At 62.9% G+C, this 230686-nt stretch carries 184 protein-coding genes, 2 pseudogenes and 1 riboswitch (1 of these 187 only partly in view); of the genes and pseudogenes, 88 read left to right on the top strand and 98 right to left on the bottom strand.

Translation table 11 applies throughout. The features are described from left to right. Positions 1 to 380, top strand: partial view of a hydrogenase formation protein HypD gene (gene hypD / locus MSIL_RS13950; protein ID WP_012591731.1) — the 3' end only. 766 nt of this gene lie to the left of the window's left edge; the window shows 380 of its 1146 coding nt (coding positions 767-1146); its start codon lies off the left edge, out of view; the stop codon is at positions 378 to 380. Continuing rightward, positions 377 to 1426, top strand: coding sequence for a hydrogenase expression/formation protein HypE (gene hypE, locus MSIL_RS13945; RefSeq protein ID WP_012591730.1), 1050 nt, complete (start codon positions 377 to 379; stop codon positions 1424 to 1426). Before hypD ends, hypE begins: the two co-directional genes overlap by 4 nt. Positions 1427 to 1911: 485 nt before the next feature. Here the strand turns inward: hypE and MSIL_RS21365 are convergent, their stop codons facing one another. Continuing rightward, entirely contained in the window at positions 1912 to 3330 is a 1419-nt protein-coding gene (locus MSIL_RS21365) for a hypothetical protein (RefSeq protein WP_012591729.1), read from the bottom strand. Between the two features lie 316 nt (positions 3331 to 3646). Between MSIL_RS21365 and MSIL_RS20830 the strand changes: the two genes are divergently transcribed. The 5 genes from MSIL_RS20830 (at position 3647) to MSIL_RS20275 (ending at position 13140) form a co-directional block, all read left to right on the top strand. Further along, the gene (locus tag MSIL_RS20830; RefSeq protein WP_012591728.1) at positions 3647 to 4510 is read left to right on the top strand and encodes a sulfotransferase domain-containing protein; all 864 of its coding nucleotides are present in this window, start codon (positions 3647 to 3649) and stop codon (positions 4508 to 4510) included. 793 nt (positions 4511 to 5303) lie between these two features. Next, positions 5304 to 6110, top strand: coding sequence for an ABC transporter permease (locus tag MSIL_RS13930; protein ID WP_012591727.1), 807 nt, complete (start codon positions 5304 to 5306; stop codon positions 6108 to 6110). Positions 6111 to 6243: 133 nt separating this feature from the next. Next, positions 6244 to 9906, top strand: a complete 3663-nt coding sequence (locus tag MSIL_RS13925; RefSeq protein WP_012591726.1) for a glycosyltransferase — start codon at positions 6244 to 6246, stop codon at positions 9904 to 9906. 18 nt (positions 9907 to 9924) lie between these two features. After that, complete coding sequence (locus MSIL_RS13920; protein WP_012591725.1) at positions 9925 to 10722, top strand: FkbM family methyltransferase; 798 nt, start codon at positions 9925 to 9927, stop codon at positions 10720 to 10722. A gap of 132 nt (positions 10723 to 10854) precedes the next feature. Then, positions 10855 to 13140 (top strand): galactose-binding domain-containing protein, encoded by a 2286-nt coding sequence (locus MSIL_RS20275; protein WP_049768176.1) that lies wholly within the window; start codon positions 10855 to 10857, stop codon positions 13138 to 13140. 11 nt (positions 13141 to 13151) lie between these two features. Here the strand turns inward: MSIL_RS20275 and MSIL_RS13910 are convergent, their stop codons facing one another. Continuing rightward, positions 13152 to 14237 carry an FkbM family methyltransferase gene (locus MSIL_RS13910; RefSeq protein ID WP_012591723.1) on the bottom strand — a complete coding sequence of 362 codons (1086 nt, stop codon included), beginning with the start codon at positions 14235 to 14237 and terminating at the stop codon, positions 13152 to 13154. Positions 14238 to 14680: 443 nt separating this feature from the next. Here MSIL_RS13910 and MSIL_RS13900 point away from each other — a divergent pair, with 443 nt between their 5' ends. Both MSIL_RS13900 and MSIL_RS13895 read left to right on the top strand, forming a co-directional pair. Further along, complete coding sequence (locus MSIL_RS13900) at positions 14681 to 15985, top strand: KpsE/RkpR family capsule polysaccharide export protein (RefSeq protein ID WP_187148659.1); 1305 nt, start codon at positions 14681 to 14683, stop codon at positions 15983 to 15985. A gap of 4 nt (positions 15986 to 15989) precedes the next feature. Then, positions 15990 to 16640, top strand: coding sequence for an ABC transporter ATP-binding protein (locus MSIL_RS13895; protein ID WP_012591721.1), 651 nt, complete (start codon positions 15990 to 15992; stop codon positions 16638 to 16640). 42 nt (positions 16641 to 16682) lie between these two features. Here MSIL_RS13895 and MSIL_RS13890 read toward each other — a convergent pair whose 3' ends face one another. After that, positions 16683 to 17636 (bottom strand): class I SAM-dependent methyltransferase, encoded by a 954-nt coding sequence (locus MSIL_RS13890; RefSeq protein ID WP_012591720.1) that lies wholly within the window; start codon positions 17634 to 17636, stop codon positions 16683 to 16685. A 237-nt stretch (positions 17637 to 17873) separates the two neighbouring features. Here MSIL_RS13890 and MSIL_RS13885 point away from each other — a divergent pair, with 237 nt between their 5' ends. Both MSIL_RS13885 and MSIL_RS13880 read left to right on the top strand, forming a co-directional pair. Beyond that, positions 17874 to 19268 (top strand): aminotransferase class I/II-fold pyridoxal phosphate-dependent enzyme, encoded by a 1395-nt coding sequence (locus tag MSIL_RS13885; protein ID WP_012591719.1) that lies wholly within the window; start codon positions 17874 to 17876, stop codon positions 19266 to 19268. Beyond that, a complete protein-coding gene (locus MSIL_RS13880) occupies positions 19265 to 20404 on the top strand; it encodes a GNAT family N-acetyltransferase (protein WP_012591718.1) in 1140 nt (379 codons plus the stop codon). The genes MSIL_RS13885 and MSIL_RS13880 overlap by 4 nt, the downstream gene beginning before the upstream one ends. Here MSIL_RS13880 and MSIL_RS13875 read toward each other — a convergent pair. Next, positions 20401 to 21588, bottom strand: coding sequence for a glycosyltransferase family 2 protein (locus MSIL_RS13875; RefSeq protein ID WP_012591717.1), 1188 nt, complete (start codon positions 21586 to 21588; stop codon positions 20401 to 20403). The genes MSIL_RS13880 and MSIL_RS13875 overlap by 4 nt on opposite strands. A 131-nt stretch (positions 21589 to 21719) precedes the next feature. Here MSIL_RS13875 and MSIL_RS13870 point away from each other — a divergent pair, with 131 nt between their 5' ends. After that, entirely contained in the window at positions 21720 to 22514 is a 795-nt protein-coding gene (locus MSIL_RS13870; RefSeq protein WP_012591716.1) for a CDP-alcohol phosphatidyltransferase family protein, read from the top strand. Here MSIL_RS13870 and MSIL_RS13865 read toward each other — a convergent pair. Together MSIL_RS13865 and MSIL_RS13860 are read right to left on the bottom strand one after the other, a co-directional pair. Beyond that, positions 22509 to 23801 carry a glycosyltransferase family 4 protein gene (locus MSIL_RS13865; protein WP_012591715.1) on the bottom strand — a complete coding sequence of 431 codons (1293 nt, stop codon included), beginning with the start codon at positions 23799 to 23801 and terminating at the stop codon, positions 22509 to 22511. The genes MSIL_RS13870 and MSIL_RS13865 overlap by 6 nt on opposite strands. Before the next feature lie 5 nt (positions 23802 to 23806). Continuing rightward, a complete protein-coding gene (locus MSIL_RS13860) occupies positions 23807 to 31285 on the bottom strand; it encodes a type I polyketide synthase (RefSeq protein ID WP_012591714.1) in 7479 nt (2492 codons plus the stop codon). 611 nt (positions 31286 to 31896) lie between these two features. Here MSIL_RS13860 and MSIL_RS13855 point away from each other — a divergent pair. From MSIL_RS13855 to MSIL_RS20270, 7 genes are all read left to right on the top strand, one after another. Continuing rightward, positions 31897 to 33195: a KpsE/RkpR family capsule polysaccharide export protein gene (locus MSIL_RS13855; RefSeq protein WP_012591713.1), complete on the top strand. Its 1299-nt coding sequence runs from the start codon at positions 31897 to 31899 to the stop codon at positions 33193 to 33195. Positions 33196 to 33310: 115 nt separating this feature from the next. Continuing rightward, the gene (locus tag MSIL_RS13850) at positions 33311 to 34546 is read left to right on the top strand and encodes a KpsE/RkpR family capsule polysaccharide export protein (protein WP_012591712.1); all 1236 of its coding nucleotides are present in this window, start codon (positions 33311 to 33313) and stop codon (positions 34544 to 34546) included. Positions 34547 to 34726: 180 nt separating this feature from the next. Further along, positions 34727 to 35782: a hypothetical protein gene (locus MSIL_RS13845; protein ID WP_012591711.1), complete on the top strand. Its 1056-nt coding sequence runs from the start codon at positions 34727 to 34729 to the stop codon at positions 35780 to 35782. Positions 35783 to 35826: 44 nt separating this feature from the next. Next, positions 35827 to 37779: a glycosyltransferase family 2 protein gene (locus MSIL_RS13840; RefSeq protein ID WP_049768175.1), complete on the top strand. Its 1953-nt coding sequence runs from the start codon at positions 35827 to 35829 to the stop codon at positions 37777 to 37779. Positions 37780 to 37945: 166 nt separating this feature from the next. Further along, positions 37946 to 39445 (top strand): glycosyltransferase family 4 protein, encoded by a 1500-nt coding sequence (locus tag MSIL_RS13835; RefSeq protein WP_041368054.1) that lies wholly within the window; start codon positions 37946 to 37948, stop codon positions 39443 to 39445. A gap of 15 nt (positions 39446 to 39460) precedes the next feature. Continuing rightward, positions 39461 to 40387 (top strand): NAD-dependent epimerase/dehydratase family protein, encoded by a 927-nt coding sequence (locus tag MSIL_RS13830; RefSeq protein WP_012591708.1) that lies wholly within the window; start codon positions 39461 to 39463, stop codon positions 40385 to 40387. Positions 40388 to 40397: 10 nt separating this feature from the next. Then, positions 40398 to 42599 carry a glycosyltransferase gene (locus tag MSIL_RS20270; protein WP_012591707.1) on the top strand — a complete coding sequence of 734 codons (2202 nt, stop codon included), beginning with the start codon at positions 40398 to 40400 and terminating at the stop codon, positions 42597 to 42599. Positions 42600 to 42614: 15 nt separating this feature from the next. Here MSIL_RS20270 and MSIL_RS20265 read toward each other — a convergent pair whose 3' ends face one another. Beyond that, on the bottom strand, positions 42615 to 44885 hold the full coding sequence (locus MSIL_RS20265) for a glycosyltransferase family 2 protein (RefSeq protein ID WP_012591706.1): 2271 nt from the start codon (positions 44883 to 44885) through the stop codon (positions 42615 to 42617). A 238-nt stretch (positions 44886 to 45123) separates the two neighbouring features. Here MSIL_RS20265 and MSIL_RS13815 point away from each other — a divergent pair, with 238 nt between their 5' ends. Beyond that, positions 45124 to 46305, top strand: coding sequence for a polysaccharide biosynthesis/export family protein (locus MSIL_RS13815; protein WP_012591705.1), 1182 nt, complete (start codon positions 45124 to 45126; stop codon positions 46303 to 46305). Between the two features lie 11 nt (positions 46306 to 46316). Here the strand turns inward: MSIL_RS13815 and rfbA are convergent, their stop codons facing one another. The 10 genes from rfbA to MSIL_RS13765 all read right to left on the bottom strand — a co-directional run bounded on the left by rfbA (position 46317) and on the right by MSIL_RS13765 (position 57771). After that, the gene (gene rfbA, locus MSIL_RS13810) at positions 46317 to 47186 is read right to left on the bottom strand and encodes a glucose-1-phosphate thymidylyltransferase RfbA (RefSeq protein ID WP_012591704.1); all 870 of its coding nucleotides are present in this window, start codon (positions 47184 to 47186) and stop codon (positions 46317 to 46319) included. Positions 47187 to 47284: 98 nt separating this feature from the next. Further along, positions 47285 to 48160: a dTDP-4-dehydrorhamnose reductase gene (gene rfbD / locus MSIL_RS13805; protein WP_012591703.1), complete on the bottom strand. Its 876-nt coding sequence runs from the start codon at positions 48158 to 48160 to the stop codon at positions 47285 to 47287. Then, positions 48157 to 49227, bottom strand: a complete 1071-nt coding sequence (gene rfbB / locus MSIL_RS13800) for a dTDP-glucose 4,6-dehydratase (protein WP_012591702.1) — start codon at positions 49225 to 49227, stop codon at positions 48157 to 48159. Before rfbB ends, rfbD begins: the two co-directional genes overlap by 4 nt. Next, a complete protein-coding gene (gene rfbC / locus MSIL_RS13795) occupies positions 49224 to 49796 on the bottom strand; it encodes a dTDP-4-dehydrorhamnose 3,5-epimerase (protein WP_012591701.1) in 573 nt (190 codons plus the stop codon). Before rfbC ends, rfbB begins: the two co-directional genes overlap by 4 nt. 299 nt (positions 49797 to 50095) lie before the next feature. Then, the gene (gene fabI / locus MSIL_RS13790) at positions 50096 to 50872 is read right to left on the bottom strand and encodes an enoyl-ACP reductase FabI (protein WP_012591700.1); all 777 of its coding nucleotides are present in this window, start codon (positions 50870 to 50872) and stop codon (positions 50096 to 50098) included. A gap of 42 nt (positions 50873 to 50914) precedes the next feature. Then, entirely contained in the window at positions 50915 to 53230 is a 2316-nt protein-coding gene (locus tag MSIL_RS13785; protein ID WP_012591699.1) for a DUF3141 domain-containing protein, read from the bottom strand. 221 nt (positions 53231 to 53451) lie between these two features. Further along, a complete protein-coding gene (locus MSIL_RS13780) occupies positions 53452 to 53925 on the bottom strand; it encodes a hypothetical protein (protein WP_012591698.1) in 474 nt (157 codons plus the stop codon). A 166-nt stretch (positions 53926 to 54091) separates the two neighbouring features. Continuing rightward, positions 54092 to 55288, bottom strand: a complete 1197-nt coding sequence (locus MSIL_RS13775; protein WP_012591697.1) for an acetate/propionate family kinase — start codon at positions 55286 to 55288, stop codon at positions 54092 to 54094. A 2-nt stretch (positions 55289 to 55290) separates the two neighbouring features. Next, positions 55291 to 56262, bottom strand: a complete 972-nt coding sequence (locus MSIL_RS13770) for a phosphate acetyltransferase (protein WP_210160567.1) — start codon at positions 56260 to 56262, stop codon at positions 55291 to 55293. A 537-nt stretch (positions 56263 to 56799) separates the two neighbouring features. Continuing rightward, on the bottom strand, positions 56800 to 57771 hold the full coding sequence (locus MSIL_RS13765; protein ID WP_012591695.1) for a LysR family transcriptional regulator: 972 nt from the start codon (positions 57769 to 57771) through the stop codon (positions 56800 to 56802). A 406-nt stretch (positions 57772 to 58177) separates the two neighbouring features. On the opposite strand from MSIL_RS13765, the gene MSIL_RS13760 reads away from it, so the two are divergent. From MSIL_RS13760 to MSIL_RS20255, 5 genes are all read left to right on the top strand, one after another. Next, positions 58178 to 59281: an HlyD family secretion protein gene (locus MSIL_RS13760; RefSeq protein ID WP_012591694.1), complete on the top strand. Its 1104-nt coding sequence runs from the start codon at positions 58178 to 58180 to the stop codon at positions 59279 to 59281. After that, a complete protein-coding gene (locus MSIL_RS13755) occupies positions 59278 to 61620 on the top strand; it encodes an ABC transporter permease (RefSeq protein ID WP_012591693.1) in 2343 nt (780 codons plus the stop codon). The genes MSIL_RS13760 and MSIL_RS13755 overlap by 4 nt, the downstream gene beginning before the upstream one ends. Beyond that, positions 61610 to 62611 (top strand): HlyD family secretion protein, encoded by a 1002-nt coding sequence (locus tag MSIL_RS13750; RefSeq protein WP_012591692.1) that lies wholly within the window; start codon positions 61610 to 61612, stop codon positions 62609 to 62611. The genes MSIL_RS13755 and MSIL_RS13750 overlap by 11 nt, the downstream gene beginning before the upstream one ends. Positions 62612 to 62896: 285 nt before the next feature. Next, positions 62897 to 65503 (top strand): putative bifunctional diguanylate cyclase/phosphodiesterase, encoded by a 2607-nt coding sequence (locus MSIL_RS20260; protein ID WP_012591691.1) that lies wholly within the window; start codon positions 62897 to 62899, stop codon positions 65501 to 65503. Between the two features lie 16 nt (positions 65504 to 65519). Further along, positions 65520 to 69266: a bifunctional diguanylate cyclase/phosphodiesterase gene (locus MSIL_RS20255; RefSeq protein WP_012591690.1), complete on the top strand. Its 3747-nt coding sequence runs from the start codon at positions 65520 to 65522 to the stop codon at positions 69264 to 69266. Between the two features lie 25 nt (positions 69267 to 69291). On the opposite strand, the gene MSIL_RS13735 is transcribed toward MSIL_RS20255, so the two are convergent. The 13 genes and pseudogenes from MSIL_RS13735 to MSIL_RS13680 form a co-directional block, all read right to left on the bottom strand. Further along, positions 69292 to 71526, bottom strand: a complete 2235-nt coding sequence (locus MSIL_RS13735) for a spermidine synthase (protein WP_012591689.1) — start codon at positions 71524 to 71526, stop codon at positions 69292 to 69294. A 67-nt stretch (positions 71527 to 71593) separates the two neighbouring features. After that, positions 71594 to 72115 carry a tetratricopeptide repeat protein gene (locus tag MSIL_RS13730; RefSeq protein ID WP_012591688.1) on the bottom strand — a complete coding sequence of 174 codons (522 nt, stop codon included), beginning with the start codon at positions 72113 to 72115 and terminating at the stop codon, positions 71594 to 71596. Between the two features lie 89 nt (positions 72116 to 72204). Beyond that, positions 72205 to 72651, bottom strand: coding sequence for a hypothetical protein (locus MSIL_RS13725; RefSeq protein WP_012591687.1), 447 nt, complete (start codon positions 72649 to 72651; stop codon positions 72205 to 72207). 11 nt (positions 72652 to 72662) lie between these two features. Continuing rightward, positions 72663 to 74255, bottom strand: a complete 1593-nt coding sequence (locus MSIL_RS13720; RefSeq protein ID WP_012591686.1) for a type II and III secretion system protein family protein — start codon at positions 74253 to 74255, stop codon at positions 72663 to 72665. Positions 74256 to 74737: 482 nt separating this feature from the next. After that, entirely contained in the window at positions 74738 to 75700 is a 963-nt protein-coding gene (locus MSIL_RS13715) for a type II secretion system F family protein (protein WP_012591685.1), read from the bottom strand. A 19-nt stretch (positions 75701 to 75719) separates the two neighbouring features. Next, positions 75720 to 76538, bottom strand: a complete 819-nt coding sequence (locus MSIL_RS13710) for a type II secretion system F family protein (RefSeq protein ID WP_244406136.1) — start codon at positions 76536 to 76538, stop codon at positions 75720 to 75722. A gap of 145 nt (positions 76539 to 76683) precedes the next feature. Then, positions 76684 to 77919 carry a TadA family conjugal transfer-associated ATPase gene (locus tag MSIL_RS13705; protein WP_244406135.1) on the bottom strand — a complete coding sequence of 412 codons (1236 nt, stop codon included), beginning with the start codon at positions 77917 to 77919 and terminating at the stop codon, positions 76684 to 76686. A gap of 155 nt (positions 77920 to 78074) precedes the next feature. Continuing rightward, positions 78075 to 78983 carry a CpaE/TadZ family protein gene (locus tag MSIL_RS13700; RefSeq protein WP_244406134.1) on the bottom strand — a complete coding sequence of 303 codons (909 nt, stop codon included), beginning with the start codon at positions 78981 to 78983 and terminating at the stop codon, positions 78075 to 78077. A 273-nt stretch (positions 78984 to 79256) separates the two neighbouring features. Then, on the bottom strand, positions 79257 to 80273 hold the full coding sequence (gene cpaB / locus MSIL_RS13695; protein ID WP_012591681.1) for a Flp pilus assembly protein CpaB: 1017 nt from the start codon (positions 80271 to 80273) through the stop codon (positions 79257 to 79259). Then, the gene (locus tag MSIL_RS13690) at positions 80273 to 80812 is read right to left on the bottom strand and encodes an A24 family peptidase (protein WP_012591680.1); all 540 of its coding nucleotides are present in this window, start codon (positions 80810 to 80812) and stop codon (positions 80273 to 80275) included. The genes cpaB and MSIL_RS13690 overlap by 1 nt, the downstream gene beginning before the upstream one ends. Positions 80813 to 80910: 98 nt before the next feature. Continuing rightward, positions 80911 to 81039, bottom strand: a pseudogene (locus MSIL_RS20825) (Flp family type IVb pilin); the annotation flags it as partial. 124 nt (positions 81040 to 81163) lie between these two features. After that, the gene (locus MSIL_RS13685) at positions 81164 to 81847 is read right to left on the bottom strand and encodes a methyltransferase family protein (protein ID WP_012591679.1); all 684 of its coding nucleotides are present in this window, start codon (positions 81845 to 81847) and stop codon (positions 81164 to 81166) included. Between the two features lie 150 nt (positions 81848 to 81997). Then, positions 81998 to 82183, bottom strand: a complete 186-nt coding sequence (locus tag MSIL_RS13680; RefSeq protein ID WP_012591678.1) for a Flp family type IVb pilin — start codon at positions 82181 to 82183, stop codon at positions 81998 to 82000. Positions 82184 to 82351: 168 nt separating this feature from the next. On the opposite strand from MSIL_RS13680, the gene MSIL_RS13675 reads away from it, so the two are divergent. Continuing rightward, the gene (locus MSIL_RS13675) at positions 82352 to 82876 is read left to right on the top strand and encodes a TadE/TadG family type IV pilus assembly protein (RefSeq protein WP_012591677.1); all 525 of its coding nucleotides are present in this window, start codon (positions 82352 to 82354) and stop codon (positions 82874 to 82876) included. A gap of 3 nt (positions 82877 to 82879) precedes the next feature. Continuing rightward, the gene (locus MSIL_RS13670; protein ID WP_012591676.1) at positions 82880 to 83293 is read left to right on the top strand and encodes a TadE/TadG family type IV pilus assembly protein; all 414 of its coding nucleotides are present in this window, start codon (positions 82880 to 82882) and stop codon (positions 83291 to 83293) included. 32 nt (positions 83294 to 83325) lie between these two features. On the opposite strand, the gene MSIL_RS13665 is transcribed toward MSIL_RS13670, so the two are convergent. Next, positions 83326 to 84594, bottom strand: a complete 1269-nt coding sequence (locus tag MSIL_RS13665; RefSeq protein WP_041368051.1) for a pilus assembly protein TadG-related protein — start codon at positions 84592 to 84594, stop codon at positions 83326 to 83328. A gap of 709 nt (positions 84595 to 85303) precedes the next feature. Here MSIL_RS13665 and MSIL_RS13655 point away from each other — a divergent pair. From MSIL_RS13655 to MSIL_RS13630, 6 genes are all read left to right on the top strand, one after another. After that, positions 85304 to 87304: a PAS domain-containing sensor histidine kinase gene (locus MSIL_RS13655; RefSeq protein WP_012591674.1), complete on the top strand. Its 2001-nt coding sequence runs from the start codon at positions 85304 to 85306 to the stop codon at positions 87302 to 87304. Then, positions 87301 to 87969: a response regulator transcription factor gene (locus tag MSIL_RS13650; RefSeq protein WP_012591673.1), complete on the top strand. Its 669-nt coding sequence runs from the start codon at positions 87301 to 87303 to the stop codon at positions 87967 to 87969. Before MSIL_RS13655 ends, MSIL_RS13650 begins: the two co-directional genes overlap by 4 nt. A 72-nt stretch (positions 87970 to 88041) precedes the next feature. Next, a complete protein-coding gene (locus MSIL_RS13645) occupies positions 88042 to 88407 on the top strand; it encodes a response regulator transcription factor (protein ID WP_012591672.1) in 366 nt (121 codons plus the stop codon). A gap of 324 nt (positions 88408 to 88731) precedes the next feature. Further along, entirely contained in the window at positions 88732 to 88965 is a 234-nt protein-coding gene (locus MSIL_RS13640) for a hypothetical protein (RefSeq protein WP_012591671.1), read from the top strand. A 158-nt stretch (positions 88966 to 89123) separates the two neighbouring features. Further along, entirely contained in the window at positions 89124 to 89903 is a 780-nt protein-coding gene (locus MSIL_RS13635) for an alpha/beta hydrolase (RefSeq protein ID WP_012591670.1), read from the top strand. Positions 89904 to 89926: 23 nt separating this feature from the next. Continuing rightward, complete coding sequence (locus MSIL_RS13630) at positions 89927 to 91183, top strand: cupin domain-containing protein (protein ID WP_012591669.1); 1257 nt, start codon at positions 89927 to 89929, stop codon at positions 91181 to 91183. Positions 91184 to 91224: 41 nt separating this feature from the next. Here the strand turns inward: MSIL_RS13630 and MSIL_RS13625 are convergent, their stop codons facing one another. Next, on the bottom strand, positions 91225 to 92082 hold the full coding sequence (locus MSIL_RS13625) for an NAD(P)H-binding protein (RefSeq protein WP_012591668.1): 858 nt from the start codon (positions 92080 to 92082) through the stop codon (positions 91225 to 91227). 98 nt (positions 92083 to 92180) lie between these two features. Here MSIL_RS13625 and MSIL_RS13620 point away from each other — a divergent pair, with 98 nt between their 5' ends. Together MSIL_RS13620 and MSIL_RS13615 are read left to right on the top strand one after the other, a co-directional pair. Beyond that, positions 92181 to 93083, top strand: coding sequence for a LysR family transcriptional regulator (locus MSIL_RS13620; RefSeq protein ID WP_012591667.1), 903 nt, complete (start codon positions 92181 to 92183; stop codon positions 93081 to 93083). A 269-nt stretch (positions 93084 to 93352) separates the two neighbouring features. Then, the gene (locus MSIL_RS13615; protein WP_012591666.1) at positions 93353 to 94405 is read left to right on the top strand and encodes a DUF2252 family protein; all 1053 of its coding nucleotides are present in this window, start codon (positions 93353 to 93355) and stop codon (positions 94403 to 94405) included. Positions 94406 to 94474: 69 nt separating this feature from the next. Here the strand turns inward: MSIL_RS13615 and MSIL_RS13610 are convergent, their stop codons facing one another. The 11 genes from MSIL_RS13610 to MSIL_RS13560 all read right to left on the bottom strand — a co-directional run bounded on the left by MSIL_RS13610 (position 94475) and on the right by MSIL_RS13560 (position 107087). Then, positions 94475 to 95080 carry a cysteine dioxygenase family protein gene (locus tag MSIL_RS13610; protein WP_012591665.1) on the bottom strand — a complete coding sequence of 202 codons (606 nt, stop codon included), beginning with the start codon at positions 95078 to 95080 and terminating at the stop codon, positions 94475 to 94477. Between the two features lie 16 nt (positions 95081 to 95096). Beyond that, positions 95097 to 95885: an ABC transporter ATP-binding protein gene (locus MSIL_RS13605; protein WP_012591664.1), complete on the bottom strand. Its 789-nt coding sequence runs from the start codon at positions 95883 to 95885 to the stop codon at positions 95097 to 95099. Further along, positions 95879 to 96919, bottom strand: coding sequence for an ABC transporter permease (locus MSIL_RS13600; protein WP_012591663.1), 1041 nt, complete (start codon positions 96917 to 96919; stop codon positions 95879 to 95881). The genes MSIL_RS13605 and MSIL_RS13600 overlap by 7 nt, the downstream gene beginning before the upstream one ends. After that, the gene (locus tag MSIL_RS13595; RefSeq protein ID WP_012591662.1) at positions 96906 to 98009 is read right to left on the bottom strand and encodes an ABC transporter substrate-binding protein; all 1104 of its coding nucleotides are present in this window, start codon (positions 98007 to 98009) and stop codon (positions 96906 to 96908) included. Before MSIL_RS13595 ends, MSIL_RS13600 begins: the two co-directional genes overlap by 14 nt. A gap of 21 nt (positions 98010 to 98030) precedes the next feature. Continuing rightward, positions 98031 to 99200 (bottom strand): acyl-CoA dehydrogenase family protein, encoded by a 1170-nt coding sequence (locus tag MSIL_RS13590; protein WP_012591661.1) that lies wholly within the window; start codon positions 99198 to 99200, stop codon positions 98031 to 98033. A gap of 28 nt (positions 99201 to 99228) precedes the next feature. Then, positions 99229 to 100362, bottom strand: coding sequence for an LLM class flavin-dependent oxidoreductase (locus MSIL_RS13585; protein ID WP_012591660.1), 1134 nt, complete (start codon positions 100360 to 100362; stop codon positions 99229 to 99231). Positions 100363 to 100460: 98 nt separating this feature from the next. Next, the gene (locus MSIL_RS13580; RefSeq protein WP_012591659.1) at positions 100461 to 101219 is read right to left on the bottom strand and encodes an energy transducer TonB; all 759 of its coding nucleotides are present in this window, start codon (positions 101217 to 101219) and stop codon (positions 100461 to 100463) included. Positions 101220 to 101263: 44 nt separating this feature from the next. Beyond that, positions 101264 to 101647, bottom strand: a complete 384-nt coding sequence (locus MSIL_RS13575; protein ID WP_012591658.1) for an ExbD/TolR family protein — start codon at positions 101645 to 101647, stop codon at positions 101264 to 101266. Beyond that, positions 101640 to 102068, bottom strand: coding sequence for a TonB-system energizer ExbB (exbB, locus tag MSIL_RS13570; RefSeq protein WP_012591657.1), 429 nt, complete (start codon positions 102066 to 102068; stop codon positions 101640 to 101642). The genes MSIL_RS13575 and exbB overlap by 8 nt, the downstream gene beginning before the upstream one ends. A gap of 87 nt (positions 102069 to 102155) precedes the next feature. After that, a complete protein-coding gene (locus tag MSIL_RS13565) occupies positions 102156 to 103880 on the bottom strand; it encodes a ShlB/FhaC/HecB family hemolysin secretion/activation protein (protein WP_012591656.1) in 1725 nt (574 codons plus the stop codon). 30 nt (positions 103881 to 103910) lie between these two features. Further along, complete coding sequence (locus MSIL_RS13560) at positions 103911 to 107087, bottom strand: two-partner secretion domain-containing protein (protein ID WP_012591655.1); 3177 nt, start codon at positions 107085 to 107087, stop codon at positions 103911 to 103913. 588 nt (positions 107088 to 107675) lie between these two features. On the opposite strand from MSIL_RS13560, the gene MSIL_RS13555 reads away from it, so the two are divergent. From MSIL_RS13555 to MSIL_RS13530, 5 genes are all read left to right on the top strand, one after another. After that, a complete protein-coding gene (locus MSIL_RS13555; RefSeq protein WP_187148657.1) occupies positions 107676 to 108488 on the top strand; it encodes a molybdate ABC transporter substrate-binding protein in 813 nt (270 codons plus the stop codon). Between the two features lie 200 nt (positions 108489 to 108688). Continuing rightward, entirely contained in the window at positions 108689 to 109549 is an 861-nt protein-coding gene (gene modA / locus MSIL_RS20250) for a molybdate ABC transporter substrate-binding protein (RefSeq protein WP_012591653.1), read from the top strand. Positions 109550 to 110026: 477 nt separating this feature from the next. Next, a complete protein-coding gene (locus MSIL_RS13540) occupies positions 110027 to 110863 on the top strand; it encodes a helix-turn-helix transcriptional regulator (RefSeq protein ID WP_012591652.1) in 837 nt (278 codons plus the stop codon). Between the two features lie 335 nt (positions 110864 to 111198). After that, entirely contained in the window at positions 111199 to 111801 is a 603-nt protein-coding gene (locus MSIL_RS13535) for a DUF1326 domain-containing protein (RefSeq protein ID WP_012591651.1), read from the top strand. Positions 111802 to 111803: 2 nt separating this feature from the next. Beyond that, on the top strand, positions 111804 to 112568 hold the full coding sequence (locus MSIL_RS13530; RefSeq protein ID WP_012591650.1) for a DUF2182 domain-containing protein: 765 nt from the start codon (positions 111804 to 111806) through the stop codon (positions 112566 to 112568). Between the two features lie 142 nt (positions 112569 to 112710). On the opposite strand, the gene MSIL_RS13525 is transcribed toward MSIL_RS13530, so the two are convergent. Together MSIL_RS13525 and fldA are read right to left on the bottom strand one after the other, a co-directional pair. Further along, positions 112711 to 113091, bottom strand: a complete 381-nt coding sequence (locus tag MSIL_RS13525; RefSeq protein WP_012591649.1) for a DUF2023 family protein — start codon at positions 113089 to 113091, stop codon at positions 112711 to 112713. A gap of 41 nt (positions 113092 to 113132) precedes the next feature. Then, positions 113133 to 113615: a flavodoxin FldA gene (fldA, locus tag MSIL_RS13520; RefSeq protein WP_012591648.1), complete on the bottom strand. Its 483-nt coding sequence runs from the start codon at positions 113613 to 113615 to the stop codon at positions 113133 to 113135. A 583-nt stretch (positions 113616 to 114198) separates the two neighbouring features. Here fldA and katG point away from each other — a divergent pair. The 14 genes from katG to MSIL_RS20820 all read left to right on the top strand — a co-directional run bounded on the left by katG (position 114199) and on the right by MSIL_RS20820 (position 130340). Next, entirely contained in the window at positions 114199 to 116400 is a 2202-nt protein-coding gene (katG, locus tag MSIL_RS13515; protein WP_012591647.1) for a catalase/peroxidase HPI, read from the top strand. Positions 116401 to 116760: 360 nt separating this feature from the next. Beyond that, complete coding sequence (locus MSIL_RS13510; RefSeq protein WP_012591646.1) at positions 116761 to 118971, top strand: RNA degradosome polyphosphate kinase; 2211 nt, start codon at positions 116761 to 116763, stop codon at positions 118969 to 118971. Between the two features lie 330 nt (positions 118972 to 119301). Further along, positions 119302 to 120333, top strand: a complete 1032-nt coding sequence (gene pstS, locus MSIL_RS13505) for a phosphate ABC transporter substrate-binding protein PstS (RefSeq protein WP_012591645.1) — start codon at positions 119302 to 119304, stop codon at positions 120331 to 120333. A 72-nt stretch (positions 120334 to 120405) separates the two neighbouring features. Continuing rightward, entirely contained in the window at positions 120406 to 121374 is a 969-nt protein-coding gene (pstC, locus tag MSIL_RS13500; protein WP_012591644.1) for a phosphate ABC transporter permease subunit PstC, read from the top strand. Next, positions 121374 to 122288, top strand: a complete 915-nt coding sequence (gene pstA, locus MSIL_RS13495; protein WP_012591643.1) for a phosphate ABC transporter permease PstA — start codon at positions 121374 to 121376, stop codon at positions 122286 to 122288. Before pstC ends, pstA begins: the two co-directional genes overlap by 1 nt. 11 nt (positions 122289 to 122299) lie before the next feature. Then, positions 122300 to 123118 (top strand): phosphate ABC transporter ATP-binding protein PstB, encoded by an 819-nt coding sequence (pstB, locus tag MSIL_RS13490; protein WP_012591642.1) that lies wholly within the window; start codon positions 122300 to 122302, stop codon positions 123116 to 123118. A 35-nt stretch (positions 123119 to 123153) separates the two neighbouring features. Next, positions 123154 to 124203: a phosphate ABC transporter substrate-binding protein PstS gene (gene pstS / locus MSIL_RS13485; protein ID WP_012591641.1), complete on the top strand. Its 1050-nt coding sequence runs from the start codon at positions 123154 to 123156 to the stop codon at positions 124201 to 124203. A 36-nt stretch (positions 124204 to 124239) separates the two neighbouring features. Next, complete coding sequence (locus MSIL_RS13480) at positions 124240 to 124932, top strand: hypothetical protein (protein ID WP_012591640.1); 693 nt, start codon at positions 124240 to 124242, stop codon at positions 124930 to 124932. A 191-nt stretch (positions 124933 to 125123) separates the two neighbouring features. After that, positions 125124 to 125786, top strand: coding sequence for a peroxiredoxin (locus MSIL_RS13475; protein ID WP_012591639.1), 663 nt, complete (start codon positions 125124 to 125126; stop codon positions 125784 to 125786). 101 nt (positions 125787 to 125887) lie between these two features. Continuing rightward, complete coding sequence (locus MSIL_RS13470) at positions 125888 to 126922, top strand: MBL fold metallo-hydrolase (RefSeq protein ID WP_012591638.1); 1035 nt, start codon at positions 125888 to 125890, stop codon at positions 126920 to 126922. A 119-nt stretch (positions 126923 to 127041) separates the two neighbouring features. Further along, entirely contained in the window at positions 127042 to 127473 is a 432-nt protein-coding gene (locus MSIL_RS21715; protein ID WP_012591637.1) for a hypothetical protein, read from the top strand. 249 nt (positions 127474 to 127722) lie between these two features. Continuing rightward, positions 127723 to 129147 carry a cytochrome ubiquinol oxidase subunit I gene (locus MSIL_RS13460; protein WP_012591636.1) on the top strand — a complete coding sequence of 475 codons (1425 nt, stop codon included), beginning with the start codon at positions 127723 to 127725 and terminating at the stop codon, positions 129145 to 129147. A gap of 45 nt (positions 129148 to 129192) precedes the next feature. Next, on the top strand, positions 129193 to 130200 hold the full coding sequence (gene cydB / locus MSIL_RS13455) for a cytochrome d ubiquinol oxidase subunit II (RefSeq protein WP_012591635.1): 1008 nt from the start codon (positions 129193 to 129195) through the stop codon (positions 130198 to 130200). After that, on the top strand, positions 130197 to 130340 hold the full coding sequence (locus tag MSIL_RS20820) for a DUF2474 domain-containing protein (RefSeq protein ID WP_012591634.1): 144 nt from the start codon (positions 130197 to 130199) through the stop codon (positions 130338 to 130340). Before cydB ends, MSIL_RS20820 begins: the two co-directional genes overlap by 4 nt. A 6-nt stretch (positions 130341 to 130346) precedes the next feature. Here MSIL_RS20820 and MSIL_RS13450 read toward each other — a convergent pair whose 3' ends face one another. From MSIL_RS13450 to MSIL_RS13405, 10 genes are all read right to left on the bottom strand, one after another. After that, a complete protein-coding gene (locus tag MSIL_RS13450) occupies positions 130347 to 131048 on the bottom strand; it encodes an SDR family NAD(P)-dependent oxidoreductase (protein WP_012591633.1) in 702 nt (233 codons plus the stop codon). Between the two features lie 22 nt (positions 131049 to 131070). Continuing rightward, entirely contained in the window at positions 131071 to 131466 is a 396-nt protein-coding gene (locus MSIL_RS13445) for a dihydrofolate reductase (protein WP_012591632.1), read from the bottom strand. Positions 131467 to 131566: 100 nt separating this feature from the next. Then, complete coding sequence (locus MSIL_RS20245; RefSeq protein WP_012591631.1) at positions 131567 to 132196, bottom strand: sarcosine oxidase subunit gamma; 630 nt, start codon at positions 132194 to 132196, stop codon at positions 131567 to 131569. Then, complete coding sequence (locus MSIL_RS13435; RefSeq protein WP_012591630.1) at positions 132189 to 135143, bottom strand: sarcosine oxidase subunit alpha family protein; 2955 nt, start codon at positions 135141 to 135143, stop codon at positions 132189 to 132191. Before MSIL_RS13435 ends, MSIL_RS20245 begins: the two co-directional genes overlap by 8 nt. Beyond that, complete coding sequence (locus tag MSIL_RS13430) at positions 135140 to 135430, bottom strand: sarcosine oxidase subunit delta (protein WP_425277102.1); 291 nt, start codon at positions 135428 to 135430, stop codon at positions 135140 to 135142. The genes MSIL_RS13435 and MSIL_RS13430 overlap by 4 nt, the downstream gene beginning before the upstream one ends. 32 nt (positions 135431 to 135462) lie before the next feature. Further along, positions 135463 to 136713: a sarcosine oxidase subunit beta family protein gene (locus MSIL_RS13425; RefSeq protein WP_012591628.1), complete on the bottom strand. Its 1251-nt coding sequence runs from the start codon at positions 136711 to 136713 to the stop codon at positions 135463 to 135465. A gap of 95 nt (positions 136714 to 136808) precedes the next feature. After that, positions 136809 to 138110, bottom strand: a complete 1302-nt coding sequence (gene glnT, locus MSIL_RS13420) for a type III glutamate--ammonia ligase (RefSeq protein ID WP_041369164.1) — start codon at positions 138108 to 138110, stop codon at positions 136809 to 136811. 59 nt (positions 138111 to 138169) lie between these two features. Next, positions 138170 to 139504, bottom strand: coding sequence for an FMN-binding glutamate synthase family protein (locus tag MSIL_RS13415; protein ID WP_012591626.1), 1335 nt, complete (start codon positions 139502 to 139504; stop codon positions 138170 to 138172). Continuing rightward, complete coding sequence (locus MSIL_RS13410; protein ID WP_012591625.1) at positions 139504 to 140211, bottom strand: protein glxC; 708 nt, start codon at positions 140209 to 140211, stop codon at positions 139504 to 139506. The genes MSIL_RS13415 and MSIL_RS13410 overlap by 1 nt, the downstream gene beginning before the upstream one ends. Then, positions 140208 to 141107 (bottom strand): class II glutamine amidotransferase, encoded by a 900-nt coding sequence (locus MSIL_RS13405; RefSeq protein WP_012591624.1) that lies wholly within the window; start codon positions 141105 to 141107, stop codon positions 140208 to 140210. Before MSIL_RS13405 ends, MSIL_RS13410 begins: the two co-directional genes overlap by 4 nt. Before the next feature lie 349 nt (positions 141108 to 141456). On the opposite strand from MSIL_RS13405, the gene MSIL_RS13400 reads away from it, so the two are divergent. The 6 genes from MSIL_RS13400 to MSIL_RS13380 all read left to right on the top strand — a co-directional run bounded on the left by MSIL_RS13400 (position 141457) and on the right by MSIL_RS13380 (position 144826). Next, positions 141457 to 141753, top strand: coding sequence for a hypothetical protein (locus MSIL_RS13400; protein WP_012591623.1), 297 nt, complete (start codon positions 141457 to 141459; stop codon positions 141751 to 141753). After that, positions 141753 to 142139 (top strand): hypothetical protein, encoded by a 387-nt coding sequence (locus MSIL_RS13395; RefSeq protein ID WP_012591622.1) that lies wholly within the window; start codon positions 141753 to 141755, stop codon positions 142137 to 142139. Before MSIL_RS13400 ends, MSIL_RS13395 begins: the two co-directional genes overlap by 1 nt. Positions 142140 to 142214: 75 nt before the next feature. Then, the gene (locus MSIL_RS21710) at positions 142215 to 142388 is read left to right on the top strand and encodes a hypothetical protein (RefSeq protein ID WP_012591621.1); all 174 of its coding nucleotides are present in this window, start codon (positions 142215 to 142217) and stop codon (positions 142386 to 142388) included. Next, positions 142385 to 143809: an APC family permease gene (locus tag MSIL_RS13390; protein WP_012591620.1), complete on the top strand. Its 1425-nt coding sequence runs from the start codon at positions 142385 to 142387 to the stop codon at positions 143807 to 143809. The genes MSIL_RS21710 and MSIL_RS13390 overlap by 4 nt, the downstream gene beginning before the upstream one ends. A 62-nt stretch (positions 143810 to 143871) precedes the next feature. Further along, complete coding sequence (locus MSIL_RS13385) at positions 143872 to 144567, top strand: hypothetical protein (protein WP_012591619.1); 696 nt, start codon at positions 143872 to 143874, stop codon at positions 144565 to 144567. Beyond that, complete coding sequence (locus tag MSIL_RS13380; RefSeq protein ID WP_012591618.1) at positions 144557 to 144826, top strand: hypothetical protein; 270 nt, start codon at positions 144557 to 144559, stop codon at positions 144824 to 144826. The genes MSIL_RS13385 and MSIL_RS13380 overlap by 11 nt, the downstream gene beginning before the upstream one ends. A gap of 23 nt (positions 144827 to 144849) precedes the next feature. Here MSIL_RS13380 and MSIL_RS13375 read toward each other — a convergent pair whose 3' ends face one another. After that, positions 144850 to 145503: a helix-turn-helix domain-containing protein gene (locus MSIL_RS13375; protein ID WP_012591617.1), complete on the bottom strand. Its 654-nt coding sequence runs from the start codon at positions 145501 to 145503 to the stop codon at positions 144850 to 144852. 465 nt (positions 145504 to 145968) lie between these two features. On the opposite strand from MSIL_RS13375, the gene MSIL_RS13370 reads away from it, so the two are divergent. The 4 genes from MSIL_RS13370 to MSIL_RS13355 are packed head-to-tail and all read left to right on the top strand — an operon-like array spanning position 145969 to position 150503. Next, entirely contained in the window at positions 145969 to 146274 is a 306-nt protein-coding gene (locus MSIL_RS13370; RefSeq protein ID WP_012591616.1) for a DUF485 domain-containing protein, read from the top strand. Beyond that, on the top strand, positions 146274 to 147965 hold the full coding sequence (locus MSIL_RS13365; protein WP_012591615.1) for a cation acetate symporter: 1692 nt from the start codon (positions 146274 to 146276) through the stop codon (positions 147963 to 147965). The genes MSIL_RS13370 and MSIL_RS13365 overlap by 1 nt, the downstream gene beginning before the upstream one ends. A gap of 56 nt (positions 147966 to 148021) precedes the next feature. Further along, positions 148022 to 149833 carry a putative nucleotidyltransferase substrate binding domain-containing protein gene (locus tag MSIL_RS13360; protein ID WP_012591614.1) on the top strand — a complete coding sequence of 604 codons (1812 nt, stop codon included), beginning with the start codon at positions 148022 to 148024 and terminating at the stop codon, positions 149831 to 149833. Position 149834: 1 nt separating this feature from the next. Beyond that, complete coding sequence (locus tag MSIL_RS13355; protein WP_012591613.1) at positions 149835 to 150503, top strand: 3'-5' exonuclease; 669 nt, start codon at positions 149835 to 149837, stop codon at positions 150501 to 150503. Positions 150504 to 150626: 123 nt separating this feature from the next. On the opposite strand, the gene MSIL_RS13350 is transcribed toward MSIL_RS13355, so the two are convergent. From MSIL_RS13350 to MSIL_RS13325, 6 genes are all read right to left on the bottom strand, one after another. Beyond that, a complete protein-coding gene (locus MSIL_RS13350; RefSeq protein WP_012591612.1) occupies positions 150627 to 151892 on the bottom strand; it encodes a glycerophosphodiester phosphodiesterase family protein in 1266 nt (421 codons plus the stop codon). 262 nt (positions 151893 to 152154) lie between these two features. Next, positions 152155 to 152577 (bottom strand): acyl-CoA thioesterase, encoded by a 423-nt coding sequence (locus tag MSIL_RS13345; RefSeq protein WP_012591611.1) that lies wholly within the window; start codon positions 152575 to 152577, stop codon positions 152155 to 152157. Between the two features lie 13 nt (positions 152578 to 152590). Next, positions 152591 to 153301: a glutathione S-transferase family protein gene (locus MSIL_RS13340; RefSeq protein ID WP_012591610.1), complete on the bottom strand. Its 711-nt coding sequence runs from the start codon at positions 153299 to 153301 to the stop codon at positions 152591 to 152593. Between the two features lie 49 nt (positions 153302 to 153350). Continuing rightward, positions 153351 to 157625: a translocation/assembly module TamB domain-containing protein gene (locus tag MSIL_RS13335; RefSeq protein ID WP_012591609.1), complete on the bottom strand. Its 4275-nt coding sequence runs from the start codon at positions 157623 to 157625 to the stop codon at positions 153351 to 153353. Next, positions 157625 to 159628, bottom strand: coding sequence for an autotransporter assembly complex protein TamA (locus MSIL_RS13330; protein WP_041368040.1), 2004 nt, complete (start codon positions 159626 to 159628; stop codon positions 157625 to 157627). Before MSIL_RS13330 ends, MSIL_RS13335 begins: the two co-directional genes overlap by 1 nt. Before the next feature lie 180 nt (positions 159629 to 159808). After that, a complete protein-coding gene (locus MSIL_RS13325) occupies positions 159809 to 161092 on the bottom strand; it encodes an NAD(P)/FAD-dependent oxidoreductase (RefSeq protein WP_012591607.1) in 1284 nt (427 codons plus the stop codon). A gap of 259 nt (positions 161093 to 161351) precedes the next feature. Between MSIL_RS13325 and MSIL_RS13320 the strand changes: the two genes are divergently transcribed. Then, the gene (locus MSIL_RS13320) at positions 161352 to 162368 is read left to right on the top strand and encodes an Lnb N-terminal periplasmic domain-containing protein (protein ID WP_041369155.1); all 1017 of its coding nucleotides are present in this window, start codon (positions 161352 to 161354) and stop codon (positions 162366 to 162368) included. Positions 162369 to 162391: 23 nt separating this feature from the next. On the opposite strand, the gene MSIL_RS13315 is transcribed toward MSIL_RS13320, so the two are convergent. The 5 genes from MSIL_RS13315 to MSIL_RS13295 form a co-directional block, all read right to left on the bottom strand. Further along, positions 162392 to 163012 (bottom strand): hypothetical protein, encoded by a 621-nt coding sequence (locus MSIL_RS13315; protein WP_012591605.1) that lies wholly within the window; start codon positions 163010 to 163012, stop codon positions 162392 to 162394. Positions 163013 to 163117: 105 nt separating this feature from the next. After that, positions 163118 to 164281: a glycosyltransferase family 4 protein gene (locus MSIL_RS13310; RefSeq protein ID WP_041368038.1), complete on the bottom strand. Its 1164-nt coding sequence runs from the start codon at positions 164279 to 164281 to the stop codon at positions 163118 to 163120. A gap of 258 nt (positions 164282 to 164539) precedes the next feature. Beyond that, positions 164540 to 165214 (bottom strand): FkbM family methyltransferase, encoded by a 675-nt coding sequence (locus MSIL_RS13305; RefSeq protein ID WP_012591603.1) that lies wholly within the window; start codon positions 165212 to 165214, stop codon positions 164540 to 164542. A gap of 109 nt (positions 165215 to 165323) precedes the next feature. Then, positions 165324 to 166625 (bottom strand): lipopolysaccharide biosynthesis protein, encoded by a 1302-nt coding sequence (locus MSIL_RS13300; protein ID WP_012591602.1) that lies wholly within the window; start codon positions 166623 to 166625, stop codon positions 165324 to 165326. A gap of 312 nt (positions 166626 to 166937) precedes the next feature. Continuing rightward, positions 166938 to 167654, bottom strand: a complete 717-nt coding sequence (locus MSIL_RS13295) for a YoaK family protein (protein WP_012591601.1) — start codon at positions 167652 to 167654, stop codon at positions 166938 to 166940. A gap of 201 nt (positions 167655 to 167855) precedes the next feature. Between MSIL_RS13295 and MSIL_RS13290 the strand changes: the two genes are divergently transcribed. Further along, a complete protein-coding gene (locus tag MSIL_RS13290) occupies positions 167856 to 168971 on the top strand; it encodes an NADH:flavin oxidoreductase/NADH oxidase (protein WP_012591600.1) in 1116 nt (371 codons plus the stop codon). Between the two features lie 16 nt (positions 168972 to 168987). Here the strand turns inward: MSIL_RS13290 and atzF are convergent, their stop codons facing one another. The 7 genes from atzF to MSIL_RS13255 form a co-directional block, all read right to left on the bottom strand. Then, positions 168988 to 170793 carry an allophanate hydrolase gene (gene atzF / locus MSIL_RS13285; protein WP_012591599.1) on the bottom strand — a complete coding sequence of 602 codons (1806 nt, stop codon included), beginning with the start codon at positions 170791 to 170793 and terminating at the stop codon, positions 168988 to 168990. Beyond that, a complete protein-coding gene (locus MSIL_RS13280) occupies positions 170790 to 174308 on the bottom strand; it encodes a 5-oxoprolinase/urea amidolyase family protein (RefSeq protein WP_012591598.1) in 3519 nt (1172 codons plus the stop codon). Before MSIL_RS13280 ends, atzF begins: the two co-directional genes overlap by 4 nt. Before the next feature lie 4 nt (positions 174309 to 174312). Next, positions 174313 to 174966, bottom strand: coding sequence for an urea amidolyase associated protein UAAP2 (locus MSIL_RS13275; protein WP_041368035.1), 654 nt, complete (start codon positions 174964 to 174966; stop codon positions 174313 to 174315). 14 nt (positions 174967 to 174980) lie between these two features. Next, positions 174981 to 175793, bottom strand: a complete 813-nt coding sequence (locus MSIL_RS13270; RefSeq protein WP_012591596.1) for an urea amidolyase associated protein UAAP1 — start codon at positions 175791 to 175793, stop codon at positions 174981 to 174983. An 83-nt stretch (positions 175794 to 175876) separates the two neighbouring features. After that, positions 175877 to 176647, bottom strand: a complete 771-nt coding sequence (locus MSIL_RS13265) for an ABC transporter ATP-binding protein (RefSeq protein WP_012591595.1) — start codon at positions 176645 to 176647, stop codon at positions 175877 to 175879. Next, complete coding sequence (locus MSIL_RS13260) at positions 176644 to 177462, bottom strand: ABC transporter permease (protein ID WP_012591594.1); 819 nt, start codon at positions 177460 to 177462, stop codon at positions 176644 to 176646. Before MSIL_RS13260 ends, MSIL_RS13265 begins: the two co-directional genes overlap by 4 nt. A gap of 6 nt (positions 177463 to 177468) precedes the next feature. Beyond that, positions 177469 to 178542 (bottom strand): putative urea ABC transporter substrate-binding protein, encoded by a 1074-nt coding sequence (locus MSIL_RS13255; protein ID WP_012591593.1) that lies wholly within the window; start codon positions 178540 to 178542, stop codon positions 177469 to 177471. A 62-nt stretch (positions 178543 to 178604) separates the two neighbouring features. Continuing rightward, positions 178605 to 178713: riboswitch (guanidine-I (ykkC/yxkD leader) on the bottom strand. 310 nt (positions 178714 to 179023) lie between these two features. On the opposite strand from MSIL_RS13255, the gene panE reads away from it, so the two are divergent. From panE to grrM, 6 genes are all read left to right on the top strand, one after another. Continuing rightward, a complete protein-coding gene (panE, locus tag MSIL_RS13250; RefSeq protein WP_012591592.1) occupies positions 179024 to 179959 on the top strand; it encodes a 2-dehydropantoate 2-reductase in 936 nt (311 codons plus the stop codon). A gap of 23 nt (positions 179960 to 179982) precedes the next feature. Further along, positions 179983 to 180363 carry a DUF805 domain-containing protein gene (locus MSIL_RS13245; RefSeq protein ID WP_012591591.1) on the top strand — a complete coding sequence of 127 codons (381 nt, stop codon included), beginning with the start codon at positions 179983 to 179985 and terminating at the stop codon, positions 180361 to 180363. Between the two features lie 54 nt (positions 180364 to 180417). Next, on the top strand, positions 180418 to 181305 hold the full coding sequence (locus MSIL_RS13240; protein ID WP_012591590.1) for an NAD(P)-dependent oxidoreductase: 888 nt from the start codon (positions 180418 to 180420) through the stop codon (positions 181303 to 181305). 209 nt (positions 181306 to 181514) lie between these two features. Further along, the gene (locus MSIL_RS13235) at positions 181515 to 181868 is read left to right on the top strand and encodes a DUF1428 domain-containing protein (protein WP_012591589.1); all 354 of its coding nucleotides are present in this window, start codon (positions 181515 to 181517) and stop codon (positions 181866 to 181868) included. Positions 181869 to 182227: 359 nt separating this feature from the next. Further along, on the top strand, positions 182228 to 182644 hold the full coding sequence (gene grrA / locus MSIL_RS13230; protein WP_012591588.1) for a GrrA/OscA1 family cyclophane-containing rSAM-modified RiPP: 417 nt from the start codon (positions 182228 to 182230) through the stop codon (positions 182642 to 182644). A gap of 25 nt (positions 182645 to 182669) precedes the next feature. Then, the gene (gene grrM / locus MSIL_RS13225; protein ID WP_012591587.1) at positions 182670 to 183863 is read left to right on the top strand and encodes a cyclophane-forming radical SAM/SPASM peptide maturase GrrM/OscB; all 1194 of its coding nucleotides are present in this window, start codon (positions 182670 to 182672) and stop codon (positions 183861 to 183863) included. Between the two features lie 151 nt (positions 183864 to 184014). On the opposite strand, the gene MSIL_RS13220 is transcribed toward grrM, so the two are convergent. Both MSIL_RS13220 and MSIL_RS13215 read right to left on the bottom strand, forming a co-directional pair. Next, the gene (locus MSIL_RS13220; RefSeq protein WP_148213090.1) at positions 184015 to 184395 is read right to left on the bottom strand and encodes a hypothetical protein; all 381 of its coding nucleotides are present in this window, start codon (positions 184393 to 184395) and stop codon (positions 184015 to 184017) included. 55 nt (positions 184396 to 184450) lie between these two features. Beyond that, positions 184451 to 186277 (bottom strand): putative bifunctional diguanylate cyclase/phosphodiesterase, encoded by a 1827-nt coding sequence (locus MSIL_RS13215; protein WP_012591585.1) that lies wholly within the window; start codon positions 186275 to 186277, stop codon positions 184451 to 184453. Positions 186278 to 186543: 266 nt separating this feature from the next. Here MSIL_RS13215 and bfr point away from each other — a divergent pair, with 266 nt between their 5' ends. After that, positions 186544 to 187029, top strand: coding sequence for a bacterioferritin (gene bfr / locus MSIL_RS13210; protein WP_012591584.1), 486 nt, complete (start codon positions 186544 to 186546; stop codon positions 187027 to 187029). Positions 187030 to 187418: 389 nt separating this feature from the next. On the opposite strand, the gene MSIL_RS13205 is transcribed toward bfr, so the two are convergent. The 5 genes from MSIL_RS13205 to mnmE form a co-directional block, all read right to left on the bottom strand. Beyond that, entirely contained in the window at positions 187419 to 188303 is an 885-nt protein-coding gene (locus tag MSIL_RS13205; RefSeq protein WP_012591583.1) for a ParB/RepB/Spo0J family partition protein, read from the bottom strand. 105 nt (positions 188304 to 188408) lie between these two features. Next, a complete protein-coding gene (locus MSIL_RS13200) occupies positions 188409 to 189233 on the bottom strand; it encodes a ParA family protein (RefSeq protein WP_244406132.1) in 825 nt (274 codons plus the stop codon). A gap of 81 nt (positions 189234 to 189314) precedes the next feature. Beyond that, positions 189315 to 189887, bottom strand: coding sequence for a 16S rRNA (guanine(527)-N(7))-methyltransferase RsmG (gene rsmG / locus MSIL_RS13195; protein ID WP_244406131.1), 573 nt, complete (start codon positions 189885 to 189887; stop codon positions 189315 to 189317). A gap of 83 nt (positions 189888 to 189970) precedes the next feature. Then, positions 189971 to 191833 (bottom strand): tRNA uridine-5-carboxymethylaminomethyl(34) synthesis enzyme MnmG, encoded by a 1863-nt coding sequence (gene mnmG / locus MSIL_RS13190; protein ID WP_012591580.1) that lies wholly within the window; start codon positions 191831 to 191833, stop codon positions 189971 to 189973. Positions 191834 to 191872: 39 nt separating this feature from the next. Continuing rightward, positions 191873 to 193192 (bottom strand): tRNA uridine-5-carboxymethylaminomethyl(34) synthesis GTPase MnmE, encoded by a 1320-nt coding sequence (gene mnmE, locus MSIL_RS13185; protein WP_041369147.1) that lies wholly within the window; start codon positions 193190 to 193192, stop codon positions 191873 to 191875. A 102-nt stretch (positions 193193 to 193294) separates the two neighbouring features. Between mnmE and MSIL_RS13180 the strand changes: the two genes are divergently transcribed. Then, on the top strand, positions 193295 to 195370 hold the full coding sequence (locus tag MSIL_RS13180; RefSeq protein WP_012591578.1) for a thioredoxin domain-containing protein: 2076 nt from the start codon (positions 193295 to 193297) through the stop codon (positions 195368 to 195370). A 35-nt stretch (positions 195371 to 195405) separates the two neighbouring features. Here the strand turns inward: MSIL_RS13180 and MSIL_RS13175 are convergent, their stop codons facing one another. The 4 genes from MSIL_RS13175 to MSIL_RS13160 form a co-directional block, all read right to left on the bottom strand. Then, positions 195406 to 196440 carry a HEAT repeat domain-containing protein gene (locus MSIL_RS13175; RefSeq protein WP_012591577.1) on the bottom strand — a complete coding sequence of 345 codons (1035 nt, stop codon included), beginning with the start codon at positions 196438 to 196440 and terminating at the stop codon, positions 195406 to 195408. Between the two features lie 25 nt (positions 196441 to 196465). After that, a complete protein-coding gene (locus tag MSIL_RS13170) occupies positions 196466 to 197701 on the bottom strand; it encodes a hypothetical protein (protein ID WP_012591576.1) in 1236 nt (411 codons plus the stop codon). Positions 197702 to 197941: 240 nt separating this feature from the next. Next, on the bottom strand, positions 197942 to 200176 hold the full coding sequence (locus tag MSIL_RS13165) for a primosomal protein N' (RefSeq protein WP_012591575.1): 2235 nt from the start codon (positions 200174 to 200176) through the stop codon (positions 197942 to 197944). A 4-nt stretch (positions 200177 to 200180) separates the two neighbouring features. Continuing rightward, on the bottom strand, positions 200181 to 200912 hold the full coding sequence (locus MSIL_RS13160; protein ID WP_012591574.1) for a TerC family protein: 732 nt from the start codon (positions 200910 to 200912) through the stop codon (positions 200181 to 200183). A gap of 192 nt (positions 200913 to 201104) precedes the next feature. Between MSIL_RS13160 and MSIL_RS13155 the strand changes: the two genes are divergently transcribed. Next, positions 201105 to 201962, top strand: a complete 858-nt coding sequence (locus tag MSIL_RS13155) for an SDR family NAD(P)-dependent oxidoreductase (protein ID WP_012591573.1) — start codon at positions 201105 to 201107, stop codon at positions 201960 to 201962. A gap of 11 nt (positions 201963 to 201973) precedes the next feature. Here the strand turns inward: MSIL_RS13155 and MSIL_RS20240 are convergent, their stop codons facing one another. The 3 genes from MSIL_RS20240 to MSIL_RS13135 form a co-directional block, all read right to left on the bottom strand. Next, a complete protein-coding gene (locus MSIL_RS20240) occupies positions 201974 to 203863 on the bottom strand; it encodes a L,D-transpeptidase family protein (protein WP_012591572.1) in 1890 nt (629 codons plus the stop codon). A gap of 321 nt (positions 203864 to 204184) precedes the next feature. Further along, on the bottom strand, positions 204185 to 205711 hold the full coding sequence (locus MSIL_RS13140; protein WP_012591570.1) for a sigma-54-dependent transcriptional regulator: 1527 nt from the start codon (positions 205709 to 205711) through the stop codon (positions 204185 to 204187). 186 nt (positions 205712 to 205897) lie between these two features. Then, positions 205898 to 207394 (bottom strand): esterase-like activity of phytase family protein, encoded by a 1497-nt coding sequence (locus MSIL_RS13135; RefSeq protein ID WP_244406130.1) that lies wholly within the window; start codon positions 207392 to 207394, stop codon positions 205898 to 205900. Positions 207395 to 207663: 269 nt separating this feature from the next. Between MSIL_RS13135 and MSIL_RS13130 the strand changes: the two genes are divergently transcribed. The 4 genes from MSIL_RS13130 (at position 207664) to MSIL_RS13115 (ending at position 211905) form a co-directional block, all read left to right on the top strand. Then, positions 207664 to 209526, top strand: a complete 1863-nt coding sequence (locus MSIL_RS13130; RefSeq protein ID WP_012591568.1) for a M3 family oligoendopeptidase — start codon at positions 207664 to 207666, stop codon at positions 209524 to 209526. A gap of 143 nt (positions 209527 to 209669) precedes the next feature. Further along, entirely contained in the window at positions 209670 to 209915 is a 246-nt protein-coding gene (locus MSIL_RS13125; protein WP_012591567.1) for a hypothetical protein, read from the top strand. A 96-nt stretch (positions 209916 to 210011) separates the two neighbouring features. Then, positions 210012 to 211073, top strand: a complete 1062-nt coding sequence (locus tag MSIL_RS13120) for a DMT family transporter (RefSeq protein WP_041368022.1) — start codon at positions 210012 to 210014, stop codon at positions 211071 to 211073. A 196-nt stretch (positions 211074 to 211269) separates the two neighbouring features. Beyond that, entirely contained in the window at positions 211270 to 211905 is a 636-nt protein-coding gene (locus MSIL_RS13115) for a hypothetical protein (RefSeq protein ID WP_012591565.1), read from the top strand. A gap of 344 nt (positions 211906 to 212249) precedes the next feature. On the opposite strand, the gene MSIL_RS13110 is transcribed toward MSIL_RS13115, so the two are convergent. After that, the gene (locus MSIL_RS13110; RefSeq protein WP_012591564.1) at positions 212250 to 212606 is read right to left on the bottom strand and encodes a carboxymuconolactone decarboxylase family protein; all 357 of its coding nucleotides are present in this window, start codon (positions 212604 to 212606) and stop codon (positions 212250 to 212252) included. A 4-nt stretch (positions 212607 to 212610) separates the two neighbouring features. Further along, positions 212611 to 212796, bottom strand: coding sequence for a YgaP family membrane protein (locus MSIL_RS13105; RefSeq protein WP_012591563.1), 186 nt, complete (start codon positions 212794 to 212796; stop codon positions 212611 to 212613). A gap of 154 nt (positions 212797 to 212950) precedes the next feature. Between MSIL_RS13105 and MSIL_RS13100 the strand changes: the two genes are divergently transcribed. Continuing rightward, positions 212951 to 213274, top strand: a complete 324-nt coding sequence (locus MSIL_RS13100; protein ID WP_041368020.1) for an ArsR/SmtB family transcription factor — start codon at positions 212951 to 212953, stop codon at positions 213272 to 213274. Positions 213275 to 213572: 298 nt separating this feature from the next. Further along, a complete protein-coding gene (locus tag MSIL_RS13095) occupies positions 213573 to 215027 on the top strand; it encodes a GntP family permease (protein ID WP_012591561.1) in 1455 nt (484 codons plus the stop codon). Between the two features lie 7 nt (positions 215028 to 215034). On the opposite strand, the gene trpS is transcribed toward MSIL_RS13095, so the two are convergent. Then, on the bottom strand, positions 215035 to 216069 hold the full coding sequence (trpS, locus tag MSIL_RS13090) for a tryptophan--tRNA ligase (RefSeq protein WP_012591560.1): 1035 nt from the start codon (positions 216067 to 216069) through the stop codon (positions 215035 to 215037). Positions 216070 to 216196: 127 nt separating this feature from the next. Next, positions 216197 to 217108: pseudogene (locus tag MSIL_RS13085) on the bottom strand (LysR substrate-binding domain-containing protein). Positions 217109 to 217223: 115 nt separating this feature from the next. On the opposite strand from MSIL_RS13085, the gene MSIL_RS13080 reads away from it, so the two are divergent. After that, on the top strand, positions 217224 to 217772 hold the full coding sequence (locus MSIL_RS13080) for a carboxymuconolactone decarboxylase family protein (protein ID WP_012591559.1): 549 nt from the start codon (positions 217224 to 217226) through the stop codon (positions 217770 to 217772). A gap of 73 nt (positions 217773 to 217845) precedes the next feature. Next, positions 217846 to 218469 (top strand): pyridoxamine 5'-phosphate oxidase family protein, encoded by a 624-nt coding sequence (locus MSIL_RS13075; RefSeq protein WP_012591558.1) that lies wholly within the window; start codon positions 217846 to 217848, stop codon positions 218467 to 218469. Between the two features lie 6 nt (positions 218470 to 218475). Here MSIL_RS13075 and MSIL_RS13070 read toward each other — a convergent pair whose 3' ends face one another. Continuing rightward, positions 218476 to 219846, bottom strand: a complete 1371-nt coding sequence (locus tag MSIL_RS13070) for an alkaline phosphatase family protein (protein WP_012591557.1) — start codon at positions 219844 to 219846, stop codon at positions 218476 to 218478. A gap of 169 nt (positions 219847 to 220015) precedes the next feature. On the opposite strand from MSIL_RS13070, the gene MSIL_RS13065 reads away from it, so the two are divergent. Further along, on the top strand, positions 220016 to 220732 hold the full coding sequence (locus tag MSIL_RS13065; RefSeq protein ID WP_012591556.1) for an MgtC/SapB family protein: 717 nt from the start codon (positions 220016 to 220018) through the stop codon (positions 220730 to 220732). A 9-nt stretch (positions 220733 to 220741) separates the two neighbouring features. Here MSIL_RS13065 and MSIL_RS13060 read toward each other — a convergent pair whose 3' ends face one another. Beyond that, positions 220742 to 221608, bottom strand: coding sequence for a pirin family protein (locus tag MSIL_RS13060; protein ID WP_012591555.1), 867 nt, complete (start codon positions 221606 to 221608; stop codon positions 220742 to 220744). Positions 221609 to 221708: 100 nt separating this feature from the next. Further along, positions 221709 to 222578, bottom strand: a complete 870-nt coding sequence (locus tag MSIL_RS13055) for an alpha/beta fold hydrolase (protein ID WP_012591554.1) — start codon at positions 222576 to 222578, stop codon at positions 221709 to 221711. Between the two features lie 136 nt (positions 222579 to 222714). Between MSIL_RS13055 and MSIL_RS13050 the strand changes: the two genes are divergently transcribed. Continuing rightward, a complete protein-coding gene (locus MSIL_RS13050; protein WP_012591553.1) occupies positions 222715 to 223323 on the top strand; it encodes a CGNR zinc finger domain-containing protein in 609 nt (202 codons plus the stop codon). Here MSIL_RS13050 and hslU read toward each other — a convergent pair whose 3' ends face one another. Beyond that, positions 223324 to 224637, bottom strand: a complete 1314-nt coding sequence (hslU, locus tag MSIL_RS13045; RefSeq protein ID WP_012591552.1) for an ATP-dependent protease ATPase subunit HslU — start codon at positions 224635 to 224637, stop codon at positions 223324 to 223326. A gap of 75 nt (positions 224638 to 224712) precedes the next feature. Then, a complete protein-coding gene (hslV, locus tag MSIL_RS13040) occupies positions 224713 to 225279 on the bottom strand; it encodes an ATP-dependent protease subunit HslV (RefSeq protein WP_012591551.1) in 567 nt (188 codons plus the stop codon). 324 nt (positions 225280 to 225603) lie between these two features. Here hslV and MSIL_RS13035 point away from each other — a divergent pair, with 324 nt between their 5' ends. Then, positions 225604 to 225981 (top strand): YybH family protein, encoded by a 378-nt coding sequence (locus MSIL_RS13035; RefSeq protein WP_012591550.1) that lies wholly within the window; start codon positions 225604 to 225606, stop codon positions 225979 to 225981. Positions 225982 to 225992: 11 nt separating this feature from the next. Here the strand turns inward: MSIL_RS13035 and MSIL_RS22185 are convergent, their stop codons facing one another. Then, a complete protein-coding gene (locus MSIL_RS22185; RefSeq protein ID WP_012591549.1) occupies positions 225993 to 228323 on the bottom strand; it encodes a pentapeptide repeat-containing protein in 2331 nt (776 codons plus the stop codon). Between the two features lie 127 nt (positions 228324 to 228450). On the opposite strand from MSIL_RS22185, the gene hemN reads away from it, so the two are divergent. Next, entirely contained in the window at positions 228451 to 229806 is a 1356-nt protein-coding gene (hemN, locus tag MSIL_RS13025; RefSeq protein WP_012591548.1) for an oxygen-independent coproporphyrinogen III oxidase, read from the top strand. A gap of 72 nt (positions 229807 to 229878) precedes the next feature. Then, positions 229879 to 230472: an imidazoleglycerol-phosphate dehydratase HisB gene (hisB, locus tag MSIL_RS13020; RefSeq protein WP_012591547.1), complete on the top strand. Its 594-nt coding sequence runs from the start codon at positions 229879 to 229881 to the stop codon at positions 230470 to 230472. Positions 230473 to 230686: the final 214 nt, after the last annotated feature.

The following is a 230686-nucleotide window of genomic DNA, read 5'->3' as shown; positions in this document are numbered from 1 at the left end:
TGGTGACCGCGGCGGGCAACCGGATCGCGCAGCGTGAGATGGCGGACATCTTCGAAGTGCGTCCATCGTTCGCGTGGCGCGGGTTGGGCGAACTCCCCCTGAGCGCGCTGCGTCTGCGCGAAACCTACGCCGATCTGGACGCCGAACCGCGCTTCGCGATCGAGACCATCCCTGCGGCAGACAATCCGGCCTGCGAATGCGGCGACATTCTCCGCGGCCTCAAGAAGCCGGCCGAATGCAAACTATTCGGAACGCTCTGCTCCCCCGAGACGCCGATGGGGTCCTGCATGGTGTCGCCCGAGGGCGCCTGCGCGGCGCATTGGACCTACGGTCGTTTTCGGGCCAATGCCAGGGCCGCCGCGGAAAAGGCTGTCGCTTGAGAGCGCCAAGGCTCCGGACCCGCAAGCTGGATCTCCAGAATGGTCGCGTCGACCTTTCCCACGGCGCCGGCGGCCGGGCGATGGCCCAGCTCATCGACGAGATCTTCCGCGAGGCGTTCGACAATCCGATGCTCGATCAAGGCAACGACCAGGCTGCGTTCGACGTCCCGGCCGGCCGCATGGTGATGTCGACGGACGGCTACGTGATCTCGCCGCTTTTCTTTCCCGGCGGCGATATCGGATCGCTGGCTGTGCATGGCACGATAAACGACATCGCGATGGCCGGCGCACGCCCCCTGCATCTGGCCGCCAGCTATATCATCGAGGAGGGCTTTCCGCTCGCGGACCTTCAGCGGATCGCGGGTAGCATGGGGTGCGCTGCGCGCGACGCCGGCGTGGCGATCGTGACCGGCGACACCAAGGTGGTCGAGCGTGGAAAAGGCGACGGCGTCTTCATCGCGACGACCGGCATCGGCGTCGTCCCGCCGGGCCTCCATCTCTCGGGCGAGCGCGCCCGCCCGGGCGACCGGGTGATCATTTCCGGCTACATCGGCGATCACGGCGTCGCGGTCATGTCGACAAGGCGCGATCTCGGATTCGAGACGGAACTCCTCTCGGACAGCGCCGCCTTGCACGGGCTGGTCGCCGAAATGGCGCGCGTCGCGGGTTCCTCGCTCCGGCTCTTGCGCGACCCAACGCGCGGCGGCCTGGCCACGACCCTCAACGAGATCGCCCAGCAATCGGGCGTCGGATTCCTCATCGATGAGGGCGCGATCCCCGTTCGGGCGGAGGTCGCCGCCGCCTGCGAACTCCTCGGATTGGACCCGCTCTATGTCGCCAATGAGGGCAAGCTGGTCGCCATCGTGGCGCCGGACGCCGCGGAGACCCTCGTTGCCGCGATGCGCGCGCATCCCCTCGGCCGCGACGCGGCTCTGATCGGAGAAGCGACCGCCGACGAACAGCGCTTCGTACAGATGACGACTTCGTTCGGAGGCGGCCGGATTGCGGATTGGCTGATGGGCGAGCAATTGCCCCGGATCTGCTGAGAAGGACGCGCGCCTCCCTGCGATGATGACGTCATCGATGGCTCTTTTCCTTTCCTCTAATAGAATACGCTGCGATTGATCGAATCCTTCGGCGCCCATGGTGCGATCATCCCGCGCGTCGCGAGCGGATGCCGCAGGCTTTGACCGCGCACGCCGAAAAGGGATATGAGAGCAACTCCATCAGCCGGCAGGCCGAAGAACACGGCGCCATGCCGGCCATTCCGCCGAAAGCGAACTGCAATTGGAAGAACAGCTTCTCGCCGCTACTCTATCGCAACCGAAACGCCACCGGGCCGCGAGCGAGCAGGAACCTCCGACGTCCTGAAGCGGCGCGAGGACTCAACCCGCTTCGCCTTCGTCAACGAGACCTGGACCCCGACCATATGGCGCGCCGTTATGGCAGCTAACGGCGCAGGGGGCGCCTGCCCGTCGACGCGCCCCATGGTACTGGAAGACCACGACCTTCGTCGCCGCTATCCTCGGCTTTAGTTACCCATGCAATGATAGGTGTATCTTTCGGAAGATGCCGCTGCATGTGACCATTGTAGGGTCGTCGGAGTCGTTGCCATACTCGTCGTCCCAACCGTCCCGTGATCTTGAAGAACACAATCTGGCGCATATTTATATGCAGAGAAGAAAATAACTGCACAACTTGTCGCGCCGGCTCCTTCGGTGACGGTGCCGTGCACGTCGTTGGAGCCTACGGAAAGCGACGCCCCAGCCCCGCATCCCGAAAGGGTGGGTCCGTTACCATTTGAAGAAAGATGGCCGGAAAGGATCAGAGAACCGGCATCCGACAACGCTACACGTTGGTCTCCACCTGCGGCGTAACGCAACGCACCGTCTGAATGTTTCAACGTGGCGTCGAATCCGTCGAATCCGATTGCTTGATTGTCCGCCATCGCCATCGCGTACATCGTGGCGGCCGATTGCGTGTCAATGACGCCGCTCGCATATGAGCCATCAGCCTTGATGGCGTAAGGCGCGCTTGCCGTCAATTGCAGAGATGCGAGCGTTTGCTTTCCAGTCGCATGATAGCCGACAGATTGTGCAATGCCATTTGTGGAGACGCCTCCTGCTTGCTGAATGCCGACATAAGCATAACTACTCTCGTTCAATCCATAATCAACTGCAAATCCAGGGAGCATCGCCAACCCCCAATGATACAATCCTGGCGACGCTGCTCCCCCGCCAAGGATGCCGACGGTCGCAAGATGGCTTGAAATCCCAGCCATAAACAAACCATAGAGTTGGCACGCTCCCGGACGGGCCGCAGGACAGTCGCGATCGAAATTGGCCAGATCAATCTCGGTATTCACACCAAAACCACCGGCGGATATTCCACCTAATGAGGGCATACTACCTGGCCAGATCGTCAGCGCGCTCGCGGCGTTCCAATGATGGCCGGCTCCGGCATACATGTCGCCATCTATTCCGAAGGCGACTTTCTGATCGTTGATGCCCCCGGATTGCCAAGTCCACAATATCGACCCGTCGGAGCACGTACCGCTCTTGCAATTCGGAGCCGTTCCGCCAGATATGCCACCTTGAGCCGAGAAATAAATCTGATCACTTCCCGATGCCGCGCTGTGAACGTAACTGTCGGCGGGATATGCCGTCGTACTTATCCACGCCGGGGCTGAACCTGTTGCATTATGCAACGTTACGAAGTTCGTATATTCTCCTATTAAGGGTCCTTGCGTTGTTGTTAGCCGTTGAAAACCAGCGGCGCGCAGCGTGTCGCCTCCAATGCATCCGCCATCGGGACAAAGGGAATAAATAGCCCCGACGCTGGAAAACCCCATGTAGTTTGGAGGATATGCGGAGTGGAGATCGACAATGCTTTGCGCTTGGCAAGCGAGCGCAATTGTCAGAAAAGAGATCAAGATGATTAGCTGTTTCATGCGTCTCTCCATCTGACAGGCCAAGACGCTCATCCGTCAAGCCATGTTGTGCGAGGCGAGCTATAATTATATCGGTATATGAACGATTGGCGTACGGTACAGCTGTAGGGTGAGTTCTGTCCTGCGATGCTTCGTTTGTTGGGCTTTTGGGCATGCGGGCCACCAAGATAGTCCTCAATCCCAATTCGGAGCGAGACGAGGTAGATGACTTGACGCGAGAGCTTTAAAAATACCATAAAATAAGACAACTGTTACACTCGAGCCGCTGGGTTCGGGATATTGATTCGGATTATCTTTTCCTCAAGCAAGGTCAGCCATGAAGGCGCTCGATAATCTCTGGCTGAACGTCGGAGCAATGAAGTCTGGAACCAGCTGGCTAGCAAGACAGTTTGAGGATCATCCAGATGTTTTTTTGACCCCAATTAAAGAAATCCATTACTTCGCTCATGTCCATTCGCCCGTCAAATTCCTCGATAGGAATGGCCGAGTAGAAGCTCTCAAAACCTATATAAACTGGGTAAGCACAGACTTGCATCCCGATATATTGAAATTTAACCTGCGATGGTTTGAATCGTATCTGGATGAGCCAGTCGATGATATCTGGTTTAGAAACTTGTATAAGGATCGTGGAGCGAAGAGATATTGTGCTGAATTCAGCAACATTACTGCAGTACTTGACGAAACTGCGTGGGCGCATATCAAAAATATAAGTGATAATGTAAAAGTTACTTACACGATGCGAGATCCTTTTGTCCGCCTGTGGAGCCACACTCGTTTTCAGGCACAAATCAACGGGGTTTTTCATCAAATTCCGACGTGGCGCGAAACTGAATATCGCGCTTTTTTCGATTCGGGAGACTTGCTCCAACATAGTTGTTATTCTCATACAATATCCAAATTGCGACACAATCTTGAACCGCATCAATATAGATTAATATACTTTGAGGACTTTCGTGACAATCCGCTAAAAGAACTTCGCGGCGTGGAGCAGTTCTTATCGATCGAGCAAAAGGACTATTTCAATCTGGAATTTCACAATCCATCTCTTCCGCTGGGAATACCGGGGCAGTTCCTGCTCGCAGCTCAGAGAGCAATCGGCAGCGAATTTGATTCGCTTGACCATTTGGGCGCTAGGATACCAACCAGTTGGACGCTGCCCGAGAGAGTATCTAAGGAATAACTCGATCTTTTTGATAAAAAAAACGCGTCCATCGCGTGACGATGCGATGACGCAGTACGGCGATTTAGGGAACGGTGCTGCATAGCCGCCACGGAACATTTCGCGCGATCTCTGACCATACACAGCGGCCCGGCCAATGGACGCCTCGAAAACGGCGCTCTTCGGCGGCGTCATCATCCGATGCGGCAAAGGGGATGGGAAATCGCGACGGTTCGTCAGCAGCATTTTTGGACTGGAAGCCGCTGAGGGGTTTCCCAAGCTCTCGGAGAGCGGCGATCCGCCTATCGGCGCTGAAAGAGTTGGACGCCGCAAACGCCTCTCGCCGAATTGAGCCGAGCGGATTCATCAATCCGTGGCAGCCTAAACTACGCAGTGTAGGTCTGTTCGTGCAATCGATTGGCCTGGTTTGAGCGTGGCTCAAGACCGGAAACTTCCAACCGCCGATTTCTCGGCGGTGATAGATACGTCTTACGTGTCCGGCGCAGTCCGGGTCCCGTGTTTTCCGACCGCCTTTGCTTGGTCAGGGCGGCCATGCAGCGGCGATCGGCATTGGTCGATCCCGTGTCGATGTACAAGATCCTCGTCCTTTAGGCAGCGGTCAATCTGTCCGACAATCCCACGGAGTGTTCTCAACGATCGATTCTTGCTCATAGGATCACTCTTTTGTCCGCAATCTGCTAATACGATAGCGTATGGGACGGAGGCGCTGGGGTGGTCATCTCGCGGGGCGCGTTCGATACTTTTTCCCCGCGGATGGAGGTATGAGCGTCGGCTCGCTCTATAAGGTGGAACTATGAATTCAAACGAGATCATCGAACCAACAAGGGTAGAGCCGGCCACTTCTTTAGCAATCACGCTCGCGGTCATTAACGCTATACTTTTGCGTGATATACGCGTTCGAGCGGGTCCTTATTATACCGGATTTTTAATTATCCTGTTTATGCCGCTTGCTCATCTCGTCGCCTTACTCGTAATATTTAAAATATTCAACAAAATCGCCCCTGTCGGTAGCGACCAAGTCATGTATTTTGGGATTTCTATTCTTCCGTTTGTCATTTATTTATATCTTTCTCGTCGAATCATCAATGCGATCAGCGAAAATCGACCGCTTCTTTACTTTAGTCGGGTCAAAATATTTGATATCTTGTTTGCTCGCGGTATTCTGGAAGGCGGAAACTCAATTGCGGTATTTCTTTCGCTTTTGACGATTTTGGTTGTTTTCTCGAACGGATTTGCGCCACGAGACGCGGCGGGAATTGTGTTTGCCGTTGCAGCGACGATCTATTTTAGTTTTAGCATCGGCGTTATCAACGCGCTGATTGTGATCGTAATTCCGGCGTGGGCGTGGGCGAATGCGCTGACCATCCCCCTCATATGGATTTCGTCAGGGGTCATCTTCTTTCCGCCGGCTATCCCTGAGCCCTATAATCATTGGATCGCGCTCAATCCATTACTTCAATGCGGCGAATGGCTTCGCTATTCTTACTATGACGATTATCCAGACGCATTGCTGAATGTGCCATATCTGTTCATATTTTCTACGGGGTGTCTCGCATTGGGACTCATTTCGGAAAAGATGGCGAGGCGGATCATGCGGTAGAAATTGGAAATTTTTGGCGTACCGTCCGCAAACAGTACCGAGAGCGCGAAGTTGATATGGCTGCAGGCTCAATTTCAATAGACGAGCAAACACGACAGCAGAAACCCTGTTCTCTAAGGCGAGGACTCAAACATTGCCGCTAAGAGTCATTTCCAGAATCAAGAAATCGATTCCCTTCGCCAAGTCCTTGAAATCTTCGGATCTGCTTGATTTTGACCCCGTCTTTTATCGTTTCCACTATAGCGATCTTCATGGATTGAACTCCGATGAGGATCTGCGCCGACATTATGTATTGCACGGAAGGGAAGAGGGGAGATGGAAGAGTCGGGCCGAGGCGAGAAACGATTTCGTTTCACGGTTTGGCGCGCTGCCCGATGATTTTCAGGCCCACGTATACAAAGAGTTGCATGAAGATCTCGCCAAGGCGTTCGATCACGAATGGCAATTCGAATTCCATTATCTCGAGCATGGACGTAAAGAAGGGCGCCGCTACAAGCGCGAGGGCAATCCGGCTGGGGATGCCGAAACGTCCTGGATAACTCTTTTCCGCCTCGGCGACTTTGTGGCTTGCGCACAAAACTGGCTCACCGAAGTACCGCGAACGCAACAAGAGGGGATAGCGCTGTTTCTCGAAGCGGGGATTGAACGACTCGCGCCGATAAATCTTGATTTTGTCTTCGATCCGGAGTTCTACCGGTCAGCTTACGGCTTCGAACGGAACAAAAGGGATGTGGAGCTTTATCGCCATTGGCTCGAGATCGGAATGCCGAACGGCTTATCGCCGAATGAGGAAAAAAGCCTTCAGGACCTCCTGCCAAGCCGCCGATATCCGGAAGCGTTCGATTGGCGTCGCTATAAGTCCACCTTACCGACGCGAGCCTCGGAGGGTTTACGGCATCGCATCGATGTTTTGCGGCATCTTTTCCAAACAGGTTTTGAGAAAGGTCTGACAAATCAAATCAACGGTGACAGCTCCGATGAATTATTTGCAGCGATCGGCGACTACCATCTGATCAGGGGCCGACATCGGCTAGCGATCGCCGCCTACAATCGGGCTCTGGCCCTTAATCCATTGCGTCCGGGCATTCTGCATCTGCGCGGCGACGCCTACGCCGCCATTGGCGAAGCTGCGGCTGCGCAATCCGATTTCGCCGCGGCTTTGGCGCTCCCGAATGCATCGATATGGTCAGCCCTTCACGCAGCCCGTATGGCGGCGGCTAACGGTTTGTTCGAGAAGGCATTTGAGATTTTAGCCAGCGCCCGGCGGAAGTGGGAGAAAAGCGCTGACTTCCGCTCGACTGTAGACCACCTTATTGAACGTTATTTCGCGGCTAGATCGCAATCCGCGATGGTCCTGTACAGCGGGGGCAGCCGGACCACAGCAGATGATTATATGCTCAAGACGCTCGCTGAAATACGCTCACTGATCGGGAAGCTAACAACATTGCCGCCCGAAATGGGGCCGACAGCGGACGGTCACGTTACAATATTGGCCAATCAGGATCTGACTCAATGCAAACATTATCGAGTGGAGCAAAAGCAGCGACAGTTCCGACGCGCGGGCCTCGATGCAGAGGTCTTCGATCAACATGATCTAACCTCTTTCACCCGATCGCTGATCGGCGCGCGCGCCGCGATTTTTTATCGCGTTCCTGCATTCCCAGGCATCCTAAAGGCAATTCTGACCGCAAAGGCGCTTGGCGTTCCAACCTATTATGAGATTGACGATCTAATTTTTGACGCAGCGTCTTATCCCGATATCTTCGAGTCGTATGAGGGCCAGATTTCGAAATCGGAATATAACGGCCTATACTATGGCGTGCCCCTATTTCGATACGCCATGGGTCTTTGCGACTATGGCATAGCCTCGACAACGCCGCTTGCCTCTCATATCGAACTCATCGTCGAAAAGCGCGAGTGTTTCGTTCTGCGAAACGGTCTCGATGAGAGGAACGAGACTGCCATCGAAATGGGGCGGGTCTCGAGGCCTCAGCGAGATGTCGTCACCATTTTTTATGGCTCCGGCACGAAGGCCCATAACAGCGATTTCAATACGCTTGCGGGCCCAGCACTGCTTTTCGTGCTGGAACGGTACGACTACGTACGGCTGGTTGTCGTTGGCCATCTGCAACTTCGTCCGGAGTTCGACCAATTTTCATCCCGCGTCACACGGCTTGGTATGATAGCTGACCTCGACCAATATTGGTCGTTGCTCGGGGCTTCGGACATCAGTCTTGCGGTTTTGTCGCCAGGCCAAATGGCAAGCTGTAAAAGCGAAATCAAATGGTTAGAGGCAGCGATCTTGCAAGTGCCTTCTATCGTCAGCGCAACCGCAACTTACCTAGAGGTGCTTCAAGACGGCGTCGATGCGCTCATCGTCGATGATAATAGTTTGGCGTGGAGAAAAGCGCTGACGATTCTGATTGAAGATGGAGAACTGCGTCGCAGCATCGGCGCAGCCGCCCGGCGCAAAGCATTGCAAAATTACTCACTCGACGCGGCGGCGGCGCTCTTGCGAGTAAAATTGGGATCGCCTATCGCGGTCGCTGACGCCGATCAAAATCGCTGCCGCAAGATAAAGGTTCTAACCTGCAATGTTTTCTTTCCGCCCCAGACATACGGCGGAGCTACGCGCGTCGTGAAGGACAATGTCGATTACATCGTTGACGAATGCTCTGACATCGAACTCAGCGCATTTGCCGTAGACGAGGGCGTCAGACCAGCCGGGACGTTCCGTCTGGATCAGTACCGGGGCATTCCTGTCTTCCGAATTTCTACTCCGCTCGAGCCACATATGGAGTGGCGCCCCTTCAACGTAGAGCATGTTCCGATTTTTGAGCAAATTCTTGACCGCATTCGACCGGATATTATTCACTTCCATTGCATTCAGCGCCTGACCGCTTCAATCGTCGAGGTCGCGCTAAAGCGCAGGATACCTTATCTCATCACTGTGCATGACGGATGGTGGATTTCGGACCATCAGTTTTTTGTTGATCGAGACGATATCTTGCGCATGCCATCGTCTGATCTTTTTGAAGCGGCGCCTCCGTCGGGCATTTCTTTGTCGGAATCGATTGCGCGGCGGCAGCGCCTAGGCAGTCTCCTCGAAGCCGCGGAGCATGTGATTTCAGTTTCGGAGTCGTTCGCTGATATATACCGCAAGGTTGGCTACCGGCACGTCAGCGCGATCCCCAACGGGCTTTCAGAAATAAAAGCGACCCCAAAGCAAAGGGGTTTGGATGGCAGGCTTTCTCTCGGCCACATCGGCGGCCGCTCTGCGCACAAAGGCGCGATGTTGATTGAAGCGGTGCTCAGAATGAACCATTTCGATCATTTAAAGCTAACGATGATTGATTTTTCGATGCAGCCGGGAGCGCGTAGCGAAAGAATTTGGGGCAACACGCCTGTCGCCTTGTGCGGCGCCTATGCGCAGGATCAGGTCGGCGACCTCTATGCGTCGCTCGATGTATTGCTCGCGCCTTCGATCTGGCCGGAAAGCTTTGGTCTCGTGGCGCGGGAAGCGCAATCCCAGGGACTTTGGGTCGTCACGTCGAATCGCGGCGCCATGGGCGAAGGCATAATCCCAGGTGAAAATGGCTTCATCATCGACGTCTCAGACGCGTGTGATCTGACGGATCTCCTTCGCAAGCTTGACGCGGATGTCGTGCGCTACCAAGCGCCGCCAAAAGTCGCTAGTTCCATGCGTACGGCGGCCGATCAGGGAGCGGAACTTGCGGAATTGTATCGCAAAATGGGCCCAGCGGTGAGAGATACAAAATCGCAACGCCAAGAGTGACCGAAGTAAGAGGATGACATGGCTCTGTTAAAGCTACGCTTCGCCGAACGCGATTTTGTCCTGGATGATTGTGATGGCGCAGACCTAGTTGCTCGACAGATGCAACAGGGATTTTACGAAGCTCCCCTTCCGATGCTCACGATGGCGATCATCGCGCGCAATCAAGGTCTATTCTTGGACGTCGGCGCGAACGATGGCCTCTATTCCGTTCTCGCCGGGATTACGAGACCCGATGCGCGGATCGTGGCCTTCGAGCCTTATCCGCCGGCTCTCGATATCCTTAAGATAAATGTGGCTGCAAACGGTCTTTCCGATCGCGTGGACATTCGGCCGATTGCCCTTAGTGACAGCGAAGGATTGGCAGTTCTATATATGCCAGACCAAAGACATGGCCTGCTTGAGACGAGCAGCACGCTCGAGCGCAATTTCAGGCCGAATGATCAAAAAACCTTAGAGGCGACAAAGGCGCAACTGGACAATGTTGAGTTGCCGGGCAGCGTTGGTTTGATCAAGGCGGATATCGAAGGGCACGAACTCGCCTTCTTGGAGGGCGCCCGAAAAACGATCGCCCGCGACCGCCCATTTGTTTTTATCGAAGTCTTGCCGCCGAATCCTCACCATATGGTTGGGCTGACAAAATTCATTCAGCAAATGGGCTATATGGATTTTTGCTTGCGAAAAGAAGTCGCCATCTATTCGGAGAATGTCGCACATGATCCCCTCGCCTGGAATCACGCTCTGGTTCCGAGGGATCGGCTCGATCTTTTTAAGCAAGCGTGCGAGGCGCACCACCTCAGGTTGGTCCGTTCTTGGTGAGGCTCCGGAGTAACTTGTTGATCCTCTCCAACTTATCGATTTCCATAGCTTGAGCGTCGCATAAAACTTTTTTATCTGAGGATGCTCCGATCCGACTTAGCGTGGGAGCGTACATGCCAGAAGAGGCCAGGAATGAATCCAGTCGTCGAAGCGTTGTCGTTGCTGACCCCTTACGATATCGACAAGCCGAAGCGTCGGATCGGGCCCAAGGGAGATGGGGGCTATGTCCTTGTGGACGATCTCTCCGTCGATCAGGCCATCGTGAGCTACGGAATTAGCTTCGAATATGAATTTGACAGGGAAATGGCCGAGGCGGGTCACGACGTTTACATGTTCGATCATACGATCGAAGGCGTCAACGCGACCACCAGCAGAATGCATTTCTTCAAGGAAGGCGTCGCGGGAATAACCGACAGCCCGAAAAGCCTCTACAGCATCGAAGATCATCTGACCCGGCATAATATCACCGGCGATCGCCTTATTCTGAAGATCGACGTGGAAGGCGCGGAATTCGACGCATTTGTGGCGATCGGGGAAAAGACGCTCTGCCGTTTCGAGCAAATCGTTATGGAAATCCACAACGTGAATTGTCTTGAGGACTCCGTGTACAGAGCTAAATTCTGCCAAATGTTTCGCAAGATAAACAAGTTTTATACACTGTTTCATGTACATGCGAATAATTGCGACGGGCAGAACGGAATATATCCTGTGTGCGGCATTCCAGTATTCGGTATAATTGAACTATCGTACATCAGATCGAACATTGTTCGCCGCGAGCCGTCGCGCACGCTCTATCCGACATCAATCGACTATCCGAACACTGGCCACAAAGACAAGCTGCTGTGGTTTTTTCCGTTTCTTCCAACACATCTGACATTGGAGAATTTTGCCGCTTGCGAGGAACGGGTCGAATATTTTCATCGCCTGCAGCAATACGAAATATCTGCGCTGCAAGCGGGATCCCGGCTTGCGAATGTGGCGATCGGAAAGCCAGCATCGCAAAGCAGCCTGTCCGAATGGTCAGTTACCAACGAAGCGAATAAGGCCGTCTCAGGAATTTTCCCGCCGGGCTATGCATTCCACACAGACTTTGAAGACAAACCCTGGTGGCAGATTGATCTCCTTGCTCTCTATCCGATTGAGCGGATCGTTGTTCACAATCGTCTCGACATGTTACCAGAGCGCGCCCGGACTCTTAAGATAGAGATATCGCACGATGGCCAGAATTGGTCGGTGATCCATGCGGGCATCCATTATTTTTCTGGCGGCCCCACAGGATCGCCTCTCAATGTCTCCCTCGCGAGCCGCGTCAGCGGCCGATATGTGCGGCTTTCGTTGGAGGAACGCCAAGCGCTGCATCTGGCGCAGGTCGAAATCTTGGTACGTCCCGACCTTGTTCCTTTCGTCGATTTCCGAGCTAAACATAGCCTCTCAAACCTTAAACATCGACTCGAAGACCCCGCTCAAAGCTGGTGGTATTATACTTTGGAAAAGACGGCGGCGGCGGACGACGCGCTCCCGGTCGCCGGGCTCAAGATCAATCATAGCGGGCGCTTCGGAAATCTGCTCGAACAGACCGCCAACGCCATCCTACTCGCGCAAAAGACCGGGCTGAAATATGTCCAGCTCGGACGGCACGACCTGTTCGATCCAAAGACACCGTCTATGATCGACGACCTGACCCTTATCCCGGCTGGCGAGGCGCTTCCCGCGGACGGCTCATGTGTCGGCGGCGTATTTCTTCATATGACCGATTTTGCTCCCAATTTGACGCCTACGGAGGAGGAGCACTGTAAAATCATACGCGAGACCATACGTCCGCATGTCCTCGCCCAATTGCGGCCTGACGGAAAGCGAGCTGCCGATGAGCTAACGATTCACATCAGGTCAGGGGATATCTTTGACGGACCACAACGTGCCTGGGCCTGGTACAGGCAGCCGCCCCTCGCTTTCTACAAGCTAATCGTAGATCGTCTGCGCGCCGCCGGGACGATTAGCAGGGTGCGGCTCGTCTACGAGGACCGCGGCAATCCATGCATCCCCGCCCTTGAGACATATCTGACGAACGCGCGAATTCCTTTCCGCGCCCAGTCTGGCACGTTGGCCGAGGATCTCGCGGCGTTGATCGATGCGCCGCATCTTGCCTTTGGATTTGGCACTTTCGGCTACGCCGTCTGCAAGCTCTCGACGAAGATTCGCTCCGTCCATTTCTTCGGCCCCGAGCTCAATGAATTCGCCTTAGTGGGTGGACGATATGATTCGATTCCCGGCATCGAGCATGTCTATAGCATCGTCGACACGGCGGGCGAATATATCAAGATTGGCGACTGGGCGAATACGCCGGAGCAAAGAGAAATGATGATCGATTATCCGCTGGACGCGCTGGAGATCTCAGAGGTCAAAGGCGCGACAAAATAGGGCCGTGCTTTTTACGTCGTCGTATAGACCTCGACCTGATCGAGGTGGAGGTAGCCTCCCCCAGCTAGTTCAATACGAACATATTGCGCGACCGCACCATTCAGTTTGATGCGGGCGGGATTTCCATCGGCTCCTCCGAAAGGCTCGCCACTGCGCGCATAGACTTGCTCGAAGCGTTGGCCGTCTGAACTCAGCTTGAGAACAAATGAAAAAGCTCGATCGGCCGCTATATCCAGGCGGTTGAAGACCATCACTTGGTCGATTGAGGTCAGCGCGCCAAGATCAACTTGCCACCACGGCCGTGCTTCCTCGGCAGTATGAAATGCGTAGGATCCGGTGACAACGCCATTCACGGCATTTTGCGCCTCCTGCGCCCTGGAAAAAGCGCTGATGCTACTCTGCGTGGCGCATTTGTGCAGCGCCACATTTACGCCGGGCCGGTCGACTTTCTTCATGCGAAGGGGGGAGAAGAAGGAGGCATTCTTCACAAAGAGCGCATCTCCATAGCCCGTCCTGCCAATTGTCATATTCTTCAGCCAGAAATCGAATGGGCCGAGAAAGGAATCAAGATCGCGCCAGGTACAGCCATTGTCATAGAGAGGCGCCTCGGAGATCTCCGTGTAGACCGCGTCGAGCGACTTCAATGTTTCAACAGCACCCTTCAGGACCATCAACTCGGCCCCCTGCACATCGAGCACGAGGAGATTGAAGCGCGATTGCGGAAATTTGTCAGCAAGCAAGTCATCGAGCGTGATGGTTGTCATCTCTTCGCTGGCGACGAAACTTATGGACGGGTGAATCTTCGCATGATTGCCAAGGTCAAGCATGCTGGACGAAAGTCCCGCGTTGCTTGAAATATTGAACGTCACTTTCTCGCCGGACTTCGACGAACAGAGCGCCCTGACCGCAAAGTGGTTCTTGCAGGACTCGACTTTCGCCTTGAGGCTCGCGTGAATGGAGGAAATTGGCTCTACGTAGACGACTGTATCGGCTCGGGATTGGCGGTACGCGTCAAATTCAAGACCATCATTGGCGCCAACGTGAATGATGCCGCTAGGGTGAATTTCGAATTCTTGCAACAGGCTCAGCGCTTCCACGGATCGATCCTTCGATGGCTTGGCAGGTTTTGGAGAGGCGACCGTGCATTTCGCCTTCTCTTTCGCGGGAGAGTGCCGTCTCTGCGCATCCGCATCAAGTCAAATTCGAGAATGAGTCAAGCCGGCGCCGGTGGCTATCTTGACGCCGCCGCCTTGACGCGCCTGCGCTAAGACACTTCGCCTGTATGTCGACTTTCCGACTGCGGCCGCCCCTTTTCGAAAGCATCGTCACGCCTCATACCCGATCGTCGATTCCGGGGCCGATGAATCAGCGAAGCAACACGTCGGTTCTAGCTACGGCAGCGGTGGGCGCCGTTATCGCGACAAAATGATTTAATAACTGTGCTCTTCTAAGTGGAGCATTTCGTCATTTTCAAGATAATATCTATAATGTCCGCCGCAATGCAGGGAAAGCGAACCAGAGACACATGGGTCAGGCCGGAATGAGCGGCGGAGAAGCGGACGCGTCTTCCGTCAAGTCGGGGGCGTTCGCCAAGGCTCATGCCGTTGCGCTCGCCAGAGCGGCCGGCGCGGCAGAAGAATGGCGGCGTGCGGCGCGCGGCTTGCGCCTCGTCAAAGGCAAGCGAGTCGCCCGGCCGTCTTGGGCGGTTGGCGTACGAATCGGCCATCACGGCTTCAGCCAGATCCGCCGGTCGCGCAGCGCGCTGATCGGGTTTGTCATCCTCTTCGTCATTCCGGCGGTCGCCTCGGTCGCATATTTCTCGTTGATCGCGTCGAGCGAATATACCTCCGAGGCGCGTTTTGCGGTCAGGGGCGGAGAGCGAGTCGCGACCGACGCGATCTCGGCGCTGACCGGCCTTGCCTCCTTCACGCAAATTCAGGATTCCCTCATTGTCTCCAATTACGTCAAGAGCCAAGCCATCGTCGAAGCACTTGAGCGAGAGATCGATCTTCGTGCGATCTATTCCAGACATTCCATTGACTGGCTTTCGCGCTTCAACGCGGGCGAGCCAATCGAGGCCTTTGTCAAATATTGGGTCGGGCAGCTGAAAGCATCGATCGAATCGCCCTCCGGAATTGTGACGGTCAAGGTCAGCGCCTTTTCGCCGGAAGACACGCTGAAAGTCGCCAACGCCACGGTCGATTTGAGCGAGCGGCTGGTCAATGGCCTGTCGACCCGCGCGCTTAAGGATGCTGTCGCGCAGGCCGGGATGGAGCTTGCGCGCGCCGAATCCCGCCTCAGCGCGGCGCGCGTGGCGCTGCGCGATCTGCGCAATACGCAGGCGACCCTCGACCCGCGGCGGACGGCCGAAGGCATCGGCAAATTGGTGGCGGAGTTGCGCCTGGAGAAAATCCGCCTCGAGCAGGACATCGGCGCCGCGGCGCGCAGCAATGTCGGCCCCGCCGCGCCGCAGGTGCAGATCTTGCGCACGCGCGTCGATGTGATCGGCGAACAGATCGCGAGCCTCGAAGATCAGGTGACATCGCAGGGCGATGCGCCGTCGCAGGCGCTCTCCGGCAAGATAACGCGTTTCGACGAGCTCGAGCTCGAACGCCAGATCGCCGAAAAGCAATATACTCTGGCGGCCGCGGCGCTTGAACGGGCGCGGGTCAACGCCGAGGGCAAGAAAGTCTATCTGGCGACATTCGTCCATCCGGTTCTCGCATATGAGGCGAGCGGCCCGTATCGGCTCGTGTACAGCCTGCTTGGCGTCGTCGCCTCGGCGCTGCTCTATGTTACAGGGATGGCGGCCTGGCGCGCGATCCAGCGGAAGCTTGGCGGATGAGCCGATGATCCGCCTGTCCGGCGTCACCAAAATTTACAAGACGGAAAACCATCGCAAGGTCGTCCTCGACAACGTCACCTACACCTTCGATACGCGCTATTCCTATGGCATCTTCGGGCCCAACGGCGCCGGAAAATCGACGCTGTTGCGTCTGATTGCTGGCACGGAACTGCCCAATTCTGGCCGTATCAAATGCGACGTGCGCGTGTCCTGGCCGCTTGGCTTTGCCGGCGGATTCCATTCCGCGATGACGGGCCGCGAAAACGTCAAATTCGTCAGCCGGATCTATGGCGCGAACACGCGGCGCGTGATCGAATTCGTCGATTATTTTGCCGAGCTCGGCAATTATTTCGACATGCCGGTCAACACCTATTCATCCGGCATGGGCGCGCGCCTGGCGTTCGGCCTCTCGATGGCGATGGATTTCGAGTGCTACCTCGTCGATGAACTCACGGCCGTGGGCGATGCGCGTTTCGCCTTGCGGGCGCGACAGGCGTTTGACGAAAAGCGCGGCCGCAGCAGCATGATCATGGTGTCGCATGATATCGGCACCGTCAAAGCCTATTGCGAACGCGGCCTTGTGCTTCATCGCGGCAAGCTGCTCGCCTTCGGCGATCTCGACGACGCCATCGAGTTCTATCGAAAGGTGCATTGATCGCGTCAGGGCCACAAAAGCCGCGGATTTTTCGGACCAGCGTCAACGCTCGAGCGGTTTGCGCGCCGCCAGCAGCAGGCCAGCGCCTTCGTCCTTCGTCTTTCGCGGCGGCCCAAAAAGCTTGTTCGCGACATAACCCAGAATGAGGCCGGTCAGGGCCGCGGCGTGCCAGGGCCATGCGTGCTTGAAATAGACGTCGCGGCACCGCACCGGCGAGCAGCGCTCGATCCAGTAAACGAGGCTGTCCATTTTTGACCATGCGACGGGCTGGATTGTCTCGACGGCAAGCCCATTTCTGCCCGCCAGCGCCCGCAGCGCGTCCTCGCTCCACCAGGTCAAATGATGCGGCGGCGCATTGAGCAGGAAGTTCGGGATGCGCGTCATCGCCGAGGGGACATGCGGAACGCCGACGATGACGAGGCCGCCGGGTTTTGCCGCCGCCGTCATTTCGGCGAAGAAATCCGCCGGCCTTTCGACATGCTCAAGCACCTGAAAGGCGCAAACCGCGTCATAGGCGCCCGCATTCTTGATGAGATGCTCGCCAAGGCTCTCGGATAGCGACCAGTCGGCCGCCTCCCCGGAAAAATGCGGATCGAGGCCGAGATAGTCCGCGTGCGCGACAAAAGGACGAAAGCCGCCAAAGCCGCAACCGACGTCAAGAACGCGCGCGCCCGACGCGATATGGCTGGCGGCGAGGCGGAATTCGGCGCGCGGACGGCGTTCGCTTGGAAATAATTTGGGGCCGAGGGTCTTGTAGAACGTTTTGTAGAAATCGGCGTCGCCGACAGGCGCCGGCGAGAAAAACATCAGCCCCGTCGGCGAGCGCCAAAGCGAAAGATGCGTCGCCCCGCCGAAACTCGGGCGCGCGTCGACCTTGAATTCGATTTCCCACAGCCGCGCCAGAAATTCGCAACTGACGGTCTGGATCAGCGCCGCGGCCGGCTCGCCCGTGACCGGGCAGAGGGGATAGTCGGCTGTGGCTTCAGGAACGGACAATACAACCTGCGAAATGGCGTTGCGGGGGCGTTTGGATCACGATGATTTTGCGCCGGAAACGCAAAATCGTCGGCGCGGGCGGCGCAGCGCTGCTTAGCAGCCTTGCCGCCGCCTGCAAATGGACGTTTGCGGGGTTATCCTCTATTGAGGTCCCGTTGTCTTTCCGCCGCTCGCTCAGGGCTTTACGCCAAGCGGGACGCTTCCCAGCCCGTTTTCTTGAACGCACCGGATTTCATCATGAAGCCCCGCAAGAAGTCCGGCCTCGACGAGGAGGATCGGCAAAGGCTCGACAGGCTGGTCCTGAATCGCCTCGGCGCCCATCCCGCTCCGCCGAAGACCGAGGCCGCTCCAGCGCCGCAACAGCGCACGCCCCGCTCCGGCATAATGGATTTCCAGAATCTGCCGGGCTATCAGGAGCTCAGGCTGCAGCGCTCCATGGCCGCCGTCGTCGGCCTCGACAATCCGTTTTTCCGGCTGCATGAGACGGCGGCCGGAGCGACGACCGTGATCGACGGCAAGCGCTTCGTCAATTTTTCGTCCTACGATTATCTCGGGCTGAACCAGCATCCGGAGGTTCGCGCCGCTGCGCATGCGGCGATCGACGTCTTTGGGACGTCCGCCTCGGCGAGCCGCGTCGTCGCCGGAGAGCGTCCGGGACATCGCGCGCTGGAGCGGGATCTCGCGGCTCATTACGGGCAGGAGGATTGCGTCGTTTTCGTCAGCGGCCATGGCGCCAATGTCGCGACGATCGGCGCGATCATGCGGCCGAAAGACCTTATCGTGCATGACGCCCTCGCCCATAACAGCATTGTTCTTGGCGCGGCGCTGTCGCGCGCCGAGCGCCGCAGTTTCCCGCACAATGACGTCGACGCTCTCGACGCCCTGCTGACGTCCCTGCGCGGCCAGTTCGAGCGCGCGCTGGTCGTCGTCGAGGGCCTCTACAGCATGGACGGCGACAGTCCCGACCTGGCGCGGCTCGTGGAGCTGAAACAGAAGCATGACGCCTGGCTGATGGTCGATGAGGCGCATGGGCTCGGCGTTCTCGGCGAGAGGGGATACGGCCTTTTCGAACATGCCGGCGTCGATCCGCGCGACGTCGATATCTGGATGGGCACAATGTCGAAGACGCTGGCCGGCTGCGGCGGCTTCATCGCCGGGCCGACGGCGCTCGTCGAATATTTGAAATGCATGTCGGGCGGATTTGTTTATTCGGTCGGGCTCTCGCCGCCGCTTGCCGCCGCCTCCGCCGCGGCGCTGGCGATTTTTCGCCGGGAACCCGAGCGGGTGGAGCGTTTGCGGCAGGTCTGCCGCCTGTTTCTCGACAGGGCCAGGGCGCGCGGCCTGAATACGGGCGCGAGCTCCGGCCATGCGATCATTCCCGTTCTGGTCGGCAATTCGGTCTCGGCCGTCGCGCTCAGCCAGAAGCTCTACGAGCGCGGCGTCAATGTGCAGCCGATCATCCATCCCGCGGTGCCTGAACGCGCTGCGCGGCTGCGCTTCTTCCTGACCTCGGAGCATAGCGCGGAGCAGATTTGCCTCGCGGTCGACGCCGTGGCGGAGTCGATCGAGGCGATCGGCGAGAGCGACTTTTTCGGCGCCGTCACGGGACCGGCCAAGGGCGAGGGCGCTTGAGCGGCGTCGAGGTTCGCGAGGTTAGAAGCGCCGCGGATCTTAAGGCCTTCATCGAGGCGGCGCGGCGGGGACAAGCGAGCAATCCGCGCTGGGTCGAGCCGGTGTCCGACGAGATGGGCTGGATTTTCGATCCGAAAACCTCGCCCCTGATGCTCGAAAACGACATCAAGGCTTTCGTCGCGTTTCGCGACGGGGCGCCTGTCGGGCGAATCGCTGCGATCGTCAATCATGCTCATCTCGAAAAATATCACGATGGCTGCGGCCAGTTCGGCCTGATCGACGCGATCGACGACCGCGCGGTTTTCGCCGCGCTGATTGCGCGGGCCGGTGCGTTTCTGCGCGGGCATGGGCTCAGCCGAATGCGCGGGCCGTTCAGCCTCTCGATCAATCATGAAACCGGCTTGCTCGTATACGGTTTTGACGAGCCTCATGTCGTGCGCACCAACCATGCGCCAGCCTTCTATAGCGCGCATCTTGAAGCCTTGGGGCTGCGCAAGGCGATGGATCTTTTCGCTTATGTCTGCACGATCGCGGAGACGGATTTTCCCGAGCGCGTCGCAAGGCTCGCGGCGCGATTCCCTCCGGCCGGCGAGATCAAGACCTATGGCCTTTCGCTGCTGCGATGGTCGACCCAGTTTCCGCGCGTCCTCGAACTTTATAATGACGCCTGGCAGAACAATTGGAGCTCGATCCCGGTCAGTCCACGCGAAGCCAAAATGATCGCCAATCTGATGCTGCCGGTCTCCAAACCCTCATGGATCAGGATGGCGCAATGGCAGGGCGAAGACATCGCCGTCGTGTCGCAGATCCCTGACGTCAATGAGGCGCTGCAGGGACTCGACGGCAAATTGCTGCCCTTTGGCTGGGCGCGCATGCTGGGCCGGATCCACGGGCGCGGCACGCGCATGACGCGGCTGCCGATGATCGGCGTCGCGAGCCGCTGGCGCGGCACGCGGATCGGGTCGATGGCGGTTTTGCTGCTGCTGGCGCAGGCGATCGAGCAGGCGCGGCGCGCCAAAGTCGAGGAGATGGAAATCAGCTGGATGCTTGAGACGAACCACGCGATTCTCAATCTCGTCGCCAGCCTGCCGGCCCGCCATACGCGCACCTTCAGGGTCTATGAAACAGACCTTTAGTCCCGTGGCGGCGGCCGGCGCAGCACCATGACGTCCTGCGGGCCTCGCACCAGATATTCGAAGCCGGCCCAGGAAATGCGGCGCGAGCCGAGCGCCGCGAAAATGCAGACGAGATGAAAACCGTGCCACAACGGCCGCATGAACCGCTCGACCCGCCAATAGGTAGCAAGGTCGGCATGCGCCGTCTCGGGCCACAACGCGCGCACGATGCGGCGCCTGTTCCAATAGCGCAATTCGCCGAGCCCGATCGAAACGATCAGCGCGGCGATCGCGCTGGCGTGTCCCTGGAGCGCCAGAATGGCGGCGGCGACGGCGGCGACGGCCGGCATGGCCATCACGAAAGCGGCGAACAGCCAGAGCAGCGGAACATGAGTCAGCATCAGGCGGTATTGCCGCTGGCCGAAGGCGAAGGCCTCCTCCCAGCCCATCTCGACCGGGGAAAGGAGCAGGCTCTGGCGCGGCGAAAAAATAGCGCATCGGGCGGCGCCGAGCGCCCTTGTCATCTGCAGATCGTCGCTGATCGCGCCGCGCCAATAGGCGCCGATGTCGATCCGCTCCAGCGTCGTCTGCGGCAGCGCCATTGCGCCGCCCCAACAAAGATTGATGACCGCCGGAATGCGGGGCGTCGTGACGATTGACGCATTGGCGGCGGCGACGACCGCCGAGCTGATGCGGCCGTCCGTCGGGATCATCCAGCGATAGCCGGTCACGGCGTCATGTCCGGCGTCGGTCAGCGACGAGACGAGCCGCGGCAGCCACTCGGGCGATGGCAGCGTGTCGGCGTCGGTAAAGGCGATGATTTCATCCGCAGGCTTGAGCGCCGTGAGGGCGGCGAGCAGGTTCCAGACCTTCTGGCCGCCATGCTCAACCGGACCGGCCACAATTGTGACAATCTGGGCGCCGGGCTCGCTTTCTGCCTCACGCAGAAGAGCGAAAGCGGGATCGTCCGTCGATTCCACCGCCGCGATGATGCGATAGTCGGGATAGGCCTGGGCGCGCAGACGGATGAGAAATTCGGCGGAGACGGCGGAGCGGTTCTTGATCGCGACGATAATCGCGACGGGCGGCGTTCGCCCTGGAATTTCCGCGCGCGGCAGGCCCCAGGTGTATCGCCACGCGGACAGCGTGCTCACGATCTCGATCACGATCCAGATGAGAAAAACGATGGCGATTGTGAGAGACATGGCTTTTTTTTGACACAGTGCCGGACTATTTTGCCGCAGGCGAATGAGGGGCCTTGGTCGCGCTTGGGGAAGCTGCGATCATGTAATTACGAGCATACCGTGATGTAACGCGTAAGTCGGGGGAACGGCTTTTGACCCATTCGATCAGTCTCGGGCAGGAGACAGCATCAAGGATTAAGACGCAACCGACGATTCGCGTTCAGGCCAATATTCTCGCCCGACGCGAGCGAGCCATTCTCAACTGGATTTGCGCGCGCATACCGGGCGCCGTAACGCCTGATGGACTGACGGCGCTCGGCGTCTTCGGCGCTTTTGTTGTTTTGACGGGATATGTCGGAAGCCGGTTTGATCCGGCTTTTTTCTGGCTCGCGACGTTTGGGTTCTTCGTCCACTGGTTTGGCGACTCGCTCGATGGGAGCCTCGCCCGCTTTCGCCATATCGAGCGGCCGCGCTACGGTTATTTTCTGGACCACGCCGTCGACGCCCTGTGCAATCTTTTGATTTTGGCGGGCCTCGGCTTCTCAGCCTATGTTCGGCTCGACGTGGCGCTGTTTGTGCTGATCGGCTATTTTCTGCTGTGCATGTATGTGTTCCTCTACAATCATGTGTCCGGCAGTTTCCAGCTGTCCTTCCTGGCTCTTGGACCAACCGAACTTCGCCTCGGCCTCATCCTGATCAATTTCTGGATGTATATGTCCGGCCCCTCCAAGATCATGATCGCCGGCCAGGCGTTCTCGGCCTATGATCTCGTCTTCTGCCTCGTCGGCGGGATCTTCGTGTCTTTGTTCGTGGTCAACACATTTAAGGTTGCGAGCCGCTTGCGGCGCGAGGACAGCCGGCCGGCCAGCGCCGCATCCGCCAGCGCCAAACCCGCCGTCGCCCAGCTGCGCCCCAATCAGCGCTATGCGTCGACGAAGCCCTTATAGGCTCGCCAGAAACGCCTCGACCGTCGCGAAATAGCCGTCCCAGTTCGGCGCCTCAAAGCGCTTTGCCCGCGCTTCCGCCGTCGCGCGTTCGGGAGACTGGGGGACCGCGAAGGCGCGGATCGTCTCCAGCCATTTTTCCCCGTCGATCGGGCTGACCAGCGTGACGCAGCCGCCGCCGCTTTCGCGAAAGGCGGCGATATCGGACGCGATCACCGGCGTTCCGCAGGCGAGCGCCTCGGCGATCGGCAAGCCAAAGCCTTCCGCAAAAGACGGCATCAGCAGAGCCCGCGCCCCCTCGAGCAGCGCCTTCAGGCTTGGCGTCGAAAGACCCGAGGCTTCGATGACATGGGGCCGGATCGCCCGGCAGCGTTCGAGCAGGTCGACGACGTTTTCGTTCTCCCACCCGCGGGCGCCGATCAAAACGAGTTTTGGCGCCCCCGCCCCATCGCGGCGCGCAAGTTCGCGCCACACATGCAACAGCAGAAGATGGTTCTTGCGCGGCTCGATGGTGCCGCAGGCGACGAAATAGGGCGCGCCGAACTGCGGTTCCGGCTTGGCGGCGCGACCGGAAAAAATCGGCGAGGCCGGAATTGGCGCAACCAGAATCTGCATATCGGCTCGTCCGAGCGGCGCCAGATGACGTTGCAGCGTCTCCTTGACCACCTCAGTCGTCACGATCGCCGCTGCGCCGAACTCCGCCAGATTGGCGAGGCGGCGCATATGACGCTCATACTCGGCCTTGCGGAAATATTCGGGGGCTTCGATCGGCAGCAAATCATGAATGAAAAAGACCCCGCGGACGTCGGGGCGCTGCTTCAGCCAGCGAAAGTAGCTCGGGATCCACAGCGGAAACTGGCTGACGTTGAGATAGCGCGCGCCTTTGGGCAAAGCCGCGGCCGGAGATTTGCCAAGTGGAAAGCCATGATGTCCGAGCCAGCGGATCACGCCGGCGGCTTGTCCGGTTCGCCCGCGCGCAACGCGTTCGGCGCCTTCGAATGTATTCGCGTCGCCTGAAATCCATTTGACGATGCGGCGATAGCTTTCGTCGGCGTCAGGCGCTTCGTCTTCGCCCCAATGCGCGAAAATGCCATTGACGATATCGGCGGCGCCGGCGGCGGCGATGACGCGCGGGCCCTGCAACGTCATCATCATGGCAAAATGATCGGGCGCGGGGGCGCCGAGAAACCGTCGCGCGAAGGCCGAATCAATCCGATCGATGCCGTTTGGCGTGCGGTTCAAAACGCGCGTCGCCAGTCTCGTAATGTCGAAGGCGACGGGGCAGCCCATCAAATTTACCGTAGGATCTGCGTCAGATCGCGGCTCTTGTCTTCGACGATGGCGGTGAGCGGCGCCATATTTGCGGCGATCGCTTTGCCAAGATGTTTCTCGGCGAGATTTTTGGCGATGGCGGACCCTTCGCTCGTCGCATGGACGCAAGATCCGATAATATGATCGGCGAGTTCGCCGACGTTGAAGCCGCCAGCCGACGTCGACAGCGGCGCTTCGAGCGAAAGCCGCTCTTCGAGGCTGACGCCAAGCTCAACCGCCATCAGCGAATCGAGCCCGATCTCGGACAGCGGCTTGCTGCGGTTCAGCGTTTCCAGCGGCAGCCGCAGGATATGCGCGATTTCCTCGACGATCACCTCGACGATTGTTTTGCGAACGTCTTCCGGCGCGCGCGTCAAAAGGAGGGCGGCGACGTCGATCTTTTCGCGCTTGTCGGCCTCGGCGGCTTCGTCCTCGCGAATGAGTTCGGCATAGGTCGGCGACGACAACAGCGGCAAGTGGGTCCGCGCCGTCGCCCAGTCGATTTCGGCGATGACGAGCATGGCGTCGTCCTCGCCCGCGCTTGAGCGCGAGAGCGCCTCGCTCATCAGATCGAGCGCCCGCCTTGCGCTCATCCCCTTGACCCCGGCGCGGCTCGCCAGCGTGTCCTTCAGCGAATGATTGCGGGCAAGAAGGCCAACGTCCTCGATGCCGCCCCAGGCGACGGCGAGCGCCGGCAGCCCGGCGGCGCGCCTTTGCCGCGCGAGCCCTTCGAGGAAGCCGTTGGCGGCGACATAGGCGCCTTGACCGGGATTGCCGATCACGGTCGTCGCCGAGGAGAATAGGACAAAATAATCGAGAGCCACGCCGCGGGTGAGGCGGTCGAGATGCTCCGCGCCGGCGACTTTTGGCGCCAGCACTTTTCTGAGTTGCTGGGCTTCGAGATTGACGATCAGGGCGTCGTCGAGGACCATCGCGGCATGGATCACGCCGCCGAGCGGCGCCATCTCCTTGGCGATGGTCTGGACCAGCGCCTTCGCCTCCCAGCCGTTGGAGATGTCGCGCGCCGCGACGTGAACCTTGACGCCAGCCGCCTTGAAATCGGCGAGCGTCTGGCGCGCCTCAGGGGTGTTTGCGCCGCTGCGGCCGACGAGGGCCAGATGGCGGGCGCCGCGTTCGACAAGCCAGCGCGCGGCTTCAAGACCAAAGCCGCCAAAGCCGCCTGTGATGAGATGGGTTTTGTCGGGCGCGACCGCGAACCGGCTCTGTGGCGGAATGCGAATGGCGCCCGCCTTTGGCGGGGTGATGACAATTTTGCCGATATGCCCCGATTGCTGCATCAGCCGCATGGCGTCGATGAATTCGCTGGCGGGAAAGCTGCGATAGGGCAGCGCCGAGAATTCGCCCTCGGCGATGAGGCCCATGACCTCCTCGAAAAGGCGATGGCCCTTTTCGGCCTGCGCCAGGATGAGATGATCGAGATCGACGCCGAAATAGGACAGATTTTTGCGGAACGGACGCAGCCCGATATGGGTGTTGGCGAGATAGTCGCGTTTGCCGAGTTCGATGAACCGGCCGAACGGTTCGAGCAGGCCGATGCTGCGCTCCATCGCCTCGCCGGAGAGGCTGTTCAAAACGACGGCGACGCCCGCGCCGGAGACACGCCGGACCTCATCGACGAAGTTTCCGGAGCGCCCGTCGAAAACATGTTCGGCGCCGAGGGTTCTGACGAGATCGCGCTTTTCGACCGAGCCGGCGCTGGCGATGACCCGCGCGCCGCGCCAGCGCGCGATTTGCAGCGCGGCGAGACCGACGGCGCCGGCGCCCCCGTGGATCAGCACCCATTCGCCGGGCGCAAGACGCGCGCAGCCCATCAGGGCGTAATAAGCGGTCAGAAAGGCGACGGGAATCGTCGTTGCAGCCTCGAGCGAAAGGCCGGCCGGGACCATCGCCGCCAGATTGGCGTCGACCGTGACATGGCTGGCGAGGGCGCCCCCGGCGAAAGCCACCACCGCGTCGCCAAGCTTGAAGCCCGTGACGCCTTGCCCGATGGCGGCGACATGGCCGGCGCATTCGAGGCCGAGAGTCGGACCGGCGAAACCGTCCTCGAGAAGTTCGTCGGGAAGGACCGACAGGCCCCACATCACGTCGCGGAAGTTGAGGCCGCTTGCCGCGACGGCGATCTCGATCTTGCCCGGCCCGGGAGGCGTGCGGTCGATCGGCGTCCAGCGGATCCGGTCGAGCCCGGCGCCTTCGCCCTTTTCGAGCCGGCTGGCTGCGGCAGGCGCCCAGTGATCCGGAGCGTGGCCACGGTCTTGCGCATGCAGCCTGACCACGCGCGTCGAACGCTGATCGACGACAATGTCGCTTTCAGTGGTTCCAGAAGCAATGAGGCCGGCAAGACGCTCCGCTTCGATGGCGGGCGGAAGCCCCGGCGCAATGTCGACGCGACGGACGGAAAGCCCCTGGAATTCATTGGCGAAGCTGCGCGCAAAAGCCCAAAAGCCGGCCTCGACCGGGGAAGCTTCGTCGGACGCGCTGAGCGCGCCATGGGTCGCGATCCAGAGCCGCGCTTTTTGTTTGCCAATCCCAGCTTGGCGGCCAAGACTTTCGGCGAATGTTTTGAGCGACAGGCAGCGCGCCGCAAGATGGTCGACCGAGCTTTGGCCGGACCGCGCCAGGCCGCAGAGAAAAACAATTGCTTCAAAGGGCTGGCTTCGATCAAGCGCGCCCGCCTGTTCGATCGCGCATTCGACGCCGGCGGCGATCAGGCGCGCGGCGAGCGCCGCCGCGATCTCGCCTGTTTGCAGATCTCCGTCCGAGACGATCAGCGCCGTCGCCGGAACGCTCCGCTTTGTCGTCGCTTTCGGCTTCTGGCCGGACACGAGGATCGCCCGTCCGGCTGTCGTCATGATGGGATCGGCGCCATAAGCGCGCAACCCGGCCGAGGCGGTCCGCCCGGACCATTCGCGAATGGTCGGGACGCTTCCAGTCTGGCCCGCCCCGGCCAGCCGGCGGTCATCGAGGCCAAAGACGAGATCGCGGAAAAGCGAGGTCTCGGGTTCGATCGCCGCGATCAGTCCTTCGGAAGCCATTAGCTCGACGATGCGCGCCAGAATCGCCTTGGTCGGGGCGATGCGATGAAGGGCGTCGGCGGCGACGACAAGATCGAAGCCGCGATCTGGCGCCGAATCAAGGCTGTCGAGGAAGACGACGCGAACGTCGCGCGCAAACGCCAGCCGGGCGCGCTGCAGACGGCCCTGATCGGGCTCGAAGATGGTGAGCCGGCCGCCATGGCGAAGAGCCAGTTCGACCGCGTGCGAGGACAAGGGTCCGTGTCCGATCTGCAGGATGCGCAGCGCCCGATCGCGTGGCCAGTCGTCGGATAGTCTCTTCAGCAGATCGGCGAGCAGATTGGCGGCGGCGACGACGGCGAGCGAACCGAGTTCGAAGGATTCGATCGCCGACTCGCTCGGGGCGGGCGCCGCCTCGCCACGCGAAAGCGCCTCCATCGCCGCGCCGGCGCCAGCGGCGAGGAGGAGCTCGGCCGACTGTCTCGGATGATCGGCGGCGAAGGTTTGCAGAATTTCATCGGGGTCTGGAAGATCGAGATCTTGCGCGAGATTGTAGGCCGCCCCCTCCGCCTCGGCGAGGCCGCTGTCGGCAAGCGCCTTCAAAAGATTGGCGAGCCAGTCGCGACGCGCGGGGGGGAAGCGCCCGGCGGCGATGAGTTCATCGGGAGCGATCCGGCCGCTCGCGGCGAGCGTCGAGGCGAGCCGATAGGCGGCGGCGGCCGCCCAGCCTTCGATCAGCACGAGGTCGGCCGGCAGCGATCTTGCCGCCGCCATGGCCGTCTCCGGCTTCGCCGCGCGCGTCAGAAGGTCCGGCCTCAGCGAAGGATCGCGGCGCGTCGCGGTTGGCTCTTCCGCCAGCGGCAGGGACTGGACGACGGAATGGACCGCGAGACTGCCGTGCTGCGGCGCGCGCAGAGCCTGATATCGGGCGTCGCGCAGCCGGGCGATCAGTTCGCCGTCGGCGTCGACGAGGGTAAAATCGGCGACGATGGCGCGCGCGTCGCAGCGTTTGATCTCGATATGCGCCTGGGCGATGGCGGCGCCTGGCCGCTCCAGCCTGATTTCGCCGAACCGAACCGGCAGATAGGCCGGCGCATGGCTCGCGCGCGTCAGATCCGCAAAGATGAGGATGAGGCCGTGAAAGCAGGAATCGAGGCGGGCGGGATCGAGGCCGTAACGCGGATCCGCCGCCGCCACCTTCAGGTTAACGATGATCGATGTCTTGCCGCTGCGGGCGGCCGACGCGGCCTGCCGGAAAGCCGGACCGAATTCGAGGCCGGATCGCAACGCTTCGGCGTAAAGCGCGGCGCCGGAAATGGTCTTGTCCCGCGCTTTCGGCATCGCCGCGCCGGGCGTTCGTCCCGGCTTCTGAATCGCTTTCGCTTTGGCGTGGAGCACGAAGGGCGTGTTGCTCAGGCGCGGGCGGCTGAGAATCTCGATCGTCCCGGTCGTTGGCGTCACGCGGCAGAGACTCTGGCGCGTGGCGTTTGCCGCGAAAATCATCGGCTGGTGGATTTCGAGATTCTCGATCGCAGCGGTCGCCGCGCCGAGCCAGTCAGCGGCGACGGCGAGGGCCATCTCGGCAAAGGCCGCGCCCGGCAACAGGATCTGTCCGTCGATGCGGTGATCGGCCAGGGCCGGGACCAGCAACGGATCAATCTGCCCGTGCCATTCCAGAGAATCGGCGGATAGACGCGCGCCGATCAGCGGATGCCAGGGGCAGACGCTAAGCAATCCCGACGTCTCGGGCGTCTCGCCGACCCGATAGGATTTGCGCTGCCAGGGATAAGCCGGCAATCCGTCGACGACGCCGGGATCGTCGCCGAACGCAATGGTCTTGTCGACCGCCCCGCCATGCGCCAGGGCTTCGGCGACAGCGCGGCGAAACGGGTCTTCCCCGGTCGGCTTTTGGTGATGGACCGGGAAGGCGGCGATCGACGCGCCGGCGTTTTCCGCGGTCTCCCTGATGTCGGCGACGAGCGTGCCGCCGGGGCCGATCTTGACGAAGACGCGGGCCCCGAGGCGGACGGCCTGTTCGATCCCTTCCATGAACAGGACCGGCTCGCGCACATTGCGCCACCAATAGACGGCGCCAAGCTCGGGGCCGGAGAGAACGCCCGGAGCAACCGTCGAAATGAATGGGATGCGGCTTGACTTTGGCGCCAGCCCGGCGAGATCGGCGTGGAGCGGCGCCGCGACGGGCTGCATGAGTTCGCTGTGGAACGGATAGGCGAGGTCAAGGCGCCGGACGCGCGCCCTGGCGGCGCGGCTCTCCCGCGCCAGTTCGTCGAGCGCGGCCAACGGGCCGCTGACGGTAAAGTTTCGCGGCGAATTATGGGCGGCGATGACAAGATCCGGGATGCCTGCGACAAGGGCCTCGACCGTTTCGCGCGAGCCGAACGCCACGGCGAGGCCGCCGGCGTCGCGCACGAGTTCCTGGCGCAGGCTCCGGTAATGGATCACCCGCACAGCGCTCTCAAGGTCGAGGGCGCCGGCTGCCTCTGCGGCTGCAACCTCGCCCATGCTGTGCCCGAGCGCCATCGCCGGACGAAGGCCGAGCGCGAGGAGACAATGCGCCGTCGCCGCCTGGATGGCGAAAACGAGCGGCTGGGCGATGCTGGTCCGGCCCAGTTTCATCGCGATATCGGGGTCAAACATCATCAAAGCGAGCGACCAGCCGGCGAGCGGCTGGAAAAGCGCGTCGATCGCGTCGAAGCGGGCGCGGAAGCCGGCGTTTGTCTCATAGGCGTGCTGGCCCATGCCGGGCCATTGGCTGCCGTTGCCGGAAAAGACGAAAGCGACCGGCGCGTCGCGTGCGATCGCGGTGGCGACGGCCAGCGTCGGCGCCGCCGAGCCCTGCCGCGCCGCCTTGTCGAGCGCCTGGACCATAGCTCTTGGCGACTCGACCGGGATGACGAGCCGTTCGCTATGGCTTTCGCGCCGACGCCCCGTCGCCGCGACGATGCGCTGGAACGACACGGGGTCCGCGCCCTTCAGCCGTGCGGAATAGCTCCGGGCGAGCTCGGCAAGGGCGGTTTCGCTCTGGGCGGAGAGCATTAGAAACTGGGGCGGCCTGACGGAGTCGCTCGACATGCGCCGCGCTGCGCACGCTGGCGGATCCGCGAGCACGACATGCGCGTTCGTGCCGCCAAAGCCGAAGGAGCTGACGCCGGCATAGCGAATCCGGCCGGTTTTCGCCAGAGCCGCCGGTCTGGCGCTGACGGAGAGATTGAGATCGTCGAAGGGGATGTCGGGATTGAGTTCGCCGCAATGGAGCGAGCGCGGAAATTCGTCATGCTCGAGCGCCAACATCGCTTTCATTGCGCCGGCAAGACCGGACGCCGGCTCGATATGGCCGATATTCGTCTTGATCGAGCCGATCGGCAGCGGGCTCCGCCGCCGCCGCCCGAGTACGCGGCCGATCGACTCGGCCTCGACAGGGTCGCCGACCCGGGTGCCCGTGCCATGCGCCTCGACGAAGGCGATATCGTCCGGGTCGACGTCGCTTTGGCCGTAGATCTGCTCCAGCAAAGCGCTCTGGCTTAACGCCGAGGGGAGCGAGATGCCGTTGGTGCGGCCGTCGGAATTGACCGCTGACGCCGCGATCACGGCATGAACGCGGTCGCCATTGGCGCGGGCGAGATCCTGCGCGCGCAGCACCAAGACAACGCCGCCCTCGGCCCGGACATAGCCGTCGGCGTCGGCAGAAAACGCTCGGCAGAGGCCGGTTGGCGACAGCATGGCGGCTTGCGAAAAGCTGATGAAGCCGAAAGGGCTGACCAGCATATTGGCGCCGCCGACGATCGCTGTGTCGATCGCCCCGCTCCGGATCGCGGCGACGGCGGCGTCGAGGGCGACGAGCGACGATGAGCACGCCGTGTCGATGGTGAAACTCGGCCCGCGCAGATCGAAAACATAGGAAATCCGGTTGGACAGCACGGCCAGCGTATTGCCGGTGGCGAAATAGGCGTCCGCCGCGGCTGGATCGTGCAGCCTAAGATTGCCGTAATCGAGCGATGATCCCCCGATGAAGACGCCGGTCTGCGTGCCGGCGAGCGTCGAAGGGGCGATGCCGGCGTCCTCGATCGCCTCGAAACAGAGTTCCAGCAGCAGCCTCTGCTGCGGATCCATCTGCTCGGCTTCGCGTGGGGAAATGCCGAAAACCGCCGGGTCGAACCCCCACGGGTCGTCGAGGACCCCGGCCGACCAGGTGTAGCTGCGGCCCCGCTCCCTCTCGCGCGGGTGGCCAAGCCGCTCCAGCGACCATCGATCCGACGGAATGCGCGAGACGGCGCATCGCCCCGCCGATAGCAGATCCCAAAGCGCGTCGGGAGAATTGGCGCCGGGCAATCTGCATGAGCGTCCGATGATTACGGGTGCGGCGTCATTTTTCGCCGCCTGCGTAAGTCGGTCGCTCTTGTTATCTCTCATAAACGCAACCGGCCTTGAATGGGTCCATGTGGACTGGGCTCTCGAATGGCAGAGCAAAAACGAATTGATGATATACAATTCATAATAGTATCCTCTTCTGCCCCACGCACTCCGCGAGCGTCAAGGGCCAAGAAACGACAAATTCTTGCTCTATCGAAACGATAGATTGTGACGTCGTCGCCGCATTGGCGGCTATAGTGGGGTGTTTCTCAAAAATCGCCGGACGCGCGCGGGCGAAATGTTGATCGATCTTGATGCACTATGAGCAAAGTTCACGCCTGAGCAGCGATACATAGGTGGCGAGCCGGAGCGTTCCAACGAATAGGGCGACGCCAAACCCATAGAATTGGTACAATCCTGTCAATTTTTAGGCGGTTCCAACCCTTTGATTTTATTATCTATTCTACATTATTGAGGAGGGAGTAAAAAAAATAACTGTAAACGGTCCGATGGAAGCGAATGGATTACCGCTTGAGTAACGTTTTATTAACGGAGATGTCGACTTTGTGTTTCGCTGCAAATATTCTGCTCGACCGTCGCGCTCCATGCAGTTTTTCCACTGAAATCTTTGATCATTTGACTCCGAGGCCGCGAGGCGATTGGTCCCTGTAATGGCCGAGACCAGGCAAGAGGTTGCGGCGGAAAGGCAGGCCGGCCCGCATTTGCAGCCGGGCGCTCAAGCGGGCGTTTTCGGCGTGCCGGCGAGCGTTCGGCTGACAATCCGCCGCTTTGCCGCCGTCGCCGTGAAAACCGCCAGCGCGCGGCCGGGATTTGGCCGCGCCGTCGTGGCGCAAGACGCCGAGGAGTACGATAGCGCGCTGTTCTGGCGCAGCTTTGTTATTCTTGTGGTTCTGCCCGTCGCGGCGAGCTTCGTCTATTTTCAGTTTCTGGCGTCGGATCAATTTATCTCTGAGATGAGATTCGCCGTTCGCGGCGCGACCGAAACGCTGCCGGGCAGCGACGCGCTGGCGGCGTCCGGACTTGGCACGCTCGCCTCGCTCAACGCCAATCAGGACGTTTTTCTTGTCGCCGATTATATCCGCAGCCCGGCCGTCGTCGATGATCTCGCGCCGGAGATCGATCTGCGCGCCATATTCAGCTCCCCCGGCGCCGACTTTCTCGCGCGCTTCAATCCCGCGCAATCGCGGGAGGATTTCCTGCGATACTGGCGCCGGGCGGTCGTTCCGGAAGTGGAGATCGCCTCCGGCATCGTGACCGTCAGGGTGAAAACCTTCGCGCGCGCGGATTCCGTCCGTCTCGCAGCCGCCATTCGCGCCCGCTGCGACATCATCATCAATCAGCTGCTCGATGGCATGCGCCGCGACCTGACCGAGCGCGGCGAGGCGGAGGTGAAAGCAGCGATGGACAAGCTCGCCGCGAATCGCGCGCGCCTCGAGCAGTTCCGGAATGTGCGAATGGCGATCGACCCGCTCGACGACGCCCACTCCTTAAGCGAAACCGTCGCGGAGTTGCGCCGCGATCTGGTCGAGGTCGAAGTGAAGCTGGCGAGCGCGCGCCGCGGGCTCGACGCTGACGCGCTTCAAATCAAGATTCTGGAATCCGACCACGCCATTCTGTCGGCGCATGTCGCCGCGCTCGAAGCCAGGATGACCGCCGGCGGCGGCGATCCGACGACAGCTTCGGCCGCCCTCGCCGATTATGACCGGCTGGAGGTTGATAAAAATATCGCCGAAAAAAGGGTTGAGGTTGCCGAAAAGCTCCTTGAAAATGCGCGCGAAGACGCCAACCGCCATCATATCTATCTGGTTTCCATCGAGGACCCGACGACGCCAGAAAGTTCTTTGTTTCCTCGGCGCGGCTTCTCGATCCTGATGATTTTCATTGGCGCTTTGACAATCTGGTCGGTCGTCTCCCTGACCGTCGCGGGCGTCCGCGATCACGCGAGATGACCGCTGCTTCGCGTGACGCGGTGGAGCATATTCGGGTCGGATTGAATCGGTCTGACCGAAAAGAATGCGCTCAAATTCTTGAATCGGAGCCGATTCCCGGCGAAGCGATGCTTGCATGAGCGAGACGCACCTCGAACGCAAACCAGACGACCGGCATCCGGCTGGGACGGCGGAAGAATCCGCCGTCGAGCATTTTGTTCTGCGCGAGGATTTACGCCGCGTTTCAGTTCCCATCGATCAGTTCGGCTCGTGGCGATGGCATCAACTGTCATTCGCCTTTTGCGTTCTGCTGCCCATTCTGCTCGCCGGCGTCTATTATGGGCTGGTCGCCGCCGACAAATATGCGGCCGAATTCCGCTTCAGCATCCGCACGGCGAGCGATCTTGTCCCTGATGAGGATATGGTCTCGATGCTCCTCGGCAAGGGGGGGCAAAACGACATGGGGCGCCTGCCCTATATGGCGGCGAGTTATTTGCGCAGCCGCAATGCGGTCCGCGACCTCGGCGCCAGCATCTCTTTGCGAACCATGTTTTCGCGCCCGCAGGCGGATTTTTTGTCGCGCTTTGACGCATCCGGCAATGACGACCGGCTGTGGGACTATTGGCAGTCGATGATCTCCATCAATGTGGATCGCGTCTCCGGACTCGTCCTCGTCCGCGTCCTTGCCTTCACCCCGGACGACGCGGTGGCGATCGCGCAGGCGCTGCAAAAAGCGACCGAACGGATGATCGACGACGTCGCCAAGCGGGCGCGCAAGGACGCCCTCGCCATGGCCGAGCAGGAGGTGGAGCGCGCCGGCGTCCGCTACGCCGCCGCCCTGACAGGCCTCCGGGACGTGCGCAATCAGGAAGGAACGGTCGATCCGCAGGTGACGATCGATCTCGCGGCGAAGACGCTGCTCGGCGTCGTCAAGGAAAAGCTTGCGCTGGAGCGCCAGCGCGACGCCAATCTGATAATCGTCTCATCAGACGCGCCGCAACAAAGGGTGCTTGTGGAGCAAATCAAGGCGCTCGACGCGCAGATCCTGGCGCAGACGGAGGCGATGACCAGCCAGAATGGCGAGGCCAAAACCGCCGCCAGAACGATCTCGCTGTTCGAACAGCAGGAACTGGAGCGCCGCTTCTCGCAGCGTCTTCTTGAGGTCGCGCTGGCTGCTTATGAGAAAGCGCGTGAGGAAGCCGAGCGCCAGCACGTCTATCTCGCGGCCTTCGTCCCGCCGCAAAAGCCGGACATCGCGGAATATCCGCGCCGCGCCCGATCGGTCGCCTTCGTCGGCGTCTGCGCCTTCGGGCTGTGGGCCGTAATGATGCTGCTGATCGCCGGGGTTCGAGACCGGATGCATCTGGATTAGAGCGGGTATCAAGAACATGACGCCGAAAACGCCGCAAACCTTCGCGGACCTGCGTCATGCTCCAAATAGTTGGAATCGATCATGTTTCATGATTTTGGATGGATGAACGTCCAAAATCGTCGCGATCTGGCGAAGCGGAGCCCTATCGGCCGCCGCGCCGCCGAGCAGTCCGGGAAGCCAATGTTATTCAGCATCGACGACGATATGGGCGAAAGGATCATCGGCTGGCTGATGCCGGACAATCCGGCGGCGACGCCGCGGATCATCGTTCATCTCGATCCCGAGCATCATATCGCCATCGACGCTTTCGTCTATCGTCCCTTGCTGAAGGAGCAGGGCCTTCATAACAGCGGCGTCTGCGGATTTGTGGCGGATGAATCGAACTGCCCCGGCATTGCCGCCGCCGCCCATCTCGAGATCCGGGACGGCGAAAACAATGTGCTGATCTATCGGCGACATCCGGACGACAATCGCATCGACAGCAAATTCCTGCGCCTTGAAACGCAATTGTTCCGCTCCTCCAACCTCGACGAAATGTTGATCGGCCGCTTTCAGATGCCCTACCGCTCCCTCGAACTTCTGCCCGAGGAGACCACGCGGTCGATTTTCGCCATTCCGTTCAGCAATTCGATCTTCGCGTCGGGGCGTATTTTCTGGCGCGTGTGGGAGCCGCTTCTGCGCGATCGCGGCTTCAAGGTCGGCGTGCTGCTGCGCGATCCCTTCGAGGAAATGTCGGAGCGGCTGCTGATCCTGAAATGGGCGTCGCTGCCCGAGGCCGCCGCGAACGCCAACGCCTTGATGCCCGCCTTGCAGACCTGCGCCGGGCACATCCGTCACGTCGATCTCAGCGACAGCGCGGCGCTTGAGGGCCTGCTCCTGCGCGCCTCCGACGAATTGCGGACGCTGCTCTATAATCCGCTCGTCTATCAACTGGCGGCTCCAAACGCCTTCGACCCGCCGCCGAACCCCGCCCCCGCCGCGGCGCTCGATTCTCTGGCCGAACTCGACGCTGTCGGGCTGCGCGACGATGTCGACTCTTTTCTTGACCTTGTTGGCGCGGTGCTCGATCTGCCGGAGCCGCTCCCTTCCGTCGCGCTCGGCCCCAGCAAGACAGTGACCGGATTTGCGGACATCCTGCGCGAAATGAGCGCCGCCCGCGCCCTGATCGAGCAGGATCTGGACGTCTATGCCGAGGCAAGACGCGTCCTCGCGCCAGCGCCCGCCGCTTCGGCCTGACCGCGCCGATGGCGAGGCCCGGACTAACCCCTGCGCCCGTCCCTTTGCTTGTCCCCGCGCGCGACGTCGTCGGCGACGCGCCGCATTTCGAAGCGCTGAGCGGGCGGCCCTTTCTGGCGATCGAGCCGGCGGCGTTAAGTCCGCCTTCGGGCTGGTTCAAGCTCCGCTACCGTCTCTCTTTCTTCGATCGTCCTGTGCGCCCCATCATCAGCTTCCGGCGCGGCGGCATGGAAATCGGCTGGCGCTTGCTCCCCGGTCCCGTGCTGGGCCGCGGCGAGGGGCTCCTTATCGCACCGGCGGGGACGACAGCGGTCTGGATCTCGCCCGTCGCCCGCGCCGGCCGATTCAGCTTCGTTCTGGAAGCAATTGAGCCGATCCCCACCGCGGAAGCGCTTCGCCTCGGCTGGGCGGGAGATCGCGGCCGATTTTTCAGCGCGCTCGCGACCTTCGCGCTCGGCTGGCGGCCCGAGGCCGAGCTAAATTTCCGCTGGGCGACGCAGCACACGCCCTTGACGCAGTGGCCGGCCTATCGCGACCGGCTTTCGGCCGCGCCGGATTGGCGCGGACTGGACCGACCGCGCTGCGACTGGACGGCTGCGCCAAGGATCAGGCTCCGTGCGCGCCTTGACGCCGATACGCCGCCGGAAGCCGTGGAAGCGACGATCGGCAGCCTGCGGGCGCAGATTTTTCCGCATTGGTCGCTGCGGGTCGCGGGCGCCAAAGAGAAGATTGCGGCGCTGGCGGACGGCCGCATCGTCGCCAGCGACGGCGATTTGCTCCAGGGCGAGGATCGCGATCTTGCCGGATGTGTCGGCTTCGGCGATCGTTTGGCGCCTCACGCGCTTGCCTGCTTCATCGAAACGATGGCGCGGGACGCCCAGGCGGTCGCAGCCTATTGCGACGAAGATCTTGGGCCGGAGCCGCTTTTCAAACCAGATTGGAGCCCCGATCTCGAAACGGCGCGGCCCTATGTCGGCCGGCTGCTGCTGGCGCGGCTTTCTTTCGCACGCGCGCGCCTGGCGTCTTTACCCGTCTGCGAGGAGGCGGCTTTCGCCAATGAGCTTCTGCGCGGCCTGACCCGTCGCGAGGTCGCCCATATACCGCGTCCGTTGATCGAAACCCGGCCGCGCGCGAATCCGACCCGGCCCGCTTCGCCCCGGCCGCCGGCGCCGCGCGCGCCGCATGTAACCATCGTCATGCCGACCCGCGACCGCGCTTCAGTGCTGCGTCGGAGCGTCGAAAGCCTGCTGGCGCAAACCCGCTACCCTGCCTTCGATCTCGTGCTGGTTGACAATGGCAGCACGGAGCCTGACGCGCTGGAGGCGCTGCGCGCGGCCGAGCGCGACAAAAGAGTGAGCCGGATCGACGCTCCTGGCCCTTTCAACTTCTCCCGTCTGTGCAATCTCGGGGCGGCGGCCGCGACCGGCGAGGTGCTGGTTTTCCTCAATAATGACGTCGAAATCACTGAAAGCGACTGGCTCGGCGAGCTGGCGTTTCAGGCGAGCCGCTCGGACATCGGCGCGGTCGGTTGCCTTTTGCTCTATCCAGACGGGCGCATCCAGCACGGGGGAATCGTCCTCGGCATGGGCGAAAGCGCCGGCCATTGCGACGCGGGCCTTGAGGCCAGCGCGCCGGGCTGGCTCGGCCGTAATGGCGCCGTGCACGAAATCTCGGCCGTCACCGGCGCCTGTCTCGCCGTCGAGCGGACCAAATTCGCAGCCGTCGGGGGCTTCGACGAAATCCATCTGCCGGTCGAATTCAACGACATTGATCTCTGCCTGCGGCTAGAGGAAATGGGATTCCAAACGCTCTGGACGCCCCTCGCGCGCCTCACCCATTTCGAATCGGCAAGCCGAGGCAAAGCGACCTTCCGCCGGCTCGGCGCCCATGCCGCCGAGCGCGCCTATGTCCTCGACCGCTGGGCAGATCGCCTGCGCGACGATCCCTGCTATCATCCGGGCCTTTCCCTGTTTAGCCTCACGCCTCAGCTGGCGTGAGGTCATCGCGTTCGTTGCCCCGCCTGCGCAAAAGCGCTATCTGACCTTTTCGCCCTGAGAGACGCGCTCCCCATCTCACGCCCCTCAGAAACTGCGCTAAACTTTTGTTATATTTAGTTTTACGCGCTACGCCGCGGCGCGCCGGTCAATTCAGCGGCATGGAGGAATGGTGGCCGAATTCGCTGGAGGTCCGCGCATTGGCGCCGAGGCGGAGGCCGCTGAAAACGCCGCCCGCGAACGGTTGTCGCTGAAGCGCGAGCTGATCATCGCACAGGATCATCTCGCCGATGTCGAGGACCGCCTGGCCGGGCTGAAGCCCTTGATGCAGGCGGCGTCCTTGCTGCGCCTTGCGCCGCGTCTCGGGATCGGTCTTTGCGTTTTGGTCTGGAGAACCGTCGCGCTGCTCTGGCGCTGGCCTGTCGCGCTGAGAAAGATCGGGGATGCGCGTTTTCGCAGCGCCCGTCTGGCGCTCGACCCGGCAAGCGGAGCCTGGACGCGGCGGCTCGACCGCGCGGCGTTCTGGCGGAATTTGCGGCGCTCGTCCGGGTTCTTCCATCCGCCGCTTTACGCGGTGCGGCTGCGCCAGAGGATAGGGCTCGCACGCCGCCCAAAGGTGCTGCACGCGATCGCCAATGTCTGGGTCGGAGGATCGACGCAACTCGTCGTCGACCTTTACGACTATCTCGGCCATCGCATCGAAATGGAGACGATAACCTCCTCCTTGCCGCCGCATGGCGCCCATAAGGGAATGACCATCCGTCTGGCGCCTCAGCCGGTTTCGCGGCATGCGGTGCGCGCCGTCTTCAGCCGGTTCCGCCCGGATCTCGTCCATATTCACTATTGGGGCGACGTGGACGAACCATGGTACCGGGCGATCTTCGAAGTCGCGGCCGAGTTCGAGTGTCCTGTCGTGCAGAACGTCAACACTCCGGTCGCGCCCTTTGCCGATTCGCCGGTCGCCTGCAACGTGTTTGTCTCGCAAAGCGTCTTCGACCGGTTTGGTTCAAAGGCGCCGGCGAAGGTAATTTATCCGGGCATAGATCTTGACCGTTTCGCGCGGCCCGCCATCCCGGCTGCGGGCGCCTTTGATACGATCGGCATGATCTACCGGCTCGAAAACGACAAGCTCAATGCTCAGGCGATCGAACTCTTTATCGCGGTCGTCAAGAAACGCCCGGCGACGCGCGCGATCATCATTGGCGACGGCTCGCTATTTGCGCATTTCCGCCGCCGCGTCATCGAGGAAGGGCTGCTGCCGCATTTCGAATTTTCCGGCTATGTGCCTTTTGAGGAATTGCCGGCCTTCCTGGCGCGATTCAAAATATTTGTCGCCCCCGTGCGTCAGGAAAGCTTTGGGCAGGTCGTTCCCTTCGCCATGAGCTGCGGGCTTGCAGTGGCGGGCTATCGCATCGGCGCCGTGCCGGAAATTCTGGGCGGCGATGAAACGCTTGGCGACACGCTCGACGAAACGGCTGGGATCATTGCGGCGCTGCTTGACGACCGCGACCGGATCGAAGCGCTCGGGCGCCGCAACCGGGCGATCGCGAAGGCGCGCTTTTCCGTCGGGGCGATGGCGGCCGCCTATTGCAGCCTTTACCGCGACATTGCGCCGAAGGATTTCGAAATGGCGCCCGGCCTTCCTGACGCCGTTCTTTTTCCCTTGTAGGCGAGCGCCGCGATCATGACGGGCAAAGCCCTCGTTACCGGCGCCAGCGGTTTTCTCGGGCGAGCCCTCGTTCCAGCTCTTCTCGCCTCCGGCGCGAGCGTGATCGCCGCCGGGCGCGGCCAGAGCCCGTTTGCAGCCCATCCGCGTCTGGCCTGGCGCCGCATCGACCTGGCCGACCCCGCCGCGCCGCTGCGGGAGATCACGTCGGGCGTCGATTGCATCTATCATCTGGCCTGGTCGACGGTTCCATCGGAAGCGAGTCTTTCCCCCGCCGAGGACGCGCGCGCAAATATCGTCGGCTCCCTGCGCATCATTGAAAGCATCGCGCCGGGCGCCGCCCCCCGCTTGATCTTCGCCTCCTCGGGCGGGGCGATCTACGGCCGGCTGCGCCAGGCGCCGGCGAGCGAAGATCATCCACTGAACCCGATCTCGGCCTATGGCCTGTCGAAGCGCACGGTCGAAGCTTATCTTGATCTGTTCGCGGACACGATCGGGCTTCGCCCGGCCTCGCTCAGGATCGGCAATCTTTTTGGGCCGGGCCAAAATCCCGAGCGGCTTTTTGGCGCCGTCACCCAGTTTAGCAAGGCGGCGCTGACAGGAGCGCCGATCATATTGTTCGGCGACGGCTCGACGGTGCGCGATTACGTCTATATCGACGATGCGGTCGATGCGCTGATCCGCGCCGCGCAAGCGCAAAATTCATCGAGAGCGCTGAACATTGGCAGCGGAGAAGGACGCTCATTGAACGATATCATCGCCTGTCTCGAAGCGCAGCTTGGCAGACCGGTCAAAGTCGAGCGCCGACCCCCTCGCCCCTTCGATACGCCCCTCTCAATTCTCGATCCCTCGCGCGCGCGGCGCGAAATCGGCTGGTCGGCGCGGGTTTCGTTCGAGGACGGGGTGGCGCGCACGTTGAAAAGCCTCGCGGACGCCGCGACGTGAAGGGCAAGTGATGAGAATTGCGCTTTACGTCCATTGCTTTTTCCCAACTCACTTTTATGGCACGGAAGCCTATACGCTCACGCTCGCGAAGGAGCTGATCGCGCTCGGCGAGGAGCCTGTCGTCGTAACCGCGACGCTGGCCGGCGAGCCGGCGCAAAAGGAGCTTGTCGAGGAGCGCATCTATGAGGGGGTCCGCGTCGTCTCGATCGACAAGAATCTTTTTCCCAATCGCGACGTCCGCGACACCTATGAACAGCCGGCGCTGCGTCATCCGCATGAGCGTCTGTTGCGCAAAATCGCGCCGGACGTCATCCATGTCTGCCATTTGATCAGCCACACGACCGCGCTGCTCGAGGTGGCGCGCGCGATGGGCGTTCCGACCTTCGCCACGCTCACGGATTTCTTCGGCTTTTGCTACAACAACAGGCTCGAGGACGCGCAGGGTGAGCTCTGCGCCGGCCCCGACGCGGCGCGGGCCAATTGCATCGCCTGTTTCCTGAAGCTTGTCGGCGCAAGGCCGGAGGCGAAGCCGCTGACGCGGCTCGGCGCCGATCCGCGGTTGCGTCCGTTTGTCTCAAAGCAGCTTGCAAGGCTTGGCAAGCGCCAGGATCAGCCATTCCATATTGCCGGATTCACGCCAAATGACATTGTGGCGCGGCCTGATATCCTGCGCGAGGCGATGGGCGTCTATTGCGAAGCGATCGCGCCGACGCTTTTCCTGAAGCAGGCCTATCAGGACAATGGCTTTCCGGCTTCGATGCATGTTAGCCATTTCGGCGTCGACATCGATCGCGCTCCAAAACGTCTGCGCCTCGAAGGCGACGGGCTGAAGCTCGGCTTCATCGGCCAGTTGTTTCCGCACAAGGGCGCGCATCTCCTTCTCGACGCCCTGCGCGCGAGCGTCCGGACGAATCTGACCCTGAAAATCTGGGGACCGGACGATCAGGATCCGGCCTATTACGCGACGCTGCGGCAAAAGGCCGAGGGTCTTGCCGTCGCATTCCTCGGGATTCTGCCGCGCGCGGAGCTGGCGAATGCGCTAGGCGATCTCGATTATCTCGTCATTCCCTCGACCTGGTACGAGAACAGTCCGCTCATTCTGCTGCAGGCGCTCGCGTCCCACACGCCGGTCATTATTTCCGATGTGGCCGGGATGACGGAATTTGTCGAGGACAGCCGCAACGGTTTCCATTTTTTGCGCGGCGACGTCGAAAGCCTGACCGAGGTCCTGTGCAGAGTCGCCGACGATCCGGCGCTGGCGACGCGTCTCAGCGCCGCGACGTTCTACGATCATACGCCAGCCGACATGGCGAAGGATGTTCTGGCGATGTATCGCGCTTATGGATTATCTGACGCTGATCATGGAATTGACCCGCCGGCCCTGAAGGACGGCGCCGCCGACGCCGTCGAACTCGGCTTTGAAGGCGCGTTGGAGCCATGGTTCGCCTATAACGAGGCCGCCCTGCATCTGGGCGAGGCCGCGCGCGAAACCATAGCGCCGTTCCCGCCGCTCGATCTGATGCTGGCGACCTCCGGATTGAGCCGTCCGGAGGATTTTGCACGGCACGGCGCCGACATCATGCGGGCGCTGGCGTCGGCTCATGAAACAGACCTCCACGCCTATCGCGCGTGGCTCGATTTCGGCGTCGGCGTCGGACGCGTGGCGCGGCTTTTCAAGGGCTATCGCGGCGTCTATGTCGGCGTCGACGTCGACCCTCGCATGATCCAATGGGCGCGCGGCAATCTGCCCTGGGTCAAGGCGCTGCACACAGCGCCGCGCCAGCGGTTGCCTTGCGGGGATCAACGCTTCGACGCTGTGGTGAGTATTTCCGTCTTCACCCACATGAATGAGGACGACCACCGATTCTATCTTGCAGAGCTGCACCGCGTCACGCGGCCCGGCGCGTTGCTGATGCTCACCGTCCACGGACAGAAGGCGATCGAACGGGCGTCGGCCGACCCCGCGATCCTGGGTCTTTTGGGCATTCCGCCTGATGCGCTTCAGGCGGCGAGCGCGGCCCTCAAGGAGGGAGACGGGTTTCACTTCACGCTTCAGTCCGGCCATCTGACGTCGCGGGCTTATGACTACGGGATTACCTTCGTGAACCGGAAATGGATCGACGCCGTCTGGACGCAATGGTTCGATATCGAATCCTATGTCGCGGGCGCCATCCATAATTTTCAGGATATCGTCGTCGCCCGCCGCAAATAAGGGCGCGCAAGCGACCTATCCGAAGTCTTTCGCCAGCGTCCGCAACTCGACGATGACGCGAGCAACGAGAGCTTGCCGCCCGGCCCTATCCAGCGTTACGTCGCAATCGGCCAGATTACGCAGAAAATGCGCAACCTCTTGCTTCTGTTCAGCATAGAAGGACCGTCGCTTTGCGATGATATCTGACATATCATCAAGCGATCGGGTCAGGTCCTTATTGGCCGTGAACGCGGGGCGTCCAGGAAGCAGCGCCGCCGATCGCCCCTCATACTCGAATATCGTTTGCGCGAGGCTGAGCCAAAATATCGGGTCCGCGCATGCGATATCTTGCAGGATCGACCGCTTGATGGCGAGCGCCTCCTGCACGGCCAGCGTCGCGCGCTCGCCATCCTGCGTCACGCTCCCCGGGTCTTGCCGGCGCCGGTTCAGGGCTTCCGGGCAAAAGGCGATTGCGCCTTGCCGCAAGCATGCGACATAGGCGGCCCAATCGCCGCAATAGCGAAAGCCCTGGATCGTTTCGAGGACGCCGCAGAGCGCCGCGCGCTGAAAGAGAACCGCGCTGACATTTGGAATAGTGTTCTTGACGGCGAGGGTTGTCGCGATCTCGCGCGCGCCGTCTTCCACATATCCCGACCGCCATTTCGTCTCGTCCAGCGTGTCCGTGTAGAAGCGGCAGCTTGAGGCGAGCGTTTCGCCTTCCGTTCCAATCGTTTCGGAGTCGCTGTAGGCCAGCACGACATTTGGATTTCGAAAAGACGCAACCATACGCTCGAGAAAGCGGGGGGCAGAGCTGTCATCGCTCTCGGCGATCGAGACAAGGTCGCAACGGGCCTCCAATACGCCTTTGGCCCATTGTTTGAAAGGCGAGCCGCTGTTGGCCTCGGCCGCGATGATGGTGAAGGGAACGCGAGATTTCGCCTGCCACAGTTGTGCGATTGCGAGGCTCTCGTCGTCCGACGCGTCGTCGAGGAAAATGATTTCGTCGGGCGGCAGGGTCTGGGCGAGGATCGAGCCGATGCGCTCGTCGAGATAGCGCCCGTGATTGTAATTCGGAATGATTGTGGAAATCGTCGGCCGCGGCGTTTCGCGATAGCCGATTTTGCGGCGAAGAAGCTCGGCCCAACCGGCTGTGGTCAGCGGCGCGGCGGCGTCGACCTGATGATGCGCAAGCGCGAGCTCCGCGCAGAGAGACGAGAGCGATGCGGCTGCATAATTCGCTTCGATGACAAGGGCGCCGGAATCGCGAAATTTAAGCGCGCGCAGGAGCCGGTCGAGGACGACGCCGGACTCAAACGCCGCAAGATTCGGCTGCGACAGATCGAGCATGGCGACGCCTTCTTGCATTGCGGCGTCAGGCGTGTTGGCGACAACGTAAAGATCGACTTGCGGCGCCTGTTTGAGCGCCGCGCAAAGATCGGCCGTGGCGGGCGGCGGCCCGGCGACGTCAATGATCAGAACCGAAAAAGGCGCATGAGGATGTTCTGACGTAGCGCTGCGGCGCCAGGGAAAATCGTCAAAGACAGCGACAGGCGAGCCAGGCGGCGGCAGCGCGGCGTCTGCGCTGCGCCAGTTCGCGCGCCCTTGCTCCGCATAGTCGGCCAAAGCCTGCTCCAGCGTAACGGACGCATGCGGCGCTTGCGCCACATAGAATACGGGGTCGAAACCATCGTGGGGCCTACGCCCTTCGGCGGCGCCGCGAGAAAGATAATGACGCAAAGGCTCGACGCCCGCGTCGCGCACGCCGGGATTTTTCATGCGGTACCAGGGCGCGTCAAACAGCGGGCCGGGGGAACGTCCGTCGCGCGCGCCGGAGGCGACGAAATGCAGGAAGGGATCGAAACCCGCCCGCATGACGTCCGGATTATGGGCAAGATACCAGTCGCGGTCGAACAGCGGCGTCGGAGTGGCGTTGCAGGGCAGGCCATAAGCAATGAAATGGCCAAGCGGCGTCAGTCCGCGAAGGGCGCCGGCGCTTTTGCGATAATAGGCGGATGAAAAATAGGGCGACGGATCAAATCCCGCGGCCGCGCCAGATTTGATGTAATCGATCAGCGGATTGGCAGCTTTGCAAGACGCGACCGTCCGATACCAGTCGGGGTCGAACAGAAGATGCGGCCGCGCGCCCTCGAAAACGCCTTCAACCAGATAATGCATGATGGGACCGAGTTCGCCCATCTCAAAGGCGGGATATTCCTTCCTGTACCAGTCCTCGTCGAAAATCCGGCTGCACGCAATCAGCTCGGCAAGGTACGGCAGAGCCCTAAGATTTTTGATTTTGAGCGGCATGGTCGCAGCGCATTTGATCAATCCGTTTCAGCGCCCTTATGAAGCGCGCCGACCTGTCTGTCGAATAGGCTGGACCGTTCCATTTTGGGATGGGGCGCGAAAACGAGGACATATTTTGGGCAAGGGTTTGTTGTGACCTATTCGCTACACTTTCCCGCTAAGGCCATAGGGATGGGGTTTCTCAGTGGTTTCGAACCGCCGGCAATGATAATCCTCGGCTGTTATGGGTGGATCGTGAATGCGGAATGACTTTGCAAACGTCGCGCGCATTCTGCTTTCCGGCGCGATCGCGGTCGCTCTGACCGGCTGCGCGACGATTCTGCCCGGATCGGGGCCGAGCAACGACGACGTCGTGGCTCAATCTTCCTATCCCGGCTTCCAGCGCTACGAAGTCATCGACATCAATTCCTCCGTCCTCGACATATTGCGCCATCGCGAAGCGGACAGTTTTCTGGCCCATTTTGGCGATTACAGACCCTCGGTCGAGCCGAAAATCGGCGTTGGGGACACGGTTTCCGTGACCATTTGGGAGGCCGGCGCCGGCGGACTATTCTCCGCGCCGCTGGTCAGCGACCGCTTCAGCACCGGCTCGAAGAGTTCGACGATTCCCGATCAGATCGTCGGCCGCGATGGTTCGATCAGCGTGCCTTACGCGGGACGCGTCAGGGTGGCGGGGCGCACGACGCAGGAGGTGCAGATCATTGTCGAACGCGCGCTGGCGGGCAAGGCGATCGAGCCGCAGGTTTTGATCAATATGCCGAGGTCGGTCAGCAATAGCGTCACCGTCACGGGAGAAGTGGCCAATGGCGCGCGCGTGCCCCTGAGCGTCAGGGGCGATCGCGTCATGGACGTCATCGCAACGGCGGGCGGAATTCGCGCTCCAGTGAACGAAACCTATGTTCAGCTCTCGCGCGGACGCGAGACGGTTCGCGTCGCGATGACGCGCGTCTCTGCCGATCCACGAGAAAACATCTTCATGCGCCCCAACGACGTATTGACGTTGATCCGGGATCCGCAAACCTTCATCGCCTATGGCGCGACGGGCCGCAACGCCGAGATCCCCTTCGACGCCGAAGGCATCAGCCTCTCGCAGGCGCTGGCCAAGGCGGGGGGACTGCTGGATTTTCGCTCGGATCCCGCCGGCGTCTTCGTCTTCCGTTTCGAGCCTGAAAGCGTCGTTCGCGCGCTCAACCCGAACACGACCATCGCCGCGCCGCATCAGTTGACGCCGGTCGTGTACCGGCTGAACCTGCGCGACGCCGCGAGCCTGTTCGTCGCCCAGGGCTTCCGCATCCAGAACCGCGATCTGCTCTACGTCTCCAATGCGCCAATCACCGACGCGCAGAAAGTCATGGAAGTCGTTGGCCTGATCTCCGGGCCGACGACGACTGGCCTTGCAGCCTATTCCTTCGTCAAATAGCAGCGTCGGCGTCAGACTTTGAAATGGTCGAGCAGGCGCTGCCCATATTTGGTTTTGCCGAGCTTAAGCGCGAGCTGAGCGAAAGCGTCCTTCGATATCCAGGCGTTGAGATAGGCGACCTCTTCCGGCGCGGAGATCAGCTGGCCCTGCCGTTTTTGCAGGACGCGGACGAACTCGGCCGCCTCCATCAGGGAATCATGCGTGCCAGCGTCGAACCAGGCAAAGCCCCGTCCCAGTCTTTCAAGCTTCAATCGTTTCTGCCGAATATAAAGGTTGTTGAGATCGGTGATTTCGAGCTCGCCACGCGCCGACGGCTTAAGGCTGCGCGCCAGTTGGACGACGTCGGCGTCGTAGAAATAGACGCCGATCGCCGCCCAGCTGGATTTCGGCCTTTGCGGCTTCTCTTCGATCGACAGAACGTCGCCCGCTTCATTGAATTCGATGACGCCGTAGCGCTCGGGCTCGTCGACCGAATAGCCAAAAACGGTGGCGCAGCCGGCTGAGGCAGCGGCGCGCCGCAGCGTTTCCGACAGGCCGTGGCCGTAAAGAAGATTGTCGCCAAGGATAAGGCACGCAGGCTTGCCGTCCAGAAACTCGGCGCCGATGAGAAAAGCCTGCGCAAGTCCGTCCGGAGACGGCTGAACCGCATAATCGAGCTTAATGCCCCATTGGCTTCCATCGCCGAGAAGATGCCGGAAGGCAGGCTGATCCTGCGGCGTCGAAATAATCAGGATTTCCCGGATTCCGGCCAGCATCAAGGTCGACAGCGGATAATAGATCATCGGCTTGTCATAGACGGGCAGGAGTTGCTTGGACGTCACCAGCGTCAGCGGATGCAGTCGCGTCCCGGACCCTCCGGCGAGAATTATCCCTTTACGCATGATCGATCGCCTCTCGCCGCTGCGGGCTTATGAATTCTGGCTTATGAAATGCCGGACGTCTGCGCCGAAAAAGTCGGCGCCCCGCTAGATAGACAAATTCAACCCTTGCTTGCGAGCGCTTTCGCCACCGCATCGGTTTCCTCGCCCCAGTTGTGAGCGCTAAAGCCGAAGCTTTTCTCGAACAGGCTGCAATCGAGAACGGAATTGGCCGGCCGCCGCGCCGGCGTCGGATAGTCGGCTGTCGTGATCGCCGCAACCGTCGGCCGCCGGCCGGTGATGTTGGCCTGCGCCTCGACGATGCGGCTGGCGAAGCCATGCCAATTCGTCGCGCCAACGCCGGCAAAATGATAAAGGCCATATAAATCGGAGCTCGTTTCGAGCCGTGGCGCGATGCGCAGAATCGCGGCGGCGATGTCGCGCGTTGAGGTCGGGCAGCCATGCTGATCGGCGACGACGCGCAGCTCGTCGCGGTCTCTTGCGAGTCGCAGCATGGTTTTCAAAAAATTATTGCCGAACTCGCCATAGACCCAGGAGGTGCGCAAGATAACGTGCCGCGGCGCGGCGTCGCGCGCGGCGGCCTCGCCGGCCGCCTTTGTGCGGCCGTAGACGCCGAGCGGAGCAAGGGGATCGCTTTCAACATAGGGGCCTGTTTTGGTCCCGTCGAAGACGTAGTCGGTCGAGATATGAATCAACGGCGTTTCGCGCGCCGCGCAGGCCTTGCCTACGACGCCCGGTCCGATCTCATTGGCGCGCTGCGCCGCGTCGACTTCCGTTTCGGCCAGATCGACCTTGGTGTAGGCGGCGGCGTTGACCACAAGCGTCGGACGCGTTTCGTCGAAGGCGCGCGCGACGTCAGCGGCGTCGGCGATATCGACCTCAGCGTGCGACAGCGCCCTGCAGGCGACGCCCTTGCCGAATGCCGCCCGCTGAAGTTCCTGTCCGACCTGTCCGCCAGCGCCAAAAATCAGGATCATGCGACGCCAAGCCGTTCGCCGCGGTAGACGCCAGTCCTTATGCGCTCCCACCAGTCGCGATGTTCAAGATACCATTGAACCGTTTGCCGCAGCCCCGACTCGAATGTCTCGCGCGGCCTCCAGCCGAGATCGACCGCGATTTTGCTGGGATCGATCGCATAGCGCAGATCATGGCCGGGCCGGTCCGAGACAAAGCTCACAAGCCCGGCGCGCGGCCCGATGGCGCGATCCGGCGCAAGCTCGTCGACAAGAGCGCAGATGGCGTGGACCACGTCGAGATTGGTTTTTTCATTGTGGCCGCCGATGCAATAGGAGCCGCCGACCGCGCCCTGCGTCGCGACGGTTAACAGCGCGCGCGCGTGGTCCTCGACATAGAGCCAGTCACGAATATTGGCGCCCGCGCCATAGACCGGCAAAGGCTTGCCTTCGAGCGCGTTAATGATCGTCAAAGGGATCAGCTTTTCGGGGAAATGGTAGGGGCCGTAATTATTCGAACAATTGCTGAGCACCGTCGGCAATCCATATGTGTGCCGCCAGGCGTTGACGAGATGGTCGGACGCCGCTTTTGACGCCGAATAGGGCGAATTCGGGCAATAGGCCGTCGTCTCGATGAAAAAACCCTCCGGCCCGAGCGAGCCAAACACTTCGTCGGTCGAGATGTGGTGGAAACGGAACGAGGTCTGCCGCGCGGCGGGCAGGCCGCGCCAATAGCCAAGGGTGGCCTGCAGCAGGGTGAAGGTTCCAACGACATTCGTCTGGATGAATTCGCCGGGACCGTCGATCGAGCGGTCGACGTGGCTTTCCGCCGCCAGATGCATAACGATATCCGGCTGGAACTGCGCAAAAACCGACTGCATCCGCGGCGCGTCGACGATATCGGCGCGGATGAAGTCATAGCGCGGATCGGCGGCGACAGGCTTGAGCGAATCGAGGTTGCCAGCGTAGGTCAGCTTGTCGACGACGAGAACGCTGTGAGGCGTCTCGCCGATGATCTCACGCACCACGGCGGAGCCGATGAAGCCGGCGCCTCCCGTTACGAGGATCCGTTTCGGCGCCGCGTCTTTCATGGCGCGCCCGCCTCGAAACGAAATGGAGAAACGAAATCCGCGAAACGTCCGAGCTTGGCGTCCTTGTCCGAAAGGACGGCGGCGCTGGCCTCGACAGGCCATTCGATCTTGAGATCGGGATCGTTCCAGATCAATCCGCTGTCGCATGTCGGGGCATAGAAATCATCGACCTTATAGGCGACTTCCACATCGTCCTCGAGGGTGCAGAAGGCATGAGCGAAGCCGCGCGGAATCAGCAATTGTTCTCCGCCGCCAGCGGTCAGCGTCTCTCCGATCCAGCGGCCGAATGTCGGCGAGCCGGCGCGCAGATCGACCGCCACATCGAAGATCGCGCCGCGCACCGCTCTGACAAGCTTGGCCTGAGCCGCCGGCGGCAGCTGGAAATGCAGGCCGCGGATCGTTCCGGCCTTGGCTGAAAAGGACTGGTTATCCTGGACGAATTGCGCGTCGACGCCTGCCTTGGCGAATGTCCGCCGATTGTAGGTTTCAACGAAATAGCCGCGCTGGTCAGCGAACCGGCGCGGTTTCAAAACCAGGACGCCGGGCAAATCTGTCGTCTTGACGTCCATCGGTCCCCCATCGTCGCGACGGATAGCGTTTACGTTACAGAGGGCCTATTGGGCAGATTTTGCGTCTTTCGTCCACCCTGCGCGTCAAAGCGGCGGTTCGCTGGAACAAGGCGCTGGCGCGCCAAGGGCGCCCGGGCAGGCGACATGACGATGGCCAATGGGCGTTTGAGCGCGGCATTTCAGCGATCTGGCGGGGTCGCCCGCGGAAAATGCTCAGATCACGATGATTTGGGATTGCGCCAAGCTGACGCCAACAGGGAGCGTGGCGCAAAAATCGCAGATTTCTCACATCCCGCTCTCTAAACGACGATGTGCGCGCCGCCATCGACATAAACAGTGCCGCCGGTGATGCGACGGGCGAAGGGCGTCGCGAGATAGGTGCAGGCGTAGCCGACATCCATAATATCGACGAGTTCGCCAACCGGCGCTCTGTGGGCCGCTTCATTCAGCAGCGTATCGAAGTCTTTCAGCCCACCCGACGCGCGAGTCTTGAGCGGTCCCGGCGAGATCGCATGCACGCGAATTCCAATCGGGCCAAGCTCATAGGCGAGGTAGCGGCACGACGCCTCGAGCGCGGCCTTTACGGGTCCCATCACATTGTAGTTCGGAACGACGCAATTGGCGCCAAGATAAGTCATCGCGAACATCGTTCCGCCCTCGCTCATCAGCGGCGCCGCCAGTTTCGCCATGCGGATGAACGAATGGCAGGAGACGTCCATCGCCTTCCCGAACCCTTCCGCCGAGCAGTTCAAAAGACCGCCCTGCAAGTCTTCCTTCGGCGCGAAAGCGATGGAGTGAACGAGAATGTCGAGCCGGCCCCAGCGTTGCTTGATCTCGTCGAACGTCGCTTCGAGCTGACCTGCAGCCCCGACGTCGAGGAGCCTGAAGATGTCCGCCTCAAGCTCTTCGGCAAGCGGCGCGACGAAGCCGCGCGTCTTCTCGTTGACGTAGGTTAACGCAATTTCCGCCCCGGCCGCGTGAAAGGCTTTTGCGCAGCCATAGGCGATGGAATCGCTGTTGGCGACGCCCACGACAAGGGCTTTCTTGTCGCGCAGGACCAAGGGAACAGTCATCATCGAAGAAGCCTCTCACGCATGATCGCAGCCAGCGTCGAGCTTTCATTGGGCCGCGAGGCGCGGCGCCGGCGCGGCGGTCACGGCGAGGGCCTCGGACGGCTGGCCGAACAGCGCCTCGATACGGGAAAGGCGGCGCGCTGTTTCCTCGGAAACGTCGCCTTCGGCGAGAACGATCTTGCGGATGGCGTCGACCGCGACCGTCCGGTCAGAGGCAGAGGCCGGCAAAAGCTTCGGGATCGCCGCCACGGCGCCTTCTTCGTCCATGCGCACGATCAGCGCCTGGCGCCGCAGCGCGTCCTTCAGCTGCGCCATGCTGCGGCGCGCCCCCGGCTGCTGGCTCTCGCGCAGTTTTATCAGCGCCGCGAAAGCCCGCTCGTCGATCGCGCTTTGGCCGCGATAGACGTAGACGAGCGCGCGCAGTCCTGCGTCCAGAAGATCGCCGTGACCCAGTCCCTCGACCAATGACGCGCGCAGGCGCGCCGTCGCGGCCTCATGCGCCAGATCATGCGCAATCCCCTGACGCGGCCTGATCTCACTCGGGTCGAGCCCGACAATCGCCTGCACAAGGGGCGCGCCGTAGACCGACAGGAAGATGTTCTCGGTCAGCGTGTCGCGGGCTTTGCCGAACGCTTCGAGGCTCGCCGTCATCGCCTCAGAAAAAGCGCGCTCGCCGGCAAGGAAGGGGTTATCGGCGCGAACCGGCGCGCGATGGCTGCGGACCGTCTCGGCGAGGGCGCTTATCGGCTGCATCAAGGGATTTTTCGACGAAAAAGCCGAGAAACGCAGCCGGTTGCGCTCTGATTTTCGCAGGAATTCCGCTGTCTTCTCATTGCTGAGGGCGCGCACCGCGGGCGACAGGAACTTGCGATACAACGCCTTGTTGACCTCGGAAACGCGCGCGACCGTCTCGAACCGCCTGTCGTCTTCGGCGTCATTGCCGCCGAGCGCGCGAATGTCGGAGAGCGTGCGGGGTTCGAAACGAAGCAGGTAGCGGCCCTCGACGAGATCGCGGTTCGCGACAGTCCCGTCGACCTCGGTGATGACTGCCTGAAAGAGACCGGGCGGCAGCAGCTCGATCGCGTCGAGGCAATTGACGAATTTGTCGTGCTCCTTCGTGGCGACCTTGCCGGAGACGAAAATGCCGAGATGGCCGATCGACTCGTGCAGCGCATAGACAATGGTCTGTCCGCCTTCGGCCAGTTCGGCGTCGGTCGCGTAAAGATCGGTGATCCAGCCGAGCGCCTGCTGCGGCGGCGTGATGTCGTCGCCCCATGAACAGAAGACGACGATCGGCGCGCGGATGTTGCGCAGATCGACCTTGACGCCGCCCGAGGTGCGAATCTCGCCCGAGGTCAGCCTGTTGCCGACGAAAAGATTATCGGCGATCCATTGCATCTCCCCCGCGTTGAGCAGCACGGGATTGCCCCACCAGGTCTCGAAGTCGAGGAAGCGCCCCGCCTCCGTGTCGATCTTCGAATAGACGTTATAGGGCTTTTTCCAATAGGTGTTCGCGGGATTCATCCGCTCGAAATTCTCGACGAGCGAAGCCCCGTCGAAGATGCCCGCGCCAAGATCGCCGGAGAGCGCCGTCAACCATGTGCCGCCAAGGAGCCCGCCGAGGTAGCGCAGCGGATTCTTGCCATGGACGCCGGCCCAGTAGGATAGCGGCGCCCCCGCAAGGATCAGCGCCCCGACGGGGGCGGGATCGACGGCGGCGGTCATCGCGATCTGCCAGCCGGCCTGACAATTGCCGATGAGACAGGGCTTGGCTTCGGCTTGCGGATGGAGCTCCGCGACCTCGCGCACGAAGCGCGCTTCCGCCGCGCAGACATCCTCGATGGTCTGCCCCGGCTCGGGCTTCGGCAGGAAGCCGACGAAATAGCAGGGATGGCCCGCGGCGAGCGCCTGGCCGATTTCGCTCTGCGCCTTCATGCCGCCGATGCCCGGCCCATGGCCGGCGCGCGGATCGAAGACAATGAAGGGGCGCTTGGCCGGATCGGTGGCGACTCCTTCGGGCGGCGTGATGCGCGCCAGCACGTAATTGACCGGGCGCGGCAATTTGCGGCCGTCCATGACGAGGCTCGCCTTGAAACTGAGGACATTCGGCGCGATTTCCGTCGTCCGCTCGAGATAGGTGTCGCCGCGCTGGCGCAGCACGTCGAGAAACAGGATGGAGCGCTGCCAGGCGTCGAGCCAATATTCGGCCGCGGGACCAAATGCGCTTGCGCCGGCTTTGCTTCCGCCCCGCGATTCGTCCGCTGCGCCGCCGGCCGGCGGCGAGACGGCCGAAGGGAGGGCGGAAGACCAGAATTGCGAAAATGCGCTGAAGATCTCCGCGGGCTTGGTCGTGTTATCCATAGCGAGCTCCTCTTCTGGCGCCGACGCCTGTTTTCGCGCTTGAAAATGCGCCAGCTCTTGAATCTGGACCGATTTCTCATCGACCAGATGACCCCATCGGGCCGGAAAGCGGCACGCCGCCGTCCGACGGTTACCTCTCAGCAGTCTGGAGCGCCGCGGCTTCTGCGAACGGCTCCGCGTCAAGGAAAATCGTCGACGGCGCGATCACCCGCGGCGGCGCCTCATTTCCAGGTCAAGAACATGCCGACATCGCCCGGAAAGCCATGCGGCCATTCGATGATCATCGCCTTCAGCCCGTAGCCGAGCGGCTGGAATTTTTCCTTCCACGCCACGTAAAGCTGCCGCGGCGCGCCGACGAGCGAGTCCGGCCAATCCTCCTCCGGGAGATTGATCGAGCGGCCATGGTCCGTGCAGAGCTCCGAAGGAAAACGAAGGATCATGAGCTCATGCTCGTCACGTTCCGCGGCGAGCTCAATGCGATGCTTCAACGCCTCCAGTTTTTCATGCGTAAGCACGATCGGCTTCAGCAGCTTGTCGATAAGCTCCTGCTTTGCCTTGTGAGCTGCCTCTTGCGCGGCGTAGGACTCCGAAGCCTTGGCCGCATCCACCTGAGTCACATAGGCTTTGAGATCGGCGACCGACATAAAGGTCTCGTCATCGACCACGCGCGCCGTCGTGCTGGTTTCTTCGCTCATGAACGCGCTCCTTAAAGTGCAGGGTCATCGGAAGTGGGACCCGTGACGGGCCTTAAAGACGATCGCGGCGACATCATCGTGGCGGATGATCCTTTTGTCTTGCCGGGCCTCCGCAACGATGTTCGCACGCTATGGCTAACCGTCAAATCCCGTCGCTCTTCGGTGGTCATGTGTCGGCCCCGGCGAGCAGCCTTTTGGCGTGGCGCGCGATCATCAGCTCTTCGTCTGTCGGCGCGACCCAAGCCGAGACGCGGCTGCCGGGCGCGCTGATCCGGGAGGCGCCGGACTCATTCGCCGCCTCGTCGAGGACAAGCCCCAGCCATGCGGCGCCGAGGCAGACCGACCGGCGCAGCGACGCGCTGTGCTCGCCGATGCCCGCCGTGAAGACCAGCGCGTCGAGACCGCCGAGGGCCGCGGCGAGCGACCCGATCTCGCGGCCGATCCTGTAGACGAACAGGTCGATGGCGAGGCGCGCGCGCGGGTTATCGCTCGCTTCGAGGCTGCGCATGTCGCTCGAGACGCCCGAGACGCCAAGCAGACCGGATTGCTTATAGAGCAGCCGCTCGATCTCGCGCGGCCCCATCTTCAACTCGTCGAGCAGATAGAGAATGACGCCGGGGTCGAGCGCGCCCGAGCGTGTGCCCATCGGCAGGCCGTCGACGGCGGTAAAGCCCATGGTGCTGGCAACGCTGCGCCCCGCCCGCAGCGCGCAGAGACTCGCGCCATTGCCGAGATGGGCGACGATCACCCGCGCCTGCGCGAGGCTCGGATCATAGTGCGGCAGCGCGGAGGCGATATATTCGTAGGAGAGGCCGTGAAAGCCGTAGCGGCGGACGCCGCGCTCGGTGATTTCGGCCGGCAATGCGAAGGCCTGCGCAAGCGGCGGCTGGCTCGCGTGGAAGCCCGTGTCGAAGCATCCGACCTGTGGGATGTGCGGCGCAATGTCGAGCAAAGTCCGCACCGGCGCGAGATTATGCGGCTGATGCAAGGGCGCAAGCGGCGTCAGCCGCTCGAGCCGGGCGAGCGCCTCAGTCGTGAGCCGAACCGGCTCGGAAAATTCGGCGCCGCCATGCACGATGCGATGGCCGACCGCGTCAACCCGATAATCGCCAAGACGCCCATGCACGAAATCGAGAAGACGCCGCATGGCGTCGTCATGCGTGACGGTCTCTCCGCCCCAGCGCTTCTCGGCGACGAGTTCCCCGCCTGTGTCGCGGGCGGCGAAATGCGCGCCGTCCGTATAGAGACCCTCGATCTGACCTTTGAGAAAAACGGAGAGATCGGCTCCCTCCTCGCGGAACAGCGAGAATTTGATGCTCGACGAACCGGCGTTGACGACGACGATGGCGTTGCCGGTCGTCATGGCTAGACCACGGCCTTGTTGGCGTCCGCCCGGCGGCTTTCGACGATCAGCGCGGCCACGGCGCAGGACGCAAGGCGCGAGAGCACGGAATCGGCGCGGCTCGTCAAGATAATTGGCACGCGGGCGCCAAGCACAATCCCCGCCGCATCCGCTCCGGCGAGAAAGCTGAGGCTCTTCGCCAGCATGTTGCCCGCTTCGAGATCGGGCACGAGGAGGATGTTGGCGCGGCCGGCGACTGGGGGCGACAGATGCTTGATCGCCGCCGCCTCGGGACTGATGGCGTTGTCGAGCGCCAGCGGACCCTCGAGAAGGGCGCCGGTGATCTGGCCGCGATCCGCCATCTTGCAAAGCGCGGCGGCTTCGATTGTCGATGGAATCTTGGGATTTACCGTCTCGACGGCGGAGAGAATGGCGACGCGCGCCTCGGGGAAACCCAGCGCATGAGCGAGATCGATCGCATTTTGCAGAATGTCGACCTTATCAGCGAGTGTCGGAAAGATATTGACCGCGGCGTCGGTGATGATCAAGGGGTCGGCGTGGCCGGGAATGTCCATGACGAAGCAATGGCTTAGCCGTCGGGACGTGCGCAGCCCGCCGTCGGTCTTGACGACGGCGCCCATCAGTTCGTCGGTGTGCAGGCTCCCCTTCATCAGGGCCTCGGCCTTGCCTTCCCGCACGAGCGCCACGGCGCGACTGGCCGATTCATGGCTGTGCTCCGTGTCGACGACCTCAAATCCCGCAATATCGAGACCGGCTTCGGCAGCCGCTTTGGCGATGCGCGCCGCGGGCCCGACCAGGATCGGATCGATCAGCCCAAGGCGCGCGCCGTCGATCGCGCCTTCCAGCGAGGTTTGATCGCAAGGATGCGCGACGGCGACTTTGGGCGTCCGAAGCCGCTTCGCCGCTGCGATCAGAATTTCGTATTTTTCGTGCTTGTTGGGGGGAATTTCCGCCATCGGAGTCCTGTCAGGCATGTTGTCACTGCGTCCTCAGGGCCGGTTGGTCCGCGAGGCGGTTCGAGCTGCGGCCGCAGCGGAAGACGATACCGCGCGATCCTTGGGAAAAGATCGCGCCAATTTACTCCTCTTGGATCGATTCCGTCCAATGCATGCGGGGCGCCGCAGACAAAAGCCGGCGGCGTCACAGAGCTGTCACTTTGATAACAATCACAGGATTGTCGAAAGCATCAGACCCTATCGCTACGCCGGGTCCGCCGGCATGGTCCGGGAAAACCACAGGGCGGATAAAAGATCGCATGCCTGTAGCGCGCCGGGGCCAGCTGTCCGACGCGCTGCAATGACACAACAGCCGTTCCAAATGGTTGTTCTTATTGAGATGACGAAGTCAACGCTTGATCAGGCCCGATCACACGTTCCCCTCGTCATCTGCCACGCTACAGTCTCCGCTTCGACAAAGGAGGTCAAGGAGGCGATGCGCTGATATTTTCTCACGCGGCTCGTGAACAAGCTTCATGCCGCATTGTTTACGCCCGAGGCGGGGCCGCGGGACGCTCAGCCGACGGCCGCCGGTTTGACGGCGCTGATCAATTCGCCGAGCAGCCACTGGGACCCCTCATCGCGTTCCGTCCGCTGATGCCAAACCATCTCGACCGGCACCGCCAGAGGTTCGTAAGGAAGATCGAGCATGACGAGCGAGCCTTGCTCCACGGCCGCGCGGGCGAGCGCGCTCGGCAATGTGGCGACCATATCGCTGACGCGAACCATGGGCGGGACGGCCGCATAGTGGGGGACCGACACAGCTACGCGGCCGACCTCCCCTTGATCGGCGTCGGCCTCGATCAACAGGCGTTCGATCCAGACGCGCCGCCACACGCCGCGATCGTCAAAAAATCCGTCGACCGCGGCTTCCTCGGTTCCGATTAGCTCGACGACGATATGCGGAAAAGAGAAAAGCCGCTCCTTGGTGAGGGGACCTTCGGTCAAGGGATGCCCCGTCCGCACCACCATCGCCTCCTTCTCGACGACGATGGTGGCGCGGCGCATGCGGTCGGGAAGATCGCCAAACCAGCCCATGACGAAATCGATGCGGCCCTCGTCGAGATGCCGGACGACGTCGGTGCGGTTGAACGGAAAAATTCGCAGGTCGATCTGCGGCGCGACTTCGGCCAGTCGGCCGACCAGCTGCGGAAGAATCGCGACGGCGACGTAGTCGGTGGCGGCAATGCGGAAGGTCCGAAAAGCGTCCGTCGGCACAAACGGCTGCGCGCCGACGGCATGATCGATTCGTTCAAGCCCGTCGCGTATGGCGGGCTCGAGTTCGAGCGCCCGCGCGGTTGGCTCCATGCCGGCCTCGCCGGAAATGAACAGCTCGTCGCCGAGCGCCTGCCGCAAGCGTGACAAGGCGTGGCTTACGGCGGACGCGGTGACGCCGAGTTCGCGGCTTGCCCGTATCACACTGCGATGTCGCATCACGGCTTCGAAGACGCGCAGGAGATTCAAATCGATCGTTCTTATTCTCACCATTTCCTCGCTTGCCTCCCGCGGCGCCAGCCCTCGACCCGCTGTTCCGGATGCGTTTGTCCAGGGCGCTGCAATCTACCGGTTTTTCCGGTCGAGCGCACGACGCGCGGCGGCGGAGCGAAAGTGCGACATATTGACGACGCCGCCATGGCGGGTTTGCGAGGCGGCGGCGACCTCGCGCGTGGAGGCCTCTACCGGGAAAGAGCAGGGACTCTCCCGTTCGAATGGGTCAGGGTCCCGCGGGAAGCAATCGCAACCGTTGTTTCTCTACCGTTGACAAGCTGCGCGACATCCAACATGAGACGAGCGCGAGCCCCTCTGTTTTGCGCCGGGCCTCTTCACGGAAATTGTGAAGATCGACGCTTCCCCGCCTTGGTTTCGGCATATGGCGACCAACGGAAGGAATTGAATGGCGGTCCCTCATCATAACGCCGACGCTATCGAGACGTCGTCCTCTCCCGCGCCGCCGCGGGATTCGAATTCGCCGCCAAGCGGCCTCAAGGCGAGCGATAGCGGCGCGGCAAAATCCGCCGCCCGGGGCCCAGCCATCATCGTCGCTCTCATCGTCACGACCGTCGTTGGCCTGTCGCTCTGGTATCTGGCGCAGCCGCAGCCGCTCGTCATTCAGGGCGAGGCGGCGGCGACGCGCATCGACATCGCCGCCCGCGTCGACGGAAGGGTCGCCAGCCGTCCGGTCTCGCGGGGCGAGAATGTCGCCGCGGGCCAATTGCTGATCGAGATCGACAATCCGCAGCTCTTGACCAAGCTGCGCGAGGCCGAGGCCGCTTTGGCCGTCGCCACCGCCGAATTCGCGCGCATCGAGGTCGGCACCCGCGCCGAAGTGGTCGCGCAACGCAAGGCCGCCGTCGATAGCGCCGCCGCCGACATGACCCTCGCCCAGCGGACTTACGATCGCGTGAAGGAGCTTGCCGGACACGGCAACGCGCCGCTCCAGCGTCTTGACGAGGTCACCAATTCGCTGCTGGTCGCGCAACGGGGTTCCGACCAGGCGAAACTCGCCTATGACGAAGCCGTCGCCGGCTATACGGCGGAGGAGCGCGCCGTCTCGCGCGCCAATGTCGAAAAGGCCAAGGCGTCGATCGAAACGATCAAGGCGCAGGTCGACGAGCTGGTCGTCAAGGCTCCGATCGCAGCGCAGGTCTATCAGATCGGGGCGGAGCTCGGCGAATATGTCTCGCCCGGCGCGCCCTTGCTGTCCCTCGTCGATCTCGGCGACCTCTGGCTGCGTTTCGACCTCCGCGAGGATCTTGTCAAGAATCTCAAGCTCGGCGATCGCTTCGAGATGCGCGCGCCCGCGCTGGGAGACCGCAAGATCGAAGCGGAAATCAAGGTCATCGCGGCCAAGGGCGAATATGCGGGCTGGCGGGCGACGCGCGCGACGGGCGATTTCGACCTCCGCACCTTCGAGGTGCGCGCCTATCCCGTCGCGCCGATTCCGGAGCTTCGGCCGGGCATGAGCGTCTACGCCGAAGCGCCGGCCGGGCGGCGATGAAGCGCCTCGCCGCGCCGGGCGTACTCGCCGTCGCGACGCGCGAACTGCGCTGGATGGCGCGGGACAAGGTCGCGCTTTTCCTTGTGATTGGCGTGCCGCTGTTCGCCTTCGCGCTGCTCGCCGCGACCTTCAGCAACGCCGTTGTCCGCGATCTCAGGGTCAGCGTCGTCGACGCCGATCGGACGGCGACGTCGCGCATCTATGTGCAGGCGGTGACCTCCGCGCCGGTCGTAACCGTCGCCGAGCGATCGGGCGACCTGACGAGCGCAATGCATGCGATACGCTCCGGCGCCGCCATCGCCGCCGTCTACATCCCGCCGGATTTTGAGCGCGATTTTCTGGCGCGCAAACGCCCCCAGATCATGGTCTTCTATAACAGGCAGTTCTTCACCCCAGGCAACAACGCCGCAAGCGCGATTGCCAAGGCGATCGACGCGGCGACAGCGACGCTTTTGCCGGCGACAGGCCCCGCCGCCGGATACAGGCCGGGCGCTCTCGTCGCCGAGCAATATGTCCTCACCAATCCGGCGCTGAATTTCGCGCAATTCCTGCTGCGCGCCGTGCTGCCTACGGTGTTGCATGTCGTCGTCGCCATCGCCGGCGGTTACGCCGTCGGCTCGGAGTTTTCGTCCCGCAATCCGCGGGCGTGGCTCCGGGCGGCGGGCGGCAGCCCGCTCGCCGCGCTCGTCGGCAAGCTCGCGCCGCTGTTCGGCGTCTTCATTTTGATGATGGTCCTCGTCGCCGTCATCATCCACGGCCTCTACCAGATCCCTTTCCGCGGCGATTCTCTGATGATGGGCGCCTCCGCCTGTCTTCTCGTCATCGCCTATCTTTCCATCGGAGCGCTGCTTCAGCTGCTCGTCCGCAATCTTGCAATCGGGCTGAGCCTCACCGCCATCTTCTGTTCTCCGGCTTTCGGTTTCGCCGGCGTCGGCTTCCCCTTGTTCGGCATGGGCGATTTTGCCCGCGTCTGGGGCTCGCTGCTGCCGCTGCGCTGGTACATTCAGATCCTGTTCGATCAGGCGGCGCGCGGCTTGCCGACGTCAGTCTCGGCGCAACCCTTCGCCATCCTCGCCGGCATCGCCGGCGTTGCGTTCATGCTCGCCTGGCTGCGCCTGCGGGCGACCGCCAAGGCCCCGCTGCGCCGCGCCAAAGAGACGCCCGCAATCGAAATCGATCCGCACAGCGGCGTCGGCACGGCGATGGTCGCCGAATGGCGCCGCGTTCTCGGCGACAGCGGCGCTTTCAGCCTGATCGTGCTGGCGCCGGTCATTTACGGCCTGTTCTATCCGCAGCCCTATCTCGGTCAGGTGCTGCGCAACATACCGATTGCGGTCGTCGACCAGGACGGAACCGAGCTCGGCCGGGAGCTTGTCTCGACCTTGAACGCGGACGAGGCCGTCAAAGTCGCGGCGCGCGCCGACACCTTGGCCGACGCGCAGGCCCTGCTGGCCAAACGCGAGGTCTTCGCGATCCTCGAAATTCCGGAAGGCGCGCAGCGGGAGATCCTGAAAGGCAATCCTTCCCGCATCGCCGCTTATGTCGATTCCGCCTATTTCCTCCTTTACAATCGAACGCTGCAGGGCATTTCCGAAGCCGCCGGCGCGGTCAGCCAGCAGATCGCCTCGGGCGGCGCGCGCGCCGACGGGAGCCTCGCCCATACGGCGCTGATCCGAAGCTCCCCGGTCGAGGTCGTCTCGGAGCCGCTGTTCAATCCGACGGGCGGCTATGCCAGCTATGTCGTTCCCGCGGCCTTCGTGCTGATCCTGCAGCAGACGCTGCTCATGGGCGTCGCGACCTTGGGCGGCGTCGCCTTTGCGCGCGGCGGACGCGAGGCGCGGCGCCAGCGCGGCGGCGCGCGCTTCATCCTCGGCCAGGCGCTGGCGCATCTTTGCCTCGCGATGCCCGGCGTCATCCTCTATCTCATCATCCTGCCGCGCTTTTACGGCTTTTCGACGCTTGGCCAGCCGCTCGCTCTTTTCCTCTTCGCGGCGCCTTTCCTGCTGGCGGTGAGCTTTCTCGCCCAATTCGCCGGCCTGTGGTTCAAGCGGCGGGAGACCGCCGTGCTGGTTTTTGTTGCGACCAGCCTGCCTCTCTTTTTCCTGGTCGGCGTCTCCTGGCCGCAGGAAGCCATTCCCGACGCCATCCGCATTGCGAGCCGGATTTTTCCAAGCACGTCGGCGATCGACGGGCTTGTCCGCATCAACCAGATGGGCGCAAGCCTGCGCGACGTGTCGCGCGACTGGATGACGCTCTGGGCTCTCGCCGCCGTCTATGGTCTGCTCACCGTGGCGGCGACCCATCTTCTGAACCGGGAGCGAATGCGCGATGAGCGGTAGATCGTCTCTGCGGCCGGCCTTGCTTGTCGGCCTCGCCATTCTGGCCGGCGGCGCCTTCACTCTGGTCTATCGCAGCCGGCCGGTCGCCAAATCCGCCGCGGAGCCGCTCGGGATCGTGCGCGAGACGGAGATCCGCATCGCCCCCGAGATCAATGGGCGTCTTGCCGAAATGCGCGTCGTCGCCGGCCAGCGCGTCGCCAAGGGCGACCTTCTGGCGAGCCTCAGCAATCCCGAACTCGAAGCCTCCGTCGTGGAGGCCAAGGCGGCGGCGGCCAATGCGCGGGCGGAGCGGAACAATGTCTATTCGGGGGTGCGCAAGGAACAGGTGGACATCGCAGCGGAGGGCGTTCGCATCGCCGAGGCGAATCTGACCCTCGCCCAGCAGCAATTCGCGCGATTGCAGGCGCTTGCGAGCAAGGACTATGCGACGCAGCAGAAATTCGACGAGGGCGCCGCCGAGGTCAAGAAGGCCCAGGCCGCTCTCGTCCTACGCCGCGCGATCTATGCCCGCGATACGGCCGGCCCCACGGCCGAAGAGCGCGCCTCGGCCGACGCGAAGGTGCGCCTCGCCGAGGCGAGCCTCGCCGATCTCGAGGCCAAGCTCTCGAAGACGACGATCCGCGCGCCCGTCGACGGGACCGTGCGGCTCCTCGTCGGAACGCCGGGCGAAGTCATCGCGCCGGGCCAGCCGATCATGACGCTGGAAGCCGGACGCGAGCGGTGGTTCACCTTCACGATTCGGGAAGATGCGCTGGACGGCCTCGCCATCGGCGCGCCCTTGTGGCTGCGCGACGCCAAAGGCGAGCGTATCGAAACGAAAGTCGCCGAACTGCGGCCGCTCGGCGAATTCGCGGTCTGGCGCGCGGCGCGGGCGGTCGGCGACCATGACCTCAACAGCTTCCTGCTTCGCGCCGAGCCTGTCTCGGCAACGGACGGGTTTGAACCCGGAATGACCGTCTGGCTCGATCGCGGCAAGGACGCCGGGCGCTGACGGCGACGCCGGTAAGGGGTCGTTTCGCATTGTTAAGTGTGATTAAAAGATATATGATTTATCGTTAAGGCTAATTAAGAAGCTTTTCGCAGCCACTCATCCCGAAGGCGCCTTGAGTCAGGTTGCCGTCTTAACTGCCTGAAGTCACGCAATGTAACGCGGGCGAACGTCTCGGACGGGGCCTGCGCGTTTGGTTTTGGAGGTTGCTTCACCGCTGAAGCGACCTAGAGCCGGAGAATATGCGTCGACGACAGACGTCATGCTGCGGATAGCGGAGACGTCACGATGGAGCAGTCACGCGCATCCGATCCGGCCGCGCTGGAAATGGAGGCGCTCCGCGAACAGGTTCGGATCCTCTACCGGACGCCTGCGATCCTGGCGATCAATGCGGTCGCGGCTTTGCTTTGCGCTTTCATATTGCAGCCGATTTTTCCGGCGTGGGTTCTCGCCGCATGGGTTGGGCTATTCTGCATCGTCATCTCAGCGCGAATCTTCGACCGCTGGCGCTACAAACATGAGCTGCAGTCAGTTGAAGCAGCCGGTGGCTGGGGCCGTCGGTTTGTTTTCGGCGCCGCTGCGACGGGTTGCCTTTGGGCGCTAGCCGGATCGGTTATCTTGTTGACGCCCGATCCGGCGTATCATGCTTTCATAGCCCTTATGTTGGCCGGCGTGATGGCCGGCGCGGTCATCAGCAATTCAGCCTATCTGCCTGCGCTTGTCGCCTTTGTCGCGCCGGCCGTTCTGCCCGTGATCCTTGCCTTCCTCATCCGATCTGATCCGACATCAATCTCGGCAGCCCTTCTCCTGGCGGCATTCGCCGCGCTGGTCGGGATTGCAGGCCTTAACGTCAATCGGTGGATCGCCTCCCGCGTTCGGCGTAAAATCGCAAGGGAGTCATGGACGGTCGACGTCGAAAAAGAAATCGCCGAGCGCAAGCTGGCCGAAAGCGAATTGCGTCGGGCCAACCAGAGCCTCAAGATTGTCGCCGCTGGCGCCACTGAACTCCTGCGTTCCTTGGATTTCGATCGATCGGTCCCAAAACTGCTTGAGCTTGCCGGCCGGTCCATGGGCGTGAGCCGCGTCCAATTGTACGAGCGCGATAGCGCGACCGATGCGAGTCTTTTAAGGCCGGCGCGCTACGGATGGAGCGCCCCGGGTATTCCGCCGATGCTCGAAGCGCAAATTGCCTCGCGCCCCGCAGCAATCAAAGTTTCATCTCTTTCGCTTGCGTCTCTCTCCGAAGGAGAGACTGAGGCGATTATTACGCGGGAGGCCGATGAGCCCGCCAGGCGTCTTCTCGACTCCCGCGGCGTTCTCTCATTTCTCGTGGCGCCAGTGTTCGTGGAAGGGAAATGCTGGGGAGCCCTAGGGGTCGACGATTGCAGCGCGGAACGCGCGTGGTCGGCGGTCGACAGCGACGCCCTTCGCGCGCTTGCAGAACTTATCGCCGCCGCGATCACCCGCGCGCAAACTCTCGAGGCGACGACGGACGCCGCCGGGATGGCCAAAACGGAGATGACTCGCTTAGCCTACACGGATCTCCTCACCGGTCTACCCAATCGCGCGGCGTTCCTGCAAGAGCTCTCGGAAGTGTTTGCGGCGGCGAAACGCGGCGCCAATCCGTTCGCCTTCCTTTACCTCGATCTTGATCGCTTCAAGGATATCAACGCGACGCTCGGCCATTCGATTGGCGATGCGCTGCTGAAGGCGGTGGCGGCGCGGCTGAGCGGCGGTTTGCGTGAGGGGGATCTGTTTGCTCGCATTGGGGGCGACAAGTTTGCTGTGGTTCTCACCAATCTTGCCGATCCCGCCGAGGTTGCGAATTACGCGACCTCGATTTGCGGTTTGACGGCCGCGCCCTTCGATATCGGCGCGGCCGAGATTCATATCACGACAAGCATCGGCGTCTCGATCTATCGATCCGTGATGACGAAGGCCGAAGATCTGATGAGAGAGGCGGACGTCGCAGTTTACGAAGCGAAGGATGTGGGGCGCAACCAGTGCCGCTTCTATTCCGAGGCGCTCGATCTTGCCATGCGCGACCGTGTGAGCGTGATCGAGGACCTTCACGCGGCGATCGAGCGAGGCGAACTCGAACTCTACTACCAGCCGCAGGTCGAATTGCCGTCAGGCGTCATCACAGGGGTTGAGGCGTTGCTGCGCTGGAATCATCCCACACGCGGCCTGCTCGGGCCGGGCCTCTTCATCCCTCTTGCCGAGAAGATGGGATTGATCACCCCAATTGGCCGATGGGTGTTGACCGAGGTGTGCCGGCAGCTCCGGATCTGGCGCGCCGAAGGAATCAATCCACCGATCATGGCGGTCAATCTCTCCGCAGCGCAGCTTGCCGTCGAATTCGATTTCGAACAACATCTGGCGCAGGCCCTCGCTGTGGGCGGCTTTGATCCAACGACTATCGAGCTCGAGCTCACCGAAACCGTGCTCATGCAAACAGTCCAGGCGCAAGTCAGCGCGATTGATCGCTTGCGCGCGCTCGGCGTGCGAATCGCGATCGACGACTTCGGCACCGGCTATTCCTCGCTCGAATATTTGCGCGATTATCGCGTCGACCGCATCAAGATCGCGCGGGAATTCGTCAGTCGCCTGCCCTCTGACCCGCGCAGCGCGACCATCGTGCGGGCGACGATTGGACTCGCGCGCGAACTCGGTATCGAAGTCATCGCCGAAGGCGTCGAGACCGCGGGCCAGGCCGAATTTCTCATGGCCTCAAGATGCCGACGTATCCAGGGCTACTACTTTGGCCGTCCGGCGCCGGCTGCGCAGGCCGCGGAAATGCTGCGTCGGGGCGCGCTCGCGCCCGCGGCGGAGAGCGGCGAGCCGACCCCATCGACGGACAAGGCCGACGAAGAGCGCCCCGCCCCACGGCAATGATCGAAGGAGGAAACCCATGAGATGGCTTGATGCGTCCTATGGATTTGGCCGCCGCGTTCGGAGCGCCTTGACAACGACAAGACAATATGGCGCGCGATGGGCGGCGCGTGTCCTGCCGGTTCTTATCATCGGCGTGATCGGCGTCATCTTGTCGGTCGGCGCTGGTTTCAGGGTGGCGTATTACTGGGAGGACAAGAATGTTCAGACCGGACTGGAGCTTTCCGGCGAAAACCGCCGTCTTGCGCTACAGAACGGGCTGACTGACCTTGAGCATATTATCCTGGCGGTGGCGCGCCAGTTCGAGCTTTCGGACAAGGCGGTGACCCATCTTGAATTTGATCGCGTCACCGACCCAGAGAACGGGATCTTCGATACGTCATTGGAGATCGCCTGGGCGCCGCGCCTGCGCCGGGACGACCGCATCAACACCCTTGGTCCTGACGCGAGGCCCGTTTCAGCCGCGGGGCAGGACGAATATTTTCCGATCCTCTTTGCGCGCAACCGGAGCGAGACGTCGCCGCACTTTGGTTTCGACATCCAATCCGACCCGGCTCAGCGAGAAGCCATGGAGCGCATCCTCGACGGCGCGCCGCTCGCCGCGACCGCGCCGATGAAGCAAGCCAATTCCGGCCGCCCCTCAGTCGTTTTTTTGCTCGCGCCCGAATTTGGCTTCGGCCTGCCGCACGATACGCCGCAAGATCGCCGCCGCAACCTTGTGGGTTTCGTTCGGGTGGCGATTGCTCCCGGCGCGCTGATCGACGAGATTCTTCGCGGCCAAAAATCGCCTCAGGGCGTAGATATTAGCTTCTTTCAGGCGGGGGCCGGTCTGACCGAGTTTCCGTTCTATATACGCTCCTCGCTGCTGCGTTCCGTGCCGGCTGTGGCGAGGCCGCGCGGCGAACTCGAAGCGGGATTGCATTGGATTGGCGACCTCACGCTTGCGGATGCGCGATGGACGATGGTTGTCACTCCGATCCCCGGCGCGACCTTTCTGGCTGGTCACGAGCCCGCCGTATTGGTGGCCGCGATGGGACTGCTTCTGACCGCGGCGATCATGACCTATGTGGAGATTACCCGACGAAACAACTTGAGTCTCCGGGGATTGGTGACGAATCTGCGCGAAAGCGAAGCGAGGTTTCGTCGTGTAACCGACAACGCCCATGATGCCATTATCAAGGCTGACGTTGAAGGCAATGTGAATTTCTGGAACCCGGCCGCGGAGCGCATCTTCGGCTATAAGGAAAAAGAGATCCTGGGGCGCAGCGTACATCAGCTGTTGACCCCCGAACGGTACCGGACGAAAGCGCACGCGGAGTTGACGCGCTTCAGCCAGACCGGAGAAGGCGCAGTCGTGGGGAGAACCGTCGAACTGTACGGCCTCCGCAAGGATGGTTCGGAATTTCCCATCGATCTCTCGGTCTCCGCGGTCCCTCGGGGCGACGCCTGGAGCTCCATCGCGATCGTGCGCGACGTCACCGAACGGGTGCGTACTGCCGATACGCTGAAACAGCGCAGCGAGCTCCTGCGCGCGGTTTCAATCGTAGCCGCCGAATTGCTGACCGCCGCGACGGTCAAGGACGCGATCCCCAAGGTGCTCAAGACGATTGGGGAAGCGGCGCGCGTCGACCGCGTCCTCATCGTCGAGACCAAGCACGAGGAGGGCAAAGAGCCTGTTCCCGTGCTCCGCTATTATTGGAGCTCCCCAAACGCGCCAGACCCGCTCGATCAGAGCTCCTTTGCTCAAATGGCGCCAGCCGAGCTCGAAATGGACCCCTGGCTTGCGCCGCTCGGCGAAGGACGAGCGGTCACCGGTCTGGCGCGAGCCATGAAAGACGGCGCCGCCAAGGCTCTCTTTACGCGCTTTGGGATCGTGACGATGCTTGACGTGCCCATGACCATCGAGGGAACACCCTGGGGACGAATTGGCTTCGACGATTGCAAAACCGAGCGTGAATGGACGTCAATCGACGTCGACATCTTGCAGACGGTTGCGGATTTAATCGGCGGCTCGATGATGCGCGAGCGCTACATTGCACAAATCAAGAACGCGAACGCGATCATAGAGAGAAGTCCGACCGTGCTGTTTCGCCTGCGCGGCGAGCCCCCGCTGCCGATGATCTATGTCTCACAAAATGTGGACCAGTTCGGCTATGACCCAGCAGAGATGATCGAGTCGCCAGAGCTCTACAAGACCCTCCAGCATCCAGACGACACGGCAAAGGTGCTGGAATCTCTCGTGGCGGCAGCAACGGAGGGCGGCGGGCCCGCGTCGCTAGAATTCCGGCTTCGGAGGAGCGACGGCGTTTATCGCTGGGTTGAGGGTTATTCTACGCCGGTCCGCGACTCTGCGGGGCGCCTGCTCGAAATCGAAGGCACGATGACCGACATCACGGAGCGCAAAGAGGCGCAGGAAAAGATTGCTTTGCTCGCGAGGACCGACTCCCTCACCGGGCTGGCCAATCGGGCGACATTTCTCGACCGTCTTCAGCAGTCCTTCGCCGCCGCCAAGCGCGGCGCCAGCCCGTTCGCCGTTCTTTATCTCGATCTGGATCGCTTTAAGGACGTCAACGACACGCTCGGCCATGGCATGGGCGATTTACTGCTCAAGGCGGTCGCCGACCGCCTGACGAGCGGTTGCCGAGAAGCCGATCTTCCCGCGCGTTTGGGCGGCGATGAGTTCGCAATTCTTCAATCGGAGTTAACCGACCCTTCGGGAGCTACGGCGTTGGCTGCGACGATCCGTGACTTGTTGACGGCGCCCTATCGATTCGGTGAAAGCGAAATGCAAATCACCGTCAGCATCGGCATTGCTTCCTATACGTCCGAGTCGTCGGGGCCGAAGGAGATGCTGGAGCAAGCCGATCTCGCTCTCTATCGCGCCAAAGAGGAAGGCCGGGATCAATTCCGCTTCCATTCCGAGGAACTCGACAAAGAGGCTCGCGAGCGAGTCGCCCTCAGGGCCGATCTGGCGCGCGCGATCGACCGTAACGAGCTGGAGCTGTACTACCAGCCCCAACTCGAGCTCGCCACCAGTCGAATCGTCGGCATGGAAGCGCTGATCCGGTGGAATCATCCGCGTCGGGGCGTCCTCAAGCCGGCTGATTTCATGTCGATCGGAGAGAAGGCGGGCGTCTCTATCGCGCTCGGACATTGGGTGCTCGATCATGCTTGCGAGCAAATGAATGCTTGGCGAAAAGCCGGAATCGCACCGTCAACCCTCGCCGTCAATCTCTCGTTGGGTCAGCTCAAGACGGGAGACAAGTTCGTTGACGATGTGATGCAAACCCTGGCGAAATGGGGCCTTGAGCCGAAGGAGTTGGAGCTCGATGTGACCGAAGCCATGCTGGCTCATGTCACTTTAATGCATAACAATGTGCTCGACCGTCTTCAGCAGCTCGGCGTGCAGATCGCGATCGACGATTTTGGAACCCAATATTCATCGCTTTGCTATCTCAGGACTTATCATGTCAGCCGGCTGAAAATACCGCGCTCGGTGATGGAGGCTGCGACGCATGATTCAGGCAGTTTGGCGATGGTGCGGGCGATCATCGGCATTGCCCGCGAGCTCAACATCGAGGTTGTCGCCCAAGGGGTGGAGACGGAGAAGCAACGCGCGCTGCTGACGTCCGCTCCCTCGCCGACGAAAGTGCAAGGGTTCTACTACAGCGAACCGGTTCAGGCGGATCGCGCCGCCGAATTGTTGCGGAACGAGCGGATCGAACCGCGTTTGGGAGCGCGGCTCGACGCCAAACCCGCCGCCTGACGAGCGCAGTTTTCGCGGCGGCGGGTCAGCGCCATCGAATAACGCCAAGGATGTTCGAGCGCTCGTCCGTCCAAAGCGCGGCGCCGGGCTTCGGCGTGTCCCAGCTGTCGCCGAGAAAGTCGAGATTGCCGCCGGGCGCCGCGACGGCGACAACCTCGGCGCCGATGCTGCGTAGCGCGGCTCCGATTGGCGGCGCAAAAAGATGGCGCGCGGGCGCGCCGGCGTCAGCGGCGAGACGGGCCACCACAGGCGTCAAATCGAGGTAGCGGTTGCTCACATGGAACAGCACGATTCCATTCGCTGTCAGGCGCGAAAGATAAAGCGCAAGCGCCTCCCTGGTGATCAGATGCATAGGGATGCTGTCGGAGCTGAAAGCGTCAATGACCAGCAGATCGTATTTGACATTGGCGTCGGCCGCGAGGGTCAATCGAGCGTCGCCGAGCACGACGGCGGGATGGTTGCCGCAACCGGCCATGAAGTGGAACCAGCGCTGGTCGCGAGCCAGGCGCTCCACCTCCGGATCGATTTCCCGGAACGTCCAGGCTTCGCCGGGATGCGCGTAGCAACCGAGGCCGCCGATCCCGAGGCCAAGCACGCCGACAGCAACGATCGGCGCGCCGCGGCGAGCAAGCGCAGCGAACATCTGGCCGAACGGACCGGCTGCGTCATAATAGCCGAGCGGCGTGAATTCCTCGTCAGGGCGGGTCCCCTGCATGCCATGAACGGTGGTGCCGTGCTGCAGCACGATAAGGTCTTCGCTCGGTACGCGGCGCACGCGGTGAACGCCAAAGAAGTTCCGCGTGATCGTCAAGGTGTCGGAGGCGTCCACAAACATCGGAAGCAGCAGGCAACCGGCGAGCGCCATTGCGAGCCGCACGCGACGTCCTGTGAACCACAGCAACACCGCTGCCGGGATCGCAACGGCCGCAATGCGCGCGGCCGGGCGCAGGAACTCCGGTCCTGCTGCGCTCTCGGCCCAAAGCAGCGCGACGGCTACACCCATAAGGACAACGGGGAGAAGCAAATCGCCGCGGATCGCCCAATTCTCCCGCGCCTCGGTGGGCAATCGGGGCGGCGGCGGACGCAACAGACAGGCGGCGATCAGAAGGAGAGGATACTCAAAGGGGCCGCGGAACAGCGCGGGCGCAAGAAGCGCGCTGAACGACCCGCCGAGCGCGCCGCCGATCGAGATCAGGAGAAAATAGCCGGTCAGGCGACGTGCGTTGGGGCGCCGTTGCGCCAGCTCGGTGTGGCAAACCGCCGACGTCAGAGCAAAAACCACAAGCGAGAGGATCAGCCCGGCGGCGGTGGGCGTCCCGTTGAGGCCGGCCAGGGCGGCGGCGGCGAGCGCAATTCCCTGTAGCGGCAGCAGAGCGCGCAGCCCGATCAGGGGGCGCTGCGAAAATGCGAGCATGAAGGTCAGGATATAAATTGCGAGGGGGGCGACCCAGAAGAGTGGCGTCGCGGCGATATCGGTCGTGATGTAGGTCGTGACGGCCAGCATCAACGCCGAGGGAACAAACGCCAGAATCATCCAGCGCAGCCCTTGGAGGACGGTGATGGCCGCCGCCGCGTCGGTTTCCGCGTCGGCCGGGGCGGCGGGAGGCCTGGCGCGACGCAAGGCCACGACGCCGCAGGCCAGCACCGCCGCAGCGGTCGCGGCGAAGCCGAGGGACCACAGCTGCGCCTGGCCAGACAGGCCGAGCGTCGTCTCGATGAGTGCGGGATAGCCCAAAAGCGCCAGAAGACTGCCGGCGTTGCTGGCGACATACAGGAAATAAGGGTCCCGCGCCTGCAAATGGCTGGTTCGGGCAAACCAGTGTTGCAACAGCGGGGCGGTGGCGGCGATAGCGACGAAGGGCGCGCCGACGGCCAGCATCAACCGCGCCAGCAGCCAGGTCGCCGGCTGCGAGCCGACCGGCGGCGCATCGACGCCAAGCGACAATGGCAAGAGAGCGAGGGCTCCGGCAAGCACGATCGCGTGCAGCGCGACCTGGCCGCGACGCCGGGACCACGCGGCCAGCCAGTGGGCATAGCAATAGCCCAGAAGCAGCGCCGCCTGGAAAAAGCAGACGCAAATGTTCCAGACCGCCGGCGAGCCGCCCAGTCTCGGCAACAACATGCGCGAAACCATCGGCTGAACCGAGAACAGCAGGAACGCTGAAGCAAATAGCGAGACCACGAATGCGAGCAGAACTCCCACGCCCGCGGCTGGCCGGTCCGGAATCGCAGCGGGAATGTCGCGCGTCGCAATAGACATAGCCTGCCGCCTGGAGCCGATGGTTGGGCGCGATGGACCCGTCATCGGGCGCGTCGGATCGTCGCGGTTAGGGCTCGCGCTGGATGAACTTGTAGCTCGAATTCAACAGATTGATGTTGTTTTGTATCGTTGGGTTATCCGGATCGAGCTGGAAAGCTTCCGTGAATTTATCCCGGGCCAGGATCAATTTTCCGCGCAGCATATAGGAATAACCCTGATTATTGAGGATTTGCGTCGTTGGCCCGGCGAGCTTTATCGCTTCGCCATATGCGCGGTCGGCCAGATCGAAGCGTCTCAAATGGTCATAGGAGGCGGCAAGTCCAATCCACGCTTTCGGGTCCTTTGGAGCTTTTTCCACCGCATCCTGAAAATACCGCTGCGCCGTTCCGTAAATCCCGCGATTGAAGAATTCCTGGCCAAGCCGCAACGGTTCGTCCGAAGGGTAATAATTCACGTCCCCCGGTCTCTGAATGGACAAAGTGGTCCGTTCAGCGTCGACATTTGCAGCCGGCGGCTCTTCGCCAGGCAAGCACCCCGCAAGCAGGAGGGCGGTGAATCCGACCGTCAGTGGCAGAGTAACGCGCGCCATTGGTGGAGTGTGCCCCTGAACTGGCGACGGGGCTGATCCCGTCGCGAAAACCTCGCTCGGCCCGCGTCGCGGACGGTCGCCACGCGCCTTTATTGCCCGCCGCCGCCTCCCATGCCGCTGGACCCGGAATCGCTGCCGCCGCTCCCGGTCAGGCTTTGAACAATGATCGGAGACAGCGTCGGCGCCTTGGCGCCGAGCAACTTCGGATTCTGGTAGCGGTCGATCGCGCCGACCATACGCTGGCCGTTTGCCGGAATGCGCCGGTTGCCGACATAGCGCGGCCAAGGGTCGATGATGTGAGTGACCGCGTTCACATCTCTGGCGTCGCCAGAGACGACGGACGCACGATCGATCCGTTGAAAATAATGACCAAATTCATCCCAAAATGGATCGTCCTGCATCGCTTGACCGGCAGGAGGCAAGACATAACAATGACACTGCACACGGGCGTCCTGGGCCCGCGCGCCGCTGCACGCAGCCACAATCATAAGCCCAATCAAGCCGCTTCGTTTCGCAATATGCGCGTTCTCCGGCATCGCGGGCTCCATTACCTCGGTTCAAGGGGCATTATATCGCCGTAAGGACCTGTCAATCCTCCACCCGACGTTACATAGTCGGTATATTGCTTGCGAACTTCCGGACGCCCCATCACGAAAAAGTCGACATCATTGGCTGGCAGGGTTTTGTCAAAGGGCGTCGCGACCACCTGCCCCGGCGCCGCCGGCGCGACGAGATGAGGCGTGACGATCACCACGAGATCGGTCTCATTCTGTTGGTAGGACTTGCTGCTGAACAAGGCGCCGAGAACCGGCACCGAACCGAGCCACGGAATTTGGTTCACATCATGCGTGCTGTCCGATTGGAGAAGACCCGCGATGGCGAAGCTCTGCCCATCGCGGAGTTCGATGGTGGTGCGCGCTTCCCGCTTGGTAATCGACGGGATCGCGAAGCCAGCGGTCACCACGACATTCTTGTAATCCAATTCGCTGACGGAAGGATTCAGGCGCAGATTGATGATTCCATTGGCGAGAACGGTCGGAATGAAGGTCAACTGCACGCCGTAGGGATAGTATTGCGTGGTGATTACGGGGGTGGTTCCGGAGGAGGACTGCACAGACGGCACGGGATATTCGCCGCCCGCGAGAAAGCTGGCCGTGTCGCCGGAAAGCGCGATGAGGTCCGGCTCCGCGAGCCGGCGCGCCTGTCCTTTTTTTTCCAAGGCTGAGATAAGAAGGTCGACGTTGCCGCCGGCGAGTTTGATCAGGCCAACGCCGAATGGCAAGGAGCCCGTGGACGCCAGCCCTCCCGGAACGAGGGTCGCTAACGTCTGGAACAGAGGAATTCCGCCGGGCGTCGGGGTCAGGCTTTGGCCAACTTGACTGGCGATGCCGTTTCCGGTGTTGACGCCGGCGGTTTGAGTCTTATTTGCCGCGCCGAACCAGTTCACCCCAATGTCGCGCTCCGCTATGCGATTCACTTCCACGAATCGGACTCTCAGCAACACCTGTTGCGCGGCGGCGACGCTCATGGCGTTGATGACGAATTTGCCGGGATCGTCCGGCGGCTTTCCATCGGCGGTCGTGACCATTGATTTGGCGATTGACACGGCCCGGTCCGCATCCACGGCGTTTCTCGCTTCGCCGCTCAATACGATCTGGTCGTTGTTGCTGGAGACCCGGATGCCGCGGCTATCCGTGCCGGACCGAACTTTCGCCGCGATGTTCTGGATATCGAGCGTCACTTCGAGGTCGATTACGCCGATCAGCTTCTTGTCCTTGTCGAAAATCGACACGTTCGTGGTTCCGACTCGCTTTCCCTGAATGTAAATCACGCGATCGGACATGGGCAGGACGTCAGCGATATCAGCAGAACCGACCACAGCCGACGAAAACGGCGTCTCCATCCGGAAGGTGCGGGACTTGTAGCGCGTCACCGCAACGCGGCGCACTTGCGCGGGCTCGTATTGAATCGTGCTCCCCGCCTGCGACTTCGCTGGCTGAGTTTCGGCCAACCCCATGGCGGTCGCTAAAATAGCCGCGGCGAACGCCGCCGTAATTTGCGCGCGCGGCAGTCGTAGATCCGCCGTCGACGCAGCCTGCCAGCGCGCGGCGTGGTTGACGTCCTTCGGTCCGTTCAACATGCGCCGCTGCCTTCCGGTCTCTTCAGACCACTGACCCAAGATGGATTGCGCGACAAAATGTGGGTTGAAGAAACGACGCGCTCTCGTTGACGCGTCGCCAATAGGAAAGATCAGCCCGCTCGAGCGAAGCCGCCGGCAAATTTACTATTCGGCGCTGGATCGAAAGCGCCCCGATAGTGTCGGCCGAACAATTTCGTCGGCCTGAACCACGAACTTAGCCATTCATGTAGGAGAGCAGACTTGAATACTTCGTATTTCGTAGTGGCGAAAACGGCAAGTCAATAAAAGACAGAAGAAAGTTAAACTCTGGTAAAATTATGGCGGTTTCTTGTGGAAGTCGGCTTGAGCTTCACGGCACTGCGTTGATAACGGGCTGAGTTGAGCGCCTCCGGCCGCGCCTTAAACGAGGACGCGCGAGATAAGCTGTCAGTGAGCGACGCAACACGTTCGAATTTCGGAACCGAAAGCGAATCTCATGCAATCTAATGCGCTCCGCTTCGGAACATGTCGATCAATCGCAGGGCCGCTGGCCCGCCTACGATCAAAAAAAGCGTCGGCATAATGAAAAGCATGACAGGAATGGTCATGAGCGCTGGCAGGCGGTTAGCGCGTTCTTCCAACAGGGTCATTTGGTCGTTGCGCATTTCCGTCGCGCCGACGCGTAGCGACTGGGCGAGCGGCGTGCCGTAGCGCATGCTCTGTGAAATCATGCTGACCATGGATTTGACGGTGGGGACGTTCACGCGATCTGCGAGATTGGCGAGCGCTTGTTCGCGGCTTGGCAGAATATTGATTTCAGCCCACGTCAACGTAAGCTCGTCGGCCAGCGCCGGCTGAGAGTTCTTGAGCTCTTGGGCGACCCGCTGAAGCGCATCTTCGAGCGAGAGGCCGGCCTCCACGCACACAACCAGCAACTCGAGCGCGTCGGGAAGCCCCGCCGCCGCGGCTTTGGTCCGACGCCGCACGCCAAAAGCAATGAAGATGGCGGGCAGTATCCAGCCAACTGCCGTAGCCGCGAGCCCGGCCATGAGCGGCGTCAAAAATGAACCGGCCACGATCGAAAGGCGCCCGACAAATATCAGGGTCAGCGCGCCGAAGCTTGCGGCAATACCCAACCGGGCGATCGTGAAATACAGAAGGGCTTGGTCGGCTGGCGCCTGAAGTTTGGAAAAGAGCCATACGACCTGTCGCCGCTCCGCCGGCGACAGGCTCAGTGCGAGGAGAGGCGGCGCCCGCGCCGCTGTCAGATGCGCCTCCGGTTCGTCGCTGCTCGGCGCTGCGATAGCGGATGATTGAAGCCTGTCCACACGCTGCGCCACCAGATCGGCGCGCGTTCGGCGGCCCGAACCGATCAGCGCCGCGCCGCCGATAACAAGCGCAAGCATGCCCAATGGAGCCATCAGGTCTTGAACCGTAGCAAATCGCCAAATCAGGGACTCCGACATGGATTTCCTCAGATCGTTTTCATGCGGCCGTCACGCCGCGCATGATCATTCGCATTGAAAGATATGCCAGGAACAGCAAGCCGCCCGCGGCCATGAGGATCACAGGGCCGCGCGGATCCGTCCACAAGGGCGCCAAATAGCCGGGCTGCAAGACAAATAGCGCTCCCGAAGTCAGAACCGGTATTCCGCCAAGCGCGTAGGCCGTGATGCGAATTTCTCCGGTCGCGGCCTTTGCCTTGAGGCGCAACGCCCGGCGCTTCCTGACGATTTGGGAAAGCGCCTCCAGCGTCGCCATAAGGTTGCCGCCGGTCGAATATTGCAACGCGACGGCCACCGCGAAAAAACGGAAATCCGCCAGCCCAATTTGCTTGCTGCTGGCGTCCAGCGTCTGTTCGATTGGAACGCCGATCTTCAACTCGTCGGCAATCATTGCGAAGACCGTGCTGATGGGCGCCCCCGCCTCCGAGGCGATGGTCCGCACGGCCGCCGTAATCGGCAGGCCCGCTCGGATCATCCGCGCGACGGTGTCGACCGCGTCGGGAAACAGATCCATGAATTGGCGCTCGGTCTTCCGCTGCCTGCGTACCAGAACGAGACGCGGCCCAAAATAGGACGCGAAAATGCTGATGCCCACTGCAGGCAATTGCGAAAAGCCCAATACATTGTGAAACAGCACCCACGCGCCGCCGGCCAAGACGAGAGCCAACAAGACCAGCGTGAGCGAGCTGGCTTGCATTGCCCAGGTGCGTTCGATTCCGAGTGTGAATATGCGTCGAACCTGCGCGTCGAATTTCTTGGTTTGCGCCTTCACCAATTCGGCGAGCGTGTCGGCCTCCAATTGCCTGTTTTCGTCGGCGGCGACGAGATTTAAACGCCGGGACATTTGCGCGGCTGCGTTTCGGCTCAAAACAAGGGCGACGGCGATCGCCATGGCGCCGAAAAGAAGCGTGGTGATCGCCAACGCGCCAAAAAGCGACATGCGTCTATTCCTCGAATGTTTTTTCGTTGACGCCGAGCGTCTCCAGAAACGCCGCACCCAACCCGAAATATTCGAGGCGCGGAAGAAACCGCGGCCGGCACGGCGTCGCTTCGAAGAATCCTTTGAGGCTGCCGTCCGGGTTTTCGCCCTGGAATTGGTACTTGAACAAGGTGCCGAGCGTAATCACATCCCCTTCGAGGCCGACAACCTCCACGACCTCGGTGACCCGGCGCACGCCGTCCCGCATACGCTCGGTTTGCACCACGAGGTCGATCGCGCTCGAGATCTGAGCTCTAATCGCTCTTATCGGCAAGTTGCCGACGCCCATCAAGATCATGTTCTCGATCCGCGCCAATGCGTCCCGCGCCGTGTTCGAATGGACCGTCGACATGGAGCCATTATGGCCCGTGTTCATTGCCTGCATCATATCAAATGCTTCCGAACCACGCACCTCGCCCATGATGATGCGATCCGGCCGCATCCGGAGAGCGTTGCGCATGAGGTCGCGCTGGCTGATTTCGCCGCGCCCTTCGATGTTCTGCGGCCGCGTCTCCAATTGAACAACATGGGCCTGCTGGAGCTGAAGTTCAGCCGCGTCCTCTATGGTGATGATGCGCTCGCCCTGGTCGATCATGCGCGAAAGAGAATTGAGCATGGTCGTTTTGCCCGAGCCGGTGCCGCCGGAGACGATGATATTCAGGCGGCAGCGCGCCGCGATCTCAAGCGCCCGGGCAAGGTCCGGCGACACCGTGCCGCTTGCGATGAAACTATTGAAGTCCAACGTTGTCTTCGAGAACTTTCGGATCGATACGCAAGGACCCTTGAGGCTGAGCGGCGGGATAATGACGTTGACGCGGCTTCCATCCTGTAATCTGGCGTCCAGCATGGGGCTGGATTCATCGATACGTCGTCCGATCGAGGATGCGATGCGCTGGGCGACGTGCAGGACATGAGCGTCGCTTCGGAACTGCAGTTTTGTCAGCTCAAGCTTCCCGCGCCGCTCTACATAGATCATGCGCGGTCCGTTGATGAGGATATCGGCTACGGTCCGGTCGCGCAGAAGCGGCTCGATTGGGCCGAGCCCGACCATTTCGTCAACGATGCTCGTCGCGAGCGTGTGCTGCTCATCATGGTTCAGAAGAAATTTTCGTTCATTCGCGATCTCGGCGACCAGCTGGTTGACGAAGATCGCCAGCTCCTGTTTGCTGATCCGCACCGCGACCAGGGGCTCGATACGCATAAAGATCTGGTCTCGGATGAGCTCCTTCGCCTCGGCTATACTGGATCTCGCGGCGATTGTAGCGCCGTTTCCGCTCGCCAATTCCGTCGAGGCCGCCTGCTCCGGGTTCAAGGCCGGCGAGTCACTTGTATTTTTTCGGCCAAAGCTGCCCATGTTCAACCAAAGATCCGGCTAAGCATCGAACGCGGCGCCTCTTCGGGCTCTCCCATCAGGTCGCGCAGCAGCCGCACAATGCCCTGGTTCAGCGACGCGCATTTCTGCGTCGCCGTTATTCCGCGATTTGAAGCGACCGCAATTTCGCGATCATAGGGAATGATGATGTCGGGGCTCTGCCCGGCCGCGCGAAGAAATTCCGCTTTCGGCAGGCTACCCGGTGCGCCGCTCATGTTGAGGATATGCAATGTCCTGCGCTCGGGCGTGTTCGCTCCGATCCGCGCGCGCCAACGGGCGACTTCGCGCGCCGACGCCAGACTGCCGTTGCTGACAAGCAGACAGGTGCTTGGCTGGTGCAGCACCCGTATTATCCCTATCGCCGCCCTAACCGGCAGGTCGACGAAGACAAAGCGATATCGCTGCTGCAACTTGCCTAACAGCGACAGAACAGCGCTCTCGTCGATCGTAAAGGGTTCGCCGAGGGATTCCAGCGAAGCCAGCAAATCCAGGCGCTCGGCGGCATGGATCCGTCCGCGTTCGATGAAGAGTTTGTCGACGCGCTCGGGTTTCGCGAACGCCTCGCGAAGCGCGTGGCTGGGAGAGACGTCAAGCTGCAGCGCCGCGTCTCCGCTGTAAAGGTCGAGGTCGGCCAGCATAACCCAGCGCTGCCGGACTTCGGCCAAGTACCACGCCGCATTGGTCGCGATCGTCGTGGCCCCGACGCCGCCGCGCAGGCCCACCACGAATATGAGCTTGGCCGCGCGCGGGGTCGACTGCTTGTTGTTCCCGGTCAAAACATTGTTGCAAGTCCGTTTAACAACATCGCGCACCAACGGCTTAAAGAAATATTCAACGACCCCCGCGTTCTTCAGGTTGCGATAGAGGATAATATCGTTGCGATCGCCAATCACGATGACGCCGACATCGGGTTCGCATCGTTCGGCAAGCTCGTCGATGCGTGAGACCGGATCAGCGACGCCGCTGACGTCGACAATCAGCAGCTTCGGGCTCGTCTGCGTCGCGAGCGCCGCGGCGGCGGTTTCTATGTTGCCTGTTACGAACTCGGCGTCGCTGACGCCGAGATCATTGAGGGATTGGCGGATGACGCCCTCGGAATCATGATCGGACACGAAGATCTTCGCATTTGGCGTCCCTGAACGAGTTGAGGTCATGATGCGAGATCCCTACTCATTGTGCGCCTCCCTGGGCGGCGCCTCGGACGGCGACTGCGGAATTCCACCGGGCGCAGCAGCGGGCGGATGATAGCGTGACAGCGCGGGCGGAGGGCGCCGGACTGAACATTCGAGCGGGCCGGCCGCAGATTTTTCGCAAGGCAATGGCGCGGGCGGGGGCTGCGGCGGCTCGGTCCTTGCCAAGGGCGGCGGCGCCGCCGCAAATCGCTTGAGAGCGGGCGAGACGTCGGACGCCCAAAGCGGTTTTGCAATATGTTGGTCTTCAATCTTGACGTCGCCGGAGCCCACGAGCGGCCGCACAGCGAGCTGAAACTTGCCGAGCTGCGCGGCGACGAGAAGCGTCTCGGCTTGACGCTCAAACATTTCGAGCGTGACCGTCTTCGGGATATGCGATTCGGCGCCAAGCGCCGTGTGCTCGGCGACGGTGCTCGTCTGCGCGTCGAGCGATTGATCAACGGCGATGACTCGGACATTCCAAAGGACGGTCTCGCTGACCGTCCTGCGGCCGATATCGATTTTATCGCCGAAGTCCTGCGTTAAGATCACGTCGACGTAGTCTCCTGGCAAGACCAGGCCTGCGGCGCTCTGCGCCGCATCGACGGAGACGGACAGGGCGCGGCGTCCGGGCTTGAGCACGGCGGCCAGAAATCGCCGATCATTGGGTTTGACCAGGTCGCTGGCGATCAGCCCTTCGCCAGCAGCGAAATCGCGCCGGGTAATGGCGCCGAAGAATTCCGTCTCCGCCACCTGGCCCCGCAAGAGATTTCCGGCTTGAACCCCTGCGGCTCCGACGTTTTTCCAGCCGATGTCATCGCTTCGCAGCAACTCGCCGGCGGGAATGGCGCGCGTCGCCGACAAGATCGCCTGTTCGCTTGCGGCCGGGGCGGCGGCCGGGCTTGCGACTTCGATCTCCCGATTTCTCAGCTGGCCCACCCACGCGATGCAGAGCCCGACGCCTGCAATGACGAAGACGGCGCCTAAGACGATCAAGAGTTTGCGGAACAGCATTAAATGAACTCTCTTGCCATGTAACCAGTTACGCCGCCCAGGATGGCCAGCGCATATGGCAACGAATCGCCTGCGGCGATCCGGGCGTGCTCCGCCTTTACCAGTCGGGCAAAACCGCTCATCGGCGGAACAAAGTCTGCCTCGCCAGCCTGCGACAGCTTTGTTCTTCTGAACCCATAATGCGCCGCGAGATAGATGCAGCTCAGAACGCCGCCAGCCAACGCGATCCCGATCAGGAGCACGGGCGCCTGATTGGGCGGGACGAGCAGCGTCACGGCGCTGATCAGTTTTACGTCGCCCCCGCCAATCAGATTCCAATGGGCGAGGACGCCTAACCCCAATAACGTTCCGGCGGCAACCAGCAGACTCACCCAAGCAAGCCCGGGTCTCAACGCCACGCATTGCGCGACGCCAATCACGGCGATGACGACAACATATTCGTTCGGAATGATCCGGTCCTTCACATCCCTTATCGCGCTAGCGACAAGAACGATAAGCGCTGCGGTCCAAGGGATTGCGTAGATGAAGGGAAGGTTCATAAACTGTCTTGCCGCGATTTTCTTGGCATCTCACAGGCGGTCTGATCGATTGCTGTTTCGCCTTCCGAACCCTGGCGACAGGGTTGACGCTCAAACGACTAAGGGGCGACCACCTTCCCCGCGACATAGGCGAAGACGGCGCTTAGCTTCGTTCCAACAAGCGTCACTGCCGCTATGATAGCGAGCGCGATCAAAGCGGCGATGAGGCCATATTCGATCGCGGTGACGCCAGACCTGGAGTCGAGCCTAAAATAGCGAGCTACGCTTGATGCTAAGTTGCGCGTTTGATCCCCCTTTTTTTATTGGCTGGAGAAACGATCGCCGCCTCGTGCAACGGCATCGCGGACGGCGTCACCACACGCCGGGAATAAGGCGCGGCGTGCGCCGCGCGTATGCGGTATATTCCGGAAAGGCCTTCAGCAGGACCTTCTCCTCGATCTGCATGCGCCGAATCTGCACGGCGACATGGGCCGCCAGGAGCGGCAGCGCGGCGAACCAGGCATATTGCAACAGAATGCCGGCGATCGCGGCCTCCTCCACCAAATAAAGCGGATGCCGGACGATGGCGTAGGGGCCGTTGGTGACAAGCTTCCGCGCCTGGGGCGTAAGGCTGAACGACCGGCCCAGGAACAGGAGCGTGTAAATCATCAGCGATTCGCTGAAAATGAGAATCGCCGCTGACGCCACATTTAACGACGGTAGCTCGTGGCCGCGCGGAAGCAGAGGAATCAGCCACGCGCCATAACTGCCGGCCAGCGCCAGCAGCGCGGGTCCGAGCCCGTTGGCGCGGCTGACCGGATCGGGCCGCACCAACATGATACAGCAGATGATCGCGTAGAAGAGGACGATGCACCCCTCCGAAATCAAAGCCGCCCAGGCGCCCTCGCTCGGCCGGCCGCTCGCGATGTCCCCAATCAACCTGGCGACGCCGGTAAAGGACGCCGCGCCCAAAACCAGGAACCAGGCGACGACGCAAAGGCGGATGAACAGCGCGGACGCGCGTCCAGATGTTAGCTCCGCTCGCACAGTGTTCATGGGGCGCCAAGCCGACAAAGGTTCGGACGACGTCATCGGCCGGGTTCTCCATGAACAGCCTCGCCTAAATTGCCAAACGCTGATTGTGAACGCTCAAACCTGATCGCTGCGGAACAAATTTGCGCGTCGCTCGGCGCGCGCCGACCAGACCTACGGGGCGACCACCTTGCCCGCGACATAGGTGAACAAACCGGACAGGTTGGTGCCGACCAGCGTCACGGCGACAATGATCGCGATGGCGATCAAGGAGGCGATGAGCCCATATTCGATTGCGGTGACGCCCTGTTCCGAGTCGATAGAAAGCCAGCTAACAATATTGTTGTAAAATCCGCGCATCGGGATCCCCTTCGCTATTTCAAACATTCCGACGAGCGGACGCTCCAACCCGGCGCTGCTTAATCACATTATGACACTAATAAGTGCGAGTTATCTTTAAATATTAATTGGCATATTATTTAACAAGAGCCTAGAATTATTTATCTTTTGCTGAGCTTAAGCACTCCAATGGTAGTAGTTCCAAAACGAATACATTTTCATATCTATCGTACACGCCATGGTTGCGCACGCGCGTTTCAGGTCATCCCTCGAAATCAATTTTGGCGCCGGAGCGAAGCGGGCACGGCGGCCCTGGAATTCGCGCTGGCGACTCCGCTTTTGCTCATTCTGGTCGCGGGAGTCACAGAGATCGGTTTCGCCATTTATCAGGGGATGCAGGTGAGCGCCGCCGTCGAAGCAGGCATGATGTATGCGGCCAAGAACGGATGGAGCTCCTCCGGTATCGCTAGCGCTGTGGTGAGCGCCAGCGGAGCAACCGGCCTGACCGCGACGCCCGCGCCATCGCAATTCTGCGGCTGTCCAGCAGCCACTGGCATCACGGCGACGACCTGCACGTCAACATGCGCCAACGGCTATGCGCCGGGACAATATATTCAGATCAACGCGGCGCTTGCGCATCAAACCATTCTGCCCAATTTGGGGCTGCCGCTGCCGGCGACGTTAACCGCCACGTCGCTGTTCAGACAGAACTGAGCGATGACGTTCCTGAAATCGAAAGACGCCTCTGCGTCTCAAGGCTCCGCAGCCATCGAATTCGGCTTGATCTTGCCGGTGCTCCTCCTGTTCCTGATCGGAATCATGGATATGGGGCGATTGCTCTGGGCCAATACGACGCTCAGCTGGGCGACAGAGACCGCCGCGCGTTGCGCTGCGATCAACACCACGCTCTGCGGCTCCGCGAGCCAGATTCAGAGCTATGCGGTCACACAGGCATGGGGCGTCACGCTCCTGCCGGCGGCGTTCACCGTGACATATCCTTCATGCGGCGTGCAGGTGGCCGCGACTTATACCTTCCAATTTATAATCCCTTGGCTCGGAACCGCCACGCCGTTCGGAAGCGCCAATACGGCCACGCTGAGCGCGACAGCTTGCGATTTGCTTCAACACTAGCCGTTTCCTGGATGAGGCGCCGCGACGATTCCTCACTCGACCAGAGCGTTGTTTGCTGCGCCAATCCCGACGACCCCAGTGGGACAATTGTTCTGAAATTTCGACCCGCCGGTAAGTGTGATCGTCGAGGCTACAAGCTGCGTGCAGGCTGAAGCGTTGCTTGAGCCGTTCTCAAACTGCAGTTTCTGGGACGGAAAATAGACCGCGCCATTCACGGTTAACGCGGTGCCCCCAGCGACAATGTTTGTGTTGCTGCTCGGCGCGTTCCGATCACCGAAAAAGACAATACCCGCCGTTGCGCCGCTCGTCGGCGCGCTGAGATTGACGGTCGCTCCGTTGCTGACGCTGAGCGTGGCGTAGCCGCTCGTCGTCTTGCTGGTCAGAATAATCGTGACATTCGTAGCTGTCAGCGTCTCGCCGCCGGCGACGTTGAAGACGCCTTTGTCGATAAAGTAGACGCCGGGATTCATCGTGGCGGATCCATAATTGAATGAGATCCCATTGCAATAGACGCCCGGACTGATGGTCGCGTTCGATCCTTGAACCTGTGTCGTGGGGCTGCCGGTCGTGCACGAGGAGTTCATCGCAGGCATCGTCACGCCGGCGTAGGGATCGGCCACGTTCGCCTGAGAGGTTTTGAGCGCGCTGGAGGGATTGATCGCAGCGCCATTCGAGAGCGAGGCTCCGCCCACGACGGACACCGATAGCGCATTCAGCTGCGCGCCGCCGGTCAACGATAGCCCCGCCGCGCTCGTCGAGTCGACAGCCAGCCCGCATGCGGTGAGATTGGCCACTGCGCCATTGTTCATACTGAACTGGCCGCCGCTGCCGAGCTGCAATACGCAGGACGAGGTCGTGCCGCGCGTCGCCACGGCGCGCGCGCCAACCGTAAAGAGGCCGCTGACGAACAGGCTGACCATGCTGAGCGTCTGAGGCTGACTGATGATCACCTCGACCGCGGAAGCATTATTCGCCGCGGAGCCGGTCGCCGGCGGATTGTTGACCGTGACGGTTACGCCGGCGGCGCCATCGACGAAGCCGAGGAAACTCGAAATCCCGCGCGCTTCGATCCCGGGGGCGGGGTGGCCGCTTTGAAGCGCCGCGGCGCCGCCAAGCGCAGCCGAGTCCGCAACCGATTGCATCTGAAACTTCTTATACAGCAGGAAAGAGATTTCCGTTCCCAGCGCAATCATTCCGATGATGACAGGGAGCGCGAGTCCGATCATGAGCGCGACGCCGCCGCCCCGGTCATAGCGGAACCTTCGCCCTAACGCGGCAATCCCGAAAAATCGCCGACGCATCCGTTCCCAAAGCCTAGACATGACGCGCTCCGCCAGGCGAAACCGCCATTAAGGCATCTCGTCGATCGATTGTTTGTGCTCGATGTCTGCATACAGACAAATAGGGTCGTCGTCACTTTATGTGGGACGAATTGTCAAGGTTACGTCTTCCACAGAAGAAGACATGCAGAAAAATTAGACTGGCGTTGAGGGAGGCTTTATCTCGAAGCGAATGATCAGCTCAAGATTACCGCGTCACCGATAACGGTTGTCAAGATCGATGCTGAACGCTGGGTTTGGCTGCGGCGCTGGGCCTTCCCGGCTGGCGATGCGCATTCGAACGGCCTCGGCCGTCCACGCCGCTGCCGATCGGCGAAGAATTCTCAATTGCAAAAAGTCGGTCCTCACAGAGATGAGGAGCCGAGCGCGCGGACTCCTTGGACTGTCGTTGTTCCCAGCATCAAAAGGCCTATCCCGCCGGCGTTTCCCTGATCTGCGTTTTGTCGAATCCCGGGCTCGCCCGGAGCCTGCCGCCGCCCGGCGATCGGAAACCAAAGCGCGGGATTGGCGCGCATCTCCTCATCCCCCCGACGGGAAGCGCCGTCTTGTCGAGGCAGGACGGCTGAGGTAAGCAAGCTGATCGTGGGGGGCGCCTGAGCCTGTGGCGCGGAGGTTTGAGCGGCTCCGGGCGAATGGCCGCTTTCCCCTTGAGCAGGGTGCTGAAACGCTCATGTTCGAACCCGCCTCTTCGCCTCAGGAGTTGCGCCCGGAAAGCCGCGACGACAGCCGCGCCGGCGCTGTTTCGCGCCGCCGGGCCGACGCGCCGCTGCCGCGCCGGCAAAAACGCTGGTCGAGTCAGCGTCGCCTGCAAATCCTCGCCGCTGCGGCGGCCGCGGCCCTGATCTTCGCGGCGGATGTTTTGAGCCCGCTCGACGGCGCCGTCGCCGTTCTCTACACGGCTGTTGTGCTGCTTGTCGCCCGGGTCGCCGACCGGCGCTTCGTCCTGGCGGCAGGGGCCGGCTGCTGCGTTCTGGTTCTCGTCGCCTTCGCCTCTTCGCATTGGGGCGAAGCTTTCGATGGCGCCTATGTCCGCCTCGGCGTCAGCCTGACGGCGCTGGCGATCACCACTTTGCTTGCGGTCAGGAGTTGGTCGGCCGAGTCGACGGCGGCCGAGCAGGCGCGCATGCTGGAGCTCACCCACGACACGGTGGTCATCCGCGACGCCGATAATCGCATCCTCTACTGGAACGACGGCGCCGAGCGGCTCTATGGCTGGACCCGTAAGGAGGCGATCGGCAAACTCTGCCATGAGATGCTCGAGACGCATTTTCCGGCCGAGGAGGTCGCGGACAGCTTCGCCGCCGAGGGCCGCTGGTCCGGCGAACTCATGCGACGCAGGCGCGATGGAACGCGGATCGCGCTCGCCAGCCGCTGGCTCGCGCGCTACGATTCGGACGGCCGCCCCGCCGGGATCATCGAGACGAGCGCCGATCTGACGGCGGAGCGCCAAGCCGAGGCCGAGCGGCGCCGCAGCGAGGAGCGCTATGGCGCCATTTTCCGCGCCGCCGGCTTCGCCATATGGGAGGCGGATTGGTCCGGGCGGCTCGCAGCCATCGAGGATCTGCAGAAAGCCGGCGTCAGCGACATCGGCGCCTATCTCGACTCGCATCGCGCGATTCTGCGCCAGATGGCGGCGGCCGCAGAGATCACGGAAGCCAATGCGGAGGCGGTGAAGCTTTTCGAGGCGCCCGGGCGCGAGGCGTTGATCGGACGCAGCATGTCGCTTTTTTCAACCGCGGCGGCGGAGAAGACGCTCGCCCAATTGCTGGCGCAGCTCTCCAATGGCGCGGCGATCGCCGAGGCGGAGACGCAGTTTTGCACATTGCGGGGAAAAACCATCGACGTTCTGCTGCGCGTCTGCGTCGTCACGCCGGAGGATGGCTGGAGGCGCATGATCGTCACCGCCATCGACCTCACCGAACGCAACTTGACGCAGGCGCGGCTCGACCAGATGCTGGCCGAACTCGCCCACGCTGCGCGGGTGGCGCTGCTTGGCCAGTTCGCGGCCTCGATCGCCCATGAGGTCAACCAGCCGCTGGCGGCGATCACCACCTACGCTCAATCCGGCCGGCGCTGGCTGACGCGCGAGGCCCCGGCCGCGCAGGAGGTCCGCGATTGCCTCGACCATATCGTCGAGAACGGAAGGCGCGCGAGCGAGGTCGTCGCGGGGCTGAAGGCGCTGACGAAAAAAGGCGCCGCGCCCAAAAATCCGCTGCCCCTCGCCGAAGCGATCGAGGAGGCCGTCGCGCTGATGCGGCGCGAACTCGCGACCGGCGCGATCAATCTGCGGCAGAGTTTTGCCGCCGATCTGCCGCCGGTCCTCGGCGATCGCGTGCAGATCCAGCAGGTCGTCATCAATCTGGCGATGAATGGCGCGCAGGCGATGGCGGCGATCGATCCGCGCCGGCGCGATCTTTGCGTCGCGACGCAGCGCGAAGGAGCGGGCTTTGCGCGGATCAGCGTGCGCGACAGCGGCGACGGGATCAAGGAGCAAAACCCCGACGCCGTGTTCGAGCCCTTCTTTACCACCAAGACCAGCGGAACGGGCATGGGGCTGTCGATCTGCCGCTCGATCGTCGAAGCGCATGGCGGCCGCATCTGGGCCGAGAACAATGACGACGGCGGCGCGACGTTTCACTTCACTCTGCCTTTGGAGGAGGCCGCGGCATGATAGACAGCGCCGAAGCGAATGCGCAGGAGCCGGCGATTGTTTGCGTGATCGACGACGAGGCCGAGGTCAGAAGCGCGCTCGGCAGCCTGCTGCGCGCGAGCGGCTATGGCGTGGCGCTGTTCGAGGCGCCGGAAGCGTTTCGCGCCGCGGGCGCGCCGGACGGACCGTCCTGCCTCGTGCTCGACGTTCGGCTAAAGGGGTTGAGCGGGATCGATTTCCAGGCCGAACTCGCGCAGGCTGGCGTCCTGATTCCGGTGATCGTCATGACCGGCTATGGCGATATTCCGATGTCGGTGCAGGCGATGAAGACGGGGGCGATCGACTTCCTGCCAAAGCCTTTCGAGGACGAGGCCATGCTGTCCGCCGTGGCCGCGGCGATCGAGCGCGACCGGCAGCGCCGCGCGAGCGAGGCGAAGGAGGCCGGGCTGCGCGGGGCCTATCAATCGCTGACCGCCCGAGAGCGCGAAGTGATGAGCCTCGTCGTCGCCGGCCTCATGAACAAGCAGGTGGCGGCGCGGCTTGATCTCAGCGAAATCACCGTAAAAATCCACCGCGGCGCCATGATGAAGAAGATGGGCGCGCAATCGCTCGCCGATCTCGTGCGAATGGCCGAGATTTTGAACGTCAGGGACGTCTCGGCGGCGCGTTTTCAAACTTCAGTATAATATGATTGGCCCTGCGCCTTGCCGTAACGTCGCTGAACGCGGGGGCCGCTCCGCTCAACCAGTGGATTTGCGTTGCCGTCTCAAACCATCTCAATCGTCGACGACGACGCCGAGGTCCGCTCCGCGACGGCGAGCCTCTTGCGCTCGATCGGGCTTGACGTTTGCACCTTCGCCTCGGCCGAGGATTTTCTCGCCTCGACCGAACTTCACGAGACCGCCTGCCTCATCGCCGACGTTCACATGCCGGGCATGAGCGGCCTTGAGCTTCAGGGGCGTCTCCTCCCGATGGCGCGCCGCTTTCCGGTCATTTTGATGACGGCGCACCCGACAGACGGCGCGCGCGCCGAGGCGATCGCCAAAGGCGCCGCCGGCTTTTTCGCAAAGCCGTTCGACGCCGACGCCCTCCTCGCCTGCGTCGAAGACAACATGACAAAATAAGGCGAGGCGCCTATCGGCGCTAAGCCTTGCCCCAGCGGGCTGTCGGTGGCCGGAGCGGCTGCGCGGCTTCGCGCCATCGTGATCGTCGACGCGTCCAATCCACAATCACCCTGGTCCAGCTCTCCAACCGCGAGCGCGCTCCGGATTGCGCGCTCAAACATCCACGAGAAAAAGGCGTCGCCCGCGATATGCCGGCAAACCTAAGTATGAAAGACGCGATCTACAGAAGTTGTATTGTTACATCGTCATCTGTTCCGAAAATTGGAGCGGAGGCCGCAACAGCCAGGGGGCTTTGCGCATTAACTTTCACGATGGAGCATTCCGATGCAAAAACGCCTGATCTACGCCTCGTCGCTGTTCGTCGCGCTGGCCCTTGCCGGCGGGGCTTCGGCTCGCAGCGCGAACTCCTCGATCAACTACGGGGAAATCACCGGCCCCGGCGGCAACACCCGAATGGTGATTATGTCCTCGAAGACCCTCAGCCCCTCCAATGAGGTTGGTTCGCATTCGAGCATTTATGACAGCACGCATGGCTATAGCAGCGACGACGCGCATTGAAGCGTCCTTAATCGACGCCTTGTCTACCGGCCGTTCAGCATTGCTGAACGCCAACATCCTTCGGCCGCTCCAGCTCTATGGGGCGGCCGCAACGCGCCAGTCAGGTCAACCCGCCCGTGCAGCCCATTTCCGAAGACAATAAGACATAAGGAGCCATTATGCTTAAGAGCGGATGTAATCTTCATCGCGCCGCGGTCGCGGCTTTGCTTTTGGCCGGCGTCTCGGTCCCGGCCCTCGCCGAACCTGCGAAGAATATCGTGCTGGTTCATGGGGCCTGGGTCGACGCCTCCGGCTGGAAGCCGGTCTACGAAATCCTTGTCAGGGATGGATACCATGTCACAATGGTCCAGGAGCCGCTGACTGCGCTTGCCGACGATGTTGCGGCGACAAAGCGCGTTCTCGACCTGCAGAGCGGTCCAACAATCCTCGTCGCCCACAGCTACGGCGGCTCGATCATTACCGAAGCGGGCGTGCATCCGAATGTCGTCGGCCTCGTCTATGTCGCCGCCCATGCGCCGGACGTCGGCGAAGATGAAGGCGCCCTCGGCAAGGGCATGCCCAGCTTCACGCAGAGGCAGGAGGGCGCGATCCAGCACACGGCCGACGGATACACTTTTCTCAATCGCGCTGACTTCCACGCGGACTTCGCCGCCGATCTGCCGCGCGAGCAGGCCGACTTTGAGGCGAGCTCGCAGATCCTGACGGCGGCTCAGGTTTTCACGACGCCAATGACAGCCGCCGCGTGGAAAACGAAGCCAAGCTGGGGGATCGTCGCCGACGACGACAAAATTATCAATCCCGATCTTGAGCGATGGTACTATGCCCGCGCCAAGAGCCATACCATCGAACTCAAGGGCGCGAGCCACTCGGTCTATGAATCGCGTCCGAAGGAAGTGGCGGCGGTGATCGAGGACGCCGCGAAACATGCCGCGCCCTAAACGACAGCATGGGAGAAACGAACATGGACGAGCTTTCACGGCGTAACATACTGGCGCTCGGCGCGGCGGCGAGCGTCGCGGGGATTGGCCCCGCAGTCGCCGGCCCCTCTTTCGGTAACCCGGACGAGCCGCCCCAGGGCGTCATCAACACCACAGGCAATCCGGCCAGCGTGACCATTCCGGGGCCGCATGACGACGTCATGTCGGGTCAGTTCCCGACCTCGATCAATCCGCCGCCGACGGACGTCGGCGCGCTGCCGGAGTTCTGGGCGACATTCAACAACGCGCAGCGGCGCATCCAGAACGGCGGCTGGGCGCGCCAGGTCACGCAGGAAAGCTTTCCGATTTCGACGACGATCTCAGGCGTCGACATGCGTCTCGCCGCGGGCGCGATCCGCGAGATGCACTGGCATCAGGCGGCGGAATGGGCTTTCGTGACCTATGGTTCATGCCGCGTCACCGTGCTCGACCCACAGGGACGCGCATCGGTCGCCGATGTGAAGGAAGGCGATCTGTGGTATTTTCCGGCCGGCTATCCGCACTCCCTGCAGGGGTTAGGCCCGGATGGCGCACAGTTTTTGCTTTGCTTCGACGACGGCAAGCAGTCCGAATATGACACGCTGTTGCTGAATGAGTGGTTCGCCCACACGCCGCCGGACGTCCTCGCTCTAAATTTTGGCGTGCCGGCCGAGACCTTCAGCAAGATCCCGCTGACCGACACCTACATCTTCCAAAGCGAACTCCCCGGCTCGCTTGCGGCCGACCTCGCCGCCGTCAAGAGCTCCGCCGGCCTGCCGCCCAATCCGTTCGTCTTCTCGCTCGGAAGCGGCCCTGTGGCCAAGCAGACCAAGGGCGGAATGGTGCAGATCGCCGACAGCGACAATTTCAAAGTTTCGAAAACAATCGCCGCCGCCCTCGTCACCGTTCATCCCGGCGGCATGCGGGAATTGCATTGGCATCCGAACGCCGACGAGTGGCAGTATTACATCAAGGGCGCCGGCCAGATGACTGTGTTCGACACCGGGCCGAAGGCGGTCACGACCAATTTTCATCCGGGCGACATCGGCTACATCAAGCGCAACTTCGGCCACTACATCAAGAATGTCGGCTCCAATGACCTCGTGTTCCTCGAAGTGTTTCGCGCGGATTCCTATCAGGACATCGGCCTGTCGGACTGGTTGACCCACACGCCGCCGCAAATGGTGACGTCGCATCTGAACATCCCGGCCGACGTCATCGCCAAATTCCCGCGCGCGAGCGTCGGGGTCGTGCCGGTCTAAGCCCCTCGCGTCCGCCGCGGCGCGATCCGGCGTTCATGACGTTAGAGCAGAGGGCGCAGCGCCGTTTCCAGCGGCGTCGGCCCCTTGACGGATGCGACGCGGGGGCCGCCCTCGAAGGCGATCCAGCCTTCGTTGAAGCCGTCCAGCATCCGCATGCGCGGCTCGGGGTTGTGCATGCCTTGCGCGCGAAAGACGCCCTCCCACTGCGATCGTGGCGCGGCTTCGGCGACGACGGGCCGATCCAGCAGCTTGGCGAGCGCCGCGGCGAGATCGTTTGGCGACACAAGCGCAGGCGCTTGCAGCTCGATGACTCGCCGGCCGATCCAGTCTCCTTGCAGCACTTTGGCCGCGAGGGCGCCGATGTCCGCGGTTGCGACCATCGGGATGGCGCGGTCGAGCGGCTGCAAAAAACTGCGCAGAACGCCCTCCTCGCGCGCTGGCGCAACGTCCCAGGCGGCGTTCTCCATGAACCAGGCAGCGCGCAGGAAGGCGACCGGCAGGTCAAGGCCGCTGAGCTCCCGCTCCATCAATCCGAGTTGGCTGAGGAGATTTTCCTGCGCCGCCTGCGCGCCGACAGTCGAAAGACATACGACGCGAGCCGGCCGCGCCTCCTCCAATGCGCCGCGCACGGCCGCGATAATGGAGCGCATTTCCGGAAAGCCAGGGGCCGGGTCGAACAGCGGCGGCAACAGGATGAAAACGCCCGCGGCGTTCGCGAAGGCGCGCGCGAGGGCGTTGCGGTCGGACATTTCCGCCAGCGCCACGTCGCATCCCCGTCTTCTCCAGCGCTCGGCCTTGGCTGCGTCGCGAGCCACGGCCCGGACGGGGACGCCTTCCGCGAGCAGCCGTTCCGCGACGGCGCTTCCGACACGGCCTGTAATACCGGTGATCGCGAACATCGATGTCTCCTTTTGACGCGCTCCTTGTCGCACAGGCGCATTCATGCGTTAACTGCGGCCTTGTCAGATTATAGATGACAAAAAAATCAGGAGCAGCCATGACCTTCGACGCGCGCCTCCTCTCTGGCGTCGGCGTGTTGATCGCGGTGGTGGAGACGGGAAGCTTCGTCCGCGCCGGGGAAAAACTCGGGCTATCGGACTCAGGCGTCAGCCGCGCCATCGCGCGGCTAGAGGCGCGGCTCGGCGTTCGCCTGCTCGACCGGACGACGCGGGCTCTGCGGCTGACCGACGACGGGCGCCGCTTTCACGCCGAGGCGACGCCCCTCCTCCTGCAATTGGCCGATGCGGCGGCGGAGCTTGGCGCGGCCCGCGCCAATGTTCGCGGACGGCTGCGCGTCGAGGTCGATCCGTTCTTCTCGCGGCTCGCGCTGGCGCCGCGGCTCGGCGCGTTTCTCGATCGCTATCCCGATTTGACGCTTGAGCTCATCACGACCGAGGCGCCGGGCGATCTCGTCGCGCGCGGCTTCGACCTCGCAATCCGCTTCGGCGAACCCCGCGCCGGCGGCCTGATCGCCCGCAAGCTGCTCGACACGCGCATTCTGACGGTGGCCTCGCCGCGCTACATCGAGCGGAACGGGCGGCCCGCGCAGCCGCGCGATCTCGTCCGCCACCGCTGCATTCAGTATCGCGATCCGGCGAGCGGCCGGCCCTTCGCATGGGAGTTTCGCAAAGGCCGCAAGATCGTGCCGGTCGAGGTGGAAGGGCCGCTCACGGTGAGCGACGTCGGGACCATGCTGCAGGCGGCCACGGCCGGCGTCGGCGTTGCGCAGGTGATGGCGCTCGGCAGCGAGGCGCTGCTCGAGAGTGGCGCGCTGGTCGAGCTGTTTCCCGATTGGCCCGACGAGACGTTCCCCCTTCACGCCTTTTATCCCTCGCGCCATCAGCCCTCGTTGAGGGTAAGGGCGCTGATCGACTTTTGCCTTGAGCTCGGCGTGGCCTGAGCGGCGGCCTCAACGCGCCGGCTCGACGAACCGCCGCGCGGAGGGCGCCGAGCCCGAACGGCTCTTGCGCATCATTTCCGCGCCTGCGTAATTGGCGATACGAGCCAAGCAACCGTCGCTCAGACAGTTCTCTGTTGCGGACCAAAGAGCGGGCCACAACATGCATCGCGATCAATCTTTCTCCTGTTGTCCTCCTCCGTGATCAACGCGTTTGACGAAATCCAGGCCCGTCATGAAGGCGAATCCAGAAGCCGGAAGGAGTAGCCGAGATGTCTTTTGTCGACGAAAACACGGCCTTTGAAGAGTGGCTTCGCAGTCAATGCCACGTCGTCGAAGCGGACCTTGATTACAAGCATGTGAGGATGAAGAAGGACGCCTTCACATTCCTGCGTGCGACGTTTTTCCGCTGGGCGCAGCGCATCGAGACGATTTGCCCGACCCTGCGCGAGGCGCCGGCGGCGCCAAGCGTTGGCGACGCCCACACGGAAAATTTTGGCACGTGGCGCGACGGCGACGGCCGATTGGTATGGGGCGTGAACGATTTCGATGAGGCGGCGGTGATTGCATATCCGTTTGATCTCGTTCGCCTTGCCACAAGCGTCAGGCTCGCTCCGGGCGCGGCCCTCGACAATCATGCCGCCGCCAAGGCGATCCTCGATGGATATGGGGAGGGACTTGATCGACCAGGGCCCATGCTGCTCGATGAGAACGCGACCTTGATGCGGCCTTTCGTCGAAGGCGCCGAGGACAGTCCGCGCAAATTCTGGGACGAGGTCGCGAGCTATCCAGCGGCGGAGCCGCCGGGCGAGGTTCAGGACGTGCTTCGGCTGAGCCTTCCCGCCGATGCTGTCGTCGAAAGGTTCGCGTCACGCCGAAAGGGCGGGGGAGGGTTGGGACGCCCGCGCTTCGTCGCGGCCGCGCGCTGGCGCGGCGGCGGCGTCGTCCGTGAGGCGAAGGCGCTGGTCCCCTCAGCGTGGAACTGGGCCCATGGCCGAGGCGGTTCAGCGCCGTCTTTCTCCGACCTCGCCACGGGCAAATATCGATCGCCCGATCCATTCCTTCGCGACGTCGGCAAATTTATTGTCCGGCGGATCGCCGCCGATTCTCGCAAAATCGAACTCGGCGAGACCGCGGGCGCGGAGCTCAGTCTTCGACTGCTGAGCGCCATGGCGATGGATCTGGCCTCAATTCACGCCGTCAACAATTCGGACAGGCAAGCCATTCGGGAACATCTTGTTGCGCAGCCGCCCGACTGGCTTCACGACGCCGCCGCAGCTGCTGCGGTTGATGTGAAAAAAGACTTTGACGAATGGCGGCGCTGACGCGGTCAGATGGCGGCGTCCAGATCGGCCGTTGCCGAGGGCCGGAGCCGGCGCAGCGCAACGGGCCTGTTATGACGATCTTCGGCCGGTCTCGCCATGGCTCCAGAGATTGGGCACGGCCGTGTTAGAATAGCCCGAAATAAACGGCTTTTGCGCGCCCGTCGCCGGATCGAAGACGGCGCGCGCGACCGCGCCGATATTGCCGCCATAGACGTGGATGCTGATCGAGGTTCGATCGTCATAGGCGTTGGCGACGGTGTGAATGTCGCCGAGGCGCGGCGACACCGCCGTGACGTCGCCGCGCTCCAGGCGCTCCGTCGCGCCGGCGATCAAGGCGCCGCCGGGCGACGCGAAATAGGACGTCGAAATCTCCGCGCCGCGCAGGACGCCGACGAGTCCCCAGACACGATGATCATGTACCGGCGTGCGCTGGCCAGGACCCCAGACGAAGCTCACCACCGAAAGTCGCGCGAGCGGGTCCGCGTGCAGCAGATATTGGCGGTAATAGTCCGGCCCCGGAATGGCGTAATCCGGCGGGAGCCAATCGTCCTGCGCGATGAGTTCGGCCAGCAAAGGCCTGATCCGCGCAAGCTGCGCCGCTTCGTCCGGCGGCTCGCCGTCGATGGCGCGCGTCGCCGCGACGACGAAATCGCGCAAGCGGTAGAGATTGCTCATGGCGTTGACTCCTGTCCTACCAGGACGCTTCCAGCCCGAGAAGGGCGAGAATCTGTCGGCGCTGCTGCACGAGATCTGGATCGTCACGATGCCGCGGATAGGGCTTGTCGACGCGGATGTCGGCGATCGCCCTGGCGGGCCGCGCGCTGAAGACGATGACCCGCGTCGCCATCAGCAGCGCTTCCTCGATGTCATGCGTGACGAGCAAGACCGTGAAGCCGGCGCGCCGCCACAGATTGACAATTTCGCCCTGCATCGCGAGGCGCGTCAGGGAATCGAGCCTGCCGAGCGGTTCGTCGAGGATCAGAAGATCGGGATCATTGACGAGAGCCCGCGCCAGCGCGACGCGCTGCGCCATGCCGCCCGAGAGCTGATGCGGATAGGCTTTGGCGAAGGACTCAAGTCCGACGAGACGCAGGGCGTCGTCGACGCGGCCGCGCCGGCTGCGCAAAAGACCCTGCGCCTCGAGGCCGAGGGCGACGTTGCGCCAGACCGTGCGCCAGGGATAGAGCGTCGGGTCCTGGAAGACGACGACGCGCGAGGGATCGGGGCCGAGGATCGTCCTTCCGTCGGCGCTGATCTCGCCCGACGTCGGCCGATCGAGGCCGGCGACGAGCCGCAGCAGGGTCGACTTGCCGCAGCCGCTCGGCCCGAGCAGCGCGACGAACTCGCCGCGCGACGCGGAGAAACTGATGCGCTCCAGCACCGGCAGCGACGTCCCGCCAAGGTCGAACCGGTGACTGACATCGCGAATGGCGAGATCGAGGCCTGCAGCCGGGGCTTCGGCATAAGCAAGGCTCACCATTTCACCTCGGCCTTCTGGTAGGACATGAGGCGCGCGCGGACCTTGAAAAGAAGCGTAATGAGGCCGGCGCACATCGCCGACATGACGAGCAGCGCCGCATACATATTGGCGTAAGACGCCCAGCTCTGCGCCCATTGCAGATAGAAGCCGAGGCCCGCCTTGACGCCCATCATTTCCGCGGTGACGAGCACCGCGAAAGAGGCGGAAAGGCCCATGAACAGGCCGACGAAGACATGCGGCAGCGCCGCGGGGACCGCGACCCTCCAGACGAGAAACCACCGGCCCGCGCCGAGCGTGCGCGCGACGTCATAATAGGCCGTGTTGACGCTCGACACCCCCGATGAGGTCAGCACCGCGACCGGAAATCCGGTGGTGAGCCCAATCAGGAAAATCGAGGCGCTCCAGCTCGATGGAAAAGCAAAGAAGGCGATCGGCAGCCACGCCGTCGCCGGCAACGGCCCGATCAGCCGCAGCACCGGGTGGACCCAATAGCCGAAGCGGCGCGACCAGCCCAGCCAAACGCCGATCAGGAAACCGGCCGAAGCGCCGAAAGCAAAGCCAAGCAGCTCAAGCTTGACCGAAGCCAAAACGCTCTCGGCGAGCTTTGCGTAGTCGTCAGTAAAAACTTCGAGGATCGCCTGCGGCGGCGGAAAGAAGGGTTGCGGCAACACGCCGGTCTTGGCCGCCAGCAATTCCCATATCGAGAAGGCAATCCCCAGCGCGCAGAGCCAGGGCGTCAAGCGGCGCAACGGCGCGGCGCGGGCCGTGGCCGCCGGCCCGAAAGCGCCGAATTCGACGCAAGCGAGCGCCGCTAGGCAAAGGCCGATCACGCTGGCGGCGATCGCCAATTCCGATCCGCGACCCCATTCGCCGACATCGGGCCATCGCAGCGTCAGCGCGGCCAAAGCGAGCCATGTCGCCGCCGCGGTAGAGGCGAGGGCGGCGCGCGAAAACCCTCTTTCGGCGGCCGCCGAAAATCGCTTCTCGACGGCGGCGAGAGCCGGCGCCGCCGCGTGACGATCAGCTGAGGACATCGGCATAGATGCGCGCGGCGTATTTCGCCGTATCCGTCGTCGGCTTGAAGACGGAGACGAGCTTCAACTCTTCCGCATAGCTTGCGAGCTGATCCTTCAGCGCCTGACCGACGGGATGGTGCTGATGTGTATGATATTTCGCGAGCGTCGTCAGATCGTCGAGGGAGACGCTGCCGGGCGCGAAAGGCAGATAGGTGGCGGCGGCCTCACTGGGATGAGCATGGGCGAAGTCCGCCGCCTCGAGCAGCGCCCGGGCGATGGCCGCGGCGGTCGGCCGATCGTCGCGGACCAGCCCGCCGCGCACGCCGACGATGCAACAGGCTCGCTGCGCATAGTCCCCCGAAAGATTCGACGAGATCTCCTTGAACTTGCCGTCCTTCAGCCAGAGGAAGGTGTTGGGATCCGTATCGGCGATGGCGTGCGCCTCGCCTTTCTCCACGGCGGCGCGCAGAAGCGGTCCCGGAAACGGCTTGAAATCGACGTCCGCGACGGGATCGAGCCCCGCCCTTTTCAGAGCGATCGCGAAGAAGTTTTTTCCCGGCGCATTCATGTCGCTGACGGCGATCGTTTTTCCCTTGAGGTCCTTGAGATCGCCGAGCCCGGAGTCCGCCGGAACGAGAAGGCGCAGGCAGCCGCCATGAGTGCTGGCGATGATCTTGACGTCAAAGCCCTGCTCCAGCGGCTTCAGCCAGCGCAGGGCCATGCCGATTGCGGCGTCGGCTTTGCCGGTCGCGAGCGTCTCGAGCAGTTGGTCGGTCGAGCCGGAGTAGTTGATGAGGTCGACGTCGAGCCCATGTCTTGCGAAGAAGCCTTTATCCTTGGCGACAGTGACGGCGACGAGGCAGGGCGCGCCGGCGTTCCAGGCGAAGGTGATTTTCTTCAGCGGCCCGGCCGCGGGCGCCGGACCGTCGGCCGCGACGCTGCAGATCGGCAGCCCCTGCGCGTCGATCGCCGCGCGCGGAAAGGCGAAGACGCGGCCGGCCGCGAGGGCTGCGGGCGCTCCGACGGCCGCCGCGGCGGCCCCGGCGATAAAAATGCGGCGGGACGATGCGACGCCCGCCGGTTTGTCGCTGTCTTGACGGTTCGTCATGTCATGGCTCCCGGTTCCGGTTCAATTTGCGGATAAAGCGCCCGCAGCGGTCAGGGCTTGCCGCCCGCCGCCAACGAGGATGCTGTCGTCTTGCGGCGAGTGGACGCGCGCGCAGAGAATGTCGCGATAGTGCCGCTCGAGCGGATTGACCTGCGAGAGGCCCGGATTGCCCGAGACTTCCAGCGCCTTCGAGACCGCCTTCAGCGCATTGGCGGTCACGGCGTGCTTGAGGTAGTAGCTGTCCTGCTGCGCCGGCGTATCGCCGCGATCGACGCGTTCGACGTGCTGGTCAAGGAGCGCGCGGCTGACGTAAAGCGCGGCGTCGATCGCGCCCAGCGCCTCCTGCATCCGCGGCAGGCTCGCCAACGGTGCGCCGAGATTGGCGGGCCGGCGATCGCGCAGGAAGCCGACGAACCAGTCGCGCGCGACGCGGGCGACGCCGTCATAGACGGTGCTGAACAGGACCGACAGCCACGCCGCCTGAAAGGCGTCCGGCCCGGAGGCGTGTTCGGCCAGAACGAGCTCGGCCGCGTGATCCTCCGGGATGTTCACGTCTTCGAGGATGACGTCGTGGCTGGCGCTCGCGCGCATGCCGAGGTGACGCCAGCTCTCCTCGATCCGGAGGCCCGGCGCGCCGGCCGGGACGACGAAAATTCCAACGCGGGGCTGCGGCTCGTCGGTGCGGGCGAAGATCGCGTGCCAGGCGAGGGCGGGACAGCCGGTGGCGAAGGTCTTGTGGCCGCTGAGCGACCAGCCTTGCGGCGTGCGCCGGGCGAGCGTCGCGGGCAGGCCGCCGCGGGCGGGCGTGCCGAGCTCCGGTTCGACGCGCAGATTGTTGATGAGGGCGCCGTCCCCAACCGCCGTGTGGAAAATGCGCTCGCGAAGGGTCGGCGGGTAGGCCGCGCTGCGCAGCATCGTCGCATGGAAAAGATATTGCTGCGTCAGCACCAGCGCCGTCGAAGGCTCGCCGCGCGCGATGCGGTTGACGACGGCCTCCGCCCGGGCGAGGCCGAAACCGCGGCCGCCGAACTCCTTGGGGACGACGAAGCCGGGCGCGCCGACGTCGCGAAGGCGCGCGATATTGTCGAAGGGGAAGGACGCCGCCGCGTCATGGGCGGCGGCTGTCTGCGCGAATTCATGCGCCAGCCCGGCTATGGCGACGTCGACATCGTCGATCTTGTCGAGATACATCTGTCCTGCCTTCTCGAACCCTGCCGGACTAGAACGACGCCGCGGCGCTCGCCAATGATCGCGGCGCCCCGCTTGTGTGGTCGGCGGTTTGCTCGGCGGCGATGAGGGCGCGCGTCAGCGGAATGAGCCGCTCCCCATAGTCGATCGCATCCTCGAGCGGATCGAAGCCGCGGAGGAGAAATGTGGAGACGCCAAGCCGCCAATAATCGAGCAACGCTTCGGCGACCTGATGCGGCGTTCCGACAAGCGCGGTGGTGTTGCCGCGGGCGCCGGTCAGCGCCGCGGCTCCCGTCCACAGACAATTGTCGAGCCGGTCGCCAAGGGCGGCGGCCGCAAGGAGACGGCGCGAACCTTCGTTGACCGGCGCTTCGCCATTCGAGCGCCCGAGCCACGCCTCACCCTTGCCGGCGATGATCGTCTCGCGGATTTTCTCCGCCCGCGCCCAGGCCTGCGCCTCCGTATCGGCGAGGATCGGGCGGAAGGAGAGGCTGAAGCGGATGACGCGGCCGGCCCGCGCCGCCGTCGCGCGCACGCGGCCCGTGATCTCGGCGACCTGGGCGCGGGTCTCGCCCCAGAGGGCGAAGACATCGGCCTGGCGCGCCGCGACAGCCACAGCGGCGTCCGAGGCGCCGCCGAAATAGATGGGAATTGGTTGCGATCGCGCCGTGCGCACGGCGGGCGAGGCCGCCTCGAAGCGGTAATAGCGCCCCGCGTGGCTGACTGGCGCGTCGCCGCCCCAAATCGATCGCAGGATCTCGATATATTCCTCGGTCCGGGCGTAACGCGCGTCCTTGTCGAGATAGTCGCCGTCGCGCCGCTGGTCGGCGTCGTCGCCGCCGGAAATCACATGAATGGCGGCCCGGCCGCCGCTCAGCTGGTCGAGCGTCGCGAACGCCCGCGCGGCGACAGGGGGCGCGACGAAGCCCGGCCGATGCGCGATGAGAAGGCCGAGGCGGGTTGTCTGCTCGGCGATGTAGCCGCCGAGCAGGAGGCCGTCAGGCGTATCGGAATAATAGCCGATGAGCGCGCGATCGAAGCCGCCCGCTTCGTGGGCGTGGGCGAAATCCTGCAGATAGCCGCGATCGAGCACGACGGACCGGTCGGCCGGATGGATTTCGGATTGTTTGCGCGGCTGGATCATGCCGATGAACTCGACCGACATGGGGTCCTCACGGATATAAGTGTATTAAGTCTATGGAATACATCAAATGATTTGGGGGCGAAACCGCCCGTGGGAATTTTTTTGATGACGCCCGGCGCCTAGCGCCTGCGGCCGAAGGCCACGGCGACCGCCACGGTCATCTCCCTGGGCGGCGGATCGAAGGGCGCGCTCAGCCGAATCGTCTTCAGCGCGCTCGCATCGAGCTTCGGCTGGCCGCTGGTCGATATGATCTTCAAGCTTTCCGGACGGATCGCTCCGCCCGGAAGGATGGTGAAGGAAACCGTCGCCGCGCCCTGCAGACCGGCTTGCCGCTCTTCGTCGGGATAGGCGAGGTGGGCCTGAACCTTTTTCGTCAGCAGTTTGACATAGGCTTTGAGGCGGTCGAGCTCCGCGTCGCGCTCCGTCCTGATCCTTTGCGCTGCGCTGCGCTCCTCGGCGCCGGCGCTCGTGTTGGCCCCCGCCCCCGGCGACGGCTGCGGCGGCGCGGCTTCAGTCGGAGGCGGGGTTGGCGCGGGAGCGGGCGGCTCTGGAAAAGTCTCTTCGGGCGGCGGGACATCCTTTGGCGGATCTTCGGGCGGCGGCGGCTCCGGGGGGGCGGCGGCAGCCTGCGCAGGCCTGCCCGCATCCGCCGCATCCTGCTCCGCGGCCCCCTTGGTCTCCTGAAGAGTCTTCTGTTCGGTCTGGGTCTCCGCGACGACGCCTTGCAGTTCGACGACGAGGATCTCCGGCTCATCGGGCCCCGCCGCCAGCTCCTCCAGCACGAAGGGCAGGGCGAGCGCGCAATGCAGCGCGAACGAGGCGGCCAGGCCGTGATAGATTGTGAACCGCGATCGTCCGCGCGCCTTTTTTTCGGGCATGAGGATGCTTGAAGATCCCGACTTCGAGACGCTCGCTGGCGGGCCTATTTCGACACGCTCTGGGTCTGCACGGCGACCTTGGTAAAGTTCAGCCGCTTCAGGATATCGGCGACGTCGATGAATTTTTGGAACGCGAGCGTCCGATCGGCGCGAACGAGGAACGTTGTCTCGGGCGGCAGCGCCCGCAAACGGCTCTCGAACATGTCTTGCGCGAAAATTTCGCCGTCGAAATAGATGTCGCCGTTGGCGTTGAGTTCGATCGTCTTGTCCTGATGCTTCTCGATCGGCGCGCGCGAAGCCTGCGGCAACGACATCGGAATGCGGCCCGTCACAATGAAATTGGCCGTGGTCAGCACGATGGTAAACAGCACCAGCATGATATCTACGAAGGGAATGACGTTAAGCGACTCGAACGGCCGTTCATCCATGGGCGATCTCCCATTGGAGCAGCAGCACCTTTGTCTTGCGCAGGAGCCCATTGTAGGCGGCGACTGACACGAGCGCGACGACAAGACCGACGGCCGTCGCCTTCAATGCGAGAGCAAGGCCGACCATGATCTTGCTGGCGTCGGTGGAGGCCTCAAGGTTCATATTGTAGAATGTCAGCATGACGCCAAGAACCGTGCCGAGGAGGCCGATATAGGGCGCGTTGGAGGCGACCGAAGCGACGATGGTGAGGCGCTTGGTCAGTTCCAGCTCGAGCGCCTTGACGTTTTGGAAAAGATTCGGGTCGAGCGAGCGATAGAAGAACGACCGCTCCAGGACGATCGCGATCACGACGATATTGAGTGCGGCCAGAAGTCCGATCACCCCGAAGTCGACGACGGCCGACAACCATTGCATCTGCATCGCGAATGTCTCCGCGCCTCGACCGCTAAGTCTTTGCGGCCAGGCGTCTGCGCTCCAAAAAAGCGCGCCGCGGCGGACTTTGCCGGTTCAGAACGTGAAGCCGACCTGCACCAGCCCCTTGGTGGTCCGGTCGTAGCTCTTCGCGCCGAAGTCGGAGCCATAGGTGTGGGCGACCAGCGCCTTCGCCAATAAGAACCGCCCGGGCGAATATTCATAGGTCGCATTGTAGCTGAGGCCGAAATCATTCAGCTGCGTGTAGCTCTTCTGCGCCAGGGTGTAGGAGCCGTTTTCCAGCCACGCGGCGCCGACGTCGGTGAAGAGGCCGACCGCATGGCGATAGCCGTAAATGTCAGGCAGGGCGTATTTCAGCTCGGGCGTCACGAGATAGCCGCTGTCTCCGCTCAGCCCTTCATCATAGGAGCGCACGCCCCAATAGCCGGTGAGGCTCATTTGCTGACTGGAATCGAGGTTGCCCGACAGCGACTTCTGCCCCCTGACATTGGCCGAAAGCGACAGCCTCTCGGCGAGCGCGAGGGTCGCGATAAAGGAGAGATTGATTTTCGCGTAATTGCCGGCGGTGTCGATCGTCGCGATATTGGCGACTTCCTGCTTGGGGTCCGGGAAGTTCACATAGCCCGCGGTGAAGGAGAAGGTCGTGCTCGTCGTCAGCGGCAGGCCGATGAAGTCGCTGAACGTGTCGCGGGTGATCGCCGCCGTGCCGAGATCGATCGTCCTCTGCGCGAAGGAAACGCCAAGCGCTTTGTCGTTCAACGACATATGGCTGTAGTTGCCCGAGATATAGATGCTGTCGTCGTGCTGGCGCCGCATCGCATAGGTCAGCGTCGCCGTTACCGCGTCGGCCGTGCCCGTCGCATCGAGACCCTCATAGACGCCGCTCAGCGCATAGGTCGTGCGAAAGGCGCCGATTTCGGCGCGCAGCCCATCGTAGAAGATTGGAAAGGAATAGGACGCGCGCCCGTTCACGAGGCCGGCCCGCTCCGAGACGATGCCGAACGCCGAGAGGCGGTCCCCATAGCCGAGCGGAGAATTCAGATTGAGGCCGCCGCTCAGCCTGTCCCGGCCGGTGAAGGGCGACCCGAAATTATCGCCGAGCAGATAGCCGTCGAGGCGGCGCGCCTCCGGCGCGCTGAACACGAAATCCGACGTCTCCGGCTGTTGCCCCGGCCCGATCGCGACCCGCGGCATGCCGGCGCCCGGGAGATCGGAAATCAACAGCATCGCGCGCTCGAGCGGGTCCTTCTGGATGACCGGCGAGCCGGCGAGCGCCTGGTCGATCACGCCGCGCAGATAATCGTCCCGGACGAGCGAGTCGTTCTTGATCGTGATAGTTCCATAGAGGCCGGGAACGAGCTTGATCCGCAGCGCGCCGCTGCGCGCGTCCTGGGCCGGGATATAGGCTTTGGCGACGAGATAGCCCTTCGTGCGGTAGAGCGTCGTGAGCTGGTCCGCGAGCCCGTAGATCTCGCCAAGCTGCAATGTGCGGTTCTCGTAGGGCGCGATCAGCTCGCGCGCCTCAGCGCCGGCGCCGAGGTCTGGACCCTCGATCTCGATGCTGCGGACAAACAGCGTCTCCTTGTCCTTCATCGTAAATTGCGGCTCGACAAGCTGCGGCAGCACGGGCGCGGCGGCCGGGGCCGGCAGCGGAGGCCGCCGCGACTGTTCGCTCTCGCGCACAGCGTCGCCGATATTAAAGGGCACGATGGGCGCCGGGGTCTGCGCCCGGGCCGGGAATGCGCCGGCCAGCATGGCTTCCAGCGCGCCACAGCCGACAAGGAACGTGCGGAGCTTCATGACGATAAACCTTTCCGAGGCGAGGGCCTGCTATTGGACTTTCCGGCCCGGCGCGTTTTTCTTCGAGGCGTCGTCCTGTAGATCGTAATGCTGACCATCGATGTCGATGCTGCGGATCGCGGCGCCGAACCCCGCGCCCTTGCCTTTGACAGCGGATTTCTGCGCTGTCCTGGTCTCCGCCTTGCGGTGGCTGGGCGCCGGTTCGCTTGACGCGGCGGACGTCTCCTCGGTCGATGCGACGCGCGGCGCGGGCTGCTCGACCTTGACATTATCCTCGGTCTTCGGTCCCGCGATCGCCGCCGTCGCGCGCTTGCCCGCCGCGGTCGCCTTCACCGGGTTCGGAGGCGTCGCTGACTCTTCCGCGTCCGTCGTCGCGACGACCGTTGCTGAGCTCGCCGCCGCTTGAGCGATCGCTGCGATCTGCCGAGCGTCTTCGTCCGCCGTGGCCTGCTCCGCAGCGGTCTGCGCTCTGGCTTGCGCCGCCGCGGCGGCGTCCGCGGCCGGTCCGACGCCATTCACAGATCCGGTGAAGACGGAGTCCGATACCGCCTGCAGGTTTCCAGCTCCGAACAGTCCGCCAGCGTCGTTTCCTGTCACGGTTCCACTGGCGGTGGAATGATCGATGCCGCCAAAGCCATTTGCGATGTCGTCCAGATTCATTCCGACCAGGGCGCCGATTTCGGAAACATTTTTACCTATGCCCGAAACATCGCCGGTCGCGGATGAATGGGAGATCGTGCCGAATTCATTATATCCGACCAGTCCGCCGATATCATAGGCGCCGGAAGCGGCCGTCGCGTGCACTTTGACGTCCCCGCTGGCGAAGCCGCCCGTGATCGTGCCTCCGCTGTTGCTCCCGACCAATCCGCCGACGCCAAATCCAGGCTGACCGAGCAACTGGCTGCTGGTGTAGTTCGCCGTCACATTGCCTGTTGCGGAGGAGTTGATGATGACGCCTGCCGTGCCGTCCCCCGGCGTATTGAAGTTGTAATTGACGCCGACGAGACCGCCGACGTTGACGCTGTCTTTTGTCGTCACCGTCACATTGGCGTTCGAATAGGCGATGGTTCCGATATTGGTTCCGACAAGGCCGCCGATGCCGCTGCTGAAAAGAAGGCCGCTGTCCGGGGAGGTGCTGTACCCGGCGGCCCGCACGGACCCATCGGCGGAAGAATAGCGAATGACGCCCCTGCTGGAATTGAATCCGACCAGCCCGCCAACGTTGGATCCGCCATGTGTGGCCGTCACGGCGACATTGGTGTGGGCGTTCGTGATCAGTCCGCCATTGTTTGCGGCCAGCCCGGCGGCGGAGCCGCCGTCCGTCACCCGCACTTTTCCCGACACATAGGCGTTGCTGATCGTACCGAGGTTATTGCCGGCCAGGCCGGCTGCCTCCTGGAAGCCCGCGATATTGACATTCGCCAGCTTGATGTCGCGGACCACGGCGGGGGAGTTGCGGCCTTCCCCGATCTGGTCGATTAAAACGGCGTCGGCGTATTGACCGTTCGCGTTCGGCGCCGTGGAGTCGATCTTGAGGTTTTTGATCGTATGGCCGAGCCCTGCGAAGACGCCGGAGAGGTTGGAGATCAAGGGGCCGTTATAGGTGACGCCCGCGGCGTCGAGGTTTTGCGCCAGCGCATAATAGCCCGTCCCCCCGGGCCCATAGGCCTGGAGCAGTGTGTCCGGGTCGTACACGGGATTGCCGTTGGCGTCGAAGAGAAGGGGCGTGATCGCCGTCAGATCCGCCATGCTGTGGATCAGCGTGTAGGCGTTTCCGTTGATGCTCAGGCTGGCGTTGGCGCCGCTGAGCGTGATCGAAGCGCCGCCGTTCCTGTTGACTCGATAATCGGTCCCGGCCGCGGCGCTCCCTGTCGTCGCGTAGCCGCCATAATTCAGCACAAGCCCGGCGCCGTCGCCGGTGGCGGTAATGGGCGCGTTGATATGGATGGTTTTGGTGGCGTCCAGCGTCAGCAGCGTGTTGGCCGCCCAGCTCACGGCGTCGTTGACGCTGATATTGCCGCTTTTGCCTTTGCCGCTCGTCGATTGCAAGGTGATGTTGTTTTCGTCGAGCAAGGCGCCGAGCCGCGCGCCGGTGATGTCGCCGCCCGTCGCCGCAATGGAGAAGCCGTCAGGGTCGATCAGCCAGCTTCCGTTCGCCGTGCTCAACGCTTTGGTCGTGACGAAGGCGCTATCGGCAATTTTGACCTTCTCGCCGCTGGTTTCGATCTTGCCGCCCTTGCCGCCCCTGGGCGCCGAGGCGTCGAGCGTGCCGCCCACCCTCACCGTGCCGCCGGAGGCGATCAGCTTGATCGAGCCGATCCGCGCCGTTCCACGTGTGGTTGCGCCGCCCTTCAGCGCCGCCATGGTGCGGGCCTGGATGATCCCCGTATTGTTGACCTGCGCCGACAAGACGGCGTCGGCCGCCTTCGCCGTCAGAATGACCCGGCCGCCGTCCGCCCGGATCGCCCGCTTGTTCTCGACCAGCGCATTGAGAGTTCCCTCGTCGATCGTGACGTCCAAAAGCGAGTCGCCGGCGAAATTGAGGGTGATCTTGTTGCCCGAGGCCATCGCCACCGCGCCGAGCGTCGCGGTGATCACGCCCTCGTTCGAGACGGTCTTGCCGAGCAGCGCGACATAGCCGCCATCGCTCGCATGGATGGAGCCCTGGTTGACCACGGACGCCGCCGACGAGCCGGAGAAGACGTAGTTCCCCGCCATGAAATTCGCGTTGGAAATATCGAGCGTCGAGGCGACGAGCCCGCCGACATTGACCTGCGCGCTCTTGCTGAAGAGGACGCCGGCGGAATTGACGAGGAAGACCTGGCCATTGGCGTTGAGGGCGCCCGAGATAATGCTCGCCTCATTGCCGACGACGCGGTTGAGCGTGACCCCCCACGCGCCCGGTTGATTGAAGTTGACGGTCTCCCCGTAGCCGATGGAGAAGCCTTGCCAATTGATAATGGCCCGGTTGGAGGATTGATTGATGTTGGTGACGCTGCCGGCCTGGCCGATGTTCGCCGAGCCATCGATCACCACGCCGCCCGAAGGTCCCGCAAGCCCGGGACGCGGCAGCGCCAGCAAGGCCGCGATCGCGGTCATCGTGGCGAAGGGGCCGTGCAAAGCGCGCAACCGAGCCGAAAGGCGCTGGCGGCGGGGCGGGGCGACGGCGCGCGTCTTGTTCGACGTTCCAACTGAAGTTGAGGGCATGGCGAACTCACACATCACGTATCAGCGCTCAGCAAGCGCTTGCTATATAAAAGAAGATATAGTACATGCTCGCTAAGTACGGAACGGCTCCGCTTACGTCAACCGGAAAATGCGCTTCAACCCCGCGCAGCGCGACGGACGCCTCATATATCCGGACGGTATGGCAAATTGGCCACGCGGTGGCTTCGCAGTGTCCTGAGCCTGTAGCGGGCCTAGCGACGCGCGGAGGATTCACGCGCAGCGGGAGGCGTCACAACGCCATGGATCTGGTTGCGCAAGATACATACACGGGCGCGCGCCTCCGGCGCGACACAGTCCGAGAGTCGCTCGCCCCATTGCTGGCGCGGCGATTCATTGTCGCGACGCAAATTGGACCGCCGCGTTAATTCCGCATCGTCGATCACACACGCGTCTCTACGAGTTTTCCCGCTGCGCGCATCACCGCGGCTGCGCTGATCGCGTGCGGGACAATGGATTATCCGGCCGGCGGCGCCAGGTCGGATAAATGGCTCAAGGCGGAAGTCACACTCCGCTTATCGAGCTTCAACAAGAAGGGGAAGTATCATGCTAAGTCGTGAAGTCAAAAAATTGGCGCTGGGCGTTTCAACCGCTTTAGCGCTCTTGTATTCGCCTGCCCATGCAACGACAATCAGAATTGGCGCGACGCCAAGTTTTTCCGACGCATTGAACGACATTATTGCATCCTTCCAGAACTACTACATAATCAATGGCAATCTGACTTATAATGTCGTCGTGACCACCGACACGACGGATAATCTGAAATCGGCCATCGTAAGCGGCGGCGCCACGGGACCTTATGATCTGTTCCTGTCTTCGGGATATGTGTCGCCGTATGATTTAGCGACAAGTAATCCGACCCTCGTGGTTGGCAGTCCATTCCGATACGCCATCGGCTCGCTGATGCTTTATTCCACATCAGTGGATATCAGCGCCGGCCTGCCGTCCTCTTTAACGAAGGATTTCGTGATCGCTGATCCGGCCACGGATTTCTATGGCAAGGCGACCGCCCAAGTATTGGCGACGACGCCCGGCATTCTGACGGCGCTCCATGGAGATCATGTCAAGACGCGCGACGATATCGGCTCGACCTTCGCTGCGGTCGACGGTGGCATTTACGGCTATGGGTTCGTCGCCAAATCGCAGATCTGCCAATATTACGGCGGCGCGGAGCATTATGTGGATGGCACCTACCACCACGAATATCGTTCCAACAATGCGGCGCATCCCTATCTCGAACTGGCGCTGAAGGGGATTAAGATCGCTCGCACGCGCGCGACGGATGAAGAGGCCGAACTGGCCAGTTTCATCAACTTCCTGACCGGCGTCGGAACGTCTGTAGGGACGGACATCCTCAAGCAATATTGCTACAAGATCCCCTAGGACCGCAGCCTGGCAGATTCGGCTTCAATATCGTTGAAGCTTATTTCCTGCCCATCAGCGCGTCATTCCCCCTGGCAGTCATGTTGGTTCGCGAGCGTGTTTTTCGCGCAGTCAACGCGCTGCATCGAGCATGTTCGGCCCTCGCGCCGAAGCAGATGAATTCGTCATAGAACATCCTATCTCCTGGAAAGGACAAGATCATGTTAAGTCGAAAAATGAGAAAGCTGACTCTTGGCGTCGCGACGGCTTTGGCGATGGCCTATTCGCCCGCTTACGCCGCGACGACGACGATCACGATCGGCGTAGCCGCGAATTTCTCCACGACGCTAAACGCCATCATCAATACCTTCAGCTCCTACTACGCCGCCACGAATACCTATAAGTTCGTGACGGTCGTCGATTCCACCACAAATTTGAAGAACGCCATCATCAGCGGCGCCGGGGCCGGCCCGTATGATCTGTTCCTGTCGGCAGACTTTGCCGCCCCGCAACAGTTACTCACCAGCTACGCCAGTTTGGTGGTGGGAAGTCCGTTTCAATACGCCACAGGCTCCCTGGTGCTTTGGTCGGGAGCCACCAATCACGTCGATATCAGCGCAGGCCTGCCGTCGCCCTTAACGACAAATTTTGTCCTGGCCGATCCGACCAAAGCGCCTTACGGAAAGGCGGCGTCGCAGGTCTTGTCGTCCGCGCCCTGGTCCATTCCGACGACGACGACATATCCTACCGGTTTTGCCCAGATTCGGCCGAATATCAACACGACCTACGCCGCAGTGAAAGACGGGACGTTTCCCTATGGATTTGTCGCCAAATCGGCCGTCTGCACAAAGCCGAGCACGACGGAAGTGTGGTACGACAGCACGCATACGTCTCACCACGAATATCTCTACAATGACGCGGCCCATCCCTACGACCAGATCAAGCAATATGGCATCAAGATCGTCAAAAGCCGTACGGCGGATCAGGAGACCGAACTCACGAATTTCCTGAACTTCCTGACCGGGGTCGGCACGACGCTCGGAACGGCCAAAATCCAATATTACTGCTATCAGCTTCCGTAAGCTTGGAAATCCGTCCGGGCGCAGCCGCGCGGCTGCGCCCGGCGCTACGCCGGGATTGGGCGTCGATCAGGACCGCCGAAGGACCAAACCTCGTCGAGCGTTTCCTCAAGACGATCAAACACGACCGCGGCGTCGCCACGCGCTACGACAAACGAGCCGACAATTTCGTCCCCGGCGCCAAGCTCGCGTCAATCCGTATCTGGTTGCGATTTAACGAGTCGAGGGCTCGGGGTTCTCGGCAGCGGCAGCCTTCGAAATCGCACCCGTATTGACGGTGACGCCCTCTGGTCATAATCTTTACCTAAGGACGGCAGCTTCGGGATCAAAAGAGGAAGCCGGCGACGCCGAAAGGCCCACGCGACTCCGGCCGCGCCACCGTAAGCTCGAGCGAAGCGCCATTAGGCGCCGGAAACGCGAAAGCGGCGCGGACGACAGGGTCTGCGCCCCCTAGAGGGCCGCTTTTCGGATCGGGGAAATATGAGCCTGACGGTTTTTCGTCCCAGTCCGGCCCTCGCGCCCTACATCTATGCCTATTGGGACTACAAGAACCTCACGGGCAAGACAGACTCGTCTCTTTCCATTCTTCCCGATACGGCGACTTATCTGTGCTTTCTCTACCAGGATCTTTTGGTGACGGCTCATAAGACCGCCACCTATCGGATTCGGAGCGGCTTGGCGGGATTTCAGAGTTTTCGCAGCGACCTCGGGGGTGATGGCGTCATCTCCGGAGTTTCGGCGCGACTCACTCCTTGGGGGCTCAACGTTTTTCGCCGCGGAGCCGCGAAGGAGTGCGCCGAGGGGCGAGTAGATTGCCGGGACGTCTTTCCTCGATACGCGATAGAGCGGATTGAGGATGATCTGGCTCGGATTGCGACTGCGCAGGATCGCATCGCGCGCATTGAGCGATATTTGTTATCGGTCTTCAACCCGCAACAGGAGGACGCGACCGTCCGGTGGGCCTGCGACCGGCTCCTCGCCTTAAGGGGAGACTGCCGAATTGTTGATCTGGCCAAAGGCGTGGGTTTGAGCAAGCGCGCCCTGGAGCGTCGCTTCGTCAATCATATCGGCGCGACGCCGAAGAAGCTCTCGCGCGTGATACGGCTGCGCAACGCCGTCTTCCAGAAAAAGCGGCTGGGGAGCTGGGCGGAAGTGGCCCATGACGTGGGCTTTTACGACCAGAGCCACATGATACATGATTTCCTTGAGCTGTACGGAATGACGCCGGAGGAGCTCTACCCTCGTGTTCACATTTCACCGACTTTTCGGTTCTCCGGCTTGCTGGATCTGTCTCCCGCAGCGCCAAGATCCCAGTGATTAGATCGAGCGCTCCAGGCTTGAGCCGCTGACCTGTCGCATTTCTCCAATACGGACCGGGACTGCGATCGTTAAAGTCCTCCCCGCATGTCTTGGCGGCCCAAGGAGAAAGCTCCCAGGGTCCTTGCCGCCGCGTGCAACGGGAGTGATCCATGCGCGCCAAGCAACCCATTGCGACAACGTCGGCGATCCCTGCCGATAAAGGCGACCAGGCGGACTTTCGGCGCCAGCGGCATAGACTGACCAAGCCTCTTTGACAGAGCAAGATCAGTCCGTCTTTTTCTCGCGAGAACCCGCTCGAGCCGCGCTCGCCCCATCGCAACAAGGAGGGTGTTATGACACAATGGAAGCTCACCGGCGCCTATTTCGAGACGTGCAACTGCGAGGCTGCCTGTCCCTGCGTGTTCGGTAGCGCGCCAACCGAAGGCTTTTGCACCGCGATTGTAGCGTGGCATATCAAGCATGGCGTGTTTGACGACGTCGCGCTCGACGGCTTGAATGTCGCCCTCTTGGTGGATGCGGCAGGCAACATGGCTGAGAACAAATGGAAGGTCGCAGCCTACATCGATGAGAAGGCCAGCGAGACGCAAAGGAATGCACTGGCGACAATTTTTTCTGGACAAGCCGGCGGCCACCCGGCCGTGCTCGCGTCCTTTTTCGGCGAGCATTTGGGTACAAAGAGCGTCGCAATGGACTATCAAGGCAATGGGAAGAATAGAAGCCTCAGGATTCCCGGAATCGCCGACGCGGAGATCGAGGCGCTGGAAGGCCAAGACGGCAAAGCGATCACGATTGAAAATCATCCGCTTTGCATCGCCCCGGGCGAGCCCGCAACAGTCGCGCGCTCCAAACATTTCCGATTGGCGGACTATGGGTATGATTGGAAGCTTTCCGGCCGAAACGGATATCTTTCCAATTTTTCTTATAGCGGCGCCTGAACATGGCGCCGTGGAGGCGCGACCGCATCGTCGCAATGGGCAGTCTCATTGTAGTGGTAGCGCTCAGTTGGCTTTATCTGGCGCGTATGAACATGTCGCGCGAGGGCGGCGACATGATTTGCATGGCGACGCCAGGGATGGCGGGCGCGCCATTGGAGCAATTTGCGACCACTTTCCTTCTATGGATCGTCATGATGGCGGCGATGATGCTACCGACAGCCCTCCCGGCGATCGACGTCTTTGGCAGTTTTGCGCATAAGCGCAGGTCCGCGATTGGTTCAGCGCCCGCGACGACTTTATTCGTATTGGGCTATGTCGCCGTATGGAGTGTATATTCCGTCTTTGCGGCAGCGGGCCAAGTGGCTCTGTCACGCGCGGCCCTCCTCTCCTCCACGCTACAAGGCGCCAGCGTCGCGCCAAGCGTAGCGCTTCTGGTGTTGGCTGGCGCTTTCCAATTCACGCCGTTGAAGGAAGCATGCCTCACGCAATGTCGATCGCCGTTCCTCTTCTTTCTTGCCAAGTGGCGCGACGGCAATTGGGCGGCGTTCATGCTCGGCATACGGCATGGCGGCTATTGTGTCGGCTGCTGCTGGGCCTTGATGGGGCTGATGTTCGTCTTCGGCGCCATGAACCTGCTGTGGATGGGCGCGCTTTCTGTGTTCATGCTTGGCGAGAAAATTGCGCCGGCGAGCTGGCGGCTTAATCGCGGCGCCGGAGTTGTGCTCATCCTATGGGGTGTCTTCCTTGCAACGCGGCTTCTGCGTTGACCAGCAAATATCATGCGGACGGCGATGCTGACCGCCGGGGCGGACACAATCTCGAACGGGACGAGTTGGGACCGAAGCGACCGCCTATCCCTGGCGACATCCGGGTTCGCTATCCTAGCGGACACCAAGCCAGGAGCGGGCGCTATCCCTGATCATTCAGCGGGCTGGCGAATTCCTCGGTCATGCGCCGCCCGGAGCGCGCCAGAAAGCGGCGGCACTGCTGCTCGCAGTCGTAGCCAAGGAGCGTGCCGAGCATGAAATCTTCTTCCGCCGAGAGCGCGTTGAGCGGACGCGTCACGAGGGAGCTCGCCACGGCGACGAATGCCGAGCGGCCAAAGAAGAGGTTCGCCTTGAACGGGCTCAGCTCCTGGACGAAATGATGGATGCCGCGCGTGTCCAGCTTGGCGAGCGCCAGCTCCAGTTCCTTGCGGTTGACGGTCAACAGAAACAGGGCGCGCACGCCCCGGCTGTATTCATAGACCTGGTGATGGAGAAGCCGCAGCACCGGCGCCGCATCGGCCAACAGGCAGGGCGTGGACGAGGGGGGCGGCTCTGCCTCCTCAATCAAAGCAGCTGGCTCAGCCATGCGGTCACTCTTTTTTCGGTCTTGCCGGACTGGGTGTCGAGGTCGAGGGCAAGACCGACAAATTTGCCATCCCGTTCGGCCGTGGACTCGAGGTAGTCAAAGCCCGCCGTCTCGGTGAAGCCGACCACATTTGCGCCACGCTCCGATATCTCGTCGTAAAGGATGCCCATCGCGTTCAGGAAGGACGATGGATAGGTTTGCTGGTCGCCGGTGCCGAACAGGGCGACCTTCTTGCCCTTCAGATTGGCGCTCCGTAGCTTACCGATGTGCTCTTCCCAATCCGACTGCAGAGTGCCGTCGCCATAAGTGGGCGAACCGAGGATCAGCAGATGGCAATTCTCGAAGTCCTCCGTCGTGGCCACTTTGATGTCGACCGATCGCGCCTGGCACTTGCTGGCGATTTTGGAAGCAACCCCCTTCGTCGCCCCGCCATCAGAGCCGAAGATAATTGTAATGCTCATACTCACCTCCTTCTGTAAATTGAACAATGCAAATCGGCGACTACGACAAGCATACAGAAACAGCCGCCCTATCTATTGTATAGATAGGGTCCTGCTGAGAGCTCGGGTTGAAAAGTCGCGATTTCTCCCAAGCCCTCATGATGAGGAGGCCCGCAGGGCCGTCTCGAACCACGAGGGCGTCAACAACGCGCCCTGACGCATACTCCGAGACGCCATTTCTCACGAAATGGCTCCTCGAAACTAGACAACCGAATTTCCAACCGCCCGCTGAGAGCGTAGGCGATTTACGCTATTTCTATCAAAGGTGTAAACTGATCTATTCTAGAATGAGCGCAATAGCGCAAAATATTAATTAGACTTAATTTAAATCTAGACCATGTCTCCTAATCGGATTTTCCTAAGCGGGACATTTTAAGCGACGAGAGGGCAATGGATTATTCTCTCATAGCGTGCGCCGCGCCCAGCGCCTGTCCTCTGCAAAGCCATTCATTCCGATCATTGCAATCGGATTAATCTATTTCCTAGGCTCAGCTCACAGTGACATTCTAGCCATAGGTAAAAAACCAATCAGGGCGGAGACGATATGAACGTAGAAGCCAAATGCCCCATGGACGGCGGCAAGGTGGACGGCAACGCCGTTCTTTTCGAGATGACCAACCGGCTGTGGTGGCCAAACCAGCTCGATCTGTCGGTCCTCCATCAGAACCCGCCGGCGGCCGATCCCATGGATAAGGGCTTCGATTACGCCGCGGAATTCAAAAGCCTTGATCTTGGCGCGGTGAAGCGGGACCTTTTCGCGCTGATGACCGACTCGCAGCCTTGGTGGCCCGCCGATTTTGGCCATTATGGCCCGCTCTTCATCCGCATGGCCTGGCATAGCGCGGGCACCTACCGCATCGCCGACGGCCGCGGCGGCGGCGGCGCGGGCGCGCAGCGCTTCGCGCCGCTGAATAGCTGGCCGGACAACGCCAACCTCGACAAGGCGCGCCTGCTGCTGTGGCCGATCAAGCAGAAATATGGCCGCAAACTGTCCTGGGCCGATCTGCTGATTCTGGCCGGCAATTGCGCGCTCGAGTCGATGGGCTTCAAGACCGCGGGTTTCGGCGGCGGCCGCAAGGACGTCTGGGAGCCGCAAAATGACGTCAACTGGGGGCCCGAACGCGAGTGGCTTGGCGGAGACAAGCGCTACAGCGGCGAGCGCGATCTGGCCAATCCGCTGGCCGCCGTGCAGATGGGGCTGATTTATGTCAATCCCGAAGGCCCGAACGGCGTGCCCGACCCGATCGCCGCGGCGCGCGACATCCGCGAGACGTTTGCCCGCATGGCGATGAACGATGAGGAAACCGTCGCGCTAATCGCCGGCGGCCATACCTTCGGCAAGACCCACGGCGCCGCGGTTCCCGACCAATATGTCGGGCCTGAGCCGGAAGGCGCGCCGATCGAGATGCAGGGCCTCGGCTGGTCCAATAGCTACGGCTCCGGCGCCGGCGCCGACGCCATCACCAGCGGCATCGAGGTGACCTGGACCGAGACGCCGACGCAATGGAGCAATCAGTTCTTCAAAAACCTGTTCGAATATGACTGGGAGCTGACGTCGAGCCCCGCCGGCGCGCATCAGTGGGCGCCGAAGAACCCGGAAGCGCAGGGCACGGTGCCGGACGCGCACGATCCCGCCAAGCGCCATGCGCCGGCGATGCTGACCACCGACCTCTCCCTGCGCTTCGATCCGGCCTATGAGAAGATTTCGCGGCGCTTTTACGAGAATCCGGATCAGCTCGCTCACGCCTTCGCCGAGGCCTGGTACAAGCTGACTCACCGCGATATGGGCCCACATACCCGCCTGCTCGGTCCGGAAGTTCCTGCGCCGCGCCTGTGGCAGGATCCGGTTCCGCCCGTCGATCATCCATTGATCAACGCTGCCGATATTGCGGCGCTCAAGGCAAAGATCCTCGACTCCGGGCTGTCGATTTCGCGGCTGGTCGCGACCGCCTGGGCCTCGGCCTCCAGCTTCCGCGGTTCGGACAAGCGCGGCGGCGCCAATGGCGCCCGCATTCGCCTCGCGCCGCAGAAGGATTGGGCGGTCAATGAGCCGGAGCTTCTGTCGGCGGCGCTGGCCAAGCTCACGGACATTCAGACAGAGTTCAACGCCGCGCAAGCGGATGGCAAGAAGGTCTCGCTGGCCGATCTGATCGTGCTTGGCGGCAGCGCCGCGGTCGAAGCGGCGGCGAAAAAGGCGGGTCACGACGTCGCCGTCCCCTTCACGCCTGGCCGGACCGACGCCTCGCAGGATGAGACGGATATCGACTCCTTCGCGCCGCTCGAGCCCAAGGTCGACGGGTTCCGCAATTATGCCGGCGTGAGCCTGCCCTGGTCGGCGGAGGAGCTGCTGGTCGACCGCGCGCATCTGCTGACGCTGACTGCGCCCGAAATGACGGCGCTCATCGGCGGGTTGCGCGTGCTCGGCGCGAATTTCGGCGGGTCGAAGCTCGGCGTCTTCACCGATCGGCCGGAGACGCTGACCAACGACTTCTTCGCGAATCTGCTCAAAACCAGCTTCACGGCGAAATGGAGTGCTGAGGGCGACGGCGTCTTCGTGGCGCGCGACCGCGCGACCGGCGAACAAATATGGGCCGGGACGCGCGCCGATCTAATCTTCGGATCGAACTCGCAGCTTCGCGCTCTATCGGAGGCCTATGCGACCGACGACGCGGGCGGCGCTTTCGTCAACGCCTTCGTCGCGGCCTGGACCAAGGTGATGAACCTCGACCGGTTCGATCTCGCCTGATTTTTCCGCGCGGGTTTCTGGCGTCTGCCGGGGCCCGCGCCGGAATATCCCATACGGCAAAGCGTCTTCCACAGCGGTTGCGCATCCATCGTTTTGACGCCCGCCTTGGAGCGTGACCAGAACGCCCGTTTTCGCTGAGATAATAAAATATAGACGCCATTCTTCGGTGGCTAGCCTCCCGAACCAATCACTTCAATCAGCGCGTCATATAGCCGATCCAACCTCGGCATCGGACAAGTTTGTTCGGCCGACCAGCCCGCTCCCCGAGTCCGGAAGCGTCACGCGTTTGTCACTTCGGCATGGTGAATTGCCGCCCGCGCCGGAGCCAGCTTCCCGGCGCGCGGCGGCAATGGAGCCAATATGACAACTTCGCTCGAGCGCGCGGACGAGACGATCAAGCCCGCTGACGCCGCATCCGCCCACGGCGGCCTCGCCCGCGATCCGAAGCGTTTTATCAACCGCGAACTGTCCTGGCTCGCCTTCAACCGGCGGGTTCTTGAGGAGGCCTCCAACGCCTCCCATCCGCTGCTCGAGCGCGTGCGCTTCCTGTCGATCTCGGCCAGCAATCTCGATGAATTCTTCATGGTCCGCGTCTCGGGCGTCATCGAACAGGTCGAGGCCGGCCTTACGGACCCTTCCATAGACGGATTGACGCCGGCCGGACTGCTCGCCGAAATCCGGACAGCGACCGCGCAATTTACCTCCGATCAGGAACGGGTCTGGAGCGAACTGAGGCAGGAACTCAAGGCCGCAGGCATCGCGATCATCGATCAGGCGGCCTGGACCGGCGCGGATCTCGCCCGGCTCGAAGGCTATTTCGCCGACGCCATCTTCCCCATGGTGACGCCAATCGCGATCGATCCGTCGCGTCCATTTCCCTTCATTCCGAATCTCGAATTGTCGCTGGCGCTGGAAGTGGTGCAGCGGGCCGACCGGCGCGCCTTCACCGCTCTCGTGCGTCTTCCGGCCAAGCTCGCCCGTTTCTTCCGGCTTGACGACGGCGCCCATGGCGAGGCGCGTTTCGCCCGGGTCGAGGAGATCGCCGCGCATTTCGCCGACCGGCTGTTTCCCGGCTGCGACTTTGGCGCGATCGGGCCGTTCCGCGTCGTTCGCGACCTCGACATCGAATTCGCCGAGGAGGCCGAAGATCTCGTTCAGGTGTTCGAGGCGGCGATCAAGGCGCGCCGGCGCGGATCGGTGATCCGGCTCGAAGTCGACGCCGCCATGCCGGCGTCCTTGCGCGACTTCGTCGCCGGGCAGCTCGCTTTGCCGCCGGAGGAGGTCGTCGTCCAGGACGGCATGCTGGCGCTGAGCGCGCTCTCGCAGCTCGTCGGCGCCGATTTGCCGAGCCTCAAATTCCCCTCTTTCGCGCCGCGTTTTCCCGAGCGCGTCCGCGAGTTCAGCGGCGACTGCTTCGCGGCGATCCGCGAAAAGGACATCATCGTTCACCACCCCTATGAGTCATTCGACGTCGTCGTGCAGTTCCTGCAGCAGGCGGCGCGCGACCCAAATGTCGTCTCGATCAAGCAGACGCTCTATCGCACCTCCTCGGACAGCCCGATCGTCAAGGCGCTCGTCGAGGCGGCGGAAGCCGGCAAGTCGGTCACCGCCCTCGTCGAACTCAAGGCGCGCTTCGACGAGGAAGCCAACATCCGCTGGGCGCGTTCGCTGGAGCGCGCCGGCGTGCAGGTCGTGTTCGGCTTTCCGGAGCTGAAAACCCACGCCAAGCTATCCATGGCGGTGCGGCAGGAGCCGGGCGGCCTCGTGACCTACTGCCATATCGGCACCGGCAATTATCATCCGATCACCGCCCGCATCTATACCGATCTGTCGGCCTTTACGGTCGACCCCGCCGTCGCCCGCGACGTCGCCCGCGTCTTCAACTACATCACCGGTTCGAGTCCGCCGGCGGCGCTGGAGCGCCTTGCGATTTCGCCGATTTCGGCCAAGCGCCGGCTGCTCGATCATATCGAAGCGGAGGTCGCCCATGTTGCGGCCGGCCGGCCCGGCGCGATCTGGCTGAAGTGCAATTCCATCGCCGATCCCGAAATCATCGACGCGCTTTATGCGGCGAGCGGCGCCGGCGTCGACATCGAGCTGGTCGTGCGCGGCATCTGCTGTCTGCGGCCCGGCGTTCCCGGCCTTTCGGAGAACATCCACGCCAAATCCATCGTCGGGCGCTTCCTCGAACATTCGCGCATCTACGCCTTCGGCAACGGCCATCGCCTGCCCCATCCCGACGCCGCCGTCTATATCTCCTCGGCCGATCTGATGCCGCGCAATCTCGACCGGCGGGTCGAGACGCTGTTCCCAATCACCAATCCAACCCTGCACGAACAGGTGCTGGAACAGGTGCTGCTCGCCAATCTCCTCGACAATGAGCAGAGCTGGACGATCCTTGCGGACGGCTCGAGCCGGCGCGTCGAGCGCGGCGACGGCGAAACGCCGTTCAGCGCGCAAACCTACTTTATGACCAATCCGAGCCTTTCCGGCCGCGGCAAGGCGCTCGCGGGCTCCGCGCCCCGCAAGCTCGCGGACGCCGCGGCGAAAATGGCGAACGCCGCGGATTAACGCCGCGCCGCCATCTTGGCGTCCGGCCGTTGTCGGCGGCAACGGAACAAATTTGTCATCGACCTGTCATAAGGCGCGGCTACGGTTCCGCGCATCTGGCGGCTACCGCGTCGACGCAGAGAAAGTGGTCAATCACCCAATACGACTTGAGCTCCGCTCTTAAGCTGCCCGCGTCACACGATGCGTCGGCTGGAGGCGAAGCGATCACAGGCTTGCCCCACCCGCCACACGGGCCCGGGGCATGTTCGACGCCAACGACTTGATAGGAGCGGCCCGAAAAGGTCTCGCAAATTCAGTCTGGAACAATTCATCGCCAGAGGCATCCAAAACATGGACGTATCAATAAAACTTAAGTCGCTCTTCGCCGGAGCGTTGCTGCTCGCCGCGCAGGGCTCTTCGGCCAATGCGGCGGACCTGCGGCTCATCGGCTCGGGCGCAAGCTTTCCCTTTCCGATCTATTCGGCATGGTTCAAGAGCTTCAGCAAGGCGACCGAGGGCGTAACGGTCGACTATCAGGCCAAGGGCAGCGGCGCCGGCATCCAGGATCTCATCAACGCGACGGTCGACTTCGCCGCCAGCGACGCGGCGATGACTCCAGATCAGATCTCCAAGGTCACGAACGGCGTCGTCCTGCTGCCCATGACCGCCGGTGAAATCGTGCTCGCCTATAATCTTCCCGGCCAGCCGAAGGATCTCAAGCTGCCGCGCGACGTCTATCCTGAAATTTTCCTCGGCAAGATCACGAACTGGAGCGATCCGCGCATCGCCGCGGCGAACCCCGGCCTCAAGCTGCCCGATATGCCCATCACCGTCGTGCGGCGCTCGGACGCCAGCGGCACCAATTTCGTCTTTACGAAGCACCTCTCGGCGATCAGCCCGGCGTTCAAGGACCAGGTCGGCTTCGGCACCACGGTGAACTGGCCGCAGAGCGACAAGATCGTCGCCGCGCCGAAGAACGACGGCGTGACGGCCACCATCAAACAGACCCCCGGCGCGATCGGCTACATCGAATGGGGCTACGCCAAGCTGACCAAGGCCGACGTCGCGGTGCTGCAGAACAAAGCAGGCAATTATGTCGCGGCGGGCGGCGAAGGCGGGCCGCTGGCGCTGGCCAGCGTCGATTTTCCGCCGGATCTGATCGCCTGGGTTGACGATCCGAAGGACCCCAAGGCCTATCCGATCGCGAGCTTCACCTGGATGCTGTTCTATCAAAAGCAGGATCCGCAAAAGGCCGAGAATCTGCGCAAGCTCGTCGCCTACGGGTTGACCGAGGGCCAGAAGCTCGCCGACAGCATGGGCTATATCCCCCTTCCGGCCAGCGTGATCGAGAAGGTCAAAGCTGCGGCCGTCAAGATCCAATAAGTCTGCGAACGCCGCGCCGCCAGCAACGGCGGCGCGGCTTCCAAGTCATTTAAGTTTTCAAGGGGCGCCAGTTTGACTGTCCAGTTCGTGTTACCTGATAGCCGATCGCTCTCGCGCCCGCCTTCCGCCGCAGCCTATGTGGTCGATCGCGTTTTCTTCGTGATCTCGACGCTCGGCGCCGTGGCCATTATTGCTCTCGTCGCCTACATTCTCTATCAGATCGGTCATCAGGCGCTGCCCGCGATCCAGCGGAACGGAGCCGGCTTTCTCGTCGGCACGAGCTGGGACGTCCAGACCTCGACTTTCGGAATTTTGCCGCAGATCTGGGGCACGCTTTATAGTTCGCTGCTGGCGCTGCTGATCGGCGGCTTCGTCGGCGTCACCATCGCGATCTTCCTCACGCAGGATTTTCTGCCGCCGCGACTGGCCGTCACCTTCCGCACCCTGATCGAAATGCTGGCTGCGATCCCGAGCGTCGTGTTCGGCCTGTGGGGCATTTTCGTCGTCATCCCCTTCGTGCGGCCCGGCGCGAACTGGCTCAACGACCACTTCGGCTTCATCCCCTTCTTTTCGACCTCGCTCAGCGGCCCCGGGCTTCTGCCGGCCGTCATCGTGCTTTCGATCATGATTCTGCCCACGGTCGCCGCCATCTCACAGGACGCCATCGGTCTTGTGCCTTACAAGATCAAGGAGGCGGCCTATGGCATGGGGACGACGCGCTGGGAGGCGATCCTCAAAGTGATCGTGCCGACGGCGTCGGGCGGAATTTCCAGCGCGCTCGTGCTTGGCTTCGGCCGCGCCCTCGGCGAGACCATGGCGCTCGCCATGTTGATCGGCAACGCCAACCAGATCTCGCTCTCGCTGTTCTCTCCGGCAAATACGCTCGCCGCTTTGCTGGCGTCGAACTTTCCCGAAGCCGCCCAGGTCGAACGTCAGGCCCTGATGTATGCGGCTCTCATGCTGCTGGCGATCACGCTGATCGTCAATGTCATCGGAACGCTGATTTTGCTTTGGACGCAGCGCAAGATGGTGAAGGCATAATGGCGGTCGTGAGCGAGCCCCCTCTCAACGCGGGACAGGCGGCCGCCTCGGCCGTCGTTCCCGATATCAACCTGCAGCGCAATCCGTTTGAGCTGCGCGCGATGCAAAGCGTCCTGCTTACGGGCGGGGCGTGGACGATCGCGGCGCTGGGCGCCGTCCCCCTTCTCTCCGTGATCTACATGCTGGTGGTGAAGGGCGGCGCGCGCCTCAGTCCCGAACTTTTCACGGAGCTGCCCCCGGCCGGCTTCGAGGCCGGCGGCGGCATCGGCAACGCGATCCAGGGCACGCTCGTCACCGTGGCGATCGCCTCCGCGCTCAGCATACCCTTCGCCCTTCTCGCCGCCATCTACCTGGCCGAGCTGCGCCCGGACAGCCATCTCGCCAATTGGGCGCGGTTTCTGTCCAAAGTCCTCACCGGCTTCCCCTCCATTCTTGCCGGCGTATTCGTCTATGCGGCTGTCGTGGTCGTCATGGGAACCTATTCGGCGCTGGCCGGCGGCATCGCCCTTGCCGTCTTGATGCTGCCAACTGTCACATTGACCGCGGAAGGCGCGATGCGGATGGTGCCGCAGCGAATGAAAGATGCGGCGATCGGCATGGGCTGCACAAGAGCGCAGGTGGTTTGGAGCGTGACCCTGCCCACGGCTCTGCCGAGCGTCGTAACGGGCATTATCCTCGCCGTCGCGCGCGTTGCCGGCGAGTCGGCGCCGCTCCTGTTCACGGCCCTGTTCAGCAATTACTGGCTGCGCAGCATCACGGAGCCGACCGCATCGCTGTCGATCCTCATCTTTAATTTTTCGAGCATGCCGTTCGACAATCAGATCGAACTCGCCTGGTCCGCCTCGCTTGTTCTTGTGCTGATCGTCCTCAGCTTCAACATTCTCAGCCGTTTCATCGGCCGTCCGCAGGTCTAAGGAGCCAACTCATGTCCGACGTCGCCACCCTTGAACGCCCAAAGCCGGTGGATGGTCCGGACGTCGCCATTTCCTGCTCGGTGCAGAAAATCTTCTACGGCGCCTTTCTCGCGGTGCGCGACAGCAACGTGCCGATCGAGAAGGGCAAGATCACCGGATTCATCGGCCCGTCGGGCTGCGGCAAGAGCACCGTGCTGCGCAGCCTCAACCGCATGAACGATTTGATCAAGGGCTTCCGGCTCGAGGGCCAGGTGAATTTCCTCGGTCAGGACATCTATGGCGCCGGCGTCGATCCTGTGGTCGTGCGCCGCCACATTGGCATGGTGTTCCAGCAGCCCAACCCGTTCTCGATGAGCATTTTCGACAATGTCGCCTTCGGTCTGCGGCTGAACCGCTTCAAGGGCGACGCCGCGGAAAAGGTCGAACATGCGCTGCGCCGCGCCGCGCTTTGGGACGAAGTGAAAGACAAGCTGAAGGCGAGCGGCCTTTCCCTCTCCGGCGGCCAGCAGCAGCGTCTTTGCATCGCGCGGGCGGTCGCCACTGAACCGACCGTGCTCTTGATGGACGAGCCCTGCTCGGCTCTCGACCCGATCGCCACGCGGCGCATCGAGGAGCTGATGCTGGAGCTCAAGAAAGATTACACCATTGCGCTCGTCACCCATAACATGCAGCAGGCCCGGCGCGTCGCCGATGTGACGGCGTTTTTCTCCGTCGACATTTCGCAAGGCGGCCGCACCGGGCATCTCGTGGAAATCGGCGATACGAACGAGCTGTTCGACTCCCCGCGGGAAGAAATGACCAAGAAATATCTCCGCGGCGAATTCAGCTAAGTCTTGCTCTGAGGCAGTCCGCAGGAACCGTCCCTATGAACATCCGCGTCAAGACGATCGCCTTGACGGCGGCCGGCGTGTTTTTCGCCGGCGCGCTCGTCGCAAATATTTCGGCCCCGGCCATGGCCGCCGCCGTCGATCTGCATGGGGCCGGCTCGACCTTCGCCGCGCCGCTTTACGAGGCCTGGATCAATAGCTTCGTCAAGTCGCAACCGGACGTCTCCCTGCGCTATGAGGCGGTCGGCTCCGGCGAGGGCCTCGCGCGCTTTATCGCAGGCGCCGTCGATTTCGCCGGAAGCGACCTGCCTCTGCCGGCCGCCGAGGCTGAGAAGATCAAGCGCGGCGTCATTCAATTGCCGAGCACGGCCGGCATGATTGTGCTCGCCTATAATCTTCCGGGGTTGCAAGGCGCGCTGAAACTGCCGCAAGACGTCTATGTCGACATTTTTTCCGGCAAGATCACGAGCTGGCGCGATCCGCGGATCGCCGCGGCAAATCCCGGCCTCAATCTGCCGTCAGCCGACATTACCGTGGTTGGGCGCCAGGATTCGAGCGGAACGACCTATGCCTTTACGTCGCATCTTGCCGCCGTGAACAAAAACTGGTCGCCGACCGGCTCTGGCGTCGGCAAAATCGTTTCCTGGCCGCATGGCGCGATGCTGGCGCGGGGCAACGAAGGAGTCGCTTCGCGGATCAAGATCAGCGTAGGATCGATCGGCTATGTCGAATATGGTTTTGCGCATCGGCTTGGTCTGCCGATGGCGAGCCTGCAGAACAAGGACGGGGATTTCGTCACAGCGACGGCGGAAACTGGCGCCGCCGCGCTTGCATCGAGCGCCGAGGTCGGCATCGGCGCCTTGGATAAGGCGACGACCAACCCCGCGGGCAAGGAGGCCTATCCGATTGTCACCTACAGTTGGCTCCTGCTCTACCGCAGCTATCCCGGCGACGAGGCGCGGATATTGGCCTCCTTCGTCGGATTCGGGCTGGATAAGGGGCAGGGCTACGCAGCGGATCTTGGCTATATCGCGCTGCCGCGGAACGTGGTCGAGCTTGCGAAGACCGCCGTTTCAAAACTGCAGTAGAGCGCCTGCGGCCACAGTCAGGGACGCGCGAAAAACATGAGCGTGCTGAACCTCGCGGAGATCGAGCGCGCCCTTCGCGAGGTTCAGCGCGTTTTCCCGCAAATCAACAAAGATCTCTTCGATCGGCGCGATCCCCTCGACGATGAGGTGATCGAAAATATGATGCAGGGCTACGCCCTCGTCGATCAACTGCTGACCGATCGCATCGACATATTTGCGATGGGGCAGCTGAATTATTGGCTGAAGTTGAACGCGGTCGTTCTATGCGGCGTCGATCCGGACGTCGTCGCGCGTCATCACCGCCTGCTCGAAGCCACCGCAGCGCGCTTTTATGACGAGCCCGGCGCCGGCATCCGCGATGTGATGGACTGGTACGCCTTCAATCGCGGCAAGAGCGTGTGGCGGCGCGCGGCCGGCGCGTTCAACCGCATCCTGAGCGACCCCCAGCTTTTCATCGAAGGCAACCACCGCAGCGGCGCCCTCATCATGTCCTATGTGCTCGCCAAGGAGGGGCGACCGCCCTTCGTGCTGACCAGGGAGAATGCGCGGGGTTTTTTCAATCCTTCGTCGGTGATCAAAAAGGCGAAGAAACGCAGCTTCATCATGCAGTACAAATTTCAAAAATTCACCGGCGCCTTCGCCGATTATCTGCAAAATCAGCAGAACCCCGCCTTTCTCGAATCCCCAAAGGCGGAGAAAAAGCGCGTCACCGCTGGGCCCTCCGAGTGAAGCGCACGCCTTGGTACGCAGCGTTAATCCGAGCGCCGGGCGCGCTTGAGGGCGCGTCTTGGCCGGACGCGTCGCCCCGCGCCGTGGCGAATAGACGCCGATATATTTATTGATCGAGGCTGAAAAACGTTTTCCTTGACCGCAAGAAACTGGCAGTCTCGACAAAAGCTATAGACAAAGGGGACGCGTGAATGACTCTTGCGATCAATGATATTGCGCCGGATTTCGAGGCGGAAACGACCGAAGGCAAAATCAGTTTTCATGACTGGATCGGCGACTCCTGGGCCGTGCTTTTCTCCCACCCGAAGGATTTCACGCCGGTCTGCACCACCGAACTCGGCTACATGGCCAAGATCAAGCCTGAGTTCGACAAGAGGGGCGTCAAGATCATCGGTCTGTCAGTCGATCCGCTCGATCGCCATTCCGGTTGGGCGAGCGACATCCAGGAGACGCAGGGCGTCGCGCCGAATTTCCCGATGATCGCCGACGTCGATTACAACGTATCGAAGCTCTATGGGATGCTTCCCGCGCCGGTGTCGGGCGATCCGACCAAGCGCACCGCCGCCGACAACCAGACCGTGCGGAACGTTTTCGTGGTTGGGCCCGATAAGAAGATCAAGCTCATCCTGATCTATCCGATGACGACGGGCCGCAATTTCGACGAAGTCCTGCGCGTGATCGACTCGCTCCAGCTCACCGCCAAGCACAAGGTCGCGACGCCGGTGAACTGGAAGCATGGCGAGGATGTGATCATCGCCGGCTCGGTCACGGATGAGGAGGCCAAGAAAACCTATCCCGACGGCTGGAACGCGCCGAAGCCCTATCTGCGAATCGTGCCGCAGCCGAAGGCGTAGCGGCGGGCCGATCTCCGGCGGCGCTTGACGCGCTCGAGGTTCAAGGTTCTGAGCATGTTCCTGCCGATCATATTGGATTGGAGCACGCCCAGGAGCAGCCGATGATCTTCCGCCAGCTCTTCGATCATGTGTCCGGCACTTATACCTATCTCCTCGCCAGCCGGCCGGGCGGCGAGGCGCTGATCATCGATCCCGTGCTGGAAAAGGTCGACCGCTACCTGCAGCTCTTTGACGAGCTTGACGTCAAGCTCGTCAAAGCCGTCGACACCCATTTGCACGCCGACCATGTCACGGGCCTTGGCGCATTGCGCGACCGCACGCATTGCATAACGGTGATGGGCGAACAGACCAAAGCCGACGTCGTCTCCATGCGCGTCGCGGACGGCGACCGCATCGACATCGAGGGCTTGAGCCTCGAGGCGCTCTTTACGCCGGGCCACACCGATGATTCCTATTCCTTCTTGCTGGAGGGCCGCGTCTTTACCGGCGACACGCTGCTTATCCGTGGCACCGGGCGCACCGATTTTCAAAATGGCGACCCGCGCGCGCAATATCACTCGATCTTCGACAGGCTGCTGAAATTGCCGGACGAGACGCTGGTCTATCCGGCGCATGATTACAAGGGCGACACGGTGTCGACCATCGGCGAAGAAAGGCTGTTCAATCCGCGCCTCAAGGTCCGATCGGTGGATGAATACGTCGACCTCATGAACAATCTGAACCTGCCCAACCCGAAAATGATGGATGTCGCGGTCCCGGCCAATATGCGCGTCGGCTTCCACCAGGATGAGATTGCGCGCAAGGGCTGGGCGGCGCAGGCGGCCGAGGCGCTCGCGCTCTTCGGGCGCCCCGACATTGCGATTGTCGATCTGCGTGAGAAGCGCGAGCGCGAAAAGCAGGGAATTATTCCGGGGTCGCTGCATGCACCCTATCCGGACCTGCGGGAAAGCATCGGTCCCGGCGGCGCGCTGCATGAGCTGGCCGCGGCGGGCAAGACAATCCTGTTCTACTGCGCTTTCGGCGAGCGCTCGGCGATGGCTGTGCAGGCCGCGCAGGACGCCGGCTTCAAAAGCGCCCGCCATATTGCGGGCGGCTTTGACGCCTGGAAAAAGGAGAATGGCGCCGTCGCGCCCTAGCCGCAGCTCCTCCGCCGCCATTGGCGATCGGCGCGGCGCCGAGCGCGGCGCGCGCCCCGAAAACATCAGCTTTGCCGCGCGGTCTCGTGCTATATTTTGGCATCAGAAGGAACATCGCCTTGACGCTCTCCAAGATTTCAATTCGCCAGATCAAGGCGGCTCGCGCGCTGCTGGACTGGTCGCAGGAGCAGCTGGCCGAGGAGGCCGGCGCGTCGCTGGCCAAGATCAAGCAGCTCCAGGCGGAGGACGCCGAGATTGATGGCAGCTCGGGCATCGCCATAAAACTTGTCGCGGCGTTCGATAAAGCTGGAATCAGTTTTATCGAGGAGAACGGCGAGGCGGTCGGCGTCAGATTGAAAAGCGCCGCCTTCGCCGCGGCCGAGGCGGCCGATATCGCCTCGGCGATCGCCGCAATCGATGAAAAGCTCGCCACGATCAATATCGACGGCGAGCCAAGCCCTGAAATCGGCATGAATTTGCTGAAAAAGGCGCACGTCCAGAACGAGCGGACGAAGCTGAAAAACCGCCGCGCCAAGATCCGCAAAGGCTGACCGAACGCGGTCGACACGAACGGCCCGCGTCCCGTCGTCGCGACGCGCGGCCTTCGCCGCACGATCTTCCCTCCGGTCGGGCCGGAAGGCGCCGCCGCGCGCGCGTTTCGCCGCATCTGCGGCGCGATTTTTCGCGGACCCGCTTGATACAAGAGCGGCCTCTTCGATTATAGTCTCCGAAATTTCCGGCGGCCCTGAGGCGAAAGCGTCGCTTCGACCGGCCGTCAAAGAAGCTGAGAAGGGCCCGAAATGCTTGGCTTGAGCGCTCTCGATCTCGCCCGCATCCAGTTCGGCTTCACCGTCTCCTTTCACATCATCTTTCCGGCGATCACCATCGGGCTTGCGAGCTATCTCGCGGTGCTCGAGGGGCTTTGGCTGTTGACGAAGGACAGGGCCTATCGCGATCTCTATCGGTTCTGGTCGCAAATCTTTGCCGTGAACTTCGCCATGGGGGTCGTGTCCGGCCTCGTCATGGCCTATCAGTTCGGCACCAACTGGAGCTATTTCTCGGCCTTCGCCGGCGGCGTCACGGGCCCTCTGCTCGCCTATGAGGTGCTGACCGCTTTTTTCCTCGAGGCCGGCTTTCTCGGCGTCGCGCTGTTTGGCTGGAACAGGGTGGGGCCCGGCCTGCATTTCTTCGCAACCATCATGGTCGCGCTCGGCACGCTCGTCTCGGCGACCTGGATTCTCGCCTCGAACAGCTGGATGCAGACGCCGCAGGGCTTTGAGATCATCGACGGGCGCGTCGTGCCGGTCGACTGGCTGAAGGTGATCTTCAACCCCTCCTTTCCCTACCGGCTCGCGCATATGACGGTGGCGGCCTATCTCGCCACCGCGCTGTTCGTCGGCGCGGCGGGCGCGTGGCATCTTCTCAAGGGCGAGAACACGGCGCGGGTGCGCACCATGTTCTCCATGGCGATGTGGATGGCGCTGATCGTCGCGCCGATCCAGATCGCCATCGGCGACCAGCACGGGCTGAATACGCTGCAATATCAGCCGGCGAAAATCGCCGCCATCGAAGGCCATTGGCGCAATGAGCCCGGCGCCAAGGGATTTCCGCTGATCCTGTTCGGCTGGCCAAACATGGGCAAACAGGAAACCGAGTATAAGGTGGAGGTTCCACACCTCGGCAGCCTGATCCTGACCCATGAATGGGACGGCCAGATCCGCGGCCTTTCCGAGTTCCCGGCCGCCGACCGGCCGGATTCGACCATCGTATTCTGGACGTTCCGCATCATGGTCGGCCTTGGCATGCTGATGCTGCTGTTGGGGCTCTGGAGCCTTTGGCAGCGGGCCAGGGGCGATCTTTACGATTCGCGGCTGTTCCTGCGCTTCGCCGTGCTGATGGGCCCGTCCGGCATCATCGCCATTCTCGCCGGCTGGCTGACCACCGAGATCGGGCGGCAGCCCTGGGTCGTCTATGGCGTGATGCGCACCTCGGAGGCGGTGTCGAACCATTCGGCGCTGGCGCTCAGCCTGACGCTCGGCGTTTTCATCGTGATGTATTTCTTGGTGTTCGGAACCGGCCTCTACTACATGCTGAAGCTGATCGCCGTCGGGCCGCAGGACCTTGGCCCCGAGCGGCCGGCGCCCGATATCGACCTCAGCGGCAATACCCCGCTGCATGAACGGCCCTCGCGGCCGCTCTCGGCCGCTCCGGACGTTTCAATCTGACCGCCGCAATTCATCATCCGCCAGCGCTTTTTGAAAGACCACGCGATGGGCATTGATCTACCGATCATCTGGGCCGTAATCATCGCCTTCGGCCTCATGATGTATGTCGTCATGGACGGCTTCGATCTCGGCATCGGCATCCTTTTTCCCTTCGTCAAGGACGATGAGGATCGCGATTGCATGATGAACACGGTCGCCCCCGTATGGGACGGCAATGAAACCTGGCTGGTGTTGGGCGGCGCCGGTCTGCTCGCGGCCTTTCCGATCGTCTATTCCTTCGTGCTCAGCGCCCTTTATCTGCCGCTCGTGCTGATGCTCGCGGGGCTGATCTGGCGCGGCGTCGCCTTCGAATTCCGTTTCAAGGCCGACCCGGACCACAAATGGTTTTGGACCCACGCCTTCGCCTGGGGGTCCTACACGGCGACGTTTTTTCAGGGCGTCGCGCTCGGCTCGCTGATCAATGGCTTCAAGGTGGAGGGCCCTTCCTATACCGGCGGCGCCTTCGACTGGATCACGCCCTTCAGCCTCTTCACCGGCGTCGGCCTCACCGTCGCCTATGCGCTCCTCGGCGCGACATGGCTCATCATGAAGACAGAGGGCGATCTGCAGCGGCGCATGATCGAACTGGCGCGGCCGATCACCCTGACGCTGCTCGCCGTCATCGCCGTCGTCAGCATCTGGACGCCCCTCGCCCATCCGGCCGTGTTCAAGCGCTGGTTCACTCTGCCCGATCTGTTCTTCTTCGCGCCGGTGCCCGTCCTCGTCCTCGCCGCAGCCTTCGGCATCCTCCATTTCCTGAGGCGGGATACGCATTCCGCCCCCTTCGTGCTGGCGCTGCTTTTGCTATTCCTCGGCTACAGCGGGCTTGGCATCAGCCTGTGGCCGAACATCATCCCGCCCGACCTTTCGATCCGGGCCGCGGCCGGGCCGCCGCAAAGCCTCGGCTTCGCTCTTGTCGGAGCGCTGTTCATCGTGCCGATCATTTTGACCTACACCGCCTGGTCCTATTATGTCTTCCGCGGCAAAGTGAAGGTTGGGGACGGCTATCATTGAGCGAGGGCGGCCCGGGAAAGCTCTGGCTGCGACGGATCGGCTGGCTGGTCCTGATCTGGAGCGCGAGCGTCGCCGCTCTTGGCGTGGTCGCGCTTCTCCTGCGCGCCCTGTTGTCAGCCGCGGGGCTTAAGACAAGTTGAGGCCGCTCACCAGGGCACGGTCTCGCCGCGATAATTGAGAAATTTTGCGCCCGGCGTTGCACGATTTGCAATGATCGTATCGACGAGACGCGGGATGCTCTCCTCGACGGCAAGCTCCGCATTGGCGCCGCCCATATCCGTGCGCACCCAGCCGGGATCCATCACAAGAATGGCGCGCTCCCCGCCCGCTCGGGCGGCGAAGGAGCGCATCATGGTGTTCAGCGCCGCCTTGGTCCCGCGATAGGCCTCATAGCCGCCGCCAACATTGCGGCTGACGCTGCCGAGCCCCGAGGACATGACGCCAATCGCGCCGTCGCGCGGAACGAGGCTTTGCAGCGCTTCGACGACCCGGAGCGGGCCAAGCGCATTGGTCAACATGAGCCGTATGAATTCATCCGTCGAAACCTCGCCAATCGGCTTTGGCGGATCATCGAGCGCCCCCGCGTTGACGAACAGCAGATCGAGCCTGCGGCCCACCAGTTTTTGCGCCAGTGCCGCAAGCTCGTCTTGGGACGTGACGTCGAGCGTCAGGATCTCGAGCGCGCCCCCGGCTTTGGCGGCAAGATCATGCAATTTTGTCCGTCCCGCTCCCCGCACCGTGGCGATGACGCGCCAGCCGCGCTCAAGAAAAGCCTCGGCCATGGCGAGGCCAAGGCCGCGCGAGGCGCCGACGATGAGGGCCGTTTTTCCGGTCGTTTCCGTAGCCATCGCTTGTCTTTCCTGCGTTCGATCACCCGGCGGTGAGCCAGGCCGGATCGAGATAGCGGTCGGCTTCGCCGTCATAGGGGAGCTTCGTCACGTCCCAATGCATGACGAAGCGGGCATAGGCGCTCCACACCGGAGGTCCGCCGCCGATGAATATGACGCGGCCCGGAAAACGGCCAATCACCTCTTCGGGTTCGTCACTTGAACGCACGGCCACGAGCGTCCGCTCCGGCCGCGCCCAGTCGGGAAAAGAGGCGATGGTGCGGGGTCCCGCGATCAGCACATGGCCGCGCGTCAGATCGAAGAAGCGCGCGACGTCGGCCTTATATTCGCGGCCGGGATTGCCCTCCCAAGGCAGGCGCCCGTCGAGCCCAAGCTGTCCCCGCCGTCCGATCGCGCAAATCACGCGGACATCGGCCATTGATGCGTCTCCCTCGCCAAAACATTCGCGAGGCGGTTTAGCCTGCTTTCCGGCCGGATGAAAACCCGGCCGCAGGAGGCCTGTCGGCTTTCGCGAAGGATCAGATCGCGGCTTGCGGGGGCGCGACCGTCAATCCGAAGCGAAGCGCGGCGTCCGTCAACGCATGATAGAGGCTGCCGGCAAAGCTGCGCGGAACAGCGCATTCGTAAAATCCGCCATCGAGCGTGCGCCGAAGCTGCACGCTCATGCCGTGGATTTGCGTCATGGCGCAGGCGCCGGGCGCGAAGCCTTGTTCGCCAAGATCAATCGGCGCGAGCTTCGCCAACGTCTCGACGACGCTTCGCCCGGAAAGCTGGAACGTGACGAAGCCATGCGAGACGTCAAACACGGTCGCGCTCTCAAGCGCCGCCGCGGCCAGCGCAGCCCGCCGCTGCGCCCGCCCGTCGCCGCGCGAAATGGCGTGCCAGCGCGAAGGCCCGACCCCGACGAAATCGAAGCCGCCGGCCGCAATCGTTCTCGGCGCGTCGACGGGGGCCGCGCCAAAACTCTTCGCGAGCGACGCCAACAGCTCCGCCACACGGCCGCGGCGCGCCTCGATAATGAAGCGGTCTTCCTCGCCAATCAGTTCGAGGATGACGCCCGGATCGCCCGGCGGCCCGCTGCGGCCGGGATGAAGATAATGGGGGGCGAGATCCAGCGCGAGGCCGGGGAGGGTCAATGAATCAGACACGCGGGCGCTCGCCATTTGGATCGTAGAAACAGGGCGCGACGATCCGCGCCGGACAATCGCCGCCACGGACGGGGTCAAAAATGCGGACCTCCTCGCCGAGCCGGTCGGGACCGCCGGAGACGAAGCCGAGCGCGATGAAGGAGCGCAGCGTCGGCGACCAGGCGGCCGAGCTCAGCCAGCCGAGATCGCTTTCGGCCGAAGGCGCGACGCCCTTTTCAATCACATGCGCCCCCGCCCGCAGGCGATCGTTCGGGTCGAGCGGCGTCAGGCCGACGAGACGCGCGCGTTTGCGATCGTTCAGCGCCGGACGCGCCGAGAGCACGCGGCCGATATGATCCTTGTCCCTTGAAAGCGCGCGGGCGAGTCCGAGATCATAGGCGGTCGTCTGGCCATTGATTTCGGCGCCAGCCGGATGGCCCTTCTCGATGCGCATCACGCCCATCGCCTCGCTGCCATAGGGCGCAATGCCGTAAGCCGCGCCAACCTCCAGAATGCGCCGGAACAACGCGGCGCCGTAGCCGGCCGGGACAGCGACCTCGAAGGCGCGCTCGCCGGAAAAAGAGAGCGCGCACAGCCGCGCCGGAACGCCGTCGCAGATTGTGATCTCAGCCGCCGACATCGGCGGAAAAGTCGTCCGCGTGATCGCGCGCGGCGCATCGACCAGCGCCTGCACGACGGCAGGGGAGCTCGGGCCGGCGATCGCGAGCTGCGCCCAACCATCGGTGACCGCCGCGAGGTTGACGTCAAGCTCCGGCCATAGCGCCTGACGGCAATACAACATGTGGCGGTAGACGGAGGCGGCGTGCGCCGTCGAGGCATAGACGAGGAAATGGTCCGGCGCGAAGCGCGCGATCATCCCGTCGTCCATCATGAAGCCGTCTTCGCGCAGCATGACGAAATAGCCGCAACGTCCTGGCCGGATCGAACTCGCGCGCGTCGCGCAGACCCGGTCAAGAAAGGCGCCCGCGTCCGCGCCCAAGACCTCGATCTTGCCGAGCGTCGAGACATCCGTGACGCCGACGCGGGTGCGCACCGTTTCGACCTCGCGGGCGGCGGTCGCGGCGAGGTCCGCGTCTTCGGGAATAGGGAAATATTGCGGCCGCTTCCACTGGCCGACGTCGACGAAGGGCGCGCCGGCCTCGCTGGAAAGGGCGTGGATCGCCGTTTCCCGCACGGGCCGAAAGGCGCCGCGCCGATGATCGCCGGCGACCGCGCCAAGCGCGATCGGAACCACCGGCGGCCGCGCCAGCGTCACGCCCGTCTCGGGGATGGTGCGCCCGGTCAGTTCGGCCATCATCGCCAGCGCGTCGATATTGGCGGTGCGGCCCTGGTCGGTCGCCATGCCGAGCGTTGTATAGCGCTTCAGATGTTCGACTGAGCGATAGCCTTCGCGATGGGCGAGCACGACGTCGGAGGCCGTGACGTCATGCTGGAGATCGACGAAGATCTTGCCGTCCTTGGCCGGATCTGGCCGCCATGTCGCGAGCGCGCCGGCTGTCGCGGTTTGCGCGACGGTCGGCAGCTTTGGGGCTGGCGCGGCTAAGCCGGCCGCGCCGGCCGCCGCCGCCTGGGCGAAGGTTTCCGCGAGCCCGAATACGCCGGCCGCCGCGCCGACCGGCTCGACGCCTTGAGCCGTGGCGCCCGCGAGGAAGGCGGAAATATCTTCCGACCAGACCGGCTTGCCGCCGAAATGGCTGGCAAGCTGGATCGCGGGATTGAAGCCGCCCGACACCGCCAGCGCGTCGACCTCAAATCGCTTCTGCGCCCCGCCCGCCTCGACGGTGATCGCGCTGAGGCCTTTGGCGCTCTCGGTCCCGACGATCGAGCCCGCAAGCATGACCGGAACCGCCTTCGCCACATCGGCAAAGGCGGCGGGGGCGCTCGCTCGCGTATCGACCAACACAACAGGCGTGAGCCCGGCGCGCAGAAAATCGCGCGCGGTCAGCCAGCCGTCGTCGGTTGACGTGTAGATCGCCATCGCGCGGCCGGCGGCGGCGCCGAAGCGGTTGAGATAGGTCCGCACCGCGGACGACAACATGATCCCCGGCCGGTCATTGTCCGGGAAGGGAAGCGGCCGCTCGGTCGATCCCGCGGCGAGGATCGTGCGCTTTGCGACGATGCGCCAGAAACGCTGCCGCGGCTGGAACGCCGGCGGCTCCGGATAATGATCCGAAACGCGCTCCAGCGCCGCGAAGCAGCCGTCGAAGGCGGCGGCGACAGTGGTGCGAAGCATGATCCGCACGTTCGGCAGCGCGGCCAGTTCGGCCGCGGCGGAGACGGCCCATTCGGGCGCAGGCTTGCCGTCGATGAGCTCTCGATCGGACAAAAGCTGGCCGCCGACGCGGGGCTGGTCTTCACAAAGGATAACGCTCGCGCCCGCCCGCGCGGCGGTCAGCGCCGCCATCAACCCGGCAGGTCCGGCGCCCGCGACCAAGACATCGCAATGGGCGTTCGAGCGTTCATATGTGTCCGGGTCTTCGATCCCGCTGGCGCGGCCAAGGCCCGCCGCTCTCCGGATCACCGGCTCATAAAGCTTCTCCCAGAAGGAGGCTGGCCACATGAATGTCTTGTAGTAAAAGCCGGCCGAAAAGATTGGCTTCAGAAGGCCATTCACCGCCATGGCGTCGAAGGCGAGCGAAGGCCAGCGGTTCTGGCTGCGCGCGACAAGACCGTCATATAATTCGATCGTCGTCGCCTTGACATTCGGCTCGCGCCGCGCGCCCTGGCGCAATTCGACGAGCGCGTTCGGCTCCTCATGGCCGGCCGACAGCACGCCGCGCGGACGATGATATTTGAACGAACGGCCGACGAGACGAACGCCATTGGCGATCAACGCCGAGGCGAGCGTGTCGCCGAAATATCCGCTATAGGCCTTGCCGTCGAAGGTGAATTTCAGCGGACGCGAGCGGTCGATCAGGCCGCCGTCCTTCAACCGGAAGCCGCTCATGATTTTGAGCCTTCCCCGTCGCTTGCGACGAAGGACGCGCTCAAAATCTCATGCGTGCGCGTGTCGCGCTCAACCAGGAGCCAGTTCTGGCAGCCGGAGGCGTGCAGCCAGTGCTCCTTGTGGCGCCCGGCCGGATTGTCGCGGAGGTAGACGGCGTCGACGAAGCCCGCGCGTGATGCGGCGCCGTCGAGATCGCCGGAGGCGTCCGGCCGCGCGCGCGCTTCTCCCTTGACCGCGAACTCGAGAAGATCGCGGGGTCCGCAATAGGGACAGTTGATCAGCATCATCCAGCCTTGTTGATATGCGGCGCAGGCCGCGCTCAATGCAGATTGGGCGTTGCGCCAACGCCCTTTTCGTCAATTATGCGTCCGGTTGCGAAGCGATCGAGCCGGTAGGCGGCCGCGGCGTGATGCGGCTCGCCCTTGGCGATCAGATGCGCGAAACAGAAGCCCGCCGCCGGCGTCGCCTTGAAGCCGCCGTAGCACCAGCCGCCGTTGAAGAACAGCCCTTCGATTGGCGTCGCATCAATGATCGGCGAGCCGTCCATGCTCATATCCATGACGCCGCCCCAGCTGCGCAGAATGCGCAGGCGCCCGAGCATCGGCATCACCGCCATGGCGTTTTCGGCGACGTCGGAAAAGACATGCAGGCTGCCGCGCTGGGCATAGGACGGAAAGGGATCGAGGTCGCCGCCAAAAACCAGACTGCCCTTGTCTGACTGCGAAATGTAGAAATGTCCGGCGCCGAAGGTGACGACGCAATCGATCAGCGGCTTGATGCTTTCCGTGACGAACGCCTGGAGCGCATAGCTTTCGATCGGCAGCCGCATCTCGGCCAGCGCTGCGACTCGCGAGGAATTGCCGGCGACCGACAGGCCGACGCGATTTGCGCCGATGAATCCCTTGGTGGTTTCAACGCCGACGATCTTGCCGCCCTCGCGCCGCAGCCCCGTCGCTTCGCAATTCTCGATGATGTCGACGCCGCGCCGGTCGGCCGCGCGCGCATAGCCCCACACCACGGCGTCATGACGCGCCGTGCCGCCGCGACGCTGCACCAGACCGCCAATAATCGGAAAGCGCGCATTGTCGAAATCCAGATAGGGAGCCATGCCCCTCACCGCTTCGCGGTCGATCAGTTCGGCGTCGACGCCGTGCAGGCGCATGGCGTTGCCGCGGCGGGCGAAGGCGTCGCGCTGCGCATCGCTATGGCAGAGATTGAGCACGCCGCGCTGCGAGACCATCGCATTGTAGTTGAGATCCTGCTCCAGCCCTTCCCAAAGCTTCATGCCAAGCTCGTAGAAGGGGATGTTGCCGGGCAGCAGATAATTCGACCGGATAATGGTCGTGTTGCGCCCGGCGTTGCCGGAGCCGATCCAGCCTTTCTCGATCACCGCGACATTATTTATGCCGAATTCCTTGGCGAGATAATGCGCCGTCGCAAGGCCGTGGCCGCCGCCGCCGACGATCACAACATCATAGGCGGCCTTCGGTTCGGCCTTGCGCCAATGCGGCGTCCAGCCGGTCCCGCCGTTCAGCGCGTTCTTGAGTAGCTGAAAGCCGGAGAATGTCATGCGTCATATCCTGTGCGCGCCTTGCCGGCAGGCGCCGTGGTCCGCGAAAAGCGGACCTGAAGAAGATCATACGCGGCGATCGCCGCCGCGTCCGGTCAGCAGTCGAGCGTCTGCTCGCGCTCCCAATCCGTCAGGTGACGCGTGAAATCCTGCCATTCCTGATGCTTCATCTTGGCGTAGGACGTGACAAACGCTTCGCCAAGGCCCTCCTTGACCACGGGCGAGGATTCAAACAGGCGGAGCGCATCGAGCAGATTCTGCGGCAGCCGTTTCGCGCCGTTGCATTTATGCGGCTCCGCGTACATATCGAAATCGGACCGCTCGCCGGGATGCCGGTTGGTCTTCAGCCCGTCGAGGCCCGCGACCAGGATCGCCGCCTGCAGCAAATAGGGATTGGCCGATCCGTCGGCGAGGCGGAACTCGAAGCGCCCGCCTTCCGGAATGCGGATCATATGCGTGCGATTGTTGCCGGTGTAGGTGACCGAGGCCGGCGCCCAGGTCGCCCCTGACACGGTGCGCGGAGCGCTGAGCCGCTTGTAGGAATTGATGGTCGGATTGGTGAGCGCGCAGAGCGCGTCGGCGTGGGCCATGAGGCCGCCAAGGAAACGATAGCCAAGCTCGGAGACGCCGAGCTCGCCTTTTTCGTCCTCGAAGGCGTTGTCCTCGCCGCGCCAGAGCGAGACATGGGAGTGGCAGCCCGATCCCGTCAGGGCGGCGAAGGGCTTCGGCATGAAGGTGGCGCGCATGCCGTGCTTTTCGGCCAGCGACTTCACCATATATTTGAAAAAGGCGTGGCGGTCGGCGGTCTTCAGCGCCTCGTCATATTCCCAGTTCATTTCGAACTGGCCGTTGGCGTCTTCATGGTCGCTCTGGTAGGGATTCCAGCCGAGCTCCTCCATGGCTTCGGAGATCTCGGTGATGACGTCGTAGCGGCGCATCAGCGCGAGTTGGTCGTAGCAGGATTTCGTCTGATTGTCGGCGCCGTCGGCGATGCGCGTGCCATCCGGCGCGAGCAGGAAAAACTCGCATTCGACGCCGGCGCGCATCTCATAGCCAAGTTCGCCGAGCTTGCCGGTCAGGCTCTTTAAAACCCCGCGCGGCGCCTGCTCGACCGGCTTGCCGTCCATATAGAGATCGGCGGCGAGCCAGGCGACGTCGCGCTTCCACGGCAGCTGAATCAAGCTCGCGGGATCGGGCACGGCAAACAAATCGGGCATGGCGGGCGTCATATCAAGCCATGTCGCAAAGCCCGCAAAGCCCGCGCCGTCGCGGGCCATTTTGTCGATCGCCCGGGCCGGCACCAGCTTGGCGCGCATCGTGCCGAACAGATCGGTGTAGGAAACGAGAAAATTCTTGACGCCACACTCTTTGGCGATTTCGGATAAGGATGCCGACATGATCATTCCGCCCTATTGACGCGCGCTTTGTTGCCGCAGATGGCCGCTGTTTGAAAGACTCAACCCACGGGGCTTCCCGGAATCCATGACGTTCCGGCCAGCGGAACGCCGGCCATCGCCGCCGCCTCCACCGTCAGCGCGACGAGATCTTCGGGTTCGAGATTATGCACATGGCTCTTGCCGCACGCGCGGGCGATGGTCTGAGCCTCGAGCGTCAACACCGAAAGGTAGTTTGCAAGGCGCCGCCCCGCCGCGACGGGGTCTAGCCGCTTCGCGAGCTCGGGATCCTGCGTCGTGATGCCGGCGGGATCGCGGCCTTCATGCCAATCATCATAGGCTCCGGCCGTCGTGCCGAGCGCCTGATATTCGGCTTCAAACCGTGGGTCGTTGTCGCCGAGCGCGATCAGCGCCGCAGTGCCGATCGAGGCGACGTCGGCGCCGAGGGCCAAGGCCTTGGCGACGTCTGCGCCGTTGCGGATGCCGCCCGAGACGATGAGCTGCACCTTGCGATGCATGCCAAGGTCCTGCAACGCCTGCACGGCGGGCCGGATCGCCGCGAGAATCGGAATGCCGACATGCTCGATGAAGACTTCCTGCGTCGCCGCCGTGCCGCCCTGCATGCCGTCGAGCACGATGACGTCGGCGCCCGCCTTCACCGCCAGCGCGGTGTCATAATAGGGCCGCGAAGCGCCGACCTTGACATAGATCGGCTTCTCCCAATCGGTGATTTCGCGCAGCTCCTCGATCTTGATTTCGAGATCGTCCGGGCCGGTCCAGTCGGGATGGCGGCAGGAGGAGCGCTGGTCGATGCCTTCCGGCAGCGTGCGCATCGCGGCGACGCGCTTGGAGATTTTCTGACCGAGCAGCATGCCGCCGCCGCCGGGCTTGGCGCCCTGGCCGACCACGACCTCGATGGCGTCAGCGCGACGGAGATCGTCAGGGTTCATGCCATAGCGCGAGGGCAGATATTGATAGACGAGGATCGACGAATGGCCGCGCTCTTCCTGCGTCATGCCGCCGTCGCCCGTTGTCGTCGAGGTGCCGACCGCGGACGCGCCGCGTCCGAGCGCTTCCTTGGCCTGCGCCGACAGCGAACCAAAGCTCATGCCCGCGATGGTGACGGGAATTTTCAGCTCGATCGGCTTCTTGGCGAAACGCGCGCCGAGCACGACCGACGTGCCGCATTTTTCCCGATATCCTTCCAGCGGATAGCGCGAGATCGAGGCGCCGAGAAAAAGCAGATCGTCGAAATGCGGGACCTTGCGCTTGGCGCCGCCGCCGCGAACATCATAGATGCCGGTCGCCGCCGCGCGGCGGATTTCGGACGCCGTCTGCGGATCGAATGTCGCCGAAAAACGCGGCAGGGTCGGGGGGACGCGAATCTGGTCGTTCATCAATAGGCCCCCGCATTGTCGACGTGGAAATGATACAAGGCGCGCGCCGAGCCGTAACGCCTGAAGTCGCTGATATCGACCTCGCCCGCGGCGCCCGCGCGCTTCAGTCTTTCGTAAAGCTCCGCGCGATGGACATCCTCCATCGGCTTTTCGATGCAGTCGGCGCCAAGGCTCTGGACCGAGCCGCGAACATAGAGTTTCGCCTCATAGATCGAGTCGCCAAGCGCCTCGCCGGCGTCGCCGAAGACCGTGAGCGTTCCGGCCTGCGCCATGAAGGCGGACATCGGACCGATCGAGCCTTTGACGAGAATATCGACGCCCTTCATCGAAATGCCGCAGCGCCCGGAGGCGTTGCCCTCGATCACGATGGCGCCGCCATGCGCGGTCGCCCCGGCGGCCTGGCTGACGTCGCCTTTCACATAGATGAGGCCCGACATCATATTCTCGCCCAGGCCAAGGCCGGCGTTGCCGTTGACGATGACGGTCGCCTGCTTGTTCATGCCAGCGCAATAATAGCCCACGTCGCCGTCGATCTCTATGGTCACATCGGCGTCGACGCCCGCCGCGATGGCGTGAACGCCGCGCGGATTGAGGACGCGCCAGCGCGGCAGATTGCCCCCCTCCCTGACCCTGTGCAGGAGCTGGTTGAGTTCACGCACGGAGCTCGAGGCGAGGTCGAAGATTTTCGCAGGAGCTTCCGTGGTCATGCTGCGCGATCCCAGAAATAGACAGTGGCGGGGTTGGGCTCGAAAATTCGGGCGCGCTCGATCCCGGGCAAAGCGCTGAGCGCGCGATATTCAGTGCCGAAGGCGACATATTGATCGGTCTCGGCCATGACGGCGTGCTTGCAGCCGATCGGATCGCGCAACACGCCAAAGCCCGTGTCGGTGCCGACGACAAAAGTATAGAAACCGTCGAGCTCCTTGAGCGAGGCTTCGAGCGCTTCGCCAAGGCTGTCGCCCTCGCGGATGCGCCAAGACAGATAGCCGGCGGCGACTTCGCTGTCGTTTTCAGTGGCGAAGGAAACGCCCTCGCGCGAAAGGCGCCGCCGCATCAGATTGTGGTTCGACAGCGAGCCATTGTGCACGAGGCACTGGTCCTTGCCCGTCGAAAAGGGATGCGCGCCGGCTGTGGTCACAGCCGATTCCGTCGCCATCCGCGTATGGCCGACGCCATGGGTGCCGGACATTCCAGCAAGATCGAACCGCCGCGCCACATCGGCGGGAAGGCCGACTTCCTTGTAGAGCTCCATGTGGGCGCCAACCGAGCTCACGGTCAGCTGCGGCGCGAGCGCCTTGATCGCGGCGAGCGTGCGCTGTTCGCCCGAACTCGGAGCGGCGAGCACGAGATGGGTGCCGCGCTGGGTGATTTCGAGGTCAAAATCGAGCGCGGCGCTGAGCTCGGCCGCGAAAAGCGCGACGTCGAAATCGGCGGGGGCGCGGAGAGTGATCTTGGTCACGTCCGGCGCGCCTTCGCCATAGATCGCAAAGCCCGCGCTATCGGGGCCGCGAGCCGTCATGGTTTCGAGCATGACGGCCAAATGCCTGCCGAGTTCCGGCTCCAGCGCCGGGTCTTTCAGAAACAATCCAACTATGCCGCACATGGCCCGAATGACTCCCCGTCATGTTTCTTATGAAGAAACTAGCGATCCTAGTAGGAAACAGCAAGTGATATTTTGACGGGTTTGAAAAATTATCATCGGGTGGGAGAGGCGGCGCGAATGGGGCTACCCCCAAAGGCTACCCGGAACGAGAAAAAGTCTTTTCCAGATAGAATCGCGCAAATTTTTGCGAAAAAATTCATGGGTCGGCCGCGTTCCGACGAAAACTCAGCAGATTTGCGGGAAAAACATCGCATCGGGTCGATTTTCCGATTTTGCTTGACAACGACCCCAGAGCGCAATCTCTTTCGTAAAAAGAAATAACAATTCTTAAAAAGAACAGGAGAGGAAAATGTCCCATCACGACCCGCGCGTGGACGGAATGTTCAGGCGCGACTCCATCGCGGCGCTCGGCGCGCTCGCTCTCGTCTGGGCGCTTTACGCCTTCATCTATTACACCATGGATGGCGTCTTTGCCGAACTGGGGCTGAACGGGCTGATGAGCATCCTCGCCCTCTGCGTGCTGCTGCTCAATTTCGTCGCCGTCATCGCCATGATCCGGCACTACAGCGAAGACAGGACCGCGATCTATAGCCGCGACCTCTATTATCTCGACCTTCTGCGCTCGAACCGCGCTGGAGGCCGCTGATGGCTTACGAACCCCCCAAACAATCCACCGCCGGGCAGATCTTTGACGCTCTGCTGATGATGGCCCTCGTCATTGTGACGCTCTATCTGCCGTTGCTTCTCGGGCTCGCCGGCGGCGGCACGACGACGATAGCCGTCAATCCGGAAAGCTGGACGACGCTCGGACAGAACGCCGTGATGGCGGGACAATGGGAGAAGCTCGGCTTCACGCCCGCCACGGCGGCGCCGATCATCGGCGCGCGCTTCGACTATGTCGTCAACTGGAGCACGCTGGCCCTCTCCTTCGCGGTCGTAATCGCCTATTTCGTCGTTCTCATCAAAATTTCCGAGCGCCAGTACAGGGACGTCATCGCTGAACGCTTTGGCGAGCGACGGGTCCGTGACTAAAGCGCGCCGCCCGGAGAGGCCTTCGGAAAAATCCCCACGACAACCACGCTCAAAGAAAAAAATCGGGAGGACCGCATGATCGCGCTGTTCAATATCGCGGCCTGGGGCTTGTCCGGGCTGCTCACGGCCTGGATGCTCTTTGACCTCATACGCGTCAACAAGCGTTACGAGGAAGATTATCTTTTGTCGTCGCAGGAAGGCGAAATCGTCGACACCCTGGTCGCTGAGCAGGCGGAGGGACTTCTATGAATCGTCCCGAGATCTCCGCCGCGAAGGCCGCGACGGCCTTCGCTCCGCCAGCCGGCGCAAAGGTCGCGCTGTCGCGCGTGCTCGGCCCCGGCCATGTCTGGGCGCTTGGCGTCGGCATCGTCCTCGTTGGCGAATTCATGGGTTGGAATTTTGCCGTCGGGAAGGGCGGCGCCGTAGCCGCCCTCACCGCCTGCTGGCTCGCCGGAATCCTCTACACCTGCGTCGCCATGATCGATTCGGAGATCACCTCGACGGTCGCCGCCGCCGGCGGCCAATATGCGCAGGCAAAGCACATTATCGGGCCATTGATGGCCTTCAACGTCGGCCTCTACCTCGTCATGGCCTATACGATGCTGGAGGTGTCGAACGCCATCGTCGCGGGCGATTTGTTGCAGTCCTTCGCGACCGACCTCGGCGTCGCCGGCGCCGTCGATAAACAGGCGGTCATTGTTCTGACCATCGTCATTCTGGCCTGGTTCAACTATCGCGGCGTGCTGGCGACGCTGACTTTGAACCTCATCATCACCGCCGCCGCATTCGTCTCGATCGTGGCGCTCTTCTTTTATATCAGGCCGTGGTCGGGCGAGCAGACCGAGCGCTTGCACGCTCTGCTGACGGGCTTGCCCTATGGTTCGCTCGGCATTCTCGCCGCGCTGCATTTCGGTCTGTGGTTCTATCTCGGCATCGAGGGGACGACTCAGGCCGCCGAAGAAGTGCGCTCTCCCGCGCGCTCGCTGCCGCTCGGCACGCTCACCGGCATGATGACGCTTCTGATCGCCGCGACGATGACCTGGTATATCGGCGCGGGGTTGATGCCCTGGGAATATCTCGGCCAGTCGATCACGCCGCTTTATGACGCGGCGAAATTGACCGGCAACAGCTATCTGGAGATCTTCCTGTTCTTCGGCACGCTGTTCGCAACCTTCGCGTCAGCAAACGGCTGCATCAACGACGCCTCGCGCGCCTGGTTCGCGATGGGCCGCGACCGCTACATGCCGATCTGGTTCGGCGCGGTGCATCCGAAATATCGCACGCCCTACCGCTCGATCGTGTTCTTCGTGCCGATCGCCATTCTGTTCGCCGTCTCGACGCCGCTCGACCAGACGATCACTTTCTCGATCCTGTCCGGCCTGCTCGGCTATACGCTGATGGCGATCAGCATCATCCTGTTCCGCCGCAAATGGCCGCTCAAAAGCATCGATCGCGGTTATGTGCATCCGCTGCATCCCTTTCCTTCGCTGCTGTTGATGACGCTGTGCTGCCTTGCCTATTTCGCGGTCTATCTCGGCTACGGCACGCAGCTTCTGGCGATGATGGCCTTCTACATCGTGGCCTCGGCCTGGTTTGTCCTGCATCGCTACAAATATGTGCGGCGCGGCGACCAGTTCACGATGCCCTGGCCGCGCCCGCAGGGCTATTGAGCAAGATGAGTCCGCGCGTTTCGGCGCGCGGGCTTTCCGCAAGAGGCTGGAGCCGCGCACTCATGGAGCATATCTTCGAAACGGGCGGCGAGAACGCGCTTGCGTCTGTCCTCGGCCGGCTCAGGAGGCGATTTGGCGCGGAGGCGGCGCGACGCAAAGCGCTCCTGTTGGATTGCGTCGCGCTTTTCGACGAGGCTGAGATCGGCGTGGGGCCCGACGGATGGGCGGCCCTGCGCGGCGTGGTCGGCGGTCGCGCCATCTCTGTTTCGCTGATGTCCGAGAGCATCGCCTGGCGCCGGCTGCCGCAGCTCTGGCTCACTGTCACCCTTGCGTGCGATCTGCCCGTCGGCGGCGTGCTCGACATCGTGCGCAGATCGGCCAATGTCGAATTTTACTCCCCCGCGGCGGACTTGCCGCTGCGCTTGTCGGTCCCGCCGCAATGGCCGCAGGACACGCTGATCAAAGGACGCGGCGACGGCGCGGCGCAAACGCTGAGCCGTCTCGCCGAGCCGCTGGCAGGGCTTTTGTCCGACCCGCGCGTCAAGGAGATGCTTGTCACGCCAAGAGGCGCGAGGCTTGTCTATCGGCTACGCGAGGGAGCCAGGGGAGCCTATCTTCTCCTGCGCCAGAGCCGCTTCGATCTTGAGCGCCTTGCGCCGGAGGAATTGTCCGCCTTGATCCGGTCGCTCGCGCAAATCGTCGATTGTCTCCTTGTCCTTCCGGCGCCAGAAAGGATCGCTGAAGCTCATGCGCTTTGACCATTTGAACAGCCGCTTGATCCTCGCAGTCGCCATCGTCCTGCCGGGCGTCGGCCATGTGCTCGCGGGGCGTCCGGGACGCGGGCTCGGCTTTGCGTTCTTCACCTTGGTCTTCGCCTGGCTCACCACGAAATTCGCGGCCCCCGACGCCAGCGTCCTCGGGCGCTACGCCGGCGGATTTTTTGTCTGGGCGCTGTCGGTGACGGACGCGTACCGCATCGCGCGGCTCGACGAGGTTCGGGCCATGCTCAAGCCGTAAAATCGGGAAAAGAAGCCCGGCAGCTAATCCAGCGGATAGATGATGATCGAGAGATAGGTCATCGGCAGCTGGGTCAGCTCTTCGGGCCCATGCGGCGCGCCGGCGTCGAAAAACAGCGTGTCGCCCGGCTCCAGCGCATAGCTTCGGTCGGCGTGACGATAGAGCACTTTTCCGGTCAGCATATAGATGAGTTCGATGCCGGCGTGCTGGAACGAGGCGTAGGGCCGCGCCTCCTCGGACAGCGTAATCAGATAGGGCTCGACCATGACGTCCTTGCCGAGCGAATGGCCGAGCAACTGATAATGATGGCCAGCCTTGGTGCCGCGCCGTTCGATGTTGACGCCGCGGCCGGCTTTGACGAAGGAGCAGTCGTGATGCTCCTCAAAGGGCGTGAAGAAGGACGACAGCGGCTGATTGAGCGCGCGCGCCAGCGATTGAAGGGTCGAGAGCGAGGGCGAGATCTGGCCATTTTCGATCTTGGACAGCATGCCGGTCGAAAGCCCCGCCGCCGCCGCGAGTTCGCCGCCGGTGATGTCGAGCCGCTTGCGGTGCATGCGGATCTGCGCCCCGATCGCCTCCTCGAGCGTGCGCTCCGCGACATGTGGCGCGCTCGACCCTGTTTCAAGCGTTTCTTCAGGCCGCGCTTTTCCGGAACTGGTCACGAAAGGCTCCGTCATGGCAAAAACCGCCGCGGGGCGGTTCATCGGGAAAGACAACTTTGTGCATAGCACAACACGACAGGCAAGGAGGCCGATGATTTATCGCTTCGCGCGGACGTTTTAGGCGCGAATTTCGCCGCAAATTGGGGCGACCCGTCGCGCTGCCCCGCTTAAGCCTTAAGTCGTAAAATCCCGCGCCGCTGGCCTGCAGCGGGCCGTCGCCTCGTCTCCGCTGCGACGTCGAGGAGATTCTTCTACCCTCCAAAAGGCGATAATCCATCTATATTTCAATATCTTGCTCAACACTCTGAGCGACATTCAGGCGGCCGTAACCCGCAACCGCAACGCGCTGGCGGCGCGGATCCATCCGCGCTGATTTGGCGCCGCAGAGGATTGCGCAAGAAATGCCGATGGAGCAATGTGTGGCGCCAAGTCGAAACAATAAGGCGCCTCAAACGGCGCCGTAAAAGGGGGCCACGTCTCATGGCTGTGCAGGGATACGAATCCATCCAGCGCAATCCAAAATACATAGAGCTTGTCAAAACCCGGTCTTCATTCGGCTGGACGCTCGCGGCGATCATGCTCGCCATCTATTTCGGATTCATTCTGCTGATCGCCTACGCGCCGAAATTTCTCGGCACGCCGATCGGCACGGGCGTCATGACCATCGGCATTCCGATCGGCCTCGCCGTGATCATCTCCGCATTTGTCCTGGTCGGAATCTATGTGCTGCGCGCAAACGCCACCTATGACGGACTGATCCGCGACATTGTTGAGGAGTCCCGCTGATGATCCGCCTCAACACAATCGTCCCCGCCGCGGCGCTCGCCGTGCTTCCAGCCGCCGCCTTCGCCGCCGGAGATCTCTCGGGCGGAACCCAGCAGGCCACCAATTGGCAAGCCATTTTTATGTTCCTCGCCTTCGTGCTGCTGACGCTCGGCATCACCTATTGGGCGGCCAAGCGGACGAAATCGGCGGCTCAGTTCTATTCGGCCGGCGGCGGCATCACCGGCTTCCAGAACGGCATCGCAATCGCGGGCGACTATATGTCCGCGGCCTCCTTCCTCGGCATCTCCGGCCTCGTCTATCTGTCGGGCTATGACGGCCTGATCTATTCCGTCGGCTTTCTCGTCGGCTGGCCCATCGTCACCTTCCTGATCGCTGAACCGCTGCGCAACCTCGGCAAATACACCTTCGCCGACGTCGCCTCCTTCCGGCTCGGCCAGACGCCGATCCGCATTCTCGCCGCCTGCGGCTCGCTCGTCACCGTCGCCTTCTATCTGATCGCCCAGATGGTTGGAGCCGGCAAGCTGATCCAGATCCTGTTCGGCCTCGACTATTGGATCGCGGTCGTCATCGTCGGCGCCTTGATGATCATCTACGTCACCTTCGGCGGCATGCTGGCGACGACCTGGGTGCAAATCATCAAGGCCGTGCTGCTGCTGTTCGGCGCGACCTTCATGGCGCTGGCGGTGCTCTGGCACTTCGGCTTCAGCCTCGAGGCGATGTTCGCCAAGGCGGTCGAAGTGCATCCGAAGCATCTCGCCATCATGGAGCCCGGAAGCCTCGTCACAAACCCGATCTCGGCGATTTCGCTTGGCGTCGCGCTGATCTTCGGCACCGCCGGCCTGCCGCATATTCTGATGCGCTTCTTCACCGTGTCAGACGCCAAGGCCGCGCGTAAATCGGTGTTCTACGCCACCGGCTTCATCGGTTATTTCTACATCCTGACCTTCATCATTGGCTTTGGCGCCATTACGCTCGTTTCGACCAACCCGATGTTCCTCGATGAGGCGATCGTGGCGGCGAAGGGTCCGATCGCGGCGATCAAGGGCGGCTCGAATATGGCGGCGGTGCATCTCGCCGAAGCCGTTGGCGGCAACCTCTTCCTCGGCTTCATCTCCGCGGTCGCCTTCGCCACCATCCTCGCCGTCGTCTCCGGGCTCGCCCTCGCAGGCGCTTCGGCGATCAGCCACGATCTCTACGCGACCGTGGTCAAGGCCGGCAGGGCCAACGAACAGGACGAAATGCGCGTGTCGAAGATCGCCACGATCTGCCTTGGCCTTCTCGCCATCGTGCTCGGCATCGTGTTTGAGAAACAGAACGTCGCCTTCATGGTCGGCCTCGCTTTCTGCATCGCCGCCTCGTGCAACTTCCCTGTCTTGTTGCTGTCGATGTTCTGGCGCGGCCTCACCACCCGCGGCGCGCTCATCGGCGGTTTCCTGGGGCTGTTCTCGGCGGTGATCATGGTCGTGCTCTCGCCCGCCGTGTGGGAGGTGACGCTCGGCAATCCAAAGGGAACGGCGCCGTTTCCTTATGAAAACCCGGCGCTGTTCTCGATGAGCCTCGCCTTCGTCTCCATCTGGCTGATCTCGCTGCTTGACAATTCAAAGCGGGCGCAGCTCGACCGCGCCGGCTTCGACGCGCAATTCGTCCGCTGCCAGACCGGCATCGGCGCCACCGGCGCCTCGGCGCACTAAATCAAGAGACACCCGGGCGCGGATCACGCCAAGTCCGCGCCCGGAGCTTTCAGGCGATGCCAAACGCCTTCGACAACACCAATCCGCCCTTCGACCGGCTAAGCCCGCAGGAACTCGAGACCCTGCGCCGCGCCCTCGATATCGCCTATTTCCGGCCGGGCGAAGTCATCATCAAGGAGGGCGCGCCGCCGGACGCCCTCTATGTGGTGATCAAGGGGGTCGTCGAGGAGCGCTCCGGCGACGAACTCGTCGCTCTTCTCGAGACGAATGATTTCTTTGACAGCCGCGGCCTGATCCAGGGCCACAGCGGACATGGTTTTTTCGCGCGGGACGAGGCGCTGCTCTATCTCCTTCCAAAGGCTATCGCGCTCGATCTCGTCAAGGCCAACCCCCGCTTCGCCGCTTTTTTCTACCTCGAAATTTCGCACAAGCTCGACGCCATCGCGCGCGAAGAAGAAGAGACGACCGTCGGCGCCCTGATGCGCGCCCGCGTCGGCGACATGAATTTGCAGCCGGCGCATTTCATCGACGCCGCCGACTCGATTGAGACCGCCGGCCATCGCATGCGCGAGATCAATTCCAACGCCCTGTTCGTCCGCGACGGCGATCGCATCGGCATCATCACCGGCATGAATCTGTCGAAGGCCGTCGTGCTGAAGCGCATGCCCATTGCGGCGCCCGTCGGCCCGGTGACGCATTTCGATCTCGTCGCGCTCGACAAGCAGGATTTCGTCTATGCGGCGCTGATCCTGATGACGAAGACCAACAAGCGCCGCGTCGCCGTGCGCGATGGCGGCGCCTATGTCGGCATTCTCGAGGATATCGAGCTTTTGAGCTTCGTCGCCGGCAATGCCCAGCTGGTCGCCGGCCGCATCGACCGCGCCAACGGCATGCCCGATCTCGTCATCGCCGCGCGCGAGATCGGCGATCAGGTCCGCCTGCTGCGCCGGCAGGGCGTCAAGATCGCCGTCGTCGCCGAGATCGTCTCGGACCTCAACCGGCGGCTATTTTCAAAGCTTTTCGAATTTCTCGCGCCGCCGTCGATCCGGGCCGGAGCCTGCCTCATCGTCATGGGCAGCGAGGGACGCGGCGAGCAGACCGTGCGCACCGATCAGGACAATGCGCTGATCCTGGCGCGGCCGGTCGATGAGGCCGACCTTGACGCGTTCCGCCGCGATTTCACGGCGGCGCTGGAAAGCTTCGGCTTCGCGCCCTGCCCGGGAAACGTCATGGTCCGCAATCCGATGTGGTCGCAACCGCTCGACGCCTATCTCGGCGCCTTCCGCCGCTGGATCGCGATCCCGGACGAGAACGCGCATATGAATGTCGCGATTTTTTACGACGCCGACGCCGTCGCCGGAGACGCCTCCCTGCTAGCTGAAGCGAAAACCGCGCTGATCGGCGAGGCGCGGCAGTCGAGCGCCTATCTGTCGCATTTCGCCAGAGCCACGGAAGCCTTTCCGATGCCGATCGGCTTTTTCAACAATCTCCTGACGCTCGATGGAAGCGGCGACGCCGTCGACCTGAAGAAGGGCGGCATTTTTCCCATCGTGCATGGCGTGCGCAGTCTCGCGCTGGAGCGCGGGCTCGTCGAGACCGGCACGGCGCAGCGGATCCAGCGCCTCGTCGAGCTTGGCGCGCTCAGCCGCGATTTCGGACGCGAGCTGACGCAATCGCTCTATTTTCTGATGACCTTGCGGCTCGATGCGCAGCTCGCCGCAGAGCTCGCCAGGACCTCCGCGCAATCCGCGCTGGTGCGTCCCGCGGAGCTGTCAAGCCTGCAGCGCGACTTGTTGCGCGACGCTTTTCAAGTCGTGAAGCAGTTTCGCGAGATCGTGCGCCGCCACTTCAATCTCGGCATGTTCTAAGATGATCCCGCGCGCGCTGAAGCGGCTGTTCCATCAAATCAGCATCGGCGATCAATCCTACCGCTTCATGTTCAAGCCAGGGCCGAAGGACGAGGCCGTCGCCTTCGACTGCGAGACCACCGGGCTCGATCCGCGGCGCGACGACATCATCACCATCGCCGCCGTCAAGATTCGCGGCAACCGCATCCTGACCAGCGAGCGCTTCGAGGCCGTGATCCGGCCCGAAGCGCGCATGAACGCCGAAGCGATTAAGGTGCACCGGCTGCGTGAGGCCGACGTCGAGGCCGGCAAGCGCATCGAAAAGATCATGCCGCAGTTTTTGCATTTCATCGGCGGACGGCCGCTGATCGGCTATTATCTCGAATTCGACGTCAGGATGATCGACAAATATCTGCTCGGCCTGCTCGGCATTGAGCTGCCCAATCCGCTGATCGAGGTTTCAAATCTCTACTACGAGCGCAAATATGGCGATGCGCCGCCGGGCGCGACGATCGATCTTTCCTTTGCGGCGATTCTGAAGGATCTCGATCTGCCGATGCTCGACCAGCATGACGCCTTCAACGACGCGCTGATGACGGCCATGATCTACATCAAATTGCGCGACATGAAAGAGCGCGGCGTCCGCATTCCCCGCCCGCGCCAGGGCAGCGCGCCACAGACGGTCGGGTAGACGTCGCGAGGGCTGCGTTTTCGGATTGATGCAATCCGGATTCTCTACGCTGCCGGCGCACGATGTTGGCGAGCTTTCGCCGCCAACGTCGCTTGTCGATGGGCATCCTCGCCGGGTGTTGTGTTATGGCTTGTTGAAGCAGTTGCCGTAGTATGTGGCGGTGCCGGGCCAGTCGGAAAAGATGCCGAGGATGCCGACCTTCGACGACAGCACGTCGAGCACATTATAGTAGTCGCCCGGGCCCTTGATGACGCTTGAGACGCTCTGGTAGTAATAGCCGCCGCCGTCGGTCAGGGGTCCCGAACGCTCCAGCGACCAGGGGATGATCTTGAAGCCATTCTGCTTGATGGCGTTGGCGTAGGCGGACGGGACGATCTTGCCGCTGCCGTCGAGCGCGATCAGCGCCCAGATCGGCGGGGCGACGATCTGCACGCCCTTGGCGCGCATGCCAGGCAGCGCGGCGATGGCGGGCGGCAGATCGGCCGGAACATCGGTCTCGGCCAACGCCACAGCCTGTTTGCCAAACGCCGGTTCGTTCTTGATCCAATAGTAGATGTCGTTGATGTTGAACGATTGCGCCCACACGCGCTTCGGCGAGACGCCCGCAGCCTTATACGCATCGATCATTTTCTGCGCGTATTTTTCCTGCGTAAAGTCGCCCTGGTAGGGCATCGGCACGCGCGCCTCCTTCAGCTCGGGCGTCATATTCACGCCGAAACTGTTCATCAGCGCGATATGCTCCTTGAGCGTCACGAGCGTTCCGGTCGCCGAATAGGCCTCGGTGCGCCAGCTCGGCGTCCCGTTCTGATATTCTTCCGGCGTCGTCGCATTCGGGTTGAACCCGTCCATCTTGCCCTTGAGCAACCTGAACTCGGCGAGGGTGATGTCGCTGGTGCAGCAGGTGGCTGACGCTGGCGTCCCCCCATTCGCCGGCGTGAACGGCTGCGTGCATTTCGCCGCAAGCGCCGGAATCGTCAGAATGTTGGTCGTCGTGTGAAGATCGCATTGGTCATGACGGCAGACGAGTTCGCGGTCCTTCGTAAAGGTCACATCGCATTCGATGATGCCTGCGCCCATGCGCGCCGCCGCCTGATAGCCTTCCACCGTATGCTCGGGAAACTGCATCGGAGCGCCGCGATGCGAGATGGAAAACCGCGTCCGCGTCAGATGCTTCTCCGAGCAAGCCTTGAGCTTGCTCTTCAGCGGACCATTCTGAAGCTGGTCGACGAGATAATAAGGGCGCGGGCCAACCTGCACGTTCAGCGGCTTGCTGAAACCGGCGCTGTTGGATTCAACCAGCTCGTCGAACGCTGCGGCGTCGCCCATCGGCAAAGCCAAAGCGGCCAGCAGCGCCGTCGCGAGCAGCTGGCGTTGTCTTTTAAGCATCATGTAGATTCCCCCCCCCCGGGTCTATGAACGAGGCAATGCGACGCCGGCCCTCTGGCCCCCGCCAGCCAAGCCGATGCGCGCTGCAACCAATGGATAGCGCCGACGCGCCCACCCGCGCCGACGCCAACAGACGCGCCCCTATCTAATGATCTTGCGTGAACGGCTTGTGACGACGCCAACACTTGCGGGGTTAGCGAAGCGCAGGCGCCCGCGGAGGGCGCGCGACATGCGACGGGATGGTAGAGGACGCGCCGCCGCAGCTCTACCGCGGCGCGGGGTCGAGCAGCCAGACGGCGGCTGCGGCCGAGAGCGGCCGCGAGCGCCGCGTCGCCTCATCCGTCAGCACGATCACGCTCTCGGCTGTCGCGGCGCATCGTCCATGTTGGAACAGTCCTTGTTCGAGCTTCATCGAACTGCGCCCGACTGAGGCGACGCGCGTTGCGATCACAACCTCGCCCGGCCATGTGATTTCGGATTTAAAATCGATCACGAGCCGCGCGATGACCAGCGCGGTCCCGGGCTCCAGAACAGGCGAGGCGGCGGACAGGAGCGCCTCGACCCGACCGAGTTCGAGAAAGGTCGCGAACACCGCATTGTTGACGTGGCCCTGGCGATCGGTGTCGCCGTAGCGGATCTTGTCCGACGTCCGGAAGGCGTAATGTTCGAGCTGGACGTCCTCAGTCATGCGGACGATCCTCTTAAGGCTGATGGCGTGGAGCGGATCGAGCGAGGCCGCCAAAAGCGTCAAGCAGGCGGTCGCGCCAGGCGAACACGACATCCCTGTCCTCAAGCAATTCGACGAGGCTGACGCAGCGCGCCCACATGAACATGCCGAACACGCAATAATCGGCATAGGCGGGCGCCTCGCCGGATAAAAAGGGCTGATGCTTCAGGGTCTCGCGGAGCGGGGCGAGAACGCGTTGCAAATTCGAAAGATGCGTCGGCCGGTCGGCGACGACGTCCTCCAGACTTTGCCCATATCTTATCTCGCGGGACGCGCGAAAATAGACTCTGTCGGCGTCGCCGAGACGGTCATGGATATCACGCAGGATAATGCGGCCGATCGCCGGCGAAAGCGCGCCGTCGGCCCAGCTGTTGATGAAGCGGACGGGCGCAATGGCGTCCGCGGCGCCAAACAGCGACGGCGCATCCGGAAAACGCTCGTCGAGATAAAGCGCGATGCGCCATGAATCGGCAATGGTTTCAGCGCCGTTGACGAGCACCGGCACACGGCTTTGGCCCGAAAAGGCGAGCGCCTCCGTCTCCGTAAAACGCCACGGCAGGCGCAGCGCGTCGAGCCTCTTATGCGCCAGCGCCATCCGGGTCTTCCAGCAATGCGGGCTGAATCGCAGAGCGGGATCGGCCGCCGCCAGCTCATAGAGCGTGAGTGTGGTTGCTGCAGAATTCACTCGCTCGTCCTGACTTTCGAGATTTGCCGCGCGCGCCTCGCCGCGCCCGCTACCATTCTTTCTCGGCGCCGACGCCGACCGAGACCGCCCCCGTCGCGTCGATCACGCCGCGCGCCTTGAACGCCTTCCAGATATTGACGGTCATGCCAACGCCGGTCTGTTGCGGGGTCGCGCCGGTCTGCACGCCGAGACTGACGCGATCGCCAAGGAAATTGGACAGCGGATTGCTCGAATCCCCCGCCCCGAGCCCAAGCGAGCGGCGCAACCCTTCGAGCGCGTCATTGCCGCCCGTATAGATTGCGACCGCCTGCGCCAGAGCCAGCGCCTGCGTCGGCGAGAGCTGGCCCGAGGGCGAACCGAACAGCAGCCGCGAGATGACTTCATCCTGCGGCAGGTCGGGGCTCGAGGTGAAGGCGAAGACAGGATCGGCCGGATCGCCGGTGATCGCGACGCTGATCGAGGCGCCGCCGGTTTGCGTCGTCGCCAGAAAGTCGAGCGTTGGCGAGAGATCGCCGGCGAAGGTGAGGTTCGCCCGCGTAAAATCGAGATCGGCGGTCAGCACTTTCAAATGACCGTTCACCAGATTGAAGGCGCCGACAGGCTTTGGCGCGGCGAGCGTGCCGGTGAGGCGCAGGCTGCCGCCGAGCGAGGCGTCGAGACCCCGCCCGCGCACTCTGATCCGCCCCGGCGCGTCAATCAGAAGATCGAGCGCAGCGTCAAACGCGGGGCCGCCGCGGCTGCGTCTTTGCCGCGCGATCTCGAGCCGCGCCGCCGCCGTCGGCGTCGGGTCGATGTGCCGCGTGCCGGGCAGCGGCCGCAGCGCGCCCGGCAGCCGGTCGGGAATGAGGATATCGAGCGAGGCGATATCGATTTTACCGCCGATGCGCGGGTTTCGCGCCAGCGGGCCGGACAGAGTGAGGTCGAGACTGGCCACCGCCGTCGCGACCGGGCTCTGCAGCAGCTGCGCGTTGCGGCCGGAGACACGGATGTCGCCGGGGAAACCGGCGGCGGGATCGAGCCGGACAGAGCCCGTCGCATTGATCGTTCCGCCATTCGGCGTCGTCGCCGAGGCGCTTTCGATGGCGATACGGTCGCCATTGGCGACAAGCCGCGCGCGAACGCCGTTGAGGCGCACGCCCTGCACAGCATCCTGGAACGAGCCATTGGCGAGGGTGATCGCGCCGAAGGCCTGCGGCCGCGCCACCGCGCCGCGCACGCCGCCGTCGATGGTCAGCCGGCCGGTCACGCTGCGCCCTGCCGCCGCCAGATTGCGATTGGCGAGGGCGGCGTCGAGATTTCCTTTGACGGTAAGATCGAGCGCGCCGTCTGCGGCGAGCGGCGCGGAGCCGGTGATCCTGAGCCGCCCGGCCTGCCCGGCGACGACATTGGCGTCTGTCGTCACGCGGCCCCGCTCGAAGCGGCCATTGGCGTCAATATCGATCAGCGGCAGCCCGGCGTTTTTGGTCTGCGCGGCCGCCAGTTGCGAAATCCTGATTTTATAGCCGCCCGCCGGCGCCGCAGCCGGCCCACTGACGGTCGCCTCGCCGTCGAGCAAACCGGAAAGGCCGAGGCCGGGGCTGAAGATATCGGCGACCGAGAGCGGGATTTTCCGCGCCAGGATCTTGAGATCGAGCGTTTTGGCGGCGCGACCGTCGAGGGAAAGCCGGCCGCCGTTCAGATTAAGCGCGAGATTTTTGAGGTCGGCGCCCGCGTCCCGCACGATGATCGTCGCCGGTCCGGCGAGGCCAATTCTGCCGCGATCGCGTGTGATGTCCAGCTTGGAGAGCTCGATCCGCACCGGATCGGCGTCGATCAGCTTCGCCCGTCCGGAAAAATCGAAGCCACGCGCATTGGCCAAAAGCGTAATGTCGCTCGCCTCGCCCGAGGGCTTGGCGTCAAAGCGGATGCGCGAGATGGTCTCGCCGGCGATGCGCGCCTGATCGGCCGACAGCGAACCGGAAAGGGCCGGCCGGCGATAAAGGTCCGCAACGGCAAGATCGGCGGCGAGCCTCTCCAGCGCGACGTCAAAAGCTGCGACCTGTTTGCCGCTCGCCTTCAGCGCGACGTCCTGCCGGCCGCCGTCATGGCTGAAGCTGGCGTCAAGATCGAGCGCGCCGGAGAGTTTTTGCAGCGCCAGCGCCGAGAGATCGTCGAGGTTCGGCGCATGGACCGCGAGCTGGCCGGCCGCGAAATTCTCCGCGTCAAGCGTCGCTCCGCCCTTGATCGTCGCCGCGCCGATGCCGACGTCGACGCCGTCCAGCACAAACCCGCCCGCCGCCGGGCGCGCCAGATGAAGCGCGCCGGTCGCGGGCTTGCGGTCGATCTCGCCATCGAGCGTTATCCGCGCGTCCGGCGCTTCCCTGAGGTTAGTCGCGACGGCTTTGAGATCGAGGCGCGGGACCGGCCGGCCGAGCAGGCTCGCGTCGCGGATCGCGATCGAGGCCGTTGCGTCCGGCTTTTGCAGCGTCCCGGTGACATGGGCGGCGATGTCGCCGCGGCCCGTCGCCCGCTTGTCGGCCTTGGAGAGATCGGGAATGGCGATAGCGGCGGAAAGATCGGCGAGGGCCGGCGTCGCCGCGCCATCGATCCGCGCCGCCGCATTCGGCCCGACAAGCTTCAGATCCTTGAAGCCAAAACCGCCGTCGGGATCGAGCCGCGCGCCGCCCGCAAGCGTCAGCGCGCCGCCGAACAGCCCGTCGACCTGATCGAGGCCCGTCGCGAAATGATCAGCCCTGGCGTCGATCATCGCCCGAAAACTATTGGCGCGTGGCGTGCCTTCGACGTCGGCCTTGAACGCGGCGTCGCCCTTGAGTGAGACGCCGGAGATCGCGCCGAAACGGGAGAGATCGGGGATTGTCGCCTGAAGACGACCCTTCAACTCGCTGCCTGCCGCCCGGCCCTTGAAGCCGGCGCTGAGCGTCTGCGATTTGATATCGAGCACATCGAAGTCGATGACGCCTTTGACGCTGCTCTTGCCGCGCATCGTAAAGGTCGCCGTGGAGCCGACCGCCTGCGCCAGCGCGGGATTGGTCAAAGCGAGGCCCTTGACGCTGGCGTCGGCGGCGATCTGCAACATCGTCGAGGTATTGGCGATCGAGCCGGTCGGCGCAGCCTTAAAACTCGCGTCAAGGCGATCGAGCGCCGCCGCCGGCAGCTTCGCCTTTTCGGCATAAAGCGTTGAATCGATCGTCGGCGAATCGAGCGCGCCCGTCACATGGGCGTCGAGCGCTAGCCGCCCGATCTCGACGTCGCGGAGTTTTGTCGCGGCGCCGTCGTTCGGGACGTTTTCGGCGGTTATCCCGATATCGGCGATCTGGTCCTTCGAGACGGCGCCCTTGACGACGAGCCGCGCCGCCGCGGCGCGCAACTCGACGCCTGGAATGGCGACGCTGGCGTCGTCGTTGAAGACGATATTGCCGGAGAGCCGCGTCGTGCCGGCAAACACCGGGGCGGCGATGTCCGGCAGCATGCCCGATGCCTGCGCCGAGAGGTCGAGGCCGAGCCGGCGCGCCGCGCCCTCGCGATTGAGCGAAGCATCGCCGGTCGCGCCAATGCCCGCGCCGGCGTCGAAGACGAGCTTGGCGTTAAACGCGTCGAGCACGCCCGATCCGTCGATATTGAGGCGCACGGGCGGCCGGCCGGGAATATTGCCAAGCTCCGAAAGGATGCCGCCGGCAGGCTCGTCGAGATTGACCTTGAGGTCGAGCCGCTGCGTGCCCGGCACGAGGTTGAGCCTGAGGTTGAACGTCGCCGGCTTGTCGAGCCGCTGCGCGTCGAGAAACGCCTGCAATCCCTCGGCGGGGGCGCCAAGTTGGGCGTGGCCGCCGGTCGAAAAGGCTGATTTTACCCCCAGCACCGGCTCGCCGAGATCGGCGCGGGCGAGGGTAAATTGCTTGATGTCGACCCGCACCGGCAGTTCCGGCAGCAGCGGCTGGTCTTCGCCGGAGACCGGCGCCTCGGCGGGGATCGGCCGGCGGCTCATATTCATCTGGTCGATGTCGAGCTGATCGACCTCGAGCCGCCGCTGCAGCAGCGCCAGGCGGCGCCAGACGATGCGGATGCGGTTGATCGTGAGCCAGACGCCGTCGCGGTCAGCGATGCTGAGGTCGCGCACCGTCGCGTCGGAGGACAGCGCGCCCTCGACGGAGCCGATCGAAACGCGGCTCGTCGGCGTCGACAAAGCGCGCGAAATGAGATCGGCGAGGACGCCCTTGTCCTGCTCGGAGGCGCGGCTTGCCGGCGTCAGCAGATAAAGCGCGGCGAGCACGCAGAGCGCCGCCATGGCCGCGACGAGGCCGAGCGGGAGGAGAGCGCGGCGCGCCATCAAAAGGGCTGCCCTATGCTGACGTAGAAAACGACAGGATAATCCCCCGGACGCGGATCGAGCGGTTTGGCGACATCGACCCGGATCGGGCCGATCGGCGTGTAATAGATGAGACCGAGGCCGGCGGAAAAACGCGTGTCGCCGCAGCCGCCGTGGGGGATGGAGTCGCAATAGGCCCCGCCGGCGTCGAAAAAGGGCGCGACGCCGATATTGTCCCACACCTTGATGCGCGCTTCGACCCCGGCGTTGAAGGCGCTGAGGCCGCCAACCGTGTAGCCCAGCGGCGTCTGCGGCCCGATCGTCTGGTAGCGGTAGCCGCGCACCGTCGCAAGGCCGCCGGCGTAGAAGCGATAATTGGCCGGGATGGCGGCGAGGCCGCCGTCATTGCCGAAGATCGAGCCGATGCCGGCGCGGGCGGCAAGAATATAATTCGCGTCCTCGTCGATCGCGTAATAGGCCGATCCTGTAACGCTCGCCTTGGTGAAGCCGGCGTTGCCGAACACATTCGGGTAGGGCGTCACCGTCGCCGCGACGCGAAAGCCGTTGCTCGGATTGAGCAGATTGTCGGTTCCGTCATACTTCAGGGTGAGCGGAATGCCGAGAAACGTATAATTCACGGTCCCAAGCGCGTCGGTCGCCTCGCCTTTCTCGAATTTGAGCCCGGCCTGCAGGGACAGCGTCTCGTCGATGCGATAGCGCAGAGCCGCCGTGCCGCCGGCGTCCTGCCAGGCGTAGCCGCCGAAACTGCCGCCGCCGGAGCGATTGCTTTCCGCGGCGGCGCCGAGCAGCAGATCGACCCGCGAACCGGCCAGGGCCGGCTTGACGAAACTCGCCGAGACTCTGCCGCCAATGCCGGAACTGTCGAAATTCTGCGGGCCGCTGAAACTGTTGAAGCTGTTCGAGGCGACGCCATAGATCGGCGGCGCATAGAAAACATCGCCCTCAAGACGGAGGCTTTCGGCGCCGCCGAACAGATTGCGGTTCTCATAATAGAGGCTGCCGGTCGGACCATCGACGGTGGAATAGCCGGCGGTGAAGCCGACGAGATTATTTGGGCGGTCGCCGACCTCGATGAAGATCGGCAGATTGCCGTTGGCGTCGAGCTTGTCGCCCTCGCGGATACGGACCGAACCGACGGCGGCGATCGAACTGATCGATCTGCGCGTCTCGGCGAGCGCCTTCGGCGTATAGGGCTGGCCCTCGCGCAGATAGGTGAAAGACCGCACGATCGACGGATCAAAGCCCTGCGGGCCGCTGATCGACACCGCGCCGAACCCCGCCTGCGGCCCCGGATCGACGGTAAAGGCGACATCCATCGTCAAGGTCGCATGGTTGACGACCGGCTGCGGCAGCGGCGCCTTGACCAGCGGGTAGGATTTGCCGCGAAAAAAATCGATCAGCCTGGCGTTGGCGGCGCGCAGATCAGCGGCTCTGGCCGGATCGCCGGGTTTCAGCTTCAGGACATAGAGCGGCAGGGTTTCGGGCGGAAAAGGCGCGCGCGTCGCTGAATCGAGGACGGAGACGTCGCGCAGACGGAACAATTCGCCCGTCTCGACGGTGATCGTCACGGGCGCGACCGCGCGGCCGGCGAAAGCGCTTGCGGCTCTGGCGAAAGCCTCGGGATCCGCGCCCTTGAGTTCGCGTTCGACATCGCCGACGCGGGCGAAAATCCGCGCATTGTAATAGCCGGACGCCCAGAGCGCATCGAGCATGGGCGCGAAATCGGCGGCAAGCCGCTGCGCCAGCGCCGCGGCGTCGGGCGGCGGATCCTGGCGCAATTTATAAAGATGGGAGGCGTCCTGCAGCGATTGCTTGACGCTGTCATCGCCGCGGATGACGAATTCGACTTTGTAAGGCGCCGTCGTGGGGGTGGGCGCGGGCGGCTCGTCCGAGCCAAAGAGCCCGAAGAAATCGAAAGCGGCGGCGGGTTGCGGCGCCGACGCCCCGGCCGCCAGCGCAAGCGCCGCTGCGAGAGGGGGGCCGAACAGGACGCGGCTTGCCATCTTTCGTCTCGATAAACGCATCAAATCTCCGACGCCCGCCCGTCCCCGCGGCGGCCTGTCTCCTGACTTTGAGTTGCCGCGCTGTTCAACCCGGCAACTCGTTTGATGGAGGCAAAATATGAATATTACGCGTCGGGATTGAGTTAACCGGCCATTAAATGGCGCGGCGCCGCGAGGGCATCAGGTCTTTTCCTCGCCGGCCCATTGCTTTCCTTGCGTGATCAGCCGCGCGCTGCGATGGCCGAGCAAATAGGCCCAGAGCCAGCTCAGCGCGACGCCGAGACGGTTGCGGAAGCCGATCAGGAAGTAGATGTGTATGAACCCCCATAGCCACCAAGCGAGCGCGCCGCGCACTTTCAGCCAGCCGAAATCGGCGATCGCCGCGCGCTTGCCGATGGTCGCAAGGCTGCCGACATGTTTGTAGTGGAAGGGCGCCGGAGCGGGTTTTCCGGCGAGGCGCGCCTTGATGACGGAGGCGACATAGGTCCCTTCCTGCTTCGCGGCGGGCGCGATGCCCGGCACCGGCTGTCCGTCGGGGCCCGTGATCGACACGGTGTCGCCGATCGCGAAGATCTGCGGATGTCCCGGCACGCTGAGATCCGGCTCGACGAGGAGCCTGCCGACCCGGTCGGCCGCGGCGCCGAGCCATTGCGCCGCGCGCGAAGCCTGCACGCCCGCCGCCCAGAGGATCGTCCGCGCCGGGAGCTTTACGCCGCCGAAGACGACGCCGTCGGCAGAACATTCGGACACCGGCGCGCCAACCTTGACCTCGACGCCAAGCTTTTCGAGCGCCCTGGTCGCATAGGCCGAGAGGTCTTCGGTAAAGCCCGGCAGGATGCGCGGGCCGGCCTCGATCAGCACGATCCGCGCCTTGCGCGTGTCGATATGACGGAAATCCTCGACGATATTTTCGTGGGCGAGTTCGGCGATGGTGCCGGCGAGTTCGACTCCGGTCGGTCCGGCGCCGATGATGACGAAGGTCAGCAGCGCCGCCAGCCGGTCGGGATCGGTCTCGCGCTCCGCCCGCTCGAAGGCGAGCAGCATGCGGCGCCGGATCGTGGTGGCGTCCTCCAGCGTCTTGAGGCCCGGCGCATAGGGCTCCCATTCGTCATGGCCGAAATAGGCGTGGCGGGCGCCCGTCGCCAGCACCAGCGTGTCATAGGCGACCGAACCGCCATCCTCGAACAGCACTTTGCGGGACTCGGCGTCCACGCCGTTGACCGCCGCGAGCAGGACCTCGACATCTTTGCGCTTGGCGAAAACATGGCGGATCGGCCAGGCGATCTCGGAGGTCGCGAGCGAGGTGGTCGCCACCTGATAGAGCAGCGGCTGAAACAGATGATGATTGCGCCGGTCGACGACGGTTATCCTGACGGGCGCTCCCGCGAGGCTGTTGACGCAGTGCAGCCCGCCAAATCCGGCGCCGACGACGACGACATGATGAAGGTCTGAAATTTCGGTCAAGCGCGATCCTGTCTGATTACGCCGGCGCGCGCCGGCCGCCGCACGGATTATTGATCTTGATCAAGCGGCCGAGTTATTGGCCAGATTGCGCCCCGGCACAAGCGCTGGAGCTTCGTTGACGCCGGGAGGCTTCCAAGGCCTCGCCGGCCCGCCGCCAGCCGGCTTTCCCCGGCAGCCGGCGGCTGCTATCTCCTCTCTACCGCAGGGGCGCCATGCGCCTTTGCCGCCCCGCCCCGCAAATCTCTCCAAGAAAGACCGCATGATCCGGCGCCTCTCACGAAGTTTCGCCATCGGCGCGTTCGTCCTGATCGTCCTGTTTTCAGCGCTGTGGGGCAGTTTTGCGCTCTGGTTTCAATTGCCCCTGGAGACCGCGCCAAAGCTAGGCGTTATCGCGCTATTTAATCTTTTGGCCGCGCTGACCATCGCCGGGACATTCTGGCGGCGCGCGCGGCACGCCTTCATCGCCTATGGCGCGGCCTATCTTGCGCTGATCCTGTGGTGGGGCACGATCCACCCGACAAACGATCGCGACTTCGCGCCGCCCGTCGCCCATGGCGTCACCGGCGTCCTGCGCGGCGACGTTCTGACCATGCAAAATGTGCGCAATTTCAGCTGGCGTTCGCCGGATGATTTCACCGAAACCTGGGAGGAGCGCAGCTACAAACTCTCGGATCTTACCTCGGCCGATTTCTACCTCGTCTATTTCATGGGCCCGCTCATCGCCCATTCGATGGTGAGCGTCGGCTTCAAGGACGGCCGCCATTTGCTGTTCTCGATCGAGATTCGGCCGGAGCGCGGCGAAGCCTTTTCGGCCATCGCAGGCTTCTTCAAAAGATATGAGCTCGTCTTCCTCGCCGGCGACGAGCGCGACTATCTGTTTTTGCGCAAGGCGCAGGATGAGGATACGCGGCTGTACCGGCTTGCGGTCACGCCGGAGCAGGCGCGCGCGCTTTTGCTCCAATATGTGTGGGAGGCGAACCGGCTTGAATTGCACCCGCAGTTCTACAATACGCTGACGGCGAATTGCACCACGACGATTTTTGTCTTGATCCGCTCAATTTTTCCGCAGTTTCCGCTCGACTGGCGGGTGCTGCTCAACGGCTTCCTGCCGTCCTTCGCCTTCCAGCACGGCCTCGTCGACACGCGCATTCCGCTCGACGAATTGATCCGCCGCGCCGCGGTGTCCGACCGCATCAAGATGGGGCTCTCGGAAGTCGCGTTCGGACAGCGGCTGCGCGAAAACGTGCCCGACCCCAACGCGCCGGCGAGACCGTGATCCGCCTGGATTAGCGGCTGCGCTTATACGATCCCCGCCACCAGCCTCAGCTCGAGGGCTTCGGCCGCGTCGAGGTACCAGTTTTGCGGCGCCTTGCGGATCACGTCCTCGAGCGTCACCGGCGACTCGCTGATGAGCGCTTCAAACCCCTCGCGCTCGATCCGGATCCCGTTTTCGATCTCATGCACGAGCGCCAGCGCCATCGACAGGCAACCCTCCAGCGGCCCGGAAAAATGCACGTTTTTTTCGAGCTTGCGCTCATGGATCATGAGGCGCGTGTCGCGCTCGAGCCAGCGCTCAGCGCGGGGAAATCCGGCCATAAAGGTGACGCCGGCCGAATAGACTGCGGATTTGCCGAGAAAAATGAAGCGGGCGTCCTCGGCGGCGCGCAGAAGGCGCAGATCCGCGGCCATCGCGCGCGCGACCTCCGGGTCGCCGCCAAGCGTCGTCATGGCGATGACGAAGGGCCCGGCCCCCGATAGCGCCGCAAGCTGGCCCTGGAATTTCTCGTGCATCGCATCATTCACCTGACCGGCGAGGCGGATGTCGGGCCGCGACAGGCGTCCGAGCAGTCCGTCCTCCAGGCCCGGCGCGACGCCGGCATCCCCCGCGACATGTTCGTGCTGCGCTTCAATGTCGTCCAAGGGGGCGGCTCCGTGATGCAAGCGAAGCTTAAACTCGACGCCAGTCGAACGGTTCCGCCTTTTGTGCGTCGCGACGGCCCGGGGAGGCTTGCGAGGCGCTTGACGCTATTTCGCCGCCGCCAGCTCGGAGTAGATCGCCATCGCCTCGTCGCCATATTGGCGCCAGCCGCCGAAGCCCTGCATCCGCGCCAGCGCGCGCGCGCCCATGGCGCTGCGCGCCTCGGGGTTATCCGCGAGGAACTGCATTTTTTCGGCGAGCGCATCGACGTCGCGGGCGGGAACGATAAAGCCCTCGACGCCGTCGGTGACGATGTCCTCTGCTCCCGTATTCGGCGTCGCGAGGATCGGGCAGCCGCAAGCCATGGTCTGGGCGAGAACCATGGCGAGCCCCTCCTCGACGCTGGGCAGAACCATGACATGGCTTCGGCTCATGAGCGTTTTCAGTTCGGTCTGGGGCACATGCCCGATCGCCTGCGCCTCCTGCGGCCAAAGCTTTCGCTGTTTCAAAAGATCGATCACCGGAGCGGAGGTCGATCCAACGAAGGTGAGGCTTTTCGCCGGATGCCGCACTTGCTGGAAGGCGGCCGCCAGATAGGGCAGTCCCTTGCGCAGGCTCATGCCGCCAACGAATAGGACGTCGAACCGTCCCTCGGCTGGCGCGCCGGCCGGCTCGAATCGTTTGAGATTGACGCCATAGGAGAGCTTGCGCAGCTTTTGCGCCGGAACGCCCTGGCTCAAAAAGGTGCGGTAGACGAAGCTCGAGGGAACGGTAATGAGATCCGCCTCCTCATATTCGGCTTCCTCGGCGGCGATGACCCGCGCGTCGACAGGGTGAGAGGGGAAGCCCCAGCGCCCAAATTCCTCGGTGAGAATCTGGTCCTGCGCCCGGATATGGGTCGAGCCGCGGTCGCAGACGTAGCGCGCGCCCCGTTTATGGGCGAGCTTGCCGGCCTTGAGCGCCGACCCGGACAGGCCGACGTAAACGTCGCAAGGCGGGAGCTTCCAGGCCGCGTAGCTGGCGAAGGTTTCGGCGTCGAGCCATTCCCATTGCAGCATGGCCTTGTCCGGCAGCCGATCCTTCCAGGGAAAAGCCATATAGGCCCCATGCAGCAGCGAGAAGCTGTGGATCAGTTCAGGCGGCACGCCCTCGTTCTTCAGCTTGAAGCGCGGATAGCCGGTGAGGACGCCGGCGAGCGCGGCGCGCGCATAAAGCTCGCGGGCGAGATCGAAGGTGTGAAACTTGCCGATCGTTGAGAGGGCGACTTTCAAGACATGACTTCCTACAACGCGGCCAAAATTCGGGGGGTTATCTTGCGGATCTCCGCTCATCCGCCTGCCTGAAAGGCGTTGAGTTTCTGGTCGAAGTCCGAACTGGCGTTAGGATTTAGGCTTCGCCCCAAACGATCGTGACGCAGGCCGGAAACGTGGCCGGCGCTTTTTCCAGGTCTCGGCGGCCCGAGGCAATCTGCTTTGGCGCGCTCCGGAGTCAAATTGAGGCCGCAATCCGGCGAAGCGGAGCCTTTGGGATCAATTTGCTTTGGCAAGTAATTGCTGCTTGGAAAAAGTAAAATCCATATTCTTATTATATACGATACGGTAACCATGCTTAAACAGCTTGAGGATTAAAAGAGCCGCATCCGCTAACGTCTTATCAATAGCGATTACTTTGTTATGATGGATTTCTACGCAAATCTGTTCAACCTCCAGATTTTTTTCAAAAATCGATTCGATGATCTCATACTCGAATCCTTCGACGTCGATCTTTAGAAGATCAATTTTATTCTTGCCATATCTGGCGAGAAGGTCCGCCAAAGATATGCATTCGAAGACGATTCCGTCTCCTTTTCCGCCCTTCCTGAAGGATCCCTCGTCGGCTCGATCGGGAAGTCCGAAGGAGACTTCGCCGGCTTGGCTGGCGAGCCCCATCTCAAGGAAATCAATATTTCGCGTATCATTCTTTTTCTTCATCGTCTCGACCCCGGTCGGGGACGGATCGAGCAGAACCACTGTCGCATCGAATTTTTTGATGATCGCTTCTTCAAAGGTGATCGAACGACCGACCCCGGCGGAAACGATGAAGGACTGCGCATTGATCGAGTTCCGGGGAATGGCCCATTGATCAGCTTCGCCCAAGAGCTCAGTCGGCACCTTCTTTGAGAATGGAAGGATAAAAAATTCCTTCAATTTCTTGAAAACGCTCACTTCACTTCCCCTATCGTTTTTTCGCGACAGATAAATTGCAAGCTGCGTTCGGACGACAGCGGACCGCCAGTCGCCGCCAATTTGGACGTGTGCGAGGCGAGGAGCCCCGTTACTCGCCCAATGTTGGCCTTACCTTAACCTCCGTTTTCGACTGCGCAAACAAGTCGGCGGCAATATAAATGCAGATCGCGGCGATAAAGGCTTCAGAGACGAACATCGCGGCGCCGACACCGTCAACCTGCCAGAAATAACCGAACGCCCATGCCAGCGCCACCGAGAGAACGCCGGCGACAAGGGACCACCCGGCGATGCCGACATGCTGGTTGGTCGCCTGCAGGAGGACGCGCGGCGCGTGCCACATCCCGCCGACCGCTGCGTAAAGGAGGAGCCAGCCCATAAGGCTTGGGTCGAATTCGATCCGGCCGTGAGTCCAGACCCGCAATAGCCACGGTGAGACAAAATACAGCACGACGCTGACGGCGACCGACTGGGCGGCGCTGAGCGCTGCCGAGCGGCGGAACACCGCCTCAAGCGTCGCCATGTCGCCATTGCCAAACAATCGCGAGAATTCAGGACCGAGCGCATGGCTGAACATGCTGGTGACCTGCACCGCCACCCGCGCGATTGTGCGATAGGTGTTGAACACCGCCACCGCGGAGGCGCCGGCGATCACGCCGACGAGCAGGGTCACGCCCTGGAAACTCAGCGCGTTGGCGAGCGGAAAGGCCATGAACGAGATTGCCGGCCGCGCCATGCTCTTCAGCTCGTCCGTGCTGGCGTGACGGAAGCCGAGCAGAAGGCCCTGACCGCCCCGCTGCGCCAGAACTATGCCGATGCCGGCGCCGACGGCGCGGGCGAACAGGCTGCATAGCGCGACGCCGGAAAAGCTGCGGAACAGGATCAAGCCGACCATGGCGCCGCCCCATTCGGCGAGGCGAACAAGCTGCCCGAGCATGGTGCCGACGGCGTAGCGGCCGGTCGCGCGGAACACAGCTTCCGAAAGGCCGCCGTAAAGGGCGATAAGAACGCCGCATAGCATCGCTGCGAGCGCGACCCTCATATCCGTGGTCATAAAGTCGGGCAGCGGCCCGAACAGCGCGACGGGCGTCAAAATAACGGCGAGCGCGCAGCAGACGATCGCCATGAACAGCTGGGCGCTCTGGTAGACGTTATTCGCCTCGGCAAGATCGCTGCGCCCGACCGCCATCGCCATTTTATTGCCGGCGGTGGTGACCATGCCCACATCGGCCATGTTGACATAGGCCGGAATGGCGGACAGCAGAAGCCATGTCCCGTAGGTCGAAGAATCCCAGTAGAGAAGAAACAGCGGCAGCGAAAAAAGCTGGATCGCGATGCTGACGCCTTGACTAAACGCGTTGGCGCCAAAACCTAAAAGGATCCTGCGAAGCATGCGTTACGCTGTCCGTAAGTTAAGTTTATGCTTAGCTTGCTTCTGTTATAGAGCTGCTTGTTTCAAGTCAAGTTTTGCGCGCTTAGGAAAAGCGTCACATAAACTCTATAACGCATTCACGCACGATAAGACTAGGCGTTTTCAATCCACAACCTGAAAGGAACGGCAGAGTCTGCGGCAGTATGTCTCGCCTGTCGGACAGGATCGGACGGCGCAATGCTCCTGGTTCGCCCCGAGTCTCCGCTCCCTTTTATGCGGAACGCGAGCCTCGCCTGCCCAGAACCGGTTCGCAATCCTCATGCCAATCCGGACCTACAGGCCCGCCGATCCAGGATCTTGTTCGGAGCTTCGCGCATCGAGCGCGATCAGAAAAGTGAAGAAGGCGAGACCGGCGAAGACGCCGGCGACAAGGCCGAGATTCGCGACGAGGCTGGAGCTCGCAAGCGAGAAGGCGCCCCCGGCCGCGCCAGCGGCGAAGCAGAACCATGTCGCCAGAAAGACGAGCCATTCGCCACGCGGGGCCCCGCCCGTCATTGCCCGCGCCAGCGACTGGCCCGCCGAAAACAGCGCGCCCGTGACAAAGCTCTTGCCGACGTCCGCGCGTCCGACCATTTGCCTGAGGCCGTTCTGCATCCCCATGGCGACGGCGACGGGCAGCAGCGCGGCAAAGCCGGGGGCCGAGCGGGTCAGGGCGATCGCCGCGCCGAAAAGCGCAACCTCGACCGTGAGGAGAGACGGAATGCGGAACAGACGGGCCGCGTCGGCGATAAGGGTCCCCAACACGGCGCCGGCAAAAAAGGCCGCGATAACGCTGGCGCCGCGCCAGATCATCGCGTGCTCGCCGCCGGCGACCGCGACGCCCAATTGCGTCGTGTTGCCGCTCATGAAGGAAAGGTAAAAGCTGCCGAGGGACACGAAGCCGATGGCGTCGACCCAACCGGCGGCGAAAGCGAACAGAAGCCCAAAGCCGAGGCGCGCCGCCTTCGAGGGAAGAATTTCCAAAGAGCGCGCGTCCGACGTCTCCATCATTCAAACGATCCGAATTCGTCGCGTTTCATTTCAAGGCTTCGATGGCGCGATGGCCGCCCGCGATTTGCGGCGAATCGCCGAACAAGGTCACATTGCCGGCGCGATACATTGCTGGATTGAATCGCAATCGCGCGGCGCAGTCGAGGCCGCATCCTTTAAGGCTCCGCGTCGACGCGGAGCGCCAGAACGACGGAAGGTCACATGAGCGCCTTGTTTTCACCCCTCCGCCTGCGCGGCGTCGCCCTCGCCAACCGGATCGTCATTTCACCGATGTGCCAATATTCGGCCCATGACGACGGCAAGCCGAATGAGTGGCACATGATTCACGTCGGCAGCCTGGCGCTCTCCGGCGCGGGCATGTTCTGCTTCGAGGCGACCGCCGTCGAGCCGGCGGGACGCATCACGCCCGGCTGCCTCGGCCTGTGGGACGACGCGACCGAAGAATCCTTCCAGCCGCTGATGGCCGCCGTGCGCGCCCATTCGAGGATCGTCATGGCGATGCAACTCGCCCATGCGGGCCGCAAGGGATCGAGCCGCGTGCCCTGGGAGGGCGGCCAGCAGATTCCCTTGTCGGGCGGCGGCTGGCAGACCTTTGCGCCGTCCCCGCTGGCGCATCAGCCTGGCGAGGAAACGCCGCTGGCGCTTGACGCCGAGGGGCTGGTCCGGGTCCGCGAGGCCTTCGCGGAGGCGGCACGACGCGCGCACCGACTGGGGATCGACGCCATCGAGCTTCACGCCGCGCATGGCTATCTGCTGCATGAATTTCTGTCGCCGCTCGCCAATCAGCGCGGCGACCAATATGGCGGCTCGCTGGAAAACCGCATGCGCTATCCGCTTGAAGTCTTCGACGCGGTGCGCGCGGCCTTCCCGGCCGACAAGCCGGTCGGCGTCAAAGTGTCGGCGACGGATTGGGTCGAAGGCGGCCTCGACCTCGCCCAGACCATCGCCTTCGCCAGAGAGATCGAGAAACGCGGCGCCGACTGGATCACCGCCTCTTCGGGCGGCGTCTCGCCCTTGCAGAAAATCCCTGTCGCGCCGAATTATCAGGTCCCCTTCGCCGAAGGCCTCAAAGGCGCCGTCGGCTTTCCCGTGATGGCGGTCGGCCTGATCACGGAGGCGCAACAGGCCGAAGAGATTATTGCCGACGGCAAGGCCGATTGCGTCGCGCTCGCCCGAGCGATGCTTTACGATCCGCGCTGGCCCTGGCATGCGGCGGCAGAACTCGGCGCAACCGTCGAGGCGCCGCCGCAATATTGGCGCTCGCAGCCGCGCGAAATGAAGGGGCTGTTCGGCGATACGCCGATCGGCCAACGCTGAGCGGCGACAGCCGCCTTTACTTGCTCGCCAGATAGGCGCGCCAGCCGCCAAAGCCGGTGACGTCGGCCGCGCCCTCAAGCGCGAAAGCCTCGCATAGGAAGCCGGGAACGACGGCGCCGCTCGCAAGCGTCACCTTGCCAATCCCCATCGGCGCCGGCACGCCGGCAATGAAGCGGCCGAAATTTTCGGGGCTGAGCGACCAAATCTCCACCTCGATGCCCGGCCCTGCAAACCCCGGCGTGCGGACGAGGCCCGGCTTTGGCGGAACCGTTCCCGGCAACGCCATCAGCCGATAAAACGGCGCCGTCCGCGTCGTTTCAACGAGACGGCCGCTGAGGCCCGTCAGCTCATGATTGAGCTGAAGGCCCGACATATGCGCGCCGGCGACAACCACCTGTATGGCCTCAGCCGGGACGGGCAAGAGGGCGGCGGCCGGAATTTCGGCGCCCTCGCCAACCGCGCGCCCGACGCCTTGCCCCAGAGCGCGATGCAGCCGGTCGGCCAGCACAAGGAGGTCGCTGTCCGAAAAAGCCGGACCGATCAGCGTGACGCCGAACGGAAGCTTGCTCGCGGGACGAAAGCCGGCGGGGACGGCGACAGCGGCATAGTCGAGCAGATTGACGAAATTGGTGTAGAGACCGAGGCGGCTGTTGTTTCCGATCGGATCTTCCGCCATCTGCGCCACGGTGAAGATCGTCGGGGCCGTCGGCAATAGCATGAAATCGAATTTCGCCCACTCGCCTTCAGCCTTTCTCGCGAAGGCGCGTAGCTTGTAGGCGGCCTTGAAGGCGTCAGCCGCCGAAAAGTTTTGGCCCTTGCGGATAATCGCGCGCACATTCGGGTCCATATCCTGGGCCTGCGCGGCAAAAAACGCCTCGATCCCGGCGAGCCGTTCGGCGACGAAGGCGTCTTCATAAAGAAGCGCCGCAGCGTCGCGGAAGGGCGCATAATCGAAGGCGACGGCCTGGCCGCCCAGCGCCCCCAGACGGCCGATTGCGGCCTCATAAAGGGCGCCAGCCTCCTCATCGCCGAAAAATTCACGCTGTTCGACGGCGAGCACGCCGAACCGAAATTTTTCGAGCGGGAGTCGGACCGCAGGGCCCTGACGGGAATAATCATCGCTCGCATCAAACCCTTGCGCAATCTCCGCAACCGCTTGCGCGTCGGCGGCGCTTGCTGCGAAAAGGCTGACGCAGTCGAGTGAACGGCAGGCGGGCGTGACGCCCGCCGTGCTGATCAACCCCTTCGTCGGCTTGACGCCGACGAGATTGTTGAAGGCCGCGGGAACGCGGCCGGAGCCGGCCGTATCCGTTCCAAGCGAGAAAGCGACCAGCCCGGCAGCGACCGCAACCGCCGAGCCGGAACTCGAACCGCCGGAAATATAGCGGTTGTCAAACACGCATCGCGGCGCCCCATAGGGCGAGCGCGTTCCGTTGAGGCCTGTTGCGAACTGGTCGAGATTGGTCTTGCCGATCAACATCGCGCCGGCGGCAAGGAGCCTGGCGACAACCGTTGCATGAACCTCCGGCGTATAGGCGAAGGACGGGCAGGCGGCCGTCGTGGGCAGGCCGGCAACGTCGATATTGTCCTTGACCGCGAAGGGCACGCCATAGAGCGGCAGGCGCTCCAGCGCGCCCGCGTCCTCTTCCAGCTCATGCGCGCGCGCAAATACGTCGGCGTCTTTGACGCGACAAATCCACACGGCCGGATCATCATAGGCGTCGATCCGCCGCAACATTTCCAGCGCCACATCCTTCGGCGACAATGTCTTTTGACGATAGGCCTCGCGAAGGATCGCGATTTGCAGCATGTCCGGCGTCATCTTGCGTCCTCCATCGCGATCACCACAAGTCTCTGGCCATTCTGCACCGGGCGTCCCGCCTGACAGGCGATCTCGGCAATGCGGCCGGCCGCCGGAGCCGGAATCGCGATTTCCATTTTCATCGATTCCAGCACAACCAATGTGTCGCCGATAGCGACCGTATCGCCGACCGCCGCCTCGATCTTCCAGACGTTTCCCGGCATCGGCGCTTCGACCGCAATCGCGTTATCGGGCAGCACAGCGTCCTCCAACGGGTCGGACGTTTGATCCTCGACGAAGAGGCTGAGACCCTGCTCCTCCCAGCGGCGACGCTCCGCTTCGAAGGCTGCGCGCTGGCGCGTCTGCGCCGTTTCAATCTCCTCGGCATGGTCGGCAAGAAACGCCTTATGTTGTTTCAGGCTGAACCTCGCCGGCTCGATTTTCAGGGGATAGCGGCCGTGCGGAAAAGCCTCTCGCGCGTCGGCCAGCTCCTCGCCGCTGACGGGATAGAAGCGGATCTGATCGAAGAAACGCAACAGCCACGGCTTGCCGCGCTCGAAAACATCGGTCGAGCGCCAGCTGTTCCACATCTGTATGGTGCGGCCAAACAGCTGATAGCCGCCCGGACCCTCCATGCCATAGACGCACATATAGGCGCCGCCGATGCCGACTGCGTTCTCGGGAGTCCAGGTTCGCGCTGGATTGTATTTCGTTGTGACGAGACGATGGCGCGGATCGATCGGCGTCGCCACCGGCGCGCCGAGATAGACGTCGCCAAGCCCCATCACGAGATAGCTCGCGTTGAAGATAATGTCGCGCACCGCCTCGATGCTGTCGAGGCCGTTGATCCGGCGGATGAATTCGATATTCGACGGGCACCAGGGCGCGTCGGGCCGCACAAGCTCCTGATATTTGCGCATGGCGAGCTGCGCCTCAACATCGTTCCACGACACCGGCAGATGCACGATGCGGCTTTCGATCTCGACTTCGTCCACCGGCGGAAGAGCGCGTTCAAGCTCCACCGTCCGCTCCAGCAGCCTCTCCTGCGATATGATATTGGGATCATAATGGAGTTGCAGCGATCTTATGCCGGGCGTCAGATCGATGACGCCGTCGATCGCGGCCGCGAGCAAAGCTTCATGCAGGAGATGGGCGCGAAGGCGCAAGCCGAGATCGAGCGCGAGGGGTCCAAATTCAATCAGCAGATAGCTGTCGCCGGCGCGGCGGCAGCAGACGGCGCCGTCGCCTTCTCCATATTGACGCAGGATCGGATCGCCAAGCTCCCGCGCGCCGGCCGCATTGGGCGCGGGCCGGAAGCGGACCTTGTCGCCCGGCCGCAGCTGGCCCATCTTCCAAAGGTCGCTTTTGACGATCACCACGGGACAGACGAAGCCGCCGAGACTCGGGCCGTCCGGTCCCAAAATGATCGGCATGTCGCCGGTGAAATCCACCGCGCCGATCGCGTAAGCGTTATCATGGATATTTGAGGGGTGGAGGCCCGCCTCGCCGCCGTCCGGACGCGCAAAGCGGGGCTTTGGCCCGATCAGCCTCACGCCGGTGCGCGCGCTGTTGTAATGCACCTCATAGTCTGTTGCGAACAGCTCCCCTATGTCTTCATCGGTAAAGAAATCCGGCGCGCCATGCGGACCGTAGAGCACATCGATCTCCCATCGATGCGACAGGTCCGCGCTCGCCTGTTGCTCGCGCGGCGCAGCGACGGCGCCGACCGACGCAACGCGCAATACATCGCCGGTGCGAAGCGTCCCCGCCGCATGGCCGCCGAATTTTCCGAGCGCAAATGTCGCCTTCGAGCCAAGATAGTCCGGCGCTTCAAAACCGTTGCGGATCGCGAGATAGGTCCGGTTGCCAGGACCCACGACCGCGCCAAGAGTCAACACCTGTCCGTGCGTGACGGCGACCGGCTGATCATAGGGGACAGGGGCGCCATCCAGCGTCGCCGCCATGCGCGCGCCGGTGAGGGCGATCACCGTATCGACGTTGAATTTCAGCGTCGGGCCGCGCAGGGTGAGTTCGAGCCCGGCGGCGCCTTCGAGATTGCCGACGATCCTGTTGGCCTGACGAAAATGCCGGTCATCCATCGGTCCGGATGGCGGCGCCCCGACATTCCAATAGCCAAGCCGTCCCGGCCAATCCTGAATGCTCGACAGCGTGCCGCCCGCCAGCACGTCAACCGTCCGCGGCGCAAAGGCGAACTCGCTGAGCGTCTTCGTGATCATCTCGCCGCTGCGGAACGCCGGCAGGTCGAGGATCGCCGCGAGATAGGAAAGATTGCTCTCGATGCCCGAGATATCGCTGGCGAGCAGCGCGCGGGAGAGTTTGCCGATCGCCTCCTCGCGGGTGGCGCCGGCGGCGATCACCTTCGCCAGCAGCGGATCATAATAGGGCGAGACTTCGACGCCCGTTTCGATCCAGCCGTCGACGCGGACGTCATCGGGGAATTTTACGCGCGTGAGCAGGCCCGTCGACGGCCGAAAATCCTTCGACGCATCTTCAGCATAGACGCGCGCCTCGATCGCCGCGCCTTTGGCTTGCAGGCTGCTTTGGGCTGGAAGGGCGAATTCGCCCGCCGCCTGACGCACCATCCATTCAACCAGATCGACGCCAAACACCATTTCGGTGACGCAATGCTCGACCTGCAGTCTCGTATTGACTTCAAGGAAATAGAATTTTTGCTGATCCGCGTCATATACAAATTCGACCGTTCCCGCGGATTCATAATTGACCGCCTGGCCCAACGCGATCGCGGCCTCGCGCAGCGCGGCGCGGCTCTCGTCGGTCAGGCCGGGGGCGGGCGTCTCCTCGATCACTTTCTGATTGCGCCGCTGCAGCGAGCAATCGCGTTCGCCCAAGGCGACGACGCCGCCTTTGCCGTCGCCGAAAATCTGCACCTCGACATGCCGCGCGCGCGCAACGAATTTTTCGAGATAGACGCGATTGTCGCCGAAATTATTCGCCCCGAGCCGTCGCACCGATTCAAATCGCGCAGCCAATTCATCCGGGCCAAAACAAAGCTGCATGCCGATGCCGCCGCCGCCGGCGGTGCTTTTCAACATCACCGGATAGCCGATGCGCTCGGCTTCCTTCAGCGCGTCCTCGGCCGAGTCGAGCAGGCCGCTCCCCGGCAGCAGCGGCGCGTTGGCGCGCTGCGCCACCTCGCGCGCGCTATGCTTGAGGCCGAAAGAGCGCATATGTTGCGGTTGAGGGCCTATGAATTTGATCCCTTCCGCGGCCAGCCTTTCGGCGAAGCCGGGGTTCTCGCTCAAAAACCCGTAGCCCGGATGCACCGCCTCGGCGCCTGTCGCCTTGCAGGCGGCGATGACCGCCTCGACATTGAGATAGCTTTGCGCGGCGGGCGGGGGCCCGAGCCTTGCCTGTTCGTCCGCCGCAAGCACGGTTGGCGAGAAGCGATCGGCGTCAGAGTAAACAGCGACGGAGCCGACGCCCATCTTGCGCAAGGTGCGCACGACGCGGCCGACGATCTCGCCTCTGTTGGCGATCAGAACCTTGCTGAACATCGCCTCACCCTTCCGCGCAATCGTAGATGACGACGCGGATCGGCGTCGGGTTGAAGCCATTGCACGGATTGTTGACCTGGGGACAGTTCGAGAACAGGCACAGCACATCCATCTCGGCCTTGAGGTCGACGTAACCACCCGGAGCGGAGACGCCATCGACAATGGCGAGCTCGCCGCCTGGCTCGATCGGCACATTCATGAAGAAATTGATGTTGCTCACCAGATCGCGCTTGCCCATGCCATATTTGCCGATTTCCAGCACAAAATTCTCGCGACAGGCGTGCATATATTTTGTGTGATGACCGAAGCGCACGGTGTTGCTCTCGCAGCTGCAGGCGCCTGCCGAGGTGTCATGCAGACCGCAGCTGTCGCCAACCACCGTCAGCATGAGATTGCCCTCATTCGAGATGAGTTTGGAGCCGAGGCCGATATAGGCCGAGCCCTGCTCGCGCAGCGTATCCTGCGCGCTGTAGCGCTCCTCGAAATGGTCGGCGCGATAGAACAGCGCGTCGACGGCCTGCTGGCCTTCGAGATCAATGATGCGCAGGACCTGGCCTTTCTTCAGAAAGCCGGACCACGGCGCCCGCGCGGGCACGATTTCATCGAAGATCGCCGTCGCGCGATCGACCGAAAAGGCGTCATTTCCCACGATGGTCATCCTTTGATCGGACGTCAGGCGCCAAACAGCGCGGCGTTGTTTTCAAATCCGCGGGCGGCTTCTTCGCTCGCCGTGCGGCAGGAGTCGTTTGCGTCCGCCGGCGCCCCGCGCCAGACGGCCGCCTCGATTTCGCCCGGGGCATAATCGGGACGCGGATCGTAGGGATGCGGACAATTGGAGAGAGCCACCAGCAGGTTCATTTCGGCGCGAAGCTCGACGAAGTCTCCCGCCCGCGCTTCCTGGCCTGACCAGCCGAGCTTGCCTTCGCTGTCCGTGCGCACCGGCGCGAAAAAGGTGAGACAGGGCATGATGTCGCGACGGCTCAGGCCGAGCTTGGCGGCGGCGAGACAGAAATTGTCGCGCGTGTTGCGGTAGCCGACGCCATAGCGTCGATCGGTCGACGCCTTCGCGCCGCCGCCGACAAGGAAATCATGGCCCGCGCCGCTATCTTCGACAATCGAGGCGAGCACGCGCCCCATGTCGGAAAACAGCACGTCGCCCTTGCCGAGCAGCGCGTTCCACTGGATTTTTACAGTGTCGCCGGCGTTGTAACGTTCGCTCGCATCATCGGCGTTCCAGATCAGGATTGAGGCTGCGGCGCGGCCTGTCACGTTGACGATGCGCAGCGTCTCGCCGCGCCTGATTTTGCGCGTCCAGTACCAGCCGCCGGGAATTCGTTCGCGCCAGATGATCTCGGCGTCGTCAAGCGCGCGCAACGCGGAGGGCGCGCGTTCGCGTGGGGCATGCAGCCGCTCGGCGGCGTTGCTTTTGAGTTCGAGGTAACGGGCCCGGTGTTGTTCAGGCGTTGAAGCGTCCAACAGGCTCATGGTTTCATCCACACTGGTGAGCGCCAGGTCGTCCCGGCCGTTGAGTATCGGATCGCCGGGCCGTCCCGGCGACATATGTCGGCTTAGTGAGTGGGCGTCTTCTTTCCCGCCGGCGTCGCCCAGGCGGCGTGTTTGGGCGGCCAGACGTCGATGTCGCGCGTGATCGTCGCGCCAAAGCGATCGGGCTCCAGCGCGCTATTTTCCTTGCGCTCGAACACAAGCACCCTCGTGCCAAGGCGAAACGCCTCGCTGAGATCATGCGTGACCATGACGACCGTCATTTTCGTTTCTTTCCACAGCCGCAGCATCAAGACATGGATATCCGCCTTGATGCCCGGATCGAGCGCGCCGAAGGGCTCGTCGAGCAGCAGGATTTTGGGACGCGTGATCAGCGCCTGCGCCAGCGCAAGCCGCTGCTGCATGCCGCCGGAAAGCTGCGCCGGATATTTTGACGCCGCCCCCGTCAGCCCGACTTCGGCCAGCAGGGCGTCAGCCTCCTCGAGCGCCTTGCGCCTTGCCTTGCCGTAAAGCATTCCGAGGAACTTCGACTGGGCGAACTCCTTGCCGAGCAGCACATTCTCCGTGACCGTCAGATGCGGAAACACAGAATAGCGCTGGAACACGACGCCGCGATCGACCGTCGGCTCCGGCGCCAGCGGCGCGCCGTCGATGAGGATGCGCCCGCGCGTGGGCGTCTCTTCACTGAGCAGCATCCGCAAAAACGTCGTCTTGCCGCATCCCGAAGGGCCGACAAGAGCGACGAAGGATTGCGGCGCGATCTCGAGCGAAAGCTTTTCAAGGACGACCTTGCCTTCATATTCCTTCCAGACATTCTGCAGGCTGATGGTCGTCATTTTGCGCGCGCCCCCGCGAACCAGGGATAGAGGCCGCCCTGCAACCGCCTGAGGATAAAGTCGAACAGGAAAGCGAGAAAGGTGATCCAGGCGACGTAAGGCAGGATCACATCCATTGCGAGATAGCGCCGCATCAGAAAGATGCGAAAGCCAAGGCCGCTTTCGGAGGCGATCGCCTCCGCGGCGATGAGATAGAGCCACGCCGCCCCGAGCGACAAACGCACCGAGTCAATGAGCCGCGGCATCATTTGCGGCGCGACGACGCGCGTCAGAATCTGCCAGGTCGTCGCGCCGAGAGTCTGAGCCTTGATTAGCTGCTCGGCCGGAAGCTCGCTGACCCGCAACGCCAGATCACGCGTCATGAAGGGGGCAATGCCGATCACGATCAACACGATTTTTGAGGCCTCGCCCAGTCCGAACATGATGAACAGAATGGGCAAGATCGCCAAAGGCGGAATCATCGACAACACCGCAATGAACGGCGTCAGCAGGACGCGCAGATAGGGCAACAGCCCGACTGTGAGGCCGATAACGCAGCTCGTCACGGTGGCGATCGCAAGGCCGGCGCAAAGGCGCGTGAGGCTCGCCAACGTATCGCTCCACAGCAGATATTCCCCCGTCCGCTTGTCGGGCGAGAAAGCGACCCGCTGCACGGCCGCGACAAGAGCGTCAAGGCCGGGCAGAAGCTTGTCGTCCGGATTGCCGGCGTGCCGGACCGCCGACCCGATCGTGTAGGCGAGGATCAACAAGATGAAGGGGATCGCGGGGAGCAGGAGGTTTGCTCCCCGGCCAGGGCGAAGCGAGAGCAGCCGCATCGCCGGCTAGTTCTTCGCGGCCGCGGCGGCTGAGTCCATATAGGTGGTGACGAAGCGCAAGCCGATCTTGTTCGGATCGCCAAACACGGAGCCGTCCGGGAATTTTACGCCGATGACTTCGGCGCTCTTGGCGTTGTCGCCGAGCAGTCCGTGCTCGAACAAAAACTCATTGACGAGCTTTGTCGTCTTCGGCAGCGCCGCGCTCTTGGCGAAGGCCGTGGCGTCGCCCGGCGTGAAGAACATGCGCGTCGTCTTGAGTTGCGACTCAAACCCGGCGAGATCCGTGCCGGAGGCCTTGCCCATCGCTTCGCGCGCCGCCTCGCCGGCAGGCGTGTTGGCGCTCATGATCCCCATGGTTTCATACCAGATCCCGGCCAGCGCCTTGCCGAAATCCGGGTTGTCTTCCAGCGTCTTGGTGTTGGCGATGGCAAGGTCCATAATCTCGCCCGGAATCTGGCTCGAGTTGAAAACGTTGTGGGCGTCCTTGCGCTTGAGGATTTCGGAGACGATCGGATTCCAGGTCGTGACGGCCGTGACCTCCGGAGTGGCGAAAGCGGCGGCCATGTCGGCGTCGGAGGTGTTGACCACCGTCACGTCGCGCTCCTTGAGGCCGATCGAATCCAGCGCCCGCGCGAGCAGATAATGCGACACCGAGAACTGGACGAGATTGATCTTCTGGCCCTTGACGTCCTTGAGGCTCGTCTTGTCCTTCAAGATAACGGCGTCGTTGCCGTTCGAGAAGTCGCCGATGATGACAGCGGTCGAATCCACGCCGCCAACTCCGGGCACAGCCACAGTGTCCATGTTGGTGACGGTCAGGGCGTCGAAGGCGCCGGCGGTGTATTGGTTGATCGATTCGACATAATCGTTGAACTGAACGACGTCGATCTTGATGCCGTATTTATCGGCCCATTTCTTGACGATTCCCGTCTCGTCGGCCCATTGCCACGGCATCCAGCCGACATAGATCGACCAGGCGAGCTTGAACTCTTTCTTCGGCGCGGCGAATGCGGCGTTTGCGGCTCCGAAGAGAAGCGCAGCGCCAAGACAAAGGGAAATGAGCTTTTTCGTCGGCAACATCCAATCCTCCATTGTGAGGGGATTGGCGAGACCATTCTGACGCCAATCCCTGACGTCGTTTGGTCTCCCGGGCTTTTGTCCCGCCGTGCCTCCAGCCGATTTCTCCCAGCTGGATCGCAGCTCTCGGACCAGCACCGCAAAAAAGCGATCGGAACCCTAGCCGCCTACGTCCTCTTAAAAGCAAATGAGGCGCCAAGCGGCGCAGGGACGCGTTTGGCGATGCATATTCGTTTCAAATCAAGACTGTGACGGGCGCCCGGATGGATTGCCGCCTAGCCCGCGTCGTTCTCGCCGCCGAGAAAATAATCAACTTGGCGGCAATGCAGTCAGGCTTGACCGAAAATAAGGGCGCTCGCCCCTCCGGTGAGCCGGGCCGTCCGGCATGATTGTTCGCGCCGCGCCGGCGTTCTAGAGTTCGCCGCTCGCCGACTCAAGGCCGAGACGAAATGGCGCGAGCGGCAGGATTTGGAAAGGACCGGGAATGCGCATACTCGTGGTTGGCGCGGGCGCCATTGGCGGCTATTTCGGCGCCCGTCTCTTAAAGGCCGGCCGCGACGTGACCTTCCTGGTGCGGGCGAAACGCGCGGCGCAGCTCGCGGCGATCGGCCTGATCGTCAAGAGCCCGTTCGGCGACATCGATTGGCCGGCGCCCCCAACCATTTCCGCCGATCGGTTGGCCAAGAATTTCGACCTCATTATCTTATCCTGCAAAGCCTATGATCTCGACGGCGCAATCGAATCCTTCGCGCCCGCCGTCGGTCCCGGCGCTTTGATCCTGCCCCTGTTGAACGGCATGCGCCACCTCGACGCGCTCGACCAAAGCTTTGGCGCAGAGCAAGTGCTCGGCGGCCTCTGTTCGATCTCGACGACGCTCGACGCCGAAGGCCGCATCCATCATTTCGGCAATTTTCACAATCTGGCTTACGGCGCGCGCAGCGTCGGGCAGGCGGAGCGGGTCGCTTCCATTGGCGCGGCGCTCTCGAACGCCGGTTTCGACGAGCGCCGCAGCGACAAGATCGCGCTGGAAATGTGGGAGAAGTGGACGTTCATCGCCGCCGCCGCGAGCATTACCTGCCTCATGCGCGCCGCCGCCGGCGACATCGCCGCCGCGGGCGCCTCGGACCTCGCCATCGCCACGCTCGATGAATGCGCGGGGATCGCCGCCGACAATGGCTATGCGCCGCGGGAGCCGTCAATCATCCGCGGCCGCACCATGCTGACCGCGCCGGGATCGGAATTTGTCGCCTCCATGCTGCGCGACGTCGAGCGCGGGGCGCCGACCGAGGCCGACCACATCATCGGCGATCTTTTGCAGCGAAGCAAAGCCGAACCCGACCCTTTTTCGCTGCTCCGCATCGCCTATGCGCATCTGAAAGCCTATGAGGCGCGACGCGCGCGCGAAGCACAGAAGGCATAGTTTTAAAGTCTGGGGAGGCGACCATGACGGAATTTTGGAATTACTATCTTAGCGCCCTGCGCAAATACGCCGTCTTCACCGGGCGCGCCTCGCGCGCGGAGTTTTGGGGCTTTGTACTCATCTATTTCCTGATCTGCATCGCGGCGCTCATCCTCGATCGCCTGCTGGGAACGGCCGGCTGGCGATCCGGCCTCTTTCTCAGCATCGCCGAGATCGGGCAGCTGCTGCCGTTGATCGCCGTTTCGGTGCGGCGGCTGCACGATACCGACCGCACCGGCTGGTGGCAGCTCCTGATGCTGAGCGGCATCGGGCTGCTGCTTCTCATCTTCTTCTATTCGGAACGCGGCGCGCTGGCGCCCAACCGTTTCGGTCTTCCGCCGACAGGAGCGTCTTCTCTCCTCTGACGCTTGACGCCGCAACGGATCACGAACCCTGCAACAGGGTCTAAGGAGCACTCCATGCATATTGCGTTTCTGGGGCTTGGCAACATGGGCAGCGCCATGGTCCGCAATCTCGTGAAAAACGGACATAGGGTCGTTGCCTGGAACCGCAGCTACGAGCCGACGAAGCCGATCCATGCGCTTGGCGTCGCCATCGAGCGCACGCCGGCCGACGCCTGCAAGGACGCCGACATCGCCATCACCATGCTCGCCGACGACGGCGCCGCCGAAGCCGTGACGCTTGGCAAGGACGGGCTGATCGAGGGGCTGGCCGAAGGCGCCGTCCATGTCTCGATGAGCACCATTTCGGTGGCGCTGTCAGACAAATTTACCGAGGCGCATGCGGCGCGCGGGCAGCTTTATGCGGCCGCGCCGGTGTTCGGCCGGCCCGAGGCGGCGGAAGCGCAAAAGCTTTTTATCGCCGCGGCGGGCAAGCCGGATGCGATTGCGAAAATCACGCCCGCGCTGGAATCGGTCGGCCAAAAAATCTTTGTCATGGGCGAGGAGCCGGCGCAGGCCAATCTTGTCAAACTCACGGGCAATTTTCTGATTACCTGCGTCATAGAAAGCCTCGCCGAAGCCTTTGCGCTAACCGCCAAGGGTGGAATTGAAACGCAGAAGGTTTTCGAGCTGTTAACCGAATCGCTGTTTTCCGCACCGGTCTACAAAACCTATGGCGGGTTGATACTGGAAGGCAAGTTTTCGCCGCCCGGCTTTAAAATGCCGCTCGGCCAGAAGGACAACAGGCTGTTGCAGCAGGCGGCGGAAAAGCTCGAAGTCCCGCTGCCCTTCGCCGCCATTATCCGCGATCGCTTTCTCGCTGCGAGAGCCAATGGCGACAGCGAGCTCGACTGGTCGGCGATCGCAAAACGCGCCGCGGAGGACGCCGGGTTCGAGGTGAAGTGAGAGGCGTTGACTCCCCTCGGCTCGGAGAGCCCGTCTCGAACCATGAGGGTCTTTGTCCATTGCGACGAGACGGCATTCATTCCGAAATGACTCGTCAAAATGACGCGTGCGAGAACCGCTAAAGCTTCTGAATGCACAACGTCGGCGGCCCTTGTCGGATCCTACAGCGCCCGATCGTCCTTCGATCATTGCCAGCAAAGGAGCGTCCAATGCCCTATGTCGATGGTTTCGTTCTCGCCGTGCCGAAAGAGAAAATCGAAGACTATAAAAAGGCGGCTCAAACCGCCGGCGCGCTCTGGAAGGAATATGGCGCGCTCGCCTTCGTCGAATGCGTCGCCGACGACGTGCCCTATGGCGAACTCACCTCCTTCCCGCGCGCGGTGCAGGCCAAGGAGGATGAAACCGTGGTGTTTTCCTGGATCTTGTACGAGTCCCGCGATCAGCGCGACGCGATCAACGCCAAGGTCATGGCCGACCCGCGGCTGAAGGAAACCATGGTGAATCCGCCCTTTGACGCCAAGCGCATGATTTATGGCGGATTCCAAACGTTGTTGGAGATTTAGGGGGCAGGGGCCCCAGGCGATCAGCCGGGGAATATACGCTCACGCTCCCGCCCGCGGGCGCCATTCAAATTGAGCCGGAGGCCTTTTGCGCTTCGGCCGCGAGTGGTCGTTCTCAGCGCGAAAAATCTGGCTCGTGGACGCAGGGCGGCAATGGCCCATACGAGTGTCGACACGTGCGCTTCTTATTCGAATGATATGCGCTGAAGCGCCTCGCGGGGGACACGCGGAAGCTGCCTTACCGGCGTTGCTCGCGGGAAAATCCGCCGCCGGTAAATCTTCCGGCGCCAACGGCTTTTATGATTTGACAGCAGAGGCCGCAGGCTCATTATCTTACATAAAAACATGAGGGGAGTTTGCTTGTGCGCAACCGTACTTTGGACGCTCTATCCGTTCTCCTGCCCGCTGGCGCTCTCGGCGTCTCCGTGGCGCTGGCCGCGGTTCGCGCCGAGGCGCTTCCTGTCTCGGGCCAATCCGCCGCGGCGGGCGCTGCCGGCTCCGACGAAGGCATCGCCGCGCGGCTGAAAGCGATTCGCGACGGCGTTTCGCAAATCGTCGGCGATCAGCCAGCCCAACTGGAAGATAAAGTCGAGGGCTATCCCAACGTTCTCAAAGCCTGGTGGGGGAATGGCGGCTGGCGGCGACGTTGGGGGAACGGCGGCTGGGGTTGGCGCAATGGCGGCTGGCGCAACGGCGGCTGGGGCTGGCGCAATGGCGGCTGGGCTCCGTGGCGCAACGGCTGGCGCAACGGCGGCTGGAGGAATTGGCGCAACTGGTAGGCCGCCGCAGGGCTTGGAGAGCGCCATGCTGAACGCGCTGTCGACCGGCCGGGCCGCGCCGACCATCGAAACAGTGGTGGTGCAGCCCACACCTTTCTGCAACATCAACTGCCGCTACTGCTATCTGCCGGACCGCAACCAGAAAGCGAAGATGGAGCTGAGCGTGATCACCACGCTCTTTTCCAAGATTTTCGCCTCCGGTTGGTCCGCAGACCAACTGACGGTCATATGGCACGCTGGCGAGCCGCTCGTGCTGCCGGTTTCCTATTACGAGACCGCCCTCCGTGCGATCGAGGCGTTGCGGCCGCCCGAGGTCGCCGTTCGCCACGCGATCCAGACCAACGGCATGCTGATTTCGCCGGAGTGGTGCGCGCTGTTCAAACAATGGGACGTCGGCGTGGGCGTCAGCATCGACGGCCCGCAGGCTCTGCATGACGCCAATCGCGTGACGCGCTCCGGACTTGGCACCTTTGCGCAGACTATCGCCGGCCTGCGGCTGCTGCAGCGGGAGAAGGTTCCATTTCACGTCATTTCGGTGCTCTCGGCGGAAAGCTTGCAGTCGCCGGAAGCGATGCTCGATTTCTATCTCGCCGAAGGGGTCGAGGACATTTGCTTCAATGTGGAGGAATCGGAAGGCGATCACGTCTCCGGCCTCTTCGCCGCCGCCGACACGCCGCGCCGTTTTCGTGAATTCCTCAGCCGCTTCTGGACTCTCGCGCGCCAGAGCGGACAGGTGCGATTCATCCGCGAAATCGACGACATGCTCGAACGGATTTTCCGGCCCGAAAGCTGCGACATGGGCAATGCGCAGGTCGAGCCTTTCGGCATGCTGAATGTCGCCTGCGACGGGTCGGTGTCGAGCTTTTCGCCGGAGCTGCTCGGCCTCAAGAATGCGGCCTATAATGATTTTATCGTGGGCAATATTTTGACCGATTCGCTCGAGGCCATGCTAGGCGGCGAAGCGATGACGGCGATGACGCGCGACATTGCGGCGGGCGTCGAGCTTTGCCGTCAGAGCTGCGAATATTTTTCAGTCTGCGGCGGCGGCGCGCCCGTCAACAAGCTTTCCGAAAATGGCGGCTTTTCCAGCGGCGCCACGTCCTTTTGCAAATTGACCGAAATGATTCCGGCCGACCTCGCGTTGGCGGCGTTCGAGCAGCTGGAGCGCACGATGCCGGCGCCTGAGATTGGCGCCGCGCGTTTCGCCGAGGGCAAGTGACGCTCTCGCCCCGGTCCCGGGCGCTTAGCTCAATGACCCGGGCGCTGGGGCGTTAAAATCGAAATGAAAACAATACCCCGCCTTCGCATTCGCGATGTCGCGAATGCGTTCATCGCCGATTCGGCGCGGGACCAGCGCCGCTGAGCCGGACTTAATGTCTGCGGAGGCGATGCGTCGGATAGGCGAGGCGGAACTGGAGATCATTCCAAAAGTCAGCCTCGACCATGTCGATCACCTGTGCTTCGACCGCCTCGGGCTCTGGCTTCGCGCTATGCAGGTCCGCCCAAAGGTCGAAAATGGGCGCCTCGGCCACAGCCGCATTGTCCCGCGGCTGCGCACGCGCCGCCCGGCGGCTGGTGAATTGAGAGAAGTCGATCAGTTCCATAACTTTAGCCTTGTCATCCGAAATCGGCGCCGATGAGCGGATTTCGCTCAGGAAATCGGCCAAATCCGCCGTCTCGTGACGAATTTGGCGACAAAATACACGATTACAAGCGTTTTGTCGCCCTTCTGACCAATGGCGTATATCCAATTGCTTCGGCTCCATAACTCGGCTGGGCTCAAAGGGATCCAAAGAATGCGCATAGCTAATGCTTGAGCAAAGGCGCGAATCGGGGATCGGCGGTTTCATTGGCCTTTAACATTGGCGCAATCTTGCTGGCGGGCACCGGGGGGCTGAAGTAAAAGCCCTGCATTTCCGTGCAGCCTTCGGCGCGAAGCCAAGCGAGTTGCTCGCTCGTCTCGACGCCTTCCGCCGTTGTCGAAACGCCAAGGCTGGAGCCAAGGCCCGCGACGGCGCGCACGATCGCCCTGGAGCCGCATCCATGGCCAAGTTCGCTCACAAAGGAACGGTCGATCTTGATCTTGTCGAAAGGGAAGGCGCGCAAATAGCTAAGGCTCGAATAGCCGATGCCAAAATCATCCATCGATACGCTGACCCCGAGGCTGCGCATTCTGTGCAGGGTCGCGAGATTGGCTTCGCTCTCAGCGAGCAGGATCGATTCGGTGATCTCAAGCTCAAGCCGCGAGGCGGGCAGCCCGGAATTGGCGAGCGCGGTCAGCACCGAATGGATCAGATCGCCGCGCTTGAATTGCACTGACGACAGATTGACGGCGACCTTGAGATGATTGGGCCATTTCGCCGCCTCGGCGCAAGCCTGGCGCAGCGCCCATTCGCCAAGCGGGACAATCAGGCCGGTTTCTTCCGCAAGGCCTATGAAGGCGGCCGGGGGAATCATGCCGCGGATCGGATGGCGCCACCGCAACAGCGCCTCGAACCCGGTGATGGCGCCCGTCTGCAAGGCGACGAGGGGCTGATAATGCAGCTCGAACTCGGAGGCGATGAGAGCTTGGCGAAGATCGGCCTCAAGCTGTCGCCGCGCCTGCGCCCGCGCGTCCATCTCGGGCTCGAAGAAGCGAAACGCGCGCCGTCCCTCTTCTTTCGCCCGGTACAACGCCATATCCGCGTGTTTCAGGAGCAAATCCGAGTCGCGCCCGTCCCCGGGGGCCATCGCAACGCCAATGCTGGCGCCGATTTCGACGCAATGACCCTGGATGACATAGGGGCCGCCCACCTCATCCACAATCAAAGAGGCGAGCTTGCCGGCTTCATCCGGTCCGGCAAGGCGCCCGCAGAGAAAAGCGAATTCGTCCCCGCCGAAACGCGCCAGCGTATCGCCCGGGCGCAGACAGGCGCGCAGCCGATCCGCGACAGCGCGAAGCAGCGCGTCGCCGACCGTGTGGCCAAGCGTGTCGTTGATCGCCTTGAACTGATCCAGATCGAGATAAAGCACGGCGATTTCACCCTGCCCGGAGTCGAGACGCGACAAAGCCTCGTCGAGCCTGATGCGGAAGAGCGCGCGATTGGGCAGATCTGTCAGCGCGTCATGATGCTCAAGATGCGCCAGTCGAAGCTCGGCGCGCTGCTTGTCCGTGACGTCTATGATGGTGACGAGAATGGCCGGGCCGTCGCGAAAGACGATCGCGCGGGAATGCACGACGACGTGGATCACGCTTCGGTCGGATCTGAGATGGCGACCGACGCGCGGGTTCGCCGCGCTTTCCGGATCGCGCGTTGCAAAGGCCCGCACCTCCTCCCAATCCTCCTCGGGCGTGATGTCGAAAGCCGTCATCGCCAGCAACTCGGACGCCGAAAACCCCCACAGCGCGGCCGCCGCGTCATTGACGACGAGAAATCGCGCCGACTCCGGATCGCACAAAGCCGTGGGGATAGGGCCGCCCTCGAACAGCAGCCTAAACGATTCGTCCTGCGCTTTGAGGTCGCCGGTATTCGCCAAGGTCTTTGCGACGAGATCGCCTGACGCGCGGCGCCCCGCCTCCGCGATGGATTTCACCGGCCCGGCCTTTCCGATCGAATCGGGGTCGAACTTGAATTTCCTCTTTGGCGCCGCCATCAAATCGCTCCCTGCGCGTTCGTCAAACGAAACTTGTCAGATGAAAATTGCCTTCCGCTGTCTGAGATCATTCGAATCTTAATACGAGCCAGAGCCTCGCAGCCGCTCATGGCGCGCCGGCGCGATATCGACTATCGCTGTATTTTATCTAGAAATGGCTTGCGCAACGGTTGGCGCGGGCTCTATTTTAGAATCTGTCTAGAAATGAAGGACGCAGTCGCCGCCAGCCTCACGCTCGACGCCGCTGAAATTTTGGGAGTTCTAATATGAAGGGTGACGACAGAGTCATCGACTATCTAAATCGCAGCCTGCGCAGCGAACTGACGGCGATCAATCAATATTGGCTGCATTTCCGCATCCTGGACAATTGGGGCTTCAAGGATCTCGCCAAGCAGTGGCGCGAGGAATCCATCGAAGAAATGCGCCACGCCGACAAGATCACCGCGCGCATTCTGTTCCTTGAGGGATTCCCGAACATGCAGGTTCTGGATCCGCTGCGCATTGGACAGTCGGTCGAAGAGATCTTGTCCTGCGACCTCGCCGCCGAGCTCGGCGCGCGCTCGCTCTACACCGAGGCGGCCGAATATTGCATCAGCGTGCACGACCGCGTCACCAAGGAGCTTTACGACGCGCTACTGATCGACGAGGAACATCATATCGACTTCCTCGAGACGCAGCAGGAGTTGATTCGGCAGGTTGGCGTGCAGCTCTACAGCCAGAAACACATCGGCAAGCTGTCGGAAGATTTGTAGTCTATGCGCGCCGCCGCTCAGCGGCGCGGCCCCACGGTTCGCGGGGCAAAAGGGATCCAGATCATCGGACATTCAGAAGCGGACGTCCGGTGATCGAAACAACAATCCCTCTTCGCCGAAAATGAGCGCGATCTCGTTAAATTTGGAGCGATCGCGTTCTACAGCGCCGCCGCCGTCTCCATGCGGCGAAGCATCTTAGTATGATGACTGTCATGTCAAGTAGACGCGTTGTCGATCAATGCGCCTTGCCGAAAAGCTACAGGCTTTTTACGGCTGGCGTCACGCCCCGCCCGGCGGCAATCGTTCGACTTCACAAATGTTGAGTCGAGCCCCCCACCATCGTTGCAACACACAGCAAGCTGAAGGCCGCCGATTGCGCAGCGCGGCGCTTATCCCGGGTTGAGGCGGCGCACGACAGCGTCAAGCTGCTCCAGCGTCAGATAGGCGATACGCAACTCGCCGCGTTCGCCAGCGGCCGCGATCGTCACCTTGAGGCCAAGCCCCGTCGAAAGCGCCAATTCGAGCGCGCGCGTGTTTGGATCTTTCTCAGCCTTGCGCGGCCCGCCGCGCTTCGACGTATCGCCCTTTTCCTGCAGGAGCCGCTCGACGTCGCGGACGCTCAAACCCTCGGCGACGATGCGCTCAGCCACCTGATCCGGCTGGTCGATCATCAACAAAGCGCGGGCGTGACCGGCGGTGAGACGCCCTTCCGCGAGAAGCGCACGCGTGCGCTCCGGCAGCTTCGTGAGCCGCATCGTATTGGCGACATGGCTGCGGCTTTTGCCGATGAGCCGCGCAATGTCCGCGTGTGAATAGCTGAATTCGGCGCCGAGCCGCTCATAGCCGGCTGCTTCCTCGAGCGCATTGAGATCGCTGCGCTGGACGTTTTCGATAATGGCGAGTTCGAGCGCCTCGGCGTCCGTCGCCTCGACGACCACGATCGGCACTTCATGCAGACCCGCGCGCTGCGCGGCGCGCCAGCGCCTTTCGCCGGCGATGATCTCATAGGCGTCGACGAGATTTTTCGCCGGCCGCACCAGGATCGGCTGAATGACGCCCTTTTCCCGGATCGAGGACGCCAGATCCTCAAGCTCGGCCTCATCGAAAGCGCGGCGCGGATTGCGCGGATTGGGCCGCAAGAATTCGATCGGCGCCTTCTTCTGGCCGCGCGAGCGGGCGTCCCCCGCAGGCTCCGCCGCCTCGCCGATGAGAGCGGCAAGCCCGCGTCCGAGGCGGGGCCTCGCCTCTTCGGCCGCTTTCGCTTGTTTCATCATCGACGCTCTCCTTAGGCTCGATTTTCCCGAGAAGGCTCCGCCCGTTCGGAAAACATGCATTATAACAAATACTTATTAAACGAGCGGCTCTTGGGTGATTAAACCTCAAGCCGCGCGAAAGAGCCGCTCACGCTGGATCACTTCCGAGGCGAGTTTCAGATAGGCTTGGCTTCCGGCGCATTTCAGATCGTAAAGCAGCACGGGCTTGCCGTGCGACGGCGCCTCCGAGATACGGACATTGCGCGGGATGACAGTGTCATAGACCTTATCGCCCATGAAACTCCGCACATCGGCGACCACCTGCGCGGCGAGGCTATTGCGCGAATCGAACATGGTCAAAACGATGCCATGAATGGTCAAGGCAGGGTTGAGCGTGGAGCGCACCTGATCGACCGTCGCCAGCAGTTGCGACAGGCCCTCCAGCGCGAAGAACTCGCATTGCAGCGGCACGACGACGCTATCGGCGGCCGTCATCGCATTCATTGTCAGCAGGTTCAGCGAGGGCGGACAATCGACCAACGCATAGGTGAAGCGCTCGGACGGCGGCTCGCCCTGTTGATCCTCGACGAAGCGCGCAATGGCGTTTTTGAGACGAAGGGCGCGATCCTTGCGGCCGGCAATCTCAAGCTCGACGCCGAGGAGGTCAAGCGTTGAGGGCGCGATCGAGAGACCGGGCACCGCGGTCGGCTGCATCACTTTCTTCAGCGATTCCGCACCCATCATGACGTCATAGGTCGAGACGCGGCGGCTACGGCGCTCAACGCCAAGACCGGTTGAGGCGTTGCCCTGGGGATCGAGATCGATGAGAAGAACTTTTTCGCCGATTGCGGCGAGCGCCGTGCCAAGATTGATCGCCGTGGTGGTCTTGCCCACGCCGCCTTTCTGGTTGGCGAGAACAAGAACGCGCAAATGATGCGGTGGAGGAGCCACGGAAACTCCCGCGAAAGAGCACACAGCCGCGACGCGACCGATTTTTGAGAATGAGCGGCAGATTTGAGCTTGCGGCCGCCATCAATCGACGCGGCGCCGCACGATGATCAGCCGCGCCGAATCAGAGGTCTCGCTTGCCACGCTGGCTATCTGATATCTAGCTGCGGCGCTTAGGCCCGTCAATTCCGCCTCGGCCTGTTCTCCCTTGGAAAACACGCCGATCGCGCCCTTTTCGAGAAATCTTTCGGCATAATGCAGCAATTGGGAAAATGGCGCTAAAGCGCGCGCGCTGACTGCGTCAAAGGGCGCGTCGAGGGCCGCCGCTATGTCCTCGATCCGTCCGCAATGGACGATGGCGTGGGCGCCTGTTTCACGTGAAACAGTCCGCAGGAAAGCGCATTTGCGCTGGTCGGACTCGATCAAATGGATTTCCGCGCTCGGGTCGTCGGCGTAGCGAATCGCCGTGACAAGTCCGGGAAATCCACCCCCGGAACCCAAATCCACCCAACGCCGCGCTTGCGGCGCCGCCGCCGACACTTGCAGCGAATCGACAAAATGCCGAATCCAGATGTCATCAAGGGTCGATTTCGCGACGAGATTGATCGAACCCTGCCATTTGCGCAACAGAGCTTCGTAGAGCGCCAGCCGGCGCAATGTAACATCCGGGAGCTCCGCCAGACGCGGATGGAGTCCCCGCAGGCGAGAGAGATTTAGGCCGCCTGTTTCCTTCACAAGGCTCAATTTGAGTCGGCGCCCACGCGCCGCACGGTCGCCGCCAGCAGCGTCATCGCAACCGGCGTCATGCCTTCAATGCGGCTCGCCTGCGCCAGGCTGCGGGGCCGAATTTGCCTGAGCCGTCCTCGAATCTCGGTCGAAAGTCCGGTGAGGAGATCGTAATCGACAGAGTCAGGAATGAGCAGAGCTTCATCCCGGCGCGCCGCCTCAATATCCCGTTTCTGCCGATCGAGATAAACCGCATATTTGGCGTCAATTTCGATTTGTTCAGCGATCGAAGGCTCTATCTCTCTGAGTTCCGGCCAAATCGCCTGTAGTTTTGCCAAGGATGTGTCGGCAAGAGCCAGAAGCTCAAAGGCGCCGCGACGGACCCCGTCGTGATTGATCTTCAGTCCATGCTGCGCCGCTTCGTTCGGCGTCAGATTGAAGCCCTCAAGCAATCCGCGCGCATGCTGGAGCGCCGCCATTTTGGTCCGAAAGGCGGACGACCGCTCCATACCGATACATCCCCATTTCAGTCCGGCCCCCGTCAGACGCTGATCGGCATTGTCGGCGCGGAGCGACAGCCTGTATTCAGCCCGTGACGTAAACATCCGATAGGGCTCGGTGACGCCGCGACAGACGAGATCGTCGATCATGACGCCGAGATAGGCCTCTGACCTCTCAAAAAGGATCGGCGCGCCGCCGCCCGCCCGCGCAGCAGCGTTCAATCCCGCCGCAAGTCCCTGGGCCGCCGCCTCCTCATAGCCCGTGGTGCCGTTGATCTGGCCGGCGAGAAAAAGGCCCCCCAGTTTTTTGGTTTCCAGCGTGGATTTCAATTCACGCGGATCGATAAAATCATATTCGATCGCATAGCCGGGTTGCAGCACAGCCACCCGCTCCAACCCGGGGATGGTGCGAAGGAAGGCGTCCTGCACCTCCTCGGGCAAGGAGGTCGAAATTCCATTCGGATAAATGGTGTCGTCGTCGAGCCCCTCCGGCTCCAGGAAAATCTGATGCGAGTTGCGATCCTCGAAGCGAACGACCTTGTCTTCGATCGACGGACAATAGCGCGGCCCACGTCCGCCAATCGCGCCTGAATAGACCGGCGACTGGCCAATGTTGTCTCGAATGACCTTATGCGTCGCCACTGTCGTATGTGTAATGAAGCAATCGATCTGCGGGTTGACGATGCTCGCGGTCAAAGTGGAAAAAGGCTGCGGATCGGGATCGGGCGCCTGACGGTCGAGCCCGGCCCAATCGATGGTTTTGCCATCGAGCCTCGGCGGGGTTCCCGTTTTCAAGCGACCCATAGCAAAGCCACGCGCTTCCAGCGTCTCGCCAAGCCGGATCGCCGGATTTTCACCGATCCGGCCGGCCGCCATTGTGACTTTGCCGCGATGGATCACGCCGCGCAAAAACGTGCCGGTTGTAATGACCGCGGCGCGGCACGATAACGCCCGGCCGTCAGCGGTCACGATGCCCGTGACTTCCCCATTTTCGATGCGAAGATCAGCGGCTTCGCCTTCGACGATCGAGAGATTGGCCGTCTCGGCCAGAGCGGCCCGCATCGCCTTGCGGTAAAGCGCGCGGTCGGCCTGCGCGCGCGGGCCACGGACGGCGGGTCCTTTGGCGCGGTTGAGCACCCTGAACTGGATGCCCGCGGCATCGGCGACGCGGCCCATCAGACCGTCCAAGGCGTCGATCTCGCGGACGAGATGACCCTTGCCCAGGCCGCCGATTGCCGGATTGCAGGACATGATGCCGATGGTGGCGCGCGAATGGGTCAGCAGCGCCGTTTTTGCGCCCATCCGCGCGGCGGCCGCAGCGGCTTCGCACCCCGCATGGCCGCCGCCGACCACGATCACGTCAAACGCCACTCGCATTGCCCACTAATCCTTCGCCCTGTTTCACGTGAAACAGGCCTATTTCCCGATGCAGAACCGTGAAAAAATATCGCCAAGGATGTCTTCTACATCAACCCGGCCGACGAGTCTCTCCAGCGCGAAAAGAGCCGCCCGCAAATCCTCGGCGACGATCTCCACAGGCGCGGAATCCGACAGGATGCGGGCCAAAGCGCTCTCCGCCTCGGCGATGGATTTCCGATGGCGTTCTCGCGTTATGACGCCGTCGTGACCCGCCCCGCCAGCTTCTGCGGCAAATTGCGCCAGCCGGTCGAGCAACACATCGAGGTTGAGGCCGCTCGCCGCGCTGATGCAAAGCGCCGCCTCCGCTTGCGCGCTCGGCGCCAGATCCGCTTTCGTTGCGACCTGCCACAGCTCGGCGTCGGTCAATCTCGCGTCGGGCGCCTGAAAGTCTCCAAGCTCGCTTAGCCAAAGCACAAGATCGGCGTTTTGCGCCCGCTCCAGAGCGCGCGAGACGCCGATCTGCTCGACCGGGTCGGTCGTCTCGCGCAGCCCCGCGGTGTCGATCAGCACCGCGGCATAACCGCCAAGATCAAGTTCGACCTCCAGCACATCCCGCGTGGTTCCGGCGTGTTTCGATACAATCGCCACATCGCGGCGGGCCAGAGCGTTGAGCAGCGTCGATTTCCCCGCGTTGGGCGGCCCGGCGATAACGATGGTCAGCCCCTCCCTGATCCGCTCGCCGGCGCGGGCCGCATGAAGCTCGCCCCGCAATTCGGCAAGCACAGGCGCGATGATGGGAGCGATGTCGAGCGCGGGCGCCGCGGCGACATCGCCTTCATCGGAAAAATCGATGTCGGCTGCAATCCGCGCGGAGGCTTCAATCAAGGCGGCCCGCCAGCCGCCGGCGCGCCGCCCCAGCATCCCCGCCGTCTGCCGCAACGCCTGACGCCTCTGCGATGCGGTTTCGGCGGCGACAAGATCGCCGATCCCCTCGATCTGTCCAAGATCCAGCTTGCCATTCATCAAGGCGCGGCGCGAAAATTCGCCCGCTTCCGCCGCGCGCGCGCCCTCGAAAGAGCCGATCGCCGCGATCAGCCCGGCGACCACCGCCCGCCCGCCATGGATGTGAAATTCAGCGCTGTCTTCGCCGGTATAGCTGCGCGGACCTTGAAAAAAAATGACGAGCCCTTGATCGATCGCTTCGCCTGTCGCCGGATCTCTGAACGTCGCCAGCGTCGCGACGCGAGGAGGCGGCAGGCGTCCCGCGACGGCCTTGACAATCGCGCCGCTGGCCGGTCCCGTAAGGCGCAGAATCGCAACCGCCGCGCGCCCGGCGCCCGAGGCGACGGCGAAGATCGTATCTCCGCTGCGCCCGATCGGCGCGGAACCCTCTAACCCATTCAACGCCGGACTCCCAAGGCTATATAAAGTTTGTAAATAGCCAGCCTTGAACATCGCCGACGGCAAGGATCTTAAGCCATGTCAGCCCAAGTCATGTCAGCCAATGAACTCGGTCAGGCGGCGAGCCCCTATCTGCTGCAGCACGCCAACAATCCCGTGCATTGGCGCATGTGGTCGGAGGCGGCGCTCGCCGAGGCCTCGGCGCAGGGAAAGCCGATCCTGCTCTCCGTCGGCTACGCCGCCTGCCACTGGTGCCATGTCATGGCCCATGAAAGCTTCGAGGACGAAGCGACTGCCGCCGTCATGAACGAGCTCTTCGTGAATATCAAGGTCGATCGCGAGGAACGGCCGGATATCGATCATATCTATATGCAGGCGCTGCACGCCTTCGGCGAGCGCGGCGGCTGGCCGCTCACCATGTTCCTGACGCCAAAGGGCGAACCGTTCTGGGGCGGCACCTATTTTCCCAAGACCGAGCAATATGGCCGCCCGGCCTTCGTCACCGTGCTGCGCACGGTCGCCCACGCTTTTCATGAGGAGCCGCATCGGATCGCCGCCAATGTCGGCGCGGTTCGGCGCAATCTGACAAAAGCGCCGACCGCAAGCGGCGGCGATTTCTCGCTCGCGCAAATGGACGATATCGCCGCCCAGCTCGTGACCGCGATCGACACCGTCGACGGCGGCCTCAAAGGCGCGCCGAAATTCCCCAATACGCCGATCCTCGAAATGCTGTGGCGCGCCGGCGCCCGCACCGGCACTGCCGCCTACCGCCAAGCGATGCGGCTCGCGCTCGAAAAAATGTCGGAAGGGGGCATCTACGACCATCTCGGCGGCGGCTATGCCCGCTATTCCACCGACGATCGCTGGCTCGTGCCGCATTTCGAGAAGATGCTTTATGATAATGCGCAGATTCTCGAATGCCTGGCGCTCTGCTACGACGCCTTCAAGGACGATCTCTTCTTGCAGCGCGCGCGCGAAACGGTCGCCTGGCTCGAACGCGAAATGACCAATCCGGGCGGCGCCTTCAGCGCCAGCCTCGACGCCGATTCCGAAGGGATCGAGGGCAAATTCTACGTCTGGACGTTCGACGAACTCGTCGAGCCGCTTGGCGCCGACGAGGCGCGATTCTTCGGCAAATTCTACAACGCCGCGCGGATCGGCAATTGGGTCGACGCCCATTATCCAAATGGCGTCACAATCCTGAACCGGCTCGAATCGGCGCGGCCAACCGCCGAGGAAGAGGCGCGTCTTGCCCCCTTGCGGCAAAGACTGTTCGACCGGCGCGAGGCGCGCGTCCACCCCGGTCTCGACGACAAGATCATGGCCGACTGGAACGGATTGATGATTGCAGCCTTGGTCAACGCGGCGACGCTGACCGGCGAGCATCGCTGGATTGCGCTCGCCGCGCGCGCCTATAATTTCATTGTTGCGACAATGCTCTATCGCGACGAAGCGGGACTGACGCGTCTCGCCCATAGTTTCCGCGCCGGCGTCCTCGTCAAGCCGGGTCTCGCGCTCGACTATTCCACCATGATGCGCGCAGCGCTGGCGTTATATGAAGTTCGTAATTTAAAAGAGTTTGCCGCGACGCGCGATTATTTGTCCGACGCCCGCGCTTTTGCGCAGACGCTCGAGGCCTGCCACATCGATCCGGACTCGCGGCTGATTACGATGGCGGCGAAGGACGCTGCCGACGTCATCGTCAAGCTCGCGCCGACGGCCGACGACGCCATCCCCAACGCCCATCCGGTCTATCTTGGCGCGCTGATCCGGCTCGCGGGCGTTTCTGGAGATCAAGGCGCGCTCGATCGCGCCGACGCGCTCATCAAGGCCATGGGGCCATCGATCCGCGGCAATATCGTCGGCCACGCCGGAACCCTCAACGCCATCGATCTGCGACTGCGCGTCAGGGAGATCGTCACGGCGGGACCGGCCCGCGCGCCGCTCTATGAGGCGGCGCTCGGCGCCCCTTTCATCGACCGGATCGTGATGGACCTCGACCGGCCGGACGAGATCCCGGCGGCCCATCCGGCGCGCGCCCAGGCTGAGCTCGCAGGCGAGGCCGCGGCTTTCGTTTGCGCCGGCGGCGCCTGCTCGTTGCCCGCTCGGGACGTTGACGCCCTGCGCCAGCTTCTGGGCGACAGCGGCGCCTGAGCGCCAGGATTCAGACCGCGCCGCCCGAAGCGCTGCTATGAGCCGAAACGGGCGCGCGCCCAGGAACGCCATTGCTGCAGCAGTTCGCTTTGCTTCGCGTCAAAAGTCGCAAGCGTCGGCGCCGTCGTCGGATCCTGTAACAGGGCGAGGCCGCGCACGGCGTAGAACCGCACGGATTCGTCGCTGTCATTGAGCGCGGTCTTCGCAAGCGGCGCGGCGACCTCCGGCGCGGCGAGGCGGCTGAGCACAGACGCCGCCGCGCGGCGCACGGCGACCTCGTTCGACCCCAGCATGACGGTCAACGCCGGGATGAGCTCTGGCGAATCCACATGCGCGTCAATGGCGTTCGCCAGTTTTGATGCGCTGAACCCGAGAGTCCCCGGATCGGCGAGGATGGGCGCAACCGACCGCACATAGTCGGCCTTTTCCTCGTCGTCCAACGCCTCATCCATCGAGAAGAGCACATACATCGCCCAAAGACGGGCGGGAAGCTGATCCGACGCGGCGATCGCCTTGAGGGCGAGGCCAGCCTCAGGGTAAGGAATTGTCGCAAGGGCCTGCGCCGCAGCGTAATAGACATATTGCGCCTGGTCGGCCGGCGCGGCTGTGACGAGGCCCTGCACCCCTTTCACGGGATCGATCAGAGTCGCGGCGGGCGCGGTCAGCACGGAAGCGAGCGCCCCGGCGACGCCGGCAAGCGCATCGGGCGAGGCGGCCAGCGACTGCCCTGGGGCGGCGACCAAAGCAGGATGATAGGGGTCGGCCGCCGAATAGGCGCCGCCCTTGCCCCGGCGGCCGAGGAAGAAGATCCCGTATTGCCGCTCCTCGATCTTGCCGACGCCGGCGAAATCGGGCGAAACCGCGAGCTGGCGCAAAGCCCCGCCCCCTTTCAGAAAGCTGTCGACCGCTATCAGAATGGGCCCAGTTCCATCCGTATGGCTGGCGCGGCCGACGGCGATCACCTGCGCCGCCTGCGTCAGCTCAGGAGCGTCGGCGTCGGGAAGCAATTCGGCGCGGGCCGACCCGGCGGCCAGCCCGGCCGTCAGCAGGGCCAGGACTTTGATCTTCATCCGCGTGGTCTCCCGCGATGGTTCGTTATTTGGGACAGAAGGTGTTGTCAGCGCCAGCCGAGAGCGGCGACTTCCGCGCACAGTTTCGTCCGTGATCCTGGTAAAGCACCCAGGAGTTCGACATGACCTGAACGCCGCTGGTGCGATTTGCGGCCACGCCGCCGATCCAGACCCCGCCCGTCCATGAAATCACCGGCTGCGTGCAGAGTTGGTTACCGCATTCCTTGACCGTTGCAGGCGGATGAGCGCAGGGGACCTGTCCCAAGGACGGAATGAGAATATTGCATCCAGCCCCCGATTTGATCAGATCATCGTGAATGTCGGTTGGGTTAGCGAGCAGGGTCTGCTCCTTGGTATTGCCCGCGGTCCAGTTACTGCCGCCAGGCCACAGATTGGACGAGCCGGCATTGAAATTTTCTCTGACCGTGACGGGAAACGGCAATGTCTTGCCGGTCTGATCCTGCAACAGATAGGTCGGTCGGGAGTGAAAGCCCTGGCCATCTTTCGCATCGACAATGCCATTCGGCGCGAGCTTGTAGGGTTTCAGCACGGTGAGCTTGAATTCATCCGACGTCGCCGTTCCGTCCTTGCTCTTGACTGTCACCTTCACGCTGACCGTCGGCGCGCCTGTGCCCGGGTCCGCGCTCGGCTCGACGACCACCGAATTCTTGCTCTTGGTGTCCATCGTCGCCGAATTATTGGAGAATTGCGCATATTGCGAGCCGGCGGTGATCTGCCAGTTGTAGTCGGTCCCACCCGGCGAGGCGTCAATCGTCGTCACATAATTTTTCGGCTGCGGGTCGACTCCATTGAACCACCAGACGTTCGGGCATACGCCCTTCGCTGACTTCGGACAGGTGATTTCGGGCTTGATCTGGAAGCTGACAGGACAGGGCGGCGTATAGGCGGCGCAGGTCTTGCCTTTGGCCCCCACCGTGAATTTGACGCTCGAGCCGGCGGGCGTGGTTTTTGACGTGGTGACGGTAATGGTGGTGACGTCGCCGCCCTTGACCGCTGCGGTCTTGGGACTGAACGTGACGCCAGCGGGCAGTTTCGACACCTGAAGCGTGACGTTGTCGTTGAGGAAATTTCCGATGCCCGGGCCGAGGCAATAGAAATAGACCCCGAATGTGGTCTTGTCGCCCGGCTTGATCGGATTTGGCGTAGGATTCGGGTCGGGACCGGAACAGGAGCCCCGGTTGGCCGCCATGGCTGCGCCGGGGGAGAATCCCAAGGCCGCGCCGATCGCGACGAGGCTCAAAACAACGCCTCGAACCCTGGAAAATTGCTGTCTGAATTTTTTCATGCCGCCCGTTTTCCCGGTGCGCGTTAATTCCCTTTCTGAATTAACTTTTAGTAATCCAAACCGTCATCGCCTATTTGGGTTATGCGTGCGCAGCGGAAGAAGGATTTTGAATATCAATCGCGACTACAGGTTTCGGATATCAATTGCGGACAATTAACAGGATTGCAAATATATAATTTTGCACAATTTAATTTTCTACAAAAAGCTTTGCGGGTCTATATCGATCGCCGCGTTCACCCCACCGCGTTGCGGCGGTCCCGCTGCAAGCAAAGCGTTCAAAAATCCCTGCAAATCGGAGGAGCGCGGCGCGCGGATGAGCAGGCGGAAGCGGTGGCGCCCGCGCAGGATCGCGATGGGCGCCTCCGCCGGTCCGAGCAGGGAAAGTTCGCCCTCGGTCGGCAACCCTCCGGCCGCAGCGAGCGTCCATCCATCCGAGCGCGGCAGATCATGCGCCGCCCGCGCCAAAGCGCGAGCGAAAGCCTCGGCCGACGCCGCATCATTGCCCGAGACGATCAAGGCCGCCAGCCGGCCGAATGGCGGCAGACCGGCGCGCCGGCGCTGTTCGATTTCCTCGGCGTAAAATTTTTCGCTGTCGCCGGAGAGGATCGCCCGCATCACCGGATGCTCGGGTTGAAAACTTTGCACCAGGGCGCGCCCCGGCGTCTCGAACCGGCCGGCGCGGCCGGTGACCTGCTGCAGCAATTGAAAGGTGCGCTCCGCCGCGCGCGGATCGCCCGAGGTCAGGCCGATATCGGCGTCGATGACGCCGACCAGCGTCAGCCCCGGAAAATTATGGCCCTTGGCGACCAGCTGCGTGCCGATCACGATGTCGCAGGCGCCGCGCGCCACCGCTTCGAATTCGGCCCTGAGCCGCTCCGCGCCTCCCGCCAGATCGGACGACAGGATCATGAGCCGCGCGTCGGGAAACAGCTCGGCGGCCTCCTCCTCCAGCCGCTCGACGCCCGGCCCACAAGCCATCAGGGATTCAACCGCCTCGCAATTGGGGCAAAGCTCCGGACGGCGCTCCATATGGCCGCAATGGTGGCAGATCAGCGCCTTGCGAAAGCGATGATCGACGAGCCACGCCGCGCAATTCGGGCATTGGAACCGATGGCCGCAGCTACGGCAGAGCGTCAGCGGCGCATAGCCGCGCCGGTTTAAGAACAGCAGCGATTGCTGGCCCTTGCCGAGATTGTCGGCGAGTGCGGCGATCAGCGCAGGCGAAATCCATTTGCCGCGCGGCGGCGGCTTGAGCCGCATATCGACCGCCTCGATCTTCGGCATGGCGCGGCCGCCAAATCGGTCTTTCAGCACCAGGCGCCGGTAGCGGCCCTGATCGGCGTTGACCCGCGTCTCGATGGAGGGCGTCGCGCTGGCGAGGATCACTGCGCATTGCTCGATCCGGCCGCGCACCACCGCCATGTCGCGGGCGTGATAGACGACGCCGTCCTCCTGCTTGTAGGCGCCGTCATGCTCCTCGTCGACGATGACGAGCCCCAGCGATTGAAACGGCAAAAACAACGCCGAGCGCGCGCCGATGATGATTTTCGCCTCGCCTGAAGCGACAGCGCTCCAGATCCTTGCACGCCGCGCGGCGCCTATCCCTGAATGCCACTCGACCGGCGCGGCTCCGAAACGCGCGCCAAAACGGTCGACGAACTGGCTGGTCAGGGCGATTTCCGGCAGCAGCACCAGCGTCTGGCGCCCGGCGCGGAGAGCGGCGGCGATCGCCTCGAAATAGGTTTCGGTCTTGCCCGAGCCTGTGACGCCTTCGAGCAGCGTCACCGAAAAGCTCTGCGCCAAGACGGCTTTCGCCAGCTCGGCGGCGGCGGCGGCCTGATCTTGCGAAAGCAGCGGCTGGCGGAAATCGGGATCGCCGACCGGCGCGGCAGGCTCAGGCGCCAAGGTTTCGAGCGTGAAGACGCCCTGACGGATGAGCCCGTCGATGACCGAGGCCGAAACCCCGGCCGCTTTGGCCAGCGCCGCCTTCGTCATCAGGCCGCCCGCTTGCGCCGCGGCCAGCGTCCGCTCCCGCGCCGGAGTGAGGCGGGCCGGCGCGGCGCCGGTCAGGCGCAGGCCGACCCGCTTCGGCTCGGGCGCGGCGTGAAACGGGGCGCGGATCGCCATCCGCAACACCATGCCGCGCGGGCTCATGCCCCAGCGCGCGACCCAGTCGATAAAGTCGCGCAGGCGGTCGCCAAGCGGGGAGATGTCGAGCCGGGCGGCGACGGCGCGCAGATTGGAGGCGCCGGGCGGGGCCGGGCGCTGCGCGAAAACGACGCCGATCGCCCGCCGCGGTCCGAGCGGCGCTTCGACGAAAGCGCCGGGGACGAGGCCCATCGCGGCGGGGGCGACATAGGAATAGGCGGTGTCGACGGCGACCGGAAACAGCACGTCGACGACGCTTTGCACGCTTTCGGCAGCCGGCATCGCCTCAGGCCTTTGGCGAACGCCTTTTGCGCGCAAACATGTTCAGCCCTTCGACCAGACCGGAGAAGGCCATCGCTGTATAGATGTAGCCCTTCGGGAAATGAAACCCGAACCCTTCGGCGATCAGCGTCGCGCCGATCAGCAGCAAGAAGCCCAGCGCCAGCATGACGATGGTCGGGTTGCGATGGATGAAATTCGCCAGCGGATCGGCGGCCAAAAGCATGGCGCCGACAGCAGTCAACACGGCGATGATCATGATCGGCAGATGCTCCGTCATGCCGACCGCGGTGATGATGCTATCGAGCGAAAAGACAAGGTCGAGGAGCAGGATCTGGAAGATCGCCGAGGAAAAGCTCGTCGGCGGCTTGATCTTCTCCTCGCCGCCTTCCATTGGATCGACGGCCTGATGGATTTCGCTCGTGGCCTTGTAGACGAGGAAAAGTCCGCCGGCGATCAGGATGATGTCGCGCCAGGAGAAGCCCTGGCCGAGAACGCTGATCACCGGCGTCGTCAGGCGGATGATCGTCGAAATGGTGAAGAGCAGGGCGATCCGCAGGATCAGCGACAGGCCGATGCCGATGCGGCGCGCCTTCGAGCGCTGGTGCTCGGGCAGTTTTTGCGAAACGATGGCGATGAAGACGAGATTGTCGATGCCAAGGACGACTTCCATGACGATAAGGGTGGCGAGCGCGAACCAGGCAGAGGGGTCCGCGGCTAGCGCCAGAAGATCGTTCATTGCAAAGGTCTTTCAGCTCCGAGACGTGTCTGCCGCGGCCTGCGCCCGGCAAGGCTGAAGCCAAGGTAAAGCCTGGCGGGCCCGGCATTGAAGGTGTTTCGTGCCGGAAACGGCCGCGAGCGTCAAGTTAGGGTCGCGAGGCGAGTGAGCGGGCGCCTTGACTTTCCCAGAGCGCTGAGGAGGCGCGACAGAGTGAACCGCTCCCCGCCTCTTTTGATCCGCGGCCCCGTGCTGATTACCGGCTGTTCAAGCGGGGTCGGCCGCGCCGCCGCCGCCCTGTTCCGGCGCGCCGGCTTCGAGACCTTTGCGACCGCGCGGCAGCTCTCCGCGATGGAGGACCTTCGCGCCATCGGCTGCCGCACGCTGCAGCTCGATGTGACCGACGACGACGCGCGGCGCGCCGCGGTCGAGGCGGTGGAGGCGGATTTCGGCGCGATCGGCGTCCTCGTGAACAACGCCGGCTATGGCCAGTATGGTCCGCTCGAGGATATTTCGCTGGACGCCCTGCGACGGCAATTCGAGACAAATGTCTTCGGCGGACTGCGCCTGGCTCAGCTCGCCCTCCCCGGGATGAGGCGGGCCGGCGGGGGGCGGATCGTCAATGTCAGTTCCGTCGCCGGCCGCGTCAGCGTCGCGGGCGGCGGCGCCTATCACGCCAGCAAATTCGCGCTTGAAGCGCTCGCCGACGCGCTGCGCCCCGAAGTCGCTCCCTTCGGCGTCGAGGTGGTCAATGTGCTGCCGGGGCCCATCGCGACGCAATTCGAAGCGAGGTTGTTAAAATCAATCTCGGAACTGGAAGGGGATGATCTCTACGCGCCGTTCAAACGCAACCTCGCCCGGCGCATGCACGGCTTCCTCGCCAAGGGCGGCTTTGGCGTCATGAGCGCCGAACATGTCGCAAAGATCATTTTCAAGGCGGCGACGACGCCGCATCCGCGCCCGCGCTACAGCGTCGGCTTGATCGCGCGCTTCGGGCCGCTCGCCCGCGCGCTGACGCCCGACCGCCTGGTCGATCGCCTGATGCGCCTTGCCATCCCCAATAGCGAGTGACCTTCGCCGGATCAGCCCTCAAGCCCAAGCGCCGCCCTCACCTTGCGGGAGAATCCATAGATGTCTTCGCTCAATTGCAGCTGGCCGTAAGGGTCGACCTTGGCGGTGAAATATTCGAGGTGGATCGGCAGCGGCTTCGCCAAATGCACATAGCGCTCCTTGCCGCCGATGAGCTTTTGCACGCGTTCCTCGCTCCAGCCCTTGCCGAGCACGCTCTGCGCGAAGCGGAATGGGTCGTCGACCCTGACGCAACCGTGGCTGAAGGCGCGCTTGTGCTGCTCGAACAGCGCGCGCGACGGCGTGTCGTGCAGATAGACCGCGTAATCATTGGGGAACATGAATTTGATGCGCCCGAGCGCATTGCGTTCGCCGGGCGGTTGACGCACGCCGAGCTTGCCGTTCTTCCAAACCGCCTCATAGCCCATGCGATGCAGATAATTCGGATCGGCGGCGATCTTCGGCATCATTTCCTTGCGGATAATCGACTGCGGCACCGTCCAATACGGGTTGACGATCAGAAACTGCATCGTGTTGGAGAACACCGGCGTCGGCGTGTCCTCCTTGCCGACGACGACGCGATTTTGCGAGATGACGGCGCCGTTTTCGATGACGGAAACCTCGTAATCGGGGATATTGACCTCGATTCGGCTCTCGCCCATGTCGCGCGGCATCCAGCGCCAGCGCTCCATATTGGCGAGGATTTCGGCCTCGACGCGGGATTGATCGCCGCCGGAGAGCAGGGCGATGGTGCGCGCGTTCAGCTGGCCGGAGCCGGGCAGGCCGTTCGCCTTCTGGAAATCGGCGACCGCGCTCGCGACCTGCGTGTCATAGACGAGATTTTCGGGCTCGCCCTCGCGCCCGTCGAGGCTGAGCCGCGAGCGGATCAGCGGCACGCGTGGATCGCGCATCCCGACTTTCAGGGTCGGCCCCGTCGGAATCGCCGCCGCGCGGGCGACAGGCGCCGCCGCCCGCCGCGTCTCGTTGAGCTTTGCCCGGAGCGCCTGATAGGCCGGCTGCGGCGGATTGAACGCGAGCAGCGCCGCTCCCGCGTTCTGGCCGGCGGTCGAGACGGTCGCCAGCGCAACGGACGGGTCGGCGACCTCCGGGCGCAAACCGATCAGCGCCGAAATCTGGCGCGGATCGACCCGAGCGCCTGAGGCTTGGCGCGCATAGGATACGATCGCGGCGCTGAGCGCGATATCGGCGCCGGCGATCTCCTCGTCGGAGCCGGTCGCGGCAAAACGCGGCGGCCTGACCGACAGCCCGTCCTCGGCCGCAAGTTGAAGCCGCTGCAACGCCGGCCTGACCTCGGCGATCGGATTTCCCTCATGCGACCAAAGCGGCGCGAAATCGCGCGCCGCATAGAAGGCGGCGACGGCGTCCTGCTCGCGCCTGCGCGAAGCCGAGACCCGGTCGATACGATCCTTCTCGCCGCGCGCCTCGAGCGCCGCCTTGATCGCGGCGTTGAGCGGGGGCAGCGGGGCAGCGTCCGGGATGGCGGCGCCGGTCTCGCCGACAGGCGCGGCGGCATTCGGCGCGAGCGGCGAATCGGCGGCGCCGGAAGGAGCGGCGGCTGGGGCTGCTTCCGGCGCGCCGGCCGGAATGGGCGCGGTCGGAGCCTGCGCCGAAAATTCCGCGGCTTCGGGCAGCGCCGCCTGCGACTCTTGCGGCGCAAGCTGCGGCGCGGTCGCGGGCGCCGCGCCAATCCGCGACTCCGGCGGGAGCGGCGGCAGCGGGATTTTCTTTATATCGGACAGAGCGGCAAGATGCGGCGACAGCTTCTTGTCAGCCCGCGAAACCTGCGGAGCCGCAGAGCTCGCGGGATCGGCTCTGACCGCGCCGGCAGGGGCGAGCGCCAGAAGCAGCGCGAGGCAAAGCGCCTGCGCCGAGGCGCTTTTCATACAAACCCTTGCAACGTCACGGCTCATCGCACGATTGATCCCAGCCATAGAAAACATAGGTCGCTAAAATCACGCCGCCAGTGCGGCGGGCGTTCGGGCGCCGCTCAAACCCGCTTTCGCCGCTCATTTGCTCCGATGGCGCGCCGGATTCGCTACAAACCTCCGTGACGTCAACGCGTTCATCGGCCGAATGCAATCCCGCCGGCCAAGGATAAACATATTTAGACTCAAAGGCTTGAGCGTATGGCCGGCGCGCTGGCGCGGCTCCGTGCGCCGGCCGCTCATCGGTGATTTCCGCGCCTCGTTGCGCCGGCGCCACGTTCATGCAGCGGCGTCCGTTCGCTGCAGATCCTGCCGCAAATCCCCGCTCTGATCCGGCGCCGCCTCTTCCGGCGCCGCGTCGGCGAAGCCATATTCCTTCATTTTCCGGTACAGCGTCGAGCGGCCGATGCCGAGCTTCTTGGCCATTTTCGACATGCGGCCGCGATAATGGCCGAGCGCGAAACGGATCGCTTCGGCCTCAAGCTCGACGAGACGGCGCATGTCGCCGGACGGATCGATCAGCGCCAGCGCATTCGGGTCGCGGATCTCCGCCGCCGGCCGTTCCGGCGCAAGAGCCGCGGCCGGCTCGGGCGCTGCGAGCGGCAGCGGCGGGATCCGCACATCGAATCCGCCGACCTGCGCTGCGATCTGCGGAAAATCCATCACCGTCAGATCGGCGCCTTCGGCAAAAGCCACGGCGCGGAACATGGCGGTCTCCAATTGCCGGATATTCTTCGGCCAGTCATAGGCGGAGAGCAGACTGACGGCCTCCGCGCTCGGACCGCGCAGGATTTTCCCCGCCTCGGCGGCGAAGCGGGCGCAAAAGCCGCGGGCCAGCCCTTCGATCTCGTCGCGGCGGCGGCGCAGCGGCGGCGCGAAAATCGGATAGACGTTCAGCCGGTAGTAAAGATCCTCGCGGAAGCGATGCGCCTTGACGCGCTCGATCAGATTGCGCCGCGTCGAGGCGATGAGGCGGATATCGGCGCGGACCGGACGGGGCCCGCGCAAAAAATCGATCTCGCCGTCGCGCACGAGGCGTAGCAGCCGGGCTTGGAGATTTTGCGACAATTCGCAGATGTCGGCGATATAGAGCGAGCCGCCCTGCGCCTCGGCGATTTTGCCGGGGCGCCGCGACTCCGGCCCCGCGCCGCTTTCGCCGAAGAGCAGGGTTTCCATATCCGCCGCCGCAAGGCCGGCGCAGCGCAAGGTGACGAAAGGCCGGCCGCGCCGGTCGGAGGCGGCGTGGATCGCGCGCGCCATGGTTTCCTTGCCGGCGCCTTCCTCGCCCTCGATCAGGACCGGCATTGCGGTCTTGGCGGCGCGTTCGGCGAGGCGGACCGCGCGCTCGATCTCTTCGCCCGCGCCAAAATAATCGGCAAAAGAGAAATGGCCGGACGCCTGCCGGGCGGCGCGGCGCAGCTCAGCCTCCAGCGCGGCGAGGCGCAAGCCATTGCCGATCGCGGCCTTCAGCCGCTCGGGGCTCGCCGGCTTGACGACGAAATCGAGCGCTCCCGCGCCGAGCGCGGCGCCTGCCGCGTCGACCGCTGAGGCCGTGGTCTGCACGACGATCGGCGGCGTAAACGCCTGCGCCCTGAGGCGCGCGATGACGCCAAGGCCGTCGAGGTCCGGCATCACCAGATCGAGCAGCAGGAGATCGACCGGCGCGGCGCCCGCGCTTTTCAGCCGCGCCAGCGCCGCCTCGCCGCTATCGGCGGTTTCCGTCGCAAAGCCGAATTTTCGAATGATCTCGGCGGCCAGCTGGCGCTCGAGAGGATCGTCGTCGACAATCAGAATTCTTGGGGACATGCGGCCTCGCGCGCGGGCCGTCGTGACGCTCGAATCAAAAACGCCGAAACGGTCCGCAGCTGAAAAGGGGCGAACGCGCCCCTGGCGCATGAATCTCCCCGATTACGGTAAACGCGGTGTTAACGAAGCGCGAAAGAGTTGTCGGGAAATTGGCGCGCCCGATGGCGCGCCAGAATCTTGCGTTTATTAGCGCCGCGGCCGGCCCGGCGCGACATAGGTCGGCAAAGTCACGCGATAGACGAGAACCAGCGTATCGACGTTGAAGCCCGAGGCGTCCTGATAGGCGACGCCGGCCATGCGGCCGTTCTGGGTGATGAAGTCATTGTCGCTGCCGACGAAGAGGAAATAATCGTTCGGCGCGGCGGCGTCGCCGACCGGAGCGACGGCGATGCTTTCCCATTTCTCATAGAGATCGTTGCCGTCGTTCGGCAGCCCGTTGTGCAGGTTGAATTTCGCGAGCTCGGCCGCCTCGTTGATATCGAGGAATTTCTGATAGGCGACCGGGGTGATGGCGCCGCTGAGAACGCCGAGCGGCGCGATTGAGCCGCCGGCCGCATCATATTGGCCGCCGGCGATATTCGTCGCGCCGGAAATGTCGATGAGATCGACGCTGCGGTAGACCGAACCCGGGTTGCTGACGGCAAAGCCGCCGCCGCTGTCGCGCGCAAGAACCAGAAACTGGTGATCGTTCAGGGCGAAAAGCTCGCTCTGCGCCGCGGTCAGAAGCTTCGGATTGGCTGTCGTCTGATCCTGATAGAGCGGCAGCTGCACGACATATTCGGCTTTCAGCTTCGGCGCGCCGCGGCTGAGATCATAGGCGAGCAGACGGGTGTTGCGGCGCGTCGTGCTGATTTTGCTCGGATCGAGATCCTGGATGAGCGCGCTCTGCAGCAGCACGAACAGCGTCTTGCGGTCCGGGCTCATCGCAAGGCCTTCGAAGCCTTGATTGTTCTGGCGCCCCATCAGCGGGTTGCCGAGGCTCGGATTATAGGTGACGCCGACCGGCGGGCTATTGGCTGAAAAATTCTCGACAATCTCGCCGGCCGCATTCTTGCGCTTCGGGATGAAGGCTTCGGGCGGGCGGAGCGCGTCGATGAGGCGGCCATTCGCGCCGAAATGATAGACATAGGCGCCATATTCGTCGCTGATCCAGGACGATCCGTCGTTCAGCCGCACGACCGCTTCGGCGTCGATGGCGAGTTTGCCGTTCTGGCCGACCGGCAGATCCGGGAAATGCCCCGCCGCCGGCTTCACGCCGATCGCGTCGAAGCCCGTGGTCAGGCCGCCGCGGAACAGCGTCGACGAGCGGTAATTGAGGCTGAGCTGATTCTGGCTCGCTGTCGCCGCGCCATAAAAGGGCGTCAGCCGTATCTCGAAATGTTGCAGCCGGCCGCGGAAGTCGGTCGTGCCTTGCGTGTTCCAGCCGCGGTCCGGCAGCATGTAGAGCTGTCCGCTGTAAAAGCCGCGCCGGTCCTTTTTCCAGCTGGGCAGATCGAGCGCCATGCCGGAGCCGAAGCCGCCGAGCGTCTCGCTGTATTTGTCCAGCGCGTTGGAGGGAACCCGGCCAACGCCGACGAGGCCCTTGTTGACGTAGGTGGCGCCGCTGAAATCGACAGAGCCGCCGGCGTTCGCCGCGCCGGCGCAGAGGACGGCGAGAATGGATGAAGCGGCAATATGGCGCAAAGCAGCCGCCCCGGCGCGCCCGCACGCCGAAGCCCTGAATCTGGATCGCATTTAGTCCCCCGTTTTGTTCGGTTTCGCTTGGGCCCGGCCGATCGCCGAACGCCGGCCGAATCCGGCGCCGGCTAAAACCGCGCAGCGCCGCTATGGCCCCGCCGCGTGACAGCCGTGTTACAGGGCGGACCAGGCCGTCGCGGTTGATCTCGGCGGCGGCGCTCCGATATGAGTTTTACGCGCGCAAGCGTTTCGTCCCCGCCTCGAGGTATCCCGACATGCGCATTTCCGGCCGATCCGACATTTTTCATGGCCCCGAGGCGGCGGCCCGCCAGAGCGCGGCAAATCCGTCCGTCGATCTTGGCGATCTGCCGGAGTGGAATCTGTCCGCCCTTTATCCGGCGCCGGATTCGCCCGAATTTGCCGGCGATCTTGCGAGAGCGGCAACCGAGTGCAAGGCCTTCGCTGAGGCTTTCAAGGGCCGCATCGCCGAGCTCGCCGCAGATTCGTCCGGGGCTTCGCTCACTGCGGCCGTCAAACATTACGAGGCGCTCGACGAGCTTTTGGGGCGTATCATGTCCTATGCCGGCCTCATCTACGCGGGGGACACGTCCGATCCCGTCCGCGCGAAATTCTATGGCGACGCGCAGGAAAAAATCACCAACGCCTCGTCCGATCTCCTGTTCTTCGAACTGGAGCTGAATCGGCTCGACGACGGCGCGCTCGACGCCGCCCTCGCCCAGGAACCGCTCGCGCATTATCGCCCGTGGATCGAGGACGTCCGCAAGGGAAAGCCCTACCAGCTCAGCGACGAGCTCGAAAAACTGTTCCACGAGAAATCGAGCACGAGCTATTCCGCCTGGAACCGGCTGTTCGACGAGACGATCACCGCGCTGCGCTTTCCGCTCGACGGCAAGGAGCTGTCGATCGAGCCCGTGCTCAATCTGTTGCAGGATCCCAACGAGGCGGCGCGGGAAAAGGCGGCGAAAATCCTCGGCTCGGTGCTGAAGGACAATCTGCGCCAGTTCGCCCTGATCACCAACACGCTGGCCAAGGACAAGGAAATCTCCGACCGCTGGCGCGGCTTTCAGGACGTCGCCGATTCGCGGCACCTTTCGAACCGGGTGGAGCGCGAGGTTGTCGACGCGCTGGTTGGCGCGGTTCGCGCCGCCTATCCGCGCCTGTCGCATCGCTACTACCGGCTGAAAGCGAAATGGTTCGGCAAGCCCGCGCTGAAATTCTGGGACCGCAATGCGCCGCTGCCGGACGCGCCCGCGCGCGTCTACAAATGGGACGCCGCGCGCGACGCCGTGCTCGGCGCCTATGGCGATTTTTCGCCGAAGATGGCCGACATCGCGCGGCGCTTCTTCGACGAGCGCTGGATCGACGCGCCGGTGCGGCCCGGCAAGAGCCCCGGCGCCTTCGCGCATCCGACCGTGCCCTCGGCGCATCCCTTCGTGCTGCTCAACTATCAAGGCAAGCCGCGCGATGTGATGACGCTCGCCCATGAGCTCGGCCATGGCGTGCATCAGGTGCTCGCCGCCCATAATGGCGCGCTGATGGCCCCGACGCCGCTGACGCTCGCCGAAACGGCTTCCGTGTTCGGCGAGATGCTGACCTTCCGCGCGCTGCTGGCGCGGGCCGGGACGCTGGCCGAACGGCGCGCCATGCTGGCCGGCAAGGTCGAAGACATGCTGAACACGGTGGTGCGGCAGATCGCCTTCTACAGCTTTGAGCGCAAGGTCCACACCGAACGCCGCAAGGGCGAGCTGACGGCCGATAATCTCTGCGATTTCTGGATGGAGGAGCAGAGCGAAAGCCTCGGACCGGCGATCGAATTCACCGACGACTATCGCTCCTATTGGGCCTACATCCCGCACTTCATCCATTCGCCCTTTTATGTTTACGCCTACGCCTTCGGCGACTGCCTCGTGAATTCGCTTTATGGCGTCTATCAGAATGCGAGCGAGGGTTTTGCCGAGCGCTATTTCGCCCTGCTGTCGGCAGGCGGCTCGAAGCCTTATGGCGAGCTCCTAAAACCGTTCGGATTGGACGCGCGCGACCCGGCGTTCTGGCAGATCGGCCTCTCCATGATCGAGGGGATGATCGCTGAGCTCGAAGCGCTGGAGGAGCAGGCGTGAGCGCCGCGGCGGCCGAGCCTTATTGGGGGGACGCGCGTAACGTTTGAGGCCGCTGCTGCGTTTAACCCTTTGCGCTGGCGGCCGGTCGCCGGCGGCTTGCGCAGACGCCGGCTGCGCTGCGGACGGCTTTTGGGGAGACGGTCATGAAGCTCAATCGATTAATCGCTCTGTCGCTGGCTTGCTCGATGAGTTTTGCGCCGATGGCTTTCGCCGCCGGTCTTGAGGGACTTCAGTTCGAAAAAGAAGTCACGATGAAAATGAAAAGCGGAAAATCCGTCACCATCAAGCTCGCCAAGATGAACGGCCAGATGATGGCGATCGTGCCGATGGAAGATCTGAACGAGCTGTTGATGCGCGCCGAAGGGCACGACATGAGCACCTATAACTGACGGCTCAGGCGGCCGGCCCGGCGTCTTCAGGCGGCGCGGGCCTCAACATCTGGCAAAAGGGCCATGCGGCGGCGGCGCCGCATGGCAAGATCTTCAATGCTTTCGAAAAATTTGGGACAAAGGTGGCCCGGCGTTCATCTCGCGCTTCTATCGGCGCTCCTGTTTGGCGCGCTGACGCCTCTGTCCAAATTGCTGCTGGGCTCGCTCGACCCGCAACTGCTCGCCGGCGTCCTCTATCTCGGCGCCGGCGTGGGCCTCGCCATCACCCAAATCGCGCGCGCGTCATTCGGAGCCTCGACGCGTGAGGCCCCTTTGCGCGGCGCCGATCTGCCGTGGCTTATTGCCATTGTGCTCTTCGGCGGGTTTCTTGCGCCGCTGGCGCTGATGCTGGGTCTGGCGCAGACCGACGCGGCCTCGGGCGCCTTGTTGCTCAATCTCGAATCCGTCGCGACGCTGGCGATCGCCTGGACGCTGTTCCGGGAGAATGTCGACAGGCGCCTGCTGCTTGGCGCCTTCGCGATTCTCGCCGGGGCGGTGCTTTTGTCCTGGAATGGCGGGAGCGTCCGGCTCGATCGCGGGGCCCTGCTGATCGCCGGGGCCTGCCTCGCCTGGGGCCTCGACAATAATCTCACGCGAAAATTGTCGTCGGCGGATCCGGTCCAGATCGCCATGATCAAGGGCTTCGCCGCGGGAGGCGCCAATATCGGCCTCGCGCTGTGGCGCGGCGCGGAGCCGGGCTCGGCCGGACTCATGGGCGCCGCCGCTTTGGTCGGCTTTCTCGCCATTGGGGTCAGCCTGGTCGCTTTCATCCTGGCGCTGCGGCATCTTGGGGCGGCGCGGACAGGGGCCTATTTCGCTTTGGCGCCCTTTATCGGCGCCCTGCTCGCCGTCCTGCTGCTGCACGAGCCTCTGACGGCAAAACTGGTCGCCGCGGGACTTCTGATGGGCGCTGGCCTGTGGCTGCATCTGGCCGAGCGGCACGCGCATGAGCACACCCATGAGCCGCTGGAGCACGAGCACGCCCATGTCCATGACGCGCATCATAGCCATGGCCATGACGAGCCGATGAGCGAGCCGCACTCGCACTGGCATAGCCACGCGCCGCTGACCCATGCCCACCCGCATTATCCGGATTTGCATCACCGCCACCGGCATTGAAGCGCCTCGGAGGGCAGCGGCCCTCGGGTGGCCTTGTCAATAGTTCCGATTCGAACGCAATTTTGTTTGTCAACTGCATACACTTGGTAATTGTTGGTTTTGCACAGACTCGTTTGTTCTAATTTTGTCCGTTGTAAACTTGCCAACTCCCAACGCTTGTGGTTAAGTCCGATTGATAGGAGAATCGAGCGAGCCAATGGACGACCGCATTCTAAAAGCCTTTGACGACGAGATTGGATATTTGCGAGACAGGCTCGTGAAGCTTGAAAAATCGCGCGCTCATTATGTTGAGCTCATGCAGGTGCAATCCCGCGAGAACACGGTTGGCACCGATCTGAGAAACGTCACACTTTCTTTGTCTCAAGAAACGGCGGTCATTAACCGCGCTGTTATTTCTGGGTGGAAACAACTTGGCTCGGTCGCCCGGCGGGGGTCAAATAATCAAGTTGTCTACGACCGCGTTTTGAAGGTTCTCGAAACTTTCGAGGAGCCCGTCTCTACCGCAGACTTGTTACGGAGCCTGAGGGCTGCAAACATTGAGATTGGCGGCAAGGACCCCCGCAATACTCTTTCCGCTATGCTCTCCACGTCCCCCCTCTTCCAATCCAATGGTCGTGCAGGATGGACTTTGAGGACAGACAATCCATCCCACCGTAACGCGCCATCTGAAGCGAAGCCAGACGTCGAGGAAGAATTTGAAGGCTTCGCTGAGCCAGATGAACCGGCCGAGGTCAGGACGGAGCGGGTCGGAATCTCAAATGAGCATCGCGTCGCGCCGCCTTTGGCCAACATGGCGCCGGACGGTAGAGGGCCTCTCGCCCCAAAGAATTAAGGCGGCCAAAGAGGCCGCCTTTCAGGAATGAAGCGTCGGGTTAACCCCTCGCCGGAGACGCCCGCGCCTTCATAGCCGCTCCCCAGAGGAGCATTTCAACCCCGAGCATAAAGGCCGTGAAGCCGGTCGGGAGGTGGTACATGATAATAACTAATTGACCCTTTGCCGGGTCGGCGACTTCGTTGGCGCGAAGTTCGCCGTTCCCGGTACCGGGTTGGTAGCCGAAAGCCAGATTTCCGCCTGTGCCGATCCGCCTCAGTCCACCTTTAATTTTTTATAGCCAAAAAAGCTGAATCCGTCTAGGGCAGTCGCGCAAAGCGCAATCGGCTTCCGGCGGCGCGTCCTCACGCCGCCAAAGAAAACTCCTCGAACGCCGCCAGCGCGTTCGCGGCATACATCAGCGACGGACCGCCGCCCATATAAATCGCCATCCCCAACATTTCCTCAATTTCGGCCTTCGTCGCGCCAAGCTTGACGAGGGTCTGGGCATGAAAGCCGATGCAGGCGTCGCAGCGCGAAGCGACCCCGAGCGCCAGCGCGATCAGCTCCTTGGTTTTCTTGTCGAGCGCACCATCCTCGGTCGCGGACCGGGCGAGATCGGAAAAACCCTTCATCACGGCAGGCAGATCGGCGCGCAGCGTCGCGAGGTTCTTCGAGACCCCTCGCGTGAGAGCGCGATAGTTTTCGGCGGAAAGGCTCATCTCCTCACCGCCCGCAGCTGCTGAAACCGAACAGCCGATAGGCCGGGCAGAACCGAAAAACGCCGGTCGCGAGCGGGACGACGCCGATCCAGCCCCACGGGCCGATCCATCCCGCGAGCGTGGCGACGATCAGCCCTGCGCCGCCGACGATCCGGATTGTCCGGTCGATTGTTCCAACATTCACATCCATGACGACATCCCCTTGGCGGCGTTCTTTTTCGGCTCCCCGACGAAATTGCGGATAGCTAAACGGCCGACTTGAAGATATAATATCTATTAACATAATGTCTGTAAATATATTATTTGTAGGTATAATAATGGATGAACGAGCGACGCAACAGCCCATGACGCGCGATCCGGCCGCGCCGCTCGACGTCGCCCCGCTGCGGGCGGCCGCCGCCGAAGCGACGTCGCTGCTTCGCGTCCTCGCCAACGAGGATCGGCTGCTGCTGCTTTGCCAGATGACCGACGGGGAGAAATCGGTGGGCGAACTCGAGGCGCTGCTCGACATCCGCCAGCCGACGCTTAGCCAGCAATTGGGCGTGTTGCGTACGGAAGGGCTTGTTGCGACGCGCCGCGAGGGCAAGCGGATTTTCTATTCCGTCTCCGATCCAAAAGCGCTGACGCTGCTGGGCGTGCTTTATGGGCTCTACTGCCCGAAGGATTGAGATTTCCCGTCGCGCGCGCATGCCCAAAATCCCGGCCTGACCTCAGGCGCCGGCGCCACACCGTTGCGGGATCGCAAGCGCGTCACGCAATCGGGAAACCGCCTTATCTGTTTGTTTCTTCACGATATTCTGCCGCATTCGAGGTTGACGATCGCAGCCGGCTGCCTTGATTCCCGGCGCGCGACTGAGTACAGCTCAAGCTAATCTTGCGTCGTCCCACCCCTTCGTCTCGGGTTGGCGTGGGCCAAAACTCCATCTTCGCCCCGATCTCGAACATTGCGAAAAAGGCGTGTGAGCCATGGGTCTTCTTGGCATCTTCCTCGGGCTCGCCCTGCTCATCTTCTTCGCCTTCCGCGGCTGGAGCGTGCTGCTGCTCGCGCCGATCGCCGCGCTTGTCGCCGCGGTCTTCTCGGGCGAGCCGCTGCTGGCGAGCTGGACGCAGACTTTTATGGGATCGGCGGCCGATTTCGTCGCGCAATTCTTTCCGCTGTTCCTGCTGGGCGCCCTGTTCGGCAAGCTGATGGACGATTCAGGCTCGGTCACCGCGATCGCGCAATATATGACGACGAAGCTCGGACCTGAGCGCGCCATCTTCTCGGTGGTGCTCGCCGGCGCCATCGTCACCTATGGCGGCGTCAGCCTGTTCGTCGCCTTCTTCGTGCTGGCGCCGATGGCGCTCGCTCTGTTTCGCACCGCCGGCATTCCGCGCCGGCTGATGCCGGCCGCCATCGCGCTTGGCACCTCGACCTTTACGATGTCCGCCATGCCCGGCACGCCGGCGATCCAGAACGCGATCCCGATGCCTTTCTTCGGCACGACGCCTTTCGCCGCGCCCGGCCTTGGCATCATGGCGTCGGCCATCATGCTCGGCTTTGGCCTCTGGTGGCTGAAACGGGCTGAGGCCAGGGCGCGGCGCGCGGGCGAGGGATTTGGCCCGCAGGACGCCGCCGCGGGCAATGACGCCGCAAATGATGAAATCATCCGCGAGCGCGCGACGACGGCGCGCGAATTCGACCCCGCGGAGATCCAGAAGGGCGAACACGCCGCGAGCGCGCCGCCGATCGTTCTCGCCGCCCTGCCGCTTGTCGTCGTCGTGGTCGTCAATCTCCTCATGTCTTTCGTGATCCTGCCGCGTCTCGACGTCAGCTTTCTCAGCCAGGATCGCTGGGGACCGACGAGCCTTTCGGCGGTCGGCGGCGTCTGGTCGGTCATTGTGGCGCTAACGGCCGCCATCCTGACCGTCCTTGCGCTCAATTTCCGCGCCGCGCCGAATTTGCGCGCGACCATGGACGCCGGGGTCAACGCCTCCGTGCTGCCGATTTTCAGCGTCGCCAGCCTCGTCGGCTTCGGCGCGGTCGTCGCGGCGACGCCGGCCTTCGCCGCGGTGCGCGAGTGGGTGCTGTCGATCGAGGGCGGCCCGCTGGTGTCGCTCGCTGTCGCCACGAATATTCTCGCGGCGCTGACCGGCTCAGCCTCGGGCGGCCTCACCATCGCGCTCGACGCGCTCGGGCCGACCTATATGAAGCTCGCCGCCGACATCGGCCTCAACCCCGAGCTTCTGCATCGGGTGGCCGTGATTGGCTCGGGCACGCTCGACAGCCTGCCGCACAATGGCGCGGTGGTGACGATGCTGGCCGTCTGCGGCACGACGCACAAGGAGAGCTATCTCGACATCGTCATGGTCGCCGTCGTCAGCGCCATTTTGGCGCTCGTCGCGGTGATTGGCGTAGGCTCGCTGGTCGGAAGTTTTTGAGGGCGCGCTACCGCACGAACCCCAAAATATCCTTCACCGCCGCCATATTGTCCTTGGCGATGACGCGCGCCCGCGCGGCGCCGTCGGCAAGCACGCTATCGATATAGGCCGCATCCGCCGTCAGCCGCTTCATCTCGGCGCCGATCGGGCCGATTTTCGCGACCGCCAGATCGACCAGCGCCGATTTGAACGCCGAGAACTGGCCGCCGCCGAAAGCGCTCAAAACCTCCGGCTTGGTCTGCCCGTTCAGCGCTGCAAAAATGCCGACGAGATTGTCGGCCTCGGGCCGGGCGGCGAGCCCTTCGACCTCCGACGGCAGCGGCTCCGGGTCGGTCTTCGCCTTGCGCACCTTTTGCGCGATGGCGTCGGCGTCGTCCGAGAGGTTGATGCGCGAATAATCAGACGGATCCGACTTCGACATTTTCTTGGCGCCATCGCGCAGGCTCATGACGCGCGTCGCCGGACCCTGAATCAGCGGCTCCGGCAGCGGGAAAAACGCTTCGCCGAAGCCGTTGGCGGCGATCGAGGCGGCAAAATCGAGATTGAATTTCTGGGCGACGTCGCGCGCGAGCTCAAGATGCTGCTTCTGGTCCTCGCCGACCGGCACATGGGTCGCGCGATAGAGCAGAATATCGGCCGCCATCAGGCAGGGGTAGGCGTAAAGGCCGACCGAGGCGTTCTCGCGATCCTTGCCCGCCTTCTCCTTGAATTGCGTCATGCGGTTCAGCCAGCCGATGCGGGCGACGCAGTTGAACACCCAGGCGAGTTCGGCGTGCTCGGCGACCTGGCTCTGGTTGAAGATGATGTGCTGCTTCGGATCGACGCCGGAGGCGATGAAGGCCGCCGTCACTTCGCGGATCGAGGCTTTCAGCTCCTCGGGCTTTTGCGGCACGGTGATCGCGTGCAGATCGACGACGCAATAGATGCAGTCATGCGTGCGCTGCAGCTCGACGAATTTGACGATCGCGCCGAGATAATTGCCAAGATGCAAATTTCCCGTCGGCTGGACGCCGGAAAAAACGCGCTCCGGGAATTTCGCCATATCGACCCGGCTCCTTGCCGCTGCTTTTTTGAAGGGTCGCGCGCTATCGCAAGCTTTTGCCGACAAGGCAAGCGCCGCGCCATTGCCGAACAAGCGCCGCGGCATCGCGGAGGAAGCGCCGCGGCGATCATGCCGGCGGAGCCGCGAGCGCCAGCCTGTCGCGCAAGCGCGGCGCGGCGAAATCGAGGAAGGCGCGCAATTTCAGCGGCGCGACATGCTCGCCCGCATGGATCAGATTGACGGGCAAGGGCGGCGGCTCGAAATCCTCGAGCGCGAGGGCCAGCGATCCGTCGGAAAGCGCCCGCGCCACCTGATAGGACAGGACACAGGCGACGCCGACGCCCGCGATCGCCGCGTCGATCGCGGCCTCGGCGGTATTGACGACAAAGCGCGAATGAACCGGCACGGTTTGCCGCGCTTTGCCGGTCCCAAAACGCCACTGCGTCGAAGACGTCATCGCCTCGAAGCTGATGCAGTCGTGAGCGGATAAATCCTCCGGCCGCAGCGGCGCGCCGCGCGCCGCGAAATAGGCCGGACTGGCGCAGATGACGCGGCGGACGGCTCCGACACGTCTGGCGACGAGGCTGCTGTCGGGCAGGTCGCCGATGCGAATGGCCAGATCGACGCGATCCTCGACAAGGCTGACGATGCGGTCGCCGAGAAGGAGGCGGATGTCGATCTCAGGATAGGCTTTCAGGAATTCAGCGACCACCGGCGCGCCATGGAGCCGCCCGAACACGATCGGCGCCGTTATCGTGAGTTCGCCTTTCGGCGCGCGATATTCGCCGGCGGCGGCCCGTTCGGCGTCCTCCACCTCTTCGAGGATGCGCTTGCAGGCAAGCGCATAGGATCGCCCGGCGTCGGTCAGCGCAAGCCGCCGCGCCTATCGGATCAGCAGGCGCGCGCCAAGATGCGCCTCAAGGTCCGAGATGTTCCGGCTGAGGGTCGCGAGCGGCATTCCGAGGCTTCGGCTGGCGGCGGAAAGGCTGCCGGCCTCAATCGCTTTCAGCAGCAGCGCCATGGTTTCGAGCCGGTCCAAGAGGCTTCCATATTTCGGGAGGATATCTCTCAATCATAGCGTCTACTGCTGAAATCGGGAAGGCGCTACTTTTGTAGGCGGGGCCGCTTCTGGCCTCTCGCGACAGGAGAAGCCAATGTCCCGCATCCCAACCCCCGCGACAATCGACGACGCCCCGGCCGCCTCGCGCCCGCTACTCGAGGCCGTCAAGAAACAGCTTGGCGTTGCGCCCAATCTGTTTCGTCTCATCGCCACAAGCCCCGCCGCGCTCGAGGCCTACCTCGGCCTCTCCGGCGCGCTCTCCAAGGGGGCCTTGCCCGCGCCGACGCGCGAGCGGATCGCGCTCGCCATCGCCGAATTCAACGGATGCGACTATTGCCTTTCGGCCCACAGCTATCTCGGCCGCAACCTCGCAAAGCTTGACGAGGCGGAGGTCGCGGCCAATCGCGCCGGCAGGTCAAATGATCCCAAGGCGGACGCCGCGGTGCGCTTCGCTCTCAAAGTGGCGCAGGCGCGCGGCCACATCGACGAGGACGCGTTTCTCGCGGTGAAAAACGCCGGATACGATGACGCGCAGATCATTGAGATCATCTTCCACGTCGCCGCGAATGTCTTGACCAATTATCTCAACGAAGCGCTGACGACCGACATCGACTTTCCGGTCGTTCGCGCGCAGGCGGCCTAGCTGCAAGGCGTCGGCCCGAGCAAACATGCGGCCGACGCCCCTGATCTCGTGAGGACAAATTTCGGAGACCATGATGAGCGCGACCCAGAGTTTTTCGAGCGACGTCGTCTTCACGCCGTCCGTCAAGGCGGCGCAGGCGCGCAAAGGCTCGCGCGCGGCCTATGCGCGGCTCGAAGAGAAGGGCTCGTTTGAAACACGGATCACGCCCGATCTTGCCGCCTTCATCGGCGCGCAGATCAGCGTTTTTCTTGCGACGGCGAGCCGGGACGGGCAGCCGTATATCCAGCATCGCGGCGGACCGGCGGGGTTCTTGCGCGTGCTCGACGACAAGACCATCGGCTTCGCCGATTTCGCCGGCAATCGCCAATATGTGACGCTTGGCAATCTCGCCGAAAATCCCAAAGCGCAATTGTTCCTGATCGACTATGCGCAGCGCCGGCGCGTCAAGATCTGGGGCGAGGCGCGGGTTGTGGAAAATGACCCCGCTGGGCTGGCCCGCTTGATGCCGGAGGGCTACCGCGCGCGCGGGGAACAGGCGATCCTCTTTACGGTTTCGGCCTGGGACGCCAATTGCCCGCAACATATCCCGCAGCGGTTCGAGGCCGCCGATGTGGCCGCCGCCCTTGGCGAGCGCGACCGGCGCATCACGGAGCTCGAAGTCGAACTCAAGGAATTGCGCGCGAAGATCGCGCAGTAAAACGTCTCAGGGCAGCTCCAGCGCCTGCGTCAGATCCTGCGCCCTGGCGTCGCGTTCGCCGAGGGGTTCGAGCCCGAACCGAGTCTCGATCAGCTTCAGGATCGCCGTCGTGTCATAGGCCGTATGGTCGATGAGGCCCTTTTTCGCGAAAGGCGACACAAGGATGGTCGGCACGCGCATGCCGGGCCCCCAACGATCGACGACGGGCGGAGCGACGTGATCCCAATAGCCGCCATTTTCATCATAGGTGACGATGATGAGACTGTCGCTCCAGATCGGGCTGCGCTCGATCAACTGGATAATGTCCGCGGCATGGCGGTCGCCGGCGAGCACGCTGGTATAGCCCGGATGTTCGTTGTTGACGCCGATCGGCTTGTAGAAGGCGACTGGCGGCAACGTCCCCGAGTTGATCGCCTCGATGAAGTCGACGCCATCCTTTAAATGCGCGGCGCGTCCGGGCGTCCCATCGCCATAAGCCTTGAAATAGGCGAAGGGCTGGTGATGGAACTGGAAGGAGGACGGCGGCCTGCCCGCGACCGCCTCGCTCCAGCCGCCGGAATACCACGCCCAGTCGACGCCCTTTTCGCTCAGGCGGTCGCCAATGGTCGGCGCGTCGATGGGAGGCAGAAGCCGCGTCGGATCGGTGACGCTCGAGGGATGGGGCGTAAAACTCGTGAAGATCGTATTGACGGCATAGCCGTCCGGCGTGACCGCGCCATCCCTGGCGAGGGCGCCATCCTCCTTGAGCTTGATCCTGATCGTCTCCGGGGCGTCCTCGTAGCGGGGCGCGCAGGCGCAGACAAGCAGCATGTGATTGAGAAACGAGCCGCCGAACGCCGCGTGGAAGAAATGATCCATCAACACATAGCGCCTGGCGTAATCCCAAAGCGGCAGCGATGAGCCGTCGTAATAGCTCATGGTGAGGCCGCCGCCGTCTGAAATGGCGGCGAAACGATCCATCTTGCCGCCGTGGATCTGCGCCTGCTGCTGGTAAAAGCGATGCACGAGATCGCCGGTGGTCTGATCGAGGCCGGCGAAGGCGTCGGCGCGGAACGGCGCATTGGCGAGATCGGCCGGAAAGCGATTGTCGATCACCGCAGGCCTCAGATTGACGTTCATGACGGGCGGCAGCTTGTCGAGCGGGCGGCCGTCGAGATCGGTCTGCGGCGGCGCGTCCTTGGCGTTGGCGAGTCCGTCGGCGCCGGGAAACAGGCCGTAGAGATGATCGAAGCTGCGGTTCTCAAGATAGAGCACAATGATGTGCCCGATTTTCTCGAGGCCCGGCTTCGCCGGCGGCTCGGCGGCGCCGGGCTCAAGTCCCGCGGCGAGCGAGGCCAGCGCTGTCGCGCAAAAAAGCAGCGGCGCAAAGAAGCGCATGGCGCGGCTCCGAAATTCTTGAAAGACAACGCTTGAGTTTGGCGATCCACGGTGACGTTTGCATGAATTTGGCGGGCCCCACAAAGCCAGCGTGAACGCTGGCGTTTCGCTCCCGCCTCGCTTATGGCTGACGCCGCCGGCCAAAGCCGGACGATCTCGGACGTCGACCGTGCGCTTCATCGAAACCTTCGATCTCTGGTCCCTCGCCGACACGGCGGTGAGCCTTGCATCCGCCTTTGCCTTCGGAACGCTGATCGGCGCCGAGCGGCAGTACCGGCAACGCACGGCGGGGCTGCGCACCAATGTGCTGGTCGCGGTCGGCGCCGCCGCCTTCGTCGATCTGGCGCAGCGGATCGCCGGCTCGGAGGAGGCGGTCCGGGTCATTTCCTATGTGGTCTCCGGCATCGGCTTTCTCGGCGCCGGCGTGATCATGAAGGAGGGCATGAATGTGCGCGGCCTCAATACCGCCGCGACGCTCTGGTGCTCGGCGGCGGTGGGCGCCTGCACGGGCACGGACATGATCGCCGAGGGCGCGCTGCTCACGGCGTTCGTCATCGCCGGCAACACGCTGCTGCGCCCGCTGGTCAACGCCATCGCCCGCATCCCGATCGACGAGCAAAAGGCGGAAGCAACTTACGAAGTGCGGGTGACCGCGCGCCGCGACAACGCGCCGGCGCTGCGCGACCAGCTCGTCGAAAAACTGGAAGCCGCCAATTATCCCGCCGGCGACGTGGAGCTCGCCGACCGCGGCGGCGAGACGGTGGATATCGTCGCCACGCTGATCAGCACCGCCATCGATCCGAAAGAGATCGACGGCGTCATTTCGGCCATGGAAAAAGAAGACGGCGTCCGCCACGCGACATGGGAGAGCAGCACCACGGGGTGAAGCGCCCCGTCAAGCCGGGATCCGGCCGAACCTTCCGTGCTGGAAATCATCGATCGCCTGGCGGATTTCCTCGCGGCTGTTCATCACGAACGGTCCCTGCATGAAAACCGGCTCGTCGATCGGCTCGCCGGAAAGGATCAGCAGCGCCGCGTCGCTATTGGCCTCGATGGCGATCGAACCGCCCTTGCGCTCGAACAGGGCGAGCTGCGCCTCCCGAGCGATCGTCTCGCCATTGATCAGCACGGCGCCCTTGAGCACGACGATTGCGAGCGTATGGCCCTCGGGCGCCGAAAAACTCGCGCGGCCGCCGCGGCGCAAGCGAACATCCCACAGGTTGACCGGGGTGAAAGTGCGCGCAGGACCTTTGGTCCCCAGGAAATCGCCGGCGATGACCCGCACGCGGCCGGCCTCGTCAGGCAGATCGACAAAGGGAATGTTCCGATCGAGCAGCGTCTGATAGCCGGGCGGGGCGTTTTTGTCGGCGGCCGGGAGATTGACCCAGAGCTGGATCATCTCAAGCTCGCCGCCATCGCGCGTAAAACCCTGCGAATGATGCTCCTGATGCAGAATACCGCTGGCGGCGGTCATCCATTGCGCGTCGCCGGGGCCGATCACGCCGCCCTCGCCGGTCGAATCGCGATGCTCGACTTCGCCGCTATAGACGATCGTGACGGTCTCGAACCCCTTATGCGGATGCACGCCGACGCCGCGCGGCGTCGACGCCGGCGGGAAACGCGCGGGGCCGGCATAATCGAGCAGCAGGAACGGGCTCACCGTCTCGCCAAAGCTTCCGTGCGAGAACAGCGTGCGAACCGGAAAGCCGTCGCCCACCCAATGCGGCTTCGGAGCGCCAAACACTCCGGCTATTTTCCTCATGACAAGTCTCCTGCCGCGCCGCTCGTGTGCTGGCGGCGCTTGCAAGAAAGATAGGGCTGGAATGCGCCAAGCGAAAGACGCTGACGTCGGGCGTCTGGCCCTATGCGGCGGCGGCGACGGCGCTTCTGTCGAGAAAATCTATCATACGCGCTGCGATCTCGGCCGAATGCGTCTCCAGCGCGAAGTGGCCCGTATCAAGAAAGCGGACCTCCGCTTTGGGATTGTCCTTAACATATGCCTCGGCTCCCGCTGGAAGGAAGAAGGGATCGTTGCAGCCCCAAATTGCAAGCAAAGGCGGGCGCTCGCGCCTGAAATAGTCCTGAAACGCCGGATAGAGCGCGACATTGCTGGCGTAATCCAGAAACAAATCGAGCTGGATTTCATCATTGCCTGGCCGAGCCATCAAGGCGGCGTCGAGCGTATAGGATTCCGGCGCAACGGCGGCCTCGTCCGCGACGCCATGGACATATTGCCATTTGGTCGCCTCAAGCGTGAGAAAGGCGCGGAGCGCCGCGCGATGCTCGGCGGTCGGCTCACGCCAATAGGCCTGGATCGGGTTCCAGCCCTCGCTCAAGCCCTCCTCATAGGCGTTGCCGTTCTGCGAGATGATCGCTGTAATTTGTTCGGGCCGCGCAAGCGCCAGCCGAAAGCCGACAGGGGCGCCATAGTCGAACACGTAAATGGCGTGCCGTCTGATCCCGACAGCGTCGGTAAAGGCCGCGATGACCTCGGCGAGAGTGTCAAAACTGAATTTGAACGGCGGGTCGCGTCGAACTTCGGTAAAGCCGAAGCCCGGCAGATCCGGCGCGATCACATGATAGTTTTCCGCAAGCAGCGGGATGAGATCGCGGAACATATGCGACGAGCTTGGAAAGCCATGCAGCAGCAGGATCGCGGGGTTTTTCGGGTCGCCCGCCTCGCGATAGAACAGGCGGTGATCGTCGACGGTGATGAAATTGAAGCGCGCCATGAGGCTCCTCCAGAAACCGAGATAGGCCATAACCTTTAAATACCGCTATTTAGAGGTTACTTATGGGCATATAACCTGTCAATAACCGCTTTAGCGGTTACGGCGCATGGCCGCGCCGGACAGCTGGAGACCGATCATGACGGCGCCCCCTAAAATTCCGCCCGAGCCCCATCTGATCGGCGGCCATCTGGCGATCGATTTTCTGAACTCGATCACGGCCGACAGGATCGAATGGCTCGGCTCGGGCGCGGATTTTCTAGTCTGGCTGGAAAAATCAGGCGCGATCGACGCCGGCGCATGCGCGGAAATGCGCGAAGGGGGGATTCACCGCCTCGATCCAATCGCGGCCCGAGCGCGAAACCTGCGCGAGCAGCTGCGCGCGCTGCTGTCCGATCTTTCCGTCTTGCCTCAAGCGGATCAGCTTTCTTTTCTTAACGAGCTGCTCGCGGAGGATGAGAGCCGCGCGCGCCTCGTCATCGGGACCAACGCAGACGGCGCGCCGCGCTTTCAGATCGAGCGCGTCCCGGCGCTCAGCCGTCACGATCAGCTGCTGCAGCCGCTGGCGTGGGCGATCGCCGATCTCCTTTGCAATGAGGATTTAAGCCTGCTGCGGCGCTGCGAAGGCGCGGTGTGCAGCCTCATGTTCATAGACCGAACCAAGTCACATGCGCGACGCTGGTGCAGTATGGCCGTCTGCGGCAACCGCGCCAAGGCGGCGGCGCACCGCGCCCGGACAAGGGGTTAGCTAGAGAATAAAGCGGGAGAGGTCCGCGTTCCGCGCAAGATCGCCGATGTGCTGTTCGACATAGGCCGCGTCGATCTCGATCTTTTCGCCGAACCGATCGGTCGCGGAAAAGCTGATTTCGTCGAGCACGCGCTCCATTACCGTCTGCAGCCGCCGCGCGCCGATGTTTTCGACGCTGGAATTCACCTGCGCAGCAATCTTCGCCAGCGCATTGACGGCGTCCGGCGTGAAACTGAGCTCGACGCCTTCGGTGCGCATCAGCGCTTCATATTGTTTGAGAAGGCTGGCTTCGGTGTCGGTCAGGATGCGGCGGAAATCATCCTCCGTCAGCGGCGCAAGTTCGACGCGGATCGGGAGGCGCCCCTGCAATTCGGGCAAAAGGTCCGAAGGCTTTGAGACATGAAAGGCGCCCGAGGCGATGAACAAAATATGGTCGGTCTTCACCACCCCATGCTTGGTCGGCACATTGGCGCCCTCGATCAGCGGCAGGAGATCGCGCTGCACGCCCTCGCGCGAGACGTCGGCGCCGCCGCGCGAACCTTCGCGAACGCAGATCTTGTCGATCTCGTCCAAAAACACGATGCCATTGTTCTCGACTTCGACGATGGCTTCGCGGACGATCACGTCCTGATCCATCAGCTTGTCGCCCTCCTCGGTGATGAGGGGCTCGACGGCGTCCTTGACGCTCATGCGGCGCGGCTTGCCGCCCTTGCCGAAGGCCTTGCCGAACATGTCGCCGAGCGACATCGCGCCGATTTGCGCGCCCGGCATGTTCGGCAGTTCGAACATCGGCATGGCCCCGCCGGACCCTTGCGCGATCTCGACCTCGATCTCCTTGTCTTCAAGTTCGCCGGCGCGGAGCTTTTTGCGAAAGCTGTCGCGGGTCGGCGGCGAGGCGCCCGGCCCGACCAGCGCATCGAGGATGCGATCTTCCGCCGCCAATTCAGCCTTGGCGCGGACAAGCTTGCGCTTGTCCTCCTTGATCATCGAAATTGCGGTCTCGACCAGATCGCGCACAATCTGCTCGACGTCGCGTCCGACATAGCCGATTTCGGTGAATTTGGTCGCCTCGACCTTCAAAAAAGGCGCGCCGGCCATTTTGGCCAGGCGGCGCGAGATTTCGGTCTTGCCGCAGCCGGTCGGGCCGATCATCAGGATGTTTTTCGGCAGAACCTCGTCACGCATGGAGCCTTCGAGGCGCAGGCGCCGCCAGCGGTTGCGCAGCGCAATGGCGACGGCGCGCTTGGCGTCGTGCTGGCCGACGATGAAGCGGTCAAGTTCGGAGACGATTTCGCGGGGGGAAAAGTCGGTCATGCTCTTTTCAATATAGGAGACGCCGGGCTTGCGCGCCAAGTCGCCGGGGGGTTGGGCGATCGGGGCGCGGCGGCCCTAATTCGAGGCGATCTCCTCGATCACCACGCTTCGGTTGGTATAAACGCAGATTTCCGAGGCGATTTCGAGCGCGCGCCGGGCGATCGCCGCGGCGTCCCGGTCGGTGTCGAGCAGCGCCCGCGCCGCGGCGAGCGCGTAATTTCCGCCGGAGCCGATGCCCATGACCGAGCCGCGCTCGGTCGCTTCGGGCTCCAAAACGTCGCCATTGCCGGTCAGGACCAGCGCGGCCTTGGCGTCGGCGACGAGCATCATCGCCTCGAGCCGGCGCAAATAGCGGTCGGTGCGCCAATCCTTGGCGAGCTCGACGCAGGCGCGCATCAGCTGGCCGGGATATTGTTCGAGCTTGGCCTCGAGCCGTTCGAACAAAGTGAAAGCGTCGGCCGTCGCCCCGGCGAAGCCGCCAATGACCTCGCCCTTGGCGAGCCGGCGCACCTTTTTGGCGTTGCCCTTGACGATGGTCTGGCCGATCGACACCTGCCCGTCGCCGCCGATGACGGTGCGCCCGTCTTTCTTGACGAGGACGATGGTCGTGCCGTGCCAGACGGGGAAATCGGAAGCGGTCAAGGGTTTTCCAGGGCGGGAGGGTGCCAAGAGACTGTTTAAGAACCCGCACCCCCTCATCCTGAGGAGCCATTTCGCAAGAAATGGCGTCTCGAAGGATGGGTCCAGGACACGCCCTCGTGTCCTGAGCCCGTCGAAGGACGAGACGACCGCTGCGCGATCTCCTCATCATGAGGGCTTTCAGAGGAAGCGAATTCTCAAACAGTCTCCAACTCCCAACTAGGTTATCGGCGGCGCAGCGACAAGGGGAGGGAAGAGATTTGCGCGCGGACGTGTCGGCCGCAGAGCGTTAGAATAGACTGGCAAGACCGCCTGCAGGAAAACGCCATGCACGAAGACGAACGCCAAATCCGCGATCTGGTGGAAAGCTGGTTTTCCGCCAGCAAGTCCGGGGATTTTGTCAAAATCCTCGACCTCATCGCGGAGGACGCCATTTTCAGCGTCACCGGCCAGCCGCCCTTCGGCAAAAACGCCTTCGCCGCGGGACTGCAGTTCCTGCGCGGCGTCGCGGTCGACGGCTCCTATGAGATCGCCGAAATCAAGGTTCTGGGCGATTGGGCTTTTATGCGAAACGCAGTCAGGGTGACGATGACCCCGCCCGGCGGCGCAGAAAAGCGTATGCGGGGCCACACGCTGACCATCCTGCGCAAGGACGAGGGCCGCTGGCGCGTCGCCCGCGATTCGAATGTCATGGGGGAGATTTGACTCCGCGGGAGTCAAGGCGCGGACGACGCTGGGACCTTCGCGGCGTCGATGAAGGATTGGAGCTCGGCTTTTTCAGCGTCGGTCAGGCCCTTAGCGCCGAGGCAGTATGCCTTGCGGAGCAGACCGCTGGAAAAATCGGCCCTAGCGGCTTTAGCGGCGGCTTCGGTCTTGAAACGATAATCCCTCAGACGTCCGAGCAGCGCCCGCGCGACATAGGGCGCGCCGATTTCTTCGCAGGCGATGTCAGGCCATTCTTGCAGAAGATCCGCTGGCGGAAGCGGCGTTTTTGCAAGCGCGGTCCAGCGCGCGGCGATTTTTCTAACGATCGGTGCCTGGTCCGGAAAAGCTTCGACCTTCAGGCTTTTCGTGAGGCGCAGGGTCGCCTTTTTTTTGAGGCCACCCTCGGGGACGGCGTCGAAAACTCGCATAAAGGATTTGAAGTCTTTCTCACCTTTTGTGCATATTCGATAGAGACGCCGGATCTGTAACCGAATATTCTCGCAATCGAAAAATTGGCCCGAGAATGGCAAAGCGATTAGGGCTCCTCCGGCGTTTGCGTTAAGCACATCCGCACGCCAAGTCAGAGCACCAGAGAGCGACGCGCCCCGCAGCTGCGCCCTATCGAGCGACGCGCCCTGCAGCTGCGTCCCATCGAGCAACGAGCCCTGCAGCCCTGCTCTATCGAGCAACGCGCCCTGCAGCCGCGCCCCAGCGAGCGACGCGCCCTGCAACTGTGCCCATTCGAGCGAGGCGCCCTGCAAATGCGCCCAATCGAGCGACGCGCCCTGCAGCTGCGCCTGGTAGAGCGACGCGCCCTGCAACTGTGCCCAGTCGAGCGACGCGCCCTGCAGCTCCGCCCTATCGAGCGACGCTCCCTGCAGCTGCGCCCCAGCGAGCGACGCGCCCTGCAACTGTGCCCAGTCGAGCGACGCGCCCTGCAGCTGCGCCCTAACGAGCGATGCGCCTTGCAGCTGCGCCACCCCGAGCGATGCTCCCTGCAGCTGCGCGTTAATGAGCGACGCACCTTGCAAATTCGCCAAAACGAGCGACGCGCCTTGCAGCTGCGCCTCTTTGAGCGCGGCTCCCTGCAGCAGCGCTCGATCGAGCGACGCTCCCTGCAGCTGCGCCCCAGCGAGCGATGCGCCCTTTAGCTGCGCCGGCTTAGTATCGCTGTTTGCGAAATGTGCCCTTGGCGTCCATGTCCTCAACAGCAATGAGCGAGAAAGATCGGCCCCGGAAAACTCGGCCTGCTCCACATCGGCATTGGTCAGATCGGCCGCAATGAGATTGCGGTCGCGCAGATTTATGCTTTCGATCCATTTTGTCTGGCCTGCCGAGTTTTTTCCCGCGCCGCTCCCGTCAGCGCTCGGTTCATGCGCTTCGCCATTAGTCGTGCGACGGTCTGCGATCTGCTTGCGCCGCGAGTCATCGATCAGATCCTCGTTGCGCAGGCTCAACGCGCTCGCTGGCCAGAGCGCAGCCAAGAATGGCGCGACGATGCCAAATCTATCTTTTTTCCTTTTCTCCTCTGCCGCTGCGAACTCGGGCCACTTCATGGTCCTGAAGCTCGCCTCATAGACGCCGAGCCACAGTCGCGTCGGCTCGGTCCATGCGTAGAGCTTCTCGCCCGGAAAATTTGCGACGAGCGACGCATAGGCCATCACGACGCTCGCCGCCGCCACTCCAACCGCCCATCCCACCGCGCTCGCCGGACCCCAGCGCTCGCCGAAACCGTTTCGATAGGCGGGCCAGAACGTGATGGACAGGCCAAGCGACAGCAACAGCAAGCCGCGATGCAGCCATGTGATGGCGTCATGGTGGTACGGCAGGAACCGGATTTCGATCAGCAACAGCGCCGCCGCTGGCGCGACGGCTACGGTGAGGAAGCTCATAAAGCCGAGCAGCCAAGCGTTGCGCCCTAGCCGCTCAAGTTTCGCGCCCGCGACAAGTTGCGCGAACAGCGCATTCTCAATGCGCATGCGAAATTTGTCATTTCCCGGCATCGCCGGTGGAAAGACCTTCGGCAACACCGCCTCGAACGACGAAGCGGTGCGGGCAAGCAGCATCAGATTAAGCAGCACGTAGAATTGAAATATAACAAGCAGAACTGGCGCCAGCGTATAAAAGCCGAGCAAAGGCAGATCGATATTGAGCACTGGCAGTTTTAGCGGATCGCCCCGAAACAGCATGCGATGCGTCGTCGTACCGGCGGCGATGGCGAGATAGAGCATGAAGACGATAAAGCTCAGCCATAGCGTCTGAACGCGCTCGGCCGAGCGATTGAGCGCGGCGGTCAGCGCCTCGAGCTCCTTCTTCTCGGCCTCCCTGTCGCTGTCCGCCATGATTCCGGCCTGCTCCGCACCGAAGCCTAGGCTGCAGCCAAATGCCGGTCAACGCGGGGTTGATCCTGCACATGGCGCCCCGCCGCAGGCGGCGTTATCCCGCGTAAGCTAGAAGGATTTCGCGGCCATGACCCATGATCCGATTGCGCCGGACGTCGTCGCGCGCCATGCGACCGCTCTGCCGCGCTACACCAGCTACCCGACCGCCAATCATTTTCACGCGGGCGTCGATCAGGATGTCTATCGTGGATGGCTCGCCGCGCTGGCGCCCGGCGAGCCGGTTTCGGCCTATCTGCACATCCCCTTCTGCACGGATCTTTGCTGGTATTGCGGCTGTTCGACCAAGGCGACGCGGCGCTATGAGCCGGTCGCCGCTTATGTCGATACGCTTTTGGCCGAAATCGACGCGGCCGCCGCGGCGTTGCCGGGCAAGATGCGCCTTGACCATCTGCATTGGGGCGGCGGTTCGCCCGATATCCTGTCGCCCGCCGATATCGAACGTCTCACCGGCGCGCTAAACCGCTGTTTTGCGATAGAGCCCGGCGCGGAATTCGCCGTCGAGATCGATCCGCGCCTGATGAGCGGGCAGAAGGCGTCGGCTTTCGTCCGCGCCGGCGTCACGCGCGTCTCGCTCGGCGTGCAGGACTTTGACGAAGACGTGCAGGAGGCGATCGGCCGCATCCAGAGCTTCGCCGCGACCAAGGAGGCGGTCGATCTGTTCCGCGCCAGAGGCGTCGGCTCGGTCAATATCGATCTCGTCTATGGTCTGCCGCGCCAAAGCGTCGCGAGCCTGTCCCGCACGGTCGATCAGGTCTTGAGCCTGTCGCCCGACCGCATCGCGCTGTTTGGCTATGCGCATCTGCCGCACCGGATGCGCAACCAGCGGCTGATCGACGAGGCGGCCCTGCCGCCTCCGCTCGAACGCTTTGCGCAGGCGCGGGCGGCGGCGGACGGGTTGCGCCGGGCGGGCTATGTCGCCCTCGGCATCGATCATTTCGCCAAACCGAGCGACAGCCTCGCCGCCGGGAAGCTCAACCGCAATTTTCAGGGCTATACGGCGGACGGCTGCGAGACCCTGATCGGGTTTGGCGCGTCGGCGATCGGGCGGCTGCCGCAAGGCTTCGCGCAGAACGCGCCGACCGTCGGCGTCTACGCCGCGCTCGTCGAGGCGCAGGGGCTTGCGACCGTGCGCGGCTTCGCGCTGACGCCGGATGATCGCCTGCGCGCCTATGTCATCGAACGGCTGATGTGCGACTTTTCGCTCGAAGCCGGTGATCTTGAGAGGCGCTTTGGCGCCGCGGCGGAGCCGATCCTGCGCGAGGCCGAGGCGATTGTCCGCGACGACGCCGAAGGCTTTGTGGAGCGGGCGCCGGACGGCTTCCGGCTGACGGAGCGCGGAAAACCCTTCGTGCGCCACATTTGCGCGCGCTTCGACGCCTATCTCGCGCCCGGCGGGAGCGCCCGCCATTCGCTGGCGATCTGATCGCGAACCTAGCCAATTCGCCTGCGGCTTGCTAGAGACGCGGCTTGCTCCCAAGAGACCGAGCCCGAAAAAATGCGCGCCGCAACCATATCCCGCAAGACCAAGGAAACCGAGATCGCCGTATCGGTCGATCTCGACGGGACGGGAGCCGCGACCGTCTCGACCGGCGTCGGGTTTTTCGACCATATGCTGGAGCAGCTGGCGCGCCATTCCCTGATCGACATTTCCGTGGCGGCGACGGGCGATCTGCATATCGACCAGCACCACACGGTCGAAGATACCGGCATCGCGCTGGGGCAGGCTCTGCGGCAGGCGCTTGGCGACCGCGCCGGGATCGCACGCTACGCGAACGCGCTGCTGCCGATGGACGAGACGCTGACGCGGGCGGCGATCGACGTGTCGGGCCGGCCGTTCCTCGTGTTCAAGACCGAGTTCCGGCGCGCGAAGATCGGCGAGTTCGACACGGAGCTGGTGCGCGAATTCTTTCAGGCCTTCGTCATGAACGCCGGGCTCACCGTCCATATCGAGACTTTGTATGGCGAGAACGCGCACCATATTGCCGAATCATGCTTCAAGGCGCTCGCGCGGGCGCTGCGCCTTGCGATAGAGGTGGATCCGCGCCAGAAAGGCGCCATCCCCTCGACCAAGGGATCGCTCGCCGGCTAGAGCATGATCCGAAAAAGTTGCAGACTTTTTCGACCAAGATCATGCGTTGAAACAAAAGCTTAGAGGGCATGATGCGATTCAGTATGAACGCATCGTGCTCCAGAGCATCTGCCCGAAAAGCTGAAGGCTTTTTGGATCAGCGGATGCTGAAACAATGTACCCCGCCTCATCCCGGGGCGCGCGCAAAGCTCGCGTCTCGAAGGACGAGGCGACC

Source organism: Methylocella silvestris BL2 (genome assembly GCF_000021745.1).
Classification (GTDB): Bacteria; Pseudomonadota; Alphaproteobacteria; order Rhizobiales; family Beijerinckiaceae; genus Methylocapsa; species Methylocapsa silvestris.
This window is presented reverse-complemented; position numbering and strand designations above follow the sequence as displayed.

Bases quoted from the DNA above. Each gene is read 5' to 3' on its own strand.
- MSIL_RS13320 (WP_041369155.1), top strand. From the start codon at position 161,352: ATGATCCGGCGCCTCTCACGAAGTTTCGCCATCGGCGCGTTCGTCCTG.
- pstB (WP_012591642.1), top strand. From the start codon at position 122,300: ATGTCCGACGTCGCCACCCTTGAACGCCCAAAGCCGGTGGATGGTCCG.
- MSIL_RS13780 (WP_012591698.1), bottom strand. From the start codon at position 53,925: ATGAGCGAAGAAACCAGCACGACGGCGCGCGTGGTCGATGACGAGACC.
- MSIL_RS13715 (WP_012591685.1), bottom strand. From the start codon at position 75,700: ATGTCGGAGTCCCTGATTTGGCGATTTGCTACGGTTCAAGACCTGATG.
- MSIL_RS20240 (WP_012591572.1), bottom strand. From the start codon at position 203,863: ATGAAAAGCGCCTCGGCGCAGGCGCTTTGCCTCGCGCTGCTTCTGGCG.
- MSIL_RS13885 (WP_012591719.1), top strand. From the start codon at position 17,874: ATGAAGCCCCGCAAGAAGTCCGGCCTCGACGAGGAGGATCGGCAAAGG.
- MSIL_RS13405 (WP_012591624.1), bottom strand. From the start codon at position 141,107: ATGTGCGGCATAGTTGGATTGTTTCTGAAAGACCCGGCGCTGGAGCCG.
- MSIL_RS13095 (WP_012591561.1), top strand. From the start codon at position 213,573: ATGGGTCTTCTTGGCATCTTCCTCGGGCTCGCCCTGCTCATCTTCTTC.
- MSIL_RS13070 (WP_012591557.1), bottom strand. From the start codon at position 219,846: ATGCGCTTCTTTGCGCCGCTGCTTTTTTGCGCGACAGCGCTGGCCTCG.
- MSIL_RS13610 (WP_012591665.1), bottom strand. From the start codon at position 95,080: ATGAGCAATCTCTACCGCTTGCGCGATTTCGTCGTCGCGGCGACGCGC.
- MSIL_RS13835 (WP_041368054.1), top strand. From the start codon at position 37,946: ATGGTGGCCGAATTCGCTGGAGGTCCGCGCATTGGCGCCGAGGCGGAG.
- MSIL_RS13625 (WP_012591668.1), bottom strand. From the start codon at position 92,082: ATGTTCGCGATCACCGGTATTACAGGCCGTGTCGGAAGCGCCGTCGCG.
- MSIL_RS13770 (WP_210160567.1), bottom strand. From the start codon at position 56,262: ATGCCTGACAGGACTCCGATGGCGGAAATTCCCCCCAACAAGCACGAA.
- MSIL_RS13565 (WP_012591656.1), bottom strand. From the start codon at position 103,880: ATGAAGCTCCGCACGTTCCTTGTCGGCTGTGGCGCGCTGGAAGCCATG.
- MSIL_RS13690 (WP_012591680.1), bottom strand. From the start codon at position 80,812: ATGAACCTTCCCTTCATCTACGCAATCCCTTGGACCGCAGCGCTTATC.
- pstS (WP_012591641.1), top strand. From the start codon at position 123,154: ATGAACATCCGCGTCAAGACGATCGCCTTGACGGCGGCCGGCGTGTTT.
- MSIL_RS13585 (WP_012591660.1), bottom strand. From the start codon at position 100,362: ATGTCGGTCGAGTTCATCGGCATGATCCAGCCGCGCAAACAATCCGAA.
- MSIL_RS20270 (WP_012591707.1), top strand. From the start codon at position 40,398: ATGAGAATTGCGCTTTACGTCCATTGCTTTTTCCCAACTCACTTTTAT.
- MSIL_RS13060 (WP_012591555.1), bottom strand. From the start codon at position 221,608: ATGAGGAAAATAGCCGGAGTGTTTGGCGCTCCGAAGCCGCATTGGGTG.
- MSIL_RS13215 (WP_012591585.1), bottom strand. From the start codon at position 186,277: ATGGCGGCGCCAAAGAGGAAATTCAAGTTCGACCCCGATTCGATCGGA.
- fabI (WP_012591700.1), bottom strand. From the start codon at position 50,872: ATGATGACTGTTCCCTTGGTCCTGCGCGACAAGAAAGCCCTTGTCGTG.
- MSIL_RS13750 (WP_012591692.1), top strand. From the start codon at position 61,610: ATGAGCGGTAGATCGTCTCTGCGGCCGGCCTTGCTTGTCGGCCTCGCC.
- MSIL_RS13270 (WP_012591596.1), bottom strand. From the start codon at position 175,793: ATGAGCCTGTTGGACGCTTCAACGCCTGAACAACACCGGGCCCGTTAC.
- MSIL_RS13595 (WP_012591662.1), bottom strand. From the start codon at position 98,009: ATGACGAACCGTCAAGACAGCGACAAACCGGCGGGCGTCGCATCGTCC.
- rfbC (WP_012591701.1), bottom strand. From the start codon at position 49,796: ATGGACGTCAAGACGACAGATTTGCCCGGCGTCCTGGTTTTGAAACCG.
- MSIL_RS13920 (WP_012591725.1), top strand. From the start codon at position 9,925: ATGGCTCTGTTAAAGCTACGCTTCGCCGAACGCGATTTTGTCCTGGAT.
- cpaB (WP_012591681.1), bottom strand. From the start codon at position 80,273: ATGCTGTTCCGCAAACTCTTGATCGTCTTAGGCGCCGTCTTCGTCATT.
- MSIL_RS13140 (WP_012591570.1), bottom strand. From the start codon at position 205,711: ATGTCCCCAAGAATTCTGATTGTCGACGACGATCCTCTCGAGCGCCAG.
- katG (WP_012591647.1), top strand. From the start codon at position 114,199: ATGAACGTAGAAGCCAAATGCCCCATGGACGGCGGCAAGGTGGACGGC.
- pstS (WP_012591645.1), top strand. From the start codon at position 119,302: ATGGACGTATCAATAAAACTTAAGTCGCTCTTCGCCGGAGCGTTGCTG.
- MSIL_RS13760 (WP_012591694.1), top strand. From the start codon at position 58,178: ATGGCGGTCCCTCATCATAACGCCGACGCTATCGAGACGTCGTCCTCT.
- MSIL_RS13705 (WP_244406135.1), bottom strand. From the start codon at position 77,919: ATGCGTATCGAGCCCCTGGTCGCGGTGCGGATCAGCAAACAGGAGCTG.
- MSIL_RS13895 (WP_012591721.1), top strand. From the start codon at position 15,990: ATGATCCGCCTGTCCGGCGTCACCAAAATTTACAAGACGGAAAACCAT.
- MSIL_RS13175 (WP_012591577.1), bottom strand. From the start codon at position 196,440: ATGAAGATCAAAGTCCTGGCCCTGCTGACGGCCGGGCTGGCCGCCGGG.
- MSIL_RS21365 (WP_012591729.1), bottom strand. From the start codon at position 3,330: ATGAAACAGCTAATCATCTTGATCTCTTTTCTGACAATTGCGCTCGCT.
- MSIL_RS20260 (WP_012591691.1), top strand. From the start codon at position 62,897: ATGGAGCAGTCACGCGCATCCGATCCGGCCGCGCTGGAAATGGAGGCG.
- MSIL_RS13425 (WP_012591628.1), bottom strand. From the start codon at position 136,713: ATGACATTCTCCGGCTTTCAGCTACTCAAGAACGCGCTGAACGGCGGG.
- MSIL_RS21710 (WP_012591621.1), top strand. From the start codon at position 142,215: ATGATCGCGCTGTTCAATATCGCGGCCTGGGGCTTGTCCGGGCTGCTC.
- MSIL_RS13600 (WP_012591663.1), bottom strand. From the start codon at position 96,919: ATGTCCTCAGCTGATCGTCACGCGGCGGCGCCGGCTCTCGCCGCCGTC.
- rfbA (WP_012591704.1), bottom strand. From the start codon at position 47,186: ATGCGTAAAGGGATAATTCTCGCCGGAGGGTCCGGGACGCGACTGCAT.
- MSIL_RS13630 (WP_012591669.1), top strand. From the start codon at position 89,927: ATGGACGAGCTTTCACGGCGTAACATACTGGCGCTCGGCGCGGCGGCG.
- MSIL_RS13930 (WP_012591727.1), top strand. From the start codon at position 5,304: ATGAATTCAAACGAGATCATCGAACCAACAAGGGTAGAGCCGGCCACT.
- trpS (WP_012591560.1), bottom strand. From the start codon at position 216,069: ATGGCGAAATTCCCGGAGCGCGTTTTTTCCGGCGTCCAGCCGACGGGA.
- MSIL_RS13450 (WP_012591633.1), bottom strand. From the start codon at position 131,048: ATGGCTACGGAAACGACCGGAAAAACGGCCCTCATCGTCGGCGCCTCG.
- MSIL_RS13475 (WP_012591639.1), top strand. From the start codon at position 125,124: ATGACTCTTGCGATCAATGATATTGCGCCGGATTTCGAGGCGGAAACG.
- exbB (WP_012591657.1), bottom strand. From the start codon at position 102,068: ATGCAGATGCAATGGTTGTCGGCCGTCGTCGACTTCGGGGTGATCGGA.
- pstA (WP_012591643.1), top strand. From the start codon at position 121,374: ATGGCGGTCGTGAGCGAGCCCCCTCTCAACGCGGGACAGGCGGCCGCC.
- MSIL_RS13415 (WP_012591626.1), bottom strand. From the start codon at position 139,504: ATGAACGACCAGATTCGCGTCCCCCCGACCCTGCCGCGTTTTTCGGCG.
- MSIL_RS13845 (WP_012591711.1), top strand. From the start codon at position 34,727: ATGTTATTCAGCATCGACGACGATATGGGCGAAAGGATCATCGGCTGG.
- MSIL_RS13280 (WP_012591598.1), bottom strand. From the start codon at position 174,308: ATGTTCAGCAAGGTTCTGATCGCCAACAGAGGCGAGATCGTCGGCCGC.
- MSIL_RS13470 (WP_012591638.1), top strand. From the start codon at position 125,888: ATGATCTTCCGCCAGCTCTTCGATCATGTGTCCGGCACTTATACCTAT.
- MSIL_RS22185 (WP_012591549.1), bottom strand. From the start codon at position 228,323: ATGGCGGACAGCGACAGGGAGGCCGAGAAGAAGGAGCTCGAGGCGCTG.
- bfr (WP_012591584.1), top strand. From the start codon at position 186,544: ATGAAGGGTGACGACAGAGTCATCGACTATCTAAATCGCAGCCTGCGC.
- MSIL_RS13575 (WP_012591658.1), bottom strand. From the start codon at position 101,647: ATGGATGAACGGCCGTTCGAGTCGCTTAACGTCATTCCCTTCGTAGAT.
- MSIL_RS20275 (WP_049768176.1), top strand. From the start codon at position 10,855: ATGAATCCAGTCGTCGAAGCGTTGTCGTTGCTGACCCCTTACGATATC.
- MSIL_RS13240 (WP_012591590.1), top strand. From the start codon at position 180,418: ATGCATATTGCGTTTCTGGGGCTTGGCAACATGGGCAGCGCCATGGTC.
- MSIL_RS13300 (WP_012591602.1), bottom strand. From the start codon at position 166,625: ATGCTTCGCAGGATCCTTTTAGGTTTTGGCGCCAACGCGTTTAGTCAA.
- MSIL_RS13460 (WP_012591636.1), top strand. From the start codon at position 127,723: ATGCTTGGCTTGAGCGCTCTCGATCTCGCCCGCATCCAGTTCGGCTTC.
- MSIL_RS13665 (WP_041368051.1), bottom strand. From the start codon at position 84,594: ATGCGTCGGCGATTTTTCGGGATTGCCGCGTTAGGGCGAAGGTTCCGC.
- MSIL_RS13115 (WP_012591565.1), top strand. From the start codon at position 211,270: ATGGACGACCGCATTCTAAAAGCCTTTGACGACGAGATTGGATATTTG.
- MSIL_RS20265 (WP_012591706.1), bottom strand. From the start codon at position 44,885: ATGCCGCTCAAAATCAAAAATCTTAGGGCTCTGCCGTACCTTGCCGAG.
- MSIL_RS13540 (WP_012591652.1), top strand. From the start codon at position 110,027: ATGAGCCTGACGGTTTTTCGTCCCAGTCCGGCCCTCGCGCCCTACATC.
- MSIL_RS13635 (WP_012591670.1), top strand. From the start codon at position 89,124: ATGCTTAAGAGCGGATGTAATCTTCATCGCGCCGCGGTCGCGGCTTTG.
- MSIL_RS13100 (WP_041368020.1), top strand. From the start codon at position 212,951: ATGACGCGCGATCCGGCCGCGCCGCTCGACGTCGCCCCGCTGCGGGCG.
- MSIL_RS13245 (WP_012591591.1), top strand. From the start codon at position 179,983: ATGACGGAATTTTGGAATTACTATCTTAGCGCCCTGCGCAAATACGCC.
- MSIL_RS13365 (WP_012591615.1), top strand. From the start codon at position 146,274: ATGATCCGCCTCAACACAATCGTCCCCGCCGCGGCGCTCGCCGTGCTT.
- MSIL_RS13510 (WP_012591646.1), top strand. From the start codon at position 116,761: ATGACAACTTCGCTCGAGCGCGCGGACGAGACGATCAAGCCCGCTGAC.
- MSIL_RS13900 (WP_187148659.1), top strand. From the start codon at position 14,681: ATGAGCGGCGGAGAAGCGGACGCGTCTTCCGTCAAGTCGGGGGCGTTC.
- MSIL_RS13295 (WP_012591601.1), bottom strand. From the start codon at position 167,654: ATGATGGAGACGTCGGACGCGCGCTCTTTGGAAATTCTTCCCTCGAAG.
- MSIL_RS13055 (WP_012591554.1), bottom strand. From the start codon at position 222,578: ATGGCGCGCTTCAATTTCATCACCGTCGACGATCACCGCCTGTTCTAT.
- MSIL_RS13130 (WP_012591568.1), top strand. From the start codon at position 207,664: ATGCGCATTTCCGGCCGATCCGACATTTTTCATGGCCCCGAGGCGGCG.
- MSIL_RS13105 (WP_012591563.1), bottom strand. From the start codon at position 212,796: ATGGATGTGAATGTTGGAACAATCGACCGGACAATCCGGATCGTCGGC.
- rfbB (WP_012591702.1), bottom strand. From the start codon at position 49,227: ATGAAAGACGCGGCGCCGAAACGGATCCTCGTAACGGGAGGCGCCGGC.
- MSIL_RS13785 (WP_012591699.1), bottom strand. From the start codon at position 53,230: ATGGATAACACGACCAAGCCCGCGGAGATCTTCAGCGCATTTTCGCAA.
- MSIL_RS13180 (WP_012591578.1), top strand. From the start codon at position 193,295: ATGTCAGCCCAAGTCATGTCAGCCAATGAACTCGGTCAGGCGGCGAGC.
- MSIL_RS13290 (WP_012591600.1), top strand. From the start codon at position 167,856: ATGAGCGCCTTGTTTTCACCCCTCCGCCTGCGCGGCGTCGCCCTCGCC.
- MSIL_RS13395 (WP_012591622.1), top strand. From the start codon at position 141,753: ATGGCTTACGAACCCCCCAAACAATCCACCGCCGGGCAGATCTTTGAC.
- MSIL_RS13265 (WP_012591595.1), bottom strand. From the start codon at position 176,647: ATGACGACCATCAGCCTGCAGAATGTCTGGAAGGAATATGAAGGCAAG.
- MSIL_RS13235 (WP_012591589.1), top strand. From the start codon at position 181,515: ATGCCCTATGTCGATGGTTTCGTTCTCGCCGTGCCGAAAGAGAAAATC.
- MSIL_RS13355 (WP_012591613.1), top strand. From the start codon at position 149,835: ATGATCCCGCGCGCGCTGAAGCGGCTGTTCCATCAAATCAGCATCGGC.
- MSIL_RS13080 (WP_012591559.1), top strand. From the start codon at position 217,224: ATGTCCCGCATCCCAACCCCCGCGACAATCGACGACGCCCCGGCCGCC.
- MSIL_RS13035 (WP_012591550.1), top strand. From the start codon at position 225,604: ATGCACGAAGACGAACGCCAAATCCGCGATCTGGTGGAAAGCTGGTTT.
- MSIL_RS13370 (WP_012591616.1), top strand. From the start codon at position 145,969: ATGGCTGTGCAGGGATACGAATCCATCCAGCGCAATCCAAAATACATA.
- MSIL_RS13375 (WP_012591617.1), bottom strand. From the start codon at position 145,503: ATGACGGAGCCTTTCGTGACCAGTTCCGGAAAAGCGCGGCCTGAAGAA.
- MSIL_RS13125 (WP_012591567.1), top strand. From the start codon at position 209,670: ATGAAGCTCAATCGATTAATCGCTCTGTCGCTGGCTTGCTCGATGAGT.
- MSIL_RS13560 (WP_012591655.1), bottom strand. From the start codon at position 107,087: ATGCCCTCAACTTCAGTTGGAACGTCGAACAAGACGCGCGCCGTCGCC.
- MSIL_RS13815 (WP_012591705.1), top strand. From the start codon at position 45,124: ATGCGGAATGACTTTGCAAACGTCGCGCGCATTCTGCTTTCCGGCGCG.
- MSIL_RS13410 (WP_012591625.1), bottom strand. From the start codon at position 140,211: ATGACCACGGAAGCTCCTGCGAAAATCTTCGACCTCGCCTCGAGCTCC.
- MSIL_RS13275 (WP_041368035.1), bottom strand. From the start codon at position 174,966: ATGACCATCGTGGGAAATGACGCCTTTTCGGTCGATCGCGCGACGGCG.
- MSIL_RS13330 (WP_041368040.1), bottom strand. From the start codon at position 159,628: ATGGCAAGCCGCGTCCTGTTCGGCCCCCCTCTCGCAGCGGCGCTTGCG.
- MSIL_RS13075 (WP_012591558.1), top strand. From the start codon at position 217,846: ATGAGCGCGACCCAGAGTTTTTCGAGCGACGTCGTCTTCACGCCGTCC.
- MSIL_RS13445 (WP_012591632.1), bottom strand. From the start codon at position 131,466: ATGGCCGATGTCCGCGTGATTTGCGCGATCGGACGGCGGGGACAGCTT.
- fldA (WP_012591648.1), bottom strand. From the start codon at position 113,615: ATGAGCATTACAATTATCTTCGGCTCTGATGGCGGGGCGACGAAGGGG.
- MSIL_RS13875 (WP_012591717.1), bottom strand. From the start codon at position 21,588: ATGTCTCTCACAATCGCCATCGTTTTTCTCATCTGGATCGTGATCGAG.
- grrM (WP_012591587.1), top strand. From the start codon at position 182,670: ATGCTGAACGCGCTGTCGACCGGCCGGGCCGCGCCGACCATCGAAACA.
- MSIL_RS13345 (WP_012591611.1), bottom strand. From the start codon at position 152,577: ATGACTGAGGACGTCCAGCTCGAACATTACGCCTTCCGGACGTCGGAC.
- MSIL_RS13260 (WP_012591594.1), bottom strand. From the start codon at position 177,462: ATGCGGCTGCTCTCGCTTCGCCCTGGCCGGGGAGCAAACCTCCTGCTC.
- MSIL_RS13360 (WP_012591614.1), top strand. From the start codon at position 148,022: ATGCCAAACGCCTTCGACAACACCAATCCGCCCTTCGACCGGCTAAGC.
- MSIL_RS13855 (WP_012591713.1), top strand. From the start codon at position 31,897: ATGGCCGAGACCAGGCAAGAGGTTGCGGCGGAAAGGCAGGCCGGCCCG.
- MSIL_RS13850 (WP_012591712.1), top strand. From the start codon at position 33,311: ATGAGCGAGACGCACCTCGAACGCAAACCAGACGACCGGCATCCGGCT.
- MSIL_RS13400 (WP_012591623.1), top strand. From the start codon at position 141,457: ATGTCCCATCACGACCCGCGCGTGGACGGAATGTTCAGGCGCGACTCC.
- MSIL_RS20255 (WP_012591690.1), top strand. From the start codon at position 65,520: ATGAGATGGCTTGATGCGTCCTATGGATTTGGCCGCCGCGTTCGGAGC.
- MSIL_RS13655 (WP_012591674.1), top strand. From the start codon at position 85,304: ATGTTCGAACCCGCCTCTTCGCCTCAGGAGTTGCGCCCGGAAAGCCGC.
- MSIL_RS13730 (WP_012591688.1), bottom strand. From the start codon at position 72,115: ATGGCGCGCGTTACTCTGCCACTGACGGTCGGATTCACCGCCCTCCTG.
- MSIL_RS13350 (WP_012591612.1), bottom strand. From the start codon at position 151,892: ATGATGCTTAAAAGACAACGCCAGCTGCTCGCGACGGCGCTGCTGGCC.
- MSIL_RS13535 (WP_012591651.1), top strand. From the start codon at position 111,199: ATGACACAATGGAAGCTCACCGGCGCCTATTTCGAGACGTGCAACTGC.
- MSIL_RS13390 (WP_012591620.1), top strand. From the start codon at position 142,385: ATGAATCGTCCCGAGATCTCCGCCGCGAAGGCCGCGACGGCCTTCGCT.
- MSIL_RS13205 (WP_012591583.1), bottom strand. From the start codon at position 188,303: ATGATGAAACAAGCGAAAGCGGCCGAAGAGGCGAGGCCCCGCCTCGGA.
- MSIL_RS13385 (WP_012591619.1), top strand. From the start codon at position 143,872: ATGGAGCATATCTTCGAAACGGGCGGCGAGAACGCGCTTGCGTCTGTC.
- MSIL_RS13620 (WP_012591667.1), top strand. From the start codon at position 92,181: ATGACCTTCGACGCGCGCCTCCTCTCTGGCGTCGGCGTGTTGATCGCG.
- MSIL_RS13165 (WP_012591575.1), bottom strand. From the start codon at position 200,176: ATGCCGGCTGCCGAAAGCGTGCAAAGCGTCGTCGACGTGCTGTTTCCG.
- MSIL_RS13615 (WP_012591666.1), top strand. From the start codon at position 93,353: ATGTCTTTTGTCGACGAAAACACGGCCTTTGAAGAGTGGCTTCGCAGT.
- MSIL_RS13720 (WP_012591686.1), bottom strand. From the start codon at position 74,255: ATGTTGAACGGACCGAAGGACGTCAACCACGCCGCGCGCTGGCAGGCT.
- MSIL_RS13685 (WP_012591679.1), bottom strand. From the start codon at position 81,847: ATGAACACTGTGCGAGCGGAGCTAACATCTGGACGCGCGTCCGCGCTG.
- MSIL_RS13580 (WP_012591659.1), bottom strand. From the start codon at position 101,219: ATGCCCGAAAAAAAGGCGCGCGGACGATCGCGGTTCACAATCTATCAC.
- hisB (WP_012591547.1), top strand. From the start codon at position 229,879: ATGCGCGCCGCAACCATATCCCGCAAGACCAAGGAAACCGAGATCGCC.
- MSIL_RS20830 (WP_012591728.1), top strand. From the start codon at position 3,647: ATGAAGGCGCTCGATAATCTCTGGCTGAACGTCGGAGCAATGAAGTCT.
- MSIL_RS13765 (WP_012591695.1), bottom strand. From the start codon at position 57,771: ATGGTGAGAATAAGAACGATCGATTTGAATCTCCTGCGCGTCTTCGAA.
- MSIL_RS13110 (WP_012591564.1), bottom strand. From the start codon at position 212,606: ATGAGCCTTTCCGCCGAAAACTATCGCGCTCTCACGCGAGGGGTCTCG.
- MSIL_RS13735 (WP_012591689.1), bottom strand. From the start codon at position 71,526: ATGTCTATTGCGACGCGCGACATTCCCGCTGCGATTCCGGACCGGCCA.
- MSIL_RS13640 (WP_012591671.1), top strand. From the start codon at position 88,732: ATGCAAAAACGCCTGATCTACGCCTCGTCGCTGTTCGTCGCGCTGGCC.
- MSIL_RS13725 (WP_012591687.1), bottom strand. From the start codon at position 72,651: ATGCCGGAGAACGCGCATATTGCGAAACGAAGCGGCTTGATTGGGCTT.
- MSIL_RS13530 (WP_012591650.1), top strand. From the start codon at position 111,804: ATGGCGCCGTGGAGGCGCGACCGCATCGTCGCAATGGGCAGTCTCATT.
- MSIL_RS13050 (WP_012591553.1), top strand. From the start codon at position 222,715: ATGACGGCGCCCCCTAAAATTCCGCCCGAGCCCCATCTGATCGGCGGC.
- hslU (WP_012591552.1), bottom strand. From the start codon at position 224,637: ATGACCGACTTTTCCCCCCGCGAAATCGTCTCCGAACTTGACCGCTTC.
- MSIL_RS13590 (WP_012591661.1), bottom strand. From the start codon at position 99,200: ATGTATCTCGACAAGATCGACGATGTCGACGTCGCCATAGCCGGGCTG.
- MSIL_RS13865 (WP_012591715.1), bottom strand. From the start codon at position 23,801: ATGGGCTGCCCCGTCGCCTTCGACATTACGAGACTGGCGACGCGCGTT.
- MSIL_RS13775 (WP_012591697.1), bottom strand. From the start codon at position 55,288: ATGACGACCGGCAACGCCATCGTCGTCGTCAACGCCGGTTCGTCGAGC.
- atzF (WP_012591599.1), bottom strand. From the start codon at position 170,793: ATGACGCCGGACATGCTGCAAATCGCGATCCTTCGCGAGGCCTATCGT.
- MSIL_RS13860 (WP_012591714.1), bottom strand. From the start codon at position 31,285: ATGAGAGATAACAAGAGCGACCGACTTACGCAGGCGGCGAAAAATGAC.
- MSIL_RS13830 (WP_012591708.1), top strand. From the start codon at position 39,461: ATGACGGGCAAAGCCCTCGTTACCGGCGCCAGCGGTTTTCTCGGGCGA.
- cydB (WP_012591635.1), top strand. From the start codon at position 129,193: ATGGGCATTGATCTACCGATCATCTGGGCCGTAATCATCGCCTTCGGC.
- MSIL_RS13435 (WP_012591630.1), bottom strand. From the start codon at position 135,143: ATGAGCGGCTTCCGGTTGAAGGACGGCGGCCTGATCGACCGCTCGCGT.
- MSIL_RS13255 (WP_012591593.1), bottom strand. From the start codon at position 178,542: ATGTTGCCGACGAAAAAGCTCATTTCCCTTTGTCTTGGCGCTGCGCTT.
- mnmG (WP_012591580.1), bottom strand. From the start codon at position 191,833: ATGCGAGTGGCGTTTGACGTGATCGTGGTCGGCGGCGGCCATGCGGGG.
- hemN (WP_012591548.1), top strand. From the start codon at position 228,451: ATGACCCATGATCCGATTGCGCCGGACGTCGTCGCGCGCCATGCGACC.
- MSIL_RS13670 (WP_012591676.1), top strand. From the start codon at position 82,880: ATGACGTTCCTGAAATCGAAAGACGCCTCTGCGTCTCAAGGCTCCGCA.
- rfbD (WP_012591703.1), bottom strand. From the start codon at position 48,160: ATGATCCTGATTTTTGGCGCTGGCGGACAGGTCGGACAGGAACTTCAG.
- MSIL_RS13650 (WP_012591673.1), top strand. From the start codon at position 87,301: ATGATAGACAGCGCCGAAGCGAATGCGCAGGAGCCGGCGATTGTTTGC.
- MSIL_RS13755 (WP_012591693.1), top strand. From the start codon at position 59,278: ATGAAGCGCCTCGCCGCGCCGGGCGTACTCGCCGTCGCGACGCGCGAA.
- MSIL_RS13480 (WP_012591640.1), top strand. From the start codon at position 124,240: ATGAGCGTGCTGAACCTCGCGGAGATCGAGCGCGCCCTTCGCGAGGTT.
- modA (WP_012591653.1), top strand. From the start codon at position 108,689: ATGTTAAGTCGAAAAATGAGAAAGCTGACTCTTGGCGTCGCGACGGCT.
- MSIL_RS13120 (WP_041368022.1), top strand. From the start codon at position 210,012: ATGCTTTCGAAAAATTTGGGACAAAGGTGGCCCGGCGTTCATCTCGCG.
- MSIL_RS13605 (WP_012591664.1), bottom strand. From the start codon at position 95,885: ATGGTGAGCCTTGCTTATGCCGAAGCCCCGGCTGCAGGCCTCGATCTC.
- MSIL_RS13675 (WP_012591677.1), top strand. From the start codon at position 82,352: ATGGTAGTAGTTCCAAAACGAATACATTTTCATATCTATCGTACACGC.
- MSIL_RS13680 (WP_012591678.1), bottom strand. From the start codon at position 82,183: ATGCGCGGATTTTACAACAATATTGTTAGCTGGCTTTCTATCGACTCG.
- panE (WP_012591592.1), top strand. From the start codon at position 179,024: ATGCGCATACTCGTGGTTGGCGCGGGCGCCATTGGCGGCTATTTCGGC.
- glnT (WP_041369164.1), bottom strand. From the start codon at position 138,110: ATGTCGGCATCCTTATCCGAAATCGCCAAAGAGTGTGGCGTCAAGAAT.
- MSIL_RS13430 (WP_425277102.1), bottom strand. From the start codon at position 135,430: ATGATGCTGATCAACTGTCCCTATTGCGGACCCCGCGATCTTCTCGAG.
- MSIL_RS13160 (WP_012591574.1), bottom strand. From the start codon at position 200,912: ATGAACGATCTTCTGGCGCTAGCCGCGGACCCCTCTGCCTGGTTCGCG.
- MSIL_RS13380 (WP_012591618.1), top strand. From the start codon at position 144,557: ATGCGCTTTGACCATTTGAACAGCCGCTTGATCCTCGCAGTCGCCATC.
- MSIL_RS13335 (WP_012591609.1), bottom strand. From the start codon at position 157,625: ATGGCGCGCCGCGCTCTCCTCCCGCTCGGCCTCGTCGCGGCCATGGCG.